Here is a 170,740-nt window from a genome sequence, read left to right as displayed (position 1 = left end):
TAAAGCTGCCTCCCACGGTGCGCCTACTAAGCTGGAAGCTTCTTTACCTGCAAGTGCTTCTTATAGAAAGCTGTAACGCTTAACCGCAAATCACCTCTAGCGCTTCCATCAAACTATCCATCTCATCATCAGTCCCTATAGTGATACGTAGGAAGTTGTTGAGCTCTGGGGTATTAAAGTGGCGCACCAGGATGCCACGCTCGCGTAGGCCAGCAAATAGTTGAGGACCGGCATGCTCAGGGTGCTGGGTAAGCACAAAGTTCGCCTTGGATGGCAATACCTCAAATCCCAACCCTTCAAGACGTTGACGGGTACGCTCACGGGTGGTGATCACATGCTCGCGGCAGGCCTCAAAATGCTCTGTATCCTTTAGTGCAGCAATGCCCACTAAGCTTGCCAAGCTATCCACTGGATAAGAGTTGAAGGAGTCTTTGACCCGCTGTAGCCCGTCGATTAGCTCCTCTGAGCCTACTGCGTAGCCTAAGCGCAAACCTGCTAAGCTGCGTGACTTCGAAAACGTGCTAGTGACTAGCAGGTTCGGGTAGCGGTTAACCAGCGCGACGGCGCTTTCAGCGCCAAAATCGACATACGCCTCGTCCACCAGTACCACTCGGTCCGTCACCCGCTGAAGCAGTGCTTCAATGGTCGCCAGCGAATGCGCATGGCCGGTCGGCGCATTGGGATTGGCAAAAATAACCCCGCTGCGTTCGCCGCCATCGGCGAGCGCCTGCGTATCGACTTCCCACTGGGCATTAAGCGGATGCTTGCGTAGCTCTACGCCGTAGAGATTGGCGTACACGGGATAAAAGCTATAGGTGATGGCAGGTACATCAAGCGGCGCGTTGTGGCAAAAAAATGCCTGAAAGGCAAACGCCAGCACCTCATCGGAACCGTTGCCCACAAAAATTTGGCGACTGTGAACGTTAAGCGTTTCCGCCAGCGCTGCCCGAAGCGACGCGGAGGTGGGGTCCGGATAGAGCCGCAGATGGTCGGTGGCGTAATCGCGCAGCGCTTCACCGACGCCCGGTGCAGGCGGGTAAGGGTTTTCATTGGTATTGAGCTTAACAAGCTGCTCGCGTGGTTGTTCGCCGGGTACATAAGGCGTTAATTCGCGAACGGCCGGACTCCAGTATTGGCTCATGGGGGTAACCTGATTAGCGTAACAAGATACGCCATGGTCGCTTGAAGACTAACCAAGCGCAAGCATTCGCAGTGCTAGGGGTGTGCGTTGCACCTTGTAGCAGTTATGCTGTCACAACTGCGCAACCATAGATGTGACGTCCAACACGAGATTAAGGAGACACTCAAATGCAACTCAAGAGTTTGCTAGCCGGTTCGGCTATGTTGGCACTGCTGGCTGGCTGTGCGAGCGGCCCGATGGAACAGCCGCAAGAAGAAGTAGCGGCCGCACAGCAAAATTACCAGGGCTCGCTGCCGTGCCGTAACTGCGACGGTATCGATCTGGATGTCACGATGATAGGGGAAGAAACCAGCGCAGCTGAAGAGCGCACCTTCACGTTGAACGCTTCTTACCGTAACCACCCCCAAACCCCGCCGGACGAAAACTACGCGGGTAACTGGGAAGTGTTGACCGGCACGCCGTCTGATCCGGACGCGACCGTTTACGAGCTGACGCCGGATGGCGACGGTCAAATCTATTACTTCATGCGTATCAATGAGAATACCTTGGAGTTGATTGATCCAGAGCGCCGCCGTTTTGAAAATGGTGAGATGCTACAGCTAACGCGCCAGTAAGTTAGTCGTAAGCATCGCAAAGGCGGCCTTCGGCCGCCTTTTGTATGTATAACCCTTACTGAGCAACTCTCTTCGGACGTTGCTCAGTCATCATCGTGATAGGAGCGTCATCGCAGTGGCCAAAGCCAAAAGCGCCTTTGTGTGTACCGAGTGCGGCGCTGAGTATCGCAAATGGCAGGGGCAATGCAGCAGTTGCCAGGAGTGGAATACCCTAAGCGAAGTTCATTTAGCGAGTGCGCGTCCCGGTGGCGGTGCCGCCCCTGGCCGTTCTGGCTACACGGGTGATCTTTCCCGGGAAGTGATTGATCTGGGCAATGTTGATCTCAGCGAAGTGCCGCGGATGAGTTCTACGTTTGCGGAGTTTGACCGCGTACTGGGCGGTGGGCTTGTGCCCGGCTCGGCGGTGCTGTTAGGCGGCAATCCTGGGGCGGGAAAATCAACCTTACTGCTACAAACCGCCTGCAAACTGGCCCAGCAGCGGCGTATTCTCTATGTGACGGGAGAGGAATCGCTCTCCCAGGTAGCCATGCGTGCTCATCGCCTGCAGCTGCCTACCAGCGGTTTGAAAATGCTCGCCGAGACCAGCGTAGAAACCATTCTGGCGGTATCGGAGCGAGAAAAGCCGGAAATCCTGGTGATCGACTCGATCCAAACCATGCATTTGGAGGATATTAGCTCGGCGCCGGGGGGCGTTGCCCAGGTGCGCGAGTCAGCTGCTGCGTTAACCCGGTTTGCCAAGAAGACCAATACGGTTTTGTTGCTAGTGGGGCATGTGACGAAAGATGGCTCGTTGGCGGGGCCGAAAGTGCTTGAGCATATGATTGATGCCTCCCTGTTGCTGGAGGGCGGTGCAGACTCCCGCTTTCGCACCCTACGCGGTCAGAAAAATCGCTTTGGCGCCGTGAATGAGCTCGGCGTTTTCGCCATGCTTGAGCAAGGCCTCAAAGAGGTTAAAAATCCCAGTGCGATCTTTCTTTCCCGCCAGGAAGTGCAGGCCCCCGGCAGCCTTGTCATGGTGGTGTGGGAAGGCACTCGGCCTATTTTGGTTGAGGTGCAGGCGCTGGTCGATGAGTCGGCGTTGGGCAACCCGCGACGTGTAGCGGTTGGCGTGGATCAAAACCGTTTAGCCATGCTGTTGGCGGTACTCAATCGACATGGTGGCCTGTTTACTGGCGATCAGGATGTGTTCCTGAACGTGGTGGGCGGTGTAAAAGTGCTTGAAACCAGCGCCGATCTGGCGGTGCTGCTAGCAGTGGTTTCTAGCCTGCAAAATCGCGCACTACCCAAAGAGTTAGTGGTATTTGGCGAGGTGGGTCTATCGGGCGAGATACGCCCGGTGCCCAGCGGCCAAGAGCGCATTGCTGAAGCGGCCAAGCACGGCTTCTTGCGTGCGATCGTGCCGCGTGGCAATGCGCCTAAGCAGGCGCCCAAGGGCATGGAGGTGATTGCCGTGGATAAACTCAGCGATGCCTTAGAAGCCCTGTAGACCAAAGAGTGGACTAAACTAATGATATCCCCCCTAAAGTGCCAAGGAGAGACACCATGAGTTCGATTCGTTTGACCCAATATAGCCACGGTGCTGGCTGCGGCTGTAAAATTGCCCCCGATGTGCTGGATGGCATTCTAGCCAAGGCAGGGCCTGCAGCGGGTCATCAGCATCTCATTGTGGGCAATAATGGGCGCGAAGATGCAGCGGTGTACGACCTTGGCGATGGCCGCGGCATGATCGCCACCACCGACTTTTTTATGCCGATTGTCGATGACCCCTTCGATTTCGGGCGTATCGCTGCCACCAATGCCATCAGCGATGTTTATGCCATGGGGGGCACGCCGGTCATGGCGCTGGGCATTTTAGGCTGGCCGCTGGATAAGCTCAGTGCCGAAGTCGCGGGTGATGTCATGGCGGGGGCGCAGGCCGTGTGTCGTGAATTAGGCGTCGCCCTGGCCGGTGGCCACTCTATTGATGCGCCCGAGCCGATTTTCGGGCTTGCCGTGAACGGCTTAGTGGATCTCGACAAGCTCAAGCTCAACAGCACCGCTCAGCCTGGGGATCTATTGTTCTTAACCAAACCGCTAGGGATAGGGATGTTAACCACGGCGGAAAAGCGTGGTTTGCTGGAAACCGGCCATCACGGCCTCGCCCGCGAAACCATGCTCAAGTCCAATAGCATTGGTATGAAGCTTGCCGACGTGAAAGGCGTTAACGCCATGACCGACGTCACCGGGTTTGGTTTGGCAGGGCATCTGTCTGAAATATGTCAGGCCAGCAACGTCATGGCGCAAATTGACTTTCGCCGCCTGCCGCGTCTAGCCGAAGCAGAGACATACCGCCGCCAAGGCGCCGTGCCCGGCGGCACGCAGCGTAATCGCGACGCCCTGGGGGAAGGTTTCCCCGCCATGGACGAAGCCCACTGGCAGTGGCTGTGTGATCCGCAAACCTCCGGCGGCCTGCTGCTCAGCGTTAACCCAGCATGGGAGGACGACGTTGAGCGTATCGGCCGAGAGTTCGGCTTAACCCTGCAGTCATTTGGTGTCATGAGAGCGCGTCAAGGTAAGGCGTTGATTGAGGTAGTTGGGTGACACAGACGACGCCAACTGTGTTGAGTTTGATCAGTGAAGGTCGACCGTTAATCGATGTGCGTGCCCCGGTAGAGTTTGCCCAAGGCGCGCTGCCGGGGGCCGTTAATCTCCCCTTGATGGTAGACGAAGAGCGTCGCCAAGTAGGCATTGCTTATAAAAAGCACGGCCAGGCCGCGGCGATTGAGCTAGGCGAGCGCTTGGTCAGTGGTGAGATCAAGCAGGCCCGTATTGCAGCGTGGCAGGCGTATTTAGCCGAGCATCCGGATGCGCTGATTTACTGCTTTCGCGGCGGGCTGCGCTCGCAAATTGCTCAGCGGTGGTTGGCAGAAGCGGGTATTTCAAGGCCGCGCCTGGAGGGCGGTTGGAAAACCATGCGCCAAGCGCTATGTGGGCGTATCGACGCCGCGGCCTTGCAGCCGATGCTGGTGATCGCCGGGCTAACCGGGTGTGCTAAAACAACACTGATTAACCAGCTTGACAACGGTGTCGATCTAGAAGCCTACGCCCACCATAAAGGCTCTGCCTTTGGGCGCAGGCCCGAAGAGCCCGCTACCCAAATCAACTTTGAGCATGCGCTGGCCAAGCGGCTAATCGGGCTGCCCGAAGGGCTGGTCATCGAAGATGAGTCCCGCCACATTGGTCATGCCAACATCCCGCTCAATTTTTGGCGGGGGCTGCAGCAAGCGCCTCGGATCCGTATCGAAATGCCATTGGATTGGCGGCTTGCCCAGATTCAGCAGGATTATATTATCGACTTGGAGCAAGCCTACACTGCCCGCTACGGCAGCGATCAAGGCTGGCAATTAATGCAAGCGCAGTTAAGCAACGCCCTTATTCGCTTGGGAAAACGCCTGGGTAACGCCCGCCTGCAGCGTTTACAGCGGCTACAGACGTTGGCGTTTAAGGCGCATGCCCAAGGCAACCCGCAAGCCCACGAAGCCTGGCTAGCGCCGCTACTCACCGAGTACTACGACCCGCTTTATCGCTACCATTTAGACAAGCAGCGTGACACGGCGCCGCCAGAAATCCACGTGGGCGACTGGGACAGCTGCCTAGCGGCGGCCAGGCAGTGGAACCGTTAACTGACGGGATACCGCTATTATGCGGCGTTAAGCCACTGGGTCATGACGCGATCAAGTAGCGGCGCGAGGTGAACAAAGCGATTGGGGTTGTCGAGAATTTGGGCGTTGTCTTGCACATAGCGCCCCGCTGCCGGTGAAGTGCCCTGAGTGAGCGGGGCGGCGCTAAGTAGCTGTTTCACGCTGGTGGGGGTCGCTTCCAAATGGCATAACAGACCGATTACCCGGCCGCTGTCCCAGGTAAAACCCTGCAGCGGCGCCGCTTCGCTACCGCCTAGCGGGAACGCATCCTCAGGCAAGCTGAAGACATAGCGATGCCACATAAAAGCCGCGAACGCTTCGGGTAAATCCAGCGCGCTTTCCGGCGCTAGGGTGATGCTATGCCAGCCCGCCTCAAGGTAAGTGCCAGGGCCTACCACCGCGCCTAGCGCTTGGGCAATCCAGTGGGCGCCCATGCCGATACCCAGCAGCGGTTTTTGGCCATCCAGGTAGCGGTTGATGAGTTTATCCTCCGCCTTAAACCACGCAGGAGGGTGATCAAGGTGCTCTTCTGGCCCATCGAGCACAATCAGCGCGTCGCACTCGCCAGGGCGTGGCGTTAGCTCGCCTGCGTAGAGATGAAAAATAGTGTAGCTATGGCCCATACTGGTGAGCCAGTCGGTGACACGGGCGGGGCCGTGGTCAGGGCCGTGCTGTAGCAGATGAATATGCATGATAATCTCCTCGCCGGCCGTACAATCATCAAGGCATTGGGGGGATTCCCCAATGCCATACGGTGACAATAACGTAACCGCGAATTTTCACCAATATCCCCCGTTAAGCGATTCAGGAAATCAGTATGGTGTCGAACCCTCAGGGCTTTTACCAACAGCTGCAAGCACTCCCATTACCTGCCCAACAGGCCTTTATGGCGGCGCTATGCGAGCGCTTGTTGCCAAACTACGCGCTGTACGAACAAACCACGGGGCAGGGTGATGGTCATACGCTCAACGCCGTGCTGAGTTTGGTCTGGGAGCGGCTCAACGTGCCCAATGCCAGCATCGATTTTGCCCGCCAAGCGGAAAAACTCGCCGAGTGCGAGCCACCGGCAGAGGATGACAGCTTTGGCGCCCGGCGCGCCCTTGATGCCGTGGTGGCTGTGTCGGCGCTGCTGGATACCCTGCAGGGCGAATCCCCCGAGGCCGTGCTGGATGTGAGCCGCACCTCCCGTGCGGGCGTGCGCGCCTTTATAGAGCTCACCGAAGGTGAAGATGACGCGGCAACACTTGCCCTGATGATTCGTGACCACCCGCTAATGGCCGATGAAAACGATTTTCAAGACGCCGTGCTAGAAGCCGTCAGCCAACCGCTGGATAAGGCAGCGCTGAAAGAAGTGCGCCAGTTGGGCCGCAATGGCGGTATCAGTAACTTGGGTTTAACGCTGGAGGATGCCGGAGCGTAACGCCCCGGCAGGCTGACGTTCTTGAAGACTAGCGCTAAAGCCGCATGTCGATACCGCGTTCGGCCATGTAGCGCTTTGCTTCAGGAATGGTGTACTCGCCAAAGTGGAAAATACTCGCTGCCAGCACCGCATCAGCGCCGCCTTTCAAAACGCCATCAACAAAGTGATCCAGATTGCCAACACCGCCTGAGGCAATCACCGGCACGCTGACCGCTTCAGAAATCGCGTGGGTCACGCCCAGGTCAAAGCCAACCTTGGTACCATCGCGGTCCATGCTGGTCAGTAGCAGTTCACCCGCGCCGAAATCCACCATCTTCTTCGCCCACTCGACCGCATCCAGTCCCGTTGGGCGGCGGCCGCCGTGGGTGAATATTTCCCAGCGCGGCGTCTCACCCTCTCCAGAAACCCGCTTGGCGTCAATCGCCACCACAATGCACTGGCTGCCAAAGCGCTCGGCGGCTTCGCGCACAAACTCAGGGTTGGTGACCGCCGCGGTGTTGATCGAGACTTTATCCGCCCCGGCGTTCAACATGGTGCGAATGTCGTCACAGCTGCGAATGCCGCCACCCACGGTCAGCGGGATAAACACTTCCCCGGCAATACGCTCAACCATTTCGACGGTCGTATCGCGATCTTCGTGGCTAGCCGTAATATCGAGGAAGGTGATTTCGTCGGCACCCTGCTGGTTATAGCGCTGGGCAATCTCTACCGGGTCGCCGGCATCGCGAATGCCCACAAAGTTAACGCCCTTGACCACGCGGCCAGCGTCGACATCCAGGCAGGGGATAATGCGTTTGGTAAGGCTCATGAGCCGCCTCCCGTTAGTTGGTCGCTCAATCGCTGGGCCTCCGCAAGGTCGAGGCTGCCTTCATAAATAGCGCGCCCAGTGATCGCCCCCAAGATGCCGCTGTCAGCCGCCGCACAGAGTGTTTTGATATCGTCAAGGTTGGTGACGCCACCCGACGCGATCACCGGTAAACCGCCTTCGCGAGCCAGTTGCGCGGTAGCTTCTACGTTAACGCCCTGCATCATGCCATCGCGGGCGATATCGGTGTAGACAATGCTGGAGACCCCGTCGTTGGCGAAACGCTTGGCCAGTTCGGTGGCTTTCATCGTCGAGACTTCGGCCCAGCCGTCGGTCGCGACATAGCCATCCTTGGCATCAAGCCCAACAATCACATGGCCAGGGAAAGCGCGGCACATCTCACCCACAAACGCGGGCTCTTTAACCGCTTTGGTGCCGATAATCACGTAGGAGACCCCGGCATTCAAGTAGTGCTCGATGGTGTCCGCGCTGCGAATGCCGCCACCGATTTGAATCGGCAGGTCAGGGTAGGCACGGGCGATCGCGGTAACCGCGTCGCCATTAACCGGTTTGCCTTCAAAGGCACCGTTCAAGTCCACCAGGTGCAGGCGGCGGGCGCCGGCTTCCACCCAGCGTGCCGCCATGGCTACCGGGTCGTCGCCGTAGGAGGTGGCGTCTTCCATACGGCCTTGTTTCAGCCGGACGCACTGGCCGTCTTTGAGATCAATCGCGGGAATTACCAACATAAACCATCCTCTCAGGGCGTCCAGGTGACAAAGTTTTCGAGCAGGCGCAGGCCCGCGCGGGAGCTTTTTTCGGGGTGGAACTGCACCGCGAAGGTCGCGTCACGGCCAATAGCCACGTGGGCGCTGATCTTGCCGTATTGGGTCGTACCCAATACTTGCGCGTCGTCAGCGGCATTAACGTAGTAGCTGTGTACGAAGTAGAAGTGTTCGCGGTTATCAATGCCGGCCCACAGCGGGTGATCGTGATGCTGCTCGACCACGTTCCAGCCCATATGCGGCACTTTCAGGCGTTGTTCGTGGGCGTCGCGCATGTCACTTGGGAAACGGTCCACGCTGCCTTTAAAGAAGCCCAGGCACTCCACGCCGCCGTTCTCCTCACTGCGCTCGAGGAGCATCTGCTGGCCCACGCAGATGCCCAGTAACGGCTTAGCCTGGCGGGTTAAAATATCTTCTACCAGTCCGCGTAATTCGGTGCGTTCAAGCTCGCCAACGCAGTCGCGAATAGCCCCTTGGCCAGGCAGTACTAAGCGGGTTGCGCCAAGAATGCGGCGTGGGTCGCGGGTAATGACTACATTCTCATGCGTCACATGCTCCAGCGCCTTGGCCACAGAATGCAGGTTGCCCATTCCATAGTCGATCACAGCAATGGTCATGAAGCGCTCCTTAGAGAAGTAGACAAAATGGGGTTAACGACATAGCCCGTGGCCTTACGCATGACATGACGCAGCATTAAAGGCTCCCTTTGGTGGAAGGCATTTGGCCTGCCATGCGCGGGTCTTCCGCCACGGCCATGCGCAGGGCGCGCCCGAAGGCTTTAAAAATTGTTTCCGCCTGGTGATGAGCATTAAAGCCTTTGATGTTGTCGATATGCAGGGTGACACGAGCGTGATTGACGAAACCTTGGAAAAACTCCCAGAACAACTGGGTGTCCAAGCTGCCAATGGTATCGCGAGTGAACTCAACGTTCATATATAGCCCTGGGCGCCCGGAAAAGTCGATGACTACCCGGGAGAGTGCTTCATCAAGGGGCACATAGGCGTGACCATACCGATAAATGCCGCGCTTATCGCCAATCGCTTTAAAAAAAGCTTGGCCTAGGGTAATACCCAGGTCTTCTACGGTATGGTGGTCGTCAATATGCAGGTCACCCGTCGCGTTGATGTCGAGATCAATCATTCCATGGCGGGCAACCTGATCAAGCATATGATCCAGAAACGCAACGCCGGTTTGGCAGCTAAGACGACCTTCGCCATCGAGGTTGACGCTGACCTTGATCTGCGTTTCGTTGGTGTCACGGCTCACTGTGGCAATACGCGCTGACATGTTGCATCTCCTGCGCTGTGGCGCGCTCTGAGGAATAGCCCTTAGGAACGGTCCTTAAGAACGGTCCTTAAGAACGGTCCTTAAGAATAAATGACCCTAAGTGGCAGTCGGTGACTCTGCATCAAGTTACCACTGTTTGATCAGCCTGTGGCAAAGCGACCATTATAGTGAATTGGCACCCTCATCCGCTACAATGCGTGACATGTAGCCGTTATTAACAACGACACAAACAGCAGCCAAGCTGCTTAGGCGAAGAGGATTTCACCATGCCGGTGACACTTCAGCATGTCGACCAAGCCCGTTGGCAAGCCGACGAGCAGGTGCGCCTTGACCTAGTTCGCATTTACCAGGATGCGCCCCAAGAGCGCATGCCGACCCCAACGGTCGAGCCGTTTATTGAGCAGCATTTTAAAGGCCAGCACTTTTTTGCCTGCGCGCACTTTAACGACCGGCTGCTGGGGGCGGTCGCTGTGCAGGAAGGCGAAGACCGGGCCTGGTGGCTTTCAGAGCTGTGTGTACGCAAAACGACGCGCCGTCGTGGTGTCGGTTCGCGCTTAATGGCGTTGTTGGGCGAGCAGGCCAAACAAGAAGGTCGCGTGCTGCGAATTGAAACCTCTTCACTGCCACTGGCCGACCGTGTACTGCTATCTAAATTAGGTTATCGGCCAATGACCAATCCAGACACTCCGCTAGCGGGCATGCCTGCTACCAGCGATTTTGTTGAGTTAGACCCACAAGGGAAAGGGTAGATGAAACAGTTATTACGTATTTTACTGGCGGCCGTTGGCATCCTTGCCATCGTCGCGGTCGCCGCCGTGGTCTATGTGACCACCTTTCTTGATCCCGAAGACTTCAAGCCCCGCTTAACCGCCGTCGTGGAAGAGCAAACCGGTCTCCATCTAGCACTGGATGGCCCGATTAACTGGTCATTCTACCCGCGGATCGGTGTCAGCGTAGAGCAGGCGCGGACCTGGTTGCCCGAGCAGCCTGAAGACAACCCCGCTTTTGCCGCGGTTGATCGTGCGGAGGTGAGTGTGGCGTTCGGCCCGCTGCTGCGTGGGGAAATTGCCGTTGATGGCTTAACGCTGGACGGTGTGCGCCTGAATCTAGAGCGCGACGCTCAAGGTCAAGGTAACTGGGAACCCTTGTTAGAGCGGCTATCCGAACAAAACAGTGGCGCGGCGGAAACGGTGCTGGCGCCTGCCAGTGCAGGCCCCAATGCCGACGCCGGTAACTTGGCCGTGGTATTGAGTATCGCCAGCGTTGAAGTGAAAAACGCCGATATTCGCTTTCGCGATGCGCAAACCGAAGCGCTGTGGCGCCTGCAACAACTCAATATCTCGGGTAGCAACGTCAACCCGGTGCGCGCCTTTCCGCTTAAAGCCATGTTTACCCTGACCAAGCATAACCGCCTGGATGCGGAGGTGCTGGAGCGCGACCCCGACATGACCAGCGAGGTGAACCTTGAAACGCGCATGCGGCTGGGTTTGGAAGAGGAGTTGTTCGTACTCGAAAATACCGCCCTGTCCACGCGCACGCACACCAAGGCTAATGAAGAGCCACAACAGCTCAGCTTAAAAGCCGCCGAAATAGTCGCTCGTATGGGCGAGCAACAACTCTCCATTAAAGAGGGGTTGCTTGAAGCAGGGCTACGTAATGCCGAAAACTGGCAGGGCAGCCTAGCGCTGGCGCTTGCCTTTGGGTTGGAAGGCGACTGGCAAGCGCAAACTGCTCAGCTGAAAGAACTGCAACTGACCGGGCCAGACGGCCTGCGCGTTAGTGGGCATTTAAACCTGGCGCAACTCCGCGACGCGCCGACTTATAGTGGGCAGATAACGGCTGCCCCCTTCACGCTGCGCCCATGGCTTTCCCGTGCAGGCATTACCCTTACCACCGCTGGCGAATCCGCACTCAGCGATGTGGCGATGACCAGTCCGATTAAAGGCGACACAGAGCAGTTCTCGCTGCCCAGCCTCTCGCTGGTGGTGGACGACAGCACGTTTACCGGTGAGCTATCGGCGGCACTGGACGGCTCTCGGCTAGCGTTCGACTTGGCTGGCGATCAGTTAACGCTGGACCACTACTTACCCGGGGCGGCCACGGCGAAGCAGGCCAGCCGTGGCCTTTTTCGCAAAGCCTTCGCGCAAAACGGTGACTCGCTGCTGCCACAAACCGTGCTCGGTGAATTAACGCTGGAGGGCGATTTGAGTGTCGATAAGCTGGTTTTTGCTGGGTTGACGTTCGATAACCCGCGTTTGCAGCTGCGCGGGGATAACGGCGTCCAGCGGCTAACGGCGTTTGAGTCAGGTTTCTACCAGGGTCAACTCAACGCCACCGGTCAGGTGGATGCCACGGGGTCAGTGCTAGAGTGGCTGCTGTCGCCGACGATTAGCAACGTCCAAGTGGCGCCGTTGATTGAAACCATCAGCGCAGACGAAGAGGCGTCACCGCTACGCGGGCGCTTTGACTTATCTGGCGACCTGACAAGCCAAGGCAACACGCGGGAATCACTGATCAGCAACCTCAATGGCACGCTCGCGGCTCGCTTAAACGACGGGGCTATTTTAGACACCAACATCTCTCAGCAAATGTGCGAACTGGTTGCCCAGTTAGAAGCAGGCGAGGGCACTCAGCGCGACTGGCATCCTGATTCCCGCTTTGAGCGCTTTGAGGCGACCTTGCAAATTAACAATGGTGTGGTGGCAAGCGACAACTTGCTGATTACCTTGCCGGGCATTGATGTGCAGGGCGAGGGTGAATTCAACCTGACCAGCATGAACTTTGATACCCGCGCGAATGCGCGTTTGGTTGATACCGCCGACGTGGCCTGCGAAGTCAATCCACGCCTTGAGCAGCTGCCGCTTCCGGTACGCTGCGAGGGCCATCTGGGCGATGAGCGTACCGAGTGGTGTCGCTTTGACCGCGAAATGTTCCAGACCGCCGTGGTTGACCTGCTGCGTAACGAAGCCGGAGAGCGTGTGAATGAAGAGCTGGAAGAGCGCTTAGGCGATTCTTTAGACGGCTTGGATGAGCGCCTTGGCGAAGGCGCTGCCCAAGAGCTCCGCGACGGTCTGCGTGGCCTGTTTAACTGAGCATCGGTGCAAGTTCTAAATGTAAGCCATCAGTGCTGCGCCGGCCTCAACACCGGCGCTTTTTTATTGAGACCTTGTCTATATGAAACATTCTGTTTCAGGAGCGTGCATGGCGGATATGCCCACGCCGCGGCTGGCGGCGGACGAGTTTCAGCGTCGTCTTTTGGCTTGGTTCGATCAACATGGCCGCCACGACTTACCTTGGCAATCACCGCGCAGCGCTTATCGGGTGTGGGTGTCGGAAATCATGCTGCAACAAACCCAGGTCACCACCGTTATTGCCTATTTTGAGCGCTTTATGGCGCGCTTTCCTACACTGGAAGCGCTGGCTAATGCACCGCAGGACGAAGTGCTGCACTTATGGACCGGGCTTGGCTATTACGCCCGTGCGCGCAACATGCATAAAGCCGCCCAGGTTGCGGTAGCCGAGCACGGTGGAGAACTACCGACACACAGTATCGACGCTTTAGTGGCGCTCCCTGGCATTGGCCGTTCCACTGCTGGCGCTATCATTGCGCAAAGCGCCGGGCATCGGGCCGCCATTTTAGATGGCAATGTAAAGCGCTCGCTTACTCGCCTGCATGCTTTGCCTGGCTGGCCGGGCAAGCCAGCGGTAGAGCGCAAGCTATGGGCGCTGGCCGAGTATTACACTCCCGCCACGCGGTTAGCCGATTACACTCAGGCGATGATGGATTTTGGCGCCACGCTATGTAAACGCAGCAAGCCCGATTGCCCGCGCTGCCCGTTTAATGATGTCTGTTTGGGCTATGCCCAGGGCGAGCCGCAGCGTTACCCTGAATCCAAGCCGAAGAAGGCGCTGCCCACGCGCCAGACAATCATGCTGATGCTGCGCGACCCGGAAGGTCGGGTATGGCTGGAGAAGCGCCCGCCTACGGGCCTATGGGGCGGGTTATGGAGCCTGCCGCAGTTTGACAAGCACAGCGAGCTCAACGACTGGCTGGAAGCCCACGCGGTGAACCCCGAGCGTGAAAGTACCCAGGCCAGCTTTTATCATACCTTTAGCCATTTTCGCCTAGCGATTACCCCGCAGCCGGTCAGCTGCGATAGGCTGGGCGGTATTCGCGAAAGCGGCGTGTGGTACGACATCAATCATCCGCCTGAGCTGGGCCTGGCTGCCCCGGTCAAAGCTCTGCTCAGCCAGCTGGCACCGTTTACTCTCAATCCAACCCCAGGTCACGCCTAGGCGTTTTCTAGTGGGTTAAATGATCACCCATAAAATCGCAGCACCAGGAGCATCCTATGAGCAACACTGTTTTTTGCCGCAAGTACCAAAAAGAGCTGGAAGCGTTGCCGTTTCCACCGCTGCCGGGTAAACAGGGTCAAGAGATTCAGGCCACGGTTTCCAAGCCCGCGTGGGAAGCCTGGCAGTCGCTGCAAACCCGCCTGATCAACGAAAAGCACCTGAATATGCTGGATCCAGAATCACGGGCATACCTGATGGAGCAGATGCAGCGCTTCTTCGATAACCAAGAAACCGATCAGGCCGAAGGGTACGTCCCGCCTTCACAGCCATAAGCTACCAAGCGGTGCGATGACAAGCGCAGTACAAAACACCCCTAAGCGCCGGTATGGCAAGAAAGTTTCACAAAGGTGTTGACGATAAGCGTCGATTTTAGTTTAATACGCACCGTTGGCAGCGGCCAGATAGCTCAGTCGGTAGAGCAGGGGATTGAAAATCCCCGTGTCGGCGGTTCGATTCCGTCTCTGGCCACCACACTGCTGGGGTATCGCCAAGTGGTAAGGCACCGCTTTTTGGTAGCGGCATTCCCAGGTTCGAATCCTGGTACCCCAGCCATTGCCAACCAAATTTCTTGTTGATTGCAGAGCCTAACAGCGAAGCAATCATGCTCTCAAGAAAAACGTGAAGCGCCGACATAGCTCAGTTGGTAGAGCAACTGACTTGTAATCAGTAGGTCCCGGGTTCGACTCCTGGTGTCGGCACCACTGAAAAGTGGTTAAAATCAGAGCGTTAGAGAATTCAAAAGGCCACCTGTCAAGGTGGCCTTTTTTTTTTATAGGCCCGCTTAGCTTGTTTTTTTCTGTTAAATTAATTAATTTAGCCTTACCTCATGCAGCTCTAATGCCTCGTATATCGTTTCTTACCTCTAAGTGGTAGAGTAAATCAAACACTGAAAGTCGAACGCGTTACACTTTTATTTCGATAATTTGTAGCTATCAGCTCGATATGTAGATTGGTTTGTTAGTTAAGAGTGGGTGCAATGGTCAATAAAAAAGTAATACATCTAAAAACCCAAAAAGAAGCCGAGCTTGCAGAGATGCAAATTGTCGAGCTCTCAAAGAGGATTGAATTTTACCTTACCGAATACTCTGTCGAGCTGTTAGCAGACAAAATGAAGAAAGGTGATTTTGTTGTTCCTGATTATCAGAGGGAGTACACGTGGGAAGATGAAAGGAAGTCAAGGTTCATTGAGTCCCTAATGATTGGCTTGCCAATCCCTTTTTTGTTTTTCTGGGAAATGCCTGACGGACGGCTTGAAATTGTTGATGGATCACAGCGGTTACGGACAATTGAAGAATTTATTTATAAAGATTTTAGGTTGGGAGAGCTTGAAAGTCTTGAAAAGCTTTCAGGATTCAAGTTTTCAGAGCTTTTAGACTCAAGGAAAAGAAAAACTCTTAATCGTTCAGTCAGGGGTATTGTTTTAAACGAGCATGCAGATGAGCAAGCTAGATTCGATATGTTTGACAGGATAAATACGGGAAGTAAAGTAGCTAATAAAGCGGAGATTCGTCGAGGGGCTCTGGCTGGGCCTTTCATGAATATGATAACTAAATGTGCGGAGATGCCTCTCTTTGAGAAGCTTGCTCCTGTTTCACAAAAAGAAAAAAATGAAAGAGTTAGAGAAGAGTTGATTACTCGGTATTTTGCATATGGAGATGACCTTTCTGAATATAAAGATAAGCCGTCTGAATTTTTATTTAATTATGTGAAGAAAATGAATCGTAAAGCTGAAGAGGATGCTTCTCTCGTTGAGGAGTATTCTAGTGATTTTTTAAACAGTATGAAATTCGTTGACGAAGTGTTTCCATATGGTTTTAGAAAGACAGTAAAAGGAAAAGCAACTCCTAAAGCTAGATTTGAGTCAATAGCCATAGGCGTTAAGATGGCACTTAAAGAAAAGCCTGAATTATCAGTAGAAGAAGTTGGTGATGTTAGGATATGGATGGAAGACAAGGAGTTTCCTAAAGTTACAGGCTCGGATGGCGCTAATGCAAAAGCAAGGCTTCTTGGGCGAATAAATTTCGTAAAGACTAAACTTTTAGGTGGTTAAAGTGGAACTGCTGAGAAATACATTTAAAGAGCGCCTTGATGAAGTTAACTCTTACATGGATTTGTTAGAAGCACTTGACCGCCAGTCTACTAATGGTGCGCCAAGAATTGAAGGTGAGAGCGATGCGATAAGTAGACAGCAGTTAAAAATTCTATATTCTTGTGTGTATTTACAGCTTTATAATTTAGTAGAGGCGACGATAACTTTATGTTTGGATATGGTTGCCAGAGCAGCAACAAACAATGAAAGCTGGCTTCCATCCGATTTTCGGGAAGAGCTTTTCCGTGAGTGGGTAAGATCTATGGCTAGGACTCATGTTGATTTGTCGCCTGATAAACGTTTAGCCCAAGCGCTAGAGGTTTGCCGTTATTTTGTTTCTTCTTTGCCTGTTAAAACTTTTTCTATTGAAAAAGGTGGAGGAGGAAATTGGGATGATGGGGCAATTGAAAAAATGACTATCAGGCTCGGTTTTAATTTGAATATTAGTCGTGATATTCATAGTGGAGTTAAAAGGCCTATAAGAGATGATATGGGGGCTCTTTCTTTAGTTAAAAGCTTAAGAAATAGGCTGGCTCACGGCTCTTTATCCTTTACAGAAAGTGCAGAAAACACAACTGTTAGCGAGTTGTTAGATCTTAAGGAAAGAGCGGTAAAGTATCTAGAGGAAGTCGTTGAGTGTTTTTGTGGTTATGTGGAGAGATATGAATTCCTTTTGGATGATAAGCGTCCTGCATGAGAGTGCTTGTTAATGACGATTTGTAATTTTTCAAAAATCGCAGCGGTTGATCTATTCTGTGGTGTTGGTGGTCTTGCTCATGGCTTACTTCGTGCTGGTATAGAAGTACGGGCGGGCGTGGATATAGATTCACATTGTAAGTATCCTTTTGAGAAGAATAATAAGGCGCTTTTCGTTGAAAAAAATGTTAGCGAGATAAAGAAAGCTGATATTGATGATATGTTCGGCCAACATGCCGGGCTTAAATTAATAGCGGGATGTGCACCTTGCCAACCATTTTCAACATATAGTCGTAGTAAAAAAGATAAAGCAAGGTCTGAGCAATGGTCGCTTGTTTTACAATTCGGTAGACTCGTGGAAGAAGCCTCACCAGATTTAGTGGTGATGGAAAATGTGCCTCAATTGCCCAGACATCAAGTTTTTCAGGAATTTCTCGAACAACTTAAAGGCTATTATGTTTGGTGGTCTATTGTTGATTGTCAAAATTTTGGGATCCCTCAAACTCGTAAAAGATTGGTATTGCTAGCTTCAAAGTTAGGAAGAAATGAACTCTATATTCCAAATGATTTTGGTGGAAAAATTACTGTTAGACAAGCTATAGGCAGTCTTGAAAAAATCCAAGCTGGTCGAAGAAATAAGCACGATCCACTACATGTATCTTCTTCTCTCAGCGAAATTAATATTAAGAGAATTAAAGCATCAAAGCCTGGCGGTACTTGGAGAGATTGGCCCGAAAGTCTGCAGGCCAACTGCCACAGGAAAAAAACTGGCTCAACATTTCCTAGTGTTTATGGGCGAATGGAGTGGGATGCAGTAGGCCCTACAATTACAACACAGTGTTTTGGGTATGGGAATGGTCGTTTTGGTCATCCTGAGCAAGATAGGGCTATTTCTTTGCGAGAGGCTGCAATGCTACAAACATTCCCTAGAGATTATAGGTTTATTGCTAATAATGAAGACGTTAAGTTCAGTCGTTTAGGACGTTTGATTGGTAATGCGGTGCCGGTAAGATTAGGTGAGGTTATAGCAAAATCCTTGCTTCGTCATATAAGCTCATATGAGAAGCTGAATGTTGCGTAGTTAAATTACTATTAGTTCTCTATGGTGTTGACCATAAGGTGATTTTTCATATACTAGATAATTATTTAATTAAATAATTGTATTGATGTTTTAGTGTAGAAAAATTGATTGAAAAAGCCTTGGGGATAGGTAGTGTAATTAGTTGTAAGGATTGCTAGCGCTGATAAAGATGCACCACCTCAAAATTAGTTGGCGGTTTATTGTTGTAACCAATAGCAAACCGTCACGTCTTCTACACGCCATGCTTTTAAGTGCCTATGGAAAAGTAAATCGAAAATAAGTAGTCAGTAAGCATTTGATTTATAATATTTTTGATACGCGAAAAAATATGCGTAGATAATTGTCTGCTCTCGGGCGTTGATCAATAAAAAAACATGAGCATGAAGGCCTTCGTCTTACAGCTTAATAGGCGGCTTTCAAAAAGCGTTTTGACGTTAGACGAAAATTTATGTGCTGGTGGACTTTATGGGTGCTTCACCGATAAAGTCCACCAGCAACCCCCTAAACAGTATTGTTTAGGGGGTGTAATCATCAAACATTTTTAACTCTTATTGACTAGACGCTCCATGTTTAGCGCAATCGATAAAACCAAAATCAAGCCTTCTTTTAGTAATGACATGCCAATCACAGAGAAGTAAAAATACACCAGCACGGTTACACCAGCCGCAATACCTTGCATGAGACCGCCGTACCCCATGCTACCGCCAATCAGTGCAATAACACTTATCAAGATGCCGATAAACCACGATAGAAAAATAGCGCCATCCCAGGCGGCTCTAAACCAATCAAAAACAGGGAATTCAGATTTGCTAGAAGCTACCTTTTCTTCGTCACTACTTTGACGCATCGCAGCTAGGCGTAAGGCCGCTCCTTTCCAGATTGACCAAGGAATAGTAAAAAATCGTACCACACAAACGACAAGCGCCTGAATAACCGCTGGTACAATCGCATCGCCAACTTGGTCTTTTAGCTGAATCATGTTCATTTTCCTTAAGTTTTAAATACGCCTTTGGCGCAGAAGCATCAATGCCTCACTGAGATACCGCTTGTTTATTACAAGCAGAGAAGCCAACCAAAAAGGTTGATAAGTTTAGCTTATTTGCAAAACGTGTTTCTCAGCAGTTGAAAGTTAGCCTATTCTAATGCTGCTAATATCAACGACCGCCCGCGAATTGAGTATTTGGCCACCCGCTTGCTTTGCGAGAATATTCTTATAATTTTTATCCTTCACATGCTCTGTGGTTTTTATTTGACATCTACCTGTGCTGGGGCTCAGCAAAGGGCGCGCTGCAAAATACGTCACCATAGCGCCATATTCCTAATACTTTTTTATGAGCCGAAGATATACTACCTAATCCTATTTAGTAAATAAATAGACTTTTATAAAAGTTTGCTAATGCAAAATTATGCGCAAGTACAGCGTCCATCGCAGCGCTTAAATCCGCCCCGCTTATTGGCAGCTAAGCGATGACGGCTTTCCCCCATAGTATCGCCCAGCGAACACGCCATGCGCACGGTGCCATGACTTGGCGTACCAAGCCGGTATGCTAACGTAGACGATTGGCTGTCAACGCCGAAAGACCTTGAACAAGCCTTATATCAGCACTACTTATTGAGTTTTTTGCGGCGCTGATCTGCTCGCTTGAGGGCGGTGATTTTTTCCGGGCGTTTCATCGATTTCCACTGGCGTATTTCCTCCGTGCTCCTTCCGCAGCCGGTGCACAGGCCACCCTTGAGCTGGCAGAGGGATACGCAGGGGCTGTCGATTTTTTTAGTCATCAATGACGCACTGCAGTCGATTGTAATCGGCGTTGCCAGTTACCGTTATGGGTGCGCTGGCAGGCCTGTTCGCTATCAAAATCGGTATGCTGTGAAATATCGTCAATCGCGACGTCGGCCTCGGCCAGCGCCGTAGCGGTAAGCGCGTACAAACGCTGCTTAGTTTCGCTCTTGAGCGCTTGGGTCAGATGGGCGTCCGTATCGAATACCCAGGTAACGAGCAAACTGTCAGGAAAATGTAAGTAGTCGACGCGATGGGTGAGCCACTCGAACCCCTGATATTGAGGCTTGGCCTGCTCGCAGGCGTGGGTCAGCGAAGCGATCAGTTTTCTCTCTACTTTGCCGCGTTCCCGTTTGGGGATCATAGGTACTCCTTGATGGTCAGCCAGGCGCCGCTTTCAGAACGATTAGCAGCCAATAAGGTTGCTTTGAAAGCGTTGATTAGCCTTCGTGTTGCCTTAAAAACCACTCTTAAATTTTTTCACGTAACCTACGTTATCAAACCGGCAAACGCGCCTTGCAGAGACGTTTAAGTTGGCTAGGCTACTCCTTACACGCCGTTTAGGTTGTGCATTATGATTACGCTTTGCAATATCTTCGATCTGAAACCTAATCATACAAGGAGTGGATTAGATGACAGTCAAAAAGACATCGTTAAATACGGCAAACATCCATAAGCAATATAGTGAAATGGCCGATACGCCTAATGTTCACAGCACACAGGCTCAGCGCACACCGGTACAGGATGCCTACCCGTCGCGTTTGGCTGATATTCCTGAGAAAACCTGGCTGCCACGCCAAGAGGCAGTGGTCAAAGGTCGCCAGCTCTCCGGGCCGTTGAGCCAGGCGCAGCTTGATGAGTTTGAGCGAAAAGGCTATCTGTTTATTCCCAACCTCATTGAAGGCGCTGAGCTTGATCAGCTGCGTCAAGAAATGAAGGCGTTGCTGAACAACGATGAGTATCTCGATAAAGATTTCAGCGTCACTGAACCCGACAGCCAGGAAATTCGCTCGCTGTTTGCGGTGCACTTTCTTTCCGAGCGCTTGGGTCAGCTGGCCAGTGACGAGCGCGTCGCCGGCGCGGCCCGGCAAATTATTGGCGACGAGCCCTACGTGCATCAGTCACGTATCAATTATAAACCGGGGTTTGCCGGTAAGGGCTTTAACTGGCATTCGGATTTTGAAACCTGGCACGCAGAAGATGGCATGCCGGAAATGCACGCGGTTAGCGCGTCGTTGATCTTGACCGACAATCACGAGTTCAACGGCCCGCTCATGCTGATCCCCGGGTCGCACAAGAAATTCGTGCCGTGCCTGGGTGAAACGCCGGAAGACAACCACAAACGCTCGTTGAAAGCGCAGGAAGTGGGTGTGCCGAGCCCCGAAGCGCTTGAAGAACTGGTGACTGAACACGGTATTGAAGCGCCAAAAGGCAAGGCGGGTGGCTTGCTGCTGTTCGATTGCAATACCCTGCATGCCTCAAACGCTAATCTGTCGCCCGACCCGCGCAGCAACGTTTTTTTTGTGTTTAATCGCCCGGACAACCGCTGCCAAGCACCCTATGCAGCGGGAAAACCGCGGCCTGATTTCTTGGCCCATCGCCCTGATCAACAGGCTGCGTCATATCGCTAAGATGTCGTGGGGAGACAAAATCATGGCTGGGGGGTGTGGAACCTTAGTAGAGGTGGGGTAAACTGTTGCGGCTGTCGTTGCAAATGCGGCACGCATAATGAGAAGGAGAATACCCGCCATGCGTTTTGTTCCACAGTTTACCGATGGCCAGGAGTTTCCCCATACACTGGGCAAGGTTGTCTGCATCGGGCGTAATTACGCCGACCATGCGAAAGAGCTGGATAATCCGATTCCCACGGAGCCGTTGCTGTTTATTAAGCCAGCGACCAGTGTGGTTGATCTCACCAAGCCGTTGGATCCACCTTTTTCCCGCGGCGATGTGCATTACGAAGTAGAGCTTGCTCTGCTGGTGGGTGAAACCTTAACCCATGCCACCCTGGATGAAGCCGAGCGTGCCATTGTAGGGATTGGGCTGGCGATGGATCTGACCCTGCGTGATGTGCAGACGAAGCTAAAAGAGAAGGGGCACCCCTGGGAAGTTTGCAAAGCATTCGACGGTGCCTGCCCGCTCTCGACGTTTCTGCCACTAAGCCGGGTACCCAACTGGAATGCGTTGGAGTTCACGCTTGAGATTGATGGTGAAGAGCGTCAGCACGGTGAGGGGGCTGATATGATCTTTGCCGTTCCCACGCTGGTGGCCGAAATGAGCCGTCACTTCACCCTAGAGCCAGGCGATGTGATTCTAACCGGCACGCCTTCAGGGGTTGGGGAGTTGGTGCGCGGCTCAAAACTGCGCCTAACCTTGACCGGTGGTTTAGACGTTGAAACCAGCGTGGTTGAATAACGAAGACGCCTTAAGCAGCCGTAAGCGTTAAGCCAATAAAACGCCACCCGTTAATCACGGGTGGCATTTTTTCGGCTATTCAAGCCAAATTATTCAAGCCAAGCTATTCCAGCCAAGCTATTCAAGATAGGTATAGCCTTCGAGCCCTTCACTTAAACTCGCCGCAAAGCCTGCCTGCTCTTCAGCCGTAAAGCCGCTTGCCGCTAGTTGGTCGGTGAGCTTCTGCTTTAGCGCATTGGCATTGAAGTTGACGTAGGCCAGCACGTCGGCCACCGAATCGCCCGCTAGCGGGTTAGACAGCGTCCACTCGCCGTCGGCATTGAGCGCGGCGTCGACGGAGTCGGTATCACCAAACAGGTTATGCAGATCGCCTAGAATTTCCTGATAGGCGCCCACTAAGAAAAAGCCTAGCCAGCGCTCGTCGTCCGTTGCCCACTCGGGAAGCGGCAGGGTGCTTTCCACGCCCTGACCATCAACGTAGCTGTCGATACGGCCGTCGGAGTCGCAGGTAATATCCTGGATCACCGCCCGCCGGGTGGGGGCTTGATTGAGGCCACTTAGGGGGAGCACTGGGAAAATCTGTTGGATGCCCCACACATCGGGCACGGATTGAAACAGCGAGAAGTTGACGAACAGTTTATCGGCAAGCTTTTCCGCCAGCTCGTCCATGATCTCGCGGTGGGCGCGGTTGCGGGTGTCGAGCTGCGTACGCAGCCGCGCGCAGGCGGCCATATATACCCGCTCGCCCTCGGCACGGGCGGCAATGTCGCTTAACCCCATCACAAAACGGTCCTGCAGTTCGCTCACCGCTTGCAGTAGGTCGTGCCACGCTTCGACCAAAACGCGCGGCTCTTGGGGCTTGGCGAGTTGCTCGAATACCCGCCATAGCAAATCGACTTGGGTATCGTCCTGAGGGCGTCGAACGGGCGGTGTATCATCGATACGCTCTTCGCCAATCACGTTGGTAATCAGCACTGCGTGGTGGGCGGTCAGGGCACGGCCGGATTCGCTGATTAAATGCGGCTGCGGCAGGTTGGCTTCTTGGCACAGTTGGGCAAAGGCGCTGACGACGTTACGCGCGTATTCGCGCATCGAGTAGTTGGCCGAGCAGAAGCTGCGCGAACGGGTGCCTTCGTAATCGATGCCCAGGCCGCCGCCGACGTCCACCGTGTCAATCGGCGCGCCCAGCTCCATCAGGTTCTGATAGAAGCGCGCGCACTCGCGTAGGCCGCGCTGAATATCGCGAATATTGGCGATCTGTGACCCCAGATGGAAGTGCACCAGCTGTAGGCTTTCCAGCGCGTCTTGGTCACGCAGGGTGTCCACCACCTCAAGAATCTGGCTGGCGGTTAAACCGAACTTGGACTTCTCGCCGCCGGTATTCTGCCATTTGCCTTTACCCACCGAGGCAAGGCGGGCGCGCAGGCCAATCCGCGGGGTGACGTGTAGCTTGCGAGCCTCTTCTAAAATCAGCTGCAGTTCGGAGAGCTTTTCAACCACGAGATAAACCTTATGGCCGAGCTTCTCGCCCAGCAGCGCCAAGCGCACATACTCGCGGTCTTTGTAGCCGTTGCAAACGATCAACGATGAGCCTTTGTCAGAAAGCGCCAACACCGCGAGCAGCTCTGGCTTGCTGCCCGCTTCAAGCCCCACGCGGCCGTTGCCACGCTCAGTCGTGGCCAAAATCTCTTCCACCACGCGGCGCTGCTGATTGACTTTGATGGGGTAGACGGCGGTGTAGCCGCCCTGGTAGTTGCAGTCGCTCATGGCGGCATCAAACGCGCCGCACAGCTGCTCAACCCGGTCGTGGAGGATATCGCTGAAACGCACCAGTACCGGCAGGCGTAGGCCGGCACTCTGCAACTGGCGAACCAGCCCGCTTAGTGGAAGCGCCGGGCCTTCGGCGTCGCTACCCAGCGGGCGCACCAGTGCTTGGCCCTGGTCGTCGACATCGAAGTAGCCGCTGCCCCATTGGTCGATGTTCCAGGTGCGCCGCGCGCGAAGCGCAGGGCTAGTTGTTTCCATCACAGTCATGCAGAAACCTCAGGCAGCGGCAGCGCACCGTGGGCAATGCGCGCGTTTAAAATAGTGCGGAAACGGTCGGGGTCGTGGGGTGTCAAGTCGTGGGCCGGCGGGTCGACGTAGACCACCAGCAGGCGCGATAGCCAATAACGCAGCGCCGTCATGCGGAGCATGGTGGGCCATAGCGCCCTTTCAACGGGGGTTAATGGACGGCGCGCTTGGTAGGCGCTCAGCAGGCTGTTATAGCGCTCAGGGTGAAGCGTGCCATCGTCGTTAGAGGCCCAATCGTTGATCGCAATTGCCAAGTCAAACAACAGGTCGCCGGTGCAGCCGTTGTAAAAGTCGATAATACCGCCGAGTTGATCACCCTCAAACAGGGTGTTGTCGCGGAAAAGGTCGCCGTGCAGGGCGCCTTGGGGCAGCGAATCGTGCTGGCTGAAGGCGCTTTCAAAATCGTCGATTTCGTCCTTCATCAACATTTGATCGGCGGGACTTAGGTAGCTCAGCACCTTGTGGTGCATCACATGCAGCCAGTTGAGGTCGCGCGGGTTCGGGCGGTGGCCGGAAAAACGCTTCGACACCACGTGCATACGGCCCAGGGTGTCGCCCAAGGCGTGGCACTGGGCTAAATTGGGAGCTTCGGGGTGGCGGCCAGGCAGGCGAGGAAACAGCAGCGCCGGTTTACCTTCCAGGCTATGCAGCGCGACACCTTCCCGGTCGTGCACCGTACCCGGCACCGGTAAGCGGTGCTCGTCTAAATAGTCCAGCAGTTCAACAAAGAACGGCAGCTCGGCGTGCTCGCCTTGTTCAAACAGCGTTAACACCAGTTCGCGGCGGTCAGTGGTGACAAAAAACGTCGAATTTTCGGTGCCGCCCGCCACGCCCTGTAGGGAAACGAAACTGCCAACATCAAATTTTTCTAAAAACGCGGCGACCTGTGCGTCGCTAAGCGGAGTAAATACAGCCATGAGAGTCTCGCCCAGGTTGCTAAGCCCATTATTGTAGCGGCTTGAAAGCTCAGTTGGCAGCGTTGTCGTTATCGATATAGGCACACAAGCGTTTTGGCTCTGCAGGCAGACTGCGCAACGCGTATTATAGCGGTAACTCTTTTTATGCTTCTTTTTAGCAATTTTTCAATAATGGAACTTGGTTATGGCTCGCGCTCCGATCGTCCTCGTCGATGGCTCCTCGTACCTTTACCGCGCGTTTCACGCGTTACCGCCGCTCACGACCTCAAACGGTCAACCCACCGGGGCGGTGAAAGGCGTGTTGAACATGCTTAAACGGCTGATCAAGGACTACCCCGAAAGCCCCATGGCGGTGGTGTTCGACGCGCCGGGAAAAACCTTCCGCGATGACCTATACAGCGACTACAAGGCCCACCGCCCGCCGATGCCGGACGATCTGCGCAGCCAAATTGTCCCGCTGCACGCTTGTGTAAAAGCGCTGGGCCTGCCGCTGCTGTGCATTGAAGGCGTCGAAGCGGACGACGTGATTGGCACCCTGGCGCATCATGCCACCGAGGCCGGGCGCGACGCGGTAATCTCCACCGGCGATAAGGACATGGCACAGCTGGTCAATGCGCATATCACCCTGGTTAACACTATGAAGGACGAAACCCTGGACGAGGCAGGTGTGGAAGAAAAGTTCGGCCTGCCACCCGCGTTGATTATCGATTTTCTCGCCCTGATGGGGGATAAAGTCGACAACATTCCCGGCGTTCCTGGCGTGGGTGAGAAGACCGCCATCGGCCTGCTGCAAGGCATGGGCGGCGGACTGGATACCATTTATGGCGATTTAGAGCGGGTGAAAACACTCAGCTTCCGGGGCGCAAAAACACTGCCCAAAAAGCTTGAAGAGCACCGTGAACAGGCGTTTCTCTCCTATCAACTGGCCACCATCAAAGTCGATTGTGATTTGCCGGTGGGTCTGAATGATTTGGATATCGCCCACCCGGATCGCGAGGCGCTGGTCACGCTGTATAAAGAGATGGAGTTCCGCCAGTGGCTGGGCGAGCTGCTGGAAGGCAAGGACGAAGGCGTGGATGACGTTAAAGGCGGCGAGCCGGCGCCCGCTAGCGCTAAGGATGCGGGTAGCGAAGCGCAGCGTTTGAGTGCACCTCGCGAAGAGCCTGCCCTTGCAAAGCCAGACCGCGAAGATCAGATAATTCTCGAACAAAGTGACTTTGAGCACTGGCTGGAGGGGCTACAAAACGCCGAACGTTTCTGCTTTGACCTGGAAACCACCAGCCTTAACTATATGGATGCGGAAATCGTTGGCGTTGGCTTGGCGCTGGAAGCGGGGAAGGCAGCCTATATTCCGCTTGCCCACGACTACCTGGATGCCCCCCAGCAGCTTGACCGAAAAATAGTGCTGGCGGCGCTAAAACCGCTGCTGGAAGACCCGCAAAAAACCAAGATTGGTCAGAACCTCAAGTACGATATTTCGGTACTGGCCAACTATGCAATTTCCGTGGCCGGTCCGTTTGCCGACACCATGCTGGCCTCCTACGTGCTCAACTCTACCGCCACCCGCCACGATATGGATTCACTGGCGTTGAAGTATTTGGGCGAAAAGACCATCTCGTTTGAAGAGATTGCTGGTAAGGGCGCTAAACAACTGACGTTTAACCAGATTGCTCTGGAGCAGGCGGCCCCCTACGCCTGCGAGGACGTCGATATCACCCTACGGCTGCAAGAAACGCTACGCCCCCAGGTTGAGAGCGAAGGGCGCCTAGCGGAGGTGCTCGATCATATCGAACTGCCGCTGATCAAAGTGCTCTCGCGCATCGAGCGTAACGGGGTCGCCGTGGATGCTGAACTACTGCACAAACAGAGCCAGCAGTTAGACAAGCGTATTGGCGAGTTGGAGCGCGAGGCGTTTGAGCTGGCCGGGCGCGAATTTAACCTGGGTTCGCCCAAGCAGCTGGGCCAGATTCTGTTTGAAGAGCAGAAAATCCCGGTGCTGAAGAAAACCCCCAAAGGGGCGCCCTCCACCGCTGAAGGAGTGCTGGAAGAGCTGGCGCTGGATTACCCGCTGCCGAAAGTGATTATGGAGCATCGCGGCTTGGCCAAGCTTAAATCCACCTACACCGATAAGCTGCCGCGGCTGCTCAATAAAGCCACGGGACGGGTGCACACCAGCTACCACCAGGCGGTCACCGCCACCGGGCGGCTGTCGTCGTCGGACCCTAACTTACAGAACATCCCCATTCGCACCGAAGAGGGGCGCAAAATCCGTCAGGCGTTTATTGCCCGCCCCGGCTACCGCATTGTCGCCGCCGACTACTCGCAGATTGAGCTGCGCATTATGGCGCATCTTTCTGAAGATAAAGGGCTGCTGGAAGCGTTTGCCGAAGGGCGCGATATCCACACTGCCACCGCGGCAGAGGTCTTTGGTACCTCCCTTGAGAAGGTGTCGGGGGATCAGCGACGCAGCGCCAAAGCGATTAACTTCGGCTTGATCTATGGCATGAGCGCCTGGGGGTTGTCACGCCAGCTGCATATCGAACGTAACCAGGCGCAAACCTACATCGACCGCTACTTCGACCGCTACCCTGGCGTGGCCCGCTATATGGAGCGCATTCGCTCCCAGGCGGCGGAAGATGGCTTTGTCGAAACCGTGCTAGGCCGGCGGCTCTACCTGCCGGAAATTCAGTCGCAAAACCGTAACCGTCGCCAAGGCGCCGAGCGTACGGCCATTAATGCGCCGATGCAGGGCACCGCGGCGGATATTATCAAGCAGGCGATGATTGATGTGGATGCGTGGCTGGCGGAAGGCGAGTTCGATGCGCTGATGGTGATGCAGGTACACGACGAGCTGGTGTTTGAAGTGGCAGAGAAGCAGGTAGAGGCGTTTATCGAGCAGGTACAGCAACGCATGCAGGGCACGGCGGAGCTTAAAGTGCCGCTGATTGTGGAGGCTGAAAGCGGCGCCAACTGGGATGAAGCGCATTGATACAATAAACAGCTAATACGATAAGCCGTTAAACGAAAACCCCGCAGCCACTGGCTGCGGGGTCAAGATAACCGCTAGGGTTAACGCTTAACGCCAGCCGACGCGATCAAAAATGCGGATCGCTTCGGGGTTGTTTTCACCCAGAATGCTGATGTTGACGTTGTCTTTTTCGAAGTCGCCCCAAGATTCCAGCACCGGGTCTTTCTTAATGCCCTCAACCACGGGGAACTCGTTGTTGCCAGAGGCAAAGATTTCCTGAGCCGTGTCGGACGCTAGGTACTCAAGGAAGCGAACGGCGTTGTCACGATTCGGCGCGCCCTCAACCACACCGGCGCCGCCAACGTTGACGTGGGTGCCGCGGCCATCCTGGTTAGGAAAGATAATGCCGACTTGACGCGCCGCTTCGCGATCAGCGTCGTCGTCGGATTTCAGCAGGCGTACATAGTAGTAGTGGTTGGCGACGGCGATATCGCACTCGCCGCTGGCAACGCCACGAATCTGGTCGGTGTCGCCACCTTCGGGATCCCGCGCCATGTTATCCACCACGCCCTGGGCCCACTCTTCGGCACCCTCTTCGCCGTGATGCTCAATCATTGAGGCCAGTAGCGACTGGTTGTAAATATTGTTGGAAGAGCGGATGCATACCTGACCTTCAAACTGCGGGTCGGCGAGGTCTTCGTAGCTTGTGATCTGGCTCGGGTCGAAGTTTTCGCGGTTGTAGAAAATAACGCGGGCGCGCTGGCTAAAACCAAACCACTGGCCGTCTGGGTGACGCATGGATTCGGGCAGGCGCTCGTTAAGAACGTCAGACTCGACGTTTTGGAAAATGCCTTCATCTTCCGCGCGCCATAGGCGACCCGCGTCGACGGTCATCATCACATCGGCGGGGCTTGCCACGCCTTCGCGCTGAATGCGTTCAATCAGCTGGTCGGAGTCGCCTTCAAGAATGTTGACTTCAATCCCGGTCTCTTCGGTGAACGCATCATAGAGACGCTCGTCCGAGTCGTAGTGGCGAGCGGAGTAAAGATTAAGCTCGTTGGCCAGTGCGCTGCTGGCAACGGCGGAGCCAGCCAGAATGGCGGCGATGGATAGCGTCAGGCGTGCTTTTGTCATCACGAATATCTCCTACGGTGTTGATAACAGGAAATTCTGATAATAAGTTGCATTATCACTATGAAACATTCAAGCCGCTATCCGCGTTGAGGTCAAGTTGAATGCTAACCAACCGCATTCAACGAAAGCCGCCAGACGTGCATCTCATCGCAATAAAAAATAGAATACAAATAACTTGCAACCGTGTTCGCAACTGTATGGCGTTAACTGCGTAGCATGCGAACGAAAGAGTGGTGAAAAAATGACGGCAACTGTGTCACTTTCTGATCTTGCGACCCATGCGCAGACCCTGTCATTGCGCGGTGTCCAGCACACGTTTGCGGCTAACCAAGTCGTCAAAGGGGTCGACTTGGATATTGCCCCAGGGGAAGTCGTTTGTCTGTTGGGCCCCTCTGGTTGTGGAAAAACCACGCTACTGCGGATTGCGGCAGGGCTGGAAGTGCTTCAAAAGGGCGAGGTTAGCCTGGAAGGGGTGTCAATCGCGACGCCGGGTAAGCGCCATGTGCCGCCAGAAAAGCGCAACGTGGGGCTGGCTTTCCAAGATTCAGCATTGTTTCCTCACCTAAGCGTGCTGGAAAACGTGGCGTTCGGACTGAAACACCTGCCTTCCCAGCAGCGGCGCGAACGGGCGGTTGAGCTGCTTACGCAGTTAGGCATGAGGGATTATGTCGACACCTACCCGCACATGCTGTCAGGCGGGCAGCAGCAGCGTGTGGCGCTGGCGCGTGCCCTTGCCCCCAGGCCGCGGTTGATGTTGTTGGATGAGCCGTTTTCCAGCCTGGATGCGCGGCTGCGTGATCGTATTCGCGACGACACGCTGCACGTATTAAAGAAACTTGGCTCGGCCACCTTGCTGGTGACCCACGATCCTGAAGAAGCGATGTTTATGGCCGATCGCATCGCGCTAATGCGGGATGGCAAAATTATCCAAACGGGTACCCCGCGGGAACTCTACTGCGCGCCAAGCGACCCTTTCGTGGTGACGTTTTTTGGCGATGTCAATGAGCTAAACGGTACGGTGAAGGGTGGCAAAGTGCAGACGCCTCTCGGTGTCGTGGACGCCAGTTGGCTGCCCGAGGGGAGCGACGCGCACATTATGATTCGCCCCGAAGCGCTGCGAATCCAAGCGCGCGACCTGCCAGCTGAAGCCCACAGCCACAGCCATGTGGTGATGGCCAAGCTGTTAGGGCGCACTAGCCTGATTCACCTCTGCGCCCATGGGGAAGGGGGCCTGGAAGCGCACCTGCATGCCCGCGTGCCGGGGGTTTTTCTACCTCAGGAAGGTCAGCCGATCGACATTGATTTGGACCATTCCCAGGTGTTTGTTTTCCCTAGCTCGGCCCATTGAACGTCAACAGGCGCGTCAGTTTTCAGGTATCGTCTAAGCCTGGCTGCCGGGCCGCGCGCGGCGCATGGCCAGGCTCAGCAAGATAACCGGCAAAATCCCCACCACCACAATGGTGAGCGACGCGGTGGAGGCTTCCGCCAACCGTTCGTCGGACGCCAAGTTGTGTGCGCGGACCGCCAGGGTGTCGAAATTAAACGGCCGCAAGATAATCGTCGCGGGCAGTTCTTTCATCACATCCACAAACACCAGAATGCCTGCTGCCAGAAGGCTGCTGCGCATCAGCGGTGTGTGAATGCGGCGCAGCGTACCGCCAGCGGTTTGGCCCAGGGTGCGCGAAGCGGCGTCCATGCTCGGGGTGACTTTACCCAAGCTGGCTTCAACGGCGTTAAATGAAACCGCTAAAAAGCGCACCACGTAGGCGTACAACAAAATAAATGCCGAGCCGCTAAACACCAAGCCAATAATGTAACCATAGTGGTCGTTAAGCCAGGTGTTGAGGGCGTTATCCAACCAGGCGAAGGGAATTAAAATCCCCACCGCCACCACTGAGCCGGGTATCGCATACCCCATGGACGCCACGCGGGAAGCCACCCGCGCAAAGGTCGTATCGTGCATGCGCACGCCGTAGCTGAGTACGACCGCGAGGCCCACAGCCAATATGGCGGCCACCGTTGCCAGCCCCAGGCTGTTCCAAGCGTAGCCGATAAAGCGCGTCCCCCAGAGTGAATCGCCCCCCTGCAGCGATAGATTGAGCAGAATACCGCTGGGCAGTAAAAAGCCCACCAGCACCGGCACCAGGCAGGCCAGCGTCGCCGCGGCGGCGCGCCAGCCGTGCAGGGCGTATTCGGGTAACTGCTGATAGCGATTGGTGGTATGAAAGTAGCGGCGTTTGCCCCGTGACCAGCGCTCCAGCAGTACCAGGACAATAACGAAGGTGAGTAGACACGCCGCCAACTGCGCCGCGGCGACTTGCTCACCCAACCCAAACCAGGTGCGATAGATGCCAGTAGTAAAGGTATCGACGCCAAAGAACTGGACAGCGCCAAATTCATTAAGCGTCTCCATGAGCACTAGTGATACGCCGCCTACCAGCGCTGGGCGTGCCAGTGGTACGGCGACGCTGGCAAACAGTTTCCAGGGCCCACGGCCTAGCGTCCGGCCGACATCCAGCACGCACACCGATTGCTCCAAAAACGAGGCGCGGGCCAGTAGGTAGACGTAAGGGTAGAGTACCAGCGTAATCACCGTGGCGGCACCGCCGAGGGAGCGCACATTGGGAAAGTAGTAATCGCCATACGCCCAGCCAAAGGTTTCGCGCAGCAGGCTTTGTAACGGGCCAGCAAACTGCAGGAAATCGGTATAGGCGTAGGCAATCACGTAGGTGGGCACTGCCAGCGGAAGCAGCAGGGCCCATTCGAAGAGTCGTTTACCGGGGAAACGGCACATCACCACCAGCCACGCGGTGCCCGTGCCGATAATTAGGGTGCCGAGTCCTACGATCGTCACCAGCCAAAAGGTGTTGTGCAAATAGCGACTTAGCACGGTGCTGGCTAAGTGTTGCCAAACGCCGTCGGTGGGCATAACGATATGGGCAAACACCACCAGCACCGGTAGCGCGACGATCAATGCAACGGCCATTAGCGCAATCGACCAGGGGCTGGTACGACGGCCAAGCGAAGCGGAGACGGCGGATAGCCCGCGACGACCTGTTCTGAGCAAGCGAACTCTCCTTGAATAAGCGGAAGTGGGCGCAGCAAACGCCAAATGCAACACGCTGTCGGGCGTGAATAGTAGCATTGGCGCTGCACGGCTGCAGCTTCATCCGCCTATCCGCCGCTAGGGTCGCAGGCTTAGTAACCGATCATCAGGCCGGGCAGGCCCGTCACCAGCCAGGGGAAGAAGGCCATTAGCGTACACGCCAGCAGAATCAACGCGACGAAGGGCACGACCGCTTTGTACAGATCAACGATTTCGACCCCCGGCGGTGCCACCCCTTTCAAGTAGAACAGTGCGTAGCCAAAGGGTGGCGTCAGGAAGGATGTCTGCAGTACCACTGCGACCATCACCACGAACCACAGCATATCCACGCCCATGGTGTCGACGATTGGCAGCATGATCGGGAAGCTCAGTAGCACAATGCCGGTCCAATCCAGGAACATGCCCAGGATAAACACCAGGAACAGCATCAAGATCAGCGCGCCAACGGTGCCGCCCGGCATGGCCAGCACCAGCTCGCTGATCACGGTCATCCCGCCGCCGCGGGAGAACACGCCGGTAAACGCCGTCGCCCCCACCAGCACGAGCATGACCATGGTGGTGGTTTTACCTGCTTCTATCATTGTCCAGAAGCAGGTAGAGGCTTTACGGTCACCGAAAATCATAAACAGGATGAAAGCGATAAACACGCCGATGGCCGAGGCCTCGGTGGCCGTGGCCACACCGGTAAATAGCGCACCCAATACGCCAAGGATTAACGACATCGGCGGGACCACGTACTTCGCCAGCATGATCAGCAGTTGTTTAGTGCTGACTTCAGCGCGCTCTTCAGCCGGTACCTTGGGGCCGTAGCTGGGTTTGATATAGCAGATGATCAGAACATAAAGCGCATACATGACCCCGAGCAGTAAGCCTGGTACCAGGGCGCCTGCAAACAGCGCGCCCACCGATACCGGCGAGTAACTGGCCATCAAGATCAGCATAATGCTGGGCGGGATCAAAATCCCCAAGCAGCCGCTGGCCATGATCACGCCTGCGCTTAGCTCTTTGTTGTAGCCATACTTAAGCATCGGCACCAGCGCAATCATGCCCATCACTGCAATGGAGGCGCCCACAATGCCCGTGGTGGCGGCCAGCAGCACCGACACGATCACCACGGTCAGTGCCAACCCGCCGCGCAGGTTGGCTAACAGCAAGCGCATGGCGTCAAACATCTTCTCGGTCACGCCCGAGTCGTTTAAGAAGCGTGCCATTAGGATAAACAGCGGTATCGCCACCAGCACGTAGTTGTCCATGGCGTTGCCGAAAATGTTATTGATCAGGGTGCCGAGGATACGCTCACCGGGGCCAAGGAAGGCGCCGATCACCGCCACACCGCCGAGCACAAAGGCCAGCGGGTGACCCATAAACAGGCCCACCATCAGGCCGCCAAACATTACCAGCGTGAGTAATTCAGGACTTAGGTTCATGCCGATGTCTCCTCACGCAGCACCATGATAGCGCGTAGCACAATGGCGATGGCCTGCAGCAGAATCAGTACTGCGGCGACCACAATCACCCCTTTAATCGGGTAGACGGGGATTGAGACCATGCCGTAGGTGGTTTCGCCGCGGCTCCACGCGCGCTCAAAGAAGCTCCAGCCCAGGGTGATCAACATCCAAATAAACGGGACAAAGAAAATCAGATAGCCGAGCAGCTCAAGCGCGGCCTGCTTTTTGCGCGACAGCAAGCGCTTGAGTACGTCGACTTCGACATGGGCATGGTGGCGTAGCCCATAGGCCGCCATCAGCATGAAATGGGCGCCAAACAGCATTTTGGTTACGTCAAAGGCCCAGTCACTGGGGCGCCCAAACAGAAACCGTGAGGCAATGTCGAAAAGCACAATGAGGGCGATGATGGCAATCAACGGGGCGATAATACGCCCAAGGGTTTCATTGATGGCATCGATCGCCTTGGCAATCGCATTCATGGAAGATCTCCGCGGTCAGCACAAACAACCGCCCCGGCACCGTGCCGAGGCGGTACCCAAGTGTTTTATAGGCAGGCTTCGATCTCTTCCAGCGAGGGCAGGTTATCCATCACGCGGCTCATGTTGTAGGGCGCCGACACGTCGCGCCACGTGGCATAGTGCTCCAGGTAGGCAACCATGGACTGGTAGACCTTGGCATGGTCGGGGTCTTCGCAAGCGCCGCGCAAGATGACCTCATTGGTCACTTCCTGGATACGCGCCAAGTCCTCTTCGGAGAAGTGGTTGATGGTGACGCCTTCATCAATGAACTTCTGGGTGGCTTCAGTCGACTGGCGCTCTGACCAGGCCAGTGACCATGCCATGGTGGCATCGGCGGCAATGCGCAGGGTTTCTTGGGTATCTTCGGAGAGGGCGTCCCAGGCGTCTTGGTTGATCATCACCCCAAACACGCTGGCCGACTGGTGCCAGCCCGGCGTTGCCCAATACTCGGCGACTTCGGCAAAGCCTGCATTGTAATCGACGCCGGGGGTAGAAAACTCGCCAGCGTCGATAACGCCGCGCTCAATGGCCTGATAGACTTCGCCGCCTGCCAGGGTGACCTGGGAGCCGCCTAGCTCTTCCAGCACGCGGCCCTGGTCGCGGCCCGAAAGGCGCAGACGCTTGCCGTCTAAATCGGCAATGCTCTCAATGGGGGTGCGGCCCATAAAGCCCGACTCATTGTTGGTAATGCCGTAGGGCAGGTACACCATGTTGAACTGACCATAGATTTCTTCGTACAGCTCGCGGCCGCCCCATTGTTGAATCCAATTAAGGTAGTCAACGCCGTTGAATAGGCTGGTGGTGGTGGCGAGCGGTGAAAACGCCGGGTTTAGGCCCGCCCAATACCCCGGCCAGTCGCCAGCGGCTTCAATACTGCCGGTTTCAGTGGCGTCAAATACCTCGGTACCCGGCATTAGCGTGCCGCCCGCGCGGAAATTGATTTGTAGCTCATCGCCCGCCAGTTTGTTGACGAGCTCGACCCAATGTTGGTCAATCTTGATGAGGTCTAGGTTATCTGGCCAAGTGGTGGTCATTGTCCACTCTTCTTGAGCGTGAACCGTGGTGGTTAGCGCAGCAAAGGCGACGCCTGCTGCGAGGCTGGTAAGCGTGAAATGGGTCAATTTTTTCATGGTGTGTTTCCTGGTTTGGCGCGTGGCGTTAGTTGTGTTTGTTACCCGAATGCAGGAAAGTGCACTGGGTTACGTTTACGTAAACAAGGATTAAAACGCTGCATGGCTAAATTAGCACAGGAAGCCCGCTGCGGCGCAATATCCACAAAAGCAGTGATTCCTCCGACATTTGGTCTAAAAGAGATGTTTATTTTTTAACAAACAACTGCTTAGGGTGACGGTGGAGGTGTCTTGCTGACCGCTAGCCAGGCTAGAAACGTTGAAAGCAGTTAAAGTGTTAAACCAAAGTTGTAATCAGAAGGCGCGTGAGAAGACGCCAAACGCTATGTGCCAGCGGCCAGGCAAACGGTAACGCCAAGCAATCAAGTAGGGTGAAAGGAGGCAGCAGCGTTGGCAGACAATAGTACGCAGGCTCGTTCGGTGGCGACGCTGATTCATCACGCACATCGCTTAGCTCGCCGAGGCTGGCGCCAACTGGTATGGCTAAGTGGCGATGTTCAGCAGTGCCAGGCCATCGCGCAGGCTGTATGGCAGGCCCACCCCTGGCAGGCGCCTTTATGGGTAGGCGATAAAACCGCGCCACCTTTGCCGACCCTTTCGCCGCGCAAGGCACGGACGCGCTTGGGCGCCGAGCACCAGCTGGTGGTGATGGATACCCACCGCACAGGGTTTGACCCCGAAGCGTTAGGCGCCCTGTCGGGAACGCTGACCACGGGTGGTTTGCTTGTGCTGATCACGCCGCAGCCGTGGGGAGATGCCCCCGACCCGGACTACGCCCGCTTTGCCGACTACCCCCGGAACTGGTCTGATCTGACCAGTCACTATCTGGCCCGGCTGGCGCGTCAGCTGCAGACTTCTACGCACATCGTGCGCTGGAAGGCTGGTTGCCGACCGCGCTTCCCGCGGCTTCCCGCGAGCGATGCAAACCGCGCCACGAGGCGTGATTGGGGTGGCGATAGCGACTGCCTGACCTCAGACCAGGCCTACGCGGTGGCCCAGCTGGTCGGTTTGAAGCGCCGTCGGCCGCTGGTGATAACCGCAGACCGCGGGCGCGGCAAAAGCGCGGCGTTAGGTATCGCCTGCGCGCGGCTGCTGAAACGTAAAACCCAGCGCATCGTGCTAACCGCGCCGCGGCTCAGCGCGGTAGAAAGCGTCTTTGAGCGGGTAGCGGCAGTGTGTCCTGATGGCCAACGAACGGCGCCAGGCCGCTTTGAGCTTGCTCAGGGCAGCGAGCTGCTATTTTTACCGCCGGATGGCTTAACCGAGCAGGTCGAGGCGCAGCAGCAGGGAGGCGCTGGCAGCTATTTAATGGTCGATGAAGCGGCAGCCATCCCCGCGGCGCTGCTCGGTCAGTGGTTAACGGCTTTTCCACGCGTTGCCTTTGCTACCACGGTGCACGGCTATGAAGGCTCTGGACGTGGGTTTGCGCTACGCTTTCGCGCGACCCTTGAGCGGCTGACGCCGCAATGGAAAGCGCTGGAAATTCACGCCCCTGTTCGCTTTCGTAGCGGTGATCCATTGGAAGCCGTGGTCAATCAACTGCTGCTGTTAAAAGCACCGCTGCCCATTGCTCAGCCGCAAGCGGCGAGTGCGCCGGCGTCTACGCTTATCGACCGCGGCTGGCTTGCACACCAGGACGCAACGCTGGAAAAGCTGTTTGGGCTGCTGGTGCAATCGCACTACCGCACCTCGCCCAACGACTTGCGCCAACTGCTGGATGGCCCAGGCACACAGTTGCGTGTCATAGAGCAGGCAGGCGAACCTCAGGCGGTGCTGGTAACCCGCGATGAGGGTGGCTTTGAGGCTGGGCTGGCTGATCAGGTGGCGCGCGGTGAACGTCGCCCGCAGGGGCACCTGTTGGCGCAGTCGCTCGCCACGCATGCAGGGTGTCGTGAAGCATTGACGGCCCAATGGCGGCGGGTGGTGCGTATTGCTACCCATCCTGAACGGCGGCGCCAAGGGTTGGGGCAAACGCTGCTGGACGACGATACGGCGGCCGCCAGGCAGCAGGGCGTGGCGCTTTATGGCGCGACCTTTGGCGCTGAAGCGTCACTGCTACGGTTTTGGTTGGCACAAGGCTTTACGCCGGTGCGTTTAGGCATTAGCCGCGAAACGGCGACCGGCGAGTTTGCGGTGATGGTAGCGAAAGCGCTGAATGCCCAGGGTGAGACCGTGCTGATGGAACTTAAGCAGCGTTTTCAGGCGGCGTTACCCAGCCTGCTGGCGTTTGAGCTCAGGATGCTACCCGCCTCGGTGGTCGCTTTGTTACTGGCAAGCTTGCCTCAAGCACCGCTCAGTGCCCATGAGTGGCAAGATGTAACGGATGTGGCTACGGCGCATCGCGACCCGGCCCTGGCAAGAGCCGCGTTGCAGGCCTTGGCCCGTGAAGTCAGCCACTGCGCGTTAACACCAACGCACCAGCCATTGTCCCAGCAGTTGGCCGCGTGGGCGTTCCAAAACGTGCCCTTAGCAGGCGGCCATCAAGAGGCCGTTAACCGCTTGCGTCAGGCTGTGGCCACGTTGGCCGAACAGCTCTATCATCCACGGTATGCTTTTCCTGTTAAGCCCAGGAAGGTAGAGTAGACCGGTTGCCTATAATGAAGAGTCAGTCACCATGAACGCACATCTTGAAGCGCTGACGCCAAGCTTGGTTTGGCGACATTTCCGTACGCTGTGTAATACACCGCGCCCGTCGGGTCATGAAGCGGCATTGGTTGCCGCGCTTGAGGCCTGGGCCGATGCCCAGGGCTTTACCCACGACCGTGACGCCTTTGGTAATTTACGCCTGCGTAAACCGGCCACTCCCGGCTGCGAAGCAGCCCCCGGGGTGATACTCCAGGGCCACCTGGATATGGTCGCTCAGGCCAATAGCGGTCACGCGCACGATTTTACCCGTGACCCGATCAGCACCTATGTCGCCGACGGCTGGCTACACGCCGATGGCACCACCCTGGGCGCGGATAACGGCCTGGGCGTGGCGGCTATTCTCGCCGTGTTAGAAGACCCCGACCTGCGACACGGACCGCTGGAGGCGTTGTTCACCCTGGAGGAAGAAACGTCCATGGGCGGCGCGCTGAATTTGGCTGACGACTGGTTAGAGGGCTCGCTGCTGCTCAACCTGGATAGCGAGGATCGTGGCGAGGTGTATATTGGCTGCGCGGGCGGTGCCGATGTAGAAGTCGACGCGCAGCTTCCCAGTAGCGCCGTTAATGACCACGAACAGGTGATTGACATTGCCCTGACCGGCCTGAAAGGCGGCCACTCAGGCATGGATATCCACCAGCCGCGCGGCAACGCTAACCGCTTATTGGTGCGGGTGTTACGTTCCCTGGAGGCGTTTGATGCACGCTTGATCAGTTACCACGGCGGCACCTTGCGTAATGCGATTCCACGTGAGGCCTTCGCCCAAGTGGCGCTGCCAGCTGACGAGGTTGACGCGGCGCTGACGACCATCGTGGCGCTGGAAACGCGCCTGTTAAACGAGCTAGGCAGCGGTGATAGCGGCCTGAAGATTGCCGCCCAACGCCTTACGGAGGTACCCGAAACCGAGCCGTTAAGGCTTGATGCCAGCGCTATGTTGGTGGCGGCGTTACACGCTGCCCCCTGTGGTGTGGAGCGGATGAGCGCTGATGTGCCGGGGGTGGTGGAAACCTCTAATAACCTCGGCGTGTTAAGCCTTGAAAAGGGGCGCTTGCATCTTTGCGCGCTAGTGCGCTCACTCCACGACAGTGCGGTGGAGGCCATGGCAGACCGTTTTCAAGCCTTGTTTGGCTTGATTGGTGCGCGGGTGAAAGTCGAAAACAGCTATCCCGGCTGGGCGCCAAATCCCGACAGTGCGCTGCTGGCGACCTTTAAGGCTCGCCACGCCGCGCTGCTGGGCCATGAGCCCGACGTCAAGGTGATTCATGCCGGTCTCGAATGCGGTATTTTAGGCAGTAAGTACCCGCACCTGGACATGATCTCCTTTGGTCCGCTGATTCGCGGTGCCCACTCGCCAGACGAGCGGGTGGAGCTAGCCTCGGTTGAAGAGTTCTGGTCGATGCTGCGGGCGTTGATCGAGGATCTTGCTACGCAGCGTTAATCCACACCTTCAATCGATAAGCGCATAAAAAACGGCACCCAAAGCGGGTGCCGTTTTTACAGCATAAGTCGACGCTGATTGGCTTAAGGCAGTTATTTGCTTAAATAGGCGTTGAGCATCCAGATGGTTTTTTCCTGCTCGCGGATATAGTCACCCGCCTGAGCCGCGGTGCCTTCATCGTCGGCGTCTGAGGCGATCGCCAGCAGTTCGCGCTGTAGCTCGATAATTGTTTGGTAACCTTTCAGCACGCCTTTGACACAGGTGGTGCCATCGTGAACATCTTTATCTTCCTGGATGCGCGACAGCGTTACATAGTCGCTGTAGGCGTGTACTGGCTTGTGACCAAGGGTCAAAATACGTTCAGCCACTTCGTCAACTTTGGCGAGTAGATCCGTGTAGAACTCTTCAAACTTGGCGTGCAGTTCAAAAAAATCGTTGCCGCGTACGTTCCAGTGATAACCGCGTACGTTCATGTAAAAAATTTGGTAGTTGGCCAACAGGTGGTTAAGCTTTTCGGCGAGTTGGGTCGCGCTACCTTCATGTAAACCAATGCTATTAGTATCGCTCATGTCTTGCTCCCTATCGATGCCGCAGCGCGGCGGGTTAATGCATGTTTTAGCATAGGAGGATGTTAATGCAGTGCAAAACAACTTTTTGCATTGCCATCATAGCCTCATGGTATTACCAGCTTGTTATGTGTTTGTCGTCATCTATCGGCTATTAATAATTAATGCTGGCGGCAAAGGCGTTTTTCAAGGCCTTTGCCCCCACAGCCGCAGCAGGCTTTCGCAACGCGCTTCGAGTAGCTCGGCGGTGCGGGGTAACGCTGCTGCTAATGTCATGGGGCCATCGGCAAGGGCAAACGCAGCCGTGACGCCTTCGTCAAAGCAGGCTTGCCAGCCGTCACCTAAGCTACCGGCCAGCACAATAACGGGCTTATGGCGGCGTTGGGCCGCACGGGCAACGCCAATCGGGGTTTTGCCCGCCAGGCTTTGGCCATCCAAACGACCTTCACCGGTAATCACCAAGTCAGCCTTGTCCAGCCACGTGGCCATATTGGCCTGCTGCATAATCATCTCGATACCCGGTTTTAAGCTGGCGTTTAAAAAAGCCCGCGCCGCAAACCCCATGCCGCCCGCCGCTCCGGCGCCCGGCAGCGTTCGGTGATCAGCGCCTAAGACACGAGCACTCACGTCAGCGAAGTGGCCAAGCGCGCGGTCAAGCAGTTCAACCTCTTCCGGTGAGGCACCTTTTTGCGGACCAAACACCGCGGTGGCCCCGCGTTCACCCAGCAGTGGGTTATCGACGTCAACGGCGGCTTCAACGCGCAAACCCGCAAGGCGCGGATCCAGGCTATCAAGTGATAAACGGGTCAGTCGGCATAGGGCACTACCGCCGCGGGCTAGCGGCTGGTCGTGTTGATCAAGCAGCTGGGCGCCCAGCGCCTGTAGCATGCCGGCACCGCCATCGTTAGTGGCGCTGCCGCCCAGCAACAGAAGCGCTTTTTCAGCCCCTTGGTCGAGCGCCGCGCGCAGCAGCTCGCCGACCCCAAACGTCGACGTGTGCAGGGGGCTTCGCTCATCGGCCGAGAGGTGTTGCAAGCCACTGGCTTCTGCCAGTTCAATAAACGCGGTACGCTGGTCGCTAAGCCAGCCCCAGGCCGCTTGGCGAGGACGACCAAGGGCATCTTGCACGTTCAGCTGGCGCCGCTCGGCGCCGGTGGCGGCGATTAATGCGTCTAAGCTGCCTTCACCGCCGTCAGCCAACGGGCAGAGGTGTACCTGTGCCTCAGGCGCGGCGCGCTGCACGCCCCGGGCCATGGCGGAAGCCGCCGCTTGAGCACTCAGCGCATCTTTGAAACTATCGGGGCAAAGCAGCACGTTCATAGGCACGATCTCCGCAAAAAATTGTCATCACATACAGCCATTATGGCGAGCCTAGCCAGCGCTAAACCAGCGGCCGCGACCGTTAGAGGACCTAACATGAAGTCGATACCCATCAGTTTAACCTGCCTGCTGGCGCTTGCTGGCTGCCAAGTAATGCCTGATCGCCTGCCGCAAGCGGAGCCAGCGCCTGCCGCCTCTTGTTACTTTCCCACGACAGCGGAGGCAGCGCTAGAAACCAGCGTTGATGTGTTAACCGAATGGGGATTTACCCTAGACGCCACCGATACCACATTAGGCTTGATCAGCGCCAGTCGCGAGCGCCCGCTACACGGCTACTATGACCGGTATGATGATAGCTATGGGCACGGAATGCGGGTATTTGGCGGGCTGGGCCTGGGCCGAGGCGGCTCGGGTATCGGCATTGGCTTCGGCGGGATTGGCTTTGCTGGTGGGGTAGGTGAACAACCGGTGGAGGTGGAACGGGTGTCGCTGCTGGTCAACGATGCGCACGTGCGCATATCGCGCGATATTCGCCGCTTCGACCACTGGGGTGATCAACGCGAATCGTACAGCGCCAGCAACGATGACTTCTGCCAGCGCTTCCAGGCCCGCTTTGAACAGAGCGCCCCGGTGCTTAGGAGTAGTCCACTATGAAAATACGTCATTGGTTGCTGCTAAGCCTGCTCGGCGGGTTGGTGGGCTGTGCGTCAACGCCGCCACCGGAACCCCGTGAGCTGGTGTACCCCACCCCCGCAGAAGAGACGTTTCGTGAGGCCGTTGAACTGATGATCGAACAAGGCTATGTGGTCCGCCATGCGGACCTGTCACTGGGCCGTGCTGAGGCGTCTCTGGCCCGGTGGCCCGAATATCGGCTGCAGCTTCAGGTGAGTGAAGAAGGCAGTCGTAGCCGCGTGCGCGTGTCTGCGCTGCGCGGCAATCAGCCATTGCCGCCCTATTTGCTAGATCCTTGGCTTGTCGACTTGCAGGTTAAGTTGGGAGTTGCACCATGAAAAGAACGGGTCTCAGTGCGTTTATAGCGCTGCTGGTGGGCGCACTGCTGAGCCCTCAGGCAAGCGCCCACCCCCACGGTTGGATCGACCTTAGTGTACGGGTATTAACCGATGACAATGGTGTAGTGAACGGCTTACATCAAACTTGGCGTATGGACCCGTTCTATAGCCTGTTGGTCTTTGAAGAGCTACAGCAGGTGGAAAACGCCAACCTTGAGCAGGGGCTTGATCAGTTGGGCAAAGAGATACGCGATAACCTAGCTAGGCAGCATTATATGACCGAAGTGCGTATCAATAATGAGCCCCAAGCGTTGGGTGAAGTGAGTGAGTACACCGCCATGGAGCGTGACGGACGGCTAACCTTTATGTTTATTTTGCCGCTTGAAACTCCGCAACCACTGGCCAACGCTACACTGACTTATCAAGTATTTGACCCCACGTATTACCTGGAAGTCGTGCACGAAGAAGATGGCGGTCAGCCGCGGGATAATGCGCTTGTACTTCACGGTGAGCCTGATTGTGAGCTGGCGATTCTGCCTGCCGACCCTGACCCTGAATTGGTGATGCAGGCCGCACTGCTGGATAAAGACGAAAGTGGCGAACCTGGTTTGGGCCGTTATTTTGCTGAAACCGGTCGCATTGATTGTCGCTAGCGGCTGTTCGCGGCCAGGTAGTGCTGTGTTAAGTTGCTTTCGTGTTACTTTATAACGTCTTTTGCTTGTCACTTTTTCTATTGGGAGCGGTACGATGTCCTTAACGCGGCCCTTCACACGACACGCCGGTGTAATGCTGGCTTTGCTGCTGCTAAGCGCCATTGTGGTGATGATCGTTTGGCAAGGTGGGCTGCAGGGCGTGAGCTATCAACTGCTTGGCTGGCAGCGCGATTTACACCGTTCGCTGACGCTGGCGATTAGCGAATTGTCACGCACCCCCACCATGGCAACGTGGGTGAGCCTGCTGGGCCTTAGCTTCGCTTATGGGGTGTTCCATGCCGCCGGGCCGGGGCATGGTAAGGCCGTGCTGGCGACCTATTTGGCTACCCACGGTGGTGCTGTCAAACGCGCCCTAGGGCTCTCGTTCGCCGCCTCTTTGCTGCAAGGCGTGACCGCCATTGCGCTGGTTGTGGTGTTGGTATATGGCCTGGGCTGGGTAACTCGCCAAGCCATGGGTAGCGTTGCTTGGGTTGAACAGGCCAGTTTTCTGCTGGTGGCGGCACTCGGGGCGTGGTTGTGTTGGCGAGCTGTCAGGCAACTGCGTCGTGCCTATCAGCCTCGTGCCTATCAGCCAGCGGTGGCCCCTAGCCACAGTCATGACCATAGCCACGGCCATGACCACAGCCACTGTTGCGGCGGTGCCCACCATATTGAGCCGCATCAGGCGATAGATTGGCGAACGGCGGTCATGACGGTCGGCGCCATTGGTATGCGTCCCTGCAGCGGTGCCGTGCTGATGGTAGGGGCGGCCAGCTTGCTGGGTCAGTTTGCGGTGGGCGTGGCATCGGTAGTGGCCATGTCGATCGGCACTGGGATCACTGTGTCAGCACTCGCACTGGCGAGCATTTTAGCCCGTGGCTGGGCACAGCGGCGCTTAGTTAAACAGCAATATAGCCTGCGTAGCGTGCAAAAAGCCACCGGCTGGGTGGCCTTGTTCGGCGGCGCGATGATTGTAACGCTGGGCATTTCGCTAAGTATCGCCGGCGTTGCTCAGCCGGCGAGCGGGCCGCTTCTTAACGAGCCACCTGAACGGCAAAGTCATCCACTGACTGGGTAGCGATTTGTTTAGACATCAAGCCCAAGCCCATTGATAAGCGCTAGCAACTGATCACGCATCGCTGTTTGGCCAGTCACATCGTAGGGTTTGGGTGACCCATTGCCCCAAACGGGGGCAGGCCAGGTCGCATCGCTGTGTCGGCGTACGACGACATGCACATGTAACTGGCTGACCACATTGCCCAGCGCCGCAATATTCAGTTTGTCCCCACTCAGTGCGCTGCTCATCGCTTCACCCAGCTGGGTGGCTTCACGCCAAAGTTGCTGCTGGTCACTCATTGAGAGCTCAAAGACTTCGCTAATCGAGGCGTGGCGCGGTACCAAAATAACCCAGGGATAGCGCGCGTCGTTCATCACCAGCACGCGGCAAAGCGGCAGGTCGGCCACGGGAAATGTATCGGCGGCAAGGCGTTCATCTAGCACTATATTGTTCAATTAATCGCCTCCAAACGGCTGAGTAGGTAGTTGTCAGGGCTTTCTCAGCATAGCAGCTGCAAAGTAGCGTAGGGAAAGCAAGCGCAATGCTGGAAACGCTGTTACCCTGAAAAAACTCCCAAGTGGTAAATTACGTTGCCAGTGGAGTTTCCCGATGTTGAACGACTCGTTAAGGAGAACGGAAATGAAAAAATTATTGGCCATGAGTTTTATGCTGCTGATGACGGCGGGTGTTCTAACTGGTTGCAACACCATCGCTGGCGCTGGCCAGGATGTACAAGAGGGCGGTGAAGCCGTCCAAGAGGCAGCCAGTTAAGCTGCATTAGCACGATAATGTTCATCACCGGGCCGGGCAAATGCCCGGCCCGGTGATGAGTAGCACCTGTATTTTATAACCTGCAATTTGGAGATTCACGGATGAAACCCCGTATTACTCTGGCTAAGCTCGCTGCAGTTGGCACTTGTGCAATGCTGCTAACAGCATGCGTTAGCTCCCAAATGCCGATGTCACCCGCTGGCGACGACGTAGACGCAGCGCCACCGCCGCCAACGGTAGCGCCAAACGGTCCTGGTGAAGAGCAGGCTGCCAGCTGTGATCTAGACGCTATCCAATCCGCTATCGGTGAACCCTTCGATGAAGCCAAGCTGTCGCAGCTGCAAAGCGATAGCGGTGCCCGCCAAGTGCGTGTGCTGCGCCCTGGTGAAGCCGCCACGATGGATCACCGCCCGGATCGTTTGAATGTGCATCTTGATGATCAAGATATGATTGAAGACCTACGCTGCGGCTAGCGATTTGTCATCTTAAAATGAGTACGACGCAGGCGGCGGTCAATACCCCCATGGTGATATTGAATGCCCGCCATGCGCCGTCGCTTTTGATCCACTGCCCAATTGCACTGCCAAAGGCAGCCCACAAAGCGATGCACGGTAGCCCCACGAGTTCAGCAAAGCCCGCCAGCACTAGCGCGTTGACTATCGGCGGGCCGCTTTCGGGCAGAAAGCCCGCCATCAACGCCAGCCCCATCACCCACGCTTTAGGATTGGCGAACTGAAACGCCGCTGCCTGCCAGAACGTAAACGGTACGCTATGGGCTTGGGCGTTAAGGTTGGGTGGCGGGGCGCTGGCAATTTTCCATGCCAAATAGAGCAGATACGCGCTGCCTACCCAGCGCAACGCGGTTTGAATCGCCGGGTAGCGTTCAAACAAAACGCCCAAGCCCAGCGCTATGCCCGCAAAGAGTAAAAAGCAGCCGCCTAAAATTCCCCACATGTGTGGTAGCGTGCGCCGAAAACCAAAGTTAGCGCCAGAGGCGGTGAGCATAACGTTGTTCGGCCCAGGGGTAAGCGTCATCGACATCATATAGAGCGCCGCCGGACCCAGGATTACCACCCATTGATTATTCATAACGGTCTTTCCAACCCTGGTGGCTAACTTGCTCTTTGAGCATTTCGAGGATGTCGTAGAGCACCTGCTCGGTGACCCGGTTGCTGCCTTCGTCAACGGTCAGCCAGGTATCGAACCCGCTGTCGGCGGTGCGCTCGACCAGCTGCTTGAACTCCTCAGAGTGAATCCCGAGCACCAGTTCATCGACTAGCCGCTGGGCAACGCCGCTGAGTGATGCTTCCATTGCACTGGTGGCCTGTTGCCCCATGGGCAGGCGGTTAAAGCGCTGAATCTCAGGGCTTTCGCGCAGTGTGCGGCTGACTAAGTCGCTGATCGCCGCCATGATGGCTTGACGGTTGTGCTGGTAGGCCTTGCCGACGGTATTTTCCAAACGTTGGGCTATTTCATGAATCAGCTGTGCCTTGCGCGGCATAATCACACGGTCGATGACCCGCTCGGTGAGCGAGTCGCTAGCGCGGATCTGCTCCTGTACATTGCCTAACAGTCTGAGTGCGATGCGGTCGGAGAGCTCTTCGAGCAGGATGTCATAGTACTTGGCCACAAATTGATAGATACGCCAGTGCGTCACATCAATAAGGCCGAGTCGCTGTAGGCGATTGAGTAGCGACACCACGCGTAAAATACGCAACAGGCGAAAGCCCGACAATGGAATACAACCCAGCACGTCATACCAGTGCACGAACGGGTAAAAGAACCAGCGGTGATAGCGCCGCTCTGCAATGGCGATTGACCAGCCCAGCAATACGTCGGCGATAAAAATGCCCACAAACATTAAATCGATAGTGATAAAGCGACGATGAATCGTCTCATCGTAAAAGGCGTGAAACCCTGGGGCGAGGTTGTCGATGCCCTGATTAATTGGTTCCAGTAGGAACAAGGAGTCAAACAGTAGCAGGCCGAGGTTAATGACCACTGCCGCCAGAATGAAAAAGTCCCAGCCGATATGGGTATATTCAACCGCTTTCGGCAGGTGCGGGTAGCGTTCCCTGGCAGGCATGCGAACTCCTTGTGATGGGTGATGCTAGGTCGGCGATTGGGCTTGAGACTGATGCTGTTGCTGGGTGATCAGTTCTTCTCTTTCCGCTTGTTTGCGTAACTTTTTACGCAGCGCCGCCTTTTCAAAGCGTAGTTTTTGCAAGGGGGTTGCCAAGGTGAGTGGCGGTACGCTGGCGGGTTTGCCGTCAGTGTCCACGGCGACCATGGTGAGGTAACAGCTATTGGTGTGGCGTATCAGCTTATTGCGAATATCTTCAGCGACGACCTTGATGCCAATCTCCATTGACGAGTGGCCGACGTGGTTGACGCAGGCTAAAAAGGTCACCAGTTCACCGACATGAATCGGCTGTTTAAACAGCACCTGATCCACTGATAATGTCACCACATAGTGGCCTGAATAGCGACTGGCACAGGCAAAGGCGACTTCATCAAGTTTTTTAAGAATGGCACCACCGTGCACTTTGCCGCTGAAATTGGCCATGTCGGGCGTCATCAGCACGGTCATCGAAAGTTCGTGTTGCCCTGGGAAGGCCGTGTTTGCGCCGATTCCAGTTTCTGACATAGTTTGCTCCTTGTGCTTAACAAGCCCACCCAGAGCCGGGTGGGCGACCTGCGCCTAATGGGATTAGAACCACGTCAGACCGATTGAGATGATAATGCCGGTAATAAACAGTTGAATGAGGCAAAAGCCCATAATGTCTTTCGCCTTCAGCCCGGCAATGGCGAGTACCGGTAACGCCCAAAAAGGCTGCAGCAGGTTAGTCCAGGCATCGCCCCAGGCAACCGCCATGGCGATACGGGAAATATCGGCACCCAGCGCCTCAGCGGCGGGTAGCATCACCGGTGCCTGCACGGCCCACTGGCCACCGCCGGAAGGCACAAAGAGATTCACAATCCCTGCACTGATAAACGACCAGAACGGCAGTGTGTCTGCGGTGGCAAAGGAGACCAATGACTCGGACAGGCTTTCTGCCAGCCCAGACTGAACCATGATCGCCATAATGCCGGCATAAAATGGAAACTGAATGACGATCCCCGCGCCGCCTTTAATCGCTTCGTTCAGGCTGTTGAGCAAATTACGCGGCGTGCGGTGCAGCACAATGGCCAGGAACAGAAACATAAAGTTAACCACGTTGAGGTTCAAGCCGCCGCCGCGTAGCAAAAAGTGATCGAGCAAGAAAAGCAGGCCGGGCACCCCAACGAGCAGGGCGAGGGACACGCTGTTTTCAAGGCGCTCAGCCGGGCGGGAAATGCGCCCGGCCGACTCGGGGGCGTCGTCGAGCACTTTAGGGTCGACGTAGACGCTATCTTTCTCATCCGGCAGCATCATGCGGTTGACCAACGGGATGGAAATAAACAGGCAGACGACGATAGCGAGGTTAAAAAAGGCGAAAATCGTTGAGCCAGTGCCGATTATGCCAATCTGGTCGGCGGAAAAGTGGCCTTCGGTGGCGATGGTCAGTGGTATTGAGCCCGCCAAGCCGCCGTGCCACACCACAAAGCCGGAGTAGGCGCTGGCGACCAGTAGCCGGTAGTCAACGCGGATCAGCCGGGCCAGTTCTTTGGCAAACAGCGCACCGACCACCAGACCAAAGCCCCAGTTAATCCAGCTGGCGGCCAAGGAAACCAGCGTGACGAGGATGATAGCGCCGCCGGGCGTTTTAGCGGTACTGGCGATTTTTTGCAATATGCGCTTTACCGGCGGCGAGCTTGCCAGCATAAAGCCGGTCACCAGCACCAATAGCATCTGCATTGAAAACGTCAACAAGCCCCAGAAGCCATCGCCCCAGAAGCGCAGCACCGCCAGCGGTGACTGGCGCTCAATAGCGATGGCGGCGACCGAGGCAATTAACGTCAGCAGGAGAACGAAAATATACGGGTCGGGTAGATAGCGCTCCACCAGCTTGACCGCTGGTTTTGAGATCATTTTAAGCATGGAATGCCCTCTCGTTATTAATTATTAGTGGCTATGCAAGTGCCTACAGAACTTCAATGGTATGGCTAATATACGGGGGAGTGTGGAAATTTTCACCTTGAAGCTGCCTTCTAGGTTTTATATTAGCAGATGACGATAATAGCGCCGGTTGTAGCGTCAGGGTTTTAACGGTAGCGGTGATGGTAGTGAAGGCGATAGTAGTTAAGACGGTAATAGTTGATCAGTACCGCCGAGCGAACCAGCATAAACAGCGTAAACGCCAGCCACAGCCCATGATTGCCAAGCCCCTGGGCAAGCCACCATGCGGGCAGGTAGACAGCGAGGCCGATAAAGATACTGTTACGCATTTCACGCACGGCGGTAGTGCCAATAAATACCCCATCAAGCAGGTAGCTCCATACCGCGATCAGCGGCATGACCACCATCCACGGCAAATACTGCGCTGCCGTTGCGCGGACTTCTTCAAGGCCGGTGAGCAGCGCAATCAGCGCATTGCCGCCTAACGCAAATAACAGCGCAGCGGCGCCCGCGGTCCAGAAAGAAAAGTGCGCGGCGGCGCGCACCGTAGCGGCAAATTCTCGCCAGTCCTGGCGTCCATAAGCACGTCCTATCAACGACTCCGCGGCATGGGCGAAGCCATCCAGGGCGTAGCTGGTCAACATGATGAATTGCAGCAATACGGCGTTAGCGGCGAGTACTGTGTCGCCCTGGCGGGCACCTTGGGCGGTGAAGAACGCCATGGCAAACAGCAGGCCGAGGGTGCGCACAAACAGGTTGGCGTTAACGTTAAACAGGGCGGTGTAGGCCGCTGTCGCCAGCAGACGCTCGCGCAAAAAGTGGCCCTCTAACGTTGCTAACTGGCGCAGTACCAAGTAGCTGCCAAACACCAGCGCGCTGTAGTCGGCGATCACGCTGGCCCAGGCAACGCCGTTACTGGTCATGTCTAGCCCGACCACAAACCATAAGTCCAGCACGATATTGACGCTGTTGGTAAACAGCAGAATCATTAGCGTGACGCGAGAATTCTGCTGGCCTAAAAACCAGCCCAGAATGGCGTAGTTGGCAAGTACGGCGGGTGCAGACCAGAGGCGGATATGGGCGTATTCGTGGGCTAGGTGAGTGGCGATTTCGCTGCCATCTAACAGCCACAAGCCCAAGGTAATGAGTGGCGAGGCAAACACAATCAGCAGGCTGCCAATCACCAGCGCCATGATCAGCGATTGCCCCAGCAGGTTGCGTACATCAGTGTCGCTGTCGCGGCCCATGGCCTGGGCGACTAGCCCCGTGGTACCCATCCGCAAGAAGCCAAAGCCCCAGTACAGGAAGCTAAACAGGGTGGCTCCCAGGGTAACGCCAGCTAAATAGCGCGAATCGGGCAGGTGGCCGACCACGGCAGTATCCACCAACCCGAGCAGCGGGACGGTGATATTGGAAAGGATGATTGGCCAGGCTAAGGCCCAAATTCGCATTAGGCTTAGGCGGCAGTGATGATGCGGTACTTCTTCATCAGCTGTTCTTGGCTTTCGTGGCGTTCCGGGTCAAGCGGGATGCAGTCCACCGGGCAAACCTGTTGGCACTGGGGCTCGTCAAAGTGGCCGACGCACTCGGTGCATAGGTTAGGATCGATGACGTAGATCTCCTCGCCGGGGGAGATCGCATCATTGGGGCATTCGGGCTCGCAGACGTCGCAGTTAATGCACTCGTCGGTAATCATCAGGGCCATGGGCATACCTCGCAGAGGGCATTCACACTCGGGCTATTGTAATGCAATACCCGAGTATTTTACTCAACAATGGCATTGGCTAGCCAGTGTAGTGGTTACGCAGCGCTTCGGCGACCTGTGGATGCACCATCGGGGAAACATCGCCGCCGAGCTTGGCGATTTCGCGCACCATGGTCGAGGAAATATAGGAATTTTCCACCGCCGGCGTTAAGAAGACGCTTTCCAGCTCTGGGTTCTGCGCCCGGTTCATATTGGCTAACTGCAGCTCGTACTCAAAATCGGACACTGCACGCAGTCCACGCAGAATAATCGTTGCCCCCTGTTCATGCATCATGGTGGTAAGCAGGGTGGAAAAACCGATCACTTCAACGTTGGGCAGCGACGCGCAGGCCGTTTTCGCCAAAGCGATGCGCGTATCCAGGTCAAGGCTGGGGCTTTTGCCAGGGCTTGCCGCCACCGCGATCACCACCTTGTCGAACATCCGCGCGCCGCGCTCAATCAGATCGAAATGACCGTTGGTAATCGGGTCGAAGGTGCCCGGGTAAACGGCGATATTCATTTTGACGCTGTTCATTACATCTCCTCGTCCAGACGGCCAAACGGATTATCGCTGGTTAGCGAGACAGCGTGGTGGTAACCAGGAATATGAATCCGGTCGGCATGGATGTCGAGTTCTGGGCCTTCGAGTACTGCCTCGCCAAACTGATAACGAGGTGCGTAGTGGCCTTTGTCGGCCTGAGCAATGAAGGCGGCTGCCGCTTCTCTGGTAGCTTCACGGCGCCCTTTCCAGGCGCTCACCGCCGCCGTGCCATGGCGCTGGATCAGCAGGCGTTCGGTGACCGCCGGCGAAAGTACCACCCCAGTGGCGTTGTTACCGCCAAAGCCTTTGGCATTCAGGAAAGTCGCGTCCGCGTGAAAGGTTTGCGCCGCTTGCGAGAGGCGCAGGCGTTCGGCGTAAACATCGCCAGCTACCGCATCCAGGGTGGGGATCCCGGGTAGCAGGCCGTGGGCGAAACTACCCAGCGCGCTTGCCAATTGGTCACCCGCTGCGGTGCCTTGTGAATGGCCAATAAAGGCTTTGACCGCTACCACGGGCCAGTCAGTGATGCCGTTGGCGCGGGCGATTTCATCAAACACGTGGGATTCGGTAATGCGGTTTTTGGGCGTACTGGTACCGTGAGCGTGCAAAAAGCTGCGCTCTTTCAAGGCTTTTTCACCGAGCATATCGCGCACCAGCGCGGCCGCTTTGCCCAGGGTAATGTAGTTGCCAATCCCCGGCGCCGAGATCGAGCGCTTGTAACCGTCGGCGTTGACGAAGACATCCGGCACCGCGCCGAGAATGTCCGCGCCGACCTCCATGGCTAGGGCGTCGTCCATCAACAGTACAAACTGGCTGGCTTCTGCCATGGTAAAGCCACAGTTGCGTGCAAAGGGACGACAGGCGCGCTGATAGTCGCTATCGGTGAGCAGTTCAAGCGCATCCAGGGCTTTCAGGCCCGCGTCGTCGGCAAGCGCCCCCATGGCCCGGAAACCCTCGATAATCTCCGGGGTGATCGGGGCGTCTGCGGTGCCCACCATCACCACGCGGCGGCGCCCGGCGCGAATGTCGTCAATGCCCAAGCGCAGGTTGTAAAGAAAACTGGCGCAGGCGCCCTGGGCCGCGCCGGTGCCGCCGACGCTGCCCAGCACATAGGCATTTAAAAAGTCGGCAGGCATCTGACCATAGCCTAGCGGCATTTGCTTGGAGGTAGCGCGCTGGCCACTCACCAGGCTTTTCAATAAGCCGCCCCAGCCCTGCTCGTCCAGCTGGCCGATAGAATTACCGGCGTAGACGGCTATATGATCCGGGTTCAGCTGTTGGCGCAGCGTCTCCCAGGAGAGCCCGCTGGCACCTAAGCAGTCGCTGGCACCAAACACCGCCAACGATAGCCCGCGGGGGTGGTGGATGCTGCGGTAGAGGCTCGCGGGGTCAAAGCCGCTGGGCAACTGAGCCGCCGCGCGCACCTTGGGCTGTTGGGCGTCGGGGAGCAGTACCTCAAGCACCCCCGCAGGCACGCTCACCTCGACCTCGTGGGCGTCTATATCGCGCACCTGCCAACCAACCGGTAAGTTCTCGGGCAGTTGGCGGCGGCGCAGCGTAAAGCGTAACGGCTCGGCTAACTGTATGCTGGCCTGGCGGTTAGACGGTAAGCCAGGGTCGAGAAAACGCGGGTCTTCATTGCGGCGGATCAGGGTATGGTTAAGAACCTGTTCGCGCAGCGACTCGGCTGGGGCGTCTATTGGCTGGCCTGAGCGGTCGTGCCAGCCGTTTTCTGAATGCTCAGCAAGGCGCATCAGCGCCGCTAAGCTTTCCAGTGTCTGGCGTTGCTGGTCAGCAGGAAGGGTATCAAGCACGGTGCGGCGGAAGGCCTGATGGCCAGAGGTTCTGCCAGCGGGATTGATGCCGCCCATGCCGACAATCACCGGTAAGTGTGACAAGCCGGGTTCCTCGTGGTGCGGTGGTGGTGATAACAATTATTGGCATGGTGAATGGGCATATTTCGCCCGCCACCATGCGCTTAATGAGTACACTAATCGGTTCTTCAAGCATGATCATAGCACCGGCCGTGCAACGGCGTCATGCTGCAAGCGCTCGGTACTGATAGAATCAGCGTTTTAAGCCGAGAGATGGCATGCAGCATAATTCTCGACCAGTGATTTCGAATCAGCCGGGTCCGCATCAGGATTTGGCTCGCCGGGTGAATCGCGCCCTAATGCATCCGCTGCGCAAGCCGATTGCCGAGCACACCCAGCATAACTTTGCGCTGGCGGCGCAGTGGTACCAAGCCCGCCAGGCACCGCTGATACTTGATTCAGGCTGCGGGGTAGGGCTTTCGACGCGCCAACTGGCGATGCAGTTCCCGGCACATGCGGTGATTGGCGTTGATCGCAGTGAGGATCGCTTGGGGCGTGACCACGGCGAGCTGCCGGGCAATGCGCTGCTGGTAAGAGCTGATCTTATCGACTTTTGGCGCTTGGCTTATCAGGCTGGCTGGGCGCCCGCGTATCATTACCTGCTTTATCCAAACCCTTACCCCAAGGTGGGCCACCTAAAAATGCGCTGGCATGGGCATGCTGTTTTACCCACACTGTTGGCCCTCGGGGGGCGTCTTGAGCTGCGCTCCAACTGGTCAATATACGTCGCAGAGTTTGCCTTGGCGGTGGCGCAGGTGACCGGCAAGCAGCCAAAGGTGGGCGAGTTTACGCCTAAGGGCGACTATTTGACTCCCTTTGAGGCTAAGTATGCGCAAAGTGGCCAACCGCTGTGGCGTTTATGCGTTGATTTGGAGAGGACATGACGTTTGTGTTTTTGGTGCTTGCGATTGTGGCTGAAGTGATCGCCACGAGCGCGTTAAAAGCCTCCCTGGGGTTTACCCGACCGCTGCCCAGCGTGGTGGTCGTGGTTGGCTATGGATTGGCCTTTTACCTGCTCAGCTTGGTACTGCGTACTTTGCCGGTGGGTGTCGCCTATGCGATTTGGGCGGGTTTAGGCATTGTGCTGGTGACCTTGGTGGGCATTTTTGTGTTTGGCGAAAAACCTGATTTGCCTGCGGTTATCGGTATTAGCTTAATAGTGGCGGGCGTGGTGATGCTGCAAGTGTTTTCTAAAATGAATGTGCATTGAGGTACGTTAACGTAATGAGTTTTTACCCACTTCTGTTTCGCGCTTCTCGTTTGGCGAATGGTTTGGCTTCCGGGCGTTTGATGGTGAGGCGCGCGCGACGCTGGTCGCTGGCCGCCGGGGTTGCCACGGCGGCGCTGTGTGCCAGCTCCCCGCTGTGGGCCGATTTTAGTCGGTTAAGCCAGCTGCAGGACCAAGGCTTTGCGATTAGCGCCGAGGCGCGCCTTTTGGATGCGGATTCGGGTGCCAATGCGCTATTAGGCAGCATTACCCCGGAGCGCCAACTGTCGCCCGCCTCCGTCACAAAAGCGTATTTAGCGGCGGCAGCACTGGATCGTTTTGGCCCCCAGCACCGTTTTACCAGCCAGCTAGTCAGCACAGCCGGTATCGATAACGGCGTGCTGCGCGGCGACCTGGTGTTTGAGGGGGGCGGTGACCCGGGCCTGACCACTGAGAACCTGTGGCGACTGGTGCAGCGTTTGCATCTGGCGGGGGTGCGTGAAGTTGACGGCGCGTTGGTGATAAGCCAATGGCGCTTTGGCCCGGTGGACTGCATCACTACCGACCGCTGCGATGCGCTATCGCGGGTTGCCAATGCCTACAGCGCGCCGCTCTCCTCGGCAGGGGTTAATTTTGGTAGCTGGTGTGTCAATGTCGCGCCTGCCAGCACAGCCGGGGCGCCTGCTCAGGTAGGGCTTTGCGATAGTCAGGCGTCGACAATTACCATTGATAACCAAGTGGCGACTCGCCCTGCTAACAGCGGCACAAAGCTCGGCGCTGAGCGCATCACCGATGCGCGCGGCGATGTGATGCGCTTAACCGGGCAAATTTCCACCAATGCCAGCGCCCGTGATGTGTATCGCGGTGCGGGCGATGCCGCCGAGACAACCGCGCAGGTCTTGATGGGCATGCTCAACCAAGCAGGCATTCAGGTGCGCGAACCGTGGCGCGTCAGCTCGTCTCGGCCGCCCAGCAACGCCCAGCGCCTGGCGGCGGTGGATAGCCAGCCGCTGCAGGAGTTATTGCTGCGCATCATGAACTACTCCAATAACTACATGGCCGATGTGCTGGCGTTGAATCTGGTTGAGACGCCCCAGGCGCAGCTACGCCAAGCGGGTCAGGCCATTGAGGCCTACGCCCAAAGCCTACCCGGCCACGGCCCGATAACGCTCTACAGCGGTAGTGGCCTCACCACTGAAAACCGCACCTCTGCTCGAGGTGTTAACGTGATGCTGGAAAACATGTTTCATCAAAGCGCGCTGTTCCCGAGTTTTGTGGCGGCCTTCCAGTCGCCTGCCAATGGCGTGATGCGTTTTACCCGGCGGGGATCTTCCACGTTTCAAAACAATGTCATGTTAAAAACCGGCACGCTGAACCAGCCGTTTTCAGTACGCGCCGCGGCGGGCTATTTCCGCACCGCGCAAGGCCGCTGGGGGGTGTTTAGCGTCATGGTCAATGGGGGTAGCGGTACGCCCTATTTAAGCTGGTCTGGGGTGTTGGACCCGTTGTCGCAGGATCTCGATGCGATGATATTAGCAAACTGAAGCAACTCTACGCTGACAAGTTGAGGCAATGTGAATGAAACCTGGGCATACCGGCTTAACGCATTTAGTGCACTCCACGCGCTATTCATGGAAAGGCTTGAAAGCGGCGTTTAGAAACGAGGCGGCTTTTCGTCAGGAAGTAGGCGTTACGGCGGTGATGCTGCCGCTTGCTTGGTGGATCGGGGAGGGCCCTGTCAGTTGGCTGATGCTGGTGAGTAGTCTGTTTTTTGTGCTGATAGTAGAGCTGCTCAATAGTGCGATAGAAAACGTGGTCGACCGCATTGGTTCTGAGCATCATGAGCTTTCAGGGCGTGCCAAGGATATTGGTTCGGCGGCGGTAATGCTGTCGCTGATCATGGCGGGCGTTACCTGGGGGCTATTAGGCTGGGAAAAGTTCTTTAGCTAAGCTGATGTTAAATTCCCGCATTTTTTAACCCAGCGCGAGGCGCTTGGTAGCGAGGTGGTTATGCAACTGAACGACAATTTTTTGCCGTTGGCAGCGCTGCCAGCGTCGTTACATACCGCGACCCGAGCCGCTTGGGAGCGGTTAAGCGAATCGCTGGAACAGGCCGACAATGTCGCCGATATGACCCAGCAGGAATTGCCTTCCAGTAGCTGGCAGGCGCTTGCTAAGCCGCGACGCGAGGCCCTTGCGCGGGTGCTGGCCATTTCAACCTTTGCGCTGGATACCCTGGCGCGTTACCCCGAGTGGCTGGTTGAACTGGATATTGGCGGTGAACTGGACATCCAGCCAGGACGTGAGGAACTTGCCGGCTGGCTGGATGAATTGCTTGAGCACGCCGCCGACGAGGAAGCCATGCAGCGGGCGATGCGGCGTTTTCGTCGTAAGCGCATGCTGGCTATTGTTTGGCGCGACCTTAATCGTCCTAGCGGTTATCGCATGTGGGATACCGCGCAGGCGGTATCCGCGCTTGCCGAAACGTGTTTAGACGCAGCATTAACGTGGCTTGAGCAGTTTTACGCGCCGCGTTGGGGCTTGCCGGCTCCGCGCCAGGACGGAACGCCGCAGCGTCTGGTGATTCTGGGCATGGGCAAGCTGGGGGCGGGGGAATTGAATCTCTCCTCTGATATCGACCTGATCTTTGCCTTCCCCGAAAAAGGCGAAACCCAAGGTGGCCGTAAGCCCTTAGAGCACCAGGAGTATTTCACTAAGCTGGGGCAAAAGTTGATTGCCGCGCTGGATGCCATGACCGCCGACGGCTTCGCCTTCCGCGTCGATATGCGTCTGCGGCCATTGGGCGACGGCGGCCCGCTAGTGGGCTGTTTTGCCATGCTCTCCAGCTATTACCAGGATCAAGGCCGCGAATGGGAGCGTTACGCGATGCTCAAAGCGCGCCCCGTGGCGGGCGACCGAGACGCGGGCGACGAGCTACTTGCCGGGCTGCGACCCTTTGTTTATCGCAAATATCTGGATTTTGGCGCCATTGAGTCGCTGCGCGAATTGAAGGCAATGATCAATCGCGAAGTGAAGCGCAAGGGCATGCAAAACAATATCAAGCTCGGCCCCGGCGGTATTCGCGAGGTTGAGTTTGTGGTGCAGGCGTTTCAACTGATCCGTGGCGGCCGCGATACAGAGCTACAGGTTACCTCGCTGAAAACCGCGCTCAAGCGCTTGCCCGAGCTAGGCCTGTTACCGCAAAACGTGGTCGATGAGCTGCTGCCCGATTACGCCTTTTTGCGTGATGTGGAGCATGCTCTTCAGGCGCTGGAAGACCGCCAAACACAAACCCTACCCAGCGATGATGATGATCGTGAACGGGTGGCCTTCGCCATGGGCCATGAAGACTGGCCGGGGTTAATCGCCCAGTTGGATGAAGTACGCGAAAGGGTGCGTCAGCACTTTGACGCGGTGATTGCCGACCCCGAAGAGGATGTCGAGGAAGCCAACGTTGATAACCAGCTGGGTTTGGCTCAGTGGCGGCTTATTTGGCGTGGCGAGTTAGAGCCGGAGGAAGCCAACGCGCACCTCGCCGAAGCGGGCTTTAACGAACCCGACAAAGCCTTGAAAAGGCTGCATAGCCTCTACCACTCACGTCAAGTACAGAGCATGCAGCGGATTGGTTTTGAGCGCTTGGATGCGTTGATGCCGCTATTGCTGGATGCGGTAGCCGACAGCGACGCGCCGGATGTTGCGCTGGCCAGGGTTCAGCCGTTGATCGAAGCGGTGCTGCGACGCACCGCCTATCTGGCGCTTTTGCGCGAGAATCCCCAGGCGCTGGAGCACCTAATGCATCTGTGTGCCGCCAGCCCATGGATCGCCGAACAGCTGGCGCGGTACCCCATCCTGCTCGACGAACTGCTCACCCCGGAAACGCTGTATACGCCCGCCGATAAAGCGCGCCTGGCCGATGAACTCCGGCAAACGCTGAATCGCCTGCCGGAGGATGATGAAGAGGCGCAGCTTGAGGCGCTACGGGTATTCAAGCATGCCCAAACGCTGCACGTGGCGGCCTCGGATGTCGCGGGTACGCGCCACTTGATGAACGTAAGTGATTACTTAACCTATATTGCTGAAGTGATTTTAGACGCGGTATTAGCCATGGCGTGGAAGCATATCACTCGCAAGCATGGCGTTCCTGAAGGACTGAATGCGCGTGAGGCTGAGTTTCTGATTGTCGGCTACGGCAAACTGGGGGGGATCGAGCTGGGTTACAGCTCCGATTTGGATCTTGTGTTTATTCACGACAGCGACGGTAAAGACGTTACCGACGGCCCGCGACCCATTGATACGCCACTGTTTTTTACCCGCTTGGGCCAGCGGATTATCCACCTACTGACGGCGGTGACACCGGCGGGTAGTCTTTACGAGGTGGATATGCGCCTACGCCCGTCGGGTAACTCTGGCCTGTTGGTGACCTCACTAAAAGCCTTTGCTGACTATCAGCGCCAGAATGCCTGGACCTGGGAGCACCAAGCTTTGGTGCGGGCACGTGTGGTGGCGGGCAGCGAGGCGCTAGCCGAGCGATTCAGGCAGCTGCGCGGGGATATTCTAGGTAGCCAGCGCGATAACGCCGCGTTGCGCGAAGAGGTGGTTAAGATGCGCCAGAAAATGCGCGATCACTTGGGCAGTAAAAACGCCAGTGACAGTTTTAACTTAAAGCACGATGCCGGCGGTATGGTCGATATCGAATTTCTCTGCCAATACGCGGTGTTGGCCCTGGCCCACCAAACCCCTGCGTTACTCACCTATAGCGATAATATTCGTATCTTAGAGGTGCTGGCGGAAGCGGGGCACTTACCCCGTGAAGAAGCAGAGCGCCTACGCGAAGCCTATTTGGCTTATCGCAGCGCGATTCACCGGGCGGCGCTCACCGGTGAAAAAGCCCGCGCTGAGGGTGAAGCGTTTCACGCCCATCGCGAGATAATTATCGCGCTCTGGCAGCGTTTTCTGGAACCTAATACAGCGAACAGGCCTTAGCGCTGATCGTCTTTGACTTCATAACTGCCTTCCAACACGTCCTGATGACCGGGACGTGTTGCAGGGTCGGCATGGCCGCCGCCGATATCTTGCGCCTGCTGAGCGCGCATTTGTTCCATACGCTTTTTCATTTTATGGCGTACAAACGGCATCATGGCCCAGCCAATTAATAAGAAAAACAGGCCAAATACCACGCCGACTATCATTAGCGCGCCAAAGGCCAGCCACGTGAAGAGTAGTTTTAAACTGCCCGCCAAGCCGGTCGGTTGGGTCTTCGCTGCACGTGCACGCCATTGGTTAGCCGCTTGCCATGCCGCATTGCGTTGGTCGCGATTCATTTGTGGCATATAAGCCTCCATCGGTTATTCGCTACCATTGGAACCCGCTAGTGGCCGCAAGTTCAATGTGGGGCAGGGAGGCAATGTTGGACGTAGCCGGAAATAATCACAGGACAATCTGAGCCCTAGAATGCGGTTACGTTTTTCAACGGGTAGCGTACTCCGCTGTACAAGCGCGTCATCTGAGGGTGGGCTGATGGCATCAGGTGGTTTGACCGGTTTTCAGTCGGCATCGGTGCTGTCCGCGCTGACGCCTTCGAGGCTGAGCTATTCTATGAGTCCAGAGGTGAAGAAGAGCGTCTGCGCCATGCTCCCAGTGTGGTCAATCAGCGCATTAATAGTTAGTCTTAATAGTAGGTCTTAATAGTGGGTCTTGGTGTGACTCGATCAGTGCTTTGTTAGGGGAGCAATAACACATGAAGCGACGGTGCTAATGGCTCGGCAAGAGCGCCATGGGGCAACCCGAAGGTTGCCCAAAAGGGCTGGCTTTGACCGTTGGCTTGACCGCGCGGTAACGGTCGCTGTGCTAACGGCCCTGGTCATTGGCCTTGCCGCTGTCGCGGCTCACTGGCTGCTGTAAGAATGCCTGTTTCTGTTTCTATCATGATCATGACGCCCGGCTTTACGCCGGGCGTTGACATACTGGCAACGCCGACAGCGTCTTGCCGGTGCCACCTGCTAGGCTTACGGCTCCCCCCTGCGAGAGAACTCAAATGCTGGCTGCTAACGCTGTTAAAGTAACGGATACCTACGCGTCGCGTCGCGAAATCTTCGGCTGGGCAATGTTTGATTTTGCCAATCAGGCCTACACGCTACTGATTATTACCGTGGTATTTGGCGAGCTATTTACCACTGTGATTGTGGGAGATCGTGGCGATAATTTTCGGCTTGCCAATTTCTTATGGAGCCTTGCCCTGGCCATTAGCTACCTAATGGTAGTGATCACCGCGCCGCTGTGCGGCGCCATCATGGACTATCGTGCCGAGAAGAAGCGTTTTCTGCTGATTAGCTACTTAGCGACCGTGGTGACCACGGCGATGCTTTACTTTGTGGAGCCCGGCTATGTCGTTATTGGGCTGATATTGATTATTCTGTCTAATTACGCTTACTCCATGGGTGAGTCGTTTATTGCCGCTTTTCTGCCTGAACTTGGGCCGCCAGCGTCATTGGGTAAAATTTCCGGTTTTGGCTGGGCGTTAGGTTATATCGGCGGGCTATTCGCGGCGGGCTTTACCCTGGTGGTACTCGGCGAAGCCAGCGCCGAAAATTTTGAACGCATCCGCTGGGTCGGTCCTTTCGCTGCGGGTTTTTTCCTGATTACCGCTATGCCTACTTTTTTATGGTTGAAAGAGCGGGGTACCCCCGAGCCTCGCGGCGTCTCCTATCCCCATATCGCCGTGACGCGTGTCACCAGAACGCTACATGAATTGCGCTACTTCAAAGATCTGAGCGTATTTTTAATATCGCTGCTGTTCTCGATGGCGGGTGTTTACATCATTATTGCGTTTGCGTTCATCTATGGCGCTCAAGTGATTGGCTGGGATGAAAGCGTGCGCAATATCATGTTCATTGTTGTTCAGGTTACCGCTGCGGCGGGGGCGTTGGGGTTCGGTTGGCTACAGGATAAACTTGGTGCCAAGCGTACTTATTTGATGACGCTGGCGCTTTGGGTGCTGGCGATTATGGCGATCTGGGCGACGCCGGAGTTGACTCAGTGGTTTAACGGGCAATTTGCCCTGGAGTGGCAAGCGCAATATGTGTTTCTGGTGGTCGGCTGCTTAGCGGGGCTTAGTCTTGGTTCCAGCCAGTCGGCGAGTAGAGCCTTGGTCGGCCTGTTTTCCCCCTTGGCTAAATCCGCGGAGTTTTTCGGCTTCTGGGGATTGGCTAACAAATTGGCGGGCGTATTGGGCATAGTGATGCTGGGTTTATTGCAAACACTGGTGGGCTTGCAAGCGTCTATCTTGCTATGCGCTGGCCTGTTCGTCATCGCGATGCTGATTTGTGCCGGGGTCAATGAGCGCCGCGGCCGGGCGGCCGCGCTATCCTGGCAAAACACCTATCCTAAAGCCTAGGGCCTTACCTCAGTGAGGTGGAGTATGGCAACGCACATGGCAAGACCATCCGCTCAGCGCGGCGGCATCGTTATGATGCTGCTGTTCTGGGTATTATTAATGGCGGTGGGCACTTGGTGGATACACGGAGGCCTTGAGGATATGATGCGCCCCAATGCTAATGTGGTGCATACGCTGCCCACAGGAGAGCCGGTCACTTTACAGCGAAATCGTGCTGGGCACTTTGAGGCGCCGGGGCGAATTAACGGCGAGCCGGTGACCTTTTTACTCGACACCGGCGCCACCTATGTGGCGATACCGGCCGATTTGGCCAGCGAACTTGGCTTGGAGCCAGGCCGCAGCGCTTGGTTTAATACCGCTAATGGTCGCGTTGAAGGGTCGTTAACCGAGCTAGACGAGGTTTCGCTAGGGGGGCTGAAAGTACACAATGTTCAGGGCTCGATTAGCCCTAATATGGAACGGGATATCGTACTGCTCGGTATGAGTTTTTTAAATCTATTAACGATTGAAATACAGGCAGGGGAGATGGTGTTGAGCCTTCCCGAGCCATGAGTGCGGTTTGTGAACGAATCGCTGGCATCATTGATCTAACGATAAATCAAAAAAAGGCAGGCCAATCGGCCTGCCTTTTGGTAACTTGAGTAGTGATTACTCAATGCTAAATCACTCAATCGTGTCATTACCCTCGTCCGGTGGCGCTTTATAATGCCCGGGAATTTTTAGCTTCTCTCCGTTGGGCAGGTCGCGCACCTGGGTTGGCACATAAACACGTTTAATCACACTTTTGGCGTTACTATTTTTCATGGCAGGTTCCTCCTGTCAAAGTGTCGACAGTTAGCTCTTCTACACTAGCCCTCGCGGGTGTGAGAATCAAGTATTAGCCGAAACGTATTTACGCATAAGCCCGCAATGGTAACGACAGAAGCGGGTGTTTTAAGTGTTCTGGGTTATCCTGTGGACCATTAAGAGGTCATCTGCGTTAGTAAAGGGTGAGCGGGTGAGAAGATAAACTGCCTATAAGCGGAGTGTATAAAAAGGATGGTAGATCATTTGGAACAGCAATTTCAGGCGCTTGAGTCGCAAGAGTCTGTAATACCTGATTATCCCGGTCAAGATCATATCCTGATCATTGAGGATGACCGGCGTCTGGCCGAGCTCACCCGTGATTACTTGGAAGCCAATGGTTTCCAGGTAACGCTAGAAGCTGATGGGGCTAAAGGGGTTGATCGTATCTTGACGCTACAACCCGATTTGGTGATTTTAGATTTAATGCTACCCGGCGAAGACGGGCTAGCGATTTGTCGCCGGGTAAGGCCCAATTTTGCAGGGCCTATTATGATGTTAACCGCGCGCACCGATGACCTTGACCAAGTGTTGGGTCTTGAAATGGGCGCCGACGACTATGTGCCAAAGCCTGTCCAGCCACGGGTGCTGCTGGCCCGTATGCGGGCTCTGCTGCGCCGAGCCGACGCCCCAGCACCCAATGGTGAAATGCGCCTGCGTTTCGAGAACCTGGAAATAGATAACGCCACCCGCGAAGCCAGGCTCTCGGGTGAGCGAATCGACTTAACCAGTGCCGAATTTGATTTGCTCTGGCTGCTGGCTCGCAATGCAGGGCGCGTGCTGACCCGCGAGGAAATATTCAGCGATTTGCGGGGCATTAAATATGACGGTCAGGACCGCTCTATTGATGTGCGCGTATCGCGCATTCGACCCAAGATTGGCGATGATCCCAATCAGCCTCATCGGATCAAAACCGTGCGTAGTAAGGGTTATCTCTTCGTCAAAGACAGTTGATCACTCAAAGGAGCGGCATCATGCGGCGGGTGCTCAGTAGCGGCTCGTTTTTACGCTTTTATGTGTTGCTGGGCTTGGCACTGTTAGTGGTGTTTGTGATTGCTTTTGCTGGGCGCTCTTTTATTGAACAGGTGCGCCGCGAAGACTACCGTGAACAGCTTGCCGCGTTACCCATGTCGCTCATGACCCGATGGCTCGCCGAGACGCCTAGGGCTGAGCGTGGCCCCCTGCTTGAGCGTTTTTCAGACCGGTTAGCCTTGCAGCTCACCTTGATTCCGGTTAGCGCTGCTGAGCTTGGCTATTTTGAACGGGAGCGCTTGGAGCAAGGCAAAACACTGGTCGCTGAGAGCCCCTGGCTGTTACAGCAGCGTCTGCCCGGTGAGACGCAGTTGCTGCAAGCCAGGCTTGATGACTGGAGTGAACATCAGTGGCACGGCAGCATCGCGCTGCTTGGCGATTGGCTGGCGGCTCAGCCGGTAGGCGAGCGTGAAAGTCGCCTCGCCGCGTTAAACTCAGGTAGCTGGCCGCTGCAGCTAATCACCGAGTTACCTGCTGAGCTAATGGCGGCACAGCGAGCACAGTTAACTGACGGCAGCGTGGTGACACGGTTGGTGTCCGATCAGCTGTCGGTGACGCTTCTCTATCAGCTGCCACCGCCGGGCGAAGCTGAGTGGCTACAAGCGGGCCCCATTTCCCGTGGCGATACGCTGCCACCGAATTTACACCTGCCTCTATTAGTGGGGCTGATGATTGTCCTCAGCCTGATTATCTATTTGATCATGCGTAGCATTGAAGCTCGCATGGCGCGGCTGGAACTGGCTGCCACGCGGATCGCCAGCGGCCGCCTGGAAACCCGTGTCAAGGTAGAGAGTGGAGACTTCTTAGGCCGCTTGGGCATGGCGTTTAACGGCATGGCCAACCAGGTGCAGAGCCTGCTACGCGGCCAGCAGGAGATGATTCGCGCGGTTTCCCACGAGCTACGCACCCCGGTAGCGCGCATCCGGTTTGCTGTACAAATGGTCGACGACATGACCGACCAGCCTGCTATCCGCCGCCAGCTACAGGGTATTGATGCCGATATTGCCGAACTCGATGAGCTGGTCGATGAAATTCTCACCTATGCACGCTTAGGCGGAGAATCGGTGAACGGCGCCGAGCTTGATACTTCGTTAGTAGAGTGCCGCGCCATGGCCGAGCGGGTGATTGATACGCTCACGCCGCTGCATAAAGACCTAGCGCTATCGCTCGCCCCTGGCCCTGAAATCGAACTGCTGGCGGAGCCGCGCTATCTCCAGCGCGCGTTGCAGAACCTCGTCGGTAACGCCTGCCGCCATGCCAAGTCCAGCGTGATAATTCAGCTCTGGGATGAGCCCAGTTTGGTGCGGATTGATGTGGAAGACGACGGCCCCGGTATTGCGCCGGAAGCACGCGCCGATATTTTCAAGCCCTTTGCCCGGCTGGACGACAGCCGCGCCCGTAGCTCTGGCGGCTACGGGTTAGGGCTGTCGATTGTACAGAAAATCATGGCCGGCCACGGTGGCAGCGTGACCATCGACACCAGCCCCACCTTGGGCGGTGCGCGTTTCACGCTGCTGATTCCGCGTCGCGATCCGCCGGCCTAACCCCCGACAGCACCGCAAAGGAGGTCTCCCGTGCGGTGCGTAAGAAATCCTGCATCCACGGCGCTTCGCGGGTTTCTTCGCGAATCGCCGCGTACAGCGTGCTCCACACCCCCTGCTCGCCCAGCTTCACCGCGCTAACATAAGCGCGCTCCAGGTACTCGGTGAGCGCCCAGTTGGGCAGCGCACAGACGCCGCGTCCGCTGGCCACCAGCTGCATCATCATAATGGTCAATTCGGCGGTGCGGATCTCCCGGGGACGAACGTTCGCCGGTTGCAAAAATTGCGTAAAAATATCCAGCCGCGACTGTTCGACGGGATAGGTAATCAAGGTTTCATTGGCGAGTGCCTGGGGTTCAATAAAGCCCCGGCCTGCAAACGGGTGCTGGCGGGCGACGGCCAGTAAGCCCTCATAGCGAAACAGCGGCGCGTAGTGAATGCCCTCCAGCGGCTGAGGGTCGGCAGTGATCACCAGGTCGAGCTGTTCCCGGGCAAGCGCCGGGAGCGGGTCGAAGTGGTGGCCGCTGGGAATATCGATTTCCACCTCCGGCCAGTGATCGCGAAAATAATCCACCGTCGGCATCAGCCACTGGAAGCAGCTATGGCACTCAATGGCCATATGCAAACGGCCTTGCTCGGTGCCTGCCAAACGCGCCAAATCACGCTCCGCCTTGCGTACTTCAGGCAGGATTTGGTCGGCTAGTTCGAGTAGTCGCAGCCCCGCGCGGGTAAATTCCACCGGGCGGGTTTTGCGCACAAACAGCGGGCTCTCGACCCGGCTTTCAAGGTCCTTCAGCTGATGAGAAAGCGCCGACTGGGTCAGATGAACGCGTTCGGCGGCGTCGACGAGCGAGCCGGTTTCGCGCAGCGCGAGCAGCGTACGGAGGTGGCGTAGTTCAATCATGGCATAGTTCAATCATGGCATAGTTCAATCATGGCGTTGTGTGATCATAATGAGTTCAATCATGGCGGTGTGTGATCATGGTGAGTATTTTTCATCTTCAATATTAAAAACTTTAGTTTGATTCACCGATAAGTGGTGCCCAGACTGTGTGAAATCATTCACGTTGGTAAGGTTCATCATGACAGTTTCTCATATTCTCGGCTATCCCCGCATTGGCGCCCGGCGTGAGCTCAAAAAGGCCACGGAAGCCTATTGGAAAGGCGAGTGCACGCGCAGCGAGCTGGAAAGTACCGGCCACGAACTGCGTGTGCGCCACTGGCAGGCTCAGCAGGATGCAGATTTGGATTTTGTTAGCGTGGGCGATTTTGCTTTTTATGATCAAGTGCTTAACGTATCGGTGGCGCTGGGGGCGGTGCCTGCTCGCTTTAACGCCCAAGCGGAAGTTGCGGGTGGCGATATCGACCTTGATACGGCTTTTCGAATGGCCCGCGGTCGAGCGCCTAGCGGCGAACCCGCCGCGCCCTGTGAAATGACCAAATACTTCGATACCAACTACCACTATCTCGTCCCGGAGCTGCATGAAGGGCAAACCTTTACCCTGGCATCCAAGCGTCTGTTTGACGAAGTGGATGAAGCGTTACGTGCGGGTTTTACCCCCAAGGTAACGCTAACGGGGCCGCTAACCTGGCTATGGTTAGGCAAAACCAAGGGCGGCGACTTTGACCGCCTGACGCTGCTCGACAGCGTCCTCAACGTCTACGGCGAAATATTAGCGCGGCTGGCGACGCAAGGCATTGAGTGGGTGCAACTGGACGAACCGGCGCTGGTACAGGATCTCCCGCTGGCCTGGCAGCAGGCTTACGAGCGGGCTTATCATCGCCTCCAGTCGGCGCCGCTAAAGCTGTTAGTGGCCACTTACTTCGGGGGCTTGGGCGATAACCTTTCGCTGGCAACCCGTCTGCCCGTGGCGGGGTTGCACATTGATGCCGTGCGCGCGCCGCAACAGGTAGACAGTGTGATTGACCGCCTCGGCCCGCATCAGGTGCTATCCATTGGCTTCGTCGATGGTCGTAATATCTGGCGGGCCGATCTCGCTGCGCTACGCGAACGCCTGCTGCCATTAAAAGTACGCCTGGGCCAGCGGCTTTGGCTGGCACCGAGTTGCTCGCTACTCCATGTGCCGGTGGATTTGGCGCAGGAGACGGATTTGGGGGCTGAGTTAACCAGCTGGCTGGCCTTCGCGCGGCAGAAGCTTGGCGAGGTGGTGACCTTGGCGCGCGTGATCGATAACCAGGCCACGCCCGCCGATGAACAACGCTTGGACGAAGCCACCCGCGCGCTCGACGCTCGGCGAGAATCAGCGCGCATTCATCAAGCGGCGGTCAGCGAGCGTTTGGCGGCGATTAGCCCCGCCGATAGCCAGCGCCAGGCGCCTTACCCCGTGCGCGTAGAGGCCCAGCGGCAGGCACTCAAGCTGCCGCTGTTCCCGACGACGACCATTGGCTCCTTTCCGCAGACCAATGAGATTCGTGCTGCTCGGCGCGCGTTTAAAGCCGGTGAGCTTACCCAAGCCGACTACGAAGCCCGCATGCAGGCCGAGATTGCCTACGCCGTCGAGCGTCAGGAAGCGCTGGGTATTGACGTGCCGGTGCACGGCGAAGCCGAACGCAACGACATGGTGGAGTACTTTGGCGAGCAGTTAGAAGGCTTTGCCTTTACCCGCTTTGGCTGGGTGCAGAGCTATGGTTCGCGCTGTGTAAAGCCGCCGGTGATTTTTGGTGATGTGTCTCGCCCCGCGCCGATGACGGTACGCTGGAGTCAGTACGCCCAGACACTGACCGATAAGCCCATGAAAGGCATGCTCACAGGGCCGGTGACCATTCTGCAGTGGTCGTTTGTGCGCGATGACCAGCCGCGGGAAACCACCTGCCGCCAGATTGCCCTGGCGCTGCGCGATGAGGTGCTGGATCTGGAAAAAGCCGGCATCAACATTGTGCAAATTGATGAGCCAGCGCTGCGCGAAGGGCTGCCGCTGCGCCAAAATGAGTGGCAGGCCTACCTTGACTGGGCGGTAGAGAGCTTCCAGCTAAGTGCTGCAGGCGTTGCCGATGCGACGCAGATTCATACCCATATGTGCTACTCGGAGTTCAACGATATTATCGGCGCGATTGCCGCGCTGGATGCCGATGTGATCACCATTGAGACATCGCGTTCAGATATGATGCTGCTGGACGCCTTCCAGGACTTTGCTTATCCCAACGAAATCGGCCCTGGGGTTTACGATATCCACACCCCTAATATTCCCGAGGTGAGCTGGATGGTCGATTTGCTGGAAAAAGCGCTTGAAAAAATCCCCGCCGAGCGGCTGTGGGTCAACCCAGACTGCGGCCTCAAAACCCGTGGCTGGGCGGAAGTAGAGCCCGCGCTGGCCAATATGGTGGAAGCCGCCAAACGACTCCGCCAACGCTACACCTAAACGATTAGAAGTCAGAACCAACCCCGCGGCACTAGCCGCGGGGTTTTGGGTATGCGTGCTAACGTTTCGACGCCCTAGCCTTTCGTTGCATAAGCGTAGAGCAGGGTTTCCTGGGCGCTGATCGCGTCGCCTTCACCAGGGTCCCGGAGCCGGTAGCTGCCATCGCTCTGCAGCAGCCAACTCTGGCAGTTATCCACCAGGTAGGTTTCCAGGTCTTTGCGTACCCGGGTAGCGAGTTTCTTATCCAGCAGCGGAAAGCAGGTTTCCACACGGTGGAACATGTTGCGCGACATAAAGTCGGCGCTGGAGCACCAGATCTCCGGCTTGCCGTCGTGATGGAAATGAAACACCCGCGTGTGTTCCAGAAAACGGCCGATAATCGAGCGTACGCGAATATTGTCTGAAACGCCCGGCACGCCCGGTTTCAGACAGCACATGCCGCGAATGATCAAGTCGCATTCAACCCCCGCCTGGGAGGCGCGATAGAGTGCTTTAATCAGCTTGGGCTCGGTCAATGAGTTGCACTTAATGATAATGTGCCCGCGCTTGCCCTTACGCGCTATCTGCGCTTCGCGGTCGATCATTGCCACCAGCCGCTCATGCAGCGTGAACGGCGCATGCAGCAGCGTATCGATTTTACGCGCGCGGCCCATGCCCGAGAGCTGCTGGAATACCTTATGTACGTCGGCGCAGAGCGCTTTATTAGCCGTCAGCAGGCTGTAGTCGGTGTACAGCTTGGCGGTTTTGGAGTGGTAGTTGCCGGTGCCCAGGTGTGCGTAATAGCACAGTTCGCCTTTCTCGCGACGCACAATGTGCAGCATTTTGGCGTGGGTTTTATACGCCATAATCCCGTAGACGACGATTGCCCCGGCTTCCTGTAGGCGCGAGGCGAGCTGCAGGTTATCGGCTTCATCAAAACGCGCCCGCAGCTCGATCACCACCGTGACCTCTTTACCCTGGCTGGCGGCTTCCACCAGCGCGCTGACAATGGGGGAGTCCGAGCCCGTGCGGTAAAGCGTCTGTTTCACTGCCAGTACGTTAGGGTCACGCGCTGCTTCGCGTAGCAGATCTTCAATGGGGGTAAACGACTGGAAAGGGTGATGCAGCAGAATATCGTTCTTGGCAATGGCGTCAAACAGGCTGCCTGCTCTGAGCGCTTTGGGGATGCTTGGCGTGTAAGGCCGATAGACCAGGTCGGGACGATCTACATCGCCGAGCACCGACATCATCCGGGTTAAGTTCACCGGCCCTTTAACGCGATACAAATCATCGTTTGCAAGCTCAAACTGGCGGAGTAGAAAATTGGTGAGGTCATCGGGGCAGTTGTCGGCGACTTCCAAGCGTACGCCGCTGCCATAGCGGCGGGCCAAGAGTTCACCACGCAGCGCCGAGGCCAGGTCCGAAACCTCCTCGGGGTCTACGCTCATATCCGCGTTACGGGTCAACCGGAACTGGTAGCAGCCGCGTACGCGCATACCGGGAAACAGCTCTTCAGCGTGGGCATGGATCATCGATGATAAGAAGACGTACTCTGAAAAGCCCTCTTCGCATAGCTCCTTGGGCAGCGCCATTAAACGCGGCAGCGAACGGGGCGCGGGTAATATCGCCATGCCACCGGCGCGACCGAAGGCATCTTTACCTTCCAGCTCGACGATAAAGTTGAGGCTTTTATTGACCAGGCGCGGGAAGGGATGCGACGGATCGAGGCCAATAGGGCTGATTACCGGCATGATTTCGTTATCAAAAAATGCCCGTCCCCAGTCTTTTTGTGCATCGGTCCACTGGTCACGGCGACGAAAACGCAGTCCCTGGGCTTCCAGGGCGGGCAGCAGGATATCGTTGAGTATCTGATACTGACGATCAATTTGCGCATGGGCAACTTGGGATATTTCCGCCAATACCGCTTTGGGCAAACGGCCATCGGCGGCGGCGGTTTCATCGCCTAAGGCAACTTGATGCTTTAGCCCCGCCACGCGTATTTCAAAGAACTCATCCATGTTGGACGAGAATATAAGCAGGAACATCAGCCTGTTAAGGAGCGGATGAGAATCGTCTAACGCCTGTTCCAACACGCGAATATTAAATTGCAGGTGGGATAGCTCGCGATTGAAATAGAGCTGGGTGTCGTCAAGATCGGTTTCCGCTAGCGCTTCTTTTGCTTGCACACCGTTGGAGGTGCGATTGATACGCAGCGGCATATCGCCGTCGTGGCTGGTTTGATCAGCAGACGCTACTGGTAAGTGTCGTGAGTCTTGCTCGTCCATGGTGGCTCTCCCCGCGTGGCTGACGTAAACGTATCATAATTGGTTGCCGGTGTTTTTGCCCAGTATGCGGGGAGAAGATGACAAACAAGTGTCACCTGATTGTCATCTTAGCGACGCTGGAGTAGTCGAGCGGCGTCGAGGGCGAAGTAGGTCAATATACCGTCAGCACCCGCGCGCTTAAAGCACATTAATGATTCCATAATCACTGGTTCTGCTTCCAGCCAGCCGTTATCAAAGGCCGCGCGGTGCATGGCGTACTCGCCGCTGACTTGATAAGCAAACGTCGGTATTTTTAACTCGTCTTTGACGCGACGCACGACATCCAAATAGGGCATACCGGGCTTCACCATCACCATATCAGCCCCTTCGGCGATGTCCATGGCGACTTCGTGCACCGCTTCGTCGCTATTGGCGGGGTCCATCTGATAAGTGCGCTTATCGGCTTTGCCTAAGTTGGCGGAGGAGCCCACCGCATCGCGGAAGGGACCATAATAGTGAGAGGCATATTTGGCACTGTAAGCCATGATGCGCACGTTGTGCAGGTGCTCTTGTTCCAGCACCCGGCGAATGGCGCCAATGCGCCCATCCATCATATCGGAAGGGGCTATCACGTCGGCACCTGCTTCGGCGTGGGACAGCGCTTGCTTGAGCAGCGTATCCACCGTGCGGTCGTTTTGCACGTAGCCGTGCGCATCGAGAATGCCGTCCTGGCCGTGGCTGGTGTAGGGGTCAAGCGCCACATCGGTAATGATCCCTAGCTCAGGCAGCGCTTCTTTAAGGGCGCGTACGCTGCGCTGCACTAGCCCGCTGGCGCTGTACGACTCTTCGGCGAGTTCACTTTTCTGCTCAGGCCCTACGACGGGAAAAAGCGCCAGCGCCGGGATGCCCAGTTCATACGCCTCGCGAGCTTGCGCAATTAGCAGGTCGATAGACAGCCGCTCAACGCCGGGCATTGAGGCCACGGCTTCGCGCTGGTTTTCGCCTTCCAGCACAAACACCGGAAGAATGAGGTCGGAAGGGGTTAAGGTTTTCTCCTGCATCAAACGACGTGAAAAATCATCGCGGCGCATACGGCGCATGCGGGTGGCAGGGAAGTGGCGAGGCGTTAGTATGCTCAAGAGAATTCTCCATTAAGGATCGTAAATGTAGGCCTACTGGCAGTATATCAGGCATACCCTGCGGCGAAAGCCGTCTTGTGGCGCCACGCCAGAGTGGCTAGAGTGAGCGGCTGCTTTGCTGTATTGCGTTCGGCAGACCCTGGGATAAGGAGATAGGCATGACCAAACAGGTGGCAGTGATTTTAGCCGGCTGCGGTGTTTACGATGGTTCTGACATTTATGAAACCACGTTGACGCTGCTGCGCTTGGATCAGTTGGGCATTGGTTACCGCTGTTTTGCCCCTGATATTGAACAGCATCACGTCGTCAATCATCGCAACCAAGAAGTGGCTGACGGCGAGCCGCGCAACGTGCTTCAGGAGTCTGCCCGCTTGGCGCGAGGTGAGATCAGCCCGCTGAACGCATTGGACGCGGATGATTTTGAGGCGGTGATCGTGCCGGGTGGCTTTGGCGTCTCTAAAAACCTATCGGACTTCGCCAGCGCCGGTGACAATATGCAAGTGCTGGATGCATTAAAACAGGCGTTGAGTGGTTTTCGTGCAGCGGCCAAACCGATTGGTTTAATGTGTATTGCCTCGCTACTAGTACCCCGCCTGTTCGATGATGGTATTGCGGTGACGGTGGGCAATGACCCGGCGGTTTCCGGCGCCATCAGCGCCATGGGCGGGCTTCACCGCAGCTGCGGCGTGGAAGATATTGTCGTTGATATAGAACACCGCGTGGTCACTACGCCTGCGTATATGCTGGCAACGCGAATCAGCGAAGCGGCGATTGGTATCTTTAAGCTGGTCGATCGCGTTGTTGACATGATGGATTAAGCGGCAGCTGCGTTGACCGTTGAAGGCGTATTTGAAGCCGCCAGCCTCACTTGAGGCCGACGGCTTTTTAGTTGGTTAGCCTTTATTCTTCTTGCTCTTCGGCGGCTTCTTTCTCGTCTCTGCGCTTACGCACCAGACGCCCAAACAGCAGCCCAACTTCGTAAAGCAGGTACATGGGGATCGCCAGCAGACTTTGCGAAATCACATCCGGTGGCGTTAGCACCATGCCGACGATAAAGCAGCCTAGCAGGATATACGGCCGCTTCTTAGACAGGCTTTCCACCGTGGTGGCACCCGATAGAATCAGCAAAAAAGTCGCAATGGGGATTTCAAAGGCCACCCCAAAGGCAAAAAACAGCTTGAGAACAAAGTTCAAATACTGGTTGATATCGGTCATTACGGCGACGTTTTCAGGCCCTGTTTGGGTGAAAAACTCAAACAGCAGCGGAAACACCGCGTAATAGGCAAACGCCGCGCCACCGTAGAAAAGCGCAATGCTCGAGGTCAAAATGGGGATCGCCAGGGCCTTTTCATTATCGTAAAGCCCCGGGGCAATAAACGCCCATGCCTGATGCAATACAAATGGAATGGCAATAAAGACGGCGACGACCAGGGTGAGCTTGAACGGCGCTAAAAACGGCGAGGCCACTTCAGTGGCGATCATCTGCGAGCCTTCGGGCAGCAGCGCCATCAGCGGCTCGGCAACAAACGTATAGATGTCGTTGGCAAAAGCGTAGAGACTCAAAAAGATGACCAAAATAACGAGCACGGCACGCATCAACCGCGAGCGAAGTTCGATCAGGTGTTCTATCAGCGGCGCTTGGTGTTGCTCTTGCTGGGGCTCCTTTGAATCGCTAGGCATACTCATTGGTGATGTCGATCCTTATCAGCAGATTCAGCCGGCGTGCTTGCGGCAGTGCTCGGTGAGGACGATGCGGAAGACGAAGTAGGCGCCGGGTCTTCACGCACCGTTTGCAGCGCGTCATCCAATCGAGAGCTGGCCTTGGCGACGCGCTTTTCCGTTTCGCTTTGCGCCGCGTCTGTTTTCGGCGTTGACTTCGCATCAGTCGGCGCATCGGCAATGCTTTCTACGTCCAACTTGGCTTTTTTCAAGCTATCGTCGAGATTTTTCTGCTGCTCGTTAAGCTTTTGACGTAGCTCTTCTGCTTCCAACTGGGCGCTAATTTCGCGCTGCATGCCGGATACCGTGCGCTTGATTTTGCCGATCCACATGCCTGCCGTGCGGGCGGCGCGCGGCAAGCGCTCCGGGCCAAGTACCAACAGCCCGACGATGCCAATAAGCATCAGTTCAAGAAAGCCGACATCCAGCATGGGTTATTTGCGCTCTTCGTTGCGTTCTTCTGTCGGGCGGCTATCCGTGGGGCGGCCCTCCGCGGCACGTTTTTCCTCGGCCTGAACGTCGTAAGTATTCCCCGGCTCTTCGTGGCTTACTTTGGCGTGCGGCTGCTCGGTGTCTTGTTGATCGTCCTCTTTATTTTTCTCTTCGTCGTTAATGGCTTTCTTAAAGCCCTTGACCGCCCCACCGAGGTCGGTGCCCACATTGCGCAGTTTTTTGGTGCCGAAAACCAGGATGATGATGCCCAGAACAATCAGCAACTGCCAAATACTGATACCACCTAACATATGCGTTTCCTCATGAGAGCAGATTAACGTTCGTTGTTACTATAGACAGTTACTATGGACAGTTACTATGGACTGTTACCACGGACTGTTACCACTGTACGACAGCTTATATGACCCTATGGCTTTCGGGCGGCTTTTTCCTCGTGTCCGGAAATGCCAACGCGCTTTGCCAGTTCGTCCAACACACTTTGGTGATCCATCCCCAGGTGCGAGAGCATCACCAAGCTATGAAACCACAGGTCGGCGGTTTCACAAATCACCGCTTGGCGCTGTGCCTCGCCACCGTGCTCGGCATCTTTGGCGGCAAGCACTGTTTCGGTAGCTTCTTCGCCAATCTTTTCGAGTATCTTGTTCAATCCCTTATGATGCAAGGAGGCAACATAAGAATTTTCCGCCGCTGAATGGCGCCGCTGTTTTAATACCTCATTGAGCGTATCAAGTACATGCGTATTGCTAGGCGGTAGTGAGTTGTTGTCCATGTGAATCCTTGTCATCGTTAAATCACGCCCTTCTATTGCCACACTAACAGCAGTAGGCCGATGGCGGCGGCGGCGAGTATCGGCCACTCTTGAAGCGCAATCCAACCGCTTAATGGCTGCCAGGCGAGTGCCACCGCGAGTAGAATCAAGCCCAGGCGCAGCCGGTAAAGGCGCTTGCCCTGGCGCGCCATCTGCACGCGCATGGCGTTGATCGAGTCGACCTGCTGGTGGCGCTGACGGTGCTCGTGCTCCATGCGGCTGAGCGCCTGGTGAGCCAGAACGGGGAGTTCGGGCAATTGGTGCGAAAGCTCCGGCGCCTGACGCTTTAGCGACTCCCATAAGCCGCTGACCCCGGCGCGCTCTTTCATCCACTGCTCTAAAAAGGGTTTGGCAGTGCTCCACAGGTCTAAATCGGGATACAGCTGGCGCCCTAGGCCTTCAATGTTAAGCAGCGTTTTCTGTAACAGTACCAGCTGCGGCTGCACTTCCATATTAAAGCGCCGGGCGGTTTGAAACAGCCCCAGCAGCACCTGGCCGAAGGAAATATCTTTTAGCGGCTTCTCTAAAATCGGCTCGCAGACGGTGCGAATCGCCGCGGCGAATTCGTTGGCGCGGGTGTTCTCTCCGACCCAGCCGGATTCGATGTGTAGCGCGGCGACTTCGTAATAGTCCTGATGGAAAAACGCCAGTAAGTTACGCGCCAGATAGTCCTGATCTTCCCGGGTGAGACTACCCACAATGCCGCAGTCGATGGCAATGTACTGGGGGTCTTCAGGGTTGTCGCAGTTGACAAAAATATTGCCGGGGTGCATATCGGCGTGAAAGAAATTGTCGCGAAACACCTGGGTAAAGAAAAGTTCGACACCGCGCTCGGCGAGCTTTTTGAGATTGGTGCCGCGGGCCACCAGCGTGTCTATGTCGGCAACGGGAATACCGCGAATGCGCTCCTGCACCATGACGTTGCGGCGGGTGAAGGACCAATAAATACTGGGCACATAAAGCAGCGGTGAGTCTTTGAAATTACGCTTGAGCTGCGAGGTGTTGGCGGCTTCTTTGTAGAGGTCGAGCTCGTCAAACAGCGTGGCTTCGTAGTCACGGATGACTTCCACCGGGCGTAGACGACGCGCTTCGGGGACCTTGGCCAGTAACTTGGCCACTTGGTACATCAGCGCCATGTCCTGGCGCATCACCCGGTCAATGCTGGGGCGAATAATTTTCACCACCACGTCTTCGCCGCTGTGCAGCCGTGCCGCGTGTACCTGGGCAATTGACGCCGACGCTAAGGGTACCCGGTCAAACTCAGCAAAGGCTTCTTCCAGCGACATTTCCAACGCTTTCTCAATCCGGGCGGCGGCAAGGTCGCCTGGAAAGGGGGGCACTTGGTCTTGCAACCGCTTTAGCTCATCGGCGATATCGGGCGGCAGTAAGTCGCGGCGGGTGGAGAGCATTTGGCCGAATTTGATGAAGATTGGCCCCAGCGCTTCCAAGGCCAAACGTAACCGTTCGCCTCGAGAGCGCTTGCCCAAGGGCACCAGACGAAGCGGCGAAAACCATAGCAGTACCCGTAGCCACCAGGGCAGGCGCGCTATCGGCAGCAGGGTATCCAGTCGGTGGCGGCTGATCACCCAGCTGATCCGCAGCAGGCGCAGGCTCATGGGCGTGGCTCCGGCTGACGTTGTTCCAGGCGCCGCTGTAAGCGGTTTAGGCGCGCTTCCAGGCGATCGGTCGCCACCTCAAGTTCGGTGAGGTGTTCGCGCAACACGTTGCGCTGTTGCCGCCCTGGTAGCAGGCGCGCCTCTTCAAAGACGTACTCAGAAACATCCTGCATTAGCTCGTCTTTGGTGCGCAGTCCCCAGCGCGCGGCGCGGCGTAGGCCCTCCGCCAGTGAGTGGGCGGGCATATCACCCAGCCAGCGAGCCAGCTCGCTTTCCCAGTCGATGTCTAGGTCTAAGAAAAGTTCGCGGGTGGCTTCGAGTAGATGAACACGGCCACGCATGGCCAGCTTGCCGTCAAACATTAAGCGTTCAATTGATGCGCCGCTAAGCCATTGTGAGAATGTCTCTGGGGTAAGCTCGATGACCGCGTCCACCTGGGTTTCGTCAATGCCATCGCCGCGATTCAAGTCCAGCCCGGCATGATGGTAGTGGATCACCAGTTCAAGGTGGGGCTGTTCGAGACGCACCAGCAGGCGACTGCCCGCCAGCGCCGCCAGCCGTGCAGGCGCTGCCGGGTCGCGGGCGAGCAGGGCATTGAGCGTGCGTTCACATCCGGCCAACAGCAGGGTCGGGGTTACCAGCATGCTGACCTCTGGGTTGGTGGCGTCAGGCGGTTCATTGGCGTCTTACTGCTCGCTAAGCTCATAGCTTAATGCCGCGGTGTAGCGCCACAATGCCGCCGGTGAGGTTGGTGAACTCGACCCGCTCAAGCCCCGCGGTTTCCATCATGGCTTTAAGCGTTTCCTGATCCGGGTGCATACGAATCGACTCCGCCAGATAGCGGTAGCTTTCGCCGTCACCGGCTACCAGCTCACCCATTTTGGGCAGCAGGCGGAAGGAGTACTCATCGTAGGCCTTGGAGAGCAGCGGGTTATTGGGCTTGGAGAATTCCAACACCAAAAGACGCCCGCCTGGCTTGAGCACGCGCGCCATGGAACGCAGCGCGGCGTCTTTGTCGGTGACGTTGCGCAGGCCAAAGGCGATGGTAATGCAGTCGAAACTATTGTCGGGGAACGGCAGGCTTTCGGCATTGGCTTGAACGTACTCAACGTTGCCGCCCACGCCGCTATCCATCAGTTTATCGCGCCCGACTTTAAGCATGGAAGCGTTAATGTCGGCGAGTACGACCTTGCCGCGCGGGCCAACCAAACGCGAAAACTTAAGGGTCAAATCCCCTGTGCCGCCCGCGATATCCAGCACATGCTGGCCAGGACGCACGCCCGCACGCTCGATGGTCATGCGCTTCCATATCCGATGGATACCCATCGACATCAGGTCGTTCATGACGTCATAGCGGGCTGCCACGGAGTGGAAGACATCGGCTACTCGCGAGGCTTTTTCGTCAACCGGTACTTCCTGAAAGCCAAAATCAGTGGTGCGTTTTTCTGTGGGGCTCATGGGGCAGTAGCTCCCGAAGTCGAGGCGGTGGCAAATCGGCCTGGGGTCTTCTGACGTACGGCCGACGCGATTAAAAGAGTTGCGCCATTGTAGCCTTGTCCGCCCTTGCTTGTCTGCTCTAGCAGCCTGAGGTTGAGCTGAGTCGTACCGTCACAGTTGCTTGAATTGGATGCTGGCGGGTTCGCGCGAGGCACCGGCCTCTTTCAAACGCTGCAAGTAGTTGTTCCAGTAGTCCTCTTGGTGAGTAGCGAGATCAAAAAGGTAGTTCCAGCTAAATAGCCCGCTGTCGTGACCATCGTCAAAGTGCAGTTTCAGCGCGTAGTTGCCAGCCTGGGTAATGTTTTGCAGGCCAACGTCTTTTTTACCCACCTGCAGCACCGCGGTATCGCCGCCGTGGCCGCGCACCTCGGCAGAAGGGGAGTAGACACGTAACAATTCCACCGGCAGGCGGAAAGTGTCACCATTGGCGTAGCCAAGTTCCAGCTCGCGGTCCTGCTTATGGTAATGAACCTGGGTGGGAGTAGGGGCATTCATAGTGAGACCTCATCGCTAAGTGGCATAGCAGCAAACCCGCCAAGAGCGGGTTTGCTGTTGCTGACTATACCTACAAACGCAGCTTATAAAATATACCGCGATAGATCTTCGTCGACCGCCAGTTCGCCAAGCTGCGCGTTGACGTAGTCGCCGTCAATCAGCAGCGGGCTGTCCATATCGCCGCCGCGGAAAGAGGCCTCTTCCAGCAGCCGTTCCATCACCGTGTGCAGGCGGCGGGCGCCAATATTTTCGGTGCCTTCGTTAACCTGCCAGGAGATCTGCGCGATACGCTCGATACCGTCCGGGGTAAATTCAATGTCGAGTCCGTCGGTGGCCAGCAGCGCCTGATATTGCTTGGTCAGCGAGGCGGAAGGCTCGGTGAGGATGCGCTTGAAGTCGTTGGGCGTGAGCGCGTCAAGTTCAACGCGAATCGGCAGACGGCCCTGTAGCTCGGGAATTAAATCCGACGGGCGCGACAGGTGAAAGGCGCCCGAGGCGATAAACAGGATGTGATCGGTTTTGACCATGCCGTGTTTGGTCGATACGGTCGAGCCTTCAATCAGCGGCAGCAGGTCGCGCTGAACGCCCTCGCGGGAGACTTCGCCACCGCTGGACTGGCCGCTGCCCTTGGCGACTTTATCGATCTCATCCAGAAATACGATGCCGTGCTGTTCCACAGAGTAGACAGCGCGGGCCTTGATCTCTTCCTCGTTGACCAGCTTGCCCGCTTCTTCATCGCGCAGCAGTGCCAGCGCTTCTTTGACCGTTACGCGGCGGTTTTCACGCTTTTGCTGGCCCATGTTGGAAAACATGCTCTGCAGCTGGCTGGTCATCTCTTCCATGCCCGGTGGGGTCATGATGTCGATGCCTTGGCCCTGGGCGGAAATCTCGATGTCGATTTCCTTATCGTCCAGCTCGCCCTCGCGTAGCTTCTTGCGGAAGGTCTGGCGGGTGCCGTTATCTTCGCGTGGCTTATCTTCCTGGCCGCGGGCCGGCGGCAGCAGGGCGTCGAGCACGCGGTCTTCGGCGGCATCGGCAGCGCGGTGGCTGACTTCCTCTTTGGCCTGTTCGCGAACCATCTTGATCGCCGCTTCCATCAGGTCGCGAATGATCGACTCAACATCGCGGCCCACGTAGCCGACTTCGGTAAATTTGGTCGCTTCGACTTTGATAAACGGGGCGTTGGCCAGCTTGGCCAAACGCCGGGCAATTTCGGTTTTACCCACGCCGGTAGGGCCAATCATCAAAATATTTTTGGGCGTTACTTCCGGGCGTAGGTCGTCATCCAGCTGCATGCGGCGCCAGCGGTTGCGCAGGGCAATGGCAACGGCGCGTTTAGCGTCTTGCTGGCCAATAATGTACTGGTCCAGGGCGTGGACGATTTCGCGGGGTGTCATCTGAGTCATAAAAGTAACCTTTGCGTTTATTGATGCCTTAGCGCCCGTCGATCGAGAGCTCTTCAAGCGTCACGTGATGGTTGGTGAATACGCAGATGTCACCAGCGATAGACAACGACTTCTCGGTAATTTCCCGCGCTGACAGTTCAGTATTTTCCAGCAAGGCACGCGCGCTGGCTTGTGCATAGTAGCCCCCGGAGCCAATGGCGATAATGCCCTGCTCGGGTTCAACCACGTCACCGTTGCCAGTAATGATCAGCGAGGCGCTATGGTCCGCGACAGCGAGTAGCGCTTCTAAGCGGCGCAGGGCGCGGTCGGTGCGCCAATCCTTCGCCAGCTCAACGGCAGCCTTGGTCAAATGGCCTTGATATTTCTCCAGCTGCGCTTCGAAGCGCTCAAATAGCGTGAAAGCGTCAGCGGTGCCGCCGGCAAACCCGGCCAGCACTTTGCCACGATAGAGGCGGCGTACTTTACTGGCGTTACCTTTCATTACGGTATTGCCCAGCGATACTTGCCCGTCGCCAGCAAGGGCGACGTGGTTGCCGCGACGTACGGAGACAATTGTGGTCATGGAGATAACTCCTTGGGGGAGGCTCGCTCCCGATGACTGGTGGATCGCTCAATAAGCGGCCGTTGTGTAAGCGTTCACAACAAAATGCGGGCGGCTGATAAAAAATCAACCGCCCGCCGGGTATTCAGAAGGGGTTTATCAGTTTTGCAACTGAATCAGCAGGGGTTCGATGCCTTGGGTGTTCATCAAATCCTGGGCGCGATTCAGTTCGCGGGTGTCCTCGTAAGGTCCCACTTGGACGCGGTGCCAGGTATTGCCGTCCGCCTGTACTTTGCTGACTTCCGCCAGCAGGCTTAAATTGCGCAGTCGGCCGCGCAGCTGTTCGGCGTCACTTGCCTCACGAAAGGAGGCCGCCTGCAGCATGTAGCGCCCCGGGGCGTTGGTGGCAGCGTTCTCCTGGGCTGCTGACACCTGATCTTCAGGCCGGGTATTGGCCGCAATCACCTGGGCGATAGGGTCGTCGCTGGCGGCGGTATCGCTATCTTCTTCCGTCTGTTCAGGGGCCTCTGGGCGCACAACGCTTGACGGCAGCGTCACGCCGGGGGCAATGACCTCGGTGTCAGGCAGCAGGGTATAAAACTCAAACGTCGGCATCGACGGCTCGGCCGCCTCCTCGGTTTCCCGCGCGGCGGCACGCTCTTGGCTCTCGGAGGGCTTGGGCAGCACGGTGGCTTGGGGCGTCTCGCTCTGCTCCTGCCACGGCGCGGTGCCGTGCTGATGCTGAGCAAGAAAGAAGCCTGCCGCCATTCCCGCAAGGCCCCATAGCCAGCCGGGTAGGCGAAAGCCGCCGCTCGAGCGGCGGTTCGACTTGCGCTGTGAAGTGGCGCCGCGACGGGGGGCGGGCTTTTTGCGCGGGCTAGCCATGGCTTACATCTCCTCTGGGGCGCTAACCCCCATTAAATCAAGCCCATTGCGTAGCACTTGACGGGTGGCGAGGCCCAGTGCCAAACGCGTATTGCGTAGGGTGTCGTCCTCGACCATGACTTTGACGGCGTTGTAACAGGTGTGGAAATCACCCGATAAGTCGAGCAAATACTGGGCAACCTGCTGGGGCTCGCGGTTTCTGGCGGCGGTTTCCACGACGTCAGGGAAGCGCGCCAAGCGGTTGAGTACGGCTTTCTCCTGGTCGCTGTCCAGCAGCGCCAGGTTGGCCAATGCAAGGGCGTGGTCGAAGGGCTGGTCGGCCTCTTCGGCTTTGCGCAACATGCTGCACACCCGCGCGTGGGCGTACTGGATATAGTAGACCGGGTTGTCGTTCGACTGCGAACGGGCCAAATCGATATCAAAGGTCAACTGGGAGTCGGCGCGGCGCGCGGCGAGGAAGAAGCGCGTGGCATCGCGGCCGACTTCGTCGATCAAATCGCGCACGGTGACGTAGCTGCCGGCGCGCTTGGAGAGTTTTACCTCGACGCCGGAGCGGGTGACCATCACCATCTGGTGGAGCACGTAGTCGGGCCAGCCTTCGGGGATGCCGACTTCCAGCGCCTGTAGGCCGGCGCGCACCCGGGTCACCGTCGAATGGTGGTCGGCGCCCTGTTCGTTGATCACGGTTTTAAAGCCGCGCTGCCACTTGTCCAGGTGGTAAGCCACATCGGGGAGGAAATAGGTGTAGCCGCCGTCGCGTTTGCGCATTACGCGGTCTTTGTCATCACCGAAGTCGGTGGTGCGCAGCCACATGGCGCCGTCGTCTTCATAGGTGTGGCCTGCGCTCACCAGCTTCTCAACGGTGGCGTCTACTTTGCCATCTTCGTAGAGTGACGACTCTAAGAAATAGACGTCGAACTCGACACCGAAGGCTTTTAGATCCAGATCCTGTTCGCGACGTAGCCACGCCACGGCAAAGGCTTGAATCGCGTCGATATCGTCTGGGTCGGCTTTGGCAGTGACTTCGCGGTCATCGGCGCTCACCGTTTTGCCTGCCAGATAGTCCTTGGCCACATCGTCAATATACTCGCCGCGATAGCCGTCTTTCGGCCAGCCGGCATCGTCAGGGCCCAGGCCTTTTGCCCGTGCCTGTACGGAGCGCGCTAGGTGGGCGATCTGGGCGCCAGCGTCGTTGTAGTAGAACTCGCGGGAAACGTCATAACCGGTGGCTTCAAGCAGGCGGCATAGGCAGTCGCCTATGGCAGCGCCCCGGCCGTGGCCGACGTGCAGCGGGCCGGTGGGGTTGGCGGAAACGAACTCCACCTGCACTTTTTCGCCTTTGCCGATCAAGCTGCGGCCAAAGGTATCGCCGCAGTCGAGCACTTGGGCAACGATTTGCGCGGCGGCATCGACGGCGGCGAAGAAGTTGATAAAGCCAGGCCCTGCGATTTCGGTTTTTTGAATAGCGTCGCTGTCGGGCAGGGCCGCAATCAATGTATCGGCAAGCTCGCGGGGTTTCATGCCAGCAGGCTTGGCTAGCATGAGCGCTAAATTGGTGGCGTAATCGCCGTGGGCTTTGTCTTTGGTTGGGTCCACTTTGATGGTGGGCTGAAGGTCATTCGGCAGCACGCCTTTGTGTTTGAGCGCGGTCACCGCGCCTTCGAGCAGAGAAACTATCGTATCTTTCATGTCGGTATCCGGTGTCGTCGGTGGCGGCGTGTGCTAACGCGCACCTGAGAGGTGCGTCGGCAAAGCGGCTATTATCGGCAATTGAGCCGCAGTTTCAAAGCCGTGTGATGCGCTGCAGCTGCTAAGAGAGCGTTTGTGGGTCAATATCAATCGACCAGCGTACCTTGCGCGCCTCGCGATTGGCTTCCAGCCACTGCACCAGCCAGCTAACCGCAGGGTGTAGCTGGCTGCGTTTATCGGCTGCCAGCATAACGTGTAAATGGTAGCGGTTCTGGCGCCGCTCCATCGGCGCAGGCACCGGCCCCAGGCAGCGAGTGGCCACGCCGGTCTCTTTTAGCCATTGGCGCAGCGCCTGGGCAGCCTGCTGGGCCAATGCCAGAGCGGCCTCCTCTTTAGGGCTTTCGATGCGCAGCAGCGCCATAAAGCAGAATGGCGGCAATTGAGCGATACGGCGCTCTTCCAGCATGTTACGTGCCAGCGCCCCGTAGCCGTGTTCGGCCAACTGGCCTAAGTGCGGGTCGTCGGGGTGCAGCGTTTGTACCAGCACCCGGCCTGGGTGGGCGGCGCGGCCCGCGCGGCCCGCCACCTGTTCCAGCAGCTGGGCGCTGTGTTCCAGGGCGCGAAAGTCAGCGGCGTAGAGGCCACCATCGGCATTGACCACTACCACCAGGGTAACGTGGGGCAGGTGGTGCCCTTTGGCCAGCATCTGGGTGCCGACCAATACGCAGGGCTCACCGCGCTGAATCTCTTTGAGCACCTGTTCAAAGCTATCTTTCCTCCGGGTGCTGTCGCGGTCAATACGGTGAATCGTGGTTTTCGGAAACAGCGTTTGCAGTGTCTCTTCGGTGCGTTCCGTGCCGCTGCCCAGGGCACGCAGGTCGCCGCTGCCGCACTCGGGGCAGGCGTCCGGCAGGGCGCGGCGGCTGTCGCAGTGGTGGCAGGCGAGCAGCGCTGGCTGGCGGTGTAGCGTCATGCGCGCGTCGCACTGGCCGCACTCGGCCATCCAGCCGCAGGCATGGCAGGCAAGCGTTGGGGCAAAGCCGCGCCGGTTGATAAAAATCAGCACCTGCTTGCCGCTAGCGAGGGTGTTTTTAATCGCCTTGATGGCGCCCGGTAATAACCCCCCCTGGCGGCGCTGATGACGCAGGTCGATCAATTCCAGCTTGGCCGGTGGATGACGGCTGGGGCGCTGGGTCAAGCGCAGGTGGCGGTAGGCGCCGCTAAGCGCCTGATGCAAGCTCTCCAACGACGGCGTTGCACTGCCCATGAGTAGCGGGATTTTATGGTAATGGGCGCGGGCGACGGCTAAGTCCCGGGCGTGGTAGCGCAAGCCGTCGTGCTGTTTATAAGAGCCGTCGTGCTCTTCGTCGACAATAATCGTGCCGGGGTTAGCCAGCGGGGTGAAGATCGCCGAACGCGTGCCGATAATAATCAGCGCCCGGCCGCTAGCAGCGGCTTCCCAGACATCCAGCCGTTCGGGGTCGGTGAGCCCTGAATGAAGCGCCACCACAGGCACGCGGAAACGGCTTCTAAAGCGCGCCAGGGTCTGCGGCGTCAAGCCGATCTCGGGGACTAACACCAGTGACTGTTTGCCTTTGGCGACCACCGCTTCGATAAGCTGCAGATAGACTTCTGTTTTACCGCTGCCGGTGACGCCTTCCAGCAAACAAGGGTGGTAGCCATCGAGCTTTTCATGCAGCGCAGCCAGCGCCGACGCCTGTTCCCGGTTAAGGGGCAGCGCCGGGGCGGCAAGTAGGTTACCGCTTTGTGGCTCAGGGGCGGTCAGGATGATTTCCTGGCTGACCGCTAAGCCTTTCTTTACCAGCGCTAATAGCTGGTCGCGCGTAAAGCCGTGGGCGCTAACCGCACGACTGGGCAACCCATGAGGGTGTTGGCGCAGCAGCGTGTAAAGCTCGGCCTGTTTGGGCGCGCGGCTGAGGGTTGCGTCTGTGTCTTCACCCTGGGCGAGCCATAGCGTTTGCGTGCGCCCCGCCATGGGATGGCCCTGGCGCAACCGCGCGGGCATGGCGTGATGCAGGGTGTCGCCCAGGCTGTGCTGGTAGTAGCGGGCGGCAAAACGGCATAGCCATAGCCAGTCTGCCGGCAGCGGTGCGTCATCCAGGGTTTCGCTGATGGCGCGCAGCTGGCTGCGCGGCAGCTCGCTGTGCTCAGCCAGCTCGACAATGACGCCAACCACTTCGCGTCGTCCAAACGGCACTCGCACCCTTAACCCTGGCTGCCAGCCACAGGGAGGCGTTGCCTGAGACGGCAAGTAATCGAACAGGCGGCGCAGCGGCGAAGGCAGCGCTATTTTAAGCACGTGTGCCCGCGTTTTAGAAGGCGCTTGCGAAGAAACAGAATCAGGCAATTGGCCTCCGGCGTTAGTTTTGCTAGTATATGCGACCGCTCTCACTCTTAACGATCTATCTTAAAGCGCTGTCTTAGAGGTCTATCGTAACGACAGAGCGGCTAACCGGTTAGTCGTTTTTTTAAACCCGTATGCGGTGCCTGGCACAAGATCAGGTGGCGGCATATAGCTTATGAGGCTCAAGATGAGACAAGGTATTCACCCGAATTACAACACGGTCACCGCTAGCTGTTCTTGCGGCGCTAACTTCCAGGTTGGTTCTACCTCTGGTCAGGACTTTTCTCTGGACGTGTGCTCCAACTGCCACCCGTTCTACACCGGTAAGCAGAAGCAAGCGACCACTGGTGGCCGCGTAGAGCGCTTTAACAAGCGTTTTGGCGCTGCTGTTAAGCGCGGCTAAGCCTATTGGATAGCCATATCGCAAGTACGCCCTGTGCTCGCGCAAAACCCACGCTCCGGCGTGGGTTTTTGTTTTTGAAAAAGCTTTTTATAAACGCTGCGTCAGGGCCGCTGGCAAAACGTTATTGATAATGGTTGTCAGTATAAGATGCAGTAAATGGTCGCGAAAAGTAACGAAAGTGAAGTTAAAATTCAGTTAAACGAGCGTTTTGTTATAGGTTGACAATGCGCTTGAGGCGCTTGGTTTTTTTCTATATTCTGGCACCACTTAATCTATTTTACGTAACTGGACTCTGACCATGACGGATGCAAATAAGCAGGCTGCTTTGGATTATCACGCCAAACCGATTCCCGGTAAGCTGTCGGTGGAGTTGACTAAACCCACCGCCACCGCACGGGATTTGGCGCTGGCGTATAGTCCAGGCGTGGCTGAGCCAGTGCGTGAAATCGCCCGCGAGGCGGAAAACGCCTACCGCTACACCGGCAAAGGTAATCTGGTGGCGGTGATTTCCGATGGCAGCGCCATTCTCGGCTTGGGTAATCTGGGCCCATTGGCCAGCAAGCCGGTGATGGAAGGTAAAGGCGTGCTGTTCAAGTGCTTTGCCGGTATCAACTCGGTGGATATCGAAGTGGATGCGGAAAGCCCGCAGGCGTTTATCGATACCGTGGCGCGCATTGCCGACACTTGGGGCGGCATCAATCTGGAAGACATCAAGGCGCCGGAGTGCTTTGAAATCGAGAAAGCGCTGATTGAGCGCTGTAGCATCCCGGTATTTCACGACGATCAGCACGGCACCGCGATTGTGACCGCAGCGGGCATGCTTAATGCGTTGGCTATCGCCGGTAAACAAATCGAAGACGTTAAAATTGTCTGCATGGGCGCAGGGGCGGCGGCGATTGCCTGCATGCGGCTACTGGTGGCTTGTGGTGCCCAGAAAGCCAACCTGATTATGCTCGACCGCCGGGGTGTTATTCACACCGATCGCGAAGGCATTAACGAATACAAAGCTGAGTTTGCTCGCGATACCGACATGCGCACCTTAGACGATGCCATGGATAACGCTGATGTGTTTATCGGCTTGTCGGGCCCTGGGTTGCTCTCGGCGGATCAGGTCAAGAAAATGGCCCCGGATCCGGTGATTTTTGCCTGCACTAACCCGGACCCAGAAATTCACCCGGACGTTGCCCGTGAAGTGCGTCCGGATGTGATTATGGCCACCGGCCGCTCGGATTTCCCCAACCAGGTCAACAATGTGCTGGGTTTCCCGTTTATCTTCCGTGGCGCGCTGGATGTTCGCGCGACCCGCATTAATGAAGAGATGAAGCTGGCGGCGGTGCATGCGCTGAAAGACCTGGCCCGCGAGCCGGTGCCTCAGGCGGTGCTTGACGCCTATGAGCGCACCGAGATGAGCTTTGGCCGCGAGTATATCATTCCTACACCTATCGATATCCGCCTGCTGGCGCGGGTCTCTTCGGCGGTGGCCCAAGCGGCGGTCGACTCAGGTGTGGCGCGTAAGCCTTTCCCGGCACACTATCCGTTGCAGTCAATCGACGATGTCTACGGCGGCTAAATCGCTGCGATCTTGTCATTACGGGCGCCCGCTTTTTAGCGGGCGTCAGTGTTTTAGGGGCTTTAATTTAGTCTTGCGAATAGCGCGTTAACCCCTCCTGGGCTGTGGAGGCCACCAAGCGGCCGTCGCGGCTGTAAATATGCCCCCGTGCCAGGCCCCGGCCCCCGCCTGCCCAGGGTGAGTCGATCACGTAGAGCAGCCAGTCGTCCAAGCGGGTGTCCTGATGCAGCCACAGGGCGTGGTCAAGACTGGCAATGCGCAGCTTGGGGTCGCGGAATTGAATGCCGTGCGGGGTCAGGCTTGTGGTCAGCAGGTTAAAGTCAGAGGCGTAAGACAGCAGGTGGCGGTGTAGTGCTGGGTCATCAGGCAGCGTGCCTGCCAGGCGAAACCATAAGCATTGGCCCGCTGGTGTGGCGTTGTCGGGGTTGCCCGCAAGGTGCAGAAACTCAATCGGGTGGCCGGGAAAGCGCTCGTGTTTGGCCTCGCCGCTGTCGATAAGCGCTTCGGGTGTGGGTACATCCGGCATGGCGCGCTGATGATTAAAGCCCGCCTCCTCGCTTTGAAAGGAGGCGCTGCAGAAAAAGATCGGCCGGCCTTTTTGAATGGCGGTGACCCGGCGGGTAGTAAAACTGCCGCCGTCGCGAATAGTGTCCACCTGATAGACGACGGGCCGATGCGGGTCGCCGGGGCGCAGAAAATAGCCGTGTTGCGAGTGTGGGCGACGCTCATCGGGTACGGTGCGCGCGGCTGCCGCGAGCGCTTGCCCCAGCACTTGGCCGCCATACAACTGTGGAAAGCCCAAGTCCTGGCTTTGGCCGCGAAACAGCGTCTCTTCGAGAGGCTCTAGCTCGAGTAACGCCACCAGCTTGTTCAGCGCGTCTGTCATTATCGGTATCCTTGGTGCTGTCTATCTGTAGCCGTCTGTTTTTTCTGTTGATAAGGACCAGCGTCCGCGGAGGCGGTTAGCCCTTTCATACGATCGTTTTGCTACCTTAGCGGAGTTTGGCTTTATGCGCAGCGATGAATTTTACATGTACCGAGCACTTGACCAGGCGCACCTTGCGGCGGCGGCAGGCGAAGTGCCGGTGGGCGCGGTGGTGGTGGACGCGCGAGGAGAAATCATTGGCGCCGCCTACAATGCGCCGGTCGCCAGTTGCGACCCCAGCGGTCACGCCGAAATTCGTGCCCTGCGCAAGGCGGGACAGCAGCAGGGTAATTATCGCCTTGAGGGCTGCACGCTGTTTGTCACCCTAGAGCCGTGCATGATGTGCTCGGGTGCCATGGTACATGCGCGGTTAGCCCGGCTGGTGTACGGCGCCGCCGAACCCCGTGCAGGCATGATCGAATCAAAAGCTAACCTGTTGGCGCAGCCGTGGTTTAACCATCAGATAGCGGTAACTGGCGGGGTGTTGGCGTCGGCCTCGCAAAAACTGCTAAAGGGCTTTTTTGCCACGCGGCGTGGGTCGCCGAGCAAATAAGCCTTGGCAGATGAGCGTGAGGTTAATTCAGCGGCGGCACCAGGTCGAACAATAGCAACGGATCCTCGTTGACCGGCGTTTGTTCTAGCTGAAAGAACTGCTGACGGCTGCGCTCCACGTATTGAATCATTTCGTAGTAACGACGAATGTTACGCACGTATATCACCGGCTCGCCGCCACGCGCATAGCCGTGGCGCGTTTGGCTGTGCCATTCACGCTGTTGCAGGAGCGGCAACGCGACGCGGACATCGGCCCAGCTGTCTGGGTCGCCGCCGCGCATTTCAGCGATCTTGCGCGCATCGTACAGATGGCCTAGCCCCACGTTATAGGATGCCATGGCCATATAAAGGCGGTCATCCCCGGTAATGCTGTCCGGTAAACGGTCTTTAATACTGCGTAGGTAGCGAGCGCCGCCGTCGATGCTCTGGGCGGCGTCCCGGCGGTTGCTAATGCCCATTTCACTGGCCGTCGGGTTGGTTAGCATCATCAATCCGCGTACCCCGGTTGGCGAGACAGCCTCCGGGTCCCAATGAGACTCCTGGTAGCCCACCGCGGCGAGCAATTGCCAATCAAAGCCGGTTTCTTTAGCAGACTGTTTAAACAGGTCGGTGTAGCGGTGCAAGCGTTCATCAAGGTGCTCAAGAAAGGTGCGGGTGCCCACATACTCTAAGTAGTCGTCATGGCCAAAGTAGCGGCTGACCAGCCGGTCCAGCGTGCCGCTCTCGTGTAAGTCCCGCAGAAAGCGGTTGGCGGCTTCCAATAACCCCAACCCGCGCCCGCTGGGTAGCGCCCACGCCATCGAAAGCGGGTCGCCTAGCGTAAAGCCGCGCTCAACGTTAGGGAAAAACAGCCGGTTTAAGCGAAACTGATGTTCAAAAATGACCGCGGCGTCCAGCGTGCCGTCCTCAACGCGTGAGAGCAGTTCGGCGACTTCCAGCTCATGGGATTCTTTCCAACTAAGCTCGGGATACTGGCGCTGTAAATCGCGTAGCGCTTCGCCGGTGCCGGCTTCGCTGAGCGTGGCAAGCTCCAGACCGACCAGGTCGCCGGCTGCCTGAATGCCATTTAGTCCACGCCGGTATACCACCAGCGGCTGCATTTGAATAATCGGCCGGGTGTAGTGGATTCCCGGCGTGCCGGGTAGCAGCGGTAGCGCCGCCGCGCCGATATCGCCGTTTTCGCGCACGGCCGGCAGCACGCTCTCAGGATGATGGCTAGCATCAAGATTAAGGCTCACCCCCAGGTAATCGGCGAAGCGGTGCATTAGCTCGTACTCAAAACCGGTAGGGCCGTGGCGACCTTCGTAATAGGTCGTGGGGGTGTTGCGGGTGTGAACGGTAATAAAGTCTTTTGCGCTGATACGCGCTAGGTGCTCGCCAGGGGGGACAAGGGAAAGGGTCGGTACCATGACCAGTAATGTTATCGCGATCAGCGCGTAATAAGCGCTGGCGCGGCGTACGAAATGTCGGCAAATCAACGTCAGCATTGCGTCTTGTCGGCATGAAACAGACTGCCACAATACCCAGCCGGGGTCGTCCTGTCACCTTGTTGATTTCGTGTGGCCGCCGCTTTCCCGTATCATAGGGGCTAATCGGTAACTTAAAAGCACGGCCGCCCGGCGGCCTGGTGATTTCCCTGCTCGAATTCCCTGCTCTAGAGGCTTCAGGATATGCTTGAACTGCGAGGCGCGCCCGCCCTTTCTGCCTTCCGTCATGCTCGGCTTTTGACGGTGCTGCGTGAACGTGTTCCCGAGGTGGAGGCGCTGTCTGCCCACTATGTTCATTTCATTGATAGTCATACCCAAAAAGGTCAAGCAGCTTTAGATGACGCCTCCCAAGAGCGTTTAGCGCAGTTACTTGATGATGGCACCTACGCGAGCGTAGACGTTCCTGAGCGCGCGCAGCGCTTTTTGGTGGTGCCGCGTTTAGGCACCCAGTCGCCTTGGTCATCAAAAGCCACCGATATCGCGCATAACTGTGGTTTGAGTCAGATTAGCCGCATCGAGCGTGGCATCGACTACCGGGTGAGCTTTACCGCCATGCCGGATGAAGAGAGTTTGAGCGCGCTGACGGCAATGCTGCACGACCGTATGACCGAAACCGTGCTGGCCGATGCCTCGGATGCCGCCAAGCTGTTTGCCCAGCATGATCCGGCCCCTTTGGGCAGTGTGGATATCTTGGGCGGCGGCCGAGACGCACTGGCAGAGGCCAACCAAACGCTGGGGTTGGCGCTGGCAGACGACGAAATCGATTACCTTGTCGATGCCTTCAATGAGTTGGGGCGCAACCCCAGCGATGTTGAGCTGATGATGTTTGCCCAGGCCAACTCTGAGCACTGCCGTCACAAAATTTTCAACGCGGACTGGGTGATCGACGGCGAGCCACAGAGCCACTCGCTGTTTAAGATGATCAAGAACACCTTCGCTACCTCGCCGGATAATGTGCTTTCCGCCTATAGCGACAACGCCGCGGTGATTAAGGGCAGTCAGGCGGGGCGCTTTTTCTCGGCACCGCTAACCGGCGCTGATGGCGAGCGTGCCCTCTACGCTACTCATCAGGAACCTGTGCATATCCTGATGAAGGTGGAAACCCATAACCACCCGACAGCGATTGCCCCTTTCCCAGGCGCTGCAACCGGCTCGGGTGGGGAAATTCGCGATGAGGGCGCCACCGGCATCGGCGGTAAGCCCAAAGCCGGGTTGTCGGGCTTTACCGTCTCCAATTTGCGTATTCCTGAGTTTGTGCAGCCCTGGGAAACCTCTGACTACGGCAAGCCCGAGCGCATGCAGTCGGCACTTAACATTATGCTCGACGGCCCGATTGGCGGCGCGGCGTTCAACAATGAGTTTGGGCGGCCCAACCTGACCGGTTATTTTCGCACCTATGAGCAGGACTCGCTTAACGACGGCGGGGTCGAGCGGCGCGGCTTTCACAAGCCCATTATGCTCGCCGGTGGTTATGGCAATATTCGTGCCCACCACGTTCAGAAGGGCGATATCCCGGTTGGCGGCAAGCTGATCGTGATGGGCGGCCCGGCGATGCTGATTGGCCTGGGCGGCGGCGCGGCGTCCAGCATGGCGTCGGGCACCTCCAGCGCCGATCTGGATTTTGCCTCGGTACAGCGTGAAAACCCTGAAATCGAACGTCGCGCCCAGGAAGTTATTGATCGCTGCTGGGCGCTGGGCGATCACAACCCGATTCGGTTTATTCACGATGTCGGCGCCGGGGGGCTTTCCAATGCGCTGCCGGAGCTGGTCAAAGACGGCAACCGCGGCGGTCGCTTTGACCTACGTGCGGTGCCCAACGCCGAGCCGGGCATGAGCCCGCTGGAAATCTGGTGTAATGAAGCGCAAGAGCGCTACGTGCTAGCGGTCGCGCCAGACGATTTGGCCACCTTTGACGCGCTGTGCAAGCGCGAACGCTGCCCCTACGCGGTAGTCGGCGAAGCCTTGGAAGCGCACCACCTTGAAGTCCGCGACGGGCATTTTGATAGCCAGCCAGTCGATTTGCCGATGAGCGTACTGTTTGGCAAAGCGCCCAAGATGCAGCGCGAATTCGAGCGCCACCAGCCTGCGCTTTCGGGCGTGATGCTGGATAATCTCGACCTGCGCGAAGCGCTGGACCGAGTACTGCGTCTGCCTACGGTGGCCTCCAAGAGTTTCTTAATCACCATTGGCGACCGCTCGATTACCGGTCTTGTGGCCCGCGACCAAATGGTTGGCCCCTGGCAGGTGCCGGTGGCGGATGTGGCGGTCACCACGGCAAGCTTTGATAGCCATGTGGGGGAAGCCATGGCAATGGGCGAACGGCCGCCGGTGGCGTTGATTAACCCCGCGGCCAGCGCTCGCCTGGCGGTCGCCGAAGCGATTACCAATTTGGCGGCGGCGCCGATTGCCAAGCTGGGCGATATCAAGCTCTCGGCCAACTGGATGAGCGCGGCTGACCACCCGGGTGAAAATCAGGCGCTGTATGACGCCGTTTATGCGGTGGGCATGGAAATGTGCCCGGCGTTGGGTATCGCGATTCCGGTGGGCAAAGACTCAATGTCGATGCGTACTGCCTGGATTGATGAGAACGAACAGGGCGAGCCTGAAGAGAAGAGTGTCACCTCGCCGCTGTCGCTGGTGGTGACCGGCTTTGCCCCGGTGACCGATGCCTTGGCGACGCTAACGCCGCAGATCAATCTGGAGCAAGACGAGTCGGATCTGATTCTGATTGACCTGGGGGGCGGCCAAAATCGCTTGGGAGGTTCCGCCTTGGCGCAGGTGTACGGGCAAGTCGGCAATGATTGCCCCGACGTAGACGACCCGGAAGATATCAAGGCGTTTTTTGAGGTCATTCAGGGCCTCAACCGTGACGGCAAGCTGCTGGCGTATCACGATCGCAGCGACGGTGGCCTACTGGTGACGCTTCTAGAAATGGCCTTTGCTGCTCATGCCGGGCTTGAAATCAAGCTCGACTGGATGATCGACGAGCCGGTGGAGGCGCTACACGCGCTGTTCTCAGAAGAGTTGGGCGCAGTGATTCAGGTTGATCGCCAGCATACTGAAGAGGTGCTGGCGCAGTTTGCCGTTGCCGGTATCGAAACCTGCGGCGTGATTGCCCGCCCGCGTTACGACGATCAAGTGCGCGTCACGCTGTTTGAAGAGCCGCTGCTGGAAACCACGCGCCAGCTCACCCAGCGCACCTGGGCGGAAACCAGCTATCGCATGCAGGCGCTGCGCGATAACCCTGAATGTGCCAAAAACGAATTCGACAATCTGCTCGATAGCCGTGATCCGGGTCTATCCGCCACGCCAACGTTTGATATCAACGAGGATATCAGCGCCCCGTTTGTGAATACCGCCAAACCTGCCATGGCCGTGCTGCGCGAGCAGGGTGTTAACGGTCAGGTAGAGATGGCCTGGGCGTTTGATAAAGCCGGTTTCGATGCCGTTGATGTCCACATGAGCGACATTCTTGAGGGGCGCGTGTCGCTGGAAGCGTTCAAAGGGCTTGTCGCCTGCGGTGGTTTCTCCTACGGCGACGTGCTCGGCGCAGGCGGCGGCTGGGCCAAATCGGTACTGTTTAACGAGCGCGCTCGAGAGCAGTTTGCAGCGTTCTTTGCCCGCGACGATAGTTTTTCGCTGGGCGTGTGTAACGGCTGCCAGATGCTGTCGCAGCTGAAGACCCTCATTCCGGGGGCCGAAAACTGGCCGACGTTCGTGCGCAATGAATCCGAGCAGTTTGAGGCCCGTGTTTCCATGGTGCGAGTCGAGAAAAGCCCGTCAATTCTGCTTGCCGGTATGGAAGGCTCAAAACTGCCTATTGCCGTTGCCCATGGCGAAGGGCAGGCGACATTCCGCGACAGCGCCCACCTGCGTAGCATGCAGTCGAGCAGCCAGATTGCGATGCGCTATATCGACAACTACGGGCAGGCCACCACCCGTTACCCGGCCAATCCCAACGGGTCGCCAGCGGGCATTACCGGCCTGACCACGCCGGACGGCCGGGTGACCATTATGATGCCGCACCCCGAACGGGTGGCGCGGGCGGTCACCAACTCCTGGCGCCCGGCGGAGTGGACTGACGATGGCGCTTGGCTGCGGCTATTCCGCAACGCTCGGGCTTGGCTCAACTGATCCCTGTCGCGCTCTAAACAACGCGATGGGTATAGCGTCCACGTTAACGGCGGGTTTTGTCGCCGTTAACCGTTATGAAGAGCGCTGCTGGGGAGCGCTAGCCTGTGTTTCCTCCGCTCCCTCGGGCGGCAGACCTAGCTTGGCCTCCAGCGTTTCAAGCTCTAAGCGGTAGCGCTCGACGAGGTACTCTAAGCGGCCAAAGTCGTGTCCACAATCCATGCAGTGCACATGAGCGGTATCACGCCGAGTGGCCGGCAGGCGTTTGAGTCGGCTGCCACAGTCTGGGCATTCAGGGCTGAAATGATTAGTTGTCATGGCGAACCTCTTTATTAAATTCCCGCAGAACGTCGAGAGAGCGTCGAGAGAACGACGCGGGAAATTAAACGTGGATTTGAAATCTTCACTATTAAGATGCGACGAAAGTCGCAATAGTTCAATAGCAGGCTATTTGATTTGCCGACACCTAACGTCTCACAAGCGTCCCCGCTAACGCCACAGCTGCGCCCCTATCAGCAGGAAGCGGTCAAGCGCGTAGTGGGGCACTTTCGCGCTTCCAGCGACCCGGCCTTGGTGGTGTTGCCTACCGGCAGTGGCAAATCGCTGGTGATTGCCGAGCTGGCGCGTTTGGCGAAAGGGCGCGTGCTGGTGCTGGCCCACGTGCGGGAACTGGTCGAGCAGAACCATGCCAAGTACCAGGCCTATGGGCTTGAGGCGGATATTTTTAGCGCCGGTTTAAAGCGCAAAGAGGCCAACCGTCAAGTGGTGTTTGGCTCGGTGCAGTCGGTGGTGCGTAACCTGGCGAGTTTTAACGACGCTAACTTTACGCTGCTGATTATCGATGAGTGCCACCGCGTATCGCTTGATGAGGACGCCAGCTACCGCCAGGTGATCGAGCATCTGCGCTTGCAAAATCCGCAGCTGAAAATACTCGGCTTAACGGCGACGCCTTACCGCTTGGGGCAAGGCTTTATCTACTATCGCCACCATCACGGTATGGTGCGGGGCAGCGACACGAGTTTTTTTCGCGACTGCGTGTTTGAGCAGCCGCTGCGCCTGATGGTCAAGCAGGGCTATCTCGCCGAGCCCAAGCGCTTGGATATGACCATTGAAGGCTACGATTTTTCTGCACTGAGACCGTCATCCAGCGGCCTGTTTCAGGAGGAGGCGCTTAATCGCGTGGTGGCGGGCAGCCGTGCGACGCCGGGTATTATCGAGCAAATCGTGGCGCGCGCTGAACCGCGCCAGGGCGTGATGATCTTTGCCGCCACCGTGGCCCACGCCGAAGAGATTGTGGGTTACTTGCCCAACGCAGAGACTGCGTTAATTACCGGTGCGACGCCTTCCCAAGAGCGCACGAGGCTCATCAAGGCCTTTAAGTCGCGCGATATTAAATACCTGGTGAACGTCGCGGTGCTGACCACCGGTTTCGATGCGCCCCACGTGGATTTGATCGCCATTTTGCGGCCTACTGAGTCGGTAAGTCTTTATCAGCAAATGGTGGGTAGAGGGCTGCGCCTATCGCCGGGTAAAAGCGACTGCCTGATTTTGGATTACGCCGGTAACCCCTGGGATATTTTCGCCCCGGAAGTGGGCGAACCAAAGCCGGATAGCGACAGCGAGCCGGTTCAGGTTGAATGCCCGGCTTGCGGTCATGCCAATCTTTACTGGGGTAAGCGCGATGGCGAGCTAGTGATTGAGCACTTTGGCCGCCGCTGCCAGGGGTTAATTGAAGATGATGAAGGCAAGCGTCGCCAGTGTGAATTTCGGTTTCGTTTTAAAGTCTGCGATGAGTGTGGCGCCGAGAATGATATCGCCGCCCGCCGCTGCCATGGCTGTGAAAAACTGCTGGTGGACGCGGATGATAAGCTCAAGGATGCCCTAAAACTGAAAGACGCCAAGGTATTGCGGGTAAGCGGCATGCAGCTGGAAGCCACTACCAACGGCCGTGGCTTGCCGCGTTTAAAAGTAACTTACCACGACGAGGATGGCAGTCATCTTTCTGAATGGTTTGCGCTGGAAACCTCCGCCCAGCGGCGCGCCTTCTATGCTGCTTTTTTGCGCTATCACCTGCGTGCCCCAGGGGGTAAATGGCAGCCGCTAAGCGCTGAAGAGGTCGTCGCCGAGCAACGCCGCTTGCGCCATCCTGATTTTGTCGTGGGGCGCAAAGTGGGGCGCCATTTCCAAATCCGCGACAAGCTGTTTGACTATGCCGGACGCTACCGCAAAGCCGCGGAGGCGGGGTAGCATGTGCCTTGTGTCGATAAACCATCTATTATTCAGCATTTAGGTTGTAAACTGCAGGAGCGCACGATGCCGACGGTGCTACGCTTGCAGGGTTTTAGGTTCTTCTTCTATTCAAATGAAGGTAATCCTTTAGAGCCTGCTCACATCCATATATTTAAAGCGGGCGCTGAAGCTAAATTTTGGCTCTCACCTGATGTTCAATTGGCGAGAAATGATGGCTTCGATGCCAAAGCGCTACGCACTATTACGGCAATGATTCTTCAACACCGCGATGCTCTAGAGGGGGCCTGGCATGACTACTTCTCCTAAGCGAGTTACGTTTGATGAGGATAATTTTTGGGTTGAGTTAAGCGATGGGCGGACGGTCGGCGTGCCGCTGGCTTGGTACCCGCGGCTTCTTAAAGCATCACCCCAACAATTGGCATGCTATGAACTGAGTGCCCGTGGAATTCATTGGGATGCATTGGATGAAGATGTGTCTATTGATGGAATTCTGGCCGGGCAAGGCGATTTGACACGCCATCGTCAGGCTGTCGCCTGATTACAAACACCTCAAGAGAGCCGACCCGCGTGAGCGAGACGCCAAGCGTTACTGTTGATTCAGAAACCTCTGATACCGCGGCCACCGAGCCAGTGGTGGCCTCGCTTGGGCGTCTGTTTAATGAGCCGATTACGCAAATGCCGGAGGATTTGTATATTCCTCCGGAAGCGCTGCGGGTCTTTTTAGAGACGTTCGAAGGCCCGCTGGATCTGCTGCTCTATCTGATCCGCCGCCAGAATCTGGATATCTTGACCATCAACGTGGCAACGATTACCCATCAGTACATCGAGTATGTGGAGCTGATGAAAGCCATGGAGATCGAGTTGGCGGGTGAGTATTTGCTAATGGCTGCCATGCTGGCCGAGATCAAATCGCGCACGCTGCTGCCCCGCCCACCCAAGGCCGCAAGCGACGACGAGGAAGATCCCCGCGCCGAGCTAATTCGCCGCCTGCAAGAGTACGAGCGCCTTAAAGAAGCCGCTGAAACACTGGATACGCTGCCGCGCATGGGGCGCGACTGGTTCAGCGTGCAGGCGGGCTTACCGCCGCTGGAATCCCGGGTGATCCACCCTGAGGTGGAATTGGATGAGTTGCTCAGCGCGCTCTCCGATGTACTTAAGCGCGCCGAATTGGTGCAGGCCCACCAGATCAGTCGCGAGGTACTATCTACCCGCGAGCGTATGCTCAAGATTATGGAGCAGTTAAGCCATGATGAGGCCTATAACCGCTATACCCCTTTTGAAGCGCTGTTCACCTTGGAAGAAGGGCGCGCTGGGGTGGTGGTCACCTTTATGGCGATTTTAGAACTCGCCAAAGAGGCCATGATTGAAATTGTCCAGAATGCGCCCCTGTCGCCGATTCACCTACGTGCACGGCGCGCCGCGCTTACTGACGGTGAGGAGGGCGCTTTTGATGAGGATGAGATCGAAGGCGCTGCCTCTGGCGAATCCGCCTTCGAAACCGGCGAGGAGACGCCATGAGTAACGCCGCCACCGGGCTAGATGACATTATTGAAGCGGCACTGCTCGCCGCTGGCGAGCCGTTACCCCTGGAGCGTTTGGAAACGCTGTTTCTTGCTGGCGAATGCCCCACACGCAAGGAGTTTCGCGGTGTCCTTGAGCGTTTACAGCAGCGCCACTCGGAGGGCGCGCTGGAGCTTTTGGAAACGGTGTCAGGCTATCAGCTGCGCATTCGCCCACGGCTTTCCCAGTGGGTGTCGCGGCTATGGGATGAGCGCCCCCAGCGCTACTCGCGGGCGCTGCTGGAGACCCTGGCCCTGATCGCCTATCGCCAGCCGGTTACCCGTGGCGATATCGAAGAGGTGCGCGGGGTCAGCGTGAGCAGCTCGATTATGCGCACCTTGGCAGAGCGTGGCTGGATTCGCGTCGTGGGCCACCGGGATGTGCCCGGGCGCCCAGCGGTATACGCCACCACGCGCAGTTTTCTAGACGACTTTGGCTTGAAAACCCTCGATGCGCTGCCGCCTATGCACACCCTGGTAAACTGGGAGGGAAACGACTTACCCGAAGAGGCAGCTGAAAAATGCCCTGAAGAGGCGCCTGAAGGACTGGACGAAACGACCAAAACGGTGCAGGATGCGCCTCCCCAGAAAGATCAGATAAGCTCGGCTGAACCAGCCGACACGCACGCCGAGACGGCGTTAACCCAGCCGCTGAGCTTTGCCGATTTAGAAGCAAGGCTTGCGGCACGTGCGCAGCGCGCTGACGACGACGAGCGCGGGCGCACGCAGACTACCGATGTGAGGTCAGACGACCATGAGTCAGAGTGATAAAACCACGCCGCCCACCAGCGAAAAGCTGCAAAAAGTCTTGGCCCGTGCTGGCCTAGGCTCACGGCGTGAAATGGAAACCGCGATTTCCGCCGGCCGCGTTAAGGTCAATAGCCAGGTCGCCAAACTAGGCGACCGCGTCGAAGCCCGCGATAAAGTCAGTTTTGACGATCGCCCGGTGTCGCTTCGCCCGGAAGAAGACGTGCCGCGCCGGGTGATCATGTACAACAAGCCGGAAGGCGAGCTGTGCACCCGCAAAGACCCTGAGGGCCGCCGCACGGTATTCGATCGCTTGCCGCGTCTTAAAGGTGAGCGTTGGATTGCGATTGGCCGTTTGGATATCAATACCAGCGGTTTGCTGATGTTCACCACCGATGGCGAGTTGGCCAACCGCTTGATGCACCCCTCTACCCAGGTGGAGCGTGAATACGCGGTGCGTGTAATGGGCGAGGTAAAGCGTGAGCATATTCTGGCCATGGTCGATGGCGTGATGCTCGAAGATGGGCCCGCACGCTTTGCCGATGTACAAGAGTTTGGCGGCGAAGGTATTAATACCTGGTTCCACGTGGTGATTCTGGAAGGTCGTAACCGCGAAGTGCGCCGCTTGTGGGAGTCACAAGGCCTTACGGTGAGTCGTTTGAAACGCGTCCGTTATGGCAACATCTTCCTCGATAAGCGCGCTAAAGCCGGTGAATGGGTCGAGCTTTCCCAGGATGAGGTGGATGACTTAGCCACTCTGGCCAACTTGGAAACACGCAAAGTGCCCGCCTTAACGCCGGATGAAAAGAATCGCTGGAATCGCGACAAGCACAAGCGCAAGCCCGTGCAAGCGATGCGTAAACCGAAAACCAAAGCGCGCTGAAAAAAGGGTGAGACGCGCCTGACGACGATTATTTGCCTGTGAAGGTAAAAATGCCTGATCGGTGAGCAAGGCACTATTTAGGCGCGTCAACGGCTCATGGTTGCTGCTATGAAGCCAAGTGGTTGTAGATTCAAGATAAAAAACACTTGCTCTCAAAAGGGCGCGCGAGTAGTATATGCATCCGTTCAGGCGGGTCGTTAGCTCAGTTGGTAGAGCAGTTGACTTTTAATCAATTGGTCGCAGGTTCGAATCCTGCACGACCCACCAAATTCAACGCCCTTGGCAGTTTGCTGCCAAGGGCGTTTTGCTGTGCGTGTGAAAATCCTTTTGGGGCGACAATCTGTTTGCAGTCGGCAACCATTTCCCACCACAATGATCTAAGCGGCTAGGGTTAATATCGCCCTTTAAGCAGAGATTGAACGTCGGTAACGCTTAGCCAGTAACCGTGCCGATAAGCGGTAGGCCATCGCGAGAGACGCAGCGGCCCACCGCGCAAGCGAGCGGCATTGGCACTGCCATTTGTGCCGATGCCGTGACCCAGTGTTTAACAGGGGGATTCCCTGTTCGTCACAGTGGTAGACACGATGACTATGATGACTACTCAAGCAGCGTTTGATACGCCGCTGCCCGTTGCATACTGCCCGACCCGGATACCCGCGGAAGATCAGGCCCGGGTTGACGACATTAAGCGGCTGTTGAAAGCCCATAATGCCGTATTGGTGGCCCATTACTACACCGACGACGCGATTCAGCAGCTAGCGGAAGAGACCGGTGGCTGTGTCGCCGACTCGCTAGAGATGGCGCGCTTTGGTGCCCGCCACGATGCCACCACTCTGGTGGTCGCCGGTGTTCGTTTTATGGGTGAAACTGCCAAGATACTCTCGCCCGAAAAGCGCGTGCTGATGCCCACCTTGGAGGCCACCTGCTCGCTGGATATTGGCTGCCCGGCCGACGCGTTCAGTGCTTTCTGCGATGCGCATCCTGATCGCACCGTGGTGGTCTACGCCAATACCTCTGCCGCAGTTAAAGCGCGCGCGGATTGGGTGGTGACCTCGTCGATTGCCGTCGAGGTGATTGAACACCTGCAGGCAAAAGGCGAGAAAATTCTGTGGGCCCCTGATAAGCATTTAGGTGGCTACATTCAGAACAAAACCGGCGCCGATATGTTGATGTGGGACGGCGCCTGCATCGTCCATGAAGAGTTTAAGGCCAAAGGCGTTGAGGATTTAAAGCGTCTTTACCCGGACGCGGCGGTGCTGGTGCATCCCGAATCCCCCGAGCCGGTGGTAAGGCTGGCTGATGTGGCAGGCTCAACCTCGCAGTTGATCAAGGCGGCCAAAGCGCTGCCTAACGATAAGCTGATTGTGGCGACGGATCGGGGCATCTTTTTCAAGATGCAGCAGGCAGTGCCCGATAAAACGCTGTTTGAGGCACCAACCGCGGGTAACGGGGCTACCTGCCGCAGCTGTGCGCACTGCCCGTGGATGGCCATGAACGCCCTAGACAATCTGGCGGGCGCCTTGCGCGAAGGCAGCGGCGAAATTCAGGTGGAGGAAGCGCTGCGCCTAAAAGCCTTAAAACCGCTTGAGCGGATGCTTAATTTTAACGCCTAACACGCGGGCGGAAAAACGCCCGGCCGTTTTGCGGTGCGGGCGTTGTTAGGCTTGCCGTTCAGCGTTAATTAAAATCTTCCAGCGCCTCGCGGTAGTCAATAAAGGCCTCTTTACGCTGCTCGATACGCGCCAGCGCCTGGGTGTTGCCTTCACGCTCGGCCGCCTCCCGCGCGATAGACAGCTGGCGAATGCCGCGATCGACGCGGCCGGTTAGTTGAAGATGCTCGGCCCGCGCTAAGTGGCCCCAGCTGTCGTGTCCGCTGCGGCCGGCTGCTTCAGCCAACAGGTTAAATCCTTGAGGGTTTTCCGGATACTGAGCGGTGACGTCGCGCAATAGGTCGTAAGCCGCCTGAGGGTCGCGCTGAAGCTGCGCTTCGGCCATTAGTAGCTGAGCCGGCAGATAGTTGGGCATAAACCGCAGCAGTCGCTGGCTGCGCTGGATGGCCTCGTTGTAGCGGCCGGCTTTCAGTGCGACGCTCGCTGCAGAGGCGGGCAGCACGGCAAAGTCGGGCTGTTCGCGGGCGAGCTGATCCAAGCGCTGCAGGGCACTGTCGGTTTGGCCGTTGCGTGCATCAATCAGCGCGGCTAAGTAGTCCTGAGCGGTTTGTTCGGCGCCTTCCTGGGCAAGGCGTGAGGTGGCTTGTTGCGGTGTGTTGGTATTGATGCTCAGCAGCGCACGGGCGCGCATCATGTCGTAAAGCGTGTCGCTCGTGTAAGCATCGGCAACTTGAAGCTGGGCGGCGCGATCCTGCGCCGCCGTTAAACGGCTGTCGGTGACCGGGTGGGTGAGCAGGAACTCAGGCGGCGTGTCGCCCTGCAGACGGGCCATGCGCTGCATCGATGCAAACATGCGCACCATGGCGTCGGGGTCGTAGCCTGCATCAGCCATGGCTTGCAGGCCGATGTTGTCGGCTTCTTGCTCAAACAGTCGCGAGTAGCTGAGCTGGTCCTGAATCAACGCGGCTTGGGAGCCCATGGCCGCGGCTATACCCGCGTCACCGCCGCCACTTGCGGCAATCAGCATGCCGGCTAACATGCCCGCCATGGCGGGCAGCTGGGTTTGTGCCGCGCGTGCGCTGCGCCGGGCATAGTGGCGTTGAGAAAGGTGGCCTAATTCGTGCGCTAAGACCGATACAAAGGCCCCTTCATCTTCGGCGAATGCAAATAGCCCTGAGTTAATACCAACGATGCCGCCAGGAACGGCAAAGGCGTTCAGCGAACGGTTGTCGACCATCACAGTGGCTGTGCGCAGATTATCTATTTGGCTATGCGGTGCGAGGCGGGCAATAAGGCTTTCCAGGTAATCGCTTACAATCGGGTCTTGCCACTGGGGAGCTTGAGCACGAAACTGGCGTAACCACGCGCGGCCTAGGCGATACTCTTCATTGCTGACAGATGTGGAAGTGGCCCCCAGGCTGGGCAGGCCGTCAGCATTGGTGGCGATGCTTGGCGGGCTAAACAGTAGGCTGGCGCAGGCAAACGCAAACGCGCACAGCCAGCCTGGGTAAGCGGAACGAAGTGTCGGCATAACATCCTCACAGGTGGTCGCTAGGCTACGACATTGATTACGGCCCAGAAGTGCCGTTAAATCGACGGCCTCGTGAAAACAATCGCTGAATAATCAGTTTATGTAATCCGTTTATGTAACACCATTTATAAATCCATGCCATGAACAGGCAGGGCATTTTGAGGGAGTGGCTATGTCTGAACAAAGACGGTCTGAGCAAGCTGGGGGCTTTCAGCCTGATACGGTACTTGATGCGAGCGGCCTGCACTGCCCGTTGCCCTTGTTAAAAGCCAAGCAGGCTTTGGCTGGCTTGGCGGTTGGGCAACTGCTTGAGATACGCTCAACTGACGCGGGGTCGTGGCGCGATATGGCGTCGTTTACCGAGCAGAGTGCGCACACGCTGGAAGGTCGCGAACAGCACGATAATGTGTATATTTACTGGATTCGTAAAGCCGGGGATTCGCGCCCATGACCCTGCGCACGATTCTTAGAAGCTGGGTCGAGCGTTACTTCTCGGATGAGGAGGCGCTCATTTTGTTGGTCGTGCTGGTGGCAGGCTTTGCGGGCATTATCTTATTTGGGCGTATGTTGGCGCCGTTTTTTACCGCCCTGGTGATTGCGTTTCTGCTCCAAGGTGTCGTGGGGGCGCTAACACGGCGAGGCCTGCCGCACCTGCTTGCGGTGATTATCGTATTTTTAGCGTTTATCAGTGTGTTGCTAACGCTAGCCTTTATTTTGATGCCGCTGATTTGGAATCAAATGGTGGGGCTGGTGCAGGAAACGCCACGTATGTTTGCCAGCGGGCAGGGGTGGCTGGATGAGCTGCAAGCGCGCTATCCGAACATCATTACACCGGACCAAATGCAAAGCTGGATCGGCGTGGCGAGCCGCGAGATTAGCCAGTTAGGCCAGCGTGCCTTAACGCTGTCGCTGGCCTCGTTGGGTAATATCATGGCGCTGATTATTTATTTGGTGCTGGTGCCGATCCTGGTCTTTTTTATGCTCAAAGATCGTGACGTGCTGGTTGGTTTTATGCTCTCGCTGCTACCCCAAAAGCGTACGCTTTTAGCGCGGATTTGGCGCGAGATGGACAATCAGATTGCCAACTACATCCGCGGTAAATTCATTGAAATTATCATCGTCGGTACGGTAGCGTTCTTCACCTTTGCCTTCTTTGGTTTGCCGTATACGGCGCTGCTGGCGGTTTTGGTGGGTTTTTCGGTGCTGGTGCCTTATATAGGGGCGGCGGTGGCAACGTTGCCCGTTGCTGCCGTGGCCGGGTTCCACGTTGGCCTTAGCGATGAATTCGTTTATATTTTAGTAGCTTACGGTGTGATCCAGGCGCTGGATGGCAATGTATTAGCGCCGGTTTTATTCTCCGAAACCAATAATATTCACCCGGTGTCGGTTATTGTCGCGGTGCTGTTCTTTGGCGGTATTTGGGGCTTTTGGGGGATTTTCTTCGCGATACCCTTGGCCACGCTTTTAAAAGCTCTGATTTACGCATGGCCGCGGGGTATTCATGAGCGGCAAGAGAAGCGGGCCTTGCAAGCCACGGCCGACGAGTGTGAGTAGCCGCGCATTCATCGCCCGCGCTGCGTCACCACCAGCGCGGGCATAAAGGGTTAGCTGGCAGCGTTAAGTTGTTCAGCGGCGGCGAGTACTTCGTCAACGTGGCCTGGCACTTTTACGCCACGCCATTCTTTGGCTAACTTGCCGTTTTTATCGATTAGGAAAGTGCTGCGCTCGATACCCTGATGTTCTTTACCGTACATTTGCTTGGTTTTGATGACGTCGAAGAGCGAGCAGACGGTTTCGTCTTTGTCAGAGATCAGCTCGAAATTGAAAGCCTGCTTGGCTTTAAAGTTCTCCTGGGCACGTAGGCCATCCCGGGAGACGCCAAGAATCACCGTGTTGGCGGCATCGAAAGCGGGCTTGCGGTCGCGGAAATCACCCCCTTCGGTGGTACAGCCGGGCGTACTGGCCTTGGGGTAAAAGTACACCACGACTTGTTGGCCGCGCAGGTCTGACAGCGTCACGGTGGTGTCACCGGTGGCCGGGGCGGAAAAATCAGCAACGGGTTGACCAATTTCAACAGACATAAGACTTCCTTATTGGGAGAGGGTGTTAAGGTTGAGTGTTGGGTGATTACACGCAAGCCGGGTGGCGTTGTCAAAGCCCAAAACAGCGTGACGGCAAACTCACAGCGCTTTACGCTGTACAGGCTCGAATCGCCTGAGTACCATTTGCCCCCGTGGCGATGAAGGCGCTTAATGCCATGTAGCGTCTCAGCGCTCGGTTTGGGTAAACATATAAATAGTTGATATCACACTTTGGTTGGTGAGGAATAAACGGATGATCACAGGCAGCATCGTCGCCCTGGCGACGCCTATGAAGGTCAATGGCGACATCGACTGGGAGGCGCTTCGTCGTCTGGTGAACTTCCATCTCGACAATGGCACCGATGCCATTGTAGCTGCGGGCACCACGGGCGAACCTACCACCATGTCTTTTGCGGAGCACTTTGACGTGATTCGCAGCGTGGTTGAAGAAGTGAATGGTCGCATTCCCGTCATCGCGGGCACCGGGGCCAACGCCACGTCAGAGGCGGTTGAGCTGGCGCGCTACGCGGGCGACGTAGGGGCCGACTACTGCTTGTCAGTTTGCCCTTATTACAATAAACCGACCCAAGAAGGGTTGTATCAGCACTTTAAAGCGGTCGCCGAGGGCAGCAAACTGCCGATCATTTTGTATAACGTCCCGGGCCGTACCTGCTCCGACTTATACAACGAAACCGTCCTACGCTTGGCCGACGTCGAAAACATCATTGGTTTAAAAGACGCTACAGGGAACCTGGAGCGTGCGGAAGATCTAATTACCCGCCTAAAGGGCAGCGGTTTTATGCTCTACTCCGGCGACGATGCGACTGCCTGCGACTTTATGTTGATGGGGGGCCACGGCGATATCTCGGTAACGGCGAACGTTGCCCCCCAGGCGATGCACGACCTGTGCGCGGCTGCCGTGGCCGGTGATTCTGACAGGGCGCACCAGATTAATACGCGCTTGATGCCGCTGCATACCAACTTGGGAATAGAGTCGAACCCTATCCCCGTGAAGTGGGCGCTGCATCGTATGGGCTATGCCGATGCTGGTATTCGTCTCCCGCTAACCTGGTTGTCGGAGAAATACCACGCCACGGTCAGCGAAGCGCTGCAGCTGGCGGGCGTCGTCGAGGAGTAGCCCGGCGCCATACCCTTTGTTACCCAGTTCACGCATCGCTGAGCTGGGTATCTGATTTGTTGACTTAAGGTGGCTTGATGAGCTCTGTGCTTGAAAAACGTGCGCTTAAATTGATTCCGCTGGCCCTCGCCGCAGCTGTGGCGCTCTCTGGTTGCGCCCGGGAGGGCTTTTACGACGACCGTAATTTGGACTATACCAAGGCCACGCCTGCCCCGCCTTTGGTGTTGCCAGAGACCCGCAATGCCCAACGCTACCGCGATGCGCTGCCGGTTCCTCAAGCCGCCACCCAAGGGGAACGGCTTGACGAAGCGGCAGAGATTCGTCCGCCCCAGTCGCTTGCGATTGGCAGCGGTTTAGAGCCTGATTACGTTGAGCGTCGTGAAGTCGGTGATCGCACCTGGCTAGTGGTGGCTGCCGACACCGGTACGGTTTGGCCGCAGCTTGAAGAGTTTGTGCGCAGCCGCCAGTTGAACGTACAACAGAGTAGCGCTTCCCAGGGCGTTATCATCACGCCCCAGGCGGAGATACGCTTACAAAGTGCATTGCGCGCAGGCAGCAGCGAAGTACGCTGCCTGCGCGGCGGACAAACCCTGGCTAGCTGCCTGGATGCGCTGGAAAGCCACCTGAGTGCGCGCAGTGCGTCTGCCAGCCTATCCTCTTCCTGGACCGCTCAGCGCCTTACCAATGAGCAAACGATGCAGGTTCGCCAGCAGGGCGACGAGTGGGAAGTGGTGATACCGCAGCCGATTGATCGCGTATGGGCTGAGTTGAATCACTACCTTGAGCTCGATTTTAGCCAGGAAGGTCAGCGTGACTTGCTTGCCGCCGACCCCAGTGCTCACGAGTTCCTGGTTGAATATATGACCGAAACTGAGCGCAACCGTAACCCGCTGCAGATCATTTTCAGCGCGGATGTTCGCAAGGTATCTCAAGAGATCCTGCTTGCCTTAGAGAGCAACGGCGACGAGACGATTTTGCGCGCCATTAATGCCAGCGAGCGGGCATTCAGCGCCGATGATCAGCGCGAGCTGCTTGAGCGTGTCTCCGGCTATTTACGTTAATTTGTTGATTTTTTGATCCCTTACGGAGTCCCCATGGAAAAGCGCCAAGAACTCTACGCCGGTAAGGCGAAATCTGTGTATACCACCGACGATGCGGATTTGTTGGTGCTCAATTTTCGCGATGACACCAGCGCCTTCGATGGCAAAAAAGTGGAGTCGCTGGCGCGCAAGGGAATGGTTAATAACGTCTTTAACGCCTTCATTATGCAGCGGCTCCAGGAAGCGGGCATTCCCACTCATTTTGAAAAGCAGCTGTCTGATACGGAAAGTCTGGTTAAAAAAATGCAGATGATCCCGGTAGAGTGCGTGGTGCGCAATATCGCCGCCGGTGGCCTGGTCAAGCGTCTCGGCGTTGAAGAGGGCATAGCGCTCAACCCGCCTACCTTCGAGCTGTTCTTAAAGAATGACGACAAAGGCGACCCGATGATTAACGAGTCGCTGGCGGAGACCTTTGGTTGGGCAACCCCCGAACAGCTGGCCAAAATGAAGCTATTAACCTTTAAGGTTAACCATATCCTCAAAGCGCTGTTTGCTGAGGGCGATATGCTGCTGGTGGATTACAAGCTGGAGTTTGGCGTCTTTAAAGGCGAGGTCGTGCTGGGCGATGAATTCTCCCCCGACGGCTGCCGTCTATGGGACGCCAACACCCGCGAGAAACTGGATAAAGACCGCTTTCGCCAAGGGTTGGGCGGCGTGATAGAAGCCTACGAGGAAGTGGGCCGCCGTTTGGGTATTACCTTCCCCGGCTAAGCGTTCCCATTGGCAGCGAAAGGCTCAATAGCCACCACCTCTAAGGTGGTGGCTTCGTTTTTTAGGCGCTGACGAAATTTAACGTCTACATCGCGCAAGCGAACGCCGTAAACGCGATCAGACGCGGTATTTTTCTGCTTGTAGGCAGGCCTGGGGTCTTGGCTCAGCACCTGCTCGATTAATGCCAGCAGAGTGGCGCTGTCCTGGCGCTGGGCGAGCGTATCCAGTGCCGCTGGATGAAAGGTGACCGCCATGAGTGACGGTGTCTCAGGGGCAAAGCCAGCCTGAGCGTGGGGATGCGCTTCGGCCCAGGGTAGGTAGGGTTTGATATCGACCACCGGCGTGCCGCTGACTAAATCGCAGCCCAATAGCTGCAAAGCGATGCCTTGTTGGGTATCGATGCTGGCTAATTTTACCAGCGATAATCCCAGCCGATTAGGGCGATGGGTGCTACGGCTGGCAAACACGCCGACCTTACGGTTGCCGCCCAGGCGTGGTGGGCGTACTAACGGCGCCCAGCGCTCAGGGCTTTGGTGAAATATAAAGGTTAGCCATAGATGGCTAAAGTCTTCCAGGCCGCGCACCGCCAGCGGATCATTGTAGGGCGCGGTGAGCACGAGCCTGGCATTGGCGGCGGGAGCGAGTCCCGGCTGGCGGGGGATGCCGAATTTATCCGGGTAATCGCTAACCACATGGCCAATAGGGGTCAGCGTAAAGTGCTCGCTGTGGGGGGCATCGTCCATCACACTGCCTTTAACGGGGGGTGGTTCGCGTAGTATAAAGCAGCCGATAGGCTAAGCGTGATCATTGAGGCGGGATCGAACGGCTCTTGATGGCAATTTGCTGAACAGCTCAGAGGTGAAGCATGACGAATACCGAGGCGCATCAAGCGTCGACGCCAACGAATGCGCGGGTAGTGTATCGCGCCGCCATGGCAAAGGATGCTGCCGATCAAGCGGAAGTGTTTTATCACGCTGTTATGCAGGGCGCCGCGACTCACTACACGCTGGATGAGCGGCGTGCATGGGCCAACGCCTTACCCCGTGAGGCAAGTGCCTGGGCCGCACGCCAAGCGCTCTACACCACCTTGGTCGCCACCTACGATGGCCGCTGCGTGGGGTTTCTGGAGCTGGATTTAGTCGCCGGGCGGGTTGAAACACTTTACGTATGGCCTTCGCTTACCGGTCGCGGGATCGGCACCACGCTACTGGTACACGCCGAGCGGGTACTGCTCGAACAGGGCAAGGGGCAGGTGGAAATAGAGGCCAGTTTAATGCTCTGTGACCGTTTGCTGCGCCGCGGCTGGGAGAACCACGGCGAGCAGTGGGTGGAGCGCAGCGGGGAGTCACTCAAGCGTTATCGGCTTGCCAAACCGCTTTTGGCTGTCGAGACTTGACCGGTCACACGCTATAGCTGCGCGTGATGCGCATGGAGAGGTCAATTGAGGCGATGTCTTTGGTCAGGGCGCCGCTGGAAATGCAGTCAACGCCGGTCTCGGCGATTGCCCGCAGGGTGGTGGCATCGACGTTGCCTGAGGCCTCTAATGTGGCGCGACCGCCGTTAATTTCGACGGCAACGTGCAGGTCTTCAATGGCAAAGTTGTCGAGCATAACGATATCAGCGCTGGCTGCCAGCGCCTGGTCTAGCTCTTCAAAGGTTTCTACTTCTACCTCCACGGACAGGTCGCTGGCCAGCTTGCGCGCCAGAGCAACCGCCGCTTGAATCCCCCCGCAGGCGGCAATATGGTTCTCCTTAATCAAAAAAGCGTCCCATAAACCGATACGGTGGTTGTGCCCGCCACCGCAGGTAACCGCGTATTTTTGTGCCAAGCGCATACCGGGTAGCGTTTTGCGGGTATCGAGCAAGCGCACACCGGTGCCTTCAATTGCGTCCACGTAAGCGCGGGTAGCGGTGGCGGTGGCCGACAGCGTTTGCAGCACATTAAGGGCCGCGCGCTCGCCCGTAAGTAGGACGCGAGCGGGGCCTTCCAGGGTCAAAAAGCACTGACCCGCTTCAAGTTTATCGCCGTCGGCGGCATGCCAGTTCAGGCTTACCCGGCTATCCAGGCGGCGAAATAGCTCATCCACCCAGGGCACCCCGCATAGCACGGCGGCTTCACGGGTAATGATTTCGGCGCTGGCCCATTGGTGCTCCGGGATCAATTGCGCGGTAATATCACCGGGACCAACGTCTTCTGCCAGTAGGCGAGCGGCGCTGGCGCGGATTTCTTCAGCAAGAGCGGATTGATAATGCATAAGTGAATTCTCTCAACGTCGTCGAGTGTGATGGGCATTATGTTCAGTATAGCGAAACAAAGCGCTAGCTTAGAGAGAGTTAAACAAAGCGCTAGCTTAAAGCGTTAAAGGAGACCTTGCGCGTGGAAAATAAACGACCCGCTGGCGGTTGGTGGGAAAGCGCACGCTGCGTTGAGTCACCGAACTGCGACGCTCGGCCCGCAGGCGAAGTGTCGCTGCTCCTCATTCACGCGATAAGCCTTCCCCCAGGTCAGTTTAGCGGTACAGCGATTGAGGCACTGTTTACCAATCAACTGGCAAGCGATGAACATCCGTTTTTTGCCGACATTGCCCATTTACGCGTATCGGCACACTTACTGATCCGCCGTGACGGCGAGTGTGTGCAGTTTGTGGATACTGATCAGCGCGCGTGGCATGCCGGTCGCTCTTGCTGGTGGGATGCGCATCAAGCCCGCTGGCGAACGGCGTTAAACGATTTCTCGGTGGGTATTGAGTTGGAAGGAGACGACCATACACCCTTCACTCAAGCTCAATATAACGCGTTGGTTGCGGCAATAAGCTGGTTAATGGCACGCTATCCGCAATTGAACAGCGCGCGCATTACCGGTCATGCGCATGTGGCGCCACTGCGTAAAACCGACCCTGGGTTTGCGTTTGATTGGGCTTATTTTCGGCAATGCTTGGAGTATGAGATGTCTCGTTAACGTCGATTTAAGTGCTTCTCTATACAGTAAATAAAACGGTAGTTTGACTACACCTTGGGGCACCTTGGTCGTGCTGATAAACGTTGTGGTGCTTGCCTTCGTTATCCCTTATGTTGCGGTGCAATAGTTTGTTTTCGATAGGCTTTTTGGTAGCTACGCAATTGGCAGCGTGGCGACTTTGCGGTATCTTCTCGGGTATTAAACAAGTTATTTTAATACATTTGTGTAGCTTTACTACATCAAGACGTACGTAGCTTGTTGAATGTAGAGCGAAAACCCTTATCCGGCGTGCATTTGCCGGCTGAATACTGGCGTGTGGTGGTATCCTGACACCGCCGCCGCCCCAGGCCCTCAGGGGTAGCGGGGCTTATTGTCATTTATCGTCATTCGGAGAGACCTCTATGAGTCTGGAGACAAGAGAAGATCTCGATCCGACCGAAACTACGGAATGGATAGATTCCTTAGAATCGGTGCTGGATCGTGAGGGCGAAGATCGTGCCCGCTACCTGATGACCCGCCTGGCGGATCGCCTGCGCCGGGACGGGATGAAGGTGCCCTTCTCGGTGACAACCCCGCACCGTAATACGATTCCGGTTCACCGCGAAGCGCCGATGCCGGGTGATTTGTTCATGGAGCGGCGCATTCGCTCTTTGATCCGCTATAACGCGATTGCGCAGGTTATTCGTAACAACCGCGCCAAACCGGGCCTGGGTGGGCACATTGCCAGCTTTATGTCCTCGGCGACGCTGTATGACGTGGGCTTTAACCACTTCTTCCGCGCCCCGCAAGGCGACTTTGCGGGTGACCTGATTTATATCCAAGGCCATGTGGCGCCGGGTATTTACGCACGTTCCTTCCTGGAAGGCCGCCTGAGCGAAGAGCAGATGGATAAATTCCGCCAAGAAGTCGATGGCGGCGGTCTTTCCTCCTACCCGCACCCCTGGCTGATGCCGGACTACTGGCAGTTCCCCACCGTTTCCATGGGGTTAGGGCCCATTCAGGCGATTTATCAAGCACACGTGATGAAGTACCTGCATCACCGTGAGCTGAAGGACATGTACGACCGCAAGATCTGGTGCTTTATGGGTGACGGCGAGTGTGACGAGCCGGAATCTCTGGGGGCTATTTCATTGGCGGGTCGCGAAAACCTCGACAACCTCATCTTTGTCATCAACTGTAACCTGCAGCGCCTTGACGGCCCCGTGCGCGGTAACTCACGGGTCATGGACGAGTTCGAAGGCGTCTTCCGCGGCGCTGGCTGGAACGTGATCAAGGTTGTGTGGGGCCGTCACTGGGATCCGCTGTTCGAGAAGGATAAGAAAGGCATCCTTCAAAAGCGTATGGACGAAGCGGTCGACGGCGAGTACCAGAACTACAAGGCCAATGGCGGTGCGTATACCCGCGAACACTTCTTCGGTAAATACCCAGAGACCGAGGAGATGGTCAAAGACCTTTCTGACGAGGATATCTGGAAGCTTAACCGTGGTGGCCACGACCCGTTCAAGGTCTACGCGGCTTACAACGAAGCGGTGAATACCTCTAACGGCAAGCCCACGGTCATTCTGGCGCACACCATTAAAGGCTACGGCATGGGTAGCGGCGATGGCGAAGCTGCCAACGAAGCGCACCAGGTCAAGAGCATGGAATACGAGGCGCTGAAGACTTTCCGCGACCGCTTCGGCATTCCGATTACCGATGAACAGCTCAAAGACGTGCCGTACTACAAGCCGGAAGACGATTCTCCCGAGCTCAAGTACATGCATCTGCAGCGCGAACGTTTGGGTGGCTACTTGCCCAGCCGTCAGAGCGACTTTGAGGCGCTGGAGATCCCCAGCCTTGAAGACAAAACCTTTGCCTCGCAAATGGGTGGCTCAAGAGGCCGTGAAGTGTCGACCACCATGGCGTTTGTGCGGGTTCTTAACGGCTTGGTGAAAGATAAGCAGCTAGGCAAGAAGGTGGTGCCGATTATCCCTGACGAGGCACGTACCTTCGGTATGGAAGGCATGTTCCGCCAGCTGGGTATCTACACCTCGGAAGGTCAAAAGTACGAGCCGGTGGATAAAGGCCAGATCATGTTCTACCGCGAGGATCAGAAAGGTCAGATCCTCGAGGAAGGCATTACCGAAGCGGGCGCGATGTCGGCGTGGATCGCAGCGGCAACGTCTTACAGCAACAACAACGTCACACTGCTGCCGTTCTACATCTACTACTCGATGTTTGGCTTCCAGCGCATTGGCGACCTGGCCTGGGCGGCAGGCGATTTGCAGGCGCGCGGCTTTATGGTTGGTGGCACCGCAGGGCGCACCACGCTCAACGGCGAAGGCTTGCAGCACCAGGATGGTCACAGCTTGATTCAGGCCTCGACCATACCTAATTGCCGCAGCTACGACCCCACCTACGCGCACGAAGTGGCGGTCATCATGCAAGATGGTCTGAAGCGCATGTTCACCGACAAGGAGAACTGCTTCTACTACCTGACGGTCATGAACGAGAACTACGAGCACCCGGCGCTAGAAAACGTACCCGCCGATGATATCGTCAAAGGCATGTACCTGCTGCGCGAAACCCAGGGTGACAAAGGCCGCGTTCAGCTGCTGGGCTCGGGGACTATTCTGCGCGAAGTCGAAGCCGCCGCTGAGCTGCTCGAAAAAGACTGGGGCATCGGCGCCGATATCTGGAGTGTGACCAGCTTTAACGAGCTGCGTCGTGAAGCGCTGCTGCTAGACCGTGAAGCCTTCCTAAGCCCGGACGCCGAGGCCAATAAGCCCCACGTCACTCAATGCCTGGAAGGCCGCGATGGCCCGGTTATCGCGTCGACCGACTACATGAAGCTGTATGCCGATCAAGTGCGCGCCTGGGTGCCGGGTGACTACACTGTACTGGGTACCGATGGCTTTGGCCGTTCAGACACCCGCGAGAAGCTGCGTTACTTCTTCGAAGTAGATCGTTACTTCGTCATCGTGGCGGCGCTACGCGCGTTGGCTGAACGTGGCGACATTGATCGCAAGCTTGTCGGCGAAGCGCTGAAAAAATACGGCATTGATGTCAATAAGCCTAACCCGCTGACTAGCTAAACCGCTGCCCGGCGGGCAATTGCCCGCCGGCTCGATCCGATTTGGAAGGAGCGCGACCTTGAGTAGCGAAATCATCAAAGTTCCCGATATCGGCGGCGATACCGATGTCGAAATCATCGAGATTGCGGTGTCAGAAGGCGACGTCATTGAAGCGGAAGACACCCTAATCACGCTGGAATCCGACAAAGCCAGCATGGACGTGCCGGCCCCGAAAGGCGGCAAGGTACTCAAAGTACTGGTCAAAGAAGGCGATAGCGTCTCCGAAGGGGACGATATCGTTGAGCTGGAAGTCGAAGGTGGCGGCGACGAGACACCAGAGGCCTCGTCTGACAGCCAGCCAGAAGAAGCCCCAGCGAAACAAGACACGCCGAAAGAGCCGTCGCAAGAACAGTCTAAAGAGCCACCGCAAGAGCAGAAGCCCGCGGCTAAAAAGTCGGCCGGCGGTAAGCAGACGGTGGATATCACAGTGCCGGATCTCGGCGGCTCCGACAGCGTCGAAATTATCGAAGTCGCGGTCAGCGAAGGCGATGCGGTCGAGGCCGAAGATACCCTGATCACGCTGGAGTCTGATAAAGCCTCCATGGACGTGCCCAGCCCCCATAGCGGTAAGATCGTGAGCTTTACCGTGAAAGAGGGCGACACGGTTTCCGAAGGCGATGTGATCGGCCAGATGGAGATTGCTGGCGAAGGCGGCGACGACAGCGAAGACGCTTCTGACGAGCCGTCATCCAGCCAGGCCAGCGAGCCACAGGCGGCGGCTGAACAGGATGACGCGCCAGAAGAAGCCGCCAGCGGCGAACCGGAACGCAAAGAAATTCGCGTGCCGGACCTTGCGGGCGCCTCTGACGTGCCGATTATCGAGATCGGTGTCGCAGCGGGTGACGAGGTCAACGAAGAAGACCCGTTGATTACCTTAGAGTCCGACAAAGCCTCTATGGACGTGCCCAGCCCCTATAAAGGCAAGCTCCTTGAGCTTACCGTGAAAGAGGGCGACACGGTCTCTGAAGGCGATGTGATCGGCTATATGGAAGTGGCGGGCGCTAAAGCGGATGCCAAGAGTAAGCAAGCGGCACCGAAAAAAGCCGCACCTGAAAAAGCCGCAGCTGAAAAAGACAAGCCGAGCAAGCCCGCTGCGTCGCCGGCAGGTACGCCCAGCCCAGAAGCGCAGATGGCGTCCCACAAACCGCGTGACGGCAAATTGGTGCACGCCGGACCGGCGGTGCGCATGCTGGCCCGCGAGCTGGGTGTCGACTTGGAGCTGGTCAAACCTAGCGGCCCCAAAGACCGCGTGCTTAAAGAGGACGTGCAGAGCTACGTGAAGCAGGCGGTTGCCAATCAAGGTAAAGCCCAATCTGGCGCGGCGGCTACCGCTGGTTCGGGTATTCCGCCGATCCCGGAAGTCGACTTTAGCCAGTTTGGTGACGTGGAAGAGAAGCCCATGGGGCGCCTGCTCAAGATGGGCGCAACCAACCTGCATCGCAGCTGGGTGAACGTGCCCCACGTGACCCAGTTCGACGAAGCCGATATCACCGAGCTGGAAGCCTTCCGTAAGGCAATGAAGGCCGAAGCCGAAGCCCAGGGCGCCAAGCTGACGCCGCTGCCCTTTATGGTCAAGGCCTGTGCCTTTGCGCTGCGTAAATTCCCGCAGTTCAATGTCAGCTTGAAGGGCGATGGCGAGACCATGGTATGGAAGGACTACGTCCATATCGGGATCGCGGTGGACACGCCCGATGGCCTGATGGTGCCAGTACTGCGCGATGCCGATAAAAAATCCTTGATTGAGATTGCCAAGGAGATGGCCGATCTGGGCAAGAAAGCGCAGACCAAAAAGCTCAAGCGCGACGAGATGACCGGCGGCTGCTTCACGATTTCGAGCCTCGGTTCGATTGGTGGCACGGCGTTTACGCCCATCGTCAACGCGCCGGAAGTGGCTATTTTGGGCGTGTCCAAGTCCCAGATGAAGCCGGTGTGGGACGGCAGCGCCTTCCAGCCGCGGCTAATGATGCCGCTGTCGCTTTCGTATGACCACCGAGCGATTAACGGCGCCGATGCGGCACGCTTTACCGCCTTCCTGGCCGATGTACTCACCGATATTCGTCGTTTACTGCTGTAATGGGTAGCGATGTGCTTTAACAAGCGGCGCCCCTCGGGGCGCCGCTTGTGTTTGTTGAGCCGACAGCAGGGCGACCAAAGTGGTAGTTTTACACCACTTCGCTGATTTATCTTAAAAAAAGTGCAATAAAAGTGGGTCTCTCAGGCTTTTGGGGAGTTGTGTCGCTTGAGGGGCACGGTTATTGTCCATTAACCGATTATTATATTTTAAACTTCAAGGAGCAGTGCCATGCGTTTAATCCTGTTGGGTGCCCCCGGCGCGGGGAAGGGAACTCAAGCTCAGTTTATTTGCGAGCGCTTCAAGATTCCTCAGATTTCCACCGGCGATATGCTGCGCACGGCCATTAAAGAAGGCACTGAGCTGGGCCTGAAAGTAAAAGAAATCATGAACAGCGGTGGCTTGGTCTCCGATGACATCATCATCGACCTGGTCAAAGAGCGCATCAGCCAGCCCGACTGCGAGAATGGTTTTCTGTTCGATGGCTTTCCGCGCACGATTCCGCAAGCCGACGCCATGAAAGAGGGCGGCGTTAAGCTGGACCATGTCGTCGAAATTGCCGTACCTGATGAAGAAATCGTCAACCGTTTGGCGGGTCGCCGTGTGCACCAGCCCTCGGGCCGGATTTATCACGTTGAGCACAATCCGCCCAAAGAGCCGGGCAAAGATGACGTCACCGGCGAAACGCTGATTCAGCGGGAGGACGATCAAGAGTCCACGGTGCGTAACCGGCTGTCGGTTTACCACGAACAAACGGCACCGCTGGTGGATTACTACCAGCAGTGGGCCGCGCAGGACCCTGAAAACGCCCCTGAGTATCACCGTATTGAAGGCGTGGGCAGCGTGACGGATATTACTCGTCAGGTGAAAGAAGCGCTTAGCTAACCAACGCGTTTTACGCCTTTGCCGATGGCCCGCTTAATGCGGGCCATCGTCGTGTTAGCCTGACAAAGGTATAATGCCGCCATCTTTCTTACGAGTGGCCTTTGCTATGCCGTTACATCTGCTTGCCCTGGACGCTTCTTCAAGCGCCTGTTCAGCGGCCCTGCTGCGCCAAGACGATGCGGGCACAGCGTGCTTGGCGCGTTTTGAGATGACGCCACGGGCGCATACCCGTCGCCTTATGCCGATGGTCGATGCGGTGCTTGCCGAGGCGCAAGTGTCGCCCTCCCAGCTTGATGCCGTTGCCTTTGGCCGTGGGCCGGGTTCGTTTACCGGGCTGCGTATTGCGGCGGGTGTCGCCCAGGGGCTCGCGTTTGGTTTGGATTGCCCGCTGCTGGGTGTGTCTACATTGGAGGCGCTGGCCCTTCAGGGGCACCGTCGTTACCACCTCCGCCACATCGTCACGGCGCTAGATGCCCGAATGGGGGAAGTCTATGTCGCCACCTGGCACTGCCTGAAAGACACCATCACGGCGATGAGCGCTGAAGCCGTGCTTGCCCCCGAGACGCTACGCTTACCCGGCGATGAAACCGACTGGGTCGGCGTGGGCAGCGGCTTTACGCTGTGGGAGCAATTCTCCACTGAGGTGCAGTTGAACATGCCCCAGTCGTTAAATGACCTTGAACCGCGGGCTGAAGAAATGGCGTGGCTGGCGGCGCGCGATTTTGCCGCCGGGCTGGGGCGGGCCGCCCACTTGGTTCAGCCGGTTTATCTGCGCAACGACGTGGCCTGGAAAAAGCCTGCATGACGTTCACGGTTGATACGGCGCTGCCCGCCGAGCTTGCACTAGCGCAGCAGGGTGATCGGCTAGTGTTGATGGGCGATGAAGCACGCTACGGCAAACCGCTGAGCGTCGATTTTGTTGCCGGTAAGGCGGCTCATCGGCGCCAGTTTGGCGGGGGGCGCGGGCAGTTAGTCGCCAAGGCCTGCGGGCTAGCCAAGGGCGTGACGCCCAGCATTGTCGATGCCACGGCGGGGCTGGGCCGCGATGCCTTTGTGTTGGCGAGTTTGGGCGCTCAGGTGCTGCTCATCGAGCGGGTTGCGGCGATTGCGGCGCTGCTGGAGGATGGCCTGCAACGTGCCTCCCGGCATAGCGACACAGCGGAGATTGCTGCCCGCATGACGCTGCGTCACGGCGATGCCGCGCACTCCCTGGCGGCATTAGTGGCCAGCGCCCATTTTTCCCCCCAGGTGATCCATCTGGACCCAATGTTTCCCCATCGTGAAAAATCGGCGCTGGTAAAAAAAGAGATGCGTTTGTTTCGCCAGCTGGCCGGCGATGACAACGATGCCCCCCGGCTGCTTGAGGCGGCGTTGGATGTGGCCACTCACCGCGTGGTGGTCAAACGCCCACGTAAGGCGCCGCCGATTGCCGGCCCCGCCCCGCAACACACCTTAGCGGGCAAAACCAGCCGCTACGATTTGTATGTCCATCGTTCATTAGTACGCTAGCTCATCAGTGGCAAGGCAAGGAGCATCCATGCAGAACGTGTGGCGAAAAGGCAATCGATTTACGCTGCTGCCGGAAGCCTCGCGGTTTCTGCCGGCCATGTTTGAGGCGGTCAATGCCGCTGAGTACTATGTACTGCTAGAGCTCTACCTGATGGAGTCGGGGCAGCTTGCGGACCAAGTCATCGATGCCTTGATTGGCGCTGCCCAGCGTGGTGTATGTGTGTGTCTGCTGCTCGACGGCTACGGCGCTATGGGGCTAGCCAACGACGACCGCCAACGCCTCCAGCAGGGCGGTGTGCAGCTACGCTTTTTTAACCCCTTAGGCTTTCACTCCCTGGCCCGTAACCTGAGCCGCGATCACCGTAAAATGCTGGTGATTGATGGCGAGCTGGCGTTCACCGGTGGCTTTGGCGCGGTGGATGCGTTTCTCAGCGCTTGGTACGAAATTGCCTTGCGTATCGATGGGCCGGTAGTGGCCGACTGGGAGCAGCTGTTTCGGCAGCTGTGGCGTTCACGACTCACCCGCGGCGACAAGCGCGCTGGCATGGCCGCCGCGCTGCCCGAACAGCGTAAGCCGCGGGTGCATGCCAATGGCGTGACGGGGCGAGCAATGTCGGCCCGCGGCTATCGCTATCAAGCGATTCGCCATTCGCTGCATTACCGGGTTAGCCGCTCTAGCCGGTGTCTGTGGCTGTGTACGCCCTATTTTGTGCCCACTTTTGCGCTGCGTCGCCGCTTGGCTCGGGCGGCGCGGCGCGGCATTGACGTGCGCCTACTGCTGCCGGGAACAAAGCATGATCATCCCGGTGTCCGCTTTGCCAGCCAGCGTTTTTACCACTCCATGCTCAAGGCCGGGGTGCGTATTTTCGAGTTTCAGCCAACCTTTATCCATGCCAAATTTGTGCTTGCCGATGAGTGGGTAAGCATTGGTTCGTGTAATTTTGATCATTGGAATTTGCACTGGAACCTGGAAGCCAACCAGGAGGTGGTCGACCGCCAACTGGCAGGTGAAGTGCGCGCCCTGTTCGAGCGCAACTTCGTCACCAGCCAGGAAGTAGACGCCGCCGCTTGGGCGGCCCGGCCATGGAAGCAGCGCGCCCGTGAGTGGCTCTACGGCGTGCTGGATGCGCTGATCATGCGGCTAAGGTAGTGCGTTAGCGTTGTTTGCCTTTAGAGGGTGTCTTCTTGCGTGGTTTGGGTTTAGGGGTTTCCGACGGTACGCGATAGTGCAGGTAAAGATCCAGCACCAGTTCCGGTAGCTGGACGACCAGCGACTCCTGGCGGGCTTGATCCTTGGCCAGTTCAGCCATGTCCGGCTCATCGTCGAACAGTCCAGAGAGCAGCATAAACGGCAGCAGCAGGGTGGCCGCGGCTTCCTCGTCGTCTTGGAACCAGGCGCTTTCATCGCTGAAAACGCCCTCCATAAAGCCCGCGCACCAGTCGCCGATAGGGGTGTCCTCGGCGGGCTCCCCGCCCAGGGTTAACTCGAAAGGCAGCTCCGGTAAGCCGCCTTGCTCCAGCACGGCGACGGCATTGTCACGCAAGCGCGTTAGCAGCGTGATAATCTCATCCCGTTCGGCGTCATCGACGTAGCGGGGTTCGCCCTGAAACAGCTCAGCCAGCCACTGGGTAGGCGGCACTTCGCTAGGGGCCACCGCCAGCGCGACTAAAAAGCCATGCGCTGAAATCAGATCCAGGGCGTCTTCGTCCACTTGATCGGAGTCCAGGAAGTCGTCCAGTCTATCCAGCTGCTCGTCGTCGAGCAGTGGCTGCGGTGGCGTGTTCGTGTCGGGGGTGTCGCTACGCTCTGCCATGAGTCAAGCCTCGTCAATGCGAATCGGTAACTATCGGTCAATGTCTACTTATAACGGCTAGTTTATCACTAATGAAGACATCACCACTGCCTCCGTGGCCAGCTGCGGAACTGGCCACTATGCCACCCGTCGATTTACATCAAGCCGCGCTGGTTCGCGTCGAGCAGGCCTGGCGGCGCTGCCTAGAGGTGAGCCCGGGGTTGCCGCAGCCAACGGTATGGTTTGATTTGCGCGGCGCCTCGGCTGGGCAGGCGCATCTGGGTCGCGGCGGTATACGCCTGAACCCAGTGTTGCTGAGTGAAAACCGCATGGCGTTTTTCGATGAGGTTATTCCCCATGAGATGGCCCACTGGCTGGTGTTTCATCTGGCGCATGGAACGCGCTTGAAGCCCCACGGCCGTGAATGGAAAACGGTGATGCGCGACCTGTTTGGTCTAGCTCCCAGCGTCACCCACCGGTTTGATATTCGCCAGGCGCAGGCGGCGCCATATCGCTATCAGTGTGGCTGCCGTACCCACCATTTTACCCGGCGGCGTCATACTTTAGTGGTGAACGGGCGCCGCTATCGGTGCCGATACTGCGCTAAGACCTTGGTCTATAGGTCTGAAGAATAGTCCTTTTTAGTGTATAAATTACTGTTTTTTAAATAAAAAGTGATAATACCAATGTCTAAAGGGAAGGCCGTGCGAGGAGGTTTATGCTAGGGGGACATTAATCGATGTCGATACGCCTAAGAACAATATCGACTATATTTTCTGTAGGTAGAGAGTGCATTCTTACGGACAGATTTGCGGACATATTTACGGACAGAGGCCAGAGGCAATTTTATGAGCGATCAACAGAACGTCTATCCAGTGCGCGACGATTTTGCCGCCAATGCGTGGGTCGATAAAACCAAGTACACGGCCATGTACCAGCAGTCGATGGACGACCCGGAAGGCTTCTGGGCTGAACAAGCCAAACGCCTTGACTGGATTAAACCGCCCAGCAACATCAAAAATACCTCCTTTGCGCGTGACAATGTCGATATCCGGTGGTTTGAAGATGGCTTGCTCAACGTCAGCGCCAACTGCCTTGACCGTCATCTAGATAAGCGTGGCGATCAAACGGCGATTATTTGGGAAGGTGATGACCCCAAAGATTCCAAGCACATCACCTATCGTGAGCTGTATACCCGAACCAATCAGCTGGCTAACGCGCTCAAAGAGCTAGGTGTTGGCAAAGGCGATACCGTGACGCTGTATATGCCGATGATTCCCGAAGCCGCCATGGCCATGCTCGCCTGTGCGCGTATTGGCGCGGTGCACTCGGTGGTATTCGGCGGCTTCTCGCCCGATGCCGTCGCTCAACGAGTGATTGGTGCCGACTCCAAGCTGGTGATTACCGCCGATGAATCGGTGCGTGGCGGCAAGCACGTGCCGTTGAAAGAGAACGTAGACGCCGCCTTGACCCGTGAAGGCACCGACGTGTGCAAAAACGTCCTGGTGGTGAAGCGTACCGGCGGCGAGATTGATTGGAACGACGGCCGCGATATTTGGTTTGACGAGCTGGTCGACCAGCAGTCTGGCGAATGCGAAGCCGAGCCCATGGGCGCCGAAGACCCGCTGTTTATTCTCTACACCTCGGGCTCTACCGGCGCGCCGAAAGGCTTAAAACACACTTCCGGCGGCTACCTGCTCTATGCCGCCATGACCCATCAGTACGTGTTTGATTACCATGAGGGTGAGGTTTACTGGTGTAGCGCGGACGTGGGCTGGGTGACCGGCCATAGCTACATCGTTTACGGCCCCTTGGCGAACGGCGCAACCACCCTCATGTTTGAGGGTGTGCCGAGCTACCCGACGCACGGCCGTTTGGGTGAGATCGTTGATAAGCACAAGGTGAATATTCTTTACACTGCGCCCACCGCGGTGCGCGCGCTGATGGCCCATGGCGACAACGTCATGGATTCGAGCAAGCGCGACAGCCTGCGTTTGCTGGGTTCGGTGGGCGAGCCGATTAACCCCGAGGCCTGGGAATGGTTCTACCGTGTTATCGGCAACGAACAGTGCCCGATTGTGGATACCTGGTGGCAAACTGAAACCGGCGGCATCATGATTACCCCGCTACCGGGCGCCACGCCGCTCAAACCCGGCTCGGCGACCACGGCCTTTTTTGGCGTAAAGCCAGCCTTGGTGGATAACGAAGGTCATCTTCTTGAGGGCGCCACCGAAGGTAACTTGGTGATTCTCGACTCCTGGCCGGGACAAGCGCGCTCTATCTGGGGCGACCACGAACGCTTTATCCAAACCTACTTTTCGGCTTACGAAGGCATGTACTTCACTGGCGACGGTTGCCGCCGCGATGAGGATGGTTACTACTGGATCACTGGCCGCGTCGATGATGTCCTGAACGTATCGGGCCACCGCATGGGCACCGCTGAGATCGAATCCTCGCTGGTCGCGCACAGCGCCGTCGCTGAAGCGGCCGTGGTGGGTTTCCCGCACGATATAAAGGGACAAGGCATCTACATTTATGTCACCCTGGGTGACGGCATCGAAGCGTCGGACGAACTCAAAAAAGAGCTGACCCAATGGGTACGTAAAGACATTGGTCCGATTGCCTCACCGGATATCATTCAGTGGGCGCCAGGCTTGCCGAAAACGCGTTCAGGCAAAATCATGCGGCGTATTCTGCGCAAGATTGCCGCCAACGAGTGCGATGGCCTGGGCGATACCAGCACCCTGGCCGACCCGTCGGTGGTGGATGAGCTGATTGAGCATCGCGCCAATCAATAACGCTGCCGCCGCGTTAGGCTGTCTCGCCTAATAAAGCCTGTTATCGAGTGAAAACCGTGCCGACCTGAGTAGGTCGGCACGGTTGTGTTTATAAGTACGTGTTGGTAGATACGTATTGATAAATACGTGTTTCACTTGTATGAACTATCTATTATAAATTGTGCATGTGATGCTTGGGCATGATGAAGCCCATGGGGTACCATGCTTCACAACCGTAAGAGCCTAGCGTCGCGGCGGCAGACAACCCCGCTGCTCGAGGAACCGGAGGAATATCCATGGCAGTAGCTCATAAGTTTATCGTCGCTGACGATCACCCGCTGTTTCGTGCAGCGCTGACCCAAGCGTTACGCCAGTTGGCCCCCCAGGCGGAAATTGTCGAAGCGGACACCATGGAAGCCACCACCGAGGTGGTGAATCGCCACCCAGATGCCGACTTGATCCTGCTGGATTTACATATGCCGGGAGCCCACGGCTTCTCTGGTTTGATTCAACTGCGCGGCCAGATGCCCGATATCCCCGTGGCGGTGGTGTCGGGTAGTGATGAGCCTTATGTGGTGCGCCGTGCTATTGACTACGGCGCCTCGGGTTTTATCCCTAAATCGTCGTCGCTACAGCTGATCGCCGAGGCCGTCGGCGAAATTCTGCAGGGCGAAGTGTGGCTGCCCGAGGCGTTGGCCAACGTGCTGGACGAAACCAGCGAAGAGGAGTCGCGCTTTGCCGAGGCGATTGCCTCACTGACGCCCCAGCAGTTTCGCGTTTTGAATATGCTCACCGAAGGCCTGCTGAATAAACAGATCGCTTACGAACTGAGCGTTTCTGAAGCGACCATCAAGGCCCACGTGACCGCGATTCTGCGCAAACTGGGCGTTCACTCGCGCACCCAGGCGGTGATTGCCGCGCAGAAACTGGAAGTCGAGCCGCCCAAAGTCGTTTCTTAACCCCCTTTTGCCTAGCGCGCCGCGGCGCGATTGGCTTGTAAGGTGCGGGTCAGTAGCGCACGCAGCGCCGCGGGTTTTACGGGCTTCAGCAGTAGCTGATAGCCCGCCCGTTTGATCTCTTCGGCCACCGCTTCAGTGCGGTCGGCGGTAATCACAATCCCCGGCACCGCCCCTTCAAAGCGCTCGCTGAGCGCTTCCAAAGCCATTAAGCCAGTGACTTCATTGTCCAGGTGGTAGTCGGCCAGGATAGCGTCAGGGTCGCCGTCCATATTGCGTAAAATTGATTTAGCCCCGCCAATGCTGGTGGCGGTAAACACCTCGCACCCCCAGCCGCTTAACATGGCGGTCATGCCTTCCAAAATCAGCGTTTCATTATCAATACATATGATGCGGGTGCCGCTAAGCTTATGGCTACCCCGGCGCTGGGGCTCCTGCTCGGCACTGCTCGCCTCGCTGGCGGCAACAATCGGCACGCTAACCGAGAACACCGCGCCTTTGCCCACCGTCGAGCGGACCTTGATGGGATGCTCCAGCACCCGGCTCATACGGTCGGCAATGGAAAGACCCAGCCCGAGGCCTTTCTCACTCTCTTTATGCCGCGATACCTGATCCAAACGACGGAATTCCTGGAAAATCTCGCTGAGTTTGGAATCGGGAATACCCGGTCCGCTGTCCCACACTTCAATCGAAAGCCAGTTGCCCTGGCGTCGACAGCCCAGCAGTACGCGCCCCTCTTGGGTGTAGCGAATGGCGTTGGATAAGAAGTTCTGGACAATGCGGCGCAGCATCTGGGGGTCTGAGTCGACCCACAGCTGGGTGGGTACCACGTCTAAATCCAGCCCGCGATCGTCTGCCATCACCTCAAACTCGGCGCGTAGCGGGCGAATGATATCCGCCAGGGCAAAGTGGCTACGCCGCGGTGTTAAGGCGCCTGCGTCCAGCTTGGAGATGTCCAGCAGGGTGCTCAGCAGCTCCTCGGCGGCCTGCAGCGAGTTATCGATGTGGCCGACGATGCGCTGAGTATCGGTGGTGGTCACGTTTTGCATCAACGCGGAGGTAAATAGCCGTGCGGCGTTGAGCGGCTGCAGCAAGTCGTGGCTGGCCGCAGCCAGGAAGCGGGTTTTAGACGCGTTGGCATCTTCGGCCAGCTGCTTGGCCTGGCGCAGGGCAAGTTCCGCCTCGGCGCGCACCCGGTTCTCCTGACGCAGTGCTGCGTTCGCTTCAGAAAGCGCCTGGGTGCGTTCGCGCACGCGCTCCTCAAGGGTCTCGTTAGTCTCTTTGAGGGCGATTTCAGCCTGGCGGCGCTCGGTAATATCCTGATAGAGAGCAAAAAAGCCTAAGATCGCCTGGCTGTCGCCAAAGTGCGGTGTATAGGTGACCAGCATATAGCGCATGGCGTCGTTCACCCGCATCGAGACTTCAAAACTGACCCGTTCGCCGTTGAGCGCTCGCGTTACCCAGGGCGTGCGCTCTTCCGCTTGCTTGACCGGCAGCACGTCTTCAAAGCGGCGACCAATCACCGCGTTGCGGTCAATATTGAATGCCTGCTCGTAGGCGCGGTTGGTAAACAGATAACGGCACTCTTTATCGAAGTAGGCAATTAACGCGGGCACGTTGTCGGTGTAGATACGGATATTGTTTTCCGACCGAATCAGCGCCTCTTCGATACGCTTTTGCTGGGTAATATCCTGATAGGTATACACAAAGCCGCCGCCAGGCATTGGGTTGCCCTGCACTTCCAACACGCTGCCATCCTGGCGGTAGCGCACGTAGCGGTGGGGCTGGCCCTCGCGAATATTGTCGAGCAGCAGTTGGACGTGTTCTTCCGGGTCACCCGGCCCGTATTCGCCGTTGTGGGCGTTGTAGCGGAAAATGCGATCAATAGGGGCGCCAACGCGAATCAGATGGTCAGGGAAGCGGAACAGTTCCAGGTAGCGCTGGTTCCAAACCACTAGCCGCAAGCTCTGGTCAACCACGCTGATGCCCTGGTTGATGTTTTCGATGGTGGCCTGCAGCAGGGCGCGGTTGAACTCCAATACCTGGGAGGCTTCATCGACAATCGAGATCACGTCCGAAATGCCGATACCGCGCCCCTGAAGCGCCGAGTTGACCACAATGCGCGCCGACGACGCCCCCAGCACCGAGGCCAAAAAACGTTCGGTAAACTGGATAATATCGATCGACGCGCGGGTGCCGTTGTCGAGCGGTTTGCCCAGCCGGCGGGCGTAGTCTTCAAAAGCGCGTTCTACCTGGCCCGCGCCCAGAAAGCGCTCGCAGAGGACTTTTAAATCGCCGACGGTGGTGGCCCCGGTCCAGGGCCGATTGACCGACGTTTGGCGGGTTTCCACGCTATCCACGAACAGCGAGGCTTGAATACGCTCAACGACCCGCTGAGAGGTGACCTGAGAAACAAAGATATAGCAGAACAGATTGACCCCGAGTGACAGCATCACGCCATGGGTAAAGCTATCCCCCATATTAAGGCCAAACAGCGCCGTGGGGGATAGCCAGTTAAGCCCCAGCGGGCCGCCATCAAGCCAGCCTATCGGCAGCACCCCGGCATTGATCATGGCGGGCATTAGCAGGCTATAGGCCCAGATGGCAAAGCCGGCATTCATGCCGACGATCACCCCGAGTCGATTACCGCGCTTCCAATAGAGCCCGCCAATCAGCGCCGGGGCAAACTGGGCGGCGGCGGCAAACGACAGCATGCCGATGGAGGCTAGTGAGGTGAACTCGGCAATCAAACGGTAGAAGCCGTAGGCCATGGCCAAGACGGCCACAATGGTTAAGCGGCGTGCGCGCAGGACTAAACGGCCGTAATCGCGCGCTTTGGTGTCAAACCAGCGCAGGCGAAATAGCGCCGGGATAACGATTTCGTTGGAGATCATGATCGACACCGCCACTGCGGCCACGATGACCATGCCGGTGGCGGAGGAAAAGCCGCCGATAAAGGTGAGCAGCATCAGCCACTGGTGGCCCGAGGCCATGGATAGCGCCAACACGTAGGTATCGGGTTCCACCCCGCTTTCGGAAAATAGCAGCAGGCCAGCCGCGGCCAAGGGCACCACAAAAAACGCGATGGCTAGCAAATACAGCGGAAACAGCCAGCGCGCTTTGCTGGCGTCATCGGGGTGAATGTTCTCGACCACTGCTACGTGAAACTGGCGGGGCAGACACAGGATCGCCAGCATCGCCAGCAGCGTCTGAGCCCAGAAGCTCTGGCCAAAATCCTGGTTGGCGAGCTGTCGCTGGAGTTCAAGTTGGCTTTCAGCGCTGCCGATTAAATCGCCCAAACCGTTAAACATGCCCCAGGTAACAAAGGCGCCGAGCACCACAAAGGCCAGCAGCTTGACCAAAGATTCAAACGCCACGGCGTGGATTAAGCCCTCGTGGTGCTCGGTGGCGTCGGTGTGGCGGGTGCCAAACAGGATGGCGAAGATGGCCATGACAACGGCCACATAGAAGGCTGTATCACCAAACAGCGGCGTATGGGTCACATCGCTGGCATCGGTGAGTACGCTGAAGGTCGTCGAAACCGCCTTTAGCTGTAGCGCAATGTAAGGCAGGGTGCCAACCAGGGCGACTAAGCTGGCAAAAGCGGCCAGTGACTGGGTTTTGCCGTAGCGGGAAGCAATAAAATCGGCAATGGACGTAACGTTCTGGTGCTTGGCCACGCGGATCATTTTGGCCAGTACCGGCCAGAAAAGTAAAAACGTTAATATCGGCCCGACGAAGATACTCGCAAACGACCAGCCCGCCGTCGCTGCTTGGCCCACGGCGCCATAAAATGTCCAGGTAGTACAGTAAATGGCCAGCGCCAGGCTATAGATGATCGGGCGTCGCCGGGTGGCACCGTGGGTGCGCGCGCGGCGGTCGCCGTACCAGGCAATGCCGAACAGAACGGCAATATAAAGCAGCGATACCGCGACCAGTAGCCCGCCGTGAAACATGCCTTTCTCCCCAACCGAGTGTGCAACTGATCTAGCCAGTTTATAAAAGGCCTTATTCTAGGCGAAATACAGGGCCGTGTACGACCGTTGGCGCCGCTGATGTTGATTGGGGAGGGTCAGCTTAGGAGCTACATACGTTGTTCAGCAGCGGTGATGTCTCGCGCAGTGTGCGTATTTCTTCAAGAATAGGCTCGCGAGAGTCCTGATCCATGGGGACCAATTCGCGGCTCTCACAGTTGAGCAAGTATGGCTGGGTTATCAAAATATCGGTGTGGTGGCGCTCAAACTGATAAAGGATAAATTCTGCTAAGCGGGCGCCATCCTGCTCGCGCATGCGAATATTGTCACTATCGACCATGCTGAACTTGGTGGTCATGGGGAAGGCAACGGTCCACGGGCGCCACATCGCGGTACTTCTCTCGGTTGAAATGACCGTGGCGCTGTCAGGCAACTGCGCCTGCTTGTGTTCAAACCAGCTGTATTCCACCTGTATTTGATAGCCCAGCATGCCCAGTGCGCCGCACACCGGCACGATCCACTTGGGTAGCCGCTTGCCGCTCAAATTGCGCAGTATTAGCCCTATCCCGGCGGCCGCAAGGCCCGCAAACACGGCGGCGATCAAATGCCAAATCATAAATTATCCTTACTTAAAAGACATCGCTAAAAAACATCGGGCCTCCGTGAGGAAGCCCGATGGTGAGGTCGACTCCAAAACGTGACCGCATTATAGCGATAACGTCAGGAAGGCGTATGGCTTAGTGATCGACTGCTATGCCAGCCCCTTTGGGGAAGCGGACGCTTTCCACCAAATCCTGAATTTCCTGCGGTGGTGCTTTGGTCACGCTGCATACTGCGAAAGCAACGGCAAAGTTGATCATCGCACCCACGGCACCGAAGGACAGCGGCGAGATGCCAAAGATCCAGTTATCCGGGGTGTTAGCCAGCATATTGGTGTCCGGCACGAAGAACCAGCCCAGGAAGGTGAAGATGTACAGCAAGGTACTCAGCAAGCCTGCCAGCATCCCGGCAACCGCGCCTGAGTTATTCATCCGCGTGGAGAATATGCCCATCATCAGCGCCGGGAACAGCGAGGCGCCGGCGATACCAAAGGCCAATGCCACTGTCTGTGCCGCAAACCCGGGCGGATTAAGCCCCAAGTAGGTGGCCAGCAGTATGGCGCCGCCCATGGAGATCCGCGCTGCCAGCATTTCGCCTTTTTCGGTGATCTTGGGATTGATCATGGTCTTGATCAAATCGTGACTGATCGCCGACGAGATAGCGAGTAGCAAACCGGCCGCGGTAGACAGCGCCGCGGCGATACCCCCTGCTGCGATCAAGCCAATCACCCAACTGGGCAGGTTAGCAATTTCCGGGTTGGCGAGCACCAGGATATCGTTATTTACCGTCAGCTCGTTGCCTTCCCAGCCACGATCAGAAAAGTCGGCTGAGTCATTATACATCTGAATACGGCCGTCATTGTTGAGATCAGTGAAGTTGATAAGGCCTGTTTCTTCCCAGGTGCGTACCCAGTCTGGGCGCTCTTCGTACAGAATCGGGTTTTGCGCGGCCTCTTCGTAGTTCTCAACCTGACCAGCCATCTCTGGATACACGGTGGTCGCCAAGTTCAGGCGTGCCATCGAACCCACGGCTGGCGCGGTCAGGTAGAGCAGGGCGATAAACACCAGTGCCCAACCAGCAGACCAACGTGCGTCGGCTACTTTCGGCACGGTGAAGAAGCGAATGATAACGTGAGGAAGGCCGGCGGTACCCACCATCAACGACAGTGTGAACAGCACCATGTTGAGTTTGTTGTCCACATCCGCGGTGTAGTCGCGGAAGCCAAGCGCATTGACCACATCATCAAGTTTTTCCAACAACGGTATGCCGGATTCAGTATGCGTACTGAACATGCCGAACATCGGAATCGGGTTGCCGGTCAGCTGGAAGGCAATGAATACCGCTGGAATGGTGTAAGCGATGATCAGCACAACGTACTGAGCGACCTGGGTATAGGTGATGCCCTTCATGCCGCCGAAAACGGCGTAAAGGAAAACGATCAGCGCCGCTAGCCAGATGCCCCAGGTGTTGCTGACTTCAAGAAAGCGTGAGAACGCCACGCCTGCACCGGTCATTTGGCCAATAACGTAGGTCACCGAAGCCACAATCAAACACACAACCGCCACCAGGCGAGCGGTGTTGCTGTAGAAGCGGTCACCGATGAAATCGGGCACGGTGAACTTACCAAACTTACGCAGGTAAGGGGCCAATAGCATCGCCAGGATAACGTAGCCACCGGTCCAGCCCATTAGGAAGGTCGAGTTGGCGTAGCCACCGGAGGCCAGCAAACCGGCCATGGAGATAAACGATGCTGCTGACATCCAGTCTGCGGCGGTCGCCATCCCGTTAGTGATCGGGTGAACACCGCCGCCGGCGACATAGAAGTCTTTCGTTGAGCCGGCGCGCGCCCAGATCGCAATGCCGATATACAGGGCAAAGGAGGCGCCGACGAACAGTAAGTTAATTGCAAACTGGCTCATACCGGCTTACTCCTCAAGGCCAAATTTTTTATCGAGTTTATTCATCTTCCAGGCGTAGAAGAAGATGATACCGATGAAGGTTAAGATAGAGCCCTGTTGCGCAAACCAGAAGCCAAGATCCGTTCCGCCAACCGGGATACCGGCCAGAAGAGGGCGAAAGAGGATAGCGCATCCGTAAGAAACAAATGCCCAAACGACCAGGCATCCGGCAATCAATCGGACGTTAGCTTTCCAGTATTTAGCAGCATTGCTTTTGTCATCTGCCATTGTGTTGCTCTCCACTTGTGATTTGTAAGGGTGGGAAAGTTCACGAGGAATAGCGTGAGACCCATCAGGGCAATCGCACGTCAAAGGCCACTCAGTCGTTAAGAGTGGTATTCGCTATCAACTGTCGAGTTAGTTAGTGACCTGCGATTACCCTAAATGACTCGTTGTTAATACTGGGCAATAAACGCCAAAAAATAAATCCCAGACTTTCGTATCAATAAGCCCCAAAAGTAATTTTTTTGATATGCAAGTGTTTGAAAATAAGTGTTTTTTATTGGGTTTTAAGCGAATTTTGTAGGCGTTTAAAGCGCTATGGGACAATAGTCTAGTGAGCAAAGAAAAGCGGTTATTGGCTACTTTAATTGCAGGTATGGTGTTTTGGAGAAACCGCGGTTAGCCACTATCGATACTTTGGTCGTGTGCCAAACGTCGCTTCGACCTTGGCGTCATAGCTAAAGGTATAACAAGGTTCTACTTGCCTGATGGGAAGTGAATCCTTTATACCCGTAGCGTTAGCTTTGCATCATAACCGTGAGCCGTTTGTCCCTATCGACGTTATCACCTGTTCGCCGTATCAGCACTGTGTTTAGTGCCGGTGGCTAATTCGCCATTAGTTAAGTGAGGTCATGCACAATGGTTGATGTGGATTTATCCCAACTGCCGTTTACGCTTCTTGACGATGAAGGGCGTGACCATATTCGCCGTGGCATCGATCTTGCCTATTACGACCGCGACGAAATTATTTTAGAGACCGGGCAGGCGGGTGAGTTTGTCTTTTTAATTCATAGCGGTGAGGTGGCGGAATTAGACCCCACGCTACCGTCCTCAAGCGCCCGCATCGGGCACTACACGGCGGGAGACCTGTTTGGCGCGATCAGCATTTTAAACGGTAAAAGCCGCTATCGCTTTCAGGCAGAGCAGGAGTGCCTGTGCTACTTGTTACCAAAAGCACTGTTCCAACAGCTGTGTCAGCGCTACCCTGATTTCAGCAATTTTTTCCGCCAGTCGCTGGCGCATAAAGCGCGCTTGCTGACCGAAAAACGCGCCGAAGGTGGCGTCACCATGGCGGGCTTTATGTTGGCCAAGGTGAGCGAGTGTTTGCGTGAACCGTTGCGGGTGGCAGCGTCCACCGCTATTGCCAGCGCTGTGAAGCAACTTAATGAAAGCCATGCCGATAGCCTGCTGGTCGATACTCAAGGCCGACTGGGCATGGTGACCAAAACCGATCTGCTCAATGGCTTGGTGTTGGAGGGCCGGGACGTTTCATCGCCGGTGGATGAGATTGCGCATTTTAATCTGGTGACCGTGGCGCCGGATCAATACCTGTTTGAAGTGCTGGTCCTGATGACGCGGCACAAAGTTGAGCGAGTGGTGGTGATGGAGGACAACGCCTTGAAAGGCGTTGTCGAGCTCACTGACGTGCTCAGCTACTTCTCAAGCCGTAGCTACGTCGTCAGTTTGCAGGTCGAGCAGGCGGCCAGTTTGCAGGCGCTCTCGGCGGCTAGCCAGCGCACGCCTGAGCTTGTCAAAGCGCTGATGGCCCAGGGCGTTAAGCTACGCTTTGCGATGGACCTGCTTGCCGCACTGAATGGCCGTATTATCAGTAAAGCCTGGGAATTCACCATTGAGGAGCAGTACCGCGAGCAGAGCTGCATGATGGTCATGGGCAGTGAGGGGCGTGGCGAGCAAATTCTCAAAACCGATCAAGATAACGGCTTGATTCTCGCCGATGATACCCAGTGGCCCAACCTGGAAAGCCACATGCAAACGCTAACCGATACCTTGATTCAGCTGGGTTACCCGCCATGCCCTGGCAATATTATGGTATCGAACCCTGAGTGGGTGGCCACGGTATCGCAGTGGAAAGGCAATATAGCCAAATGGGCCAGCAAGCGTGATGGCGACAGCTTGTTAAAACTGGCGATAATGCTTGATGCCCACGCCGTGGCGGGTAACCCGAGCCTGCTGGAGAGTGTCCGTGAGGAACTGTTTAAACGCTGCTCAGGGGATGAGCTGCTGCTGTCCTACTTTGCTCGTACGGCACTACGCTTTTCAACGCCGCTGACGCTGTTTGGCTCGCTGAAAAAGCCTCAACACGGCATCGATATCAAAAAAGGCGGCATTTTCCCGATTGTTCACGGCGTGCGCACCATGGCGCTTGAACGGCGCATTAGCGCCACCTCGACGTTTGACCGCTTAGACGCGCTGGCCGCCGACGGTCGTTTGGATCGCCGCTTTGCCGATGACCTGGGCGAGGCCCTGGCACTTTTCACCGAACTGCGCCTTAAGCAGCAGCTTGCCATGTTGGAGACGACAAACAACGGGCAAGAAACCGACTCTCAGCAGAGCAGCCGCGCAAACCGCGTGGTGGTGCAAAACCTCTCTTCGCTTGAGCGTGACCTACTGCGCGAGGCGCTGCACATTGTCAAAGACTTCAAACAGCGGCTTTCCCATCGTTACCATCTGGAGTATTCGTGAGTGGAATAGGGATATTGGACAGGCACGTGGCGCTATTTAGCGGCTCCTTGCGGACGGTGCTGCGCCGTGAAAGCGATCGGCGCCGCTGTGCTGATTCGCCCTATGCGTGGCTATTTCAGCCTTATATGGGCGATGAGCTTGTCGCGCTGGCCTGCTATGAAACGCCCATGGCGTCGTCGTCAGTCATCAGTGTGGCGGCGGTCGTGCTGAGTCAACAGCAGGTACGTACCAGCCGCGCCTTTGTGGCGACGCTAGGCAGGGCTGATCAGCCCGACAGCGCTTCGCTACGACGCCATCACATGCTGTGTCAGGCGGGGGAAGTAACCGACCCAAGCAGCGATAGCTTAAGCGCGCTAGTGGAATTTATCGGCAATCGACCCATTGTGGGGTGGCAATTAACGCAGCGAATTGGGGCGCTCAATACACTCCTTCGCCAGCGCTTGAGCTTCGCCTTGCCTAATGCCCAGGTCGATGTGGCAAAACTGCACCAGCGCCAGCTACGTCGCCTGCGCCCGGTACTGGAGGCGCCGAACACGTTTGCCCAGGCGCTGGCATGCTGGCAAGTACCCACCATCGGAGGCCAGAGTGTGCTCGGTGAGGCAACCTCCAGCGCACTCTTGTATATGCGTTTACAGCGCATTATGGCCGAACAGCATAGTGATGAATAAGTGCCGCATAGGTTTGGGGCAGCCCCTAGTTGGGTCAGGCGGTGAGTATTGTTAGAATAAACGTTAATTTTGCTCTCTAGCGTTTCTCACCTCACCATCTTCTCGGCAGTGCCTATACCATGCAATCGCTTGATCATTTTGCCCCCGCTGATTTTGAAACGACGTTATCCGCCCCTGCCGACGCTGAGCACGACCAGCCAGCGTTGGCTGCTAAGCAAAAGCGCGACTTTAACAAGCTGCAAAAGCGCCTGCGCCGAGAAGTGGGCAATGCGATTATTGATTACCAGATGATCAATGAGGGCGATCGGGTGATGGTGTGCCTTTCCGGCGGCAAGGACAGCTATACCATGCTGGAGATCCTGCGCAATTTGCAGCGCAACGCGCCGGTCAACTTTTCCCTGGTGGCGGTCAATTTAGACCAAAAGCAGCCGGGCTTTCCCGAACACGTGCTGCCGGAATATCTGGATAAGCAGGGTGTGGAGTACCATATTGTCGAGCGCGACACCTACTCGGTGGTGAAGGAGAAAACCCCGGAAGGCAAAACCACCTGCGCGCTCTGTTCACGGCTAAGGCGCGGCTCGCTTTACGGTTTTGCCGAGGAGATTGGCGCCAATAAGATTGCCCTGGGCCATCATCGTGAAGATATTCTGGAAACGCTGTTTCTGAATATGTTCTTCGGCGGCAACCTGAAAGCGATGCCGCCCAAACTGCTATCCGACGATGGCAAGCATATCGTTATTCGGCCATTGGCTTACTGCAAGGAGGCCGATATTGCCGCGTTTTCGCGGCTGATGGAATTCCCGATTATTCCCTGCAATCTATGCGGTTCGCAGCCCAATATGCAGCGTCAGGTAGTCAAAGACATGCTCGCCGAGTGGGATAAAAAGTTCCCCGGCCGTTTGGAAAGCATGTTTAAAGCCGTCACCAATATCGCACCTTCGCAGCTTGCTGACCGTCAACTGTTCGATTTTGCAGGGTTGGAAGCCAAGCAGGCAGCGCTATTGGCCGGGCGTATCCAGGCGTTTAACGTCAGCTAGCCGTTTGCTCTTCCTCTTCGGCAAGGGTAATCAAGCGCGGCATATCGAGGATATTGACCTCACGACCCGAAACCGCCACCACGTTCTGCTGCTGAAAGCGGCTTAAAATACGGCTGACGGTTTCTACCGCCAGGCCCAGGTAGTTGCCGATATCGGCCCTGGGCATGGAAAGGCGAAAGCTATAGGGCGAGTAGCCCCGGCGACGAAAACGGTCCGATAGCGTAATCAGAAAGCTTGCCAGCCGCTGGTCGGCGGTTTTACGCGACAGCAAACGCATCATGCGCCGGTCATCGCGCAACTCTTTGCTCATGCTGCGATACAGCTGGACGCGCAGCTCGGGTAGCTCCTCGGAGAGTAAATCCAGGCGATCGAAAGGGATCTCACAAATGGTAGTCGTCTCCAAGGCGATCACGCTGCCAGGGTACTGCTCTTCGTCAATGCCATCCAACCCGACTAACTCACTGGGTAAATAGAAATTGGTCAGCTGCTCGCTGCCATTACCTTCGGCGGTGACCTGCTTCAAACTGCCCGAACGCACCGCGTAAACGCTGGTAAAGGTATCCCCTTGGCGAAACAGCGGCTCGCCTTTTTTGAGCGGCGCCCGGCGACGAATAATCGCGTCGAACTGCCCCATATCGTCCATCTCAAGGGCAAGCGGCAGGCACAGTGAGCTGAGGCTGCAGGTTTGGCAGCGTGCTTCGTGGAGTAGTGAGCGCCGACGGCTCATGGGTTCCAGCATGCATTGCTCCTTGAGTGGGTTACGCTTATCAATTAGTAAAACCTTACTTATTATAGTCGCTTCAGCATGCCTGCCTAAAGGTCATTAAACAATCTTAGAATAGCGCTGCCCCGTTTGCCCAGGTAGATGAGTGTCAAACGCCATGGCGAGATGGCGAATCAGCAGCCGCCCCATGGGGGTGGCGTTAAGCTGATCGCCGCTGCGGGTCAGCAGGCCATCCTGCTCGGCAACCGCCAGGCGTTCAAGCGCGGGTGCAAAGTAGCGGGGGGCATCGATGTTCCAGCGTTGGCTAACGGCGGCCAGATCAATGCGCATATCGCACATTAGCCGCTCGATGACGTCCCGGCGGATAAGGTCGTCACTACTCAAGCGCACGCCACGTACCGTTGCCAGTTGGCCCTGATCCAGCGCTGCCTCGTAGCGGGCCAGGTCGCTAGGGTTCTGCGCATAGACATCGTTGATGCAGGAGATGGCCGAAACGCCAAGCCCGACCAAGTCGCACTGGGCGTGGCTTGAGTAGCCTTGAAAGTTCCGCTGCAGCGAGCCTTCGCGCTGGGCAACCACCAGGCTGTCGTCGGGCCGGGCAAAGTGGTCCATCCCGATATGCACGTAGCCTGCTGCGGTGAGCATTTCAATGGTGGTTCGCAGAATCGCCAGCTTCTCTTCACCGCCCGGCAAGTCATCGACGTTGATACGCCGCTGGGGGGCAAAGCGCTCGGGCATGTGGGCGTAGTTGAATACTGACAGGCGCGCCGGGTTTAGCTCAATGACTTTACGCAGGGTATCCGCGAAGCTCTTTTGGGTTTGAAACGGCAGGCCATAAATGAGATCGAGATTGAGCGAGCGAAAGCCCAGGCGATGGGCCTCATCCATGAGCGTTTCGGTGAGTACCCGCGGCTGAATGCGGTTAATGGCTTTCTGTACCAGCGGGCTTAAATCCTGAACGCCGAGGCTAATGCGGTTAAAGCCCAGCGACTGAAGATGGCGCAGGGTAAACACATCCGCTTCGCGGGGATCTATTTCAATCGCATAGTCGCGATCAGCCGCGGACGAAAGGCCAAAGCGCGCATCCAAACGATCAATCAGATCGCCCATCTGGTTTAAGCTGAGAAAGGTCGGCGTACCACCGCCCCAATGCAGCTGTTCGACCGGTCGAGACGTATCCAAGTGGCGCGCGGTCAGCACCATTTCACGGTCGAGCCGGGCTAAATAGGGCTCCGCCAGCGCCGTATTTTTGGTGGCAATCTTGTTGCACGCGCAGTAGAAGCAGATCTTGCGGCAGAAGGGTATGTGGACATAAATCGACAGCGAGCGATGGCTGGCATTGCTACGCTCCAGCGCCTGGGTCAGGTCGCTAGGGGTAAATTGGTCGTGAAACGACAGCGCCGTGGGGTAGGAGGTGTAGCGTGGGCCGCTGGTGTCGTAGCGGCGCAGTAACGCTTCATCCCACACAGGCTGCATGGGGGCTGCGACAGCAGCGGGTGCAATAGGCACGGCAGCGGGGGCATGAACGGGCATGAAGGGCGCTCCAACGTTAGGAAATGCCGCTAGCCTAATCCTAGCGCCCGCTACAAACGTTGAGCCACGTCATGCTATGAGAGGTTGTGCGCCGTGAGCGTCCAAAGTTGCCACAGCGCAAAAGCGATAATCGTCACCGCTGCCACGCTGCGTGTCGCCGGGTGACGAATCAAATGGCTGAGCTGGCGCGCGGCAAGGCCCGTGGCCAGTAGCGCCGGTAGGGTACCCAGCCCAAAGGCGCCCATTAGCAGGGCGCCCTGCAGCGGGTCGGCAATCGCCAGGCTCCAAGCCAGCATGGAGTAGACCAGCCCACAGGGCAGCCAGCCCCACAGTGTGCCCAGCGCGAAAGCCTGGGGAATATGCACCACGGGCATCAAGCGCCTGCCCACGGGCTCAATAAGGCGCCATAGGCGGCGGCCCACCGCTTCGACCTTGAGCAAGCCTTTCCACCAGTTGGCGATATACAGCGCCATCAGGATTAGCATCAGCGCGGCAAACACCTGAAGTATCAATCGCGCCGTGGCGGAAAGCGAAAACAGCGTACCCAGCAGTGCCACCAGCGCGCCTGCGCTCATATAGCTGATAATACGACCTGCATTGTAGCTGAGCAGCAGGCCGCCCATACGTGCCGGATGGCGCATACTGGGGGGCACTGCAAAGGTAAGCGCGCTCATAATGCCGCCGCACATGCCGATACAGTGGGCGCCGCCCATCAAGCCAAACACAAACGCCGCCAAGAGTGGCGGTAGGTCGAGACCGGTGGGGTTCATTGCCGAGGCTCTTGGTCGTCGGGTGTGTCAGCATCTGACCGAGGGGCTGGTTTTTGCTTGGCTTGCTGTCGTTGTTGGCGCTGTTCCAAGCTCAAATCGTTGTCATCCTCGTCAAACAAAATGCGGTGCGCGGGGCCTTCTAAGTCGTCGAACTGATCGTTTTTGACCGCCCAGAAAAATGCCCAAACAGCGAGGCCAAGCAGCATCAGCGAAAGCGGAATAAGCAGATACAGAATCGTCATGCGGTCACCGGTCGTGGAGCACTCAGCGATGTGGTTGGCTGGCTGCGCCAGCGTGACAGCCGCAGGGCATTACCCACCACTACCAGCGAGCTAAGCGACATGCCAATTGCGGCTAACCAGGGCGGTACCAGGCCCATCGCCGCCAGCGGCAGCGCCGAAACGTTATAGCACACCGACCACATCATGTTCTGGCGCATGATACGCCGGGTCGCGCGGGAAATCTCGATGGCCTCAAAAATCCGCATTAGCCGTGGGCTGAGCAGTACCGCATCGGCGCGGGTGCGAGCCAGATCAGTGGCACCGTTCATGGCAATGGCCACATCGGCCCCCGCCAACACCGGCACGTCGTTGATGCCGTCGCCAACCATCACCACGGTTTCGCCGGCGGCCTGCAGTTCGCGCAGTCGGGCCAATTTGCCTTCCGGGCTGGTGCCCGCATGCCAGGTGGCGATGTTGAGCTGGTTAGCCAGGCTTTCCACCGCGTCTACGGTATCGCCAGAAAGCAGCTCAACGGTTAAGCCCTTGGCTTGGAGTGCCGTGATGGTGGCCGCGGCATCATCACGCACGCCGTCGTGCAGGCCGAACCAGGCGCGGGGGGTGCCGTCTTCGCTAAGCAGCAGCCACTGGCCTTTGGCGGGCGCCTTGAGTGGCTCGTCAGAGGCAAATTCAGGCTTGCCCAGCCGCCAGCGGGCGCCGTTTAAGGTGCCTTCAAGGCCTTGGCCGGTGTGGCTGTGAATATCTTTCGCTTGCAGCGTCGCATCCCTAAAGGGCCGAAAGGCGCGGGCAATAGGGTGTTCTGAGTGGGCTTCCAAGGCGGCGGCAATCGCTTGGGCGCGCTCGGCGGATAATTCGCCCACTGGCTGGGTCTGAGTGAGCTGCATTTCGCCGCGGGTGAGGGTGCCGGTTTTATCAAAGATCACCCGAGTAACATTGGACAGCGACTCTATGGCGTCGGCGCGGGTAATCAACACGCCGCGCTTGCGCAACTGGCCATGCCCTGCGGTTAGGGCCGCGGGGGTGGCCAGCGCCAGCGCACAGGGGCAGGTCACCACCAGCACGGAGAGTACCACCCAGAGCATCCGCGAGGGGTCGATAAACCACCAGGCGACGCTAACGCAGGCGGTGACCACCAGCAGGCGCAGCACGAATAAATGCGCCATACGCGCCGCCATCTGGGCAAGCCTGGGGCGGCTGGCAAAGGCGCGATCGGTAAGGTCGACAATACCCGCCACCCGGGCATCACGCCCGGCGTGGGTTACTCTGACGACTAGCGGATTTTCCATGTTTTGGCTGCCGCCGGTAACCGTATCGCCTACATGGCGGGTTACCGGCAGGTACTCGCCGGTCAGCATGGATTCATCCAGGCTCGATTCGCCCTCTTCAATCACGCCGTCGGCAGGCACCCCGTGGCCGGGCTTGATCAATACCCGGTCGCCGGGTTTCAGCTCGCTGGCGGGCAGAATGCGCTCGCTGCGGTCGTGCTCCAGCCGCGTCGCGGAAATCGGCAGCACGCCGCTCAGCGCGTTGCCGCTATGCCCGCTGCGGCGTCGGGCGCGGCCTTCCACGTAGCGGCCAAAGAGTAAAAAGAAGGTAAACATGGCCACCGAGTCAAAATACACCTCGCCGACGTTAAACAGCACCGCGTAGCTGCTGGCAAGATAAGCGCCACCAACTGCCAGCGACACCGGCACATCCATGCCCAGTACGCCCGTGCGGAAATCGCGCAGGGCATTGCGGAAAAACGGCTGTGCTGAGAAAAATACCACCGGCGTTGCTAGCGCAAAAGACAGCCAGTGAAACAGCGCGTAGAAGTCGTCGCTGATCTCACCGGGGCCGGACACATAGATCGGGATCGAGAACATCATCACCTGCATCATGCCGACCGCGGCGATGATCAGCCGCCGCACGGTCATGCGTTCCTCATGCTGCATACGCGCCTGAGCCTGATCGGGCTCGTAGGGCTGGGCGTCGTAGCCAATGGCGGCCAGCTCAGCCAGCAGTTGCGATAGCTTCAACTGCTGCGGGTCCCAGCTTACGCGCAGGCGGTGGTGAGTTAAATTCACCGCGCTGGACGTAACGCCCTCAAGGGCATTTAGGCGGTGCTCGATCAGCCAGGCACAGGCGGCACAGGTGATCCCCTCAATGGCGAGGGTCGTTTTTACATTGCCTTCGTCACCGTCGGGGTGCACAAACTGTTCTTGCAAACCGGGGTCGTCAAACACCGACCAGGTGTCCGCTTTGGCAGCTTGGCGCTCATCCGGGCGTTCGGGAAGTTCGGTCCGGTAGCGGTAGTAGCTCTCCAAGCCGCCATCAACGATGGCATGGGCCACCGCTTCACAGCCGGGGCAGCACAGCGGATGGGTGTGCTCATCCAGGGTAATCGTCCAAGGGGCCCCGGCGGGCACCGGGTTACCGCAGTGGTAGCAAAGGGAGGCAGTCGCGGCGTTGCTCATTCGCTTGCTGGGCGTCCTCCTGGTAGTAGCGTGACGCTGCTTTCACTAGGAAAAGTAGCCTCGCCGGTAAGCCGCCAGTCAGCCTCTTGCAAAGCAGGCTGAATCTGCAGGTACCAGCGGTAGCGCAGGTTGTCGGGGCCTTGGGTGATATAGCGACCGTCGCGAACGTGCTCAAGAACGAAGGATTGGTCGCGATCATCTTCGGTGGGGAAGATCAGGTCGAGATAGAGCTTTTCGGGGCGCGCATCGCCGCTTAAATCGACCACAATGTCGCTGGTAAGCGGGTCAAGACGTAAATCGGCGTTCAGGTTCAGTGCGCGCGCCTGCTCCTGCTTAGCCAGCACCATATTGATGGCTTTGCCGTGCTCGTAATAATCTTCCTGAACGACCATGCCGTCGAAACTCTTGATCGACATAACCGCAAAACCGGTGCTAACAATAATCGAAGAAAACAGAATGCCGAGCAAAAACCACGGCCAAAACTGCTTGTACCATGGGGTTACCTTTTCGCCAGGGTTCAACACGGGGGATGGCATAAGCGTTTATCTCCTAATATCGCCCAGGAAGCTAGTCTCGCGCTCAATGCGAATATCCGCGTCTTGCTGAGCCTGCAACGTGAACACAATGGGGTGGCTGGGTTGCTGTATATCGTCGGGGTTGGCCGTTACGGTAACCGCTTCGAAACGCGACTCCCCTGCTGGCACATTAATCGTGTCGCTATCCAGCGTTAAGCTTGGCAGCCCGGAGACACTCAGTTGGTAACTGTGATCCTGGTCATCAAGGTTGCGAATAGTCAGGCTAAACACATTGCTAATTTGGCCATCACGGGTCGTTTGGTAGAGCTGGGTGCGCTCACGCTCAGCGTCAAAGTTAAGCGGCATACGGTCGTTGATGGCCCAGGCAAAAGTGCCCACCATCATCAAAAGTGCCGCGAAGTAGCCGAGTAGGCGAGGGCGCATAATACGGGTTGTTTTACCTTCAAGGGCTTTTTCGGTGGTGTAGCGCACCAAGCCCCGCGGGTAGCCCATTTTATCCATCACGCTGTCGCAGGCATCGATGCAGGCGGCGCAGCTAATGCACTCATACTGCAAGCCGTCGCGGATATCGATGCCGGTAGGGCAGACCTGTACGCACAGGTCGCAGTCGATACAGTCGCCGTATCCTGCTGCGCGTGCTTCGACATGGCTAAGGCTTTTCTTACGGTGGCCGCGGGGCTCACCGCGGGCCTCATCGTAGGAGACGATAAGCGTATCACGGTCGAACATGACCGATTGAAAGCGCGCATAGGGGCACATGTAGATACATACCTGCTCGCGCAGCCAGCCTGCGTTCAGGTAAGTAAACACCATGAAAAAGCCGACCCAGAAGTAAGACCAGCCATGGGCCTCTAAGGTGGGTAGTTCGGCGATTAAGCCACGAATGGGGGTGAAGTAGCCCACAAAGGTAATGCCGGTGGCCAAGGCGATCAGCAGCCAGGCGCTGTGCTTGGCGCCTTTGCGCCAGGCTTTGTCGGCGCTCATCGGCTGGTTGTCGAGCTTGATGCGCCGGTTGCGCGAGCCTTCAATACGGTGTTCAAGCCAAATGAACAGGAACGTCCACACGCTTTGCGGGCAGGTGTAACCACACCAGACCCGGCCAGCGAAGACGGTAATAAAAAACAGCCCAAAGGCGCAGATAATCAGCAGCCACGACAGCAGAATGAACTCCTGGGGATAAAACGTGGCGGTAAAGATATGGAATTCGCGATTGGGTAAATCGAATAAGATCAGCGGTCGGTCGCCTAGGTTAATCCAGGGCAAGAGAAAAAATAACAGCATTAACAAACAGTTAGCGCTACGGCGTAATTTTTGAAACACGCCTTTAATTTCGCGCACGTAAATGTGGCGTCGTTTGGCGTACATTTCCTGGCTAACCGTTTCACCTGCAGGGGTGTGGTGACCCACCGGGTTCGGCGTGACGTCTTGGCTTGGTATCTTTTCCATAGCGGCATTCCCGGCGCAAAAGGCAGGAGAGGTGGCACCCTATTGTGCAGTTAAGCTAGGTGCTTAGTTAATTGAGATGCTTAGTCGGTCTTGGTCGGTCTTGGTCGGTCTTGGTATGTGGTTAATATTGTATCGGGTTGTGAATAAATAAAGGGTGCGGTTTGGGGCCGCACCCTTGCCTAGCTAGCGTTGCTGACTCTCTCAGCCAGCGGTCAGTTAATCCTCTAAGCGCAGGCTATACACATAGGCGGCGACCAGATGAACGCGCTCTTCACCAATATAAGCCGCCTGGGCCGGCATGTGGCCGTTACGCCCGTTACGCAGCGTTTGACGTATCGAATCACCTACCTCTTGACCGGGCGCCAGGTAGAGCCAGATATCATCGGTCAAGTTAGGCGCCCCGATAGCCGTGTTACCCATAGCGTTAGGACCATGACAAGCGGCACACACGGCCATAAAGGTGCTTTCGCCCTGCTCGGCACGCTCCTCGTCATGCGCTTCATTAGACAGAGACAGAACGTATTGCGTCAGGTTCTCAATATTTTCCTGCCCCAGCTGTTGCCAGGAGGGCATCAGGCCGTTACGCCCATTGTGAAGCGTGGTAAGAATATTTTCGGGCTCCCCGCCGTACAGCCAATCATCGTCGGTCAGGTTGGGGAAGCCGTAGCCGCCCTGAGCATTGGAGCCGTGGCACACCGCGCAGTTGTTTTGATAGATGCGTTCAGCGACCTGCATCGCCTCGGAGTCTTCGGCAAGTTCAGGAATAGGCACTTCCTGATACTGGGCGAAAATCGGCGTAAAGCGCTCTTCGGCTTGAGCGACTTCCTCCTCCCACTGGCTCTCTTGCGACCAGCCCAGTACCCCCGCGTAGTTACCCAGGCCTGGGTAGAGAACAAGATAGCCCAGGGCAAACACGACCGTTAAGACAAACAGCTGGAACCACCATTTAGGCAGCGGGTTATCATACTCTTCGATACCGTCGGCGGCGTGGCCGGTGGTTTCCACATTGCCTTCTGCATCAGGCGTTTTATCGGTACGGCGATTGGCAAGCAGTATCCATACGCTCAGCGCGATCGTGCCCAGCGTAATGAAGATGATCCAGCTGCTCCAGAAACTGGATAGGGAGTCACCCCATAAGTTATTCATATATTTTTATCTCCCCTCTCGTCACGGGAATGCGCTTCGTTGTCGCGTTCACGCGAAGCGTGCTTGTCACTGGTCGGTTGCTCATCGTCATCGGCAAAGGGCAGGTTAGCCGCTTCGTCGAAATCTGGCTTGCGGCGTTTGGAGTATGCCCAGAGGGCGATACCGATAAACGCAATAATCAAGATCAGCGTAATGAGACCGCGAAAAGTTCCCGTATCCATGGCTTAACGAGTGCCCTCTAACACGGTTCCGAGCTGTTGCAGGTAGGCGACCAGGGCCGTAATTTCCTGGGTGCCACGCACCTCTTCAGCAGCGTTGTCGATATCTTCGTCGGTGTAGGGCACTCCTAGCGTACGCAGCGTACGCATCTTACGGGGAGTGGCTTCACCATCAAGGGTGTTTTCAAACAGCCAGGGGTACGCTGGCATGATCGACTCGGGCACTACATCGCGAGGGTTATACAGGTGCGCACGGTGCCAGTCGTCGCTATAGCGGCCGCCAACGCGTGCCAGGTCCGGCCCGGTGCGTTTGGAGCCCCACAGAAAGTTGTGCTCGTAAACCTGCTCACCCGCCACGTTGTAGTGGCCGTAGCGCTCGGTTTCCGCGCGGAACGGGCGCACCATTTGCGAGTGACAGCCCACACAGCCTTCACGACGATAGATGCCACGGCCTTCCAGTTCCAGCGCCGATAGCGGCTCTAGCCCTTCAACGGGCTCGGTGGTCTGCTTCTGGAAAAACAGCGGAACGACCTCTGCCAGTCCGCCGAAGCTGATCGCAACCAGGATCAACACGGCAAGCAGGCCAACGTTCTTTTCGACAATCTCGTGTTTCATTGGTCTCAACTTCCCCGTGTTAAGCAGCTTGTGGCGCTGGATGGCTGATGGCCTCACGACGCTGAACGGTCATGTAGACGTTGTACGCCATGATCAGCATGCCGGTGACCCAGAAGAGACCGCCGATTAGGCGTACAAAGTAGCCCGGTGCGCTGGCTTCAACGGCTTCCACAAAGGTGTACATCAGGGTGCCGTCAGGGTTGATCGCACGCCACATCAGGCCTTGCAAAATACCGTTGACCCACATGGAGGCGATGTACAGCACGGTGCCGATGGTGGCCAACCAGAAGTGCACGGCAATCAGATTGACTGAGTGCATTTCCGTGCGCCCGAACAGGCGTGGGATCAGGTGGTACATCGAACCGATGGTGATCATCGCTACCCAGCCAAGTGCCCCGGAGTGAACGTGGCCAATGGTCCAGTCAGTATAGTGCGACAGCGCGTTGACGGTTTTAATTGCCATCATCGGGCCTTCAAAGGTGGACATGCCGTAGAACGACAGTGCCACCACCAAAAAGCGCAGCGTCGGGTCTGTGCGCAGCTTATGCCAAGCGCCCGATAGGGTCATCATGCCGTTAATCATGCCGCCCCAGGAAGGCGCCAGCAGGATGATCGACATGATCATGCCCAGCGACTGGGCCCAGTTAGGCAGTGCGGTATAGTGCAAGTGATGAGGGCCTGCCCACATGTAAATCATGATGAGGGCCCAGAAGTGCACAATTGACAGGCGGTAGGAATAGATTGGCCGCTCGGCCTGTTTAGGCACGAAGTAGTACATCATGCCCAAAAAGCCTGCGGTCAGGAAGAAGCCCACCGCGTTATGGCCGTACCACCACTGCACCATGGCATCCACCGCGCCCGCGTAAATCGAGGTGGAGTACATCGGCGTGACGGGAATGGCCGCGTTGTTAACGATGTGCAGTACCGCAACGGTCAAAATAAACGCTGCAAAAAACCAATTCGCCACGTAGATATGCGACGTGGTGCGTTTTTTGATCGTCATCAGGAACACGATGGCATAGCTGATCCAGACAATCGCAATCAAAATATTGATTGGCCACTCCAGCTCAGCGTACTCCTTGGTCGTGGTGTAGCCCATGGGGAGCGATATGACCGCTGAGATAATAACGGCTTGCCAGCCCCAAAACGTAAAGGCCGCTAACCTGTCAGAGAATAGCCGTGTCTGACAGGTCCGCTGCACAACGTAATACGAGGTGGCAAACAGCGCCGAACCGCCAAAGGCGAAAATAACGGCGTTAGTGTGCAACGGACGCAAGCGCCCAAAGCTAGTCCAAGGCAGGCCAAGGTTCAGTTGCGGCCAAACCAGCTGTGAGGCGAGGATGACACCCAGTGTCATACCTACGATGCCCCACACAACGGTCATAATCGCGAACTGCCGAACCACCTTGTAGTTGTAGGTCGGGTGTTCAAATGCTGTGCTCATGTCATGTTCCCATCGAACGCGGTTAGGGGGTAACCCGTGGCATTTTGCACGGATGCGGCCACCCGCTTGATGATGCAGGTCAAGATCCAGACAAGATTCTAGCGCAGCCGAGCCTTAAGCTGAACACACCAATTGGTTAAAGACTGAATTATCAGGAGCGATAGGTGTCACATTGTGCTTTTTCTGAGTATATCGAGGTGCCTCCTGAGGCGTTAAAAGAGGTGCTTACGCGTCAGCCAAATGGCTGTTTCATGGTGCCGGGCATGGGCCCGCTGGCGGTGAGCGGAGAGGCCAAGGTCGGGCGACTGCTATTTGCCCATGGCGCAGGTGCCGGACAGCAGTCGCTTTTCATGCGTCAATATGTCGCCGCATTGGCGAGCCGGGGCGTCCAAGTGCTGTGCATGGATTTCCCCTATATGCAGCAGATGCAGGCAACCGGCAGGCGTCGGCCACCGCCGCCCATCGCCCAGTCGCTTGAGCACTTTTCCGAATGGTACGCATTGCTAAACAGTTTATTCGATAGCCCGCTGTGGGTCGGTGGAAAATCAATGGGCGGTCGTGTGGCAACGCTGTTAGCCAGTCAGCAGCCATGCCCTGGCGTCATCGTGGCTGGGTACCCATTTCACCCGCCTAAATCGCCCGACAAGCTGCGCCTGTCCCACTGGCCCGCGATTCAATGCCCACTGTTGGTAACCCAGGGCGAACGAGACCCGTTCGGCAGCCGAGAAGACGTCTCAGGCTATGAACTGCCCGCCAATGCGCAGCTTGCATGGCTAACCGACGGCGACCACGATTTCAAGCCACGGCGAATTTCTGGGCTGACGCAAACGGTTTTGATTGACGAAGCTACCCAAGTTGCGGCATCCTTCGTCCGCGCTCATGGGCAAGACGCTGAAAGCAAGAGCAACGCGCTCGTTTAAAGCTGAGTATTTTTAATACGCTTTTAAACGCGGCATGTTGACTTCCTGAAAGCCTTGTGTAAAATGCAGCGCCACGTGTCCAGCGGGTGGTTAGCTCAGTTGGGAGAGCACCAGCCTTACAAGCTGGGGGTCACTGGTTCGAACCCAGTACCACCCACCATTAAGTGGTTGGTTGGAAACGTGAAGCAGTGTTGATTGATGTATCAGCGGACCGGTAGTTCAGTTGGTTAGAATGCCGGCCTGTCACGCCGGAGGTCGCGAGTTCGAGTCTCGTCCGGTCCGCCAACATCAAGCCAGTAACTGCGTATGGAAGTAAGTTGTTATCGCTATTCGGACCGGTAGTTCAGTCGGTTAGAATGCCGGCCTGTCACGCCGGAGGTCGCGAGTTCGAGTCTCGTCCGGTCCGCCACGATAACCGCTGTAATAAATTGATAAGCACTTAATACTCTGCGTTATCAATTGATGGGTGGTTAGCTCAGTTGGGAGAGCACCAGCCTTACAAGCTGGGGGTCACTGGTTCGAACCCAGTACCACCCACCATCGCCTAGCTTTAAAAGCGCCTCTGAACCGCTTGTAAATGTTAGTTGGTGCTTGCATCAAGATGGTTGTAGTAAAAATGCTTTACGTGGACCGGTAGTTCAGTCGGTTAGAATGCCGGCCTGTCACGCCGGAGGTCGCGAGTTCGAGTCTCGTCCGGTCCGCCATTAAGCATTTATATTGTGAACGATATCGGCATTAGCCGAACGAATTCTAAAAGCCCGGATCAATGATCCGGGCTTTTTCGTGTGCCTGCGCCTTGATTAGCTGCCTTTAGCCCGTAATTGCGGCAACACCTGCTTTAGCAACCTGCACGTCCTGGTCGGGTTTTACGCCCGAAATGCCGATAGCGCCGATAACGTAACCGTCCAGGGTGATCGGCACACCGCCGGATAGCAGGCCTTGCAGCGGGGCCGTCACAAACGCCGTGCGGCCGCCGTTAATCATCTCTTCGAATACCTGGGTCTCTTTACGGCCGAGCGCTGCGCTGCGCGCTTTATGCGTTGCAACGTCTGCGCTGAAGGGAGCCGCGCCATCTAAACGGCGTAGCGCCAACAGGTGGCCGCCATCATCGGTGACGGCGACCGTTACCGCCCAACCATTGCTATCGGCTTCTTGTTGAGCGGCATCCAGCACTTGGATGACATCGGCCTGGGACAGAATCGCTTTTGTTTGCATACTAAACCTTCCTTTTAGCAGTTAGGGGAATGCCATAGCACCGGCGGCGCTACGGCAAGAGGGGCATGGATTATGACAGAGCGGCATCCACGATTTCGACCCAGTGGCGCACCGGCGTACGATTGGCGCCTGCCAAATGCGTCTGACAGCCGATATTCGCGGTAACAATAACCTCTGGATTGCCTGCCTCCAGGGCATTGAGCTTATTGTCGCGCAGTTGCGTGGCCAGTTCAGGTTGGGTAATCGAATAAGTGCCTGCTGAACCACAGCAAAGGTGACCATCCTGCACGGGCGTTAACGCAAAGCCAAGCTTGCTCAGCACTCCTTCAACGGCACCGTTAAGTTTTTGCGCATGCTGCAAGGTACAGGGACAGTGGAACGCCAGCCGTTTTGACTCCTTGACGTTTAATGCTTCCAGCGGCTCGTCGCGCAAAATTTCGACAATGTCTTTCGCCAGAACGCTGACTTGCTGCGCTTTGATGGCGTAATCGGGGTCATCCTTCAGCATTTCGCCATACTCTTTAACGAAGGCGCCGCAGCCGCTGGCGGTCTGCACAATGGCTTCCGCGCCGTGCTCAATATGTGGCCACCAAGCATCGATATTGGCACGCATTCGTGCTCGGCCTGCGTCTTGGGCGTTGAGGTGGAAGTCGATGGCGCCGCAGCAGCCCGCTTCCGTCACCGGTGTGACGCTGATGCCCAGCCGGTCAAGTAGCCGTGCGGTTGCGGCATTGGTGTTGGGGGAGAGCCCCGGCTGTACGCAGCCTTCCAGCATTAGTACCTGGCGCGCGTGGCGCTGTGCGCTGGGGCGCGTGCCCGCATCCACCGGGGCCGGGGGCATTTTACTGCGCAGTTTGCCAGGCACCAGCGGTTTGAAGGTTTGGCCGAGCTTTAGCAATGCTTTAAAGCGTTTGGGTTCGACCAGCATTTTACGCAATGCATAGCGCTGAGCCCGGTCGCCGGCTGAACGAGGGACACGGCGATCAATTTCGGCACGCCCAATGTTGAGCAGCTTGTGGTACTCCACCCCCGAAGGGCAGGTGGTTTCGCAGTTAAGGCAGGTGAGGCAGCGGTCGAGGTGCAGGCGCGTCTCTTCGGTTACCTGGTCGTCATCGTCGCTGCTTTCCAGCAGCTCCTTCATTAGGTAGATGCGCCCGCGCGGGCCGTCGCGTTCATCGCCCAACAACTGATAAGTTGGGCAGGTGGCATTACAAAAGCCACAGTGCACGCAGCTGCGCAACACGCGCTCTGCTTCTTGGATGTGCGGCTTTTGGCGGTCGGCGTCGGTAAAGTGCGTCTGCATGTCAACTCTCCTGATTAAAACGCCGCATAGAGACGTCCGGGGTTAAAAATGCCGTGGACATCCAATTCCGCTTTCAAGTTGCGGTGGTATTTTTCTACCACCGCGTTAAGTGGCGTGAAGGGCTCTGCAGCCCCTCCTTGTGCATGCGGCGTGTAGCAGGTGGCGTGACCACCCACCGATTGGCAGGCATCGCGAAGGGTGTCAGCATCCAGGGCTGTTTTGACCCAGCGTTGACTACCTGCCCAGTCGTAGAAGATATCGGTTTCAGGAATATCCAGCGCCAGCGGTGGGCTGTTGGGTGGCAGTGACAGCCGCCACAATGCCTGGCCCTCGCTGCAGGTAAAAAAGGCGTGACGGTGGTCGCGTAGCTCGCGCCAAAAACCGGCGTCGAGCGGTTCGCCACCCAGGCGCTCTTGGGTAGCGTTAACCGAGCTTTTGCCACCTTCCAAACGTAGCAGGAGTTCGCCGTGATGCCAGGCAGCCGCGGTAATCGGCAGCGGCTTGCGGCCCAGTTCGGCCAGCTTGTTGAGCGCTTCACCAAGCTCGAGAGATAAGCGCAAACTGTGCGTGGCGGTGGGGATCGGGAGGACTTTAAACGAGATGTCGGCAAGTACCCCGAGCGTGCCCTGGGCGCCCGCCATCAAGCGGGAGAGGTCGTAACCGGCGACATTCTTCATCACTTCGCCGCCAAAGCGGAGCAGCTTGCCCTCTTGGGTAATGATCCGTGTGCCCAGCACAAAATCGCGCGCGGCACCCGCCCAGGGGCGGCGTGGGCCGGAAAGCCCGGTGGCGACCGCGCCACCAACAGTAGAGGCAGCGCCAAACATCGGCGGTTCAAACGCCAGCATTTGGTGATGCTCAGCCAGCTCAGCCTGAAGCGCGCTGAGCCGCGTGCCAGCACGTACGGTAACCACCAGCTCCACCGGGTCGTAGCTGACAATGCCGCTATGTTCGGCCATCTGCAATGCTTGGCCTTCAACTGGGCGGCCATAAAAGGCGCGGGTGTCGCCGCCGACAATGCGTAGCGGCGTGCGTGCGTCGTAGGCGCTGCGCACCTGTTCGCACAGGGCGTCAGCGATATCGCGGTCGGCAATCGCTTGTTCGGTCATGGTCTTTCCTAGTCATGGTCGTGCCTGGTGGCGGTGTCCACCAGGCGCCGGATCAGAAACGTGGCAGTTCCGGGTGCGGTAATTCATTATTATGTACGTGCATGGCGCCAAATTCGGCACAGCGCGCCAGGGTGGGAATGTTCTTGCCAGGGTTGAGTAGGCGCTGTGGGTCAAAGGCAGCTTTTAGAGCGTGAAAAATGCTAATTTCATGCGGCTGGAATTGGCTGCACATTTGATTGATTTTTTCGCGGCCTACGCCGTGCTCGCCGGTAATCGACCCGCCTGCCGCCACGCAAAGTTCCAGAATCTTGCCGCCCACCTCTTCGGCAAGCCCCAGCTGGCCTTCTTGATTGGCATCAAACAAAATCAACGGGTGCATATTGCCGTCGCCAGCGTGGAAGACGTTGGCCACCGCCAGGCCGCTTTCTTCGGAAAGCGCGGCGATGCCTTTGAGAACCCTGGGCAGTTCGCGACGGGGAATCGTGCCATCCATACAGTAGTAGTCTGGCGACATGCGGCCCACTGCGGGGAAGGCGTTCTTGCGCCCGGCCCAAAACTTGGCGCGTTCGGCATCATCGCGGGCCTGCTGGATCTGGGTGGCCCCGGCTTTTTCCAGCACCCGGCGCACGGTATCGCAGTCATCGTCCACATCGGCCTCAACGCCATCCAGCTCGCAGAGCAAAATTGCCTCGGCGTCGAGGGGGTAGCCAGCGTTGACAAAGTCTTCGGCGGCTTTAATCGCCAGCTTGTCCATCATCTCCAGGCCGCCCGGAATAATCCCTGCAGCAATAATATCGCCGACCGCACGACCGGCTTTCTCGACATCGTCGAAGCTTGCCATCAGCACCTTGGCGGTTTCCGGCTTGGGTAGCAGTTTGACGGTGATCTCCGTAATGACGCCGAGCATGCCTTCTGAGCCGTTGATGAGTGCGAGCAGGTCAAATCCAGGCGTGTCGAGCGATTCAGCGCCCAGCGTCATGTGCTCACCGGCAATAGTCAGCACATCCACGCGCATCACGTTATGCACCGTTAAACCGTATTTTAAGCAGTGCACCCCGCCGGCGTTTTCCGCCACGTTACCGCCGATAGAGCAGGCAATTTGCGACGAAGGGTCCGGCGCGTAGTAAAGCCCATAAGGGGCAGCGGCTTCGGAAATCGCCAGGTTGCGCACCCCAGGCTGAACCCGCGCCAGGCGGGCGTCAGGGTCGACCTTGATAATTTGGGCAAAGCGCGACATCACCAGCAGCACACCCCGCTCCAGCGGCAGGGCGCCGCCGGAAAGCCCGGTGCCCGCGCCACGGGTGACCACGGGCACGCCCAGCGCGTGGCAGCGCTTTAGCAGCGCCTGAACCTGCTCAAGCTTGTCAGGCATCGCCACCAGCATGGGGAGTACGCGATAGGCCGCCAGCCCATCGCACTCGAAGGGGCGCAGGTCTTCTTCGCGATAAAGCAGCGTCATATCAGGCACGGCCTGTTGCAGGTCGGTTAAGACCTCGCTTTTATCGCGCTGGACCAACTCGCCGTCTAGCCGTTCGTCAAAGAGGATATTCATAATGACATCCCAGGTTTAGGCTGATTTACGTTCACATCAACGGATCCGTCACGCCAATCACGTAGAAAGCGATGAGCGCGATGAGGCCGGTAAAAACAAGATAGTAGATGGTGGGCAGAATTGTCTTGCGCAGCGTGGCGCCTTCACGACCTAGCAGCCCGACCGTTGCTGACGCCGCGACCACGTTATGAATCGCGATCATATTGCCCGCCGCGGCGCCGACCGCCTGCAGCGATACCATCATGGCCGTAGAGAGGCCCAGGGTTTGAGCAACACTAAACTGGAATTCCGACAGCATTAGGTTGGATACCGTGTTGGAGCCTGCAATAAAGGCGCCCAACGCCCCTACCATGGGTGCAAAGAAGGGGTAAATGCCGCCCACGCTACTGGCGACTGCCTGGGCCATCATGACCGGCATCGAGACAAGGTCTGCGCCGTTAACCCCTGAATTGATCAAGATACGTACCATGGGCACGGTAAAGACCAGCACAAAGCCCGCCCCAAAAATCGTTTTGGTTGACTCCGACACCGCCGCACCAATGTTTCGCGAGCTCATGCGGTGCAGGAAGTACGTTACAATCACCACCGCGATAATAATGCCGCCGGGTAGGTAAAGTGGCTGGACAGCGCCGCTAATCCCGGTCTCGCCGAGAATATTGCTCCAGCTCAGGTTGATAGAGGTCAGTGCTGCTTTAAGAGGTTCAACGGTGCGTGACGCCACCAGGAAAAGCGCCAGCAGAACGTAGGGTACCCAGCCCATAAACGTCGACATCGGCGCTCTGCCCACGACATCATCAAGCTTGATTTGCAGGTTGCCGATCCACTCGTCCGGCCAGGAAGAGGACTCGGGGAAGTCCCAGGTGTCTTTAGGCAGCAGGAAGCCACGCTTGGCGGCGGGTACGACAATCGCCAAGCCCACCATGGCGCCGATCATCGAGGGGAATTCAGGACCCAGCAATACGCCTACCAGCATGTAAGGCACGGCAAAGGAAATGCCGGTAAAAATGGCGAAGGGAGTAATCGACAGCCCCTCTTTCCAGGAGCGGTTGGCGCCAAAGAAGCGCACCATTATAGTGACCAGGATCAGCGGCATTAACAGGCCCACGATACCGTGGATAATCGCGACTTCGCTGGTCACCAGCTGGAAAAACACATCCCAGCTCGAGCCTAACGAATCAAGCTCAGCGCTAATCCCCGCCCGATCCAGGCCGCTACCCACGCCGACCACAATGGGCGTGCCAACCGCGCCGAACGAGACCGGCGTTGACTGAATCATCATACCTACCACTACTGCCGCCAGCGCCGGGAAGCCGAGGGCCACCATTAATGGCGCCGCCACCGCCGCGGGTGTGCCAAAGCCAGAAGCGCCTTCGATAAAGCAGCCGAACAGCCACGCGACAATCAGCGCCTGTACGCGGCGGTCAGGGCTAATCCCGGAAAAGCCGTTGCGAATAGCGGTAATGCCACCTGAATGCTTGAGCGTATTAAGCAGCAGGATAGCGCCAAAGATAATCCATAAAAGCCCAGCGGTTTGGATCAAGCCTTGAATGGTCGAGGCCGCCACGCGGCTAAACGACATCTCCCAAGCGGTTAGGCCAATAATCGCCGCGGTCAGAAAGACGATAGGCATCGCTATCTTGGCCGGTATTTTAAACCCGATGAGCAAAATGCCCGCCAGCAGCAGCGGCAAGAAAGCCAGAAGTGCAAGTATCGTTTCGTTCATGGAGGAACTGCCCCTTGTTTTTAATTTGGTAGGCTCCGCAAAAAACCACCTGGCCGTAGAGCGCCAGTCGGATCTGTGTGAAAGATACGTTTAGGCTAACCAGATAACTAGATTGGAAAATTGGTCTTACCAATATGGTGCGCGTTTAACGACCGATTTTGTGACGGTTATATTTATTTAAATAATTGTTTTTATTATATTTTATCGTATTTATTTAAGAGGGATCGGGTAGCAAGCTATTAGACTAATTGACATTACAGTTAGCTGCCGAACGTTAAGCACAGCGCTCGCAAATTGCATCGCTTGCGTCGTCGGTGACTTACGCTCATTGTTATCGACGACGTTATCCATCAACTATCATTCACGAACTACCATCCATCAACTATCGACCACAAGGAGCCTATGGCTGTGGCGCTAAAACTTTATGATCTAAGCGGACGCGATGAACGGTTACGTTTTTCACCTTTCTGCTGGCGTGTACGCATGGCGCTCGCCCATAAAGGGCTGGAATTTACCGCCGTGGCTTGGCGGTTCCTCGACAAGCAGGCGCTGGAATTTGCCGACTACGATAAAGTGCCGGTGCTCTGCGACGGCGAGCAGGTTGTCACCGACAGCTTCGCCATCATGCGTTACCTGGACAAAACGTACCCCGAGTCGCCGGTGCTGGGTGAAGGACTCAGCTATCAGCGGGTATTACTGTTTAAATACTTCGTTGAGCGCAGCGTGAATCCGGCCATATTTCGTACCATTGCCACGGATTTGCTGGCGGCGGTGCACCCCGATGATCGCGGCTATTTCCGCGAAACCCGCGAGGCGCGATTTGGCTGTACACTGGAAGAATTCCAACAGCCTGAACAGGGCAAAAAGCAGCTCCATCAGGTGCTGGCGCCAGTACGTGATCTCCTCGCAGACAGCGCCTTTTTAGACGGCGATGCACCCGCAGGCTCGGATTATCTGCTGTTTGGCAGCATGATGTGGGCGCACGTGGTATCCAAACAGGCGCTTGTCGAACCGGGTGACCCGGTAGATAAGTGGTTTAAGCGTATGTTGAACGTACACGATGGGGCCGCCAGCCAGGCGTTGACCGTGCGCGATATATGACGCCCACTGCGCGACATAGCTAACAGCGGCGGCGTTCAGGTGCCGCCCGATGCATTGCAAGCGTTGATAGGCTCGTAAGCGGGTCGCTCGACGTTTACATAAAGGAGATGGCAATGATTGACCTGTATTACTGGACAACCCCGAATGGCCACAAAATCTCCATCATGCTCGAAGAGGCCAAGCTCGCGTATCGAGTGAAGCCGATTAACATTGGCCGAGGTGAGCAGTTTGACCCTGAGTTTCTCACCATTGCCCCCAATAATCGTATTCCCGCGATTGTCGACCACTCCCCAGGCGATGGCGGCCAGTCGCTATCGCTGTTTGAATCCGGTGCGATCTTGGAATACCTTGCCGATAAAAGTGGTCTTTTCTTACCCTCGGCGGGTCGCGAACGCTACATCGTATTGCAGTGGCTGCATTGGCAAATGGGTGGGTTAGGCCCGATGGCAGGCCAGAATCACCACTTTTGCCACTATGCACCGCAAAAGATGGAGTACGCCATTGAGCGCTATGTGGGCGAAACCCACAGGCTGTATAGCGTGTTAGACCAGCGCCTGGCGCATCACACCTATGTGGGTGGTGACGATTACTCGATTGCCGATATGGCGATCTACCCTTGGATTGTGCCTTGGGAAAAACAGCGTCAAACTCTAGAAGAGTTTCCTGATCTAGAACGCTGGTTTGACATGATCAAAGCCCGCCCAGCGGTGCGCAGGGCCTACGCGCTTGTCGAAGATGTCAACCCACAAGGAGGGGTGGAAATGGACGAGCAGGCACGTAAACATCTGTTCGGCAACCACTCATAGCTGCCTTCGTTAAAATATTCTGAGACTTTTCAAGTGGGTAAGCGCGGCATGACGAAAATCATGTTGCACTGCACAAAAAGCACTGCTAGCTTTAATAACAGCAGAGGGCAAAAGCCCGGCTAATAACCGCCTGATAAGGGCGTGTTGAAGTGCTAGCTCACTCTTGGAGGTATGATGATGAACAAGACAACTGAGAAGACCACGCAGCAGATTGAGTCCGTTTTTGTTTCGCCGATGCGTTCCTACACGCTAACCGCGCTTGATTACTACGACAAGCTGGTGAGCGCCCAGATGGACGCTGCCCGTGCCTACTCAGACATGGCAATCTCCCAAGCCCGCACTTGGCTTGATGTTAAAGACACGGACAGCTTCAAGAAGGCCATGGAAAGCCAGCAAAAAGCCGCCAATGACTTTATGGAGCGCATGAAGGGCGACACTGAAAAAGTGACGTCCATCAGTAAAAGTTTTGCTGAAGATAGCCAGAAGCAGGCAGAAGAAACCACCAAGAAAGCGGTAGAGACTGCCAAGCAGTAATTGAACCAGTAACACTGTTTATAAACGATAAACGCCGCGCCCTTCAGGGTGCGGCGTTTTCGTATGCAAAGTACGTATGTGAAACGTACGCTAACATCAAAAAACAGGTTTTAAAAAGCGGCTATTCGTCATCTAATATAGATTTAAAATTGGCTGGCTATTTTGTATCTCGCGATTCAGATCGCAACCACTAAGCCAGCTACCTGTTGTGGGAGGCCGCTTCAGCGTGGTCCGACACTTCGGCGAAGGGCGCCGCAGGCACCCCCTTGGTTTCATCATGCTAATAGCCCAAACATTCGCGAGCTGAAGCTCCCTCCCACGGGAGCTATTCTCATGCTGGCAGAGTTAACTCCATACTGAACGACGAAAAGCCTAAAACGCGGGGCTAGTAGCGCGATCCCTTAATCGAAAACGGGCAATGCGGATAATTTGTTCAATGGCCGTTTGCCGTTCGGTTGGCTTGTCATTATTGAGGCGTTCCTCAAAGGCGGCCAATATGGCATGCCGATCCAGCCCTTTCACGGCAATAACAAACGGAAAGCCAAATTTCTCCTTGTACACCGCGTTAAGTGTCTCAAAGCGCGCAAACTCCTCGGGGCTGCACTGGTCGAGCCCGGCGCCTGCCTGCTCACTGGTTGAATCTTGCGTTAGCTCACCGGCCATCGCGGCTTTGCCTGCAAGATCGGGGTGAGCTTGAATCGCCTTAATTTGCTGTTCGCTGCTCGCCTGCTGCAGCATAAGCCCCATCAACTCGGCCAGTGCATCGGGCGTATCATGGGCTTCAGTCAGGCCGTGTCGCCAAGCGGCTTCGGCCACCCAGGGTGAGTGCTCGTACACATCGCCATAATGAAGAGCCAGCATTTCAAGGCTGCATTGACTGGGTGCGGGCGATAGCACGGTGTTTTCAGGTGTGGGCACGATAAACGCTCCAGAGCGGGCAAAGAGACAATGACTGTATACAATAAATAGCCGTAACGGTACTCTTTGACCGATAGGTCAGCAACGTTATCAATAACCAATAAGGAACGGCCATGGGACGCTTAACCACCCACGTATTGGATACCGCCAAAGGTCAGCCCGGTCATGGCATTACTATTGAGGTGTTTCGCCTTTCAGGCAGCGAACGCCAGCATCTAATCACAGTGACCACCAACAGCGATGGCCGCTGCGATGCGCCCATTTTAGACGATGACGCGTTTACCCAAGGCGAGTATGAACTGGTGTTTCACGCCGGCGACTACCTGCGTGCCCAAGGCGTTGACGCTAATGAACCGCGCTTTTTAGACGTTATCCCGCTGCGCTTTGGCGTTGCGGATGCCAGCCAGCACTATCATGTCCCACTTTTGCTTTCGCCCTATGGCTATTCAACCTATCGCGGTAGTTAAGAGGGTGCGGCATGCAAGCTTATGTAATTGATTTTGTGAACTTACTGCTGCGCTGGCTGCACGTGATTGCCGCCATCGCCTGGATAGGCGAGTCGATCTATTTCGTGATGCTGGACAATAGCCTGCGCACACCGAAGGCGGAGGAAGACCGCGAGAAGGGCGTGTTTGGCGAAATGTGGTCGGTGCATGGCGGTGGTTTTTACCACAATCAAAAGTACGCCACGGCACCCGCCAAGTTACCCAATGAGTTGCACTGGTCATTCTGGAAGGCCTACACCACTTGGCTTTCCGGCTTTGCGCTGTTTGTTATTCTCTACATGGTCAATCCAGGCTTCTATCTGGTAAACACCAACAGTGACTGGCAGTGGGCCGCTAATCTCACCGGTTGGCAGGCTAACGTGCTGGCGCTGGCCTTTTTGCTGGGCGGCTGGTTGGTTTATAACGCGCTGTGTAAGCGCATTAGCCCCAATATGGATCGCGACGGCCTGCTCAGCGTCGCGGTTGCCGTGATGATGGTCGTGGTGGCCTACCTAAGCACGCAGATGTTTACCGGCCGCGCCGCCTTTCTGCTCACCGGGGCGGTGATGGCAACGGCGATGTCGGCTAACGTCTTCTTCTGGATTATTCCCGGCCAGCGCCGCATGGTAAAAGCCATGAAAGCAGGCGATGCGCCCAACCCGCTGGATGGCAAGCGCGGCAAACAGCGCTCGGTGCACAACACCTACTTCACGCTGCCGGTCGTGTTGCTGATGGTGAGTAATCACTACTCCTTTATCTACTCCCACGAGCTCGCCTGGGTCGTCATGGTGCTGTTTATCTTTGCCGGTGCTTTGATTCGCCAGTTCTTTGTCTTGATGCATGCAGGCAAAACCCAGCCCGCCTATCCTGCCATTGGCGTGGGGCTCATTCTGTTAGCGTTTTGGGTGGCCGCACCCAGTGCTTCGTCAACCAGTGGCGAAGCAGGCGCACAAGGGCCACCAGACCAGGCACAAATTACCGGCTTGATTGAGCAGCACTGTGTTCAATGCCATGCGCGTAACCCCGAACATGCCGGTTTTTCAGCGCCGCCTGCGGGGGTTGCCTTTGACAGCTGGGATGAAATTCTTGGCCAAAAGGCCCAGATTCAACAGGTTGTCGCCAGCCGCTACATGCCGTTAGGCAATATGACCAACATGAGCGATGAAGAGCGCGATATCATTGCCGCTTGGGAGGAATAACCAGAGGCTAGCTATGAGTGATGCGCAGGCGCCGGAAAAGCGGCGCGCTCCTGTTAAAGAAGGCAAAGGCAGTAAAGAAGGTGAAGAGCGCCACGAGGCGATCTATCGCGCCGTGAGCGATGCAATAGTCGAGCAGCGCTTGAAGCCCGGTGCGCGGCTGCGCGAAGATGCGCTGGCGGACGTCTTTGGCATTAGCCGTACCGGTATTCGTAAAATTCTGCAGCGTCTGGCGCTGGAGCAGCTAGTTACTTTGACGCCACGCCGTGGCGCCAGCGTCACTCGGCCCACCGCCGATGAAGCCAAAGACGTTTTCGATGCCCGCCAGTTAATCGAATGCGGATTAATGCCGGATGTAGCACGGCGCATGGGCGAAAAAGAAGCGGCGGAACTGCGCGACATGGCCCGCGAGGAGCGCCAAGCGCTACGCAGCGGCCAACAAAGCGTCGCCATTCGGCTATCGGCGGACTTCCATGTGCGCTTAGCGCAGCTTTCAGGCAATGCTACCCTGGCAGAATTTGTCGAGCGGCTCTGTTCGCGCTCATCGCTGATCCTGGCCGTCTACGGCCACCCTGGCCATTTGGGCTGCGAATCCCACGACCACGATGACCTGATCGGCTACCTGGAAGCCGGCAACGGCGAGCGCGCCAAAGCCTTTATGAGCCGCCACCTAAAAGCCATCGAAGCCTCGCTCTCCATGGTTGAAGAAGCAGAAAGCGCTCCCGATTTGCAGCAGATATTTGGGGGTTAAGCGCGGTTGTCGCTTACATCAAGCGCCAAAACGCGTCGACTAAGGGATTTTTTAGGTTTTTCTTTAAGGTAAACAAACCAATATCGTAGGGCTCCAGTTCCGGCGCCACGTCGAGCACGCGGATGCGATCCACCAAGGGGCTGTTGTCGAGGACGATTTTTGGCACCACGCCAATGCCGAAGCCCAAGCTCACCATACTCACAATGGCTTCGTTGCCGGTGACCTGTGCATAAATGCGCGGGGAGACATCCAGCTGGCGAAACCACTCATCCACACGGGCTCTCGAGACACCACTCTCCGATAAAATCATCGGGATGCTCGCCCACTCTTGCGGTGTGGTTGGCGTGCTCGTTGGCACATTCGGCACTTGCTGCTCAAGCGGTGCAATGAACAGCAAAGGCGACGTGGCGATGGATTTAAATGCCAGGCCACGCGGCAAATTGGCAGGCTGGGCCGCGATGCTAAGCTCTTCTTTACCATCCAGAACATGCGCAATAGCGTGTTCTGGGTCACCCGTGCGCAGCTTGATTTCAATCACCGGGTAGGCAATACGAAAGCGGCGCAGGAGTTCGTGCAAAAAGCTGTAGCTGGCAGTGACGGAGCCATACAGGCTGATTTCACCGCTTAATTGATCAGGATTGTCGGTTAATTCATGACGAATCAAATTCCATTGGCTGCTGGCATCGCGGGCATACTTGAGAAATTTTTGCCCTTCCTGGGTCAACACCACGGTACGGTTGTCGCGATTAAACAGCGATACGCCCAGCTCGTCTTCTAAATGACGGATGTTGCGCGACAAGGCAGAAATGCTGACATAGCACTCATCGCTGGCGCGCCCGAAATGCAGGGTTTCTGCCAGGGCGAGGAACTGTTTTAAAATTTTAAAATTCATAAACGCCATGATAATCAGGTTTTGCAAAAAAAGGGACATGCTGTTGCAAATATATCAATTTAAGAAATGGTTATTTTTGGTTAGATTGGTCCTACTCACATAACGCTGGATCACGCATCTAGCGGCTGTGTCACTCTTTTAAGTACCGGTTTTAGCATCGGTGTGCCTTACATCGATGTCGTAATCATAAAATATTAGGATCCTAACGATGGCTAACTACTTCAATACGCTGCCACTACGCGAGCAACTGGCGCAACTCGCCAAATGTCGTTTCATGTACAGCTCTGAGTTTGCTGATGGCGTAGAAGCGCTAAAAGGCAAAAAAATGGTAGTGATTGGCTGTGGCGCGCAAGGCCTTAACCAAGGCTTGAACCTACGCGACAGCGGCTTAGACGTCTCTTACGCACTGCGCCCTGAAGCCATTGAACAAAAGCGTCAGTCTTGGAAAAACGCCTCTGAGAACGGCTTCGTGGTAGGTACCTACGAAGAGTTGATCCCCACGGCAGACGTCGTGTTGAACCTGACGCCGGATAAGCAGCACACCTCTGTTGTGACGACTGTCATGCCGCTGATGAAAGAAGGCGCTTGCCTATCTTACTCGCACGGTTTCAACATCGTGGAAGAAGGCATGAAAGTCCGCGAAGACTTGACCGTCATCATGGTGGCGCCCAAGTGCCCAGGTTCTGAAGTGCGCGCTGAATACGTGCGTGGTTTCGGCGTTCCCACACTGATCGCTGTTCACGAAGCCAACGATCCTAAAGGCGAAGGACTTGCCCTGGCAAAAGCCTACGCAGTAGGCACTGGCGGTCACAAGGCCGGCGTACTGATGTCCTCTTTCATCGCGGAAGTTAAATCCGACCTGATGGGTGAGCAGACGATCCTTTGCGGCATGTTGCAAACCGGTTCTCTCCTCTGCTTCGACAAGATGATCGAAGAAGGCATCGAGCCTGGCTACGCCGCTAAGCTGATTCAGTACGGCTGGGAAAACATCACGGAAGCATTGAAATACGGCGGCGTGACCAACATGCTGGATCGTCTTTCTAACCCAGCGAAGATCAAAGCCTTTGATCTTGCTGAAGAGATGAAAGACATCATGCGTCCGCTTTACAACAAGCACCAGGACGACATCATGAGCGGTCACTTCTCTCACACGATGATGGAAGACTGGGCGAACGATGACGCGAACCTGCACAAATGGCGTGCCGAAACCGCTGAAACCAACTTCGAGAAAACCCCTGCTGCTGACGTAGAAATTACTGAACAGGAATACTTCGACAACGGCATCTTGATGGTGGCGATGGTTAAGGCAGGCGTTGAGCTGGCTTTCGAAACCATGACCGCGGCGGGCATTATCGCCGAGTCGGCTTACTACGAGTCGCTCCACGAAACGCCGCTTATCGCCAACACCATCGCGCGTAAGAAACTGTACGAAATGAACGCGACCATTTCTGATACAGCAGAATACGGTTGCTACCTCTACAACCACGCCTGTGTGCCGCTGTTGGCTGACTTCATGAAGGGCATCAAATCCGATGTCATCGGTAAAGGCCTGGATCTAGACGACAACGGCGTTGATAACGCGCGTTTGATCGAAGTCAACGATGCCCTGCGTGCTCACCCTGTTGAAGCCGTTGGCTCAGTACTTCGTGGCCACATGGCTGACATGAAAAGGATCCTTTAATCGGCTGATTAAATGATAGACCACTAAGTCATCTAAAAAGCCGAGATATCGTCACGATATTCTCGGCTTTTTTGTCTCATTTAATTCGAACACTGATTTTTTCCAAACAATAAGGAACACATTGATGGAGCCTTCCAGCCGCTTTGAAAGTATTCAGCTAAACAAAGCGACGATCAGTTTTGATGATCGCTTCACCCTAAGCGAGATTGATTGGACCATCGAGCCCCACCAGCATTGGGTCATCACTGGCACCAATGGCTCAGGCAAATCGGCCCTGGCGGCGGCGCTTGCCGGTGTTGGCAACATTGAAGCGGGCAGTGTTCAAGGGCTTCCCCAAAACGTTGGGTTGGTCTCTTTCGAAGCGCAAGCCGAACTCATCGCCAAAGAGCTGAAAAAAGACGATGCCGATATCATGGATGTCATTTCACTCGGCACCCCCGTTAGTGAAATGATTTTCGAGCAGTGCCAAGACCCAGAGCTCGCAAGCGAGCTGGTCGAAAAGTTCGGGCTGACGACACTACTCGACCGCGCCTTTCGTAAACTCTCCACCGGCGAAACCCGCAAGGTCATGCTGATTCGCGCGCTGGCTAGCAAGCCGGACTTGCTGATTTTAGACGAGCCGTTTGATGGTTTGGATGTCGACACCCTCGCCATGCTGCAAGCCCATCTCGCTTCCATTACCGACACCGTTCCTATGGTGATGGTGCTGAACCGCTTTGATGAAATGCCGGACTTCATCACGCATATTGCCTATCTGAATAAAGAGCGCTTGGAGAAAAACAGAGGGGATAAGAAGCGGGGAGATAGTGGGCGATTAGCGTTCACCGTAGACCGTGAGGACGAAGCCGCCTTCAATGAGCTTTACCAATTACTGCATTTGAAAACCACCGACCTAAGCCTGCCCGAGGCCGACCCAGCCGCTAAATTACCCGCCCTCGACCCCAGCCAGCCGTTAGTAAAACTAACGCAAGCGACTATCCAATACGGTGATACCGTGATTGTCGATAAGCTCGATTGGACGATAGAGCATGGCCAGCACTGGCAACTAAGCGGCCCCAACGGTAGCGGTAAAACCTGCGTCTTATCCCTGATCACGGGGGATCATCCCCAGTGCTACACCAACGATATTTTTGTGTTTGGCTTCCAGCGCGGTAACGGCGAAAGCATCTGGCAGATCAAGCAGTTCATCGGCTATGTATCCACCGCCCTGCAGTGGGAGTATCGCGTCAGCACCAGCTGCAAGAATGTGATTATTTCAGGCTTCCACGACAGCATCGGCGTGTACACCAAATCCACCGATCAACAGAAAAAGATAGCAGATCAGTGGCTCGAACTACTGGGCATGCAAGAGCGCGCCGATCAGCCCTTCAACAAACTCTCCTACGGCGACCAGCGTCTGCTGCTTATCGCCCGTGCCATGGTGAAACACCCGCCGCTGTTGATCCTGGATGAGCCCTGCCTCGGCCTGGACGACATGAACCGGCAACTGGTGCTAGCGCTTATCGAGAAAATCTGTGCAGGGAAAGAAACCACGGTGCTCTACGTCAATCACCATACGGAAGACAAGATAAAGGAAATAGACAATCATTTGGCGCTGGAGAAGAATCACTAGTGGGTGGGGCAGCTAGGCGCTAGGGCTTAACGTTGCACTCAGCCAAAGGGGTATTCATCCCCTCGCGAATAGATTCCCGCATACCGGGTACGGAGAGCAAGTAAAGTGTTTCCTGAACAGCTGACCAATCTTCTTCGGATACTAAGACGGCGCTGTTCCGCTTCCCCATAATAACGATTGGCTGGTGAGATTCGGCAGTTTCATCAATCAACTGGTAAAGATTGCTGCGCGCCTCAGTGGCTGTGGTTCTAATCATGGCGCACCTCCTTCCTGTTTAGTTTTTCACCAAGTGTACCTATTCACGTGCGTACGTTAAAACGGACGTAATGATGGCTTCGCTCTGCGAATTTTTGATAGTTGTCGGATCTCGCATGCTGACCACTCCTCGTCTGTTTGTAGTGGCATAGTGAATTTGGCCACCTAATTAGAGGTGCTAATATGCACCAAGAAACCCCTAGGTGGCAGCACGGCAACAAGACCAAAACTGAGGTGCCAGAGGGGGGCTACTGACTCAACGCCCTAGACAAGGGCATTTTTTTGTTTTAAGCGCAGCTACAGCTAAGAAAATATGACCCACTACCTTGGTTTGTTAGCTGGTTTATAACCAACATGCTTTGGACTCTTGGTGACCGCGTTTAATTCTCTTCGGATAGAGCGAGGTATCAATAGTCTCTCCTGCCCTTTGCAGGCAATACTGAAAATACCCATGGGCTCCAAAACATCTTCTTTCAGCTATTCCCCTAGTGTCCTGAGATCATTGCTGTGCATGAGCTGCCTCCTGATAGTAATGGGTAGTGCGACCGGTTATATCAACAATCTGTCCGAAGTTCGCTAACCTAGTTACACATTTACCAAGGATAATAACAGTGTTCCTTACAGCTTAGGAATCTCAGGAGGAAATCATGCCATCAATAAAAGAGCTAATCAGCGAGTATTCTTCTAATCCACTTTTTCGGGATGCGGAAGCGACAGAGATCCTAATTAACTCAGGCCCTTATAGACGACCTACACGAGTTAATGACAATGCGTTCATAAACTTTGATAAAGTATTAACAGCAAAAGACATAGGTAGCAATAGTTCCTTGTCTACACATCGTATGTTATTGAACATTTATGAGGCGGATCTCTATTTTTTGCCACGCGATCCAAAAAAGCTAGACCGTACGGCGGAGAAGCAATTCTACAATGCTGGCAACTTACTTGCAGGAGAAAAGGTTCGGCCCATTCTGGAAAATAAAGCATTTAGCTTTTTGAATTCCGACATTTCTACGCAAGGCCCCTGGAACGGGGACATGATGCTGACCTACTTTAATGAATACCTGCAGCGTGAACAGGCTGATGCAAAATTGGGGTTTGATGCTAGCCCGCTCAACCGAGCTATTCTCAATGCAGATCATCCAGACCAAGCAGCTAAGCATTATCTGATCCAAATGGCGCCGGATTTTCTTTCAGAATCATCGGCGATGGCGCGGTACTCCCTTGGAGGTTATGGTCAGGTACAATCTGCTCTCTTTAATATTCTGATCGACGAATATGGGGCTAGTGTTCACGAGCAAAAGCACAGCTCATTGTTCGAGAAAGCAATGGCTTCAGTTGATTTAGAGCCAGATATTCATCGCTATTGGCAGTTTTACCAGGCATCGTCTCTTGCCCTTACCAATTATTTCCACTATGTCACGAAAAATAAGACTGAATTCTTCCGCTATGTGGGTGCGTTATTTTTTACAGAATCCAGCTTAATAAACGTAGCTGGCAACCAATCTAAACTTTTCAAAGAAATTTTTGGAACCCACGTCGATACACTTTACTTTGACGAGCATCATCATATTGATCGCCACCACGGTGATATGGTTCTCAAAAAATTGATCATGCCTCTTCTTAACGAGTATGGAGATCAAGTGGTTCCTGACATCCTTCAAGGATTTGAGGAGTTTCGTTACCTTCAACAGCTAGCAGATGAGGATTTGCAAGCTCAAATCGAGTGGGCAGGCCACATCAATGAAGCAATCGAACATGGAAAGAATTTGTATGCCCAAATCGAGGATGGAAGTGTTGTAGTCCCTCTGGAAACATTTCTTGAAGCAAATGATGAGCGTTCAACAACTCATACTCATCCCGATGACCGATTGCTTGTAATTGAGTCTGGAGAAATGGATTTTTGGCCGATGTACGGTGAAGAATACCATTTCAGGCCGGGGGATATCCTTTTCGTACCCAAGCACCGGCTCCATGGTTCAGTCGTCACCTCTCCTGAATGCGTTTATCACCAGCCACTTGTTGACGGAATGATGCGGCGATATGGCGAGACCGACAACCAGGAAGCTGAATGTAAGTAGGAGAGCGAATTATGATTAACGTTCGGATTTCGGAAAGCACCAAGGGTGCCAATGTTTTCAACCCGGTCATCTGTTTGGTGCGAAAATTTCAAATTTTGCCGCCAGATCAAAGTGCTCTGGATGATGATGTCAGTAACATTCAAGCAGTGATATCACAAACCCCAGTGCTTCTAACACGAGATGAAAAGAGCACGTTTTGGAAAAAAACAGCACATATCAAATTGCGGGAAAATGTCTATAAAAATGGACTTCGTCGACATAACAATTTGGTCGATGCAGCCAATATAGCCTCATTGGAATACGGGACAAGTATTGGACTTCATGATGCGTCCTCCGTGGTTGAGGATATCATTATCGAAATTTCCTCTGGCAAGGAAACTATACGTCCTTTATACATGGATCAGTTCAAACAAGTCGCTCCATACCAGCTAATCTATCGAACCGGCAATCGACTTCTCGCTTGGGTCGGTGAATTGGATGTGGATTCAGCTGACTTTCAGGTTCGTGACTCTACCAACTCTGCAATGATTGTTGTCTTGGGAAGCCGCTCTAATGCCGAATCAGACAACCGCCAAATATGCTTTCGGACGCTTACTCTTCTGCGACGGAGTTGCCCAAAAGCGTATGGGCAGATAATACCAACAATCAGGGAAACAGGGCCGATATCGCCCCACATTATCTAAAAGGAGGCATCCGATGTCCTATTTCCACACCTTTGACCGTCATGAGGGCCAGTTGCTTACAGTCGGACGGCAACGCTATTTCATTTTTCGATCAGGATCGGGGATAGAACATATGATCCAAGACAAGTGCCCACACAGAGGAGGCCCATTATCGCGGGGGCGGTGGGATCCAGTAAAGCTCCGGCTGGAATGTCCGTGGCACAAAAGCTCATGGCCTGAAAAAACGTTGATAAAAATGCAACTGCCCACCATTAAGGTAAACAGTAGATGGACAGTCTATTTAGGTTTGGTCGACCCTGGCGCTATTTGTCACGTACATGATATTCCAGTGGCTACTATTGAGTCAGTAGAGCATGGCGCGCCCACATCACTCTAGGAGACAATGATTGAATCTTGAAACGTGGTGGCTCTATGTGAGTGCCGTCTTACTATTGATGAGCACGCCCGGGCCTAGTCAAATACTTATCCTATCGAATAGCTTGTCGTCGGGATTTTTAAGGTCAACCATGACAGCTGCGGGTGACCTGACAGCAAACCTTATTCAGATGGTTGTAGCGACAGCAGGGCTAACCTACTTGGTACAAAGCAATGAGGAGCTGGTCACAATCATCAAATGGGTTGGTGTGTTTTATCTTCTATATATGGGAACGATGTCTCTAGTAAAGGCAAAACCATTGCATATCCAACCTGGAAGGCAATATGAACGGAGAAGTAAATCGTCTCTGTATTGGCAAGGGTTCGTTGTCTCTGCAGTAAACCCGAAGGCCGTTATATTCTTTGCAGCCCTCTTTCCGCAATTTATAGACAGCTCGAACTCGGTTGTGCTTCAGTTTGCAGTATTGAGTGCTACTTATCTTATACTTGATGGCTTGTTTCTAGTGGCATACGCCCTGCTTGCTTCAAGGCTGGCCCTGTGGCTAACAAAGAATAACGTCATGCTTCGGTGGGCGCCTGGTCTGCTTCTTATTGTTGTGGCAATCGCGCTGGCAATGAGAACCGTCTAGCTTAACAACCGTTGCTAGGAGGTGATCATTTCTCCTTTTCTGGCATAGGCGGAAGGTGGGCAACCAACCTGCTTTCGGAATGCAGATGAAAATGCACTGATACTGGAATAGCCAAGTTCAAATGCGATCTTTGAAACCGGCTGCCCCAGATCCAAAGCATTGATAGCAATAATAATTTGGACTTGTTGACGCCATTCCAAAAATGATAGGCCTAACTCCCGACGGAATATTCTACTTATCGTTCTGGAACTAGCTCCTGCTTGACGGGCTAATGACTCCAAGGTATTACCTTCAGCCGGGTCTGCGAGAACCTTTTCACAGACTCGCGATGCCCGTTGATCTTGAGGAAAGCTAATGCTGGGAGCCCAAGAATCCCCGTTATAAATTTCCTCAAATAATAAACCCAATAAGTGGACGCTACGTACAGGGCTAAAACTTGGCGAAGCACTGCGTGCAATGGCTGTCAGCAGCAGTTGCTTAATTATCGGTGACACAGTAACAGAGCTAGCTTCGTCTAAGCACATAGCCTGTTTCAGGCCACTAACATAGAGCGTAGCCATGTCAGCCTGGCTGTTCATATGAACCTGATGCTCAACCCCTGGGGGAATAAGCGCTGCACGCCCAGGATTAACAATGCAAGCAAGCCCATTAGTCCTTACCAACATTGAACCTGAACTCGCATAAAGAATTTGCAGCACATCATGAGAGTGCGGTTCAATCATACTGCCAGCAGGGTAACAGTTAACCCACGGAGCAACATGGTTAACAAAGTAACTCAATACATTGTCCTCCATTGGCGCATTCAGTCAGTACCTCATGCGATCTCAGTATTACTCTCACCGTATAGTGTGTCAACGGCGGTGTTTGTAAATGGGATCCTGTGGCGAACCTGTTCCGGTGCGCGGAGATAAAAACCGTTAGGACAAAAACAGAGGAAACAAGAAGCCAGGAGCTAAAGGGCGGTTGGTTCTTCACGGTAGAGCGTCAGGATGAAGCCGCCTTCAATGAGCTGTACCAACTGCTGCATTTGAAAACCACCGACCTAAGCCTGCCAGAAGCGGATCCAGCCAGCAAATTACCCGCTCTCGACCCCAGCCAGCCGTTAGTAAAACTCAAGCAAGCGACGATCCAATACGGCGATACCGTGATTGTCGATAAGCTGGATTGGACGATTGAGCAGGGCCAGCACTGGCAACTAAGCGGCCCTAATGGTAGCGGTAAAACCTGCGTCTTATCCCTGATCACAGGGGATCATCCGCAGTGCTATACCAACGATATTTTTGTGTTTGGCTTCCAGCGCGGTAATGGCGAAAGCATCTGGCAGATCAAGCAGTTTATCGGCTATGTCTCCACCGCCCTGCAGTGGGAGTATCGCGTTAGTACCAGCTGCAAAAACGTGATTATTTCCGGCTTCTACGACAGCATCGGCGTGTACACCAAATCCACCGATCACCAGAAAAAAATTGCCGATCAGTGGCTAGAACTACTCGGCATGCAAGAGCGCGCCGATCAGCCCTTCAACAAACTCTCCTACGGCGACCAGCGTCTGCTACTTATAGCCCGCGCCATGGTGAAACACCCGCCGCTGTTGATTCTCGACGAGCCTTGCCTCGGCCTGGATGATATGAACCGCCAGCTTGTGCTAGCGCTTATCGAGAAAATTTGTGCAGGGAAAGAAACCACGGTGCTCTACGTGAATCACCACACGGAAGATAAGATAAAAGAAATAGACAATCATTTAGCGCTGGAGAAAAATCAATAGTTGTAACCTCCGCTCGCGATATGCATCGACATGAGAGTGCTGTTTATGAACAAGCTAAGAAAGATGCCTGAGTTTAAAACTGAGGCGGAAGAACGAGAATTCTGGGAAATCCATGATTCCACTGACTATTTGGACTGGAGCCAAGCAAAACTGGCTTCTTTCTCGAAGCTAAAGCCCTCAACCACGACTATCTAACTCCGCTCATCGGAAAATTAGGAGCGTAGCGAGTAATTTTTCCGAATGCCGCTACTTGTTGGGCGGCAACGGCACGGGGCTTGATGGAGATCTTGAAGCTGCGCCGAAAATATAGCGCCCACTACTCCAGAAGCCTTTCCGGTGCATCTATGTACTCGTGAAGCACACGAACAACGAGCACTTCCGATTCAAGCAGTTGATAAAAAACAGCGTGGTGCTCGACCTGTAATCTGCGATACCCAGAAAAAACATGGTCGTAGTTCGCGCCAAGTGATGGATGATCAATCAGCCGTTTCATGCCGTTTCATGCCGTTTCATGCCGGTCTCAAGGCGATCCAGGTAGTTATCCGCCTGATCAACGGCCCATTCCTCACAGGTATACACCCAAATTCCGATGAGATCTGATTCCGCCTTTGGCGTGACATTCAACTCAAGCACTAATCAACCGCCTTGATCCGCTTACGGCCAGCCGCCTTAATAGCCGATATATCCAGGGGTTCCCGCTTGACTCACCCTCAACGAGGGCTTGCCTCAGTATGGCAAGACGTTGTTTGGCCTGCTGATCCCTTCGGATGAGGTCGCGGATGTATTCACTATCGTTGCCAAAGTGACCGCTTTCAATCTGAGCTTTCACCCAGCCATTTTGCTGTTCAGTCAGCGTGATGGTTTTCCGGTGCATGCTCATGGCTGATGCTCCAAACATGGGTGAGGTGTGACATTATCATACTCCTGGTATGGATTGACCCGTCAAGGGCTCCGTTGTC

At 56.4% G+C, this 170,740-nt stretch carries 160 protein-coding genes, 9 tRNA genes and 1 pseudogene; 89 read left to right on the top strand and 81 right to left on the bottom strand.

Annotation, left to right across the window (positions count from 1 at the left end; translation table 11 throughout):
* Positions 1 to 79 precede the first annotated feature (79 nt).
* Positions 80 to 1,141 (bottom strand): histidinol-phosphate transaminase, encoded by a 1,062-nt coding sequence (gene hisC / locus HVA01_RS12180; protein WP_146875682.1) that lies wholly within the window; start codon positions 1,139 to 1,141, stop codon positions 80 to 82.
* A 167-nt stretch (positions 1,142 to 1,308) separates the two neighbouring features.
* Between hisC and HVA01_RS12175 the strand changes: the two genes are divergently transcribed.
* From HVA01_RS12175 to mnmH, 4 genes are all read left to right on the top strand, one after another.
* A complete protein-coding gene (locus HVA01_RS12175; protein ID WP_146875681.1) occupies positions 1,309 to 1,755 on the top strand; it encodes a copper resistance protein NlpE N-terminal domain-containing protein in 447 nt (148 codons plus the stop codon).
* Between the two features lie 115 nt (positions 1,756 to 1,870).
* On the top strand, positions 1,871 to 3,241 hold the full coding sequence (gene radA, locus HVA01_RS12170; RefSeq protein ID WP_146875680.1) for a DNA repair protein RadA: 1,371 nt from the start codon (positions 1,871 to 1,873) through the stop codon (positions 3,239 to 3,241).
* A gap of 56 nt (positions 3,242 to 3,297) precedes the next feature.
* Positions 3,298 to 4,335, top strand: coding sequence for a selenide, water dikinase SelD (gene selD / locus HVA01_RS12165; protein ID WP_146875679.1), 1,038 nt, complete (start codon positions 3,298 to 3,300; stop codon positions 4,333 to 4,335).
* Positions 4,332 to 5,417, top strand: coding sequence for a tRNA 2-selenouridine(34) synthase MnmH (gene mnmH, locus HVA01_RS12160; RefSeq protein WP_146875678.1), 1,086 nt, complete (start codon positions 4,332 to 4,334; stop codon positions 5,415 to 5,417). The genes selD and mnmH overlap by 4 nt, the downstream gene beginning before the upstream one ends.
* Positions 5,418 to 5,434: 17 nt before the next feature.
* Here mnmH and HVA01_RS12155 read toward each other — a convergent pair whose 3' ends face one another.
* Positions 5,435 to 6,127 carry a type 1 glutamine amidotransferase gene (locus HVA01_RS12155; RefSeq protein WP_146875677.1) on the bottom strand — a complete coding sequence of 231 codons (693 nt, stop codon included), beginning with the start codon at positions 6,125 to 6,127 and terminating at the stop codon, positions 5,435 to 5,437.
* A gap of 125 nt (positions 6,128 to 6,252) precedes the next feature.
* Here HVA01_RS12155 and HVA01_RS12150 point away from each other — a divergent pair, with 125 nt between their 5' ends.
* On the top strand, positions 6,253 to 6,855 hold the full coding sequence (locus HVA01_RS12150; RefSeq protein ID WP_146875676.1) for a YjaG family protein: 603 nt from the start codon (positions 6,253 to 6,255) through the stop codon (positions 6,853 to 6,855).
* A gap of 34 nt (positions 6,856 to 6,889) precedes the next feature.
* On the opposite strand, the gene hisF is transcribed toward HVA01_RS12150, so the two are convergent.
* From hisF to hisB, 4 genes are all read right to left on the bottom strand, one after another.
* Positions 6,890 to 7,663, bottom strand: coding sequence for an imidazole glycerol phosphate synthase subunit HisF (hisF, locus tag HVA01_RS12145; RefSeq protein WP_146875675.1), 774 nt, complete (start codon positions 7,661 to 7,663; stop codon positions 6,890 to 6,892).
* Entirely contained in the window at positions 7,660 to 8,406 is a 747-nt protein-coding gene (gene hisA, locus HVA01_RS12140; protein WP_146875674.1) for a 1-(5-phosphoribosyl)-5-[(5-phosphoribosylamino)methylideneamino]imidazole-4-carboxamide isomerase, read from the bottom strand. Before hisA ends, hisF begins: the two co-directional genes overlap by 4 nt.
* A gap of 11 nt (positions 8,407 to 8,417) precedes the next feature.
* On the bottom strand, positions 8,418 to 9,059 hold the full coding sequence (gene hisH, locus HVA01_RS12135) for an imidazole glycerol phosphate synthase subunit HisH (protein WP_146875673.1): 642 nt from the start codon (positions 9,057 to 9,059) through the stop codon (positions 8,418 to 8,420).
* Positions 9,060 to 9,135: 76 nt separating this feature from the next.
* Positions 9,136 to 9,729, bottom strand: coding sequence for an imidazoleglycerol-phosphate dehydratase HisB (gene hisB, locus HVA01_RS12130; RefSeq protein WP_146875672.1), 594 nt, complete (start codon positions 9,727 to 9,729; stop codon positions 9,136 to 9,138).
* A gap of 266 nt (positions 9,730 to 9,995) precedes the next feature.
* Here hisB and HVA01_RS12125 point away from each other — a divergent pair, with 266 nt between their 5' ends.
* From HVA01_RS12125 to HVA01_RS12080, 10 genes are all read left to right on the top strand, one after another.
* Complete coding sequence (locus HVA01_RS12125) at positions 9,996 to 10,478, top strand: GNAT family N-acetyltransferase (RefSeq protein WP_146875671.1); 483 nt, start codon at positions 9,996 to 9,998, stop codon at positions 10,476 to 10,478.
* Positions 10,479 to 12,821 (top strand): AsmA family protein, encoded by a 2,343-nt coding sequence (locus HVA01_RS12120; protein WP_146875670.1) that lies wholly within the window; start codon positions 10,479 to 10,481, stop codon positions 12,819 to 12,821.
* Positions 12,822 to 12,930: 109 nt separating this feature from the next.
* Positions 12,931 to 14,025, top strand: a complete 1,095-nt coding sequence (mutY, locus tag HVA01_RS12115) for an A/G-specific adenine glycosylase (RefSeq protein WP_146875669.1) — start codon at positions 12,931 to 12,933, stop codon at positions 14,023 to 14,025.
* A 56-nt stretch (positions 14,026 to 14,081) separates the two neighbouring features.
* Positions 14,082 to 14,357, top strand: coding sequence for an oxidative damage protection protein (locus HVA01_RS12110; RefSeq protein WP_146875668.1), 276 nt, complete (start codon positions 14,082 to 14,084; stop codon positions 14,355 to 14,357).
* A 123-nt stretch (positions 14,358 to 14,480) separates the two neighbouring features.
* Positions 14,481 to 14,556: transfer RNA gene (locus tag HVA01_RS12105), tRNA-Phe, on the top strand.
* Positions 14,557 to 14,562: 6 nt separating this feature from the next.
* A tRNA-Gln gene (locus HVA01_RS12100) sits at positions 14,563 to 14,637 on the top strand.
* Between the two features lie 73 nt (positions 14,638 to 14,710).
* A tRNA-Thr gene (locus tag HVA01_RS12095) sits at positions 14,711 to 14,786 on the top strand.
* Positions 14,787 to 15,061: 275 nt separating this feature from the next.
* On the top strand, positions 15,062 to 16,135 hold the full coding sequence (locus HVA01_RS12090; protein ID WP_146875667.1) for a DUF262 domain-containing protein: 1,074 nt from the start codon (positions 15,062 to 15,064) through the stop codon (positions 16,133 to 16,135).
* A 1-nt stretch (position 16,136) separates the two neighbouring features.
* Complete coding sequence (locus tag HVA01_RS12085; protein WP_170243513.1) at positions 16,137 to 16,871, top strand: MAE_28990/MAE_18760 family HEPN-like nuclease; 735 nt, start codon at positions 16,137 to 16,139, stop codon at positions 16,869 to 16,871.
* A 12-nt stretch (positions 16,872 to 16,883) separates the two neighbouring features.
* Positions 16,884 to 17,951, top strand: a complete 1,068-nt coding sequence (locus HVA01_RS12080; RefSeq protein ID WP_146875666.1) for a DNA cytosine methyltransferase — start codon at positions 16,884 to 16,886, stop codon at positions 17,949 to 17,951.
* Between the two features lie 541 nt (positions 17,952 to 18,492).
* On the opposite strand, the gene HVA01_RS12075 is transcribed toward HVA01_RS12080, so the two are convergent.
* The 3 genes from HVA01_RS12075 to HVA01_RS12065 all read right to left on the bottom strand — a co-directional run bounded on the left by HVA01_RS12075 (position 18,493) and on the right by HVA01_RS12065 (position 20,095).
* Positions 18,493 to 18,930, bottom strand: coding sequence for a hypothetical protein (locus tag HVA01_RS12075; RefSeq protein ID WP_146875665.1), 438 nt, complete (start codon positions 18,928 to 18,930; stop codon positions 18,493 to 18,495).
* A gap of 626 nt (positions 18,931 to 19,556) precedes the next feature.
* Complete coding sequence (locus tag HVA01_RS12070) at positions 19,557 to 19,730, bottom strand: DUF1289 domain-containing protein (protein WP_146875664.1); 174 nt, start codon at positions 19,728 to 19,730, stop codon at positions 19,557 to 19,559.
* Positions 19,730 to 20,095, bottom strand: a complete 366-nt coding sequence (locus tag HVA01_RS12065) for a hypothetical protein (RefSeq protein WP_146875663.1) — start codon at positions 20,093 to 20,095, stop codon at positions 19,730 to 19,732. Before HVA01_RS12065 ends, HVA01_RS12070 begins: the two co-directional genes overlap by 1 nt.
* A gap of 268 nt (positions 20,096 to 20,363) precedes the next feature.
* Between HVA01_RS12065 and thpD the strand changes: the two genes are divergently transcribed.
* Both thpD and HVA01_RS12055 read left to right on the top strand, forming a co-directional pair.
* A complete protein-coding gene (gene thpD / locus HVA01_RS12060; protein ID WP_146875662.1) occupies positions 20,364 to 21,362 on the top strand; it encodes an ectoine hydroxylase in 999 nt (332 codons plus the stop codon).
* 118 nt (positions 21,363 to 21,480) lie between these two features.
* The gene (locus HVA01_RS12055; RefSeq protein ID WP_146875661.1) at positions 21,481 to 22,146 is read left to right on the top strand and encodes a fumarylacetoacetate hydrolase family protein; all 666 of its coding nucleotides are present in this window, start codon (positions 21,481 to 21,483) and stop codon (positions 22,144 to 22,146) included.
* Positions 22,147 to 22,263: 117 nt separating this feature from the next.
* On the opposite strand, the gene speA is transcribed toward HVA01_RS12055, so the two are convergent.
* Both speA and HVA01_RS12045 read right to left on the bottom strand, forming a co-directional pair.
* Positions 22,264 to 24,180, bottom strand: a complete 1,917-nt coding sequence (gene speA, locus HVA01_RS12050; protein ID WP_146875660.1) for a biosynthetic arginine decarboxylase — start codon at positions 24,178 to 24,180, stop codon at positions 22,264 to 22,266.
* On the bottom strand, positions 24,177 to 25,136 hold the full coding sequence (locus HVA01_RS12045; protein WP_146875659.1) for a homoserine kinase: 960 nt from the start codon (positions 25,134 to 25,136) through the stop codon (positions 24,177 to 24,179). The genes speA and HVA01_RS12045 overlap by 4 nt, the downstream gene beginning before the upstream one ends.
* A gap of 184 nt (positions 25,137 to 25,320) precedes the next feature.
* Here HVA01_RS12045 and polA point away from each other — a divergent pair, with 184 nt between their 5' ends.
* Entirely contained in the window at positions 25,321 to 28,125 is a 2,805-nt protein-coding gene (gene polA, locus HVA01_RS12040; RefSeq protein ID WP_146875658.1) for a DNA polymerase I, read from the top strand.
* An 87-nt stretch (positions 28,126 to 28,212) separates the two neighbouring features.
* Here polA and HVA01_RS12035 read toward each other — a convergent pair whose 3' ends face one another.
* A complete protein-coding gene (locus HVA01_RS12035; protein WP_146875657.1) occupies positions 28,213 to 29,238 on the bottom strand; it encodes a Fe(3+) ABC transporter substrate-binding protein in 1,026 nt (341 codons plus the stop codon).
* 241 nt (positions 29,239 to 29,479) lie between these two features.
* On the opposite strand from HVA01_RS12035, the gene HVA01_RS12030 reads away from it, so the two are divergent.
* Complete coding sequence (locus HVA01_RS12030) at positions 29,480 to 30,586, top strand: ABC transporter ATP-binding protein (protein WP_146875656.1); 1,107 nt, start codon at positions 29,480 to 29,482, stop codon at positions 30,584 to 30,586.
* Between the two features lie 33 nt (positions 30,587 to 30,619).
* Here the strand turns inward: HVA01_RS12030 and HVA01_RS12025 are convergent, their stop codons facing one another.
* The 4 genes from HVA01_RS12025 to dctP all read right to left on the bottom strand — a co-directional run bounded on the left by HVA01_RS12025 (position 30,620) and on the right by dctP (position 35,440).
* On the bottom strand, positions 30,620 to 32,224 hold the full coding sequence (locus HVA01_RS12025; protein WP_246129602.1) for an ABC transporter permease: 1,605 nt from the start codon (positions 32,222 to 32,224) through the stop codon (positions 30,620 to 30,622).
* Between the two features lie 212 nt (positions 32,225 to 32,436).
* On the bottom strand, positions 32,437 to 33,771 hold the full coding sequence (locus tag HVA01_RS12020; protein WP_146875654.1) for a TRAP transporter large permease: 1,335 nt from the start codon (positions 33,769 to 33,771) through the stop codon (positions 32,437 to 32,439).
* Positions 33,768 to 34,271, bottom strand: coding sequence for a TRAP transporter small permease subunit (locus HVA01_RS12015; RefSeq protein ID WP_146875653.1), 504 nt, complete (start codon positions 34,269 to 34,271; stop codon positions 33,768 to 33,770). The genes HVA01_RS12020 and HVA01_RS12015 overlap by 4 nt, the downstream gene beginning before the upstream one ends.
* Before the next feature lie 65 nt (positions 34,272 to 34,336).
* A complete protein-coding gene (dctP, locus tag HVA01_RS12010) occupies positions 34,337 to 35,440 on the bottom strand; it encodes a TRAP transporter substrate-binding protein DctP (protein WP_146875652.1) in 1,104 nt (367 codons plus the stop codon).
* A gap of 390 nt (positions 35,441 to 35,830) precedes the next feature.
* Between dctP and HVA01_RS12005 the strand changes: the two genes are divergently transcribed.
* On the top strand, positions 35,831 to 38,023 hold the full coding sequence (locus HVA01_RS12005; RefSeq protein ID WP_246129597.1) for a tRNA(Met) cytidine acetyltransferase TmcA: 2,193 nt from the start codon (positions 35,831 to 35,833) through the stop codon (positions 38,021 to 38,023).
* A gap of 31 nt (positions 38,024 to 38,054) precedes the next feature.
* Positions 38,055 to 39,521: an aminoacyl-histidine dipeptidase gene (locus HVA01_RS12000; RefSeq protein WP_146875651.1), complete on the top strand. Its 1,467-nt coding sequence runs from the start codon at positions 38,055 to 38,057 to the stop codon at positions 39,519 to 39,521.
* A gap of 92 nt (positions 39,522 to 39,613) precedes the next feature.
* Here the strand turns inward: HVA01_RS12000 and HVA01_RS11995 are convergent, their stop codons facing one another.
* Positions 39,614 to 40,090 carry a Dps family protein gene (locus HVA01_RS11995; RefSeq protein ID WP_146875650.1) on the bottom strand — a complete coding sequence of 159 codons (477 nt, stop codon included), beginning with the start codon at positions 40,088 to 40,090 and terminating at the stop codon, positions 39,614 to 39,616.
* 183 nt (positions 40,091 to 40,273) lie between these two features.
* Entirely contained in the window at positions 40,274 to 41,407 is a 1,134-nt protein-coding gene (locus tag HVA01_RS11990) for a glycerate kinase (protein ID WP_146875649.1), read from the bottom strand.
* A gap of 96 nt (positions 41,408 to 41,503) precedes the next feature.
* Between HVA01_RS11990 and HVA01_RS11985 the strand changes: the two genes are divergently transcribed.
* The 4 genes from HVA01_RS11985 (at position 41,504) to HVA01_RS11970 (ending at position 44,187) form a co-directional block, all read left to right on the top strand.
* The gene (locus HVA01_RS11985; RefSeq protein ID WP_146875648.1) at positions 41,504 to 42,061 is read left to right on the top strand and encodes a hypothetical protein; all 558 of its coding nucleotides are present in this window, start codon (positions 41,504 to 41,506) and stop codon (positions 42,059 to 42,061) included.
* Positions 42,058 to 42,417, top strand: coding sequence for a hypothetical protein (locus HVA01_RS11980; protein ID WP_146875647.1), 360 nt, complete (start codon positions 42,058 to 42,060; stop codon positions 42,415 to 42,417). The genes HVA01_RS11985 and HVA01_RS11980 overlap by 4 nt, the downstream gene beginning before the upstream one ends.
* Positions 42,414 to 43,070: a DUF1007 family protein gene (locus HVA01_RS11975; protein WP_146875646.1), complete on the top strand. Its 657-nt coding sequence runs from the start codon at positions 42,414 to 42,416 to the stop codon at positions 43,068 to 43,070. Before HVA01_RS11980 ends, HVA01_RS11975 begins: the two co-directional genes overlap by 4 nt.
* Before the next feature lie 94 nt (positions 43,071 to 43,164).
* On the top strand, positions 43,165 to 44,187 hold the full coding sequence (locus HVA01_RS11970; RefSeq protein WP_146875645.1) for a nickel/cobalt transporter: 1,023 nt from the start codon (positions 43,165 to 43,167) through the stop codon (positions 44,185 to 44,187).
* A gap of 8 nt (positions 44,188 to 44,195) precedes the next feature.
* Here the strand turns inward: HVA01_RS11970 and HVA01_RS11965 are convergent, their stop codons facing one another.
* Positions 44,196 to 44,621, bottom strand: a complete 426-nt coding sequence (locus HVA01_RS11965; RefSeq protein ID WP_146875644.1) for an HIT domain-containing protein — start codon at positions 44,619 to 44,621, stop codon at positions 44,196 to 44,198.
* A gap of 184 nt (positions 44,622 to 44,805) precedes the next feature.
* On the opposite strand from HVA01_RS11965, the gene HVA01_RS11960 reads away from it, so the two are divergent.
* Together HVA01_RS11960 and HVA01_RS11955 are read left to right on the top strand one after the other, a co-directional pair.
* Entirely contained in the window at positions 44,806 to 44,937 is a 132-nt protein-coding gene (locus HVA01_RS11960; RefSeq protein ID WP_146875643.1) for an entericidin A/B family lipoprotein, read from the top strand.
* A gap of 182 nt (positions 44,938 to 45,119) precedes the next feature.
* The gene (locus tag HVA01_RS11955; protein WP_246129595.1) at positions 45,120 to 45,410 is read left to right on the top strand and encodes an I78 family peptidase inhibitor; all 291 of its coding nucleotides are present in this window, start codon (positions 45,120 to 45,122) and stop codon (positions 45,408 to 45,410) included.
* A gap of 7 nt (positions 45,411 to 45,417) precedes the next feature.
* On the opposite strand, the gene HVA01_RS11950 is transcribed toward HVA01_RS11955, so the two are convergent.
* The 8 genes from HVA01_RS11950 to HVA01_RS11915 form a co-directional block, all read right to left on the bottom strand.
* A complete protein-coding gene (locus HVA01_RS11950) occupies positions 45,418 to 46,026 on the bottom strand; it encodes a LysE family translocator (protein WP_146875641.1) in 609 nt (202 codons plus the stop codon).
* On the bottom strand, positions 46,019 to 47,023 hold the full coding sequence (locus HVA01_RS11945; protein ID WP_146875640.1) for an ion transporter: 1,005 nt from the start codon (positions 47,021 to 47,023) through the stop codon (positions 46,019 to 46,021). Before HVA01_RS11945 ends, HVA01_RS11950 begins: the two co-directional genes overlap by 8 nt.
* Positions 47,024 to 47,047: 24 nt before the next feature.
* A complete protein-coding gene (locus HVA01_RS11940; protein ID WP_146875639.1) occupies positions 47,048 to 47,584 on the bottom strand; it encodes an acyl-CoA thioesterase in 537 nt (178 codons plus the stop codon).
* Between the two features lie 63 nt (positions 47,585 to 47,647).
* Complete coding sequence (locus HVA01_RS11935; RefSeq protein WP_146875638.1) at positions 47,648 to 48,958, bottom strand: short-chain fatty acid transporter; 1,311 nt, start codon at positions 48,956 to 48,958, stop codon at positions 47,648 to 47,650.
* Positions 48,959 to 49,122: 164 nt separating this feature from the next.
* Positions 49,123 to 50,427: an MATE family efflux transporter gene (locus tag HVA01_RS11930; protein WP_146875637.1), complete on the bottom strand. Its 1,305-nt coding sequence runs from the start codon at positions 50,425 to 50,427 to the stop codon at positions 49,123 to 49,125.
* Positions 50,428 to 50,432: 5 nt separating this feature from the next.
* Complete coding sequence (locus tag HVA01_RS11925) at positions 50,433 to 50,681, bottom strand: YfhL family 4Fe-4S dicluster ferredoxin (RefSeq protein WP_146875636.1); 249 nt, start codon at positions 50,679 to 50,681, stop codon at positions 50,433 to 50,435.
* 79 nt (positions 50,682 to 50,760) lie between these two features.
* On the bottom strand, positions 50,761 to 51,255 hold the full coding sequence (coaD, locus tag HVA01_RS11920; protein ID WP_146875635.1) for a pantetheine-phosphate adenylyltransferase: 495 nt from the start codon (positions 51,253 to 51,255) through the stop codon (positions 50,761 to 50,763).
* Entirely contained in the window at positions 51,255 to 53,132 is a 1,878-nt protein-coding gene (locus tag HVA01_RS11915; RefSeq protein WP_146875685.1) for a beta-ketoacyl synthase, read from the bottom strand. The genes coaD and HVA01_RS11915 overlap by 1 nt, the downstream gene beginning before the upstream one ends.
* A gap of 221 nt (positions 53,133 to 53,353) precedes the next feature.
* Between HVA01_RS11915 and trmB the strand changes: the two genes are divergently transcribed.
* From trmB to glnE, 5 genes are all read left to right on the top strand, one after another.
* Positions 53,354 to 54,019, top strand: coding sequence for a tRNA (guanine(46)-N(7))-methyltransferase TrmB (gene trmB, locus HVA01_RS11910; RefSeq protein WP_146875634.1), 666 nt, complete (start codon positions 53,354 to 53,356; stop codon positions 54,017 to 54,019).
* Positions 54,016 to 54,345 (top strand): DMT family transporter, encoded by a 330-nt coding sequence (locus tag HVA01_RS11905; protein ID WP_146875633.1) that lies wholly within the window; start codon positions 54,016 to 54,018, stop codon positions 54,343 to 54,345. Before trmB ends, HVA01_RS11905 begins: the two co-directional genes overlap by 4 nt.
* An 80-nt stretch (positions 54,346 to 54,425) precedes the next feature.
* Positions 54,426 to 55,886, top strand: coding sequence for a D-alanyl-D-alanine carboxypeptidase/D-alanyl-D-alanine endopeptidase (gene dacB / locus HVA01_RS11900; protein WP_146875684.1), 1,461 nt, complete (start codon positions 54,426 to 54,428; stop codon positions 55,884 to 55,886).
* Positions 55,887 to 55,920: 34 nt separating this feature from the next.
* Positions 55,921 to 56,292 carry a diacylglycerol kinase gene (locus HVA01_RS11895; RefSeq protein WP_146875632.1) on the top strand — a complete coding sequence of 124 codons (372 nt, stop codon included), beginning with the start codon at positions 55,921 to 55,923 and terminating at the stop codon, positions 56,290 to 56,292.
* Between the two features lie 60 nt (positions 56,293 to 56,352).
* Positions 56,353 to 59,325: a bifunctional [glutamate--ammonia ligase]-adenylyl-L-tyrosine phosphorylase/[glutamate--ammonia-ligase] adenylyltransferase gene (gene glnE / locus HVA01_RS11890; RefSeq protein WP_146875631.1), complete on the top strand. Its 2,973-nt coding sequence runs from the start codon at positions 56,353 to 56,355 to the stop codon at positions 59,323 to 59,325.
* Here the strand turns inward: glnE and HVA01_RS11885 are convergent.
* A complete protein-coding gene (locus HVA01_RS11885) occupies positions 59,322 to 59,672 on the bottom strand; it encodes a hypothetical protein (RefSeq protein ID WP_146875630.1) in 351 nt (116 codons plus the stop codon). The two genes, glnE and HVA01_RS11885, sit on opposite strands and share 4 nt — an antisense overlap.
* Positions 59,673 to 60,376: 704 nt before the next feature.
* Between HVA01_RS11885 and HVA01_RS11880 the strand changes: the two genes are divergently transcribed.
* A complete protein-coding gene (locus HVA01_RS11880) occupies positions 60,377 to 61,735 on the top strand; it encodes an MFS transporter (protein WP_146875629.1) in 1,359 nt (452 codons plus the stop codon).
* A 36-nt stretch (positions 61,736 to 61,771) separates the two neighbouring features.
* Positions 61,772 to 62,287: a retropepsin-like aspartic protease family protein gene (locus HVA01_RS11875; RefSeq protein WP_146875628.1), complete on the top strand. Its 516-nt coding sequence runs from the start codon at positions 61,772 to 61,774 to the stop codon at positions 62,285 to 62,287.
* Positions 62,288 to 62,398: 111 nt separating this feature from the next.
* On the opposite strand, the gene HVA01_RS17400 is transcribed toward HVA01_RS11875, so the two are convergent.
* Positions 62,399 to 62,539 carry a hypothetical protein gene (locus HVA01_RS17400; RefSeq protein WP_170243512.1) on the bottom strand — a complete coding sequence of 47 codons (141 nt, stop codon included), beginning with the start codon at positions 62,537 to 62,539 and terminating at the stop codon, positions 62,399 to 62,401.
* Between the two features lie 234 nt (positions 62,540 to 62,773).
* On the opposite strand from HVA01_RS17400, the gene HVA01_RS11870 reads away from it, so the two are divergent.
* Together HVA01_RS11870 and HVA01_RS11865 are read left to right on the top strand one after the other, a co-directional pair.
* Positions 62,774 to 63,532 carry a winged helix-turn-helix domain-containing protein gene (locus tag HVA01_RS11870; RefSeq protein WP_146875627.1) on the top strand — a complete coding sequence of 253 codons (759 nt, stop codon included), beginning with the start codon at positions 62,774 to 62,776 and terminating at the stop codon, positions 63,530 to 63,532.
* Between the two features lie 20 nt (positions 63,533 to 63,552).
* Positions 63,553 to 65,154: an ATP-binding protein gene (locus HVA01_RS11865; RefSeq protein WP_146875626.1), complete on the top strand. Its 1,602-nt coding sequence runs from the start codon at positions 63,553 to 63,555 to the stop codon at positions 65,152 to 65,154.
* Here HVA01_RS11865 and HVA01_RS11860 read toward each other — a convergent pair.
* Positions 65,117 to 66,055: a LysR family transcriptional regulator gene (locus tag HVA01_RS11860; protein ID WP_146875625.1), complete on the bottom strand. Its 939-nt coding sequence runs from the start codon at positions 66,053 to 66,055 to the stop codon at positions 65,117 to 65,119. The genes HVA01_RS11865 and HVA01_RS11860 overlap by 38 nt on opposite strands.
* A 178-nt stretch (positions 66,056 to 66,233) precedes the next feature.
* On the opposite strand from HVA01_RS11860, the gene metE reads away from it, so the two are divergent.
* Positions 66,234 to 68,531, top strand: a complete 2,298-nt coding sequence (gene metE, locus HVA01_RS11855; protein ID WP_146875624.1) for a 5-methyltetrahydropteroyltriglutamate--homocysteine S-methyltransferase — start codon at positions 66,234 to 66,236, stop codon at positions 68,529 to 68,531.
* Positions 68,532 to 68,605: 74 nt separating this feature from the next.
* Here the strand turns inward: metE and ppk1 are convergent, their stop codons facing one another.
* Positions 68,606 to 70,795: a polyphosphate kinase 1 gene (ppk1, locus tag HVA01_RS11850; protein ID WP_146875623.1), complete on the bottom strand. Its 2,190-nt coding sequence runs from the start codon at positions 70,793 to 70,795 to the stop codon at positions 68,606 to 68,608.
* Positions 70,796 to 70,902: 107 nt separating this feature from the next.
* The gene (hemB, locus tag HVA01_RS11845) at positions 70,903 to 71,913 is read right to left on the bottom strand and encodes a porphobilinogen synthase (RefSeq protein ID WP_146875622.1); all 1,011 of its coding nucleotides are present in this window, start codon (positions 71,911 to 71,913) and stop codon (positions 70,903 to 70,905) included.
* A gap of 158 nt (positions 71,914 to 72,071) precedes the next feature.
* Between hemB and elbB the strand changes: the two genes are divergently transcribed.
* Positions 72,072 to 72,731: an isoprenoid biosynthesis glyoxalase ElbB gene (gene elbB / locus HVA01_RS11840; protein WP_146875621.1), complete on the top strand. Its 660-nt coding sequence runs from the start codon at positions 72,072 to 72,074 to the stop codon at positions 72,729 to 72,731.
* An 82-nt stretch (positions 72,732 to 72,813) separates the two neighbouring features.
* On the opposite strand, the gene tatC is transcribed toward elbB, so the two are convergent.
* From tatC to HVA01_RS11775, 13 genes are all read right to left on the bottom strand, one after another.
* Positions 72,814 to 73,599 (bottom strand): twin-arginine translocase subunit TatC, encoded by a 786-nt coding sequence (tatC, locus tag HVA01_RS11835; protein ID WP_146875620.1) that lies wholly within the window; start codon positions 73,597 to 73,599, stop codon positions 72,814 to 72,816.
* Entirely contained in the window at positions 73,596 to 74,063 is a 468-nt protein-coding gene (gene tatB / locus HVA01_RS11830; protein WP_146875619.1) for a Sec-independent protein translocase protein TatB, read from the bottom strand. Before tatB ends, tatC begins: the two co-directional genes overlap by 4 nt.
* 3 nt (positions 74,064 to 74,066) lie before the next feature.
* Positions 74,067 to 74,375 (bottom strand): Sec-independent protein translocase subunit TatA, encoded by a 309-nt coding sequence (gene tatA, locus HVA01_RS11825; RefSeq protein ID WP_146875618.1) that lies wholly within the window; start codon positions 74,373 to 74,375, stop codon positions 74,067 to 74,069.
* Positions 74,376 to 74,491: 116 nt separating this feature from the next.
* Positions 74,492 to 74,854, bottom strand: a complete 363-nt coding sequence (locus HVA01_RS11820; protein WP_146875617.1) for a phosphoribosyl-ATP diphosphatase — start codon at positions 74,852 to 74,854, stop codon at positions 74,492 to 74,494.
* Positions 74,855 to 74,886: 32 nt separating this feature from the next.
* On the bottom strand, positions 74,887 to 76,509 hold the full coding sequence (gene ubiB, locus HVA01_RS11815) for a ubiquinone biosynthesis regulatory protein kinase UbiB (protein ID WP_146875616.1): 1,623 nt from the start codon (positions 76,507 to 76,509) through the stop codon (positions 74,887 to 74,889).
* A complete protein-coding gene (locus tag HVA01_RS11810) occupies positions 76,506 to 77,153 on the bottom strand; it encodes a ubiquinone biosynthesis accessory factor UbiJ (protein ID WP_146875615.1) in 648 nt (215 codons plus the stop codon). Before HVA01_RS11810 ends, ubiB begins: the two co-directional genes overlap by 4 nt.
* 58 nt (positions 77,154 to 77,211) lie before the next feature.
* Positions 77,212 to 77,967, bottom strand: coding sequence for a bifunctional demethylmenaquinone methyltransferase/2-methoxy-6-polyprenyl-1,4-benzoquinol methylase UbiE (ubiE, locus tag HVA01_RS11805; protein WP_146875614.1), 756 nt, complete (start codon positions 77,965 to 77,967; stop codon positions 77,212 to 77,214).
* A 150-nt stretch (positions 77,968 to 78,117) separates the two neighbouring features.
* Positions 78,118 to 78,501, bottom strand: a complete 384-nt coding sequence (locus tag HVA01_RS11800) for a gamma-butyrobetaine hydroxylase family protein (RefSeq protein ID WP_146875613.1) — start codon at positions 78,499 to 78,501, stop codon at positions 78,118 to 78,120.
* Between the two features lie 83 nt (positions 78,502 to 78,584).
* A complete protein-coding gene (gene hslU / locus HVA01_RS11795) occupies positions 78,585 to 79,907 on the bottom strand; it encodes an ATP-dependent protease ATPase subunit HslU (RefSeq protein WP_146875612.1) in 1,323 nt (440 codons plus the stop codon).
* A gap of 28 nt (positions 79,908 to 79,935) precedes the next feature.
* Positions 79,936 to 80,469 (bottom strand): ATP-dependent protease subunit HslV, encoded by a 534-nt coding sequence (gene hslV / locus HVA01_RS11790; protein WP_146875611.1) that lies wholly within the window; start codon positions 80,467 to 80,469, stop codon positions 79,936 to 79,938.
* 138 nt (positions 80,470 to 80,607) lie between these two features.
* Positions 80,608 to 81,333 (bottom strand): SPOR domain-containing protein, encoded by a 726-nt coding sequence (locus HVA01_RS11785; RefSeq protein ID WP_146875610.1) that lies wholly within the window; start codon positions 81,331 to 81,333, stop codon positions 80,608 to 80,610.
* A gap of 3 nt (positions 81,334 to 81,336) precedes the next feature.
* Positions 81,337 to 83,022, bottom strand: a complete 1,686-nt coding sequence (argS, locus tag HVA01_RS11780) for an arginine--tRNA ligase (RefSeq protein ID WP_146875609.1) — start codon at positions 83,020 to 83,022, stop codon at positions 81,337 to 81,339.
* A 121-nt stretch (positions 83,023 to 83,143) separates the two neighbouring features.
* A complete protein-coding gene (locus HVA01_RS11775) occupies positions 83,144 to 85,390 on the bottom strand; it encodes a primosomal protein N' (RefSeq protein WP_146875608.1) in 2,247 nt (748 codons plus the stop codon).
* A 184-nt stretch (positions 85,391 to 85,574) separates the two neighbouring features.
* On the opposite strand from HVA01_RS11775, the gene rpmE reads away from it, so the two are divergent.
* Positions 85,575 to 85,790, top strand: coding sequence for a 50S ribosomal protein L31 (gene rpmE, locus HVA01_RS11770; RefSeq protein ID WP_146875607.1), 216 nt, complete (start codon positions 85,575 to 85,577; stop codon positions 85,788 to 85,790).
* 298 nt (positions 85,791 to 86,088) lie between these two features.
* A complete protein-coding gene (locus HVA01_RS11765) occupies positions 86,089 to 87,360 on the top strand; it encodes a malic enzyme-like NAD(P)-binding protein (RefSeq protein ID WP_146875606.1) in 1,272 nt (423 codons plus the stop codon).
* Positions 87,361 to 87,427: 67 nt separating this feature from the next.
* Here HVA01_RS11765 and HVA01_RS11760 read toward each other — a convergent pair whose 3' ends face one another.
* On the bottom strand, positions 87,428 to 88,246 hold the full coding sequence (locus HVA01_RS11760; protein WP_146875605.1) for an acyl-CoA thioesterase: 819 nt from the start codon (positions 88,244 to 88,246) through the stop codon (positions 87,428 to 87,430).
* Between the two features lie 124 nt (positions 88,247 to 88,370).
* Here HVA01_RS11760 and tadA point away from each other — a divergent pair, with 124 nt between their 5' ends.
* The gene (gene tadA / locus HVA01_RS11755; protein WP_146875604.1) at positions 88,371 to 88,838 is read left to right on the top strand and encodes a tRNA adenosine(34) deaminase TadA; all 468 of its coding nucleotides are present in this window, start codon (positions 88,371 to 88,373) and stop codon (positions 88,836 to 88,838) included.
* 22 nt (positions 88,839 to 88,860) lie between these two features.
* Here tadA and mltF read toward each other — a convergent pair whose 3' ends face one another.
* A complete protein-coding gene (mltF, locus tag HVA01_RS11750; protein ID WP_146875603.1) occupies positions 88,861 to 90,324 on the bottom strand; it encodes a membrane-bound lytic murein transglycosylase MltF in 1,464 nt (487 codons plus the stop codon).
* Between the two features lie 183 nt (positions 90,325 to 90,507).
* Between mltF and purL the strand changes: the two genes are divergently transcribed.
* Positions 90,508 to 94,458: a phosphoribosylformylglycinamidine synthase gene (gene purL / locus HVA01_RS11745; RefSeq protein WP_146875602.1), complete on the top strand. Its 3,951-nt coding sequence runs from the start codon at positions 90,508 to 90,510 to the stop codon at positions 94,456 to 94,458.
* A 72-nt stretch (positions 94,459 to 94,530) separates the two neighbouring features.
* Here purL and HVA01_RS11740 read toward each other — a convergent pair whose 3' ends face one another.
* On the bottom strand, positions 94,531 to 94,773 hold the full coding sequence (locus HVA01_RS11740) for a hypothetical protein (RefSeq protein WP_146875601.1): 243 nt from the start codon (positions 94,771 to 94,773) through the stop codon (positions 94,531 to 94,533).
* Positions 94,774 to 94,911: 138 nt separating this feature from the next.
* Here HVA01_RS11740 and radD point away from each other — a divergent pair, with 138 nt between their 5' ends.
* The 8 genes from radD (at position 94,912) to nadA (ending at position 101,507) form a co-directional block, all read left to right on the top strand.
* Positions 94,912 to 96,702 (top strand): DNA repair helicase RadD, encoded by a 1,791-nt coding sequence (radD, locus tag HVA01_RS11735; protein ID WP_146875600.1) that lies wholly within the window; start codon positions 94,912 to 94,914, stop codon positions 96,700 to 96,702.
* Between the two features lie 66 nt (positions 96,703 to 96,768).
* Positions 96,769 to 97,011, top strand: coding sequence for a DUF4160 domain-containing protein (locus tag HVA01_RS11730; RefSeq protein ID WP_146875599.1), 243 nt, complete (start codon positions 96,769 to 96,771; stop codon positions 97,009 to 97,011).
* Complete coding sequence (locus HVA01_RS11725; protein ID WP_146875598.1) at positions 96,995 to 97,243, top strand: DUF2442 domain-containing protein; 249 nt, start codon at positions 96,995 to 96,997, stop codon at positions 97,241 to 97,243. Before HVA01_RS11730 ends, HVA01_RS11725 begins: the two co-directional genes overlap by 17 nt.
* Before the next feature lie 29 nt (positions 97,244 to 97,272).
* Complete coding sequence (locus tag HVA01_RS11720; RefSeq protein ID WP_146875597.1) at positions 97,273 to 98,223, top strand: segregation and condensation protein A; 951 nt, start codon at positions 97,273 to 97,275, stop codon at positions 98,221 to 98,223.
* Entirely contained in the window at positions 98,220 to 99,032 is an 813-nt protein-coding gene (gene scpB / locus HVA01_RS11715) for an SMC-Scp complex subunit ScpB (protein WP_146875596.1), read from the top strand. The genes HVA01_RS11720 and scpB overlap by 4 nt, the downstream gene beginning before the upstream one ends.
* Positions 99,019 to 99,894, top strand: coding sequence for a 23S rRNA pseudouridine(2605) synthase RluB (rluB, locus tag HVA01_RS11710; protein WP_146875595.1), 876 nt, complete (start codon positions 99,019 to 99,021; stop codon positions 99,892 to 99,894). Before scpB ends, rluB begins: the two co-directional genes overlap by 14 nt.
* Before the next feature lie 191 nt (positions 99,895 to 100,085).
* Positions 100,086 to 100,161: transfer RNA gene (locus tag HVA01_RS11705), tRNA-Lys, on the top strand.
* 317 nt (positions 100,162 to 100,478) lie between these two features.
* Positions 100,479 to 101,507: a quinolinate synthase NadA gene (gene nadA, locus HVA01_RS11700; protein ID WP_146875594.1), complete on the top strand. Its 1,029-nt coding sequence runs from the start codon at positions 100,479 to 100,481 to the stop codon at positions 101,505 to 101,507.
* Between the two features lie 64 nt (positions 101,508 to 101,571).
* Here the strand turns inward: nadA and HVA01_RS11695 are convergent, their stop codons facing one another.
* The gene (locus tag HVA01_RS11695; protein ID WP_146875593.1) at positions 101,572 to 103,035 is read right to left on the bottom strand and encodes a M48 family metalloprotease; all 1,464 of its coding nucleotides are present in this window, start codon (positions 103,033 to 103,035) and stop codon (positions 101,572 to 101,574) included.
* 172 nt (positions 103,036 to 103,207) lie between these two features.
* Between HVA01_RS11695 and HVA01_RS11690 the strand changes: the two genes are divergently transcribed.
* Entirely contained in the window at positions 103,208 to 103,486 is a 279-nt protein-coding gene (locus HVA01_RS11690) for a sulfurtransferase TusA family protein (RefSeq protein ID WP_146875592.1), read from the top strand.
* Positions 103,483 to 104,589, top strand: a complete 1,107-nt coding sequence (locus HVA01_RS11685) for an AI-2E family transporter (protein WP_146875591.1) — start codon at positions 103,483 to 103,485, stop codon at positions 104,587 to 104,589. Before HVA01_RS11690 ends, HVA01_RS11685 begins: the two co-directional genes overlap by 4 nt.
* A gap of 50 nt (positions 104,590 to 104,639) precedes the next feature.
* On the opposite strand, the gene HVA01_RS11680 is transcribed toward HVA01_RS11685, so the two are convergent.
* The gene (locus HVA01_RS11680) at positions 104,640 to 105,116 is read right to left on the bottom strand and encodes a peroxiredoxin (protein ID WP_146875590.1); all 477 of its coding nucleotides are present in this window, start codon (positions 105,114 to 105,116) and stop codon (positions 104,640 to 104,642) included.
* A gap of 253 nt (positions 105,117 to 105,369) precedes the next feature.
* On the opposite strand from HVA01_RS11680, the gene dapA reads away from it, so the two are divergent.
* The 3 genes from dapA (at position 105,370) to purC (ending at position 108,065) form a co-directional block, all read left to right on the top strand.
* Complete coding sequence (dapA, locus tag HVA01_RS11675) at positions 105,370 to 106,254, top strand: 4-hydroxy-tetrahydrodipicolinate synthase (protein ID WP_146875589.1); 885 nt, start codon at positions 105,370 to 105,372, stop codon at positions 106,252 to 106,254.
* Positions 106,255 to 106,331: 77 nt separating this feature from the next.
* A complete protein-coding gene (locus HVA01_RS11670) occupies positions 106,332 to 107,315 on the top strand; it encodes an outer membrane protein assembly factor BamC (RefSeq protein ID WP_146875588.1) in 984 nt (327 codons plus the stop codon).
* 33 nt (positions 107,316 to 107,348) lie between these two features.
* Positions 107,349 to 108,065, top strand: coding sequence for a phosphoribosylaminoimidazolesuccinocarboxamide synthase (purC, locus tag HVA01_RS11665; RefSeq protein WP_146875587.1), 717 nt, complete (start codon positions 107,349 to 107,351; stop codon positions 108,063 to 108,065).
* Here purC and tsaA read toward each other — a convergent pair.
* The gene (gene tsaA, locus HVA01_RS11660; RefSeq protein WP_146875586.1) at positions 108,062 to 108,808 is read right to left on the bottom strand and encodes a tRNA (N6-threonylcarbamoyladenosine(37)-N6)-methyltransferase TrmO; all 747 of its coding nucleotides are present in this window, start codon (positions 108,806 to 108,808) and stop codon (positions 108,062 to 108,064) included. The genes purC and tsaA overlap by 4 nt on opposite strands.
* A gap of 122 nt (positions 108,809 to 108,930) precedes the next feature.
* Here tsaA and HVA01_RS11655 point away from each other — a divergent pair, with 122 nt between their 5' ends.
* Positions 108,931 to 109,461, top strand: coding sequence for a GNAT family N-acetyltransferase (locus tag HVA01_RS11655; protein ID WP_146875585.1), 531 nt, complete (start codon positions 108,931 to 108,933; stop codon positions 109,459 to 109,461).
* 4 nt (positions 109,462 to 109,465) lie between these two features.
* Here the strand turns inward: HVA01_RS11655 and nadC are convergent, their stop codons facing one another.
* Positions 109,466 to 110,320, bottom strand: a complete 855-nt coding sequence (nadC, locus tag HVA01_RS11650; RefSeq protein ID WP_146875584.1) for a carboxylating nicotinate-nucleotide diphosphorylase — start codon at positions 110,318 to 110,320, stop codon at positions 109,466 to 109,468.
* Positions 110,321 to 110,442: 122 nt separating this feature from the next.
* Here nadC and ampD point away from each other — a divergent pair, with 122 nt between their 5' ends.
* The 7 genes from ampD to HVA01_RS11615 all read left to right on the top strand — a co-directional run bounded on the left by ampD (position 110,443) and on the right by HVA01_RS11615 (position 119,752).
* Entirely contained in the window at positions 110,443 to 111,024 is a 582-nt protein-coding gene (ampD, locus tag HVA01_RS11645; protein WP_146875583.1) for a 1,6-anhydro-N-acetylmuramyl-L-alanine amidase AmpD, read from the top strand.
* Positions 111,025 to 111,425: 401 nt separating this feature from the next.
* Positions 111,426 to 114,098, top strand: a complete 2,673-nt coding sequence (aceE, locus tag HVA01_RS11640) for a pyruvate dehydrogenase (acetyl-transferring), homodimeric type (RefSeq protein ID WP_146875582.1) — start codon at positions 111,426 to 111,428, stop codon at positions 114,096 to 114,098.
* 58 nt (positions 114,099 to 114,156) lie between these two features.
* Entirely contained in the window at positions 114,157 to 116,211 is a 2,055-nt protein-coding gene (aceF, locus tag HVA01_RS11635) for a pyruvate dehydrogenase complex dihydrolipoyllysine-residue acetyltransferase (protein ID WP_146875581.1), read from the top strand.
* A 228-nt stretch (positions 116,212 to 116,439) separates the two neighbouring features.
* Positions 116,440 to 117,093 carry an adenylate kinase gene (gene adk, locus HVA01_RS11630; protein WP_146875580.1) on the top strand — a complete coding sequence of 218 codons (654 nt, stop codon included), beginning with the start codon at positions 116,440 to 116,442 and terminating at the stop codon, positions 117,091 to 117,093.
* Between the two features lie 106 nt (positions 117,094 to 117,199).
* Positions 117,200 to 117,898 carry a tRNA (adenosine(37)-N6)-threonylcarbamoyltransferase complex dimerization subunit type 1 TsaB gene (tsaB, locus tag HVA01_RS11625; RefSeq protein WP_146875579.1) on the top strand — a complete coding sequence of 233 codons (699 nt, stop codon included), beginning with the start codon at positions 117,200 to 117,202 and terminating at the stop codon, positions 117,896 to 117,898.
* Complete coding sequence (locus HVA01_RS11620; protein WP_146875578.1) at positions 117,895 to 118,602, top strand: class I SAM-dependent methyltransferase; 708 nt, start codon at positions 117,895 to 117,897, stop codon at positions 118,600 to 118,602. The genes tsaB and HVA01_RS11620 overlap by 4 nt, the downstream gene beginning before the upstream one ends.
* Positions 118,603 to 118,630: 28 nt before the next feature.
* Positions 118,631 to 119,752, top strand: a complete 1,122-nt coding sequence (locus HVA01_RS11615; protein WP_146875577.1) for a phospholipase D-like domain-containing protein — start codon at positions 118,631 to 118,633, stop codon at positions 119,750 to 119,752.
* Positions 119,753 to 119,756: 4 nt separating this feature from the next.
* Here the strand turns inward: HVA01_RS11615 and HVA01_RS11610 are convergent, their stop codons facing one another.
* A complete protein-coding gene (locus tag HVA01_RS11610) occupies positions 119,757 to 120,416 on the bottom strand; it encodes a YecA/YgfB family protein (protein ID WP_146875576.1) in 660 nt (219 codons plus the stop codon).
* 119 nt (positions 120,417 to 120,535) lie between these two features.
* On the opposite strand from HVA01_RS11610, the gene HVA01_RS11605 reads away from it, so the two are divergent.
* Together HVA01_RS11605 and acs are read left to right on the top strand one after the other, a co-directional pair.
* Positions 120,536 to 121,030 (top strand): SprT family zinc-dependent metalloprotease, encoded by a 495-nt coding sequence (locus tag HVA01_RS11605; protein ID WP_371860146.1) that lies wholly within the window; start codon positions 120,536 to 120,538, stop codon positions 121,028 to 121,030.
* Between the two features lie 213 nt (positions 121,031 to 121,243).
* The gene (gene acs, locus HVA01_RS11600) at positions 121,244 to 123,193 is read left to right on the top strand and encodes an acetate--CoA ligase (RefSeq protein ID WP_146875574.1); all 1,950 of its coding nucleotides are present in this window, start codon (positions 121,244 to 121,246) and stop codon (positions 123,191 to 123,193) included.
* Positions 123,194 to 123,344: 151 nt separating this feature from the next.
* Here acs and HVA01_RS17770 read toward each other — a convergent pair whose 3' ends face one another.
* Positions 123,345 to 123,470, bottom strand: coding sequence for a hypothetical protein (locus HVA01_RS17770; protein WP_022522133.1), 126 nt, complete (start codon positions 123,468 to 123,470; stop codon positions 123,345 to 123,347).
* On the opposite strand from HVA01_RS17770, the gene HVA01_RS11595 reads away from it, so the two are divergent.
* Positions 123,469 to 124,131, top strand: a complete 663-nt coding sequence (locus HVA01_RS11595; protein WP_146875573.1) for a response regulator — start codon at positions 123,469 to 123,471, stop codon at positions 124,129 to 124,131. The genes HVA01_RS17770 and HVA01_RS11595 overlap by 2 nt on opposite strands.
* An 11-nt stretch (positions 124,132 to 124,142) precedes the next feature.
* On the opposite strand, the gene HVA01_RS11590 is transcribed toward HVA01_RS11595, so the two are convergent.
* From HVA01_RS11590 to HVA01_RS11575, 4 genes are all read right to left on the bottom strand, one after another.
* Positions 124,143 to 128,084, bottom strand: coding sequence for a hybrid sensor histidine kinase/response regulator (locus HVA01_RS11590; protein ID WP_146875572.1), 3,942 nt, complete (start codon positions 128,082 to 128,084; stop codon positions 124,143 to 124,145).
* 121 nt (positions 128,085 to 128,205) lie between these two features.
* Positions 128,206 to 128,718: a hypothetical protein gene (locus tag HVA01_RS11585; protein WP_146875571.1), complete on the bottom strand. Its 513-nt coding sequence runs from the start codon at positions 128,716 to 128,718 to the stop codon at positions 128,206 to 128,208.
* A gap of 121 nt (positions 128,719 to 128,839) precedes the next feature.
* On the bottom strand, positions 128,840 to 130,621 hold the full coding sequence (locus tag HVA01_RS11580; protein WP_146875570.1) for a sodium:solute symporter family protein: 1,782 nt from the start codon (positions 130,619 to 130,621) through the stop codon (positions 128,840 to 128,842).
* Between the two features lie 6 nt (positions 130,622 to 130,627).
* Positions 130,628 to 130,888: a DUF4212 domain-containing protein gene (locus HVA01_RS11575; protein ID WP_146875569.1), complete on the bottom strand. Its 261-nt coding sequence runs from the start codon at positions 130,886 to 130,888 to the stop codon at positions 130,628 to 130,630.
* A gap of 633 nt (positions 130,889 to 131,521) precedes the next feature.
* Here HVA01_RS11575 and HVA01_RS11570 point away from each other — a divergent pair.
* From HVA01_RS11570 to ttcA, 3 genes are all read left to right on the top strand, one after another.
* A complete protein-coding gene (locus HVA01_RS11570; protein WP_146875568.1) occupies positions 131,522 to 133,366 on the top strand; it encodes a DUF294 nucleotidyltransferase-like domain-containing protein in 1,845 nt (614 codons plus the stop codon).
* 26 nt (positions 133,367 to 133,392) lie between these two features.
* The gene (locus HVA01_RS11565; protein ID WP_246129592.1) at positions 133,393 to 134,034 is read left to right on the top strand and encodes a 3'-5' exonuclease family protein; all 642 of its coding nucleotides are present in this window, start codon (positions 133,393 to 133,395) and stop codon (positions 134,032 to 134,034) included.
* Between the two features lie 119 nt (positions 134,035 to 134,153).
* A complete protein-coding gene (gene ttcA, locus HVA01_RS11560) occupies positions 134,154 to 135,071 on the top strand; it encodes a tRNA 2-thiocytidine(32) synthetase TtcA (protein WP_146875566.1) in 918 nt (305 codons plus the stop codon).
* Here the strand turns inward: ttcA and fnr are convergent.
* The 11 genes from fnr to ccoN all read right to left on the bottom strand — a co-directional run bounded on the left by fnr (position 135,064) and on the right by ccoN (position 146,198).
* The gene (gene fnr, locus HVA01_RS11555; protein ID WP_146875565.1) at positions 135,064 to 135,810 is read right to left on the bottom strand and encodes a fumarate/nitrate reduction transcriptional regulator Fnr; all 747 of its coding nucleotides are present in this window, start codon (positions 135,808 to 135,810) and stop codon (positions 135,064 to 135,066) included. The two genes, ttcA and fnr, sit on opposite strands and share 8 nt — an antisense overlap.
* 84 nt (positions 135,811 to 135,894) lie before the next feature.
* On the bottom strand, positions 135,895 to 137,328 hold the full coding sequence (gene hemN, locus HVA01_RS11550) for an oxygen-independent coproporphyrinogen III oxidase (RefSeq protein ID WP_146875564.1): 1,434 nt from the start codon (positions 137,326 to 137,328) through the stop codon (positions 135,895 to 135,897).
* Between the two features lie 74 nt (positions 137,329 to 137,402).
* Positions 137,403 to 138,098, bottom strand: coding sequence for a sulfite exporter TauE/SafE family protein (locus HVA01_RS11545; protein WP_146875563.1), 696 nt, complete (start codon positions 138,096 to 138,098; stop codon positions 137,403 to 137,405).
* On the bottom strand, positions 138,095 to 138,340 hold the full coding sequence (ccoS, locus tag HVA01_RS11540) for a cbb3-type cytochrome oxidase assembly protein CcoS (protein WP_146875562.1): 246 nt from the start codon (positions 138,338 to 138,340) through the stop codon (positions 138,095 to 138,097). Before ccoS ends, HVA01_RS11545 begins: the two co-directional genes overlap by 4 nt.
* The gene (locus tag HVA01_RS11535) at positions 138,337 to 140,793 is read right to left on the bottom strand and encodes a heavy metal translocating P-type ATPase (RefSeq protein ID WP_146875561.1); all 2,457 of its coding nucleotides are present in this window, start codon (positions 140,791 to 140,793) and stop codon (positions 138,337 to 138,339) included. The genes ccoS and HVA01_RS11535 overlap by 4 nt, the downstream gene beginning before the upstream one ends.
* A complete protein-coding gene (locus tag HVA01_RS11530) occupies positions 140,790 to 141,329 on the bottom strand; it encodes a FixH family protein (RefSeq protein ID WP_146875560.1) in 540 nt (179 codons plus the stop codon). Before HVA01_RS11530 ends, HVA01_RS11535 begins: the two co-directional genes overlap by 4 nt.
* A 6-nt stretch (positions 141,330 to 141,335) precedes the next feature.
* A complete protein-coding gene (gene ccoG, locus HVA01_RS11525; RefSeq protein ID WP_146875559.1) occupies positions 141,336 to 142,775 on the bottom strand; it encodes a cytochrome c oxidase accessory protein CcoG in 1,440 nt (479 codons plus the stop codon).
* 216 nt (positions 142,776 to 142,991) lie between these two features.
* Positions 142,992 to 143,921: a cytochrome-c oxidase, cbb3-type subunit III gene (ccoP, locus tag HVA01_RS11520; RefSeq protein WP_146875558.1), complete on the bottom strand. Its 930-nt coding sequence runs from the start codon at positions 143,919 to 143,921 to the stop codon at positions 142,992 to 142,994.
* On the bottom strand, positions 143,918 to 144,142 hold the full coding sequence (locus tag HVA01_RS11515; protein ID WP_146875557.1) for a cbb3-type cytochrome oxidase subunit 3: 225 nt from the start codon (positions 144,140 to 144,142) through the stop codon (positions 143,918 to 143,920). The genes ccoP and HVA01_RS11515 overlap by 4 nt, the downstream gene beginning before the upstream one ends.
* A gap of 3 nt (positions 144,143 to 144,145) precedes the next feature.
* Complete coding sequence (ccoO, locus tag HVA01_RS11510; RefSeq protein ID WP_146875556.1) at positions 144,146 to 144,754, bottom strand: cytochrome-c oxidase, cbb3-type subunit II; 609 nt, start codon at positions 144,752 to 144,754, stop codon at positions 144,146 to 144,148.
* A 19-nt stretch (positions 144,755 to 144,773) separates the two neighbouring features.
* A complete protein-coding gene (gene ccoN / locus HVA01_RS11505) occupies positions 144,774 to 146,198 on the bottom strand; it encodes a cytochrome-c oxidase, cbb3-type subunit I (RefSeq protein ID WP_146875555.1) in 1,425 nt (474 codons plus the stop codon).
* A gap of 164 nt (positions 146,199 to 146,362) precedes the next feature.
* On the opposite strand from ccoN, the gene HVA01_RS11500 reads away from it, so the two are divergent.
* The 6 genes from HVA01_RS11500 (at position 146,363) to HVA01_RS11475 (ending at position 147,822) form a co-directional block, all read left to right on the top strand.
* Positions 146,363 to 147,118: an alpha/beta fold hydrolase gene (locus HVA01_RS11500; protein WP_246129590.1), complete on the top strand. Its 756-nt coding sequence runs from the start codon at positions 146,363 to 146,365 to the stop codon at positions 147,116 to 147,118.
* Positions 147,119 to 147,202: 84 nt separating this feature from the next.
* Positions 147,203 to 147,278, top strand: a tRNA-Val gene (locus tag HVA01_RS11495).
* Between the two features lie 48 nt (positions 147,279 to 147,326).
* Positions 147,327 to 147,403: transfer RNA gene (locus HVA01_RS11490), tRNA-Asp, on the top strand.
* A 47-nt stretch (positions 147,404 to 147,450) separates the two neighbouring features.
* Positions 147,451 to 147,527: transfer RNA gene (locus HVA01_RS11485), tRNA-Asp, on the top strand.
* Positions 147,528 to 147,582: 55 nt separating this feature from the next.
* Positions 147,583 to 147,658, top strand: a tRNA-Val gene (locus HVA01_RS11480).
* Positions 147,659 to 147,745: 87 nt separating this feature from the next.
* A tRNA-Asp gene (locus tag HVA01_RS11475) sits at positions 147,746 to 147,822 on the top strand.
* Between the two features lie 106 nt (positions 147,823 to 147,928).
* On the opposite strand, the gene HVA01_RS11470 is transcribed toward HVA01_RS11475, so the two are convergent.
* The 5 genes from HVA01_RS11470 to HVA01_RS11450 form a co-directional block, all read right to left on the bottom strand.
* Positions 147,929 to 148,333 (bottom strand): heme-binding protein, encoded by a 405-nt coding sequence (locus HVA01_RS11470; RefSeq protein ID WP_146875554.1) that lies wholly within the window; start codon positions 148,331 to 148,333, stop codon positions 147,929 to 147,931.
* Positions 148,334 to 148,403: 70 nt separating this feature from the next.
* Positions 148,404 to 149,636, bottom strand: coding sequence for a glycolate oxidase subunit GlcF (gene glcF, locus HVA01_RS11465; RefSeq protein ID WP_146875553.1), 1,233 nt, complete (start codon positions 149,634 to 149,636; stop codon positions 148,404 to 148,406).
* A 14-nt stretch (positions 149,637 to 149,650) separates the two neighbouring features.
* Positions 149,651 to 150,745 carry a glycolate oxidase subunit GlcE gene (glcE, locus tag HVA01_RS11460; protein ID WP_146875552.1) on the bottom strand — a complete coding sequence of 365 codons (1,095 nt, stop codon included), beginning with the start codon at positions 150,743 to 150,745 and terminating at the stop codon, positions 149,651 to 149,653.
* Positions 150,746 to 150,797: 52 nt separating this feature from the next.
* Positions 150,798 to 152,297: a glycolate oxidase subunit GlcD gene (glcD, locus tag HVA01_RS11455; RefSeq protein WP_146875551.1), complete on the bottom strand. Its 1,500-nt coding sequence runs from the start codon at positions 152,295 to 152,297 to the stop codon at positions 150,798 to 150,800.
* Between the two features lie 31 nt (positions 152,298 to 152,328).
* Positions 152,329 to 154,020 (bottom strand): L-lactate permease, encoded by a 1,692-nt coding sequence (locus tag HVA01_RS11450; RefSeq protein WP_146875550.1) that lies wholly within the window; start codon positions 154,018 to 154,020, stop codon positions 152,329 to 152,331.
* A gap of 408 nt (positions 154,021 to 154,428) precedes the next feature.
* Here HVA01_RS11450 and HVA01_RS11445 point away from each other — a divergent pair, with 408 nt between their 5' ends.
* The 3 genes from HVA01_RS11445 to HVA01_RS11435 all read left to right on the top strand — a co-directional run bounded on the left by HVA01_RS11445 (position 154,429) and on the right by HVA01_RS11435 (position 156,461).
* The gene (locus tag HVA01_RS11445; RefSeq protein ID WP_146875549.1) at positions 154,429 to 155,121 is read left to right on the top strand and encodes a glutathione S-transferase family protein; all 693 of its coding nucleotides are present in this window, start codon (positions 154,429 to 154,431) and stop codon (positions 155,119 to 155,121) included.
* A 113-nt stretch (positions 155,122 to 155,234) separates the two neighbouring features.
* Positions 155,235 to 155,927 carry a glutathione binding-like protein gene (locus HVA01_RS11440; RefSeq protein WP_146875548.1) on the top strand — a complete coding sequence of 231 codons (693 nt, stop codon included), beginning with the start codon at positions 155,235 to 155,237 and terminating at the stop codon, positions 155,925 to 155,927.
* A 177-nt stretch (positions 155,928 to 156,104) separates the two neighbouring features.
* Positions 156,105 to 156,461, top strand: coding sequence for a phasin family protein (locus tag HVA01_RS11435; RefSeq protein ID WP_146875547.1), 357 nt, complete (start codon positions 156,105 to 156,107; stop codon positions 156,459 to 156,461).
* Positions 156,462 to 156,833: 372 nt separating this feature from the next.
* Here the strand turns inward: HVA01_RS11435 and uraD are convergent, their stop codons facing one another.
* Positions 156,834 to 157,379, bottom strand: coding sequence for a 2-oxo-4-hydroxy-4-carboxy-5-ureidoimidazoline decarboxylase (gene uraD / locus HVA01_RS11430; protein ID WP_146875546.1), 546 nt, complete (start codon positions 157,377 to 157,379; stop codon positions 156,834 to 156,836).
* Between the two features lie 113 nt (positions 157,380 to 157,492).
* On the opposite strand from uraD, the gene uraH reads away from it, so the two are divergent.
* Genes uraH through HVA01_RS11415 form a run of 3 tightly spaced genes read left to right on the top strand, consistent with a single transcriptional unit; the run spans position 157,493 to position 159,811 of the window.
* Positions 157,493 to 157,846: a hydroxyisourate hydrolase gene (gene uraH / locus HVA01_RS11425; RefSeq protein ID WP_146875545.1), complete on the top strand. Its 354-nt coding sequence runs from the start codon at positions 157,493 to 157,495 to the stop codon at positions 157,844 to 157,846.
* A gap of 11 nt (positions 157,847 to 157,857) precedes the next feature.
* Positions 157,858 to 159,063: a urate hydroxylase PuuD gene (locus HVA01_RS11420; protein ID WP_146875544.1), complete on the top strand. Its 1,206-nt coding sequence runs from the start codon at positions 157,858 to 157,860 to the stop codon at positions 159,061 to 159,063.
* Positions 159,064 to 159,076: 13 nt separating this feature from the next.
* Positions 159,077 to 159,811 carry a GntR family transcriptional regulator gene (locus tag HVA01_RS11415; RefSeq protein WP_146875543.1) on the top strand — a complete coding sequence of 245 codons (735 nt, stop codon included), beginning with the start codon at positions 159,077 to 159,079 and terminating at the stop codon, positions 159,809 to 159,811.
* Positions 159,812 to 159,824: 13 nt separating this feature from the next.
* Here the strand turns inward: HVA01_RS11415 and ilvY are convergent, their stop codons facing one another.
* Complete coding sequence (gene ilvY / locus HVA01_RS11410) at positions 159,825 to 160,703, bottom strand: HTH-type transcriptional activator IlvY (protein WP_146875542.1); 879 nt, start codon at positions 160,701 to 160,703, stop codon at positions 159,825 to 159,827.
* A 208-nt stretch (positions 160,704 to 160,911) separates the two neighbouring features.
* Between ilvY and ilvC the strand changes: the two genes are divergently transcribed.
* Positions 160,912 to 162,384: a ketol-acid reductoisomerase gene (gene ilvC / locus HVA01_RS11405; RefSeq protein WP_146875541.1), complete on the top strand. Its 1,473-nt coding sequence runs from the start codon at positions 160,912 to 160,914 to the stop codon at positions 162,382 to 162,384.
* A gap of 124 nt (positions 162,385 to 162,508) precedes the next feature.
* Positions 162,509 to 163,996 (top strand): molybdate ABC transporter ATP-binding protein ModF, encoded by a 1,488-nt coding sequence (gene modF / locus HVA01_RS11400; protein WP_146875540.1) that lies wholly within the window; start codon positions 162,509 to 162,511, stop codon positions 163,994 to 163,996.
* 19 nt (positions 163,997 to 164,015) lie between these two features.
* Here the strand turns inward: modF and HVA01_RS11395 are convergent, their stop codons facing one another.
* Positions 164,016 to 164,252 (bottom strand): type II toxin-antitoxin system Phd/YefM family antitoxin, encoded by a 237-nt coding sequence (locus HVA01_RS11395; protein ID WP_146875539.1) that lies wholly within the window; start codon positions 164,250 to 164,252, stop codon positions 164,016 to 164,018.
* A gap of 646 nt (positions 164,253 to 164,898) precedes the next feature.
* Between HVA01_RS11395 and HVA01_RS11390 the strand changes: the two genes are divergently transcribed.
* From HVA01_RS11390 to HVA01_RS11375, 4 genes are read left to right on the top strand one after another with little or no spacing between them, the layout of a single operon-like run.
* On the top strand, positions 164,899 to 166,332 hold the full coding sequence (locus HVA01_RS11390; RefSeq protein ID WP_146875538.1) for an iron-containing redox enzyme family protein: 1,434 nt from the start codon (positions 164,899 to 164,901) through the stop codon (positions 166,330 to 166,332).
* A gap of 11 nt (positions 166,333 to 166,343) precedes the next feature.
* Positions 166,344 to 167,015: a phenylalanine--tRNA ligase beta subunit-related protein gene (locus HVA01_RS11385; RefSeq protein ID WP_146875537.1), complete on the top strand. Its 672-nt coding sequence runs from the start codon at positions 166,344 to 166,346 to the stop codon at positions 167,013 to 167,015.
* 13 nt (positions 167,016 to 167,028) lie between these two features.
* Entirely contained in the window at positions 167,029 to 167,391 is a 363-nt protein-coding gene (locus HVA01_RS17865; protein WP_146875536.1) for a Rieske 2Fe-2S domain-containing protein, read from the top strand.
* A gap of 10 nt (positions 167,392 to 167,401) precedes the next feature.
* Positions 167,402 to 168,019 carry a LysE family translocator gene (locus HVA01_RS11375; protein ID WP_146875535.1) on the top strand — a complete coding sequence of 206 codons (618 nt, stop codon included), beginning with the start codon at positions 167,402 to 167,404 and terminating at the stop codon, positions 168,017 to 168,019.
* Positions 168,020 to 168,033: 14 nt separating this feature from the next.
* On the opposite strand, the gene HVA01_RS11370 is transcribed toward HVA01_RS11375, so the two are convergent.
* Entirely contained in the window at positions 168,034 to 168,798 is a 765-nt protein-coding gene (locus HVA01_RS11370) for an AraC family transcriptional regulator (protein ID WP_170243511.1), read from the bottom strand.
* 194 nt (positions 168,799 to 168,992) lie between these two features.
* Between HVA01_RS11370 and HVA01_RS11365 the strand changes: the two are divergent.
* A pseudogene (locus HVA01_RS11365) lies at positions 168,993 to 169,781 on the top strand (ABC transporter ATP-binding protein); the annotation flags it as partial.
* Between the two features lie 30 nt (positions 169,782 to 169,811).
* Positions 169,812 to 169,976: a CopG family antitoxin gene (locus tag HVA01_RS11360; RefSeq protein ID WP_307725361.1), complete on the top strand. Its 165-nt coding sequence runs from the start codon at positions 169,812 to 169,814 to the stop codon at positions 169,974 to 169,976.
* A 121-nt stretch (positions 169,977 to 170,097) separates the two neighbouring features.
* Here HVA01_RS11360 and HVA01_RS17510 read toward each other — a convergent pair whose 3' ends face one another.
* From HVA01_RS17510 to HVA01_RS11345, 3 genes are read right to left on the bottom strand one after another with little or no spacing between them, the layout of a single operon-like run.
* The gene (locus tag HVA01_RS17510) at positions 170,098 to 170,274 is read right to left on the bottom strand and encodes a type II toxin-antitoxin system RelE/ParE family toxin (RefSeq protein WP_146875532.1); all 177 of its coding nucleotides are present in this window, start codon (positions 170,272 to 170,274) and stop codon (positions 170,098 to 170,100) included.
* Positions 170,271 to 170,360 carry a hypothetical protein gene (locus HVA01_RS17860; RefSeq protein ID WP_371860145.1) on the bottom strand — a complete coding sequence of 30 codons (90 nt, stop codon included), beginning with the start codon at positions 170,358 to 170,360 and terminating at the stop codon, positions 170,271 to 170,273. The genes HVA01_RS17510 and HVA01_RS17860 overlap by 4 nt, the downstream gene beginning before the upstream one ends.
* A gap of 46 nt (positions 170,361 to 170,406) precedes the next feature.
* On the bottom strand, positions 170,407 to 170,655 hold the full coding sequence (locus HVA01_RS11345) for a type II toxin-antitoxin system ParD family antitoxin (RefSeq protein WP_246129598.1): 249 nt from the start codon (positions 170,653 to 170,655) through the stop codon (positions 170,407 to 170,409).
* Positions 170,656 to 170,740 lie beyond the last annotated feature (85 nt).

Origin of the sequence: Halovibrio variabilis, from assembly GCF_007991175.1 — a bacterium.
Taxonomy (GTDB): Bacteria; Pseudomonadota; Gammaproteobacteria; order Pseudomonadales; family Halomonadaceae; genus Vreelandella; species Vreelandella variabilis.
The sequence above is the reverse complement of the archived record's forward strand: the minus strand, read 5'-3'. Positions and strand labels throughout refer to the sequence as shown.

Bases quoted from the DNA above. Each gene is read 5' to 3' on its own strand.
- ccoP (WP_146875558.1), bottom strand. From the start codon at position 143,921: ATGAATAACTTATGGGGTGACTCCCTATCCAGTTTCTGGAGCAGCTGG.
- argS (WP_146875609.1), bottom strand. From the start codon at position 83,022: ATGAAAGATACGATAGTTTCTCTGCTCGAAGGCGCGGTGACCGCGCTC.
- HVA01_RS11915 (WP_146875685.1), bottom strand. From the start codon at position 53,132: ATGGGCGGCATCAATCCCGCTGGCAGAACCTCTGGCCATCAGGCCTTC.
- aceE (WP_146875582.1), top strand. From the start codon at position 111,426: ATGAGTCTGGAGACAAGAGAAGATCTCGATCCGACCGAAACTACGGAA.
- ubiE (WP_146875614.1), bottom strand. From the start codon at position 77,967: ATGAGCCCCACAGAAAAACGCACCACTGATTTTGGCTTTCAGGAAGTA.
- HVA01_RS11905 (WP_146875633.1), top strand. From the start codon at position 54,016: ATGACGTTTGTGTTTTTGGTGCTTGCGATTGTGGCTGAAGTGATCGCC.
- glcF (WP_146875553.1), bottom strand. From the start codon at position 149,636: ATGCAGACGCACTTTACCGACGCCGACCGCCAAAAGCCGCACATCCAA.
- HVA01_RS11570 (WP_146875568.1), top strand. From the start codon at position 131,522: ATGGTTGATGTGGATTTATCCCAACTGCCGTTTACGCTTCTTGACGAT.
- HVA01_RS11730 (WP_146875599.1), top strand. From the start codon at position 96,769: ATGCCGACGGTGCTACGCTTGCAGGGTTTTAGGTTCTTCTTCTATTCA.
- HVA01_RS11800 (WP_146875613.1), bottom strand. From the start codon at position 78,501: ATGAATGCCCCTACTCCCACCCAGGTTCATTACCATAAGCAGGACCGC.
- HVA01_RS11950 (WP_146875641.1), bottom strand. From the start codon at position 46,026: ATGAATAATCAATGGGTGGTAATCCTGGGTCCGGCGGCGCTCTATATG.
- HVA01_RS12120 (WP_146875670.1), top strand. From the start codon at position 10,479: ATGAAACAGTTATTACGTATTTTACTGGCGGCCGTTGGCATCCTTGCC.
- HVA01_RS11930 (WP_146875637.1), bottom strand. From the start codon at position 50,427: ATGCGAATTTGGGCCTTAGCCTGGCCAATCATCCTTTCCAATATCACC.
- HVA01_RS11440 (WP_146875548.1), top strand. From the start codon at position 155,235: ATGATTGACCTGTATTACTGGACAACCCCGAATGGCCACAAAATCTCC.
- HVA01_RS11990 (WP_146875649.1), bottom strand. From the start codon at position 41,407: ATGAACGTGCTGCTTTGCCCCGATAGTTTCAAAGATGCGCTGAGTGCT.
- tatB (WP_146875619.1), bottom strand. From the start codon at position 74,063: ATGCTGGATGTCGGCTTTCTTGAACTGATGCTTATTGGCATCGTCGGG.
- HVA01_RS11765 (WP_146875606.1), top strand. From the start codon at position 86,089: ATGACGGATGCAAATAAGCAGGCTGCTTTGGATTATCACGCCAAACCG.
- hisH (WP_146875673.1), bottom strand. From the start codon at position 9,059: ATGACCATTGCTGTGATCGACTATGGAATGGGCAACCTGCATTCTGTG.
- HVA01_RS11865 (WP_146875626.1), top strand. From the start codon at position 63,553: ATGCGGCGGGTGCTCAGTAGCGGCTCGTTTTTACGCTTTTATGTGTTG.
- HVA01_RS11970 (WP_146875645.1), top strand. From the start codon at position 43,165: ATGTCCTTAACGCGGCCCTTCACACGACACGCCGGTGTAATGCTGGCT.
- HVA01_RS11760 (WP_146875605.1), bottom strand. From the start codon at position 88,246: ATGACAGACGCGCTGAACAAGCTGGTGGCGTTACTCGAGCTAGAGCCT.
- HVA01_RS12045 (WP_146875659.1), bottom strand. From the start codon at position 25,136: ATGGCTGTATTTACTCCGCTTAGCGACGCACAGGTCGCCGCGTTTTTA.
- purL (WP_146875602.1), top strand. From the start codon at position 90,508: ATGCTTGAACTGCGAGGCGCGCCCGCCCTTTCTGCCTTCCGTCATGCT.
- HVA01_RS11960 (WP_146875643.1), top strand. From the start codon at position 44,806: ATGAAAAAATTATTGGCCATGAGTTTTATGCTGCTGATGACGGCGGGT.
- HVA01_RS11985 (WP_146875648.1), top strand. From the start codon at position 41,504: ATGAAGTCGATACCCATCAGTTTAACCTGCCTGCTGGCGCTTGCTGGC.
- tsaB (WP_146875579.1), top strand. From the start codon at position 117,200: ATGCCGTTACATCTGCTTGCCCTGGACGCTTCTTCAAGCGCCTGTTCA.
- HVA01_RS11535 (WP_146875561.1), bottom strand. From the start codon at position 140,793: ATGAGCAACGCCGCGACTGCCTCCCTTTGCTACCACTGCGGTAACCCG.
- nadC (WP_146875584.1), bottom strand. From the start codon at position 110,320: ATGCATTATCAATCCGCTCTTGCTGAAGAAATCCGCGCCAGCGCCGCT.
- HVA01_RS12035 (WP_146875657.1), bottom strand. From the start codon at position 29,238: ATGACAAAAGCACGCCTGACGCTATCCATCGCCGCCATTCTGGCTGGC.
- trmB (WP_146875634.1), top strand. From the start codon at position 53,354: ATGCAGCATAATTCTCGACCAGTGATTTCGAATCAGCCGGGTCCGCAT.
- glcE (WP_146875552.1), bottom strand. From the start codon at position 150,745: ATGACCGAACAAGCGATTGCCGACCGCGATATCGCTGACGCCCTGTGC.
- HVA01_RS11580 (WP_146875570.1), bottom strand. From the start codon at position 130,621: ATGAGCCAGTTTGCAATTAACTTACTGTTCGTCGGCGCCTCCTTTGCC.
- HVA01_RS11395 (WP_146875539.1), bottom strand. From the start codon at position 164,252: ATGATTAGAACCACAGCCACTGAGGCGCGCAGCAATCTTTACCAGTTG.
- HVA01_RS11695 (WP_146875593.1), bottom strand. From the start codon at position 103,035: ATGCCGACACTTCGTTCCGCTTACCCAGGCTGGCTGTGCGCGTTTGCG.
- speA (WP_146875660.1), bottom strand. From the start codon at position 24,180: ATGACTGTGATGGAAACAACTAGCCCTGCGCTTCGCGCGCGGCGCACC.
- hslU (WP_146875612.1), bottom strand. From the start codon at position 79,907: ATGACTCAGATGACACCCCGCGAAATCGTCCACGCCCTGGACCAGTAC.
- tatC (WP_146875620.1), bottom strand. From the start codon at position 73,599: ATGAGTATGCCTAGCGATTCAAAGGAGCCCCAGCAAGAGCAACACCAA.
- HVA01_RS11955 (WP_246129595.1), top strand. From the start codon at position 45,120: ATGCCGATGTCACCCGCTGGCGACGACGTAGACGCAGCGCCACCGCCG.
- HVA01_RS11725 (WP_146875598.1), top strand. From the start codon at position 96,995: ATGACTACTTCTCCTAAGCGAGTTACGTTTGATGAGGATAATTTTTGG.
- dapA (WP_146875589.1), top strand. From the start codon at position 105,370: ATGATCACAGGCAGCATCGTCGCCCTGGCGACGCCTATGAAGGTCAAT.
- HVA01_RS11590 (WP_146875572.1), bottom strand. From the start codon at position 128,084: ATGTTTCACGGCGGGCTACTGGTCGCGGTATCGCTGCTTTATATTGCC.
- HVA01_RS11875 (WP_146875628.1), top strand. From the start codon at position 61,772: ATGGCAAGACCATCCGCTCAGCGCGGCGGCATCGTTATGATGCTGCTG.
- hemN (WP_146875564.1), bottom strand. From the start codon at position 137,328: ATGCCCGTTCATGCCCCCGCTGCCGTGCCTATTGCACCCGCTGCTGTC.
- scpB (WP_146875596.1), top strand. From the start codon at position 98,220: ATGAGTAACGCCGCCACCGGGCTAGATGACATTATTGAAGCGGCACTG.
- HVA01_RS11435 (WP_146875547.1), top strand. From the start codon at position 156,105: ATGAACAAGACAACTGAGAAGACCACGCAGCAGATTGAGTCCGTTTTT.
- metE (WP_146875624.1), top strand. From the start codon at position 66,234: ATGACAGTTTCTCATATTCTCGGCTATCCCCGCATTGGCGCCCGGCGT.
- HVA01_RS12110 (WP_146875668.1), top strand. From the start codon at position 14,082: ATGAGCAACACTGTTTTTTGCCGCAAGTACCAAAAAGAGCTGGAAGCG.
- HVA01_RS11740 (WP_146875601.1), bottom strand. From the start codon at position 94,773: ATGACAACTAATCATTTCAGCCCTGAATGCCCAGACTGTGGCAGCCGA.
- HVA01_RS11870 (WP_146875627.1), top strand. From the start codon at position 62,774: ATGGTAGATCATTTGGAACAGCAATTTCAGGCGCTTGAGTCGCAAGAG.
- HVA01_RS11530 (WP_146875560.1), bottom strand. From the start codon at position 141,329: ATGCCATCCCCCGTGTTGAACCCTGGCGAAAAGGTAACCCCATGGTAC.
- HVA01_RS12065 (WP_146875663.1), bottom strand. From the start codon at position 20,095: ATGATCCCCAAACGGGAACGCGGCAAAGTAGAGAGAAAACTGATCGCT.
- HVA01_RS12020 (WP_146875654.1), bottom strand. From the start codon at position 33,771: ATGAACCTAAGTCCTGAATTACTCACGCTGGTAATGTTTGGCGGCCTG.
- adk (WP_146875580.1), top strand. From the start codon at position 116,440: ATGCGTTTAATCCTGTTGGGTGCCCCCGGCGCGGGGAAGGGAACTCAA.
- HVA01_RS12070 (WP_146875664.1), bottom strand. From the start codon at position 19,730: ATGACTAAAAAAATCGACAGCCCCTGCGTATCCCTCTGCCAGCTCAAG.
- ccoN (WP_146875555.1), bottom strand. From the start codon at position 146,198: ATGAGCACAGCATTTGAACACCCGACCTACAACTACAAGGTGGTTCGG.
- HVA01_RS11545 (WP_146875563.1), bottom strand. From the start codon at position 138,098: ATGAACCCCACCGGTCTCGACCTACCGCCACTCTTGGCGGCGTTTGTG.
- HVA01_RS11655 (WP_146875585.1), top strand. From the start codon at position 108,931: ATGACGAATACCGAGGCGCATCAAGCGTCGACGCCAACGAATGCGCGG.
- HVA01_RS12175 (WP_146875681.1), top strand. From the start codon at position 1,309: ATGCAACTCAAGAGTTTGCTAGCCGGTTCGGCTATGTTGGCACTGCTG.
- HVA01_RS11620 (WP_146875578.1), top strand. From the start codon at position 117,895: ATGACGTTCACGGTTGATACGGCGCTGCCCGCCGAGCTTGCACTAGCG.
- HVA01_RS11785 (WP_146875610.1), bottom strand. From the start codon at position 81,333: ATGGCTAGCCCGCGCAAAAAGCCCGCCCCCCGTCGCGGCGCCACTTCA.
- tsaA (WP_146875586.1), bottom strand. From the start codon at position 108,808: ATGGACGATGCCCCCCACAGCGAGCACTTTACGCTGACCCCTATTGGC.
- modF (WP_146875540.1), top strand. From the start codon at position 162,509: ATGGAGCCTTCCAGCCGCTTTGAAAGTATTCAGCTAAACAAAGCGACG.
- ppk1 (WP_146875623.1), bottom strand. From the start codon at position 70,795: ATGGACGAGCAAGACTCACGACACTTACCAGTAGCGTCTGCTGATCAA.
- HVA01_RS12015 (WP_146875653.1), bottom strand. From the start codon at position 34,271: ATGAATGCGATTGCCAAGGCGATCGATGCCATCAATGAAACCCTTGGG.
- ccoO (WP_146875556.1), bottom strand. From the start codon at position 144,754: ATGAAACACGAGATTGTCGAAAAGAACGTTGGCCTGCTTGCCGTGTTG.
- HVA01_RS17510 (WP_146875532.1), bottom strand. From the start codon at position 170,274: ATGAAACGGCTGATTGATCATCCATCACTTGGCGCGAACTACGACCAT.
- hisC (WP_146875682.1), bottom strand. From the start codon at position 1,141: ATGAGCCAATACTGGAGTCCGGCCGTTCGCGAATTAACGCCTTATGTA.
- selD (WP_146875679.1), top strand. From the start codon at position 3,298: ATGAGTTCGATTCGTTTGACCCAATATAGCCACGGTGCTGGCTGCGGC.
- HVA01_RS11810 (WP_146875615.1), bottom strand. From the start codon at position 77,153: ATGCTGGTAACCCCGACCCTGCTGTTGGCCGGATGTGAACGCACGCTC.
- HVA01_RS12080 (WP_146875666.1), top strand. From the start codon at position 16,884: ATGACGATTTGTAATTTTTCAAAAATCGCAGCGGTTGATCTATTCTGT.
- HVA01_RS11470 (WP_146875554.1), bottom strand. From the start codon at position 148,333: ATGCAAACAAAAGCGATTCTGTCCCAGGCCGATGTCATCCAAGTGCTG.
- HVA01_RS11885 (WP_146875630.1), bottom strand. From the start codon at position 59,672: ATGCCACAAATGAATCGCGACCAACGCAATGCGGCATGGCAAGCGGCT.
- ilvY (WP_146875542.1), bottom strand. From the start codon at position 160,703: ATGAATTTTAAAATTTTAAAACAGTTCCTCGCCCTGGCAGAAACCCTG.
- glnE (WP_146875631.1), top strand. From the start codon at position 56,353: ATGCAACTGAACGACAATTTTTTGCCGTTGGCAGCGCTGCCAGCGTCG.
- HVA01_RS11980 (WP_146875647.1), top strand. From the start codon at position 42,058: ATGAAAATACGTCATTGGTTGCTGCTAAGCCTGCTCGGCGGGTTGGTG.
- polA (WP_146875658.1), top strand. From the start codon at position 25,321: ATGGCTCGCGCTCCGATCGTCCTCGTCGATGGCTCCTCGTACCTTTAC.
- nadA (WP_146875594.1), top strand. From the start codon at position 100,479: ATGACTATGATGACTACTCAAGCAGCGTTTGATACGCCGCTGCCCGTT.
- ttcA (WP_146875566.1), top strand. From the start codon at position 134,154: ATGCAATCGCTTGATCATTTTGCCCCCGCTGATTTTGAAACGACGTTA.
- uraH (WP_146875545.1), top strand. From the start codon at position 157,493: ATGGGACGCTTAACCACCCACGTATTGGATACCGCCAAAGGTCAGCCC.
- acs (WP_146875574.1), top strand. From the start codon at position 121,244: ATGAGCGATCAACAGAACGTCTATCCAGTGCGCGACGATTTTGCCGCC.
- ilvC (WP_146875541.1), top strand. From the start codon at position 160,912: ATGGCTAACTACTTCAATACGCTGCCACTACGCGAGCAACTGGCGCAA.
- HVA01_RS12150 (WP_146875676.1), top strand. From the start codon at position 6,253: ATGGTGTCGAACCCTCAGGGCTTTTACCAACAGCTGCAAGCACTCCCA.
- HVA01_RS11420 (WP_146875544.1), top strand. From the start codon at position 157,858: ATGCAAGCTTATGTAATTGATTTTGTGAACTTACTGCTGCGCTGGCTG.
- hisA (WP_146875674.1), bottom strand. From the start codon at position 8,406: ATGTTGGTAATTCCCGCGATTGATCTCAAAGACGGCCAGTGCGTCCGG.
- fnr (WP_146875565.1), bottom strand. From the start codon at position 135,810: ATGCTGGAACCCATGAGCCGTCGGCGCTCACTACTCCACGAAGCACGC.
- mutY (WP_146875669.1), top strand. From the start codon at position 12,931: ATGGCGGATATGCCCACGCCGCGGCTGGCGGCGGACGAGTTTCAGCGT.
- HVA01_RS11575 (WP_146875569.1), bottom strand. From the start codon at position 130,888: ATGGCAGATGACAAAAGCAATGCTGCTAAATACTGGAAAGCTAACGTC.
- rluB (WP_146875595.1), top strand. From the start codon at position 99,019: ATGAGTCAGAGTGATAAAACCACGCCGCCCACCAGCGAAAAGCTGCAA.
- HVA01_RS12125 (WP_146875671.1), top strand. From the start codon at position 9,996: ATGCCGGTGACACTTCAGCATGTCGACCAAGCCCGTTGGCAAGCCGAC.
- HVA01_RS12025 (WP_246129602.1), bottom strand. From the start codon at position 32,224: ATGGCCGTTGCATTGATCGTCGCGCTACCGGTGCTGGTGGTGTTTGCC.
- HVA01_RS11945 (WP_146875640.1), bottom strand. From the start codon at position 47,023: ATGCCTGCCAGGGAACGCTACCCGCACCTGCCGAAAGCGGTTGAATAT.
- HVA01_RS11690 (WP_146875592.1), top strand. From the start codon at position 103,208: ATGTCTGAACAAAGACGGTCTGAGCAAGCTGGGGGCTTTCAGCCTGAT.
- HVA01_RS11615 (WP_146875577.1), top strand. From the start codon at position 118,631: ATGCAGAACGTGTGGCGAAAAGGCAATCGATTTACGCTGCTGCCGGAA.
- HVA01_RS12055 (WP_146875661.1), top strand. From the start codon at position 21,481: ATGCGTTTTGTTCCACAGTTTACCGATGGCCAGGAGTTTCCCCATACA.
- dacB (WP_146875684.1), top strand. From the start codon at position 54,426: ATGGTGAGGCGCGCGCGACGCTGGTCGCTGGCCGCCGGGGTTGCCACG.
- hslV (WP_146875611.1), bottom strand. From the start codon at position 80,469: ATGACCACAATTGTCTCCGTACGTCGCGGCAACCACGTCGCCCTTGCT.
- HVA01_RS11390 (WP_146875538.1), top strand. From the start codon at position 164,899: ATGCCATCAATAAAAGAGCTAATCAGCGAGTATTCTTCTAATCCACTT.
- HVA01_RS11585 (WP_146875571.1), bottom strand. From the start codon at position 128,718: ATGATTTGGCATTTGATCGCCGCCGTGTTTGCGGGCCTTGCGGCCGCC.
- HVA01_RS11935 (WP_146875638.1), bottom strand. From the start codon at position 48,958: ATGCTTAAAATGATCTCAAAACCAGCGGTCAAGCTGGTGGAGCGCTAT.
- HVA01_RS11360 (WP_307725361.1), top strand. From the start codon at position 169,812: ATGAGAGTGCTGTTTATGAACAAGCTAAGAAAGATGCCTGAGTTTAAA.
- tatA (WP_146875618.1), bottom strand. From the start codon at position 74,375: ATGTTAGGTGGTATCAGTATTTGGCAGTTGCTGATTGTTCTGGGCATC.
- HVA01_RS11595 (WP_146875573.1), top strand. From the start codon at position 123,469: ATGGCAGTAGCTCATAAGTTTATCGTCGCTGACGATCACCCGCTGTTT.
- HVA01_RS17865 (WP_146875536.1), top strand. From the start codon at position 167,029: ATGTCCTATTTCCACACCTTTGACCGTCATGAGGGCCAGTTGCTTACA.
- HVA01_RS11680 (WP_146875590.1), bottom strand. From the start codon at position 105,116: ATGTCTGTTGAAATTGGTCAACCCGTTGCTGATTTTTCCGCCCCGGCC.
- HVA01_RS11450 (WP_146875550.1), bottom strand. From the start codon at position 154,020: ATGAACGAAACGATACTTGCACTTCTGGCTTTCTTGCCGCTGCTGCTG.
- dctP (WP_146875652.1), bottom strand. From the start codon at position 35,440: ATGAAAAAATTGACCCATTTCACGCTTACCAGCCTCGCAGCAGGCGTC.
- HVA01_RS11995 (WP_146875650.1), bottom strand. From the start codon at position 40,090: ATGAGCGATACTAATAGCATTGGTTTACATGAAGGTAGCGCGACCCAA.
- HVA01_RS11610 (WP_146875576.1), bottom strand. From the start codon at position 120,416: ATGGCAGAGCGTAGCGACACCCCCGACACGAACACGCCACCGCAGCCA.
- thpD (WP_146875662.1), top strand. From the start codon at position 20,364: ATGACAGTCAAAAAGACATCGTTAAATACGGCAAACATCCATAAGCAA.
- ccoG (WP_146875559.1), bottom strand. From the start codon at position 142,775: ATGGAAAAGATACCAAGCCAAGACGTCACGCCGAACCCGGTGGGTCAC.
- coaD (WP_146875635.1), bottom strand. From the start codon at position 51,255: ATGAACAGCGTCAAAATGAATATCGCCGTTTACCCGGGCACCTTCGAC.
- HVA01_RS11415 (WP_146875543.1), top strand. From the start codon at position 159,077: ATGAGTGATGCGCAGGCGCCGGAAAAGCGGCGCGCTCCTGTTAAAGAA.
- mltF (WP_146875603.1), bottom strand. From the start codon at position 90,324: ATGCTGACGTTGATTTGCCGACATTTCGTACGCCGCGCCAGCGCTTAT.
- HVA01_RS11820 (WP_146875617.1), bottom strand. From the start codon at position 74,854: ATGGACAACAACTCACTACCGCCTAGCAATACGCATGTACTTGATACG.
- HVA01_RS11685 (WP_146875591.1), top strand. From the start codon at position 103,483: ATGACCCTGCGCACGATTCTTAGAAGCTGGGTCGAGCGTTACTTCTCG.
- hisB (WP_146875672.1), bottom strand. From the start codon at position 9,729: ATGTCAGCGCGTATTGCCACAGTGAGCCGTGACACCAACGAAACGCAG.
- hisF (WP_146875675.1), bottom strand. From the start codon at position 7,663: ATGAGCCTTACCAAACGCATTATCCCCTGCCTGGATGTCGACGCTGGC.
- HVA01_RS12155 (WP_146875677.1), bottom strand. From the start codon at position 6,127: ATGCATATTCATCTGCTACAGCACGGCCCTGACCACGGCCCCGCCCGT.
- purC (WP_146875587.1), top strand. From the start codon at position 107,349: ATGGAAAAGCGCCAAGAACTCTACGCCGGTAAGGCGAAATCTGTGTAT.
- HVA01_RS11925 (WP_146875636.1), bottom strand. From the start codon at position 50,681: ATGGCCCTGATGATTACCGACGAGTGCATTAACTGCGACGTCTGCGAG.
- elbB (WP_146875621.1), top strand. From the start codon at position 72,072: ATGACCAAACAGGTGGCAGTGATTTTAGCCGGCTGCGGTGTTTACGAT.
- HVA01_RS12000 (WP_146875651.1), top strand. From the start codon at position 38,055: ATGAACGCACATCTTGAAGCGCTGACGCCAAGCTTGGTTTGGCGACAT.
- HVA01_RS11605 (WP_371860146.1), top strand. From the start codon at position 120,536: ATGCCACCCGTCGATTTACATCAAGCCGCGCTGGTTCGCGTCGAGCAG.
- HVA01_RS11860 (WP_146875625.1), bottom strand. From the start codon at position 66,055: ATGATTGAACTACGCCACCTCCGTACGCTGCTCGCGCTGCGCGAAACC.
- rpmE (WP_146875607.1), top strand. From the start codon at position 85,575: ATGAGACAAGGTATTCACCCGAATTACAACACGGTCACCGCTAGCTGT.
- HVA01_RS12075 (WP_146875665.1), bottom strand. From the start codon at position 18,930: ATGATTCAGCTAAAAGACCAAGTTGGCGATGCGATTGTACCAGCGGTT.
- ccoS (WP_146875562.1), bottom strand. From the start codon at position 138,340: ATGACGATTCTGTATCTGCTTATTCCGCTTTCGCTGATGCTGCTTGGC.
- ubiB (WP_146875616.1), bottom strand. From the start codon at position 76,509: ATGAGCCTGCGCCTGCTGCGGATCAGCTGGGTGATCAGCCGCCACCGA.
- HVA01_RS11670 (WP_146875588.1), top strand. From the start codon at position 106,332: ATGAGCTCTGTGCTTGAAAAACGTGCGCTTAAATTGATTCCGCTGGCC.
- HVA01_RS11975 (WP_146875646.1), top strand. From the start codon at position 42,414: ATGAAAAGAACGGGTCTCAGTGCGTTTATAGCGCTGCTGGTGGGCGCA.
- HVA01_RS11515 (WP_146875557.1), bottom strand. From the start codon at position 144,142: ATGGATACGGGAACTTTTCGCGGTCTCATTACGCTGATCTTGATTATT.
- HVA01_RS12030 (WP_146875656.1), top strand. From the start codon at position 29,480: ATGACGGCAACTGTGTCACTTTCTGATCTTGCGACCCATGCGCAGACC.
- HVA01_RS17770 (WP_022522133.1), bottom strand. From the start codon at position 123,470: ATGGATATTCCTCCGGTTCCTCGAGCAGCGGGGTTGTCTGCCGCCGCG.
- HVA01_RS11345 (WP_246129598.1), bottom strand. From the start codon at position 170,655: ATGCACCGGAAAACCATCACGCTGACTGAACAGCAAAATGGCTGGGTG.
- HVA01_RS12090 (WP_146875667.1), top strand. From the start codon at position 15,062: ATGGTCAATAAAAAAGTAATACATCTAAAAACCCAAAAAGAAGCCGAG.
- HVA01_RS11940 (WP_146875639.1), bottom strand. From the start codon at position 47,584: ATGTCAGAAACTGGAATCGGCGCAAACACGGCCTTCCCAGGGCAACAC.
- HVA01_RS11385 (WP_146875537.1), top strand. From the start codon at position 166,344: ATGATTAACGTTCGGATTTCGGAAAGCACCAAGGGTGCCAATGTTTTC.
- glcD (WP_146875551.1), bottom strand. From the start codon at position 152,297: ATGAATATCCTCTTTGACGAACGGCTAGACGGCGAGTTGGTCCAGCGC.
- HVA01_RS17400 (WP_170243512.1), bottom strand. From the start codon at position 62,539: ATGAAAAATAGTAACGCCAAAAGTGTGATTAAACGTGTTTATGTGCCA.
- HVA01_RS11880 (WP_146875629.1), top strand. From the start codon at position 60,377: ATGCTGGCTGCTAACGCTGTTAAAGTAACGGATACCTACGCGTCGCGT.
- HVA01_RS11895 (WP_146875632.1), top strand. From the start codon at position 55,921: ATGAAACCTGGGCATACCGGCTTAACGCATTTAGTGCACTCCACGCGC.
- tadA (WP_146875604.1), top strand. From the start codon at position 88,371: ATGCGCAGCGATGAATTTTACATGTACCGAGCACTTGACCAGGCGCAC.